Annotated in this window: 211 protein-coding genes, 1 tRNA gene, 3 riboswitches and 1 other annotated feature (2 of these 216 running past the window's edge); of the genes, 89 read left to right on the plus strand and 123 right to left on the minus strand. The window is 43.3% G+C overall.

Annotated features, from left to right (window positions below; translation table 11 throughout):
• On the plus strand, window positions 1–1,307 hold the 3' portion of the coding sequence (locus AAGA51_RS08420) for an FdhF/YdeP family oxidoreductase (protein ID WP_042487636.1). 1,018 nt of this gene lie to the left of the window's left edge; 1,307 of the gene's 2,325 nt are visible here — the last part of the coding sequence; its start codon lies beyond the left edge, outside the window; it ends in the stop codon at window positions 1,305–1,307.
• A 154-nt stretch (window positions 1,308–1,461) separates the two neighbouring features.
• On the opposite strand, the gene queD is transcribed toward AAGA51_RS08420, so the two are convergent.
• Window positions 1,462–1,827: a 6-carboxytetrahydropterin synthase QueD gene (queD, locus tag AAGA51_RS08425; protein ID WP_042487637.1), complete on the minus strand. Its 366-nt coding sequence runs from the start codon at window positions 1,825–1,827 to the stop codon at window positions 1,462–1,464.
• A 301-nt stretch (window positions 1,828–2,128) separates the two neighbouring features.
• Here queD and AAGA51_RS08430 point away from each other — a divergent pair, with 301 nt between their 5' ends.
• Together AAGA51_RS08430 and asnS are read left to right on the plus strand one after the other, a co-directional pair.
• Window positions 2,129–3,742, plus strand: coding sequence for a methyl-accepting chemotaxis protein (locus AAGA51_RS08430; protein WP_042487639.1), 1,614 nt, complete (start codon window positions 2,129–2,131; stop codon window positions 3,740–3,742).
• A gap of 165 nt (window positions 3,743–3,907) precedes the next feature.
• The gene (gene asnS, locus AAGA51_RS08435) at window positions 3,908–5,308 is read left to right on the plus strand and encodes an asparagine--tRNA ligase (protein ID WP_042487642.1); all 1,401 of its coding nucleotides are present in this window, start codon (window positions 3,908–3,910) and stop codon (window positions 5,306–5,308) included.
• Window positions 5,309–5,382: 74 nt separating this feature from the next.
• Here the strand turns inward: asnS and AAGA51_RS08440 are convergent, their stop codons facing one another.
• Window positions 5,383–5,595, minus strand: a complete 213-nt coding sequence (locus AAGA51_RS08440; protein WP_042487646.1) for a hypothetical protein — start codon at window positions 5,593–5,595, stop codon at window positions 5,383–5,385.
• 233 nt (window positions 5,596–5,828) lie between these two features.
• On the opposite strand from AAGA51_RS08440, the gene AAGA51_RS08445 reads away from it, so the two are divergent.
• From AAGA51_RS08445 to AAGA51_RS08455, 3 genes are all read left to right on the plus strand, one after another.
• The gene (locus AAGA51_RS08445; protein WP_042487649.1) at window positions 5,829–6,065 is read left to right on the plus strand and encodes a hypothetical protein; all 237 of its coding nucleotides are present in this window, start codon (window positions 5,829–5,831) and stop codon (window positions 6,063–6,065) included.
• 205 nt (window positions 6,066–6,270) lie between these two features.
• The gene (locus tag AAGA51_RS08450; protein WP_042487652.1) at window positions 6,271–6,642 is read left to right on the plus strand and encodes a hypothetical protein; all 372 of its coding nucleotides are present in this window, start codon (window positions 6,271–6,273) and stop codon (window positions 6,640–6,642) included.
• A 281-nt stretch (window positions 6,643–6,923) separates the two neighbouring features.
• Window positions 6,924–8,114 carry an amino acid aminotransferase gene (locus AAGA51_RS08455; protein WP_042487656.1) on the plus strand — a complete coding sequence of 397 codons (1,191 nt, stop codon included), beginning with the start codon at window positions 6,924–6,926 and terminating at the stop codon, window positions 8,112–8,114.
• A 61-nt stretch (window positions 8,115–8,175) separates the two neighbouring features.
• Here AAGA51_RS08455 and AAGA51_RS08460 read toward each other — a convergent pair whose 3' ends face one another.
• A complete protein-coding gene (locus AAGA51_RS08460) occupies window positions 8,176–8,784 on the minus strand; it encodes a hypothetical protein (RefSeq protein WP_052404620.1) in 609 nt (202 codons plus the stop codon).
• 180 nt (window positions 8,785–8,964) lie between these two features.
• Between AAGA51_RS08460 and AAGA51_RS08465 the strand changes: the two genes are divergently transcribed.
• Together AAGA51_RS08465 and AAGA51_RS08470 are read left to right on the plus strand one after the other, a co-directional pair.
• On the plus strand, window positions 8,965–10,854 hold the full coding sequence (locus AAGA51_RS08465) for a DUF294 nucleotidyltransferase-like domain-containing protein (protein ID WP_042487661.1): 1,890 nt from the start codon (window positions 8,965–8,967) through the stop codon (window positions 10,852–10,854).
• Window positions 10,855–10,862: 8 nt separating this feature from the next.
• Window positions 10,863–11,579, plus strand: a complete 717-nt coding sequence (locus AAGA51_RS08470) for a 3'-5' exonuclease (protein ID WP_042487664.1) — start codon at window positions 10,863–10,865, stop codon at window positions 11,577–11,579.
• An 87-nt stretch (window positions 11,580–11,666) separates the two neighbouring features.
• Here the strand turns inward: AAGA51_RS08470 and AAGA51_RS08475 are convergent, their stop codons facing one another.
• Entirely contained in the window at window positions 11,667–13,244 is a 1,578-nt protein-coding gene (locus AAGA51_RS08475; protein ID WP_042487667.1) for a BCCT family transporter, read from the minus strand.
• A gap of 382 nt (window positions 13,245–13,626) precedes the next feature.
• On the opposite strand from AAGA51_RS08475, the gene AAGA51_RS08480 reads away from it, so the two are divergent.
• Window positions 13,627–14,106: a MarR family winged helix-turn-helix transcriptional regulator gene (locus AAGA51_RS08480; protein WP_042487668.1), complete on the plus strand. Its 480-nt coding sequence runs from the start codon at window positions 13,627–13,629 to the stop codon at window positions 14,104–14,106.
• A gap of 70 nt (window positions 14,107–14,176) precedes the next feature.
• Here AAGA51_RS08480 and AAGA51_RS08485 read toward each other — a convergent pair whose 3' ends face one another.
• The 6 genes from AAGA51_RS08485 to AAGA51_RS08510 all read right to left on the minus strand — a co-directional run bounded on the left by AAGA51_RS08485 (window position 14,177) and on the right by AAGA51_RS08510 (window position 20,136).
• Window positions 14,177–14,815, minus strand: a complete 639-nt coding sequence (locus AAGA51_RS08485) for a response regulator (RefSeq protein ID WP_042487670.1) — start codon at window positions 14,813–14,815, stop codon at window positions 14,177–14,179.
• On the minus strand, window positions 14,799–16,163 hold the full coding sequence (locus AAGA51_RS08490; RefSeq protein ID WP_042487673.1) for a cache domain-containing protein: 1,365 nt from the start codon (window positions 16,161–16,163) through the stop codon (window positions 14,799–14,801). The genes AAGA51_RS08485 and AAGA51_RS08490 overlap by 17 nt, the downstream gene beginning before the upstream one ends.
• Window positions 16,164–16,298: 135 nt before the next feature.
• The gene (locus AAGA51_RS08495) at window positions 16,299–17,582 is read right to left on the minus strand and encodes a TRAP transporter large permease (protein ID WP_042487676.1); all 1,284 of its coding nucleotides are present in this window, start codon (window positions 17,580–17,582) and stop codon (window positions 16,299–16,301) included.
• 12 nt (window positions 17,583–17,594) lie between these two features.
• The gene (locus AAGA51_RS08500) at window positions 17,595–18,134 is read right to left on the minus strand and encodes a TRAP transporter small permease subunit (protein WP_042487680.1); all 540 of its coding nucleotides are present in this window, start codon (window positions 18,132–18,134) and stop codon (window positions 17,595–17,597) included.
• 112 nt (window positions 18,135–18,246) lie between these two features.
• On the minus strand, window positions 18,247–19,341 hold the full coding sequence (locus AAGA51_RS08505; RefSeq protein ID WP_042487682.1) for a TRAP transporter substrate-binding protein: 1,095 nt from the start codon (window positions 19,339–19,341) through the stop codon (window positions 18,247–18,249).
• 399 nt (window positions 19,342–19,740) lie between these two features.
• Window positions 19,741–20,136: a hypothetical protein gene (locus tag AAGA51_RS08510; protein WP_042487687.1), complete on the minus strand. Its 396-nt coding sequence runs from the start codon at window positions 20,134–20,136 to the stop codon at window positions 19,741–19,743.
• A 220-nt stretch (window positions 20,137–20,356) separates the two neighbouring features.
• On the opposite strand from AAGA51_RS08510, the gene AAGA51_RS08515 reads away from it, so the two are divergent.
• A complete protein-coding gene (locus AAGA51_RS08515; RefSeq protein WP_042487841.1) occupies window positions 20,357–21,034 on the plus strand; it encodes a DUF2982 domain-containing protein in 678 nt (225 codons plus the stop codon).
• Here the strand turns inward: AAGA51_RS08515 and AAGA51_RS08520 are convergent.
• The 10 genes from AAGA51_RS08520 to gyrA form a co-directional block, all read right to left on the minus strand.
• Window positions 21,028–21,684 (minus strand): MBL fold metallo-hydrolase, encoded by a 657-nt coding sequence (locus AAGA51_RS08520; RefSeq protein WP_042487690.1) that lies wholly within the window; start codon window positions 21,682–21,684, stop codon window positions 21,028–21,030. The genes AAGA51_RS08515 and AAGA51_RS08520 overlap by 7 nt on opposite strands.
• Before the next feature lie 65 nt (window positions 21,685–21,749).
• Window positions 21,750–22,298, minus strand: a complete 549-nt coding sequence (locus AAGA51_RS08525) for a YcbK family protein (protein ID WP_042487695.1) — start codon at window positions 22,296–22,298, stop codon at window positions 21,750–21,752.
• Window positions 22,299–22,513: 215 nt separating this feature from the next.
• Entirely contained in the window at window positions 22,514–24,067 is a 1,554-nt protein-coding gene (locus AAGA51_RS08530) for a L,D-transpeptidase family protein (protein ID WP_042487698.1), read from the minus strand.
• Window positions 24,068–24,136: 69 nt separating this feature from the next.
• The gene (locus AAGA51_RS08535; protein ID WP_042487701.1) at window positions 24,137–25,225 is read right to left on the minus strand and encodes a DUF1513 domain-containing protein; all 1,089 of its coding nucleotides are present in this window, start codon (window positions 25,223–25,225) and stop codon (window positions 24,137–24,139) included.
• Window positions 25,206–26,237: an imelysin family protein gene (locus tag AAGA51_RS08540; RefSeq protein WP_042487704.1), complete on the minus strand. Its 1,032-nt coding sequence runs from the start codon at window positions 26,235–26,237 to the stop codon at window positions 25,206–25,208. Before AAGA51_RS08540 ends, AAGA51_RS08535 begins: the two co-directional genes overlap by 20 nt.
• A 24-nt stretch (window positions 26,238–26,261) precedes the next feature.
• Entirely contained in the window at window positions 26,262–27,644 is a 1,383-nt protein-coding gene (locus tag AAGA51_RS08545; protein ID WP_042487706.1) for a di-heme oxidoredictase family protein, read from the minus strand.
• Window positions 27,645–27,779: 135 nt separating this feature from the next.
• Window positions 27,780–29,039 carry an imelysin family protein gene (locus AAGA51_RS08550; RefSeq protein ID WP_042487710.1) on the minus strand — a complete coding sequence of 420 codons (1,260 nt, stop codon included), beginning with the start codon at window positions 29,037–29,039 and terminating at the stop codon, window positions 27,780–27,782.
• 155 nt (window positions 29,040–29,194) lie between these two features.
• Window positions 29,195–29,791: a GTP cyclohydrolase II gene (locus AAGA51_RS08555; RefSeq protein ID WP_042487713.1), complete on the minus strand. Its 597-nt coding sequence runs from the start codon at window positions 29,789–29,791 to the stop codon at window positions 29,195–29,197.
• Window positions 29,792–30,102: 311 nt separating this feature from the next.
• A complete protein-coding gene (locus tag AAGA51_RS08560; protein WP_042487715.1) occupies window positions 30,103–30,282 on the minus strand; it encodes a hypothetical protein in 180 nt (59 codons plus the stop codon).
• 414 nt (window positions 30,283–30,696) lie between these two features.
• On the minus strand, window positions 30,697–33,345 hold the full coding sequence (gene gyrA, locus AAGA51_RS08565) for a DNA topoisomerase (ATP-hydrolyzing) subunit A (RefSeq protein WP_042487721.1): 2,649 nt from the start codon (window positions 33,343–33,345) through the stop codon (window positions 30,697–30,699).
• A gap of 371 nt (window positions 33,346–33,716) precedes the next feature.
• On the opposite strand from gyrA, the gene ubiG reads away from it, so the two are divergent.
• The 4 genes from ubiG to yfaE all read left to right on the plus strand — a co-directional run bounded on the left by ubiG (window position 33,717) and on the right by yfaE (window position 38,646).
• Window positions 33,717–34,430, plus strand: a complete 714-nt coding sequence (gene ubiG / locus AAGA51_RS08570; protein WP_167828612.1) for a bifunctional 2-polyprenyl-6-hydroxyphenol methylase/3-demethylubiquinol 3-O-methyltransferase UbiG — start codon at window positions 33,717–33,719, stop codon at window positions 34,428–34,430.
• A 448-nt stretch (window positions 34,431–34,878) separates the two neighbouring features.
• The gene (gene nrdA, locus AAGA51_RS08575; protein ID WP_042487728.1) at window positions 34,879–37,161 is read left to right on the plus strand and encodes a class 1a ribonucleoside-diphosphate reductase subunit alpha; all 2,283 of its coding nucleotides are present in this window, start codon (window positions 34,879–34,881) and stop codon (window positions 37,159–37,161) included.
• Between the two features lie 73 nt (window positions 37,162–37,234).
• Window positions 37,235–38,368: a class Ia ribonucleoside-diphosphate reductase subunit beta gene (nrdB, locus tag AAGA51_RS08580; protein WP_042487730.1), complete on the plus strand. Its 1,134-nt coding sequence runs from the start codon at window positions 37,235–37,237 to the stop codon at window positions 38,366–38,368.
• A complete protein-coding gene (yfaE, locus tag AAGA51_RS08585; RefSeq protein ID WP_042487733.1) occupies window positions 38,368–38,646 on the plus strand; it encodes a class I ribonucleotide reductase maintenance protein YfaE in 279 nt (92 codons plus the stop codon). The genes nrdB and yfaE overlap by 1 nt, the downstream gene beginning before the upstream one ends.
• A 46-nt stretch (window positions 38,647–38,692) precedes the next feature.
• Here the strand turns inward: yfaE and AAGA51_RS08590 are convergent, their stop codons facing one another.
• Complete coding sequence (locus AAGA51_RS08590; protein WP_042487736.1) at window positions 38,693–38,953, minus strand: hypothetical protein; 261 nt, start codon at window positions 38,951–38,953, stop codon at window positions 38,693–38,695.
• A gap of 238 nt (window positions 38,954–39,191) precedes the next feature.
• A complete protein-coding gene (locus tag AAGA51_RS08595) occupies window positions 39,192–40,430 on the minus strand; it encodes a CinA family nicotinamide mononucleotide deamidase-related protein (RefSeq protein ID WP_042487738.1) in 1,239 nt (412 codons plus the stop codon).
• A 141-nt stretch (window positions 40,431–40,571) separates the two neighbouring features.
• Here AAGA51_RS08595 and AAGA51_RS08600 point away from each other — a divergent pair, with 141 nt between their 5' ends.
• Window positions 40,572–41,507, plus strand: a complete 936-nt coding sequence (locus tag AAGA51_RS08600) for a DUF3943 domain-containing protein (protein WP_373279348.1) — start codon at window positions 40,572–40,574, stop codon at window positions 41,505–41,507.
• Window positions 41,508–41,546: 39 nt separating this feature from the next.
• On the opposite strand, the gene gntR is transcribed toward AAGA51_RS08600, so the two are convergent.
• The 6 genes from gntR to AAGA51_RS08630 all read right to left on the minus strand — a co-directional run bounded on the left by gntR (window position 41,547) and on the right by AAGA51_RS08630 (window position 47,680).
• On the minus strand, window positions 41,547–42,548 hold the full coding sequence (gene gntR, locus AAGA51_RS08605) for a gluconate operon transcriptional repressor GntR (protein WP_081878739.1): 1,002 nt from the start codon (window positions 42,546–42,548) through the stop codon (window positions 41,547–41,549).
• Window positions 42,549–42,673: 125 nt separating this feature from the next.
• Window positions 42,674–44,143, minus strand: coding sequence for an NADP-dependent phosphogluconate dehydrogenase (gene gndA, locus AAGA51_RS08610; RefSeq protein ID WP_042487851.1), 1,470 nt, complete (start codon window positions 44,141–44,143; stop codon window positions 42,674–42,676).
• Between the two features lie 14 nt (window positions 44,144–44,157).
• Window positions 44,158–44,664, minus strand: coding sequence for a gluconokinase (locus AAGA51_RS08615; protein ID WP_042487740.1), 507 nt, complete (start codon window positions 44,662–44,664; stop codon window positions 44,158–44,160).
• A gap of 66 nt (window positions 44,665–44,730) precedes the next feature.
• Window positions 44,731–46,047: a TRAP transporter large permease gene (locus AAGA51_RS08620; RefSeq protein WP_042487744.1), complete on the minus strand. Its 1,317-nt coding sequence runs from the start codon at window positions 46,045–46,047 to the stop codon at window positions 44,731–44,733.
• Entirely contained in the window at window positions 46,040–46,597 is a 558-nt protein-coding gene (locus AAGA51_RS08625) for a TRAP transporter small permease subunit (protein ID WP_042487747.1), read from the minus strand. The genes AAGA51_RS08620 and AAGA51_RS08625 overlap by 8 nt, the downstream gene beginning before the upstream one ends.
• Window positions 46,598–46,663: 66 nt before the next feature.
• Entirely contained in the window at window positions 46,664–47,680 is a 1,017-nt protein-coding gene (locus tag AAGA51_RS08630) for a TRAP transporter substrate-binding protein (RefSeq protein ID WP_042487750.1), read from the minus strand.
• A gap of 329 nt (window positions 47,681–48,009) precedes the next feature.
• Here AAGA51_RS08630 and AAGA51_RS08635 point away from each other — a divergent pair, with 329 nt between their 5' ends.
• Window positions 48,010–48,522, plus strand: a complete 513-nt coding sequence (locus AAGA51_RS08635; protein WP_042487752.1) for a glycine cleavage system protein R — start codon at window positions 48,010–48,012, stop codon at window positions 48,520–48,522.
• A gap of 103 nt (window positions 48,523–48,625) precedes the next feature.
• Here AAGA51_RS08635 and nspC read toward each other — a convergent pair whose 3' ends face one another.
• The 4 genes from nspC to AAGA51_RS08655 all read right to left on the minus strand — a co-directional run bounded on the left by nspC (window position 48,626) and on the right by AAGA51_RS08655 (window position 57,270).
• Window positions 48,626–49,759 carry a carboxynorspermidine decarboxylase gene (nspC, locus tag AAGA51_RS08640; RefSeq protein WP_042487755.1) on the minus strand — a complete coding sequence of 378 codons (1,134 nt, stop codon included), beginning with the start codon at window positions 49,757–49,759 and terminating at the stop codon, window positions 48,626–48,628.
• 127 nt (window positions 49,760–49,886) lie between these two features.
• Window positions 49,887–51,131, minus strand: coding sequence for a carboxynorspermidine synthase (locus AAGA51_RS08645; RefSeq protein ID WP_042487758.1), 1,245 nt, complete (start codon window positions 51,129–51,131; stop codon window positions 49,887–49,889).
• A gap of 13 nt (window positions 51,132–51,144) precedes the next feature.
• Window positions 51,145–54,030 (minus strand): pyridoxal phosphate-dependent class III aminotransferase, encoded by a 2,886-nt coding sequence (locus AAGA51_RS08650; protein ID WP_042487761.1) that lies wholly within the window; start codon window positions 54,028–54,030, stop codon window positions 51,145–51,147.
• Window positions 54,031–54,576: 546 nt separating this feature from the next.
• Complete coding sequence (locus AAGA51_RS08655) at window positions 54,577–57,270, minus strand: cadherin repeat domain-containing protein (RefSeq protein WP_042487764.1); 2,694 nt, start codon at window positions 57,268–57,270, stop codon at window positions 54,577–54,579.
• A gap of 350 nt (window positions 57,271–57,620) precedes the next feature.
• Here AAGA51_RS08655 and AAGA51_RS08660 point away from each other — a divergent pair, with 350 nt between their 5' ends.
• Together AAGA51_RS08660 and AAGA51_RS08665 are read left to right on the plus strand one after the other, a co-directional pair.
• A complete protein-coding gene (locus tag AAGA51_RS08660; protein WP_042487766.1) occupies window positions 57,621–58,934 on the plus strand; it encodes a TolC family outer membrane protein in 1,314 nt (437 codons plus the stop codon).
• 53 nt (window positions 58,935–58,987) lie between these two features.
• On the plus strand, window positions 58,988–59,554 hold the full coding sequence (locus AAGA51_RS08665) for an OmpA family protein (protein ID WP_373279351.1): 567 nt from the start codon (window positions 58,988–58,990) through the stop codon (window positions 59,552–59,554).
• A 117-nt stretch (window positions 59,555–59,671) separates the two neighbouring features.
• On the opposite strand, the gene nhaA is transcribed toward AAGA51_RS08665, so the two are convergent.
• The 5 genes from nhaA to AAGA51_RS08690 form a co-directional block, all read right to left on the minus strand.
• Window positions 59,672–60,823, minus strand: coding sequence for a Na+/H+ antiporter NhaA (gene nhaA / locus AAGA51_RS08670; RefSeq protein WP_042487769.1), 1,152 nt, complete (start codon window positions 60,821–60,823; stop codon window positions 59,672–59,674).
• 280 nt (window positions 60,824–61,103) lie between these two features.
• The gene (locus tag AAGA51_RS08675; RefSeq protein WP_042487770.1) at window positions 61,104–62,228 is read right to left on the minus strand and encodes a lipocalin-like domain-containing protein; all 1,125 of its coding nucleotides are present in this window, start codon (window positions 62,226–62,228) and stop codon (window positions 61,104–61,106) included.
• A complete protein-coding gene (locus AAGA51_RS08680; protein WP_042487772.1) occupies window positions 62,228–64,681 on the minus strand; it encodes an ABC transporter permease in 2,454 nt (817 codons plus the stop codon). The genes AAGA51_RS08675 and AAGA51_RS08680 overlap by 1 nt, the downstream gene beginning before the upstream one ends.
• The gene (locus AAGA51_RS08685) at window positions 64,662–65,333 is read right to left on the minus strand and encodes an ABC transporter ATP-binding protein (protein ID WP_042487774.1); all 672 of its coding nucleotides are present in this window, start codon (window positions 65,331–65,333) and stop codon (window positions 64,662–64,664) included. The genes AAGA51_RS08680 and AAGA51_RS08685 overlap by 20 nt, the downstream gene beginning before the upstream one ends.
• 121 nt (window positions 65,334–65,454) lie before the next feature.
• Entirely contained in the window at window positions 65,455–66,831 is a 1,377-nt protein-coding gene (locus AAGA51_RS08690) for an MATE family efflux transporter (protein WP_042487775.1), read from the minus strand.
• Between the two features lie 100 nt (window positions 66,832–66,931).
• On the opposite strand from AAGA51_RS08690, the gene AAGA51_RS08695 reads away from it, so the two are divergent.
• Window positions 66,932–68,374 carry a DUF2867 domain-containing protein gene (locus AAGA51_RS08695; protein WP_042487777.1) on the plus strand — a complete coding sequence of 481 codons (1,443 nt, stop codon included), beginning with the start codon at window positions 66,932–66,934 and terminating at the stop codon, window positions 68,372–68,374.
• A 70-nt stretch (window positions 68,375–68,444) separates the two neighbouring features.
• Here AAGA51_RS08695 and AAGA51_RS08700 read toward each other — a convergent pair whose 3' ends face one another.
• The 3 genes from AAGA51_RS08700 to rsuA form a co-directional block, all read right to left on the minus strand.
• Window positions 68,445–69,104 carry a DUF2913 family protein gene (locus tag AAGA51_RS08700; RefSeq protein ID WP_042487779.1) on the minus strand — a complete coding sequence of 220 codons (660 nt, stop codon included), beginning with the start codon at window positions 69,102–69,104 and terminating at the stop codon, window positions 68,445–68,447.
• Complete coding sequence (locus AAGA51_RS08705; protein WP_042487782.1) at window positions 69,104–70,312, minus strand: Bcr/CflA family multidrug efflux MFS transporter; 1,209 nt, start codon at window positions 70,310–70,312, stop codon at window positions 69,104–69,106. Before AAGA51_RS08705 ends, AAGA51_RS08700 begins: the two co-directional genes overlap by 1 nt.
• A 176-nt stretch (window positions 70,313–70,488) precedes the next feature.
• Complete coding sequence (gene rsuA / locus AAGA51_RS08710; protein ID WP_042487786.1) at window positions 70,489–71,184, minus strand: 16S rRNA pseudouridine(516) synthase RsuA; 696 nt, start codon at window positions 71,182–71,184, stop codon at window positions 70,489–70,491.
• An 86-nt stretch (window positions 71,185–71,270) separates the two neighbouring features.
• Here rsuA and AAGA51_RS08715 point away from each other — a divergent pair, with 86 nt between their 5' ends.
• The 5 genes from AAGA51_RS08715 to rplY all read left to right on the plus strand — a co-directional run bounded on the left by AAGA51_RS08715 (window position 71,271) and on the right by rplY (window position 76,005).
• Window positions 71,271–73,007 (plus strand): DEAD/DEAH box helicase, encoded by a 1,737-nt coding sequence (locus AAGA51_RS08715; RefSeq protein ID WP_042487790.1) that lies wholly within the window; start codon window positions 71,271–71,273, stop codon window positions 73,005–73,007.
• Between the two features lie 89 nt (window positions 73,008–73,096).
• Entirely contained in the window at window positions 73,097–73,513 is a 417-nt protein-coding gene (locus AAGA51_RS08720; protein WP_042487793.1) for a PepSY domain-containing protein, read from the plus strand.
• Window positions 73,510–74,169, plus strand: a complete 660-nt coding sequence (locus tag AAGA51_RS08725; protein ID WP_042487797.1) for a response regulator transcription factor — start codon at window positions 73,510–73,512, stop codon at window positions 74,167–74,169. Before AAGA51_RS08720 ends, AAGA51_RS08725 begins: the two co-directional genes overlap by 4 nt.
• Complete coding sequence (locus tag AAGA51_RS08730; RefSeq protein WP_042487800.1) at window positions 74,159–75,532, plus strand: ATP-binding protein; 1,374 nt, start codon at window positions 74,159–74,161, stop codon at window positions 75,530–75,532. Before AAGA51_RS08725 ends, AAGA51_RS08730 begins: the two co-directional genes overlap by 11 nt.
• 194 nt (window positions 75,533–75,726) lie before the next feature.
• A complete protein-coding gene (gene rplY, locus AAGA51_RS08735) occupies window positions 75,727–76,005 on the plus strand; it encodes a 50S ribosomal protein L25 (protein WP_042487803.1) in 279 nt (92 codons plus the stop codon).
• Between the two features lie 284 nt (window positions 76,006–76,289).
• On the opposite strand, the gene AAGA51_RS08740 is transcribed toward rplY, so the two are convergent.
• The gene (locus tag AAGA51_RS08740; protein ID WP_042487806.1) at window positions 76,290–76,580 is read right to left on the minus strand and encodes a hypothetical protein; all 291 of its coding nucleotides are present in this window, start codon (window positions 76,578–76,580) and stop codon (window positions 76,290–76,292) included.
• Window positions 76,581–76,958: 378 nt separating this feature from the next.
• Here AAGA51_RS08740 and AAGA51_RS08745 point away from each other — a divergent pair, with 378 nt between their 5' ends.
• On the plus strand, window positions 76,959–77,555 hold the full coding sequence (locus tag AAGA51_RS08745) for a phage antirepressor N-terminal domain-containing protein (RefSeq protein WP_081878740.1): 597 nt from the start codon (window positions 76,959–76,961) through the stop codon (window positions 77,553–77,555).
• Between the two features lie 43 nt (window positions 77,556–77,598).
• Here AAGA51_RS08745 and AAGA51_RS08750 read toward each other — a convergent pair whose 3' ends face one another.
• From AAGA51_RS08750 to AAGA51_RS08765, 4 genes are all read right to left on the minus strand, one after another.
• Complete coding sequence (locus AAGA51_RS08750; protein ID WP_042487810.1) at window positions 77,599–78,660, minus strand: hypothetical protein; 1,062 nt, start codon at window positions 78,658–78,660, stop codon at window positions 77,599–77,601.
• Between the two features lie 137 nt (window positions 78,661–78,797).
• A complete protein-coding gene (locus tag AAGA51_RS08755; RefSeq protein WP_042487813.1) occupies window positions 78,798–79,166 on the minus strand; it encodes a hypothetical protein in 369 nt (122 codons plus the stop codon).
• A 78-nt stretch (window positions 79,167–79,244) separates the two neighbouring features.
• Window positions 79,245–79,775, minus strand: coding sequence for a hypothetical protein (locus tag AAGA51_RS08760; RefSeq protein ID WP_042487816.1), 531 nt, complete (start codon window positions 79,773–79,775; stop codon window positions 79,245–79,247).
• A gap of 293 nt (window positions 79,776–80,068) precedes the next feature.
• A complete protein-coding gene (locus AAGA51_RS08765) occupies window positions 80,069–80,608 on the minus strand; it encodes a hypothetical protein (RefSeq protein ID WP_042487818.1) in 540 nt (179 codons plus the stop codon).
• A gap of 241 nt (window positions 80,609–80,849) precedes the next feature.
• Between AAGA51_RS08765 and istA the strand changes: the two genes are divergently transcribed.
• Window positions 80,850–82,382, plus strand: a complete 1,533-nt coding sequence (istA, locus tag AAGA51_RS08770) for an IS21 family transposase (RefSeq protein WP_337165989.1) — start codon at window positions 80,850–80,852, stop codon at window positions 82,380–82,382.
• A gap of 9 nt (window positions 82,383–82,391) precedes the next feature.
• Window positions 82,392–83,132, plus strand: coding sequence for an IS21-like element helper ATPase IstB (istB, locus tag AAGA51_RS08775; protein WP_337165987.1), 741 nt, complete (start codon window positions 82,392–82,394; stop codon window positions 83,130–83,132).
• A 276-nt stretch (window positions 83,133–83,408) separates the two neighbouring features.
• Here the strand turns inward: istB and AAGA51_RS08780 are convergent, their stop codons facing one another.
• Window positions 83,409–83,654: a hypothetical protein gene (locus AAGA51_RS08780; RefSeq protein WP_342291453.1), complete on the minus strand. Its 246-nt coding sequence runs from the start codon at window positions 83,652–83,654 to the stop codon at window positions 83,409–83,411.
• A gap of 80 nt (window positions 83,655–83,734) precedes the next feature.
• Between AAGA51_RS08780 and AAGA51_RS08785 the strand changes: the two genes are divergently transcribed.
• Window positions 83,735–84,775 carry an IS481-like element ISVvu4 family transposase gene (locus AAGA51_RS08785; protein ID WP_000903432.1) on the plus strand — a complete coding sequence of 347 codons (1,041 nt, stop codon included), beginning with the start codon at window positions 83,735–83,737 and terminating at the stop codon, window positions 84,773–84,775.
• Window positions 84,776–84,825: 50 nt separating this feature from the next.
• Here AAGA51_RS08785 and AAGA51_RS08790 read toward each other — a convergent pair whose 3' ends face one another.
• From AAGA51_RS08790 to AAGA51_RS08800, 3 genes are all read right to left on the minus strand, one after another.
• Window positions 84,826–85,575, minus strand: coding sequence for a DUF2971 domain-containing protein (locus tag AAGA51_RS08790; protein ID WP_342291454.1), 750 nt, complete (start codon window positions 85,573–85,575; stop codon window positions 84,826–84,828).
• Window positions 85,576–85,660: 85 nt separating this feature from the next.
• Complete coding sequence (locus AAGA51_RS08795) at window positions 85,661–86,245, minus strand: hypothetical protein (RefSeq protein ID WP_042482157.1); 585 nt, start codon at window positions 86,243–86,245, stop codon at window positions 85,661–85,663.
• A gap of 74 nt (window positions 86,246–86,319) precedes the next feature.
• On the minus strand, window positions 86,320–86,634 hold the full coding sequence (locus AAGA51_RS08800) for a MarR family transcriptional regulator (protein WP_042482156.1): 315 nt from the start codon (window positions 86,632–86,634) through the stop codon (window positions 86,320–86,322).
• Window positions 86,635–87,109: 475 nt separating this feature from the next.
• On the opposite strand from AAGA51_RS08800, the gene AAGA51_RS08805 reads away from it, so the two are divergent.
• Entirely contained in the window at window positions 87,110–87,625 is a 516-nt protein-coding gene (locus AAGA51_RS08805; protein WP_042482153.1) for a superoxide dismutase family protein, read from the plus strand.
• 70 nt (window positions 87,626–87,695) lie between these two features.
• Here the strand turns inward: AAGA51_RS08805 and AAGA51_RS08810 are convergent, their stop codons facing one another.
• Window positions 87,696–89,027, minus strand: coding sequence for a leucine-rich repeat-containing protein kinase family protein (locus tag AAGA51_RS08810; protein WP_042482152.1), 1,332 nt, complete (start codon window positions 89,025–89,027; stop codon window positions 87,696–87,698).
• 221 nt (window positions 89,028–89,248) lie between these two features.
• Window positions 89,249–89,434 carry a hypothetical protein gene (locus AAGA51_RS08815; protein WP_042482150.1) on the minus strand — a complete coding sequence of 62 codons (186 nt, stop codon included), beginning with the start codon at window positions 89,432–89,434 and terminating at the stop codon, window positions 89,249–89,251.
• 359 nt (window positions 89,435–89,793) lie between these two features.
• On the opposite strand from AAGA51_RS08815, the gene AAGA51_RS08820 reads away from it, so the two are divergent.
• The 5 genes from AAGA51_RS08820 (at window position 89,794) to AAGA51_RS08840 (ending at window position 93,867) form a co-directional block, all read left to right on the plus strand.
• Window positions 89,794–90,126 carry a hypothetical protein gene (locus AAGA51_RS08820; protein ID WP_042482149.1) on the plus strand — a complete coding sequence of 111 codons (333 nt, stop codon included), beginning with the start codon at window positions 89,794–89,796 and terminating at the stop codon, window positions 90,124–90,126.
• Window positions 90,114–90,464, plus strand: a complete 351-nt coding sequence (locus tag AAGA51_RS08825; RefSeq protein ID WP_042482147.1) for a hypothetical protein — start codon at window positions 90,114–90,116, stop codon at window positions 90,462–90,464. Before AAGA51_RS08820 ends, AAGA51_RS08825 begins: the two co-directional genes overlap by 13 nt.
• A 58-nt stretch (window positions 90,465–90,522) precedes the next feature.
• On the plus strand, window positions 90,523–90,753 hold the full coding sequence (locus AAGA51_RS08830) for a cysteine-rich CWC family protein (RefSeq protein WP_081878664.1): 231 nt from the start codon (window positions 90,523–90,525) through the stop codon (window positions 90,751–90,753).
• Window positions 90,754–91,408: 655 nt separating this feature from the next.
• Window positions 91,409–93,037, plus strand: a complete 1,629-nt coding sequence (locus AAGA51_RS08835; RefSeq protein ID WP_081878663.1) for a methyl-accepting chemotaxis protein — start codon at window positions 91,409–91,411, stop codon at window positions 93,035–93,037.
• A gap of 206 nt (window positions 93,038–93,243) precedes the next feature.
• On the plus strand, window positions 93,244–93,867 hold the full coding sequence (locus tag AAGA51_RS08840; protein WP_217995496.1) for a hypothetical protein: 624 nt from the start codon (window positions 93,244–93,246) through the stop codon (window positions 93,865–93,867).
• 388 nt (window positions 93,868–94,255) lie between these two features.
• On the opposite strand, the gene AAGA51_RS08845 is transcribed toward AAGA51_RS08840, so the two are convergent.
• Window positions 94,256–97,141: a polysaccharide lyase family 8 super-sandwich domain-containing protein gene (locus tag AAGA51_RS08845; RefSeq protein WP_052404562.1), complete on the minus strand. Its 2,886-nt coding sequence runs from the start codon at window positions 97,139–97,141 to the stop codon at window positions 94,256–94,258.
• 306 nt (window positions 97,142–97,447) lie between these two features.
• Between AAGA51_RS08845 and AAGA51_RS08850 the strand changes: the two genes are divergently transcribed.
• The 4 genes from AAGA51_RS08850 to AAGA51_RS08865 all read left to right on the plus strand — a co-directional run bounded on the left by AAGA51_RS08850 (window position 97,448) and on the right by AAGA51_RS08865 (window position 100,826).
• Window positions 97,448–98,392, plus strand: a complete 945-nt coding sequence (locus AAGA51_RS08850; RefSeq protein ID WP_042482140.1) for an HlyD family secretion protein — start codon at window positions 97,448–97,450, stop codon at window positions 98,390–98,392.
• An 8-nt stretch (window positions 98,393–98,400) separates the two neighbouring features.
• Entirely contained in the window at window positions 98,401–99,327 is a 927-nt protein-coding gene (locus tag AAGA51_RS08855; RefSeq protein WP_042482138.1) for an ABC transporter ATP-binding protein, read from the plus strand.
• Window positions 99,324–100,421 (plus strand): ABC transporter permease, encoded by a 1,098-nt coding sequence (locus AAGA51_RS08860; RefSeq protein ID WP_042482136.1) that lies wholly within the window; start codon window positions 99,324–99,326, stop codon window positions 100,419–100,421. Before AAGA51_RS08855 ends, AAGA51_RS08860 begins: the two co-directional genes overlap by 4 nt.
• 177 nt (window positions 100,422–100,598) lie before the next feature.
• Entirely contained in the window at window positions 100,599–100,826 is a 228-nt protein-coding gene (locus AAGA51_RS08865; RefSeq protein WP_042482134.1) for a hypothetical protein, read from the plus strand.
• A gap of 22 nt (window positions 100,827–100,848) precedes the next feature.
• On the opposite strand, the gene AAGA51_RS08870 is transcribed toward AAGA51_RS08865, so the two are convergent.
• Complete coding sequence (locus AAGA51_RS08870) at window positions 100,849–101,097, minus strand: DUF1289 domain-containing protein (protein ID WP_042482132.1); 249 nt, start codon at window positions 101,095–101,097, stop codon at window positions 100,849–100,851.
• A 391-nt stretch (window positions 101,098–101,488) separates the two neighbouring features.
• On the opposite strand from AAGA51_RS08870, the gene rbsD reads away from it, so the two are divergent.
• The 7 genes from rbsD to AAGA51_RS08905 all read left to right on the plus strand — a co-directional run bounded on the left by rbsD (window position 101,489) and on the right by AAGA51_RS08905 (window position 108,038).
• Window positions 101,489–101,908 (plus strand): D-ribose pyranase, encoded by a 420-nt coding sequence (gene rbsD, locus AAGA51_RS08875; RefSeq protein ID WP_042482130.1) that lies wholly within the window; start codon window positions 101,489–101,491, stop codon window positions 101,906–101,908.
• Window positions 101,909–101,941: 33 nt separating this feature from the next.
• The gene (gene rbsA / locus AAGA51_RS08880; protein WP_042482128.1) at window positions 101,942–103,447 is read left to right on the plus strand and encodes a ribose ABC transporter ATP-binding protein RbsA; all 1,506 of its coding nucleotides are present in this window, start codon (window positions 101,942–101,944) and stop codon (window positions 103,445–103,447) included.
• Window positions 103,444–104,427 carry a ribose ABC transporter permease gene (gene rbsC, locus AAGA51_RS08885; RefSeq protein ID WP_042482126.1) on the plus strand — a complete coding sequence of 328 codons (984 nt, stop codon included), beginning with the start codon at window positions 103,444–103,446 and terminating at the stop codon, window positions 104,425–104,427. Before rbsA ends, rbsC begins: the two co-directional genes overlap by 4 nt.
• Before the next feature lie 57 nt (window positions 104,428–104,484).
• On the plus strand, window positions 104,485–105,363 hold the full coding sequence (gene rbsB, locus AAGA51_RS08890) for a ribose ABC transporter substrate-binding protein RbsB (protein WP_042482124.1): 879 nt from the start codon (window positions 104,485–104,487) through the stop codon (window positions 105,361–105,363).
• 130 nt (window positions 105,364–105,493) lie between these two features.
• Window positions 105,494–106,414 (plus strand): ribokinase, encoded by a 921-nt coding sequence (gene rbsK / locus AAGA51_RS08895; protein ID WP_042482122.1) that lies wholly within the window; start codon window positions 105,494–105,496, stop codon window positions 106,412–106,414.
• A 14-nt stretch (window positions 106,415–106,428) separates the two neighbouring features.
• Entirely contained in the window at window positions 106,429–107,430 is a 1,002-nt protein-coding gene (locus AAGA51_RS08900; RefSeq protein WP_042482120.1) for a substrate-binding domain-containing protein, read from the plus strand.
• 164 nt (window positions 107,431–107,594) lie between these two features.
• A complete protein-coding gene (locus AAGA51_RS08905) occupies window positions 107,595–108,038 on the plus strand; it encodes an META domain-containing protein (protein WP_042482118.1) in 444 nt (147 codons plus the stop codon).
• A gap of 89 nt (window positions 108,039–108,127) precedes the next feature.
• On the opposite strand, the gene AAGA51_RS08910 is transcribed toward AAGA51_RS08905, so the two are convergent.
• From AAGA51_RS08910 to AAGA51_RS08925, 4 genes are all read right to left on the minus strand, one after another.
• Window positions 108,128–109,060 (minus strand): class I SAM-dependent methyltransferase, encoded by a 933-nt coding sequence (locus AAGA51_RS08910; protein ID WP_042482116.1) that lies wholly within the window; start codon window positions 109,058–109,060, stop codon window positions 108,128–108,130.
• 4 nt (window positions 109,061–109,064) lie between these two features.
• Window positions 109,065–109,760, minus strand: a complete 696-nt coding sequence (locus tag AAGA51_RS08915) for a TIGR01621 family pseudouridine synthase (RefSeq protein ID WP_042482114.1) — start codon at window positions 109,758–109,760, stop codon at window positions 109,065–109,067.
• A 161-nt stretch (window positions 109,761–109,921) separates the two neighbouring features.
• The gene (locus AAGA51_RS08920) at window positions 109,922–111,208 is read right to left on the minus strand and encodes a sodium-dependent transporter (RefSeq protein ID WP_042482112.1); all 1,287 of its coding nucleotides are present in this window, start codon (window positions 111,206–111,208) and stop codon (window positions 109,922–109,924) included.
• Window positions 111,209–111,261: 53 nt separating this feature from the next.
• A complete protein-coding gene (locus AAGA51_RS08925; RefSeq protein WP_156102009.1) occupies window positions 111,262–111,531 on the minus strand; it encodes a hypothetical protein in 270 nt (89 codons plus the stop codon).
• A 73-nt stretch (window positions 111,532–111,604) separates the two neighbouring features.
• Between AAGA51_RS08925 and cls the strand changes: the two genes are divergently transcribed.
• The gene (gene cls, locus AAGA51_RS08930) at window positions 111,605–113,059 is read left to right on the plus strand and encodes a cardiolipin synthase (protein ID WP_042482107.1); all 1,455 of its coding nucleotides are present in this window, start codon (window positions 111,605–111,607) and stop codon (window positions 113,057–113,059) included.
• An 81-nt stretch (window positions 113,060–113,140) separates the two neighbouring features.
• Window positions 113,141–114,346: a cystathionine beta-lyase gene (locus tag AAGA51_RS08935; protein ID WP_042482105.1), complete on the plus strand. Its 1,206-nt coding sequence runs from the start codon at window positions 113,141–113,143 to the stop codon at window positions 114,344–114,346.
• A gap of 102 nt (window positions 114,347–114,448) precedes the next feature.
• Here AAGA51_RS08935 and AAGA51_RS08940 read toward each other — a convergent pair whose 3' ends face one another.
• From AAGA51_RS08940 to pspA, 4 genes are read right to left on the minus strand one after another with little or no spacing between them, the layout of a single operon-like run.
• Window positions 114,449–115,012, minus strand: a complete 564-nt coding sequence (locus AAGA51_RS08940) for a DNA-3-methyladenine glycosylase I (protein WP_042482102.1) — start codon at window positions 115,010–115,012, stop codon at window positions 114,449–114,451.
• A gap of 35 nt (window positions 115,013–115,047) precedes the next feature.
• The gene (pspC, locus tag AAGA51_RS08945) at window positions 115,048–115,437 is read right to left on the minus strand and encodes an envelope stress response membrane protein PspC (RefSeq protein ID WP_042482100.1); all 390 of its coding nucleotides are present in this window, start codon (window positions 115,435–115,437) and stop codon (window positions 115,048–115,050) included.
• Window positions 115,430–115,663, minus strand: coding sequence for an envelope stress response membrane protein PspB (gene pspB / locus AAGA51_RS08950; RefSeq protein ID WP_042482097.1), 234 nt, complete (start codon window positions 115,661–115,663; stop codon window positions 115,430–115,432). The genes pspC and pspB overlap by 8 nt, the downstream gene beginning before the upstream one ends.
• Before the next feature lie 29 nt (window positions 115,664–115,692).
• Window positions 115,693–116,364 carry a phage shock protein PspA gene (gene pspA, locus AAGA51_RS08955; RefSeq protein ID WP_042482095.1) on the minus strand — a complete coding sequence of 224 codons (672 nt, stop codon included), beginning with the start codon at window positions 116,362–116,364 and terminating at the stop codon, window positions 115,693–115,695.
• A gap of 251 nt (window positions 116,365–116,615) precedes the next feature.
• Between pspA and pspF the strand changes: the two genes are divergently transcribed.
• From pspF to AAGA51_RS08990, 7 genes are all read left to right on the plus strand, one after another.
• Complete coding sequence (pspF, locus tag AAGA51_RS08960; protein ID WP_042482093.1) at window positions 116,616–117,617, plus strand: phage shock protein operon transcriptional activator; 1,002 nt, start codon at window positions 116,616–116,618, stop codon at window positions 117,615–117,617.
• 260 nt (window positions 117,618–117,877) lie between these two features.
• Window positions 117,878–119,500, plus strand: coding sequence for an ABC transporter substrate-binding protein SapA (sapA, locus tag AAGA51_RS08965; protein WP_042482091.1), 1,623 nt, complete (start codon window positions 117,878–117,880; stop codon window positions 119,498–119,500).
• Window positions 119,500–120,462: an ABC transporter permease gene (locus AAGA51_RS08970; RefSeq protein ID WP_042482089.1), complete on the plus strand. Its 963-nt coding sequence runs from the start codon at window positions 119,500–119,502 to the stop codon at window positions 120,460–120,462. The genes sapA and AAGA51_RS08970 overlap by 1 nt, the downstream gene beginning before the upstream one ends.
• Window positions 120,449–121,336: an ABC transporter permease subunit gene (locus tag AAGA51_RS08975; RefSeq protein WP_042482087.1), complete on the plus strand. Its 888-nt coding sequence runs from the start codon at window positions 120,449–120,451 to the stop codon at window positions 121,334–121,336. The genes AAGA51_RS08970 and AAGA51_RS08975 overlap by 14 nt, the downstream gene beginning before the upstream one ends.
• Window positions 121,336–122,331, plus strand: a complete 996-nt coding sequence (locus AAGA51_RS08980) for an oligopeptide/dipeptide ABC transporter ATP-binding protein (RefSeq protein WP_042482085.1) — start codon at window positions 121,336–121,338, stop codon at window positions 122,329–122,331. Before AAGA51_RS08975 ends, AAGA51_RS08980 begins: the two co-directional genes overlap by 1 nt.
• A complete protein-coding gene (locus AAGA51_RS08985; RefSeq protein ID WP_042482082.1) occupies window positions 122,328–123,116 on the plus strand; it encodes an ATP-binding cassette domain-containing protein in 789 nt (262 codons plus the stop codon). The genes AAGA51_RS08980 and AAGA51_RS08985 overlap by 4 nt, the downstream gene beginning before the upstream one ends.
• The gene (locus AAGA51_RS08990; protein ID WP_042482080.1) at window positions 123,104–123,892 is read left to right on the plus strand and encodes a DUF2927 domain-containing protein; all 789 of its coding nucleotides are present in this window, start codon (window positions 123,104–123,106) and stop codon (window positions 123,890–123,892) included. The genes AAGA51_RS08985 and AAGA51_RS08990 overlap by 13 nt, the downstream gene beginning before the upstream one ends.
• Here AAGA51_RS08990 and AAGA51_RS08995 read toward each other — a convergent pair whose 3' ends face one another.
• Together AAGA51_RS08995 and AAGA51_RS09000 are read right to left on the minus strand one after the other, a co-directional pair.
• Window positions 123,893–124,282, minus strand: a complete 390-nt coding sequence (locus AAGA51_RS08995; RefSeq protein WP_042482078.1) for a DUF2750 domain-containing protein — start codon at window positions 124,280–124,282, stop codon at window positions 123,893–123,895.
• Window positions 124,283–124,372: 90 nt separating this feature from the next.
• On the minus strand, window positions 124,373–125,278 hold the full coding sequence (locus tag AAGA51_RS09000) for a manganese-dependent inorganic pyrophosphatase (protein WP_042482076.1): 906 nt from the start codon (window positions 125,276–125,278) through the stop codon (window positions 124,373–124,375).
• 197 nt (window positions 125,279–125,475) lie between these two features.
• Here AAGA51_RS09000 and AAGA51_RS09005 point away from each other — a divergent pair, with 197 nt between their 5' ends.
• Window positions 125,476–126,264 (plus strand): ABC transporter permease, encoded by a 789-nt coding sequence (locus tag AAGA51_RS09005; protein WP_042482074.1) that lies wholly within the window; start codon window positions 125,476–125,478, stop codon window positions 126,262–126,264.
• A 262-nt stretch (window positions 126,265–126,526) separates the two neighbouring features.
• Here AAGA51_RS09005 and focA read toward each other — a convergent pair whose 3' ends face one another.
• Window positions 126,527–127,369, minus strand: a complete 843-nt coding sequence (gene focA, locus AAGA51_RS09010) for a formate transporter FocA (protein WP_042482072.1) — start codon at window positions 127,367–127,369, stop codon at window positions 126,527–126,529.
• 337 nt (window positions 127,370–127,706) lie between these two features.
• Here focA and AAGA51_RS09015 point away from each other — a divergent pair, with 337 nt between their 5' ends.
• The gene (locus AAGA51_RS09015; RefSeq protein ID WP_042482070.1) at window positions 127,707–127,940 is read left to right on the plus strand and encodes a TIGR02647 family protein; all 234 of its coding nucleotides are present in this window, start codon (window positions 127,707–127,709) and stop codon (window positions 127,938–127,940) included.
• A gap of 67 nt (window positions 127,941–128,007) precedes the next feature.
• Here the strand turns inward: AAGA51_RS09015 and AAGA51_RS09020 are convergent, their stop codons facing one another.
• On the minus strand, window positions 128,008–129,327 hold the full coding sequence (locus tag AAGA51_RS09020; protein WP_042482068.1) for a hypothetical protein: 1,320 nt from the start codon (window positions 129,325–129,327) through the stop codon (window positions 128,008–128,010).
• 386 nt (window positions 129,328–129,713) lie between these two features.
• Between AAGA51_RS09020 and AAGA51_RS09025 the strand changes: the two genes are divergently transcribed.
• On the plus strand, window positions 129,714–129,989 hold the full coding sequence (locus AAGA51_RS09025) for a hypothetical protein (RefSeq protein ID WP_042482211.1): 276 nt from the start codon (window positions 129,714–129,716) through the stop codon (window positions 129,987–129,989).
• Window positions 129,990–130,035: 46 nt separating this feature from the next.
• Window positions 130,036–130,314: a hypothetical protein gene (locus tag AAGA51_RS09030; RefSeq protein ID WP_042482066.1), complete on the plus strand. Its 279-nt coding sequence runs from the start codon at window positions 130,036–130,038 to the stop codon at window positions 130,312–130,314.
• 78 nt (window positions 130,315–130,392) lie between these two features.
• Here the strand turns inward: AAGA51_RS09030 and citG are convergent, their stop codons facing one another.
• The 10 genes from citG to AAGA51_RS09080 all read right to left on the minus strand — a co-directional run bounded on the left by citG (window position 130,393) and on the right by AAGA51_RS09080 (window position 140,638).
• Complete coding sequence (gene citG, locus AAGA51_RS09035) at window positions 130,393–131,325, minus strand: triphosphoribosyl-dephospho-CoA synthase CitG (protein ID WP_052404560.1); 933 nt, start codon at window positions 131,323–131,325, stop codon at window positions 130,393–130,395.
• On the minus strand, window positions 131,312–131,833 hold the full coding sequence (citX, locus tag AAGA51_RS09040; protein ID WP_042482063.1) for a citrate lyase holo-[acyl-carrier protein] synthase: 522 nt from the start codon (window positions 131,831–131,833) through the stop codon (window positions 131,312–131,314). Before citX (AAGA51_RS09040) ends, citG begins: the two co-directional genes overlap by 14 nt.
• Window positions 131,834–131,836: 3 nt before the next feature.
• Window positions 131,837–133,306: a citrate lyase subunit alpha gene (citF, locus tag AAGA51_RS09045; RefSeq protein WP_042482207.1), complete on the minus strand. Its 1,470-nt coding sequence runs from the start codon at window positions 133,304–133,306 to the stop codon at window positions 131,837–131,839.
• Window positions 133,307–133,378: 72 nt separating this feature from the next.
• Window positions 133,379–134,254, minus strand: a complete 876-nt coding sequence (citE, locus tag AAGA51_RS09050; protein ID WP_042482061.1) for a citrate (pro-3S)-lyase subunit beta — start codon at window positions 134,252–134,254, stop codon at window positions 133,379–133,381.
• Window positions 134,251–134,547: a citrate lyase acyl carrier protein gene (citD, locus tag AAGA51_RS09055; protein WP_042482059.1), complete on the minus strand. Its 297-nt coding sequence runs from the start codon at window positions 134,545–134,547 to the stop codon at window positions 134,251–134,253. Before citD ends, citE begins: the two co-directional genes overlap by 4 nt.
• A gap of 239 nt (window positions 134,548–134,786) precedes the next feature.
• Entirely contained in the window at window positions 134,787–135,479 is a 693-nt protein-coding gene (locus AAGA51_RS09060; protein WP_042482057.1) for a response regulator, read from the minus strand.
• Window positions 135,476–137,095 (minus strand): ATP-binding protein, encoded by a 1,620-nt coding sequence (locus AAGA51_RS09065; RefSeq protein WP_156102008.1) that lies wholly within the window; start codon window positions 137,093–137,095, stop codon window positions 135,476–135,478. Before AAGA51_RS09065 ends, AAGA51_RS09060 begins: the two co-directional genes overlap by 4 nt.
• A 166-nt stretch (window positions 137,096–137,261) precedes the next feature.
• Entirely contained in the window at window positions 137,262–138,563 is a 1,302-nt protein-coding gene (locus AAGA51_RS09070; RefSeq protein WP_042482055.1) for a sodium ion-translocating decarboxylase subunit beta, read from the minus strand.
• Between the two features lie 9 nt (window positions 138,564–138,572).
• Window positions 138,573–140,360 (minus strand): sodium-extruding oxaloacetate decarboxylase subunit alpha, encoded by a 1,788-nt coding sequence (gene oadA, locus AAGA51_RS09075; RefSeq protein WP_042482053.1) that lies wholly within the window; start codon window positions 140,358–140,360, stop codon window positions 138,573–138,575.
• 17 nt (window positions 140,361–140,377) lie between these two features.
• Window positions 140,378–140,638, minus strand: a complete 261-nt coding sequence (locus AAGA51_RS09080; protein ID WP_042482051.1) for an OadG family protein — start codon at window positions 140,636–140,638, stop codon at window positions 140,378–140,380.
• Between the two features lie 302 nt (window positions 140,639–140,940).
• Between AAGA51_RS09080 and citX (AAGA51_RS09085) the strand changes: the two genes are divergently transcribed.
• The gene (citX, locus tag AAGA51_RS09085) at window positions 140,941–141,441 is read left to right on the plus strand and encodes a citrate lyase holo-[acyl-carrier protein] synthase (RefSeq protein ID WP_167828592.1); all 501 of its coding nucleotides are present in this window, start codon (window positions 140,941–140,943) and stop codon (window positions 141,439–141,441) included.
• A 107-nt stretch (window positions 141,442–141,548) separates the two neighbouring features.
• Here the strand turns inward: citX (AAGA51_RS09085) and citC are convergent, their stop codons facing one another.
• The 4 genes from citC to AAGA51_RS09105 form a co-directional block, all read right to left on the minus strand.
• Window positions 141,549–142,643 carry a [citrate (pro-3S)-lyase] ligase gene (gene citC / locus AAGA51_RS09090; protein WP_042482049.1) on the minus strand — a complete coding sequence of 365 codons (1,095 nt, stop codon included), beginning with the start codon at window positions 142,641–142,643 and terminating at the stop codon, window positions 141,549–141,551.
• 225 nt (window positions 142,644–142,868) lie between these two features.
• Complete coding sequence (locus tag AAGA51_RS09095; RefSeq protein ID WP_081878659.1) at window positions 142,869–144,374, minus strand: tripartite tricarboxylate transporter permease; 1,506 nt, start codon at window positions 144,372–144,374, stop codon at window positions 142,869–142,871.
• 11 nt (window positions 144,375–144,385) lie between these two features.
• Window positions 144,386–144,880: a tripartite tricarboxylate transporter TctB family protein gene (locus AAGA51_RS09100; protein ID WP_042482047.1), complete on the minus strand. Its 495-nt coding sequence runs from the start codon at window positions 144,878–144,880 to the stop codon at window positions 144,386–144,388.
• An 87-nt stretch (window positions 144,881–144,967) separates the two neighbouring features.
• Entirely contained in the window at window positions 144,968–145,960 is a 993-nt protein-coding gene (locus tag AAGA51_RS09105; protein ID WP_052404558.1) for a Bug family tripartite tricarboxylate transporter substrate binding protein, read from the minus strand.
• A gap of 250 nt (window positions 145,961–146,210) precedes the next feature.
• Here AAGA51_RS09105 and AAGA51_RS09110 point away from each other — a divergent pair, with 250 nt between their 5' ends.
• A complete protein-coding gene (locus tag AAGA51_RS09110) occupies window positions 146,211–147,029 on the plus strand; it encodes an NAD(P)H-binding protein (protein ID WP_042482046.1) in 819 nt (272 codons plus the stop codon).
• A 4-nt stretch (window positions 147,030–147,033) separates the two neighbouring features.
• Window positions 147,034–147,666 (plus strand): YdcF family protein, encoded by a 633-nt coding sequence (locus AAGA51_RS09115; RefSeq protein ID WP_042482045.1) that lies wholly within the window; start codon window positions 147,034–147,036, stop codon window positions 147,664–147,666.
• Between the two features lie 65 nt (window positions 147,667–147,731).
• Here the strand turns inward: AAGA51_RS09115 and AAGA51_RS09120 are convergent, their stop codons facing one another.
• A complete protein-coding gene (locus tag AAGA51_RS09120; protein ID WP_042482044.1) occupies window positions 147,732–148,310 on the minus strand; it encodes a thymidine kinase in 579 nt (192 codons plus the stop codon).
• 154 nt (window positions 148,311–148,464) lie between these two features.
• Window positions 148,465–150,240 (minus strand): aspartate--tRNA ligase, encoded by a 1,776-nt coding sequence (aspS, locus tag AAGA51_RS09125; RefSeq protein WP_042482043.1) that lies wholly within the window; start codon window positions 150,238–150,240, stop codon window positions 148,465–148,467.
• Window positions 150,241–150,581: 341 nt separating this feature from the next.
• On the opposite strand from aspS, the gene AAGA51_RS09130 reads away from it, so the two are divergent.
• From AAGA51_RS09130 to AAGA51_RS09155, 6 genes are all read left to right on the plus strand, one after another.
• Window positions 150,582–151,445, plus strand: coding sequence for a DUF72 domain-containing protein (locus AAGA51_RS09130; RefSeq protein ID WP_255209361.1), 864 nt, complete (start codon window positions 150,582–150,584; stop codon window positions 151,443–151,445).
• A 138-nt stretch (window positions 151,446–151,583) separates the two neighbouring features.
• On the plus strand, window positions 151,584–152,312 hold the full coding sequence (gene cmoA / locus AAGA51_RS09135) for a carboxy-S-adenosyl-L-methionine synthase CmoA (protein WP_042482041.1): 729 nt from the start codon (window positions 151,584–151,586) through the stop codon (window positions 152,310–152,312).
• Window positions 152,313–152,396: 84 nt separating this feature from the next.
• Window positions 152,397–153,368, plus strand: coding sequence for a tRNA 5-methoxyuridine(34)/uridine 5-oxyacetic acid(34) synthase CmoB (gene cmoB, locus AAGA51_RS09140; RefSeq protein WP_042482038.1), 972 nt, complete (start codon window positions 152,397–152,399; stop codon window positions 153,366–153,368).
• Window positions 153,369–153,584: 216 nt separating this feature from the next.
• Window positions 153,585–154,328: an ATP-dependent zinc protease family protein gene (locus AAGA51_RS09145; RefSeq protein ID WP_042482036.1), complete on the plus strand. Its 744-nt coding sequence runs from the start codon at window positions 153,585–153,587 to the stop codon at window positions 154,326–154,328.
• A 21-nt stretch (window positions 154,329–154,349) separates the two neighbouring features.
• Complete coding sequence (locus AAGA51_RS09150) at window positions 154,350–155,858, plus strand: inactive transglutaminase family protein (RefSeq protein WP_042482034.1); 1,509 nt, start codon at window positions 154,350–154,352, stop codon at window positions 155,856–155,858.
• Between the two features lies 1 nt (window position 155,859).
• Window positions 155,860–156,834, plus strand: a complete 975-nt coding sequence (locus AAGA51_RS09155) for an alpha-L-glutamate ligase-like protein (RefSeq protein WP_042482032.1) — start codon at window positions 155,860–155,862, stop codon at window positions 156,832–156,834.
• Window positions 156,835–157,046: 212 nt separating this feature from the next.
• Here the strand turns inward: AAGA51_RS09155 and AAGA51_RS09160 are convergent, their stop codons facing one another.
• Complete coding sequence (locus AAGA51_RS09160) at window positions 157,047–159,176, minus strand: UvrD-helicase domain-containing protein (protein ID WP_042482030.1); 2,130 nt, start codon at window positions 159,174–159,176, stop codon at window positions 157,047–157,049.
• Complete coding sequence (locus tag AAGA51_RS09165) at window positions 159,177–161,417, minus strand: AAA family ATPase (protein WP_042482028.1); 2,241 nt, start codon at window positions 161,415–161,417, stop codon at window positions 159,177–159,179.
• A gap of 498 nt (window positions 161,418–161,915) precedes the next feature.
• Here AAGA51_RS09165 and AAGA51_RS09170 point away from each other — a divergent pair, with 498 nt between their 5' ends.
• Window positions 161,916–163,199 carry a GGDEF domain-containing protein gene (locus tag AAGA51_RS09170; RefSeq protein WP_042482026.1) on the plus strand — a complete coding sequence of 428 codons (1,284 nt, stop codon included), beginning with the start codon at window positions 161,916–161,918 and terminating at the stop codon, window positions 163,197–163,199.
• Between the two features lie 193 nt (window positions 163,200–163,392).
• Here the strand turns inward: AAGA51_RS09170 and AAGA51_RS09175 are convergent, their stop codons facing one another.
• Complete coding sequence (locus AAGA51_RS09175; RefSeq protein WP_042482024.1) at window positions 163,393–164,322, minus strand: DMT family transporter; 930 nt, start codon at window positions 164,320–164,322, stop codon at window positions 163,393–163,395.
• A gap of 84 nt (window positions 164,323–164,406) precedes the next feature.
• Here AAGA51_RS09175 and AAGA51_RS09180 point away from each other — a divergent pair, with 84 nt between their 5' ends.
• Window positions 164,407–165,303 (plus strand): LysR family transcriptional regulator, encoded by an 897-nt coding sequence (locus AAGA51_RS09180; RefSeq protein WP_255209360.1) that lies wholly within the window; start codon window positions 164,407–164,409, stop codon window positions 165,301–165,303.
• Window positions 165,304–165,400: 97 nt separating this feature from the next.
• Here AAGA51_RS09180 and AAGA51_RS09185 read toward each other — a convergent pair whose 3' ends face one another.
• The 5 genes from AAGA51_RS09185 to AAGA51_RS09205 all read right to left on the minus strand — a co-directional run bounded on the left by AAGA51_RS09185 (window position 165,401) and on the right by AAGA51_RS09205 (window position 170,785).
• Window positions 165,401–166,396 carry a Gfo/Idh/MocA family protein gene (locus AAGA51_RS09185; protein ID WP_042482020.1) on the minus strand — a complete coding sequence of 332 codons (996 nt, stop codon included), beginning with the start codon at window positions 166,394–166,396 and terminating at the stop codon, window positions 165,401–165,403.
• 177 nt (window positions 166,397–166,573) lie between these two features.
• Window positions 166,574–167,665, minus strand: a complete 1,092-nt coding sequence (locus AAGA51_RS09190; protein ID WP_042482018.1) for an ABC transporter ATP-binding protein — start codon at window positions 167,663–167,665, stop codon at window positions 166,574–166,576.
• A gap of 4 nt (window positions 167,666–167,669) precedes the next feature.
• Complete coding sequence (locus AAGA51_RS09195; protein WP_217995498.1) at window positions 167,670–168,527, minus strand: carbohydrate ABC transporter permease; 858 nt, start codon at window positions 168,525–168,527, stop codon at window positions 167,670–167,672.
• Between the two features lie 63 nt (window positions 168,528–168,590).
• On the minus strand, window positions 168,591–169,475 hold the full coding sequence (locus AAGA51_RS09200; protein WP_042482017.1) for a carbohydrate ABC transporter permease: 885 nt from the start codon (window positions 169,473–169,475) through the stop codon (window positions 168,591–168,593).
• A gap of 83 nt (window positions 169,476–169,558) precedes the next feature.
• Entirely contained in the window at window positions 169,559–170,785 is a 1,227-nt protein-coding gene (locus AAGA51_RS09205) for an ABC transporter substrate-binding protein (protein ID WP_042482014.1), read from the minus strand.
• Between the two features lie 269 nt (window positions 170,786–171,054).
• Between AAGA51_RS09205 and AAGA51_RS09210 the strand changes: the two genes are divergently transcribed.
• The 3 genes from AAGA51_RS09210 (at window position 171,055) to AAGA51_RS09220 (ending at window position 175,100) form a co-directional block, all read left to right on the plus strand.
• Window positions 171,055–172,074, plus strand: a complete 1,020-nt coding sequence (locus AAGA51_RS09210; protein WP_042482012.1) for a LacI family DNA-binding transcriptional regulator — start codon at window positions 171,055–171,057, stop codon at window positions 172,072–172,074.
• A 19-nt stretch (window positions 172,075–172,093) separates the two neighbouring features.
• Complete coding sequence (locus tag AAGA51_RS09215) at window positions 172,094–174,457, plus strand: GH36-type glycosyl hydrolase domain-containing protein (protein ID WP_042482010.1); 2,364 nt, start codon at window positions 172,094–172,096, stop codon at window positions 174,455–174,457.
• 109 nt (window positions 174,458–174,566) lie between these two features.
• Entirely contained in the window at window positions 174,567–175,100 is a 534-nt protein-coding gene (locus tag AAGA51_RS09220) for a gluconokinase (RefSeq protein ID WP_042482008.1), read from the plus strand.
• Between the two features lie 100 nt (window positions 175,101–175,200).
• On the opposite strand, the gene mukB is transcribed toward AAGA51_RS09220, so the two are convergent.
• From mukB to cmoM, 4 genes are read right to left on the minus strand one after another with little or no spacing between them, the layout of a single operon-like run.
• Complete coding sequence (mukB, locus tag AAGA51_RS09225) at window positions 175,201–179,661, minus strand: chromosome partition protein MukB (protein WP_042482007.1); 4,461 nt, start codon at window positions 179,659–179,661, stop codon at window positions 175,201–175,203.
• The gene (gene mukE, locus AAGA51_RS09230; RefSeq protein ID WP_042482006.1) at window positions 179,658–180,416 is read right to left on the minus strand and encodes a chromosome partition protein MukE; all 759 of its coding nucleotides are present in this window, start codon (window positions 180,414–180,416) and stop codon (window positions 179,658–179,660) included. Before mukE ends, mukB begins: the two co-directional genes overlap by 4 nt.
• Window positions 180,397–181,734, minus strand: a complete 1,338-nt coding sequence (gene mukF / locus AAGA51_RS09235; protein ID WP_042482005.1) for a chromosome partition protein MukF — start codon at window positions 181,732–181,734, stop codon at window positions 180,397–180,399. The genes mukE and mukF overlap by 20 nt, the downstream gene beginning before the upstream one ends.
• A gap of 11 nt (window positions 181,735–181,745) precedes the next feature.
• On the minus strand, window positions 181,746–182,528 hold the full coding sequence (gene cmoM, locus AAGA51_RS09240; RefSeq protein WP_042482003.1) for a tRNA uridine 5-oxyacetic acid(34) methyltransferase CmoM: 783 nt from the start codon (window positions 182,526–182,528) through the stop codon (window positions 181,746–181,748).
• An 89-nt stretch (window positions 182,529–182,617) separates the two neighbouring features.
• Here cmoM and elyC point away from each other — a divergent pair, with 89 nt between their 5' ends.
• From elyC to AAGA51_RS09270, 6 genes are all read left to right on the plus strand, one after another.
• On the plus strand, window positions 182,618–183,436 hold the full coding sequence (elyC, locus tag AAGA51_RS09245) for an envelope biogenesis factor ElyC (protein WP_102986048.1): 819 nt from the start codon (window positions 182,618–182,620) through the stop codon (window positions 183,434–183,436).
• A gap of 144 nt (window positions 183,437–183,580) precedes the next feature.
• The gene (torD, locus tag AAGA51_RS09250) at window positions 183,581–184,228 is read left to right on the plus strand and encodes a molecular chaperone TorD (protein WP_042482000.1); all 648 of its coding nucleotides are present in this window, start codon (window positions 183,581–183,583) and stop codon (window positions 184,226–184,228) included.
• 281 nt (window positions 184,229–184,509) lie between these two features.
• Window positions 184,510–185,520 (plus strand): HTH-type transcriptional repressor PurR, encoded by a 1,011-nt coding sequence (gene purR, locus AAGA51_RS09255; RefSeq protein WP_042481999.1) that lies wholly within the window; start codon window positions 184,510–184,512, stop codon window positions 185,518–185,520.
• A gap of 174 nt (window positions 185,521–185,694) precedes the next feature.
• Window positions 185,695–185,793, plus strand: a riboswitch (cyclic di-GMP riboswitch).
• A 113-nt stretch (window positions 185,794–185,906) separates the two neighbouring features.
• Window positions 185,907–186,494, plus strand: coding sequence for a TfoX/Sxy family DNA transformation protein (locus AAGA51_RS09260; RefSeq protein WP_042481998.1), 588 nt, complete (start codon window positions 185,907–185,909; stop codon window positions 186,492–186,494).
• Between the two features lie 177 nt (window positions 186,495–186,671).
• Window positions 186,672–187,355 carry a TVP38/TMEM64 family protein gene (locus AAGA51_RS09265; protein WP_042481996.1) on the plus strand — a complete coding sequence of 228 codons (684 nt, stop codon included), beginning with the start codon at window positions 186,672–186,674 and terminating at the stop codon, window positions 187,353–187,355.
• 1 nt (window position 187,356) lies between these two features.
• Complete coding sequence (locus AAGA51_RS09270; protein WP_042481994.1) at window positions 187,357–187,668, plus strand: DUF7577 domain-containing protein; 312 nt, start codon at window positions 187,357–187,359, stop codon at window positions 187,666–187,668.
• Between the two features lie 7 nt (window positions 187,669–187,675).
• Here AAGA51_RS09270 and AAGA51_RS09275 read toward each other — a convergent pair whose 3' ends face one another.
• From AAGA51_RS09275 to topA, 4 genes are all read right to left on the minus strand, one after another.
• Window positions 187,676–188,482: an alpha/beta fold hydrolase gene (locus AAGA51_RS09275; protein ID WP_042481992.1), complete on the minus strand. Its 807-nt coding sequence runs from the start codon at window positions 188,480–188,482 to the stop codon at window positions 187,676–187,678.
• Between the two features lie 148 nt (window positions 188,483–188,630).
• Window positions 188,631–190,097 (minus strand): glycogen synthase GlgA, encoded by a 1,467-nt coding sequence (gene glgA, locus AAGA51_RS09280; protein WP_042481989.1) that lies wholly within the window; start codon window positions 190,095–190,097, stop codon window positions 188,631–188,633.
• Window positions 190,087–191,304 carry a glucose-1-phosphate adenylyltransferase gene (gene glgC, locus AAGA51_RS09285; RefSeq protein WP_042481987.1) on the minus strand — a complete coding sequence of 406 codons (1,218 nt, stop codon included), beginning with the start codon at window positions 191,302–191,304 and terminating at the stop codon, window positions 190,087–190,089. Before glgC ends, glgA begins: the two co-directional genes overlap by 11 nt.
• Window positions 191,305–191,642: 338 nt before the next feature.
• On the minus strand, window positions 191,643–194,273 hold the full coding sequence (gene topA / locus AAGA51_RS09290) for a type I DNA topoisomerase (RefSeq protein ID WP_042481986.1): 2,631 nt from the start codon (window positions 194,271–194,273) through the stop codon (window positions 191,643–191,645).
• A 418-nt stretch (window positions 194,274–194,691) separates the two neighbouring features.
• Here topA and AAGA51_RS09295 point away from each other — a divergent pair, with 418 nt between their 5' ends.
• Window positions 194,692–194,940, plus strand: coding sequence for a DUF2498 family protein (locus AAGA51_RS09295; RefSeq protein WP_042481984.1), 249 nt, complete (start codon window positions 194,692–194,694; stop codon window positions 194,938–194,940).
• Window positions 194,941–194,974: 34 nt separating this feature from the next.
• Here the strand turns inward: AAGA51_RS09295 and aroA are convergent, their stop codons facing one another.
• The gene (gene aroA, locus AAGA51_RS09300) at window positions 194,975–196,255 is read right to left on the minus strand and encodes a 3-phosphoshikimate 1-carboxyvinyltransferase (RefSeq protein ID WP_042481982.1); all 1,281 of its coding nucleotides are present in this window, start codon (window positions 196,253–196,255) and stop codon (window positions 194,975–194,977) included.
• Between the two features lie 135 nt (window positions 196,256–196,390).
• The gene (locus AAGA51_RS09305) at window positions 196,391–196,846 is read right to left on the minus strand and encodes a glycine zipper 2TM domain-containing protein (protein ID WP_042481980.1); all 456 of its coding nucleotides are present in this window, start codon (window positions 196,844–196,846) and stop codon (window positions 196,391–196,393) included.
• Window positions 196,847–196,875: 29 nt separating this feature from the next.
• Between AAGA51_RS09305 and aat the strand changes: the two genes are divergently transcribed.
• The 3 genes from aat to infA all read left to right on the plus strand — a co-directional run bounded on the left by aat (window position 196,876) and on the right by infA (window position 198,617).
• Window positions 196,876–197,607, plus strand: a complete 732-nt coding sequence (gene aat, locus AAGA51_RS09310) for a leucyl/phenylalanyl-tRNA--protein transferase (RefSeq protein WP_042481978.1) — start codon at window positions 196,876–196,878, stop codon at window positions 197,605–197,607.
• Between the two features lie 9 nt (window positions 197,608–197,616).
• Window positions 197,617–198,318, plus strand: coding sequence for an arginyltransferase (locus tag AAGA51_RS09315; RefSeq protein WP_042481976.1), 702 nt, complete (start codon window positions 197,617–197,619; stop codon window positions 198,316–198,318).
• A gap of 80 nt (window positions 198,319–198,398) precedes the next feature.
• Entirely contained in the window at window positions 198,399–198,617 is a 219-nt protein-coding gene (infA, locus tag AAGA51_RS09320; RefSeq protein WP_001040192.1) for a translation initiation factor IF-1, read from the plus strand.
• A 227-nt stretch (window positions 198,618–198,844) separates the two neighbouring features.
• Here the strand turns inward: infA and AAGA51_RS09325 are convergent, their stop codons facing one another.
• The 11 genes from AAGA51_RS09325 to clpS all read right to left on the minus strand — a co-directional run bounded on the left by AAGA51_RS09325 (window position 198,845) and on the right by clpS (window position 209,681).
• The gene (locus tag AAGA51_RS09325; RefSeq protein WP_156102006.1) at window positions 198,845–199,693 is read right to left on the minus strand and encodes a hypothetical protein; all 849 of its coding nucleotides are present in this window, start codon (window positions 199,691–199,693) and stop codon (window positions 198,845–198,847) included.
• Window positions 199,690–200,832 carry a beta-ketoacyl synthase N-terminal-like domain-containing protein gene (locus AAGA51_RS09330; RefSeq protein ID WP_052404557.1) on the minus strand — a complete coding sequence of 381 codons (1,143 nt, stop codon included), beginning with the start codon at window positions 200,830–200,832 and terminating at the stop codon, window positions 199,690–199,692. Before AAGA51_RS09330 ends, AAGA51_RS09325 begins: the two co-directional genes overlap by 4 nt.
• A 4-nt stretch (window positions 200,833–200,836) precedes the next feature.
• Entirely contained in the window at window positions 200,837–201,106 is a 270-nt protein-coding gene (locus AAGA51_RS09335) for an acyl carrier protein (RefSeq protein ID WP_102952980.1), read from the minus strand.
• Entirely contained in the window at window positions 201,103–202,263 is a 1,161-nt protein-coding gene (locus AAGA51_RS09340) for an ABC transporter permease (RefSeq protein WP_042481973.1), read from the minus strand. Before AAGA51_RS09340 ends, AAGA51_RS09335 begins: the two co-directional genes overlap by 4 nt.
• Complete coding sequence (locus AAGA51_RS09345) at window positions 202,256–203,176, minus strand: ABC transporter ATP-binding protein (protein ID WP_042481971.1); 921 nt, start codon at window positions 203,174–203,176, stop codon at window positions 202,256–202,258. Before AAGA51_RS09345 ends, AAGA51_RS09340 begins: the two co-directional genes overlap by 8 nt.
• Window positions 203,176–204,174 carry a BtrH N-terminal domain-containing protein gene (locus AAGA51_RS09350; protein ID WP_042481968.1) on the minus strand — a complete coding sequence of 333 codons (999 nt, stop codon included), beginning with the start codon at window positions 204,172–204,174 and terminating at the stop codon, window positions 203,176–203,178. Before AAGA51_RS09350 ends, AAGA51_RS09345 begins: the two co-directional genes overlap by 1 nt.
• Window positions 204,164–204,592 carry a hypothetical protein gene (locus tag AAGA51_RS09355; RefSeq protein ID WP_042481966.1) on the minus strand — a complete coding sequence of 143 codons (429 nt, stop codon included), beginning with the start codon at window positions 204,590–204,592 and terminating at the stop codon, window positions 204,164–204,166. Before AAGA51_RS09355 ends, AAGA51_RS09350 begins: the two co-directional genes overlap by 11 nt.
• Window positions 204,592–205,785, minus strand: coding sequence for a beta-ketoacyl-ACP synthase III (locus AAGA51_RS09360; RefSeq protein WP_303621181.1), 1,194 nt, complete (start codon window positions 205,783–205,785; stop codon window positions 204,592–204,594). The genes AAGA51_RS09355 and AAGA51_RS09360 overlap by 1 nt, the downstream gene beginning before the upstream one ends.
• Entirely contained in the window at window positions 205,742–206,656 is a 915-nt protein-coding gene (locus AAGA51_RS09365; RefSeq protein WP_042481964.1) for a hypothetical protein, read from the minus strand. Before AAGA51_RS09365 ends, AAGA51_RS09360 begins: the two co-directional genes overlap by 44 nt.
• A gap of 401 nt (window positions 206,657–207,057) precedes the next feature.
• Entirely contained in the window at window positions 207,058–209,325 is a 2,268-nt protein-coding gene (gene clpA, locus AAGA51_RS09370) for an ATP-dependent Clp protease ATP-binding subunit ClpA (RefSeq protein WP_042481962.1), read from the minus strand.
• Between the two features lie 35 nt (window positions 209,326–209,360).
• Window positions 209,361–209,681, minus strand: coding sequence for an ATP-dependent Clp protease adapter ClpS (gene clpS / locus AAGA51_RS09375; RefSeq protein ID WP_042482186.1), 321 nt, complete (start codon window positions 209,679–209,681; stop codon window positions 209,361–209,363).
• Window positions 209,682–210,210: 529 nt separating this feature from the next.
• On the opposite strand from clpS, the gene cspD reads away from it, so the two are divergent.
• On the plus strand, window positions 210,211–210,432 hold the full coding sequence (cspD, locus tag AAGA51_RS09380; protein ID WP_042481960.1) for a cold shock domain-containing protein CspD: 222 nt from the start codon (window positions 210,211–210,213) through the stop codon (window positions 210,430–210,432).
• Window positions 210,433–210,564: 132 nt separating this feature from the next.
• Here the strand turns inward: cspD and AAGA51_RS09385 are convergent, their stop codons facing one another.
• The gene (locus tag AAGA51_RS09385) at window positions 210,565–212,793 is read right to left on the minus strand and encodes an NADP-dependent isocitrate dehydrogenase (protein WP_042481958.1); all 2,229 of its coding nucleotides are present in this window, start codon (window positions 212,791–212,793) and stop codon (window positions 210,565–210,567) included.
• 315 nt (window positions 212,794–213,108) lie between these two features.
• Here AAGA51_RS09385 and AAGA51_RS09390 point away from each other — a divergent pair, with 315 nt between their 5' ends.
• Window positions 213,109–213,807 (plus strand): rRNA large subunit pseudouridine synthase E, encoded by a 699-nt coding sequence (locus AAGA51_RS09390; RefSeq protein ID WP_042481956.1) that lies wholly within the window; start codon window positions 213,109–213,111, stop codon window positions 213,805–213,807.
• Here AAGA51_RS09390 and thiD read toward each other — a convergent pair.
• The gene (thiD, locus tag AAGA51_RS09395) at window positions 213,791–214,609 is read right to left on the minus strand and encodes a bifunctional hydroxymethylpyrimidine kinase/phosphomethylpyrimidine kinase (RefSeq protein ID WP_042481953.1); all 819 of its coding nucleotides are present in this window, start codon (window positions 214,607–214,609) and stop codon (window positions 213,791–213,793) included. The two genes, AAGA51_RS09390 and thiD, sit on opposite strands and share 17 nt — an antisense overlap.
• A gap of 82 nt (window positions 214,610–214,691) precedes the next feature.
• Window positions 214,692–214,789: riboswitch (TPP riboswitch) on the minus strand.
• A 108-nt stretch (window positions 214,790–214,897) separates the two neighbouring features.
• Here thiD and AAGA51_RS09400 point away from each other — a divergent pair.
• Window positions 214,898–214,973: transfer RNA gene (locus tag AAGA51_RS09400), tRNA-Lys, on the plus strand.
• A gap of 31 nt (window positions 214,974–215,004) precedes the next feature.
• Here the strand turns inward: AAGA51_RS09400 and hisIE are convergent.
• The 9 genes from hisIE to AAGA51_RS09445 form a co-directional block, all read right to left on the minus strand.
• Window positions 215,005–215,616, minus strand: a complete 612-nt coding sequence (gene hisIE / locus AAGA51_RS09405) for a bifunctional phosphoribosyl-AMP cyclohydrolase/phosphoribosyl-ATP diphosphatase HisIE (protein WP_042481952.1) — start codon at window positions 215,614–215,616, stop codon at window positions 215,005–215,007.
• The gene (hisF, locus tag AAGA51_RS09410; RefSeq protein WP_042481950.1) at window positions 215,613–216,386 is read right to left on the minus strand and encodes an imidazole glycerol phosphate synthase subunit HisF; all 774 of its coding nucleotides are present in this window, start codon (window positions 216,384–216,386) and stop codon (window positions 215,613–215,615) included. The genes hisIE and hisF overlap by 4 nt, the downstream gene beginning before the upstream one ends.
• Entirely contained in the window at window positions 216,368–217,105 is a 738-nt protein-coding gene (hisA, locus tag AAGA51_RS09415) for a 1-(5-phosphoribosyl)-5-[(5-phosphoribosylamino)methylideneamino]imidazole-4-carboxamide isomerase (protein WP_042481949.1), read from the minus strand. The genes hisF and hisA overlap by 19 nt, the downstream gene beginning before the upstream one ends.
• 53 nt (window positions 217,106–217,158) lie before the next feature.
• Window positions 217,159–217,776 (minus strand): imidazole glycerol phosphate synthase subunit HisH, encoded by a 618-nt coding sequence (gene hisH, locus AAGA51_RS09420; protein ID WP_042481947.1) that lies wholly within the window; start codon window positions 217,774–217,776, stop codon window positions 217,159–217,161.
• A complete protein-coding gene (hisB, locus tag AAGA51_RS09425) occupies window positions 217,776–218,849 on the minus strand; it encodes a bifunctional histidinol-phosphatase/imidazoleglycerol-phosphate dehydratase HisB (protein ID WP_042481945.1) in 1,074 nt (357 codons plus the stop codon). Before hisB ends, hisH begins: the two co-directional genes overlap by 1 nt.
• A gap of 13 nt (window positions 218,850–218,862) precedes the next feature.
• Entirely contained in the window at window positions 218,863–219,903 is a 1,041-nt protein-coding gene (gene hisC, locus AAGA51_RS09430) for a histidinol-phosphate transaminase (protein WP_042481943.1), read from the minus strand.
• Between the two features lie 5 nt (window positions 219,904–219,908).
• The gene (gene hisD / locus AAGA51_RS09435) at window positions 219,909–221,216 is read right to left on the minus strand and encodes a histidinol dehydrogenase (RefSeq protein ID WP_042481941.1); all 1,308 of its coding nucleotides are present in this window, start codon (window positions 221,214–221,216) and stop codon (window positions 219,909–219,911) included.
• Between the two features lie 5 nt (window positions 221,217–221,221).
• Complete coding sequence (gene hisG / locus AAGA51_RS09440) at window positions 221,222–222,118, minus strand: ATP phosphoribosyltransferase (protein ID WP_042481938.1); 897 nt, start codon at window positions 222,116–222,118, stop codon at window positions 221,222–221,224.
• A 53-nt stretch (window positions 222,119–222,171) separates the two neighbouring features.
• Window positions 222,172–222,308: a sequence feature (His leader region), on the minus strand.
• A 187-nt stretch (window positions 222,309–222,495) separates the two neighbouring features.
• Window positions 222,496–224,097 (minus strand): Na+/H+ antiporter NhaC family protein, encoded by a 1,602-nt coding sequence (locus tag AAGA51_RS09445; protein WP_042481936.1) that lies wholly within the window; start codon window positions 224,095–224,097, stop codon window positions 222,496–222,498.
• Window positions 224,098–224,213: 116 nt separating this feature from the next.
• Window positions 224,214–224,396: riboswitch (Lysine riboswitch) on the minus strand.
• Window positions 224,397–224,798: 402 nt separating this feature from the next.
• On the opposite strand from AAGA51_RS09445, the gene AAGA51_RS09450 reads away from it, so the two are divergent.
• On the plus strand, window positions 224,799–225,209 hold the full coding sequence (locus AAGA51_RS09450; RefSeq protein ID WP_042481934.1) for an H-NS family nucleoid-associated regulatory protein: 411 nt from the start codon (window positions 224,799–224,801) through the stop codon (window positions 225,207–225,209).
• Between the two features lie 93 nt (window positions 225,210–225,302).
• Here the strand turns inward: AAGA51_RS09450 and AAGA51_RS09455 are convergent, their stop codons facing one another.
• On the minus strand, window positions 225,303–226,607 hold the full coding sequence (locus tag AAGA51_RS09455) for an inosine/guanosine kinase (RefSeq protein WP_042481932.1): 1,305 nt from the start codon (window positions 226,605–226,607) through the stop codon (window positions 225,303–225,305).
• A gap of 275 nt (window positions 226,608–226,882) precedes the next feature.
• On the opposite strand from AAGA51_RS09455, the gene mnmA reads away from it, so the two are divergent.
• The 3 genes from mnmA (at window position 226,883) to purB (ending at window position 230,157) form a co-directional block, all read left to right on the plus strand.
• Complete coding sequence (gene mnmA, locus AAGA51_RS09460) at window positions 226,883–228,007, plus strand: tRNA 2-thiouridine(34) synthase MnmA (RefSeq protein ID WP_042481931.1); 1,125 nt, start codon at window positions 226,883–226,885, stop codon at window positions 228,005–228,007.
• A gap of 11 nt (window positions 228,008–228,018) precedes the next feature.
• Window positions 228,019–228,636, plus strand: a complete 618-nt coding sequence (hflD, locus tag AAGA51_RS09465) for a high frequency lysogenization protein HflD (RefSeq protein ID WP_042481929.1) — start codon at window positions 228,019–228,021, stop codon at window positions 228,634–228,636.
• Window positions 228,637–228,786: 150 nt separating this feature from the next.
• Window positions 228,787–230,157 (plus strand): adenylosuccinate lyase, encoded by a 1,371-nt coding sequence (gene purB, locus AAGA51_RS09470; protein ID WP_042481927.1) that lies wholly within the window; start codon window positions 228,787–228,789, stop codon window positions 230,155–230,157.
• A 59-nt stretch (window positions 230,158–230,216) separates the two neighbouring features.
• Here purB and AAGA51_RS09475 read toward each other — a convergent pair whose 3' ends face one another.
• On the minus strand, window positions 230,217–230,686 hold the 3' portion of the coding sequence (locus AAGA51_RS09475; protein WP_042482185.1) for a DUF3833 domain-containing protein. Its footprint extends 61 nt past the window's final position; 470 of the gene's 531 nt are visible here — the last part of the coding sequence; its start codon lies off the right edge, out of view; it ends in the stop codon at window positions 230,217–230,219.

Here is a 230,686-nt window from a genome sequence, read left to right on the forward strand (position 1 = left end):
CAGAGCAATCTGGTCTTGAATTGAGCGAAATTGAGATGGTTGCCGATATGTATCGCCGTTCAGATCGTGTGATCATGTGCTGGGCTATGGGTTTGACTCAACATCGTCACTCAGTGCCAACCATTAAAGAAGTAGCGAACGTACAAATGTTACGAGGCAACGTAGGTAAACCGGGGGCCGGTCTATCTCCCGTTCGCGGTCACAGTAACGTGCAAGGTGACCGCACTATGGGCATTGATGAAAAACCTTCAAAAGCCTTTCTTGATAACATTGAGCGCCGTTTCAACTTTAGTGTTCCTCGTGAAGTCGGCCACAACACCGTCCAAGCGATCAAAGCGATGGAAGAACAGAAGTCGAAAGTGTTCATTGGTTTAGGTGGAAACTTCGCCCAAGCCACTCCGGATACTGAACGTACACATCTGGCGATGAAAAATTGCGACCTGACGGTTCATATCTCAACCAAGCTCAACCGCTCACATTTGGTGACAGGAAAAGATGCCCTTATCCTGCCATGTTTGGGGCGCACAGAGATTGATGTTCAAGCTCACGGCCCGCAAGGCGTGACCGTTGAAGATACCTTCAGCATGGTTCACATCTCCTACGGTCAGTTGAAACCTCGCTCGGAACATTTACGTTCAGAACCAGCCATTATTGCCGGAATTGCCCATGCGACTCTGGGCGGCCACCCGATTGACTGGAACTGGGCAATTCAGGATTACGCACGTATCCGCGATTTGATTTCTGAGACTATTCCAGGTTTTACCGATTTCAATCAAAAACTGCGTAATCCTGGCGGTTTCCATCTTGTAAACTCTGCAGCAGAACGTAAATGGAATACCCCATCAGGTAAAGCACAGTTTAGTGACAGCCCGTTACCCAAACAGCTGATCAACGAGGCTGTCTTAGAGCAAGGCAACAAACCCGATTTGATATTGCAAACCATGCGTTCACACGACCAATACAACACCACCCTTTATGGTTTGAACGACCGTTATCGCGGTGTATTTGGTATACGTGAAGTGTTGTTTGTCAATGAAGATGATATTGCCAAACTTGGATTTGAAAACGGTGACAAAGTGGATATGGTGTCGCTTTGGGAAGATGGCGTTACTCGTAAAGTACAAGGCTTTACCTTAGTAGCGTACGATATTCCTAGAGGTCAGGCTGCCGCATATTATCCAGAAACCAATCCGCTTGTACCTTTGGATAGCTATGGCGAAAGAACCTTTACTCCAACGTCTAAGTTCATAGCAATCAAGCTTGAAAAAGCCTCTTCAGATGAAATTCAACGTTCTAAAGTCGAATAAAAGAATCTGATTTAGCAAACACAAAAAAACCACCCGACACTTCATGCATTATTTAGCGATATAAAGTTAAACGATATAAAGTTAAACGATGTAGAGTTAAGGTGGTTTTCTTTTTCAGCTTGAAGCGTCGACGAGTCAACCGCTACAGAGCGAGTTAAGCTTGGCCAGTATAGATACAGCCAGCGGTACAGGTTTCTTTGATTTCAACTTTGCTCAGCAAAGGCAAAGAGGGTTTTAGCTGCTGCCAAATCCACTTCGCAAGAACTTCACTGGTTGGGTTTTCTAACCCTTCAATATCATTCAGATAGTAGTGATCCAGCCTGTCATATATAGGTTTGAATGCGGCTTTGATTTCTGCGAAATCCACTAACCACCCTGTATGCGGGTCAACATCGCCAGCTACGTATAGGCGAACCAAAAATGAGTGTCCATGCAAACGGCCACACTTATGCCCTTCTGGTACATGCGGTAAGTGGTGCGCGGCTTCGAACATGAACTCTTTGTAAATTTCAGTCTTCATATTGGTGATCAGTCTATCAATCTGGCTAGTAAAAATGAGGCGCAATAGTAAGTAATCTGACACTAGGAAACAAGCGTAGGATCTCACTTTTCACTGCAATTTCAGTTTTAACAAAACAATAATTCGACGTCGAAATTATGGCAGCAGCGTCAAATTTCTGAGCACAGCATTTCTGTGTCACAAATATAAAATCCATATTTTGTATGTGGTCACAGTAACAAAAACACTCATTTTCCCTTTATTTTCTAACGTCTATATTTAGTTAAATAATATTTAATAACTCTATAACAATAAGACCATTATGAGCTCAACAATTACCTCCAAACTACTTCTAACGCTAGTGACTGTTTTTGCGCTGGTTCTGGCTAGTTCAACCATTTATCAGTCTATTCAACAACGGGATTTGATTAACTCCGTCTTGGGTGAGCAACTGCACGATAAAGCAAGCAACTATTTCGATAGCCTCAACATGATGATGCTTACCGGCACTATGGCGCAGAAAGAAACGCTGCGTCAAAAAGCCTTAGCGCAAGATGGTATCGAACAAGTACGTGTTTTACGCTCTGACTTAGTCAGCAAACTTTATGGTCCGGGTCAGGAAAACCAAACGCCTGTTGACGATATTGATAAACGTGCATTGAAAGGCGAATACATCTTAGAGCCGATAGAAGCGAGTTGGGGTAAAGGCATTGTTGTCGCTCTGCCGATGAAATCCAGCGAAAACTATCGCGGCACAAACTGTGTGGCTTGCCACATGGCGCCTGAGGGCGAAGTGTTGGGGGTTATCCGCCTTGAGTACAACCTAAGTCATATCAACAGCCTGATTAACCACAGAACACTGATTGGTGTCGGAATCATGGCTGCTATCGCTATTGTTGGCTTCTTGATTACACTTACGCTGATTAAGAGATTCATTGTAAGACCATTACAAACAACCACGCTGTTTATGAGTCAGGTCAGTAAAAGTAAAGATCTTTCACCGCGACTTGATAACGGCAAAAAGGACGAGTTGGGACAACTCGCTGCCTCAATTAACTCCCTTATGGACACGGTATCGGACAGCTTGCAACAAGTACAAACAACATCACACTCCCTCGCTTCTTCCGCTAATCAGTTAACGGGCGTCGCTCAGGTGACAGACAGAGCGGCAAATAATCAACAGAGTGAAACTTCTGATGTGCAGTACAACATCGAAGAAATGCAGAATAAGCAGCACGAAGTTGAGTTGTCGACGGCGGACGCGGCTCAATTAGTCAAACACACAACGAATGTTGCCCAAACTAGTGCGAAACAAGCGCACTCTGCCAGCGAAGATATTAAAAACTTGGTTGGTGACATTGAAGATGTGAAAAACAAGATAGCGCAACTGAACAACCAAACTGGCGAAGTCTCTACCATTTTAGGCGTGATTAGAGGTATCGCCGAACAAACCAACCTACTTGCACTGAACGCAGCAATTGAAGCGGCACGAGCTGGAGAACAAGGCCGCGGATTTGCCGTGGTAGCTGACGAAGTTCGTAATCTTGCTTCGCGTACCGCAGAAGCAACGGGGAATATTGAGAAAATTATTGCCCAGTTCCAAAGAGAGAGCGAAGAGTCGATGGTTTCAGTCGATAGCGTTTGTTCAGAGGCTCATACCCGCTCAAATGAAATTGAAGAGCTCTCTTCCGCGATGACGAATGTTGTGGCTGAAATGAAACAGGTTCTCGAGCACACTGAAAGTATTCAGAGCCAGACACAGATGACTACGCAAGTAAGTCAGAATGTTCAGCAAAAAGTAGAAGTGATCGCACGCCACGCGCAAGACACTTCTCACTCTGCAACAGAAACACGCGAAATCAGCTTAAATCTAGAGCGATTGTCACAACAACTGGAGTCTTTGCTCAATCAATTTACTCTTTCGCGTAAGAATTAACCACCAAAGTAAGATTAAAGGTTGAAGCTGACGAATTGACAGGTAATATGTCCCGTTGAATCAATAAGAATTCTATCCAACCCAATGAATCGTCTATTTAATAAACAATAATGACGAAAAAACACATTGGGTTGAATGTTTACCTCAATGGAGACTATATCAAACATGACTTACGCGCCTGTAACTGACGTACTTGGCGGCAAGCTAGCAGTAGACAGTGAAGTCACTGTACGCGGCTGGATCCGTACACGTCGTGATTCCAAAGCTGGAATCTCTTTCCTTGCCATTTATGACGGCTCTTGTTTCGACCCGATTCAGGCCGTGGTCCCAAATAATCTTAATAATTACGAAAACGAAGTATTAAAGCTAACAACTGGCTGCTCTGTTGAAGTAACAGGTAAGATTGTTGAGTCTCCAGCGTCTGGTCAAGATTTCGAACTAGCAGCAACTGAAGTTAAAGTTGTTGGCTGGGTTGAAGATGCTGAAACATACCCAATGGCGAAAACTCGTCACTCTATCGAATACCTTCGTGAAGTGGCACACCTTCGTCCACGCACTAACGTTATTGGTGCGGTTGCTCGTGTACGTAACTCTCTTTCTCAAGCGATCCACCGCTTCTACCATGAGCAAGGCTACTTCTGGATGTCTGCTCCACTGATCACTGCTTCAGATGCAGAAGGTGCTGGTGAGATGTTCCGCGTGTCGACACTTGATATGGCGAACCTACCACTCGATGACAAAGGCAATGTGGACTACAACGAAGATTTCTTCGGCAAAGAAACATTCCTAACTGTATCTGGTCAGCTAAACGCAGAAGCCTACGCTTGTGCATTAAGCAAAGTGTACACTTTCGGCCCTACTTTCCGTGCTGAAAACTCAAACACTAGCCGCCACTTAGCCGAGTTCTGGATGGTTGAGCCAGAAGTTGCATTCGCAGAGTTGGATGACGTAGCAAAACTAGCAGAAGACATGCTGAAGTATGTATTCAAAGCGGTACTGGCTGAGCGTCGTGACGACCTTGAGTTCTTTGCTTCTCGTATCGACAAAGATGCGATTACTCGTCTAGAGCAGTTTGTACAATCTGACTTTGCACAAGTGGATTACACTGATGCAATTCAAATCCTTCTAGATTCTGGTCGTGAGTTCGAGTTCCCAGTTGAATGGGGTATCGACATGTCTTCTGAGCATGAGCGTTACCTAGCTGAAGAACACTTCAAAGCGCCTGTTATCGTTAAGAACTACCCGAAAGACATCAAAGCTTTCTACATGCGTCTGAATGATGACGGTAAGACAGTAGCAGCGATGGACGTTCTTGCACCGGGTATCGGTGAAATCATCGGTGGTTCTCAGCGTGAAGAACGTTTAGACGTTCTTGATGCACGTATGGTTGAAATGGGCATCGATCCTGAGCACATGAGTTGGTACCGCGACCTACGTCGTTACGGTACTGTACCTCACGCTGGTTTCGGTCTAGGTTTCGAGCGTCTAGTATCTTACGTAACGGGTATGGGTAACGTGCGTGACGTGATTCCATTCCCACGTACTCCTCGCTCAGCGAACTTCTAATCACTTTTTAGTGATACGTAATTTAAAAGACCTCCCTAGTGGAGGTCTTTTGTCTTTTCTGACACTCAAACTGGTTAACTTTCTTTTTGATCTGCTTTCAACGCGTACTTTATACCTACAAAACACAGACTAAAGATAACGAATGGAATGATCGCTGCGGTGTACTCAACCCACGCATACTGTGCAAATGATTTGGCCAAGATAAGGTGTGCAAACACAAGCAAGAAAGCACTAAATATCGCCACTATAATCAGTGTTAGTTCATGTTTTACCAACTGCTTTTTCATCATCACTCCTAACTAAAAGGTTGTTATTACGCTGATTAAACCACATTAAGAGAATGGTGAACCGATACAGTTGTTGTGATAAATACCTTAACAGATACTAGTAACTCTCCTATTTTTTGATGTGCCATTAACAGGTATGGAGGTGTTGAGTCGTAAGTAGTCTTGAAACTAGCTGTCACTTGAAAAATTATGTTCCATACTTTCAATGGAATGACGAATTTTTGGAGGAAGTTATGAAAGTTTTTAGAATGGAAGACCTCAACTACAACGGTATAAAAGATAACGTGCACAGTTGGGACCATCCTGAAGCTCCGGATCCCTATTATTGGCGCCCTGATTGGTTACATATTGCGGAAGATGCCTTGGGCTTACACCCGAAACAACCATTGGACGTCAAAGAAGGTCAGACGCCCACAGAAGAAGATGCAAAGAAAGCCATCGTTAAACATCTCAACGAAAATCAGAATTAGCCACTGTTGACGACTATGTGTGTTGATGAAAAGCCTCCTATAGCGGAGGTTTTTCTCTATCTATGTGTTCAATTTTGTGAACTACAGAACCTTTCCTTAAGATTTTTCCGCTTTCTTAAGTTTTCCTTAAGTTACTCCCTGCACTATCCACCTCACAAAGACACTGTTGTCCCCTATCAACTAACTGAATGAGTCGGTGAGCATTATGACAAAACTCGCTTTTGCCTCTATTGCTGGATTACTTTTAATTCACACTTCAGCGTATGCATTCACGAACGATCCGTTGGCAGACAGTAATTCTCCAATGCAGGCTTCCTCAAACGTTGAGTACACGGCCTACACCTCAAACAAAACCAGCGGGTTAGATTTTTCATCAGTCGCAGCGTCAACCTTAGTTGGATATCTAGATGAAAATAGTGGCAGTGATTTTTTACCGAATGCTGTTACAGCAATCGCCATTTCCGCAGGTTTACAGTACACAGTCGACACTCAAGTCAACGCTATTTCAGATGTAAAAATAGCCCCTTATTTTAATGGCAGCGAAACAGGCATTAGTCTTTCATTTTCATTTCAATGAGCACTCTTATTCAGTTCCTGATTAAACAAAACTGTTCACTGCATAATCCGGTACTCTCAAACTACTTTCGCAAACAAATTGGTAACACTTTTCTGCTTCATTTCCTGCAAAATACAATGGTCTTTTCATAAGAAAAGCGACCTTTAAGCATTAATCATCAAGCAAGTTAAATTATTTTGAAATTTTCTAAACACCACTGTTGTCAGCGTTGGTACAGAAAGGTATAAATACGATAAATTTGACTGGTTTTACCCTCCACCTAACTTACATGGATGAGCATTATGTTTGAAAAAGTTGTCGCGGCCCCTGCTGACCCTATTCTTGGTTTGACTGAAGAGTTTAAAAAAGACCCTCGCGCTGAGAAAATTAACCTGGGCGTTGGTATTTACAAAAATGAAGCAGGCCAAACCCCTGTTTTAGCTACCGTTAAAAAAGCAGAAGCAGCTCTACTTGAATCTGAAAAAACAAAATCTTATCTAACTATCGAAGGTACAGCAGAGTACGGTTTGGCAGTACAAAAACTGCTATTCGGTGCAGACTCAGACATCGTTACTAAACAGCTAGCAAAAACAGCTCAGGCGCCGGGCGGTACTGGTGCTCTACGTGTGGCGGGTGAGTTCATCAAACGTCAGCTCGGTAATGTGAAAGTGTGGATCAGTAACCCAACTTGGGCGAACCACAACGGTGTCTTCTCTGCCGCTGGTCTAGAAGTTGCTCAATACTCTTACTACAACGCTGAAGCAAAAGACAAAGATTTCGCTGCTATGGTTGCAGACCTAGAGAAAGCCGCAGCGGGTGACGTTGTACTGCTACACGGATGCTGCCATAACCCTACGGGTATCGATCCAACAGCGGAAGAGTGGGAAACGCTAGCAAAACTCGTGGCTGATAAAGGCCTTCTTCCTATGTTTGACTTTGCATACCAAGGTTTTGCAAAAGGCGTTGAAGAAGATGCTGAAGGTTTACGTATTTTCGCTAAGTACAACAGCGAAATTCTAGTCGCAAGCTCGTTCTCTAAAAACTTTGGTTTGTACAACGAGCGTGTGGGTGCTTTCACTCTAGTTGCACCTTCATCTGAAGTAGCAGAAACAGCTTTCTCTCAAGTTAAAGCTATCATCCGTTCTATCTACTCTAACCCACCAGCACACGGTGCAGCAGTAGTAACGCACATCCTTAACAACGCTGAATTGCGTGCAGAATGGGAAGCGGAAGTAGCGGAAATGCGTGAACGTATTCAAGAAATGCGTGAGCTGTTCGTAGCGACTCTGAAAGAGCAAGGTGTGACAGCCGACTTTAGCTTTATCGAACGTCAAAACGGTATGTTCTCTTTCTCTGGTCTAAACAAAGAGCAAGTAGCTCGTTTGAAAGAAGAGCTAGGCATCTACATCGTAGGCTCTGGCCGTATCAGCGTAGCAGGCATGACGAAGTCAAATATGCTTCCTCTTTGCCAAGGTATTAAAGCAGTACTTTAATCCTTATCAGACAAGTAAAAGCCGACCATAGGGTCGGCTTTTTTGTGCAGATTTTTTGAAACTAATAATTGAACTTGACTAGGATACCCGCTTCTCGAATCGATGAGTTTCGCTCACCATCTCGGTAAGAGACGAAACCACCGAGAGCAAACTTCGGATAGAAATAGTAATCACCGCTAAATGTGTAGATATTTTCGTCCAGCCATTTGTTTCGAAGGGTCTCAGCAAACAGTGACGTTTCTAATTTTTCGGTAACAGCGTACCTTAAACCAAGGTCTACGCTATATACAAAGTCTGTTTCTTTATCGCCAGCATCTATTCTCAATGCACCAATTTTACCGTTGGTAACCAAATCCAGTTTATCAGCCAATAACCAGCGATAACCTAAACCAACTCTGAGTAGATAGTGATCAATAGTGACATTATTAGGGTGAACAAACCGAGAACCATAATCGGCACTCCAAAGCAGGTCACTATTATCAAACTTATGGTTTATTCCGATAACTGCTGCACTCGCATTGTCGCCATCAGTTGAATTAGAACGATATGAACCAGAACTGACACTACCATATGCATAGTCGTACTGAAGCGGAGTCGCTTCAGTTAGCTCATGTGAAAAAACAGATGAAGATAGCAACACCGACGAGATAAGTACTGCCCATTTTTTCATCAACAACTCCTTGAATTTCCTGCCTCACTCAAATTAGCTTAGTCGAATCTGGCAAAAGATTTTGAGATATCGCCATAGAATCTGCGTTCGAAGGAAAAGTCGTGTACAATTTATATTTTCTTGTGTTGACAAACTCTTACGTTCATTACGTCCACATAACGCATCTTTCAAGGAGCCTATATGGAAGCCGAGCTATCAGAAATTAAAAATTTCCTTAGCCAACACCTCCCTTTCTCTGAGTTACCAGAAGAAACTCTAGAACACATCGCTCACCATATAGAAATTGCTTACTACAGACAGGACACACCGATCATCCATCTTGGCGATCATATCCAAGACCTCTATATGATTCGCAGTGGCACGGTTGAAGTCTATCGACGTAAAGGTGAACTCTATAACCGTTTAACCGAAGGCGGACTGTTCGGCCAGATGGGGTTACTCACCAACAATAAAGTTCGTTTTCCTGTCACCGCAATTGAAGACACGCTCGTTTACTGCATACCAGAATCTGTTTTCCAGTCACTCTATGAAGACCACGATTCTTTTGCAGATTATGTAGAAGTAGAAGATAACGCTCGCCTTCGCCAAGCTGTGTCGAACAGTTCAGAACAAAATGACTTAACCACGTCAAAAGTAAAACGTATTTTGACTGGTGAAGCGCCTTACGTATTTAAAGATGCCACCATACAACAAGCAGCAATCAAAATGGCAGAGGAAAATGACTCTTCGCTGTTGGTGATCGACCCTGAAATCCTCGAAGATAACGAAGACGACCAAAGCCCGGTCATCGGCATCGTCACAGAAAAGGATTTGTGCCATCGAGTGTTGGCAACGGGTATTGATCATCAAGCACCTATTACTGATGTTATGACGTCAGAAGTCATGTTCTTAGATCACAACGCTTATGTTTATGAAGCGATGTTAATGATGCTTCGTTACAACGTGCATCACCTACCCGTGGTAAAAGACAAAAAGCCGATTGGCATTCTCAACATCACTGACATCATTCGTTACGAGTCCCAAAACTCGCTGTTACTTGTCAGTAGTATATTCCAACAGAACAGCGTCGAAGACTTAGCGACACTATCTAAACAGGTTAAAGATGCTTTTGTCCGGCTTGTAAATGAGGACGCCAACTCCCATATGGTCGGTACGGCAATGTCGACTATTGGTCGCAGTTTTAAACAACGTATTTTGGAGCTGGCGGAAGAGACTTTTGGCCCTCCCCCTATTCCTTATTGCTTCTTGGCACTTGGCTCGATGGGAAGGGATGAACAACTCGTCGTGACCGATCAGGATAACGCCATCATTCTAGACGATAGCTACAACGAAGAAGCCCACGGCGAGTATTTTGCCAATCTAGCCAAGTTTGTGTGTGATGCTTTGGACCAGTGCGGTTACAGCTATTGCACTGGAGATATCATGGCGACCAATCCAATGTGGAGAATGACTCGTCAAGAATGGGAAGCGTGCTTTGCAGATTGGATTGATAACCCGAATCCGAAAGCATTACTGAATGCATCCATATTCTTCGATTTGGACGGTGTTTATGGTCGTTTAAAATGGGCAGAAATGCTCAATGGCTTCATCGTTCGTCGCGCACGTAGAAACAATCGCTTTTTGGCTTGTCTGGCGCGCAATGCATTAAACCGAACACCACCTCTCGGCTTCTTCAAGAGTTTTGTCATGGAGAAAGATGGCCGTCACAACAACTCTATCAACCTTAAACGTCGTGGTACGGCCCCTCTTGCGGACTTAATACGCGTACACGCATTGGCGGTAGGTTCTCGTGCCAAAAACTCATTTGAACGTCTCGACAACGTTATTGACGCAGGTATTTTGCCTAAAGGCAGAGGTGAAGACTTACGTGATGCACTTGAGTTCATCTCTATGGTCCGTATTCGCCACCAAGCGTTTGATGTAGAGAACGATATCGAAGCGGATAACAATATCGAACCTGAGAATCTTTCTGAATTTGAAAGACGTAACTTAAAAGACGCTTTCCAAATATTAAGTAACGCTCAGAACTTCTTGAAATACCGCTATCAGGCCAGTAACAACTTTAAATAAGGGACACCATGAAACGTCTGTTTCAGGCGCCAAGTATTGACTGGCCCTATAAATATCAAAGTAAAAGGAACGTAGTGACTCACCCATTACTGCAAAGCTTTTACCAATCAGAAATGACCGATGGAAATACGCCGATTGGAGATATTGAATTCATCGCAATGGACTTCGAGACCACAGGGTTGGATTCCGATAAAGACGATATCATCACCATTGGTATTGTGCCTTTTACTCTCAACCGTATTTATCTCAATCGAGCAAAGCACTGGATAGTGCGCCCAAGACAAAAACTGGATGAGAATTCGGTAGTGATACATGGCATCACTCACAGTGACATCATCGATGCTCCAGATCTGTCTGAGATTATGGAAGAAGTACTCGCCGAGTTGTCAGGTAAAATTATGGTGGTTCATTATCGACACATCGAACGTGAATTTCTCGATAAAGCTTTAAAGCTCAGAATCGGAGAAGGCATCGAATTCCCCGTTGTGGATACTATGGAAATTGAATCGCTTATTCAGAAAAGAACCACCAACGGATTATGGAATAAATTAAGAGGTAGGAAACCAGAGTCGGTTCGCCTTGGGCAATCAAGAACTCGCTATGGTCTGCCCGCTTACACGCCTCACCATGCCCTGACAGATGCTGTCGCTACCGCAGAACTGTTCCAAGCCCAGATTGCTTATCATTACAACCCACTCCTAACTATCAGGACACTTTGGCGTTAATATGTGGACTGATGTTTGTTGTTTGCGATAACAAACAAGCACAAAAAAGCCGACTTTTCAGCCGGCTTTTGCTTTAGGTTGTGTCACTTAACGTTTAAAGGCTTCAGTACGTAAACCCATCACTAAGCTGACACACATCAGCAATAGTACAAACGTAAATGGTAATGCAGTTGAAATCGCCCCAGCTTGCAGCGCTTGTACCGCTTCTGTACCACCAATCCAAAGCAATGCAATTGCAATCAGGCCTTCCATCATTGCCCAGAACACGCGTTGAGCGACAGGAGAGTCAAGCTTACCACCAGCGGTAATACTATCAATAACCAGTGAGCCTGAATCTGAAGAGGTAATAAAGAATACCAATACCAGAATAACCGCAATCATCGACAACACAGTACCGTAAGGTAAGCTATCAAACATCTGGAACATAGCCAGAGAAACATCTGTTAAGCCATGCGAACCGAGCTCACCAACTTTGTCGACAACTTGTTCAACAGCCAAACCACCAAATACAGACATCCAAATCAGAGTAACTACAGTTGGAACAATCAGAACCGCAGTAATAAATTCACGAATTGTACGGCCTCGAGATACGCGTGCGATAAACATACCTACAAATGGTGACCATGAAATCCACCAAGCCCAGTAGAACACAGTCCAGCCTTGGAACCACGCTTCGTCTGAACGACCGTGCGGATTACTTAGCGGAAGAATGTTTTCAATGTATGACATTAACGTGGTTGGAATCGAGGCAAATGTAACGGCGTAGCCAATCAGTGCTACTAGTATCAGTAGCAGGAACGCAACAACCATGTTGATGTTAGAAATAACTTTAACACCACCATCAATACCGCGGATAACAGAAATGGTCGCCAACAGTGTTACCACGATAATGACCGTTACCTGTAGCCCAATACCAGCGTCGATACCAAACACATGGTGAATACCACTCGCGGCTTGCTGTGCACCAAGACCTAACGATGTTGCAAGACCAAACAGAGTCGCAATTACCGCCAGAATATCCACAATGTGCCCTGCCCAACCCCATGCTCGATCACCGAGTATTGGGTAAAAGATAGAACGAATAGAAAGCGGCAGCCCCTTGTTATAACAGAAGAACGCTAGAGAAAGAGCCACAACACCGTAGATCGCCCATGGGTGTAGACCCCAGTGGAACATGGTTGCACCCAGTGCCAGTTTCGCCGCTTCTGGTGAATTAGCTGCTACACCAAGTGGTGTCTCGTACCATCCGGTAAAATAAGCAACAGGCTCAGCCACACTCCAGAACATCAAGCCTATACCCATACCCGCTGCAAATAGCATAGAGAGCCATGAGATAAAGGAATGATCTGCCACAGCATCATCACCACCCAAACGAATTTTACCGTATGGAGAGACAATTAGAGCCAAGCAGAAAAGAACAAAAATGTTACCTGCCCAAATAAATAGCCAGTCAAATGATCCAATGATCTGCCACTTCAGACCGTCCAATGCTGATTTAGCTGTATCTGCGTCAACAAATAAAATCGTCAATAAAAAGAGTAATATTAAGCCGGCGCTTATACCAAATACAGAGTTGTGGACATCAAATCCCCACTTCTGAACGTTGTCTTGACCTACCGTATAGTCGGTACTGTCAATACTGTATTTATCAATACCTTTTGTCATTTGTCCTCTCTTTGAATCAATCTAAATTGAACTCAAATAACTATGAGTAAGAAGTAAGTTCTTACTGAAGTCACAAAAATTACTTTGTACTCATAACTATTAACTCAACAATAAGAGGCCTATATTGTACACATGCCCATTTACAAATCTACAAACAGCTTAAAATAAACACAATATTAATATGAAATCACGTTTGAACGACCAATATTTCACCGCAAAACGCACAACTAATCGTTTGTGCACGAAACATTATTGCATTTTAAGCCACTTCTACATTGCCTCTTTGTAGAGATAAAAAGTATGACGTCTATGCTTTTCAATAACGTCTAACTGCGGTATTGTCGCGCTAGAAAATTACACCGCTTTTACTGGGTAGCTAACCGTGGAAAAACATGAAGAAGTTCTAGTGGCAATTCGCCAAATCATCAGAGCCATCGATCTACACTCTAAGAAGCTTAGCAAAGATGCAGGCTTAACGGGGCCACAACTTATTCTCATGCGTGCGATTCAAGAGTTAGGCGAAGTCACAATCCGAGAACTCTCCAAGCACACCAATATGAGTCAAGCCACTGCCACCACCATACTTGATCGTCTTGAGCGAAACGGTTACGTACAGCGTATTCGTAGCGTCGAAGACAAGCGTAAGGTTCATGCTCATCTCACCGAAACCGGAAAAGTATTGTTGGCCCAAGCTCCAGCACCGCTGCAAGAGAGCTTTGTTAAGCGTTTTCAAACCTTGGCAGATTGGGAACAAAGCTTATTACTCTCTTCCGTTCAAAGACTTTCTTCAATGATGAATGCTGAAAACATCGATGTCGCACCACTACTTGAAATCGGTAGTATCACTAAGAATGAAGAATAGATGATTTGATGAAAAAAGGTTGGGATATCCCAACCTTTTTTTATTTTTAATTACAGACAATTAAGTACAGTTATTCCAACAGACCGTGTTGCACCGCGTACTTAGCCAGTTCCGCAGTTGAGTGAATATCCAGCTTATGTTTGATATTTTGTCGATGCGTTTCAACGGTGCGATAACTAATGCTTAGTAGCGACGCAATTTTCTTACTACTACAGCCTTGAGCAACCAGCTTCAAAACGGCTTCTTCCCTACGACTCAGAGGGTTAGGCTTATTCGCAGTAGGAGTAATCTCTCCAGTGAACAGAGTTTGGGTGACCGATTCGCAAAAATAGGTAGAACCTTGATTCACCGTTTTGATCGCCTGAACCATCTTAGAAGCTGAAATTTCTTTGAGCATATAACCCACGGCTCCTGCCTGCATCACTTTCATTATGTATTCGCGATTGTCATGCATAGTCAGCATCAGCACCTTTGCATCGGGTACTTCTTCTTTGATTAAGCGAGTCGCATCAATGCCATTCATTATCGGCATGCTGACGTCCATCAATATAACGTCCGGCTGGTGTTGTTTCACCACATCCAACGCTTCAAGACCGTTACTTGCAGTGGCGACAACTTGAATTTCTGGCTCCAATTCAAGACGCGCCATAAAACCTTCCAGTACCACCTGATGGTCATCGACAATGACAACTCTAATTGGTTTTTCCATACACTAATCCATCCAATCGCAATAACACGGTAATCTCTGTGCCAAAACCAGCCTCACTGATTAACTCAAACTCACCGCCAATAAACTCGACTCGCTCACGCATATTACGTAAACCTATGCCTCGTTTGTTAAGTGCTTCTTTAACGTTAAAACCAATACCATCATCCCTCACCATCAACTGAAGCATATTACCCATTTGATGGAGAATCACCGTTACCTTCTTCGCTTGTGAGTGTTTGCGAATATTATTTAGAGACTCCTGCACAACACGATATAAGGTTGTTGCCGCTTCTGACTTCAATTTCTCTGGTTTGGTATCAAACAAGGTCTCGATTTGAATACTTGAGTGCGCCTGAAAATCTTCCAGTAGTGTCACAAGCGCGGCTTGCAAGCCAATATCGTCCAATGCACTAGGGCGTAAATTGTGCGAAATACGCCGGACTTCATTAATTGCTGTCATCAACGATTGCTGCGCTTTTTCAACATGCAAAACTAAGGCATCCCCTTGCAGTTTATGATCGAGCAGCTCTAAATGACATTTACTCGATACCAGTAACTGGTTGATGCCATCATGAAGTTCACGTGCCAAATGTTTCTTTTCATCTTCCTGAAACATCACTGTTTTGTGTGCCAGTTCTTTTAAGTTCTTATCCGCAAGACGATGTTCATGAAGGTTAATCGCCAGCGTTAGCACAATAATCACGGCCACTGTCACGGCCAGAATCACCATCACTGAGAAGAAGGTTGTCTCAATATTCTTATTTATCGCTGATTGCATCGACGCGACTTCTTGTCTTACGTCTTCAATATAAAGGCCAGTGCCAACCATCCATTGCCACTTATCCAGCCAAGCTACATAGCTAAGTTTAGGTACAATCTCTTTGGTTGAGGGCTTTTGCCATAAATACTGATGAAAACCGCCGCCTGACTGAGCCTGAAAAAGCAGTGCTTCAATCAAGAAGTCTCCTTCTTTATCCTGCAAGCGCAGTAAATCCTGGCCGATTAATTCTGGTTGGATTGGGTGAACTAAATTGACACCTTTACCATCGTAGGCAAAAAAGTATCCGTCAGAGCCATAACGAAGCTTAGTCAAAATGGCCTTCACTTCTTCTTGCGCTTGTTCTGTGGTTAAAGAATCGTTGTTATAGATATGAGCAATCGAATCCAGTGCGAGGTCCACACTGTCTTTAAGCGCTGTTTCACGCGCTTTGATTAAATTGATGCGAAAAATTTCGACTTCACGCTGACCGAGTGTTTTCGCCTGATGAATAGAGATCCAACTAATACTTGCTGTCACAAGCAGCAGGGGCAATAACGTCAGCAGTATCAGTTTGGCTTTTAGAGGCATTCCGTTTCCCAAAGATCTCTATGCAAAAATAAAAACAGCTTACTGGCCGTCGATAGTTCGACAATCAGTAAGCTGCAATACTTTAGCAACTTCTAAGGTGTGTTTGACCAATTCGTTATACAACCAAGAATTGGATCACATTCCGTAGAATTCAGGGAAGACTAAAATCGATACCAACACCAGTATTTGAATCGCGATAAATGGCATTACACCTCGATAAATATCCATAGTGGTGACCGATTTCGGGGCAACCCCTTTTAAATAGAACAGACTAAAACCAAATGGCGGAGTTAAGAACGATGTCTGCAAGTTCATCGCCACTAAGATACCAAACCACGTCATTTCAATACCAAGTGTGCTCGCAACAGGCGCCAAAATCGGCACTATGATGAAACAGATTTCGACGAAATCGATAAAGAAGCCGAGAATCAAAATGACAATCATTGTCGCAATGAGGAAGCCCCACTTGTCACCGGGAATCGCTAACATCCACTCTTCGACTAGAATGTCACCCCCAGTGTAGGTAAACGCCATTGAGAACGCAGTCGCACCAAGCAAAATTGCGAATACCATTGCAGTCACGTTTACGGTCTCTTTAGATGCTTCGTAAACCATCTTCCAGCTAAATTGACCATAAAGCATTGCAAGAATAAGAGCACCAGCACCACCCAATGCGGCAGACTCGGTTGGAGTGGCAACACCCGCAAAAATGGAACCAAGAACCACGATAATCAGTGCTAGTGGCGGTATCACTGCTTTTAAAGCAGTAATCACTTCTTCTCTACGGGAAATCGAATCATCTCGACCAATAGGCATGGCTGCTTCTGGGTTCAATTTTGAGTAAATCAAAATGTAAACGATATAAGCGCCAACCAAGACCAAACCCGGCCACAATGCCGCTTGGAATAAGTCGCCGACAGGTACACCTAATACATCACCGAGCAAGATCAAAACGATCGAAGGTGGAATAATTTGCCCCAGCGTTCCCGACGCACAAATCGTTCCGCACGCAAGGCCTTTGTCATAGTTATATTTGAGCATAACAGGCAATGAGATAAGCCCCATTGCCACCACTGATGCACCAACAACACCGGTTGATGCGGCAAGCAGAGCACCCACCAGCACGGTTGAAATAGCAATACCACCACGCACGCCACCAAACAGACGTCCCATAGATTCCAGCAACTGCTCAGCTAAGCGTGTTTTTTGCAGTACCAAACCCATAAATACAAACAGCGGCACGGCCATCAACACGGTGTTTTGCATGATGGATTGAATTCGATATGGCATAAAAGCAAACATTTCGATGCCTTCCGCCCATACCCCAAATATCAGTGCGATTCCTCCGAAGGTAAAAGCAACGGGGAAACCTAAAAGTAGTGCAAACAGCGCTACAAAGAACATCACGATTCCGATCATTGTTTTTTCCTTTTACTTCGAATCTTTAAAGTTGGTATGCAAAAGCTGTGGGTTCACGATTCGGTTCAGCGAGTGCAGAATCATGCCGATACCACTCATTGCCATGAAGAAGAACGCCACTGAAATTAGGCTTTTAATAATCCATCGATAAGGTAAACCGCCCGGGTCACCTGAGGTTTCCCCAAGTTCATAACTCTCTTTGGCATAATCAATACCGAAGTAAGCCACCAGCAGGCAGAATGGTAATAGCAGGATAAGAGTGCCTAATAGATCGATGACCGCTTGCGCTTTGTTCGACAGTTGCTCGTAGAAGATGTCGACTCGAACATGACCACCCGCTTTTAGCGCATAAGGAATACCAAGCATGAACACGGCAGAGAACAGGTGCCATTCGAGCTCTTGAAAGGCAATAGATACGTCATTAAACGCGTATCGCATGACAACGTCGTAAACCACGTTCGCCACAAGCAGTACGAATAGAATGCTGGATAACCAACCAAGAAAATCGCTAATACGATTAAACAGTCTTTCGATATAGATGAGACTTCTCATTCCCGACTCCATGGAATTTGCAAATATGCTCCGCTTAACCCAGTGAATCCGGAATGAGCTAGCGGAGCTTAGTTATATTTTTCTTGGGCTTCTCAGCAGCTTTAAATTAAAACTACTGTGCTTCGTTGTTTAGATACGCACGCATAGAGATATCCGTCCACTGGCGAACATCTTTCAGATAGTTTGCTTGTGACTCTTGAATCTCTTTCGCTAGTGGATCTTTAGCTGCGTGATCTGCAAGTAGGCGACCATTTGCATCACGAAGTGCTTTGATAACTTCAGGCGGGAAGTCTTTTACTTTTACGTCTGGATATTCAGTTTTAATTGAAACCCAGTTCTTGCCACTTTCATGTACAGATTGTGCATACATGTCATAAGCAGCCGTACGCATCGCAATACGCAAGATTTCACGTAGATCTTCAGGCAATTTTTCCCAAGTACGTTTGTTTACTAGGAACTGCAACTCAGTTGCTGGCTCATGCCAACCTGTGTAGTAGTAAGGAGCGATTTTGTGGAAACCCATGCGTAGGTCAAGAGACGGACCTACCCACTCAAGAGCGTCGATTGTGCGGCGTTCTAGAGATGTGTACAGTTCGCCCGGTGCAATGTTGGTTGGTTTTGCACCCAGCTCAGCTAAAACTTCACCAGCAAAGCCAGGTATACGCATTTTCAGACCTTGCAGATCTTCTAATGAATTGATTTCTTTTTGGAACCAACCACCCATCTGGATATCGGTATTACCGCCAGGGAAAGAAAGCATGTTGTGAGGTTCATACACTTTCTCCATCAGCTCCATACCACCGCCATGATAGAACCAAGCGTACTGTTCAGGTGCAGTCATACCGAAAGGCATAGAAGTGAAATAAAGCGTATTTGGAACTTTGCCCTTCCAGTAATAAGACGCTGAGTGACCCAAGTCATACTGACCTGATTTCACCATATCGAATACACCTAACGGCGCTTTGTGTTTATTCGCAGAGTCGATGCGAATTTGCAGGCGGCCGTTTGACATCTTTTCTGCCATTGCAGCCATATTTTTTGTTGTATCACCGAAAATCGGGAAGTTCGGGCCCCAAGTTTCAGCTAGTTTTAAGCGATACACTTTCTCATCAGCAGAAGCTGATGTTGACAACAAAGCAAAGCACGCTGTAAGCGCAACCATACTCGTTGTCATAACTCGTTTTACAGATTGATGAATCAGACTCATTGTTCACGTCCTTTTGTTATTGGTCAGTGCAGTGGTACTTCAGTAGCACTTCAGTTCACTACATACTTTGGGTGAACTTTCATCAATAAAAAATGAGCATGATTACGCAAAGAAATAACATTAGAAGCGGTATATAAAACCATAGTCTTACGTAGTAATACGTAGGATATATAACACCACCGTTCTATCTAATTCTTTTAAAAGGTATTTACATAAACTGGAATATTCGACCTCTGTGTTTCTACGTAATTACTTTCACAGACATGAAGTTTGCGTTTTGTTTTCGAAACTGTGACAGAGCGCCGTAAGTGCTTTATAGAATTCTATATAGGTCTGAGTAGTGAAAATGAAAAAGCCCCGGTAATACCGAGGCCTTAGATATTGAAGCTGCGAAGTGAACTACACCGCTTTGTAGATGACTTTGTTACCCGCTAACTGCTCTTTCACTACAAGATTTTCTTCAAGTAGTTTTTTAAGTGCGCCTGTTGCCCAAGAAGCCGCTTTTGCGTCTTCCTGACCAGCTTCTAGGCCAATAGACTTAGGATTAATGCCTTCCGCATTTTTAGCAACAATATCAAGAACCTGTTGTTGCTTAGGCGTTAATTCTACGTCAACTTTAATCGCTGCTGAATGAGCAACAACTTTTTCAACCGCTGGTTTAGCTACTTTTTTCTCTACAACTTTCTTTTCAGCTGCAGGTTTCGCAGTTTTCGTTGCTGAAGATAGGTTCGCTACAGTCGCTTTAACACGCTTTTGCAGTTTAGCCTGCACTTTGCGCTTATGAGCAAGTCTCATCGAGTATGTCTCCATTTCACTGCTTTAATCGCAGTGGTGAAAATTTGAAGCGCGTTTTATATCAAAATTCTGCTGTCATTTGTAGCATTGAGGTCAACTTCTCCCGCAAAAATGCATCTATCGCACGTTTATGACTACAATTTATACAAGGGTGTTTTTGATTATCACAGTTGCAATACTGGGAATAAACACAGTTTTATAGAGAGTGTATGTGGTTTCTATGCAGAGTATTCATATCGCCAATCATCACTTTGACTTACGTTCTCCTTATGCGAAATGGGTAGGCATTGCGGCTGCTTTATTGGCTTTGGGGTTTGTTATTTGGTCACCCAGTTGGCGACAAGCCTTAGTCGCGGTGATCGCTATTGGTGTGTTGTTGGTTGTTGGCTACTGGTTGATTAGAAAAAGCCAAGTTGGCTATACCTTTACCGCTACTCATTTTCAGCAGCATCTGTTTCGAGGCGGTTGGGTTTTGCGTTGGAATAACATTAGCAAAATCGGCATTTGTACTTTCGAGCAAGACGGATGGCATCATCCGTTGCCATGGATTGGTATCAAGCTAAGACGCTACTCTCCTTATCTTGACAGTATTTGTCCGCGTATCGCCTCTGAAATACTGCTCAGCCAGCGTGCTCTGCTCTATCTTGGCGCACGACAAAAAAATCAAGAAACGAAGTTTGAGGATATGGTGTTGGATGCTCAGCAGTACAAAGAATCTGCAACTAAAAGCTACTCAGGCTTAATGGCTATGTTGGCAAACAGGATGAAGTATCAGCGCCAATATTACGATTACGACGTTTTTATCTCGGCGAATGATTTAGACAGAAGTGCGGAAGAGTTTGTAGGGCTAGCTCGGCGCTATCTTGCAGCAGCCGAGCCAAAGAATACTGATCAGTAAAGCGGCATTTCATCAGCCACGTAATGATTGTGTAATCGTTCATGACCAAATGTTGATTTAGGTCCATGTCCCGGAATAAACGTTACATCGTTACCTAATGGCCAAAGCTTGGTTTTAATGGAGTTCAGCAAATCACCATGATTACCCTGAGGGAAATCTGTACGACCGATACTGCCGTGGAACAGTACATCACCAACAAAAGCCAGTCTCGCTTCTTCACTGAACAAAACCACATGCCCCGGAGTATGACCCGGTGTGTGAATCACTTGAAGAGTCTGTTTACCGAAGGTCACTGTGTCACCTTCATCCAACCATCTATTAGGCTCAAATGCTTCTGTAAGTGGGAAGCCGAACATTTGGCTTTGACCTTCTAAACCTTGCAGCCAGAAGTTATCCGCTTTATGTGGCCCAACAATATCGACATTGCCAAGCTGTTCGGCTAATGATTCTGTACCACCAACATGATCTAAGTGACCATGAGTAAGCACGATGTGAACCACTTTCACTCCTAGCTCATCAATCATAGCTTTCAATTGTTTGACGTCACCACCCGGATCGACAACAACGCCTTCCATGGTTTCATCACACCAAACGATTGAACAGTTCTGAGCGAAGTGAGTTACAGGGACAATTTGATACTGTAAAGACATAAAACAAACCTTGTTCGATATTCGAAATTGTTCGAACTATGCCACTAGAGCCCTAGTTTGACAAGCTACGAGCCTTGCCAGTTGCGGACTGGACCTGTATCTATGTGTACAAAGCCACTGCGAGGATAATACCCAACGCCACCTGCTTTTAGGCTTAATGCCGCTTCATGAACTTGTTTCAATGGCACACCATCCAAGCGGAAATCGAATGCCTTACCCATCATATGAAAGCTCTTCTGCGCAACACCATTTGAGTTTTGACGGAGCATTTCATTGGTTGCCGGAGAGCGGTAACCAGAAATAATCTGTACCTCAGCCTCACTGCCGATTAAGGTTTGAATACGGGTTAGTTGGTCGAATAGCCCTTTGTCCATAGGATGAACTTCGTTGCGACGAAAATCGCGGCAAATATGGTTGAGTCTTTTCAGTTCTGAACGCACATAACGATGACCATTGAAATAGCAACTTTCTAACGTTTCACCCGTGTGCAGGTTATTCAGTGCCAATACACGAGGTTCATCTGGAAGAGAGGCTTGAACAAGGCTTGGCGAACAAGCCGCTACCACTAAACCACTTCCAGCAAATTTCAAAAAATCACGTCGAGAAACAATCAAACCAACACCTTTACTACTGATTAAATTTCAAACAGAGGGCGAAACTTAACGGACTCGCCAGTGAAGGTCAAATGCATAATTTGTGCACAAAATCGCCTTACACGGCGATTTATAGCATTAGTGTTTGAACATAAAGAAAAACTTTAATATGTAAATTTTGAGTAAACTTTGAAGTAAATAACATAGGCCAGCGCTTAATTGCCAACCTTTGCCTGTCATCCACGAGCTTGTGCATCGAAGCGGTAAACATCATCCCTGTACTGAAGACTTCCACCTTCATACCAAACGGTTTGGTAAATGATATGAACTGGGATTCGCTTCTTCAGCGCAATAGACTTATTGCTTGGGTTCTGTTCATCTTTCAATTTGGACTCATCAATTCCCTGAGTTTCAAAAATCTTAGCCGCAAAAATAGACGCATCCTGCACACGGATGCAGCCAGAGCTGAATGCTCTTGATGGGCTGCTAAACAGATGCTTGCTTGGTGTATCGTGCAAATAAATGGCTCTGGCATTTGGCGTATTAAATTTGTACAACCCCAATGCATTTTGACGCCCTGATTGCTGACGCATTCGGTATGGGAATGTATCTGGGTCTACGCTTGTCCAATCGATCCCTTTCGGATCTAAGATTTTGTCTGAGGTCCAGCTCTTAATGATATCGATATTATGTCGGCTGAAGTAATTAGCATCCCTCTTCGCCAATGGTAGAATGTCTTCCACCATAATTTTTCTCGGAACATTCCAAGTGGGATTTAGGATTACTGAGTCGAGTTTAATTGACATCAAAGGTGTCGGGCGTTTAACACTTCCCACGACCACTTTTGACGAGAATACAGGTTTGCCTGAATACCAATACTTCATGTCAAACCCAGGAATGTTCACCACGATCACAGTGTCTTCTTCCTGTGACCATAAGCGGCTGCGCTCGGCATTCAAAGCCAGAAGAGCCAAGCGGGACTTAACAGAAAGGTTGAGCCATTTTAACGTGTCGGGACCGATGATTCCGTCTGATTTAAGGCCGTGCATTCGTTGAAATCGCTTAACCACTTTCACCAGACTGTTGTCATACCAGGTGACACTGTCACTCACCTGACTCATGTCGATGTTCACTAGTGATAAGCGATGAATTAGCAGCTCTCTATCATCAAGCCTATCCCCCGGCTTTATTAAACCTTTTTGGTTATAGCGAGGAATGATCTCAGACTCTTTCTCAAGTAGAGTATTGTATGCAGTCATCAAAGGCTTGTATGAAGCGTCACTCGGCGTGTATGACTGAACCAGTTCACCAATACCGTTCGTCGCCACAGCAACTTCTAAAGAAACAAAGGCGTTTTCACTAGGGAGTGGTAAGTTGTATGTCAGCTTTTTGCCTTCAAAAAACCACTGTTGCCCAAGTTTTGCAGCCTGCTCAGCGTAACTCAAATACATGATAAGAGTATCAGTCGCTAACAGGTCGTATTCAAACCAAGTATTTTGCTCGCGATATTTTTGCAAATACCCTAAACGTCCATCAAATAGCGGACTAATACCTGCACGATGGATAACTTCAAGCTGCTGCTCAAACTTTTGAATGGTAGCTAAATCGATCCAAATAAGCTGAGCGTTATTTTCCTGATAAATTCGCTCAACTCTCTGCGGATACGCTAACAGTGACAAAACCGGTGAATCAGGTTCAATCCAACCTAATTCAGAAAGCCGTTTTTCTGCTGCTGAAATCGATACACTGAACAGAAGTAGCAACACTGCAAAAAAACGATTTTTCTTCATATAAAGACGCCTAACTCAACAACCTATAGATTGAGTATGGCAAAAAATGAGTCAATTGTTATGACAAAATTAAACAATTGCTGACCAGTGATTATCCCATTGCACATTTGATACACTCGTTGCCGCGCCATGAGGATATTGGTTTCTCACTACCATCCCAGCACCGGAGCTTACCTGAAACTGCTCATCATGCACAACAACACCTGAAGCATCGGGTAAAGGAGCGAGTTCAACTAAGCGATGAGTTTCCTTCGACCAAATACCGTAGCAATTCCCGACGGGAGACGTAGCCAATATCCATTTATCCGTAGCCGCTATGCTTGCAATATAGTGATTAAAACGAGCCCACTCTTCAGGTTCAGCAAGTAAAGGCTGCATTTTTCCGCCACGAGTATGCATGGCAATTAATGATGGTGTGTCTTCCGGTTGTCCACGATATTGTTGTCCACACAACACGGTTTCACTTCCGTCATGAGCAAGGTGACGAATACTCAAATGGTGATCCGGTAATGCAACCTGCTCTAGCACTTTGCCATTCATAGACAGATAAGTAAGACTCGGCTGCATTGTCTCTATATTTAAAGGCTCTCGGCCGTTGGTATGAACGCCGCCCACACCAATCGCTAAGGTATTGTCTGGCATCATGATCACCTCATGTGGACCGATACCAAAGCCTGTCAGTTCATCGGTTTTCTGGTAGCCCTTTTGAACGTCATAAACACCAATGATACCCCTGCTAGTTCCTCTTTCGCCTTCGGTTGCAAACAACCACAAGCCATCATTGGAATAGACGCCATGACCGTAATAGTGTCGCTGAGAGCCAGACGAGTTGAGCGCTATCATCTCGCCACTCTGATAGTCAAAAACCATCATAAACTCACCCGGACGACGGCCAAAAGCAACGGCTTGACTCATATGAGGATGAATAGCGACCCCATGTCCTCTGGCAGGTAAAGGCAACTGACGAATCGCTTGCCCCTGTTTATCGGCAACTACAGCGCTAAACTGGTTGCGGCTTGTCACGGCACAACCAATGAGTGCTGGTTGATTTTTATTCCCGTTGCTTGCACAACCAAACGGAAATATTGGTGTGCAAACACCGAAGAGAGCCGCTTTTAGTAGCGAGCGGCGAGTGTTATCAGTCACCATCGGTTGCATTGAATCCTATCACTACGTCTAGTTCCACAGAGACTTCGTCATGTAACAAATACTTAAGTTGTTCCATTTTGTTGTACTGAGAAAGCACAGTTCGATATCCCTTTTTTGTTTGCAGCAGGTCGAACAAACTTCCCTCTTCAGGCCATGTTGCCAAAAGGTTTGCATATTGGGTTTTCACTCGTTCCGCCAAATCGACTAGTCCACGGTCTCTCAGCATTTTGTCCAAACCATTTCCATCAGATAAATACAGCGATTGCATCGCTTCAATGTTGGCTTTTAGGTTGAACATAGACGTTTTAGAGCGCCATGACTCAGAGAAATATGGGCGAGGTTTACCAATATTCGCTAAAGGGCGCCTTAACTTAGACATGGAAAACTCTAACTGGTTAGATAGCAGCGCTATGTATTCCGAAGTCCACGTTTTCTCATCCAGTTTTGTCCAAGGGTTTGTACGCCACGCTTTTTCAATCGTGTCGGCTCTGTTTGCCAGATTTTCACTGATTGCTGTTGCTGACATACATGCCTTAACCTTCGAAGTGGTCAGCGGCGATTTAGAATCGTAGAGCATCCATTCAATTGCCCCAAGACCTTGTACCGTCACACTGTTTTCTGCAATTTCGGAAGCCGTCCAAACTTTATCCTGCTTTGTTAAGGCGCCCATTTTCAGACCTGTAGTGTTTTTCTTATCCGGCCAAAACTGCACATTCCAACTTTGAGCAAGAGCATCTGCAGGACCTCGCTCCTGACCTTGTAATGCCATCCATGCAAGCATAGTGCTATGCCATTGTTGTTTGATCTCTGAAATATCTACGGAATCTGCCAGACAGAACTCAGAAAACGTTTCGGCTAAAGAATGGGCTTGCATAGAAAAATGATTTGCGGCTTGATACTCCACCAAATAAGTAGCCTGGCTTACGTGTTGAGTTTGCTGCGCGTGCGAAGCTGTTTGACTTGTTTGACAGGCCGTTAAGCTCAGTACCAATATGCTTGGAAAAAAAAGTTTGAAGGTCATATAAACACCTAACAAAGAATGACTTTATAAAGAATTTAGAAATGCGATTAAGGCTTCGCGTTCTTGCTTACTGAACTGAAGTACTTTTTCTTTGGCTGCTTGAGCTTCGCCCCCATGCCAAAGCACCGCTTCCATAAGATTTCGTGCTCGTCCATCATGTAGGAAGTATGTATGGTTATTCACTTCCTCTGTATAGCCGATACCCCACAGCGGTGGCGTTCGCCACTCGTTGCCTGATGCAAGAGCTTCAGGTCGGCCATCACTTAATCCCTCGCCCATATCGTGTAATAACAAATCTGTATATGGATGAATAGTTTGTTCTGACAGTGCAGGTCTAGATTCCACTTTTGCAGTTTTAACCGCTGTTTTGTGGCAGCTATTACATCCTACTTCAGCGAACAGCTTTTTACCGTGTTGAACTTTTGGGTCATCAACGTTTCGGCGCACAGGTACCGCTAAGTGTTGCGAATAGAACTCAACGAAATCGAGTATATTATCGCTCACTTCAGGTTCACCACCGTTAGGCACTTGACTACAAAGTGTTTGGTGCACACTGCAGTTTTCTTTAGGGAATAAACGGCTGGTCAACCCTAAATCACCATTGAACGCTGCGGCATTTTGTTGCATCAACGATGGTTGCCCTGCTTTCCAGCCAAAACGTCCAACGACTTTTTTCTCTTCGCGGATATCCCAAACTCGGTTCACACGACCAGAGATTCCATCACCATTAGCGTCGTTCTCGTCTTGCCAAGAAAGAATCGTCTGTTCTGGAATAGCTTCTAACAGTCCTAAACCAATCATAGGCGGAGCGACACGCGCAGAAAATTGAGTCTTCGGATGTAAGGCGCCATACCCTAAATTTTGAATAGAAAGATTCGGTTTACGTAAAAGTACTGGAGTGCCATCCGCAAACTTAACCACCACTTCGTCATAAGTAATAAGAATCGAACCTTCGGCTTTTTTCCCTGGAAGGGCAAAATCTTGCAACTGATCACCGTAAACCGGTTCAGGTACTACACCCGCTCTGTCATATATGGCTTTTTGTGCAGCTGTTTCTGCTGGAATGCTCAAACGCACAAGCATCGAAACCGCTTGGGTATCATTGGCTTCTGGAGGGTGACCACGTCCATCTTTGATATGACAGTTCTGACAACCATTAGTGTTAAAAAGAGGACCAAGGCCATCGCGAGCATCAGTTGATGAAGGTGCCGGAACCCAAGGATTACGGAAAAAACTGTTACCCACGCTAAAGTCCAAACGTTTTGCCATTGGCAAGTTTGATGCTGGCAGAGAATAAGCATTAGGGCCGGCTTTCGTAGTACTGGTACTGCCACCAGATTTCACGTCTTCAGCCACCGCATGGCAAGAGGCCAAACCCAGTAGTAGTGCTGAAAAATACGACTTCATTACGTCTTTCTCATTGTTTAAAAAGCAAGAAACCCAATCCGTCACACCTCATGTTAAAGGTCTAAAGATTGGGTATAAATGAGCTCTCTTTTTGTGGGGTGAATCTTGTTAAGAGAGCTCAGTCTGCCATCGAGATTAAAATTCGTGGTCAGCGTTATCCGGATTGAGGCTATCGATACCGATAATGCCTGCTGCACGCTCAATAGAAGCCGTTTGAGCCACTAAACCAGCGATAGCTTTATTGACTAATGCGTTGCCCTCAGCGTTGTCTGCAGCAATTAACTGATCAAAGTGTTGATTGTTTTGTTCTGCTGATTTCACTAACTCACCAACTTCTGCACGAGAAACTTCAAATTGAGCCAGAATGTCTTTCGCGGCCGCTGAATCTTTGTCTGCAACCAAATCATTGATGCTTGGACCAGAAATTTTAGATCCGTCTACACGTGAATATGAGCCCGTATAGACGTTGTAAATGCCTTGCTCATTAAAGTAATGAGAGTTGTGCGTATTGTCTGAGAAACAATCGTGCTCGTCTTCGGTTGAATTCGCTTCAAGCGCCACTTTCATACGCTCACCAGCTAACTCACCAAGAGATAACGAACCCATACCAAACAACATTTTACGAATGCCGTTTGTTGCTGATTCTGAAAGTAGTTCCTGACGGTAATTACCTTTTTCCGATGCTGACCACTGCTTTTCCATCCACTCTAGATCTTGTACCAGAAGCTGAACAGAAGCTTTTAAGTATTGGGCACGACGGTCACAGTTGCCGTTAGTACACGCTGCACCTTGAACATAATCTGTATAAGGACGAGCACCAGCGCCAGGGTTAGTGCCGTTTAAATCTTGGCCCCATAACAAAAATTCAATTGCATGGTACCCAGATGCTACGTTCGCTTCCGAACCACCAACTTCGTTGAGGCTAGCGATAAGCTCAGGTGTAATGGTAGATGCATCAATTATCGTTGCACCGATCGTGATCGCTTTATTACCGATAATGTTTGCACTTGCACCTTCATTACCAAGTTCATATTGATAATCTGTCGCAACGTAATCGATCAGACCTTCATCCAAAGGCCAAGCGTTTAGCTGTCCTTCCCAATCATCAACGACGGCGTTACCAAAACGGAAAACTTCAGACTGTTGGTACGGTACGCGCGCTGCTAACCAAGCTTTTTTAACATCTTGCAGTTTTGCTTCTGACGGTGCAGACAGAAAAGCATCCACTGATTTCTCAAGATCTTTAGCTGTTGTCAATGAATCAGCGAATACTGCGTGCGCAATATCGGCATAATTTTCAACAACTTGTTGCTGAGTAACTGCTGCCATACTTGCAGCACTTGCTAAAGCTAAAGAAGCGGCGATAGATTGGACTAAAAACGATTTCACTTTCATTGAAGCATCCTTGTTGAGCAACTTTATATTGTTAGTGCTAATTATTCTCATTTGCACTACTAGTTACGCATCATACAAATTTACAATTTATTTGCAAGCTGTAACAAAAAAAACCTCACCGAAGTGAGGTTTTTTTATGCAAAAGTGATGAGCTATTAAAGTTTTAAGTCGTGCTTTCCGTGTGAGACTTTTGCTTTTAAATAGTTTTCATTGCCTGACTTAATATGAGCTGCTGTATTTACAACTTCAACGATTTCTATGCCATGCTGTTTTAGTTCGTTGACTTTCTTAGGGTTATTAGTCACCAATCGAATCTTATTTATACCCAAAGCTTTCAACATTTGCGCAGCTTCAGTGAAATCACGGAGATCGTCGCCGAAGCCCAAATGATTGTTGGCTTCGTAGGTATTCATCCCTTGGCTTTGTAAACGGTAAGCATCGATTTTGTTATAAAGCCCAATACCCCGCCCCTCTTGACGTAAATAGAGAATAATTCCGCCAAACTCACCCATTTTCTCTATGGTTTCTTCCAACTGCTCACCACAATCGCAACGCGACGAATGGAAAACATCACCAGTTAAACACTCAGAGTGCATGCGAACTAATGGTATCTCTTGAGACTTATCAACGGATTTGAAGATAACAGCAACGTGCTCTTTGTCTGTTTCTAAACCTTTAAAAGAGAGGATTTCAGCATCAATGCTGCTTTTAGCGCCGACCTTAAAGTCAACTCTGGCTCTTACTTCCGCCATATCTGTACTCACTTTACTCAAACATTACTTATGCACAGTCGTTAATAATTTATCTTCTTCTCATACTTAGCGAAGCTAATGCTCTGCCACATTGAGAGTCCATGCATTCGAATCAGTTAATCTTGCCATAACTATGGGGATTGGCCCGCAAGTTTTCAATGAAAAGATCATAATCTGTTTACCAACTTAAGTAACTTATAGAAACGCGCTCTGTAAGATTCATCAAGCTTTGTTGTTATAATATAACAATTTCGAAAAACGGCAATAAAAAACCCAGCTGTAATAAGCTGGGTAACAAGTACTAGATTGACTTAGCTTTTCTGAGTTTTCTTCCACATAGTGAAATCAATCCAGATCTGTTCTAGTTCTTTCAATTCTTCTGCAGTTAATAACGATAACGTTGATTTAGACGGAGTCGAAGAATATGGCTGCAGAGAACTAATTTGTTCATGAAAAGCTTCTTTCAATTTATAAATCATCAGTTGGTCCACTGCCTTAATCCATTAATAAGCATTAATTCTCAAAAATAATACCATTTAAAATTCAATTTTGTGACAAAAAACATATTAATGGAACTACCATCACACTTTACATTTGATTTTTTATAGGTGCTAATTTTGATCCAAAATATTCAGTTAGATCAATTACCTTAGTATTTTGATCACCTAGATTACCTTGCAAAAATTTACGCTTTATTCATATTCACTTCACTCTAACGCCACTTCATATAAACCACTCTCTACTTTTCATACATTAATAAATACTAATATTCCATTTATTAATGATTTGATATTACATAGAGTTTCAAATATACGCAAATATCGCTTTCTAAAGTGGTATCGCTGTTTTTTAGATGAAAAAAAACCGAGTATTTAATACTCGGCTTTTTATATAGTGAAGATTATTTATTCTGAATCGGATTCGCTATCAGTTTCAGAATCATCACTCTCAATTTCAACGCTATCCGCTGACTCTACTGACGAATCTAAAACTTCATCACCCTCTTCCCCTTCAGGAAGTTCAGTTTCTTCAATTTCTTCAATTCGTTGTAGTCCAACAACTTTCTCATCTTCCGCTGTACGGATAAGTGTTACACCTTGAGTGTTACGGCCAACTTGGCTCACTTCACCAACACGAGTACGTACAAGCGTACCTGCGTTAGTAATCATCATGAACTCGTCGCCTTCTTCCACTTGAACCGCACCGATAACGAGACCGTTACGCTCTGAGACTTTGATCGACACAACACCTTGTGTTGCACGGCTCTTCGCTGGGTATTCACTTAGAACAGTACGCTTACCATAACCATTTTCTGTTACTGTCAGTATGTTACCGTCAGTCTTAGGAACGATTAGAGAAACGATTTGATCCTCGCCGTTCAGCTTCATACCACGAACACCAGCAGCAGTACGTCCCATCGCACGAACTTGTTGTTCGTTGAAGCGGACAACTTTACCTGATTGCGAGAACAACATGATGTCGTTGTTGCCGTCTGTAATATCAACGCCGATTAGAGAGTCTTCATCACGTAGGTTAAGAGCAATCAGACCATTTGCGCGCACGTTGGCGAACTGATCCAAAGATGTCTTCTTAACAGTGCCGTCACCGGTTGCCATAAAGATAAATTTATCTTCACTGAACTCAGTTACAGGCAGAATCGCTGTGATACGTTCATTTTCTTCTAGCGGTAGTAAGTTAACAATTGGCTTACCACGAGCAGTACGGCTCGCTAATGGCAATTGATACGTCTTCAGACGGTATGTCTTACCACGCGTAGAGAAACATAGAATGTTGTCATGAGTGTTCGCAACGAGTAGACGTTCGATATAATCTTCGTCTTTCATGCGTGTTGCACTCTTACCACGACCACCACGACGTTGAGATTCATAGTCGCTTAGAAGCTGATACTTCACATAGCCTTCGTGAGATAGAGTCACAACAACATCTTCACGAGCAATCAGCTCTTCCATATCAATGTCATGGCTTGCAGCTGTGATTTCTGTACGACGTGCGTCACCAAAAGCATCACGAACCGTTTCTAGCTCTTCACGGATAACTTCCATCAAGCGCTCAGTGCTGCCAAGAATATGCAGTAGCTCTGCAATTTCTTCTAGAAGCTGTTTGTATTCATCAAGAATCTTCTCGTGTTCTAGACCCGTTAAACGGTGTAAACGAAGTTCTAGAATCGCCTGAGCTTGTTGCTCAGTTAAGAAATATTGACCATCACGAATACCGTATTGAGCTTCAAGCCACTCTGGACGAGCCGCATCTGTACCAGCACGCTCAAGCATTGCCGCTACATTGCCTAGATCCCAGCCTCGTGAAATCAAACCAACTTTAGCTTCTGCTGGTGTTGGAGCCTTACGGATCAACTCGATGATTGCATCGATATTTGCCAGTGCTAGTGCCAAACCTTCGAGGATATGAGCACGCTCACGAGCTTTACGTAATTCAAAAATAGTACGACGAGTCACCACTTCACGGCGGTGGTCTACGAAACACTTAATCATTTCTTTCAGGTTAAACAGTTTTGGTTGGCCATGTTCAAGGGCAACCATGTTAATCCCGAAAGTGGTTTGAAGTTGAGTGTTTGCATATAGGTTGTTCAGAACAACCTCACCAACTGCATCACGTCTACATTCAATAACAATACGCATACCATCTTTATCAGATTCGTCACGTAGTGCGCTGATGCCTTCAACTTTTTTATCTTTTACTAGTTCCGCAATTTTCTCAATCAAGCGAGCTTTGTTCACTTGATACGGAATTTCAGAAACGATGATGGTTTCTTTGCCACTCTTATCTGCTTCAATATCAGCTTTAGAGCGCATGTAAACTTTACCGCGACCAGTCTTATAGGCATCAATGATACCTTTACGACCACTAATCAATGCTGCGGTTGGGAAATCTGGTCCTGGGATGTAATCCATCAACTCATCAATAGTGATGTCTTCATTGTCGATGAATGCCAAACATCCATTCACAACTTCAGTTAAGTTGTGTGGCGGAATATTGGTCGCCATACCTACTGCAATACCTGACGAACCGTTCACAAGCAGGTTAGGAACTTTCGTTGGCAATACAGCAGGAATCTGCTCAGTACCATCGTAGTTGTCTACGTAATCAACCGTTTCTTTATCTAAATCAGCCAACAGTTCATGGGCTATTTTAGCCATACGAACTTCGGTATAACGCATTGCCGCAGCAGAGTCGCCATCGATAGAACCGAAGTTACCTTGACCATCCGCTAGCATATAGCGCAGTGAGAACGGCTGTGCCATACGTACGATAGTATCGTATACAGCACTGTCACCATGTGGGTGATATTTACCGATTACGTCACCTACCACACGGGCAGATTTCTTATATGGTTTATTCCAATCGTTGCCCAATACGTTCATAGCAAATAGAACGCGGCGGTGTACTGGTTTTAGACCATCACGCACATCTGGAAGAGCACGACCAACGATAACTGACATCGCATAGTCTAGGTATGAACCTCGAAGCTCATCTTCAATGTTTACGGGCGTGATCTCTTTAGCTAGATCGCTCATAGAGCCTTTATCCCTCTATAGTTTGATCGGTATATCCAGACAGTGAACTATTACTATAAATAAGCCGAATAGACACTGTTTTCCAATTTCCAGATATTATTGATACTTATAAGGTGAAAAAATATAACACAACTTATAACGGTTCGGCATAACTTTCATTGCCCTTTTATCAGGTTGTGATGTTTGTTGCCTCTAAAATGTGGAGAAATTACACACTTCTCCCATATCCAACTGATAAATGGTTAATTTTTACCCATATATTTACTAAACAATCAATTCTTGTTTAAACAAATAGAGAACAACTGGTTTGATTTACTCATAACGTTATAATGCCAACGTAACCACGGATGAGTATTAAAGGCAAATTCACTATGACGACAACTCAAAATCAAAACGTCGACCCTAACGAAATAAAAAAATTCGAGGACATGGCCTCTCGTTGGTGGGATCTAGAAGGCGAATTCAAACCTCTTCACCAGATTAACCCTCTTCGTCTCAATTATGTTCTCGACAAAGCGGATGGTCTTTTCGGCAAGAAAGTGTTGGACGTGGGCTGCGGTGGTGGCATTTTAGCGGAAAGCATGGCTCGCGAAGGTGCGGAAGTTACGGGCTTAGATATGGGCAAAGAACCGTTGGAAGTCGCTCGTCTCCACGCGTTAGAAACTGGAACTAAGCTCACTTATATCCAGAGTACAATCGAAGACCACGCAAAAGAAAACCCACAAACCTATGATGTGGTGACTTGTATGGAAATGCTGGAACACGTTCCAGACCCGTTTTCCGTAGTTAAGTCTTGTGCTGCATTGGTCAAACCGAACGGTCACGTCTTCTTCTCTACCTTGAACCGCAACATTAAATCGTATCTTTTTGCCATTGTTGGTGCTGAGAAGCTAATGAAGATTGTCCCTGAAGGTACTCACGACCACGAGAAGTTCATTCGTCCTTCTGAGCTGCTTAAAATGGTCGATCAAACACACCTTAAAGAACAAGGTATCACTGGTTTACTTTACAACCCGCTGACTGACACATATCGCTTAGGGAAAAATGTTGATGTGAACTATATCGTTCACACGCGTTTGTTCTGATCACAAAGTTGAGGGTTTTTTAACCCTCAACTACTTCGAGAAACATTTCATTTTTATGCACGATTTTCGTGCATTCTGTTCCATTTTGAATCAACTAAATTTGGCTCGAATTTTTAGTTAAAGATCAAGGAAATTTTTTTTTGATCGGTTACGAATAAACCAATCTTGAAAGCTCGATTTTTTACAATCAACTCTGTTCTTAGATCATCAGTTAGTGGCTACTAACGTTTTTTTTCATTTTCAAAGTTATCCACAAAGTTTCCCCTAAACTGTAACTTGCATTAAAGGGGTTATAGCACTATGTTGTAACTCGAACACTGATGCACCCCTATATGTAGTGTCTAAGCCACTAGATATAGGACGAGCATAATCACAAAACCGTTAATAATTTTACAAGAATTACATATAAAAACGGTTTTAATCAGTTTTGTTAGGGAAATGAAGCAGAATGAACCAACAACTCACTGTCACAAAGCGTGATGGCCGCAAAGAAACTATTGATCTGGATAAGATCCACCGAGTGATCACATGGGCTGCTGAAGGTCTACAAAATGTCTCTGTATCACAAGTGGAACTTCGTGCTCACATCCAGTTCTACGATGGCATTACCACATCAGACATTCATGAAACGATTATTAAATCAGCAGCTGACCTGATCTCTGAAGAGAGCCCAGATTACCAATATTTGGCTGCGCGATTAGCGGTATTCCATCTACGCAAAAAAGCTTATGGTCAATATGAGCCACCAACACTATTAGAACATGTTTCTTCAATGGTTGAGAAAGGCAAATACGACAAGCACTTAATGGAAGATTACACGCGTGAAGATTTCATCAAGCTAGACAGCTTTATCGATCACCGTCGTGACTTAAACTTCTCTTATGCTGCTGTAAAACAGCTTGAAGGTAAGTACTTTGTACAGAACCGAGTGACAGGCCAAATTTATGAGAGTGCTCAGTTCCTTTACATTCTTGTAGCGGCATGTTTGTTTGCGAAGTATCCAAAAGACACTCGTTTGGATTACATCAAGCGTTTCTATGATGCGACGTCAACATTCAAGATTTCCTTACCTACACCAATTATGTCTGGTGTGCGTACGCCTACCCGCCAGTTCAGCTCATGTGTACTGATCGAGTGTGGCGACAGCTTAGATTCTATTAACGCAACAGCGAGCTCAATTGTTCGTTACGTTTCTCAACGCGCAGGTATTGGTATCAACGCTGGTCGTATTCGTGCATTGGGCTCAGAAATCCGTGGTGGTGAAGCTTTCCACACAGGTTGTATTCCATTCTACAAATACTTCCAAACAGCAGTGAAATGTTGTTCTCAAGGCGGTGTTCGTGGTGGCGCAGCAACGGTGTTTTACCCTCTATGGCACGGTGAAGCTCAGTCACTATTAGTTCTTAAGAACAACCGTGGTGTTGAAGAAAACCGTGTTCGTCATATGGACTACGGTGTTCAGCTAAACAAATTGATGTACCAACGATTAGTGGAAGGCGGAAACATTACTCTGTTCTCACCTTCTGACGTACCTGGACTTTACGATGCGTTCTTCCAAGATCAAGACGAATTCGAACGTCTATATGTGAAGTACGAGAACGATGCTTCGATTAAGAAGACAACCGTTAAAGCTCTTGAAATGTTCACGCTACTAATGCAAGAACGTGCTTCTACTGGTCGTATTTACATTCAGAACGTTGACCACTGTAATACTCACAGCCCGTTTGATGCGAGTGTGGCTCCAGTACGTCAATCAAACCTATGTTTGGAAATTGCCCTGCCAACCAAACCTTTAACTAATGTTGAAGATGACAATGGTGAAATTGCACTTTGTACTCTGTCTGCATTCAACCTAGGTTCGATTGAAAATCTAGACGATTTTGAAGAGCTAGCAGACCTAGTGGTTCGTGCGCTTGATGCTTTGTTAGATTATCAAGACTACCCACTACCAGCCGCTTATAAGTCAACGATGAATCGTCGTACGCTAGGCGTGGGTGTGATTAACTACGCATACTACCTAGCGAAAAATGGCGTTAAATACTCAGACGGCAGCGCAAACGCTCTAACGCACCGTACTTTTGAAGCGATGCAATACTACTTGCTAAAAGCTTCTGTACAGCTCGCGAAAGAACACGGTAAGTGTCCTTTATTTGGCGAAACAAATTACGCGAAGGGCTTGCTACCAATTGATACGTACAAACGCGACCTAGATAAAATCTGTGATGAAGAACTTCATTATGATTGGGACGCACTACGTACAGAGATCTTGGAGCACGGTCTACGTAACTCAACTCTAACTGCACTGATGCCTTCTGAGACATCTTCTCAGATTTCGAATGCAACTAACGGTATCGAACCTCCTCGTGGTTACGTATCAGTAAAAGCATCAAAAGACGGCATTTTGAAGCAAGTTGTACCAGAGTTCCTAAAATACAAAGAAAACTACGAGTTGCTTTGGAACATCGGTTCTAACGATGGTTATCTACACCTAGTTGGTATCATGCAGAAGTTCGTTGACCAAGCTATTTCAGCGAACACCAACTACGACCCTAGCAATTTTGAGTCTGGCAAAGTGCCAATGAAGAAACTGCTTCAGGATCTGCTGACTGCATACAAGTTTGGTGTGAAGACGCTGTACTACCATAACACTCGTGATGGTGCGAAAGACGATCAAAAAGACGTGGTGCAGCCACAAGATGATGACTGCGCAGGTGGCGGTTGCAAGATCTAATCTGATTGACTCGAATTTTTAACTGATTTGAATGCCCTTTGACGAAGGCAAAGGGCAAAATGGATGACAGCAAATGGCTTACAGTACTTTTACTCAGAAAAAGAATAACCAACTTAAAGAACCAATGTTTCTTGGTCAGCCAGTTAACGTGGCTCGCTATGACCAACAAAAATACGACATTTTTGAAAAGTTGATCGAAAAGCAACTTTCGTTCTTCTGGCGCCCTGAAGAAGTTGACGTTTCAAGTGACCGTATTGATTACAACAAGTTACCTGATCATGAAAAGCATATTTTCATCTCGAACTTAAAGTATCAGACTCTTCTTGATTCAATCCAAGGACGTAGTCCTAACGTTGCTCTACTTCCATTGGTTTCACTACCAGAATTGGAAACGTGGATTGAAACGTGGTCTTTCTCAGAAACAATTCACTCTCGTTCGTACACGCACATTATCCGTAACATCGTTAATGACCCTGCGGTTGTGTTTGACGATATCGTAGAAAATGAACACATCATTAAACGTGCGAAAGACATCGCGCATTACTACGACAATCTGATCCAGTTAACCAACGATTATCATCGTTACGGCGAAGGTACACACACTGTTAATGGCGAAACAATCAAAGTAAGCCTGTCTGGGCTTAAGAAGCAGCTATACCTGTGCTTGATGTCTGTAAACGCGCTAGAAGCGATTCGTTTCTACGTAAGTTTTGCGTGTTCATTCGCTTTCGCAGAACGTGAGCTGATGGAAGGTAACGCGAAAATCATCAAGCTTATCGCTCGTGACGAAGCGCTGCACCTTACTGGAACTCAGCACATGATCAACCTGCTTCGCAACGGCATGGACGATTTTGAGTTCTTACAAATTGCAGAAGAGTGCAAACAAGAGTGTTTTGACTTATTTAAAGCTGCAGCAGAACAAGAAAAAGAGTGGTCTGAATACCTGTTCAAAGATGGATCTATGATTGGTCTGAACAAAGATATTCTTTCTCAATACGTTGAGTACATCACGAACATCCGTATGCAAGCTGTGGGTCTTGATGCGGCATACCCGAATGCAACCAGCAACCCTATTCCATGGATCAACGCATGGTTATCATCTGATAACGTTCAAGTTGCTCCACAGGAAGCAGAAATCAGCTCATACCTCGTTGGTCAAATCGATAACGAAGTTGGCGCAGACGATTTCGAGGGCTTTGAGCTGTAATGGCAACGGTCAAAATCAACAAAATAATCACTATTGAATCTAACCCGTCAAACACATTGCTAGAAACAATGGAACAGGCTGGGTTAGAGCCGGAATACAACTGCCGTGATGGCCATTGTGGAGCGTGTCGTTGCACGCTTCTCTCCGGCGAAGTCGAATATGTTGGTTTTGCAATGGCGTATACACAAAGCAATGAAATATTGCCTTGCATATGTAAAGCAAAAACGCCAGTTGAACTATCCGATGTGAATTATCAGCCTAAAGCGAAACGAGCATAACAAGACGTTACTCACTCGTCCCAGCAGAGATAAATTAAAGCCAGAGCTAAGCTCTGGCTTTATTCATTCCAAATAGAATTTCATCTGCCGTTCCCATAGAAACGGATTTATGACCGATTTCCCTACCGCCATCATCATACAAAGACAAGCGATAGCCAGGATAGCTTGAATTGTTGTTGTCAACTGGCGCATGACGCCACAGTGAAACAACATCATGATCCTCACCACTACCGGTAAGTGCTTCTCCTAACACTACTTTTTGGCTTGCAATTTCGTACCACACTAAGATTTTTGATTGTGAAAACATATCCAGCCTCCTGCCGAAGTCACAGCGACGAGTTTTCAGTTTACAAACAAAATTGAGAAATTTTGGACTCATTTGTGAGACGAATTTTTACCTCTCTTAAAATCATCGGGTTAGATCTTAGACAAATTACGCATAAGAAAGGAGAGAATGTCGATTTAGGTAATAAGCCAATTATTCATCAGCTTATTACCATCCATCATGCGGAAAACTAAACTAGCAAGGATTAAGGGTGTGAAAATCAACCCAAAACGCTGCTTGGGAGATACATCTCTTTAACCGTCGTCACTGAACTGTACTTAGTGAGAATAGGTTTACCTTCTAAGTAACGACGTAACATATCAGCGACAATAGTACCTATGATTTGCTTCTGTTCACCAGATGCATAAGCGCGGTTGAACTTCACTGTTTGCCCCCACTCCCCTTGTGGAGCCGACAGAGAGACGGTGAAGTGATCATCATTGAGCATACCCGTCACTAGAGAAAGGTCGGTCGCGCACTTCTCTTTTGTTGCCGCAGCCAAGGCAAAAGAAGCAGCTAACGGATCCTGATGCCCTAAACCTTCATCCGTTTTATGGCTGAGAATCCAACTGTGTCCGCTAAGCTTCTCAATTTCAGCGTTACTCAAAAGCCAGTTGGATAACCAACCTTTGGTTGACTGCTCTGCCAAAGCAAGCGACATCCCTTTCTCAGCCATAAGATGGCCAACATGTTCCAGCATCGGCTCATCAACACTCACAACATGCTGCTCTAAATGCGCGTAAATCATTTGTAGCAGCTTTACCCGCATATCTAAGTCATTACGTGGGCCAAACAACTTCACTTCAATAAACGGCAAATAAGAGCGGTAACCGAGTACATAACCTTGAGGAAGGTGAAGTTTATCCAACTTGTCGGATATGCCCGATTCCGTCGTGCCAAATGTATAGAGACGACTGCACTCCAAACCAACTTGCTGAGGATACTGCTTTTTCAGATCTGGCAATATCTGCTCATTGACCATGAGCTTAAATTCTTTTGGTACACCCGGAGTGAAGTAGAACCAGCAGTCATTGATTTGAACCTTAAAGCCGCAAGCGGTGCCTATTGGGTTATCGAGAATGATCGCTTTCTCAGGCAACATGGCTTGTTTAATGTTACTTTCCGGCATTTTGATTTTACGCTGAGCAAAAAAGGTTTCTAGCTTCTCTAGCCATTCAGGAAACAGTTTGAGTTCTTGTTCAGCGGCCAATGCTGCACATTCCGAACTTAGATCATCGGTCGTTGGTCCTAGGCCACCGTTCACTACCACTACATCTGCGTTGAAGCTCAGCATTAATAGCTCTTCGACTAGTGAAGTTTTTGCATCCCCTACCGTTGAGCGTTTGTTTAACGCAAAACCATTTTGGAAAAACTCTCGCGATAACCAAGCTGCATTGGTATCAACGATGTCTCCATGCAACACTTCCTCACCAGTGCTTAACATTGCAACTTTGAGCATATTCTTACCTTTAATATATTTACCTAACCTATACTCGGTTATATGACATTCACTATATCCTCTGGAATGTGTTATTTCTCCAGAAGTTTTCCGTTTATGTGCAATTTGATGTTTCCATGTTCAAGACTTTAATGGATAATTGTGACAGTGATCATTAAAAACAGTGCCTTGGAGCCTTTTGTGCTAAAGAAAACCATCACAGCCCTCACGTTATCAATGTCAGCTTGTGCAAATGCAAGCACGTACTTTGACCAACAACCTCTTGAACTTGAATACTCAGTAAACTGTGCTGATTCTTTATGTGCTTTTAATTCTCCGCTTTCTTATCAAGCACCTTCTCCGTTTTCAATGAGTCTGTCTGAACAGCAAGACTTGCAGATTGATCAGCCACTTCCTCGTTATCTGACGGTATCTAGCGAAAAAGACGCTGAATACCTAAGACAGCAAACCTATACCATTCTAGGATTGAGTGTTGCGACCGTTGCACTTATGACACTTCTTCCTGAATCTGTCACTAAATGGGATGAAGAAGATCGCGACCTTAGCGGCTTAGGCAAAAAATGGAAAGACAATGTCTCATCTGGTCCAGTATGGGACAGAGATGAACACTACCTAAACTACATCATGCACCCCTATTTTGGCGGCGTGTACTACACTGCAGCGCGTCATGCTGGTTACAACGAATTTCAGTCTTTCTTGTATTCGTTCACTATGTCCGCATTCTTCTGGGAATACGGCGTAGAAGCGTTTGCAGAAGTACCGTCCTATCAAGACCTTTTCATCACGCCATTCTTTGGTGCGGTCGTGGGTGAGATCATGTTCGAGACAGAGCAAGAAATCGTCGCCAATGGCGGTGAAGTTCTAGGTTCTGAAACCGTGGGTGATATTAGCTTGTTCTTCCTGAACCCTGTTGGTCATATTCACGGCTGGGTGAGCAATGCTTGGGGTGGTTCAGCAGAACTTCAGCTGCAAACGGACCCTTGGTATGGTAATAACGATGCTGCGAACTTTGCGCTAAGTTCAGGCGTACCTTACGACGACCAGTTCTACTCTTTGAACTTCAAAGTGACGTTCTAATTTCAGTTTTTGACATTTAAAAGCGCTGTATCGGCGCTTTTAAATGCTCTCTCCCAATTCAATTCGGTAGCCAAGATCAATGCACTCTTGGTATTCCTTTTCGCCATTGAGTCGATTCATAATCTCTCTTGCCGCAATCAGGCCGATTTTTTCACGAGGTGTCACCACTGTGGCTAACCTTGGTGTCATAGCCTGACTAATATCGTGCCCATGGAAACCTGCGATAGAAATTTGGTTAGGAACAGAGATGTTGCGCCTTACACACTCATAAAACGCACCAATCGCTAAGTCATCGTTGGTACAAAATATGCCGTCAACCTTGGGATGTTTTTCAATTGCATCACCCAATAACTTTGCACCCAAAGTAAACGATGAGGCCGCTTCCGTTTGCAGAGCCAAAGGTTCTAAACCAGCGTCATTCATCGCCTGATTAAAACCAGACATTTTTTGACGGGTACGTTCATCCATTCGTGCGGCTAAATAGACAATCTGTTTGCATCCCTTTGCCAACATTGCTTTTGTCATATCTTTCGCGGCTGCAAAGTTGTCAAAACCCACCGCTTGTTCAATTCTCGGCGAGATAGAATCCATAATTTCTACCACCGGAATAGACGCGGTTTGCAGCATTTTTTTTACCCGTTCTGTGTGAACATTTTCAGAAAGGATAATAGCGTCCACGTTATAGGAGAGTAATGAAGCCACACTCTGCTCTTCCAGCTCAGAGCTATAACCATAGTGCGCAAGCATAGTTTGGTAGCCAGCAGGCCCAGTTACTTGCTCAATACCTCGAATAACTTCCGCAAAAACTTGGTTAGTTAAAGACGGAACAAGAACGCCAATCGCATGGCTTTTCGCATTCGACAAAATATCAGGAGCACGGTTAGGGATATAGCCCAGCTCCTCGACAGCTGCGAGCACTTTCTCTTGTACCGTAGGAGATACAGAATTGGGATCACGTAGACAGCGACTGACTGTCATTTTGGTCACTCCGACTAAATTCGCTACATCCTGAAGCGTCGGGCGTTTTTTCTTACTAACCATAAATAAATATTCTCTTTGTTACTGGTAACATTGTACTCAAGAGCTCAATAGAGAAATAGGTTTAATCGCACTTATTTATTTGACTCTGTTATCAAAAAAGCGCCCAGATAAAAGGCGCTTATTGATTAACGTTTAGTTTCTAGTCGAGTTTCACTTTCCCAAAGCAAATGAAACTTATCCGTAGATGGCTCATCCACCCTCGCATAAGTATGCGCACCAAAGTAATCTCGCTGCGCTTGCAGCAAATTCGCCGGAGATAGTGAGCTCGACAAAGCATCGTAGTAATTCAATGCCGAAATCACTGCTGGCATAGCAACACCGGATAATATTGCCTGAGCACTGCAGGTTCTCCAGCCTAATACACGCTTGGAAAGCTGCTCAATGAAATCTTCGGCAAATAACAGATGATCAAGTTCAGAATTATGCTCATATACAGCGGAAATGTTTTGCAAGAATGCTGCACGAATAATACAGCCAGAACGCCAGATTTTCGCAATGTCTGAGAAATTGAGCTGCCAGCCCTCAAGCTCTGATTTACTCTTGAGTAAGTCAAACCCTTGGGCATAAGTGACTAATTTCGCGCAATACAAACCATCCTCTAGTGCTTTCAGAGCTTGTGTCTTGTCTTCTAAACAAGTTTGCTTCACTGAAGGCAATATGGAAGAGGCTTTTACTCGACGTCCTTTGTTAGCGCTTAATGCTCGGGCAAACACAGCCTGAGCGATCGTTGTCGCAGGGCTTCCCATCTGCAACGCATTGACCGCTGTCCAAAGCCCAGTACCTTTTTGCTCCGCGACATCCAGAATCATATCCACCAACGAATTGCCCGTTCTTGGATCCTGTTGCTTGAGTACGTCTGCACTGATTTCCATCAGATAGCTGTTAAGTGCACCTTGATTCCAAACCGTAAACACTTCACCAATTTCGGTGGCTGACATCTGCAAAACTTGGCGCATGTACTGATACGCTTCACAGATAATTTGCATATCGGCATATTCAATGCCGTTGTGCACCATCTTCACGTAATGCCCTGCCCCAGCCGGACCTAAATATGCAGCACATGCCTCGCCTGACTGATGAGAATCGATGGATAAACCGTTCGCATCTACTTTAGCGGCAATTGCAGTCCACATAGATTCAACGTGCTTCCATGCAATAGGATCGCCACTTGCCATTAAAGATGGGCCATGACGTGCACCTTGTTCCCCGCCTGAAACAGCGGTACTGAAGAATCGCAGACGACCGGCAAACAACTCTTCTCTACGTTCAGAGTCGGTCCACAAACTGTTGCCAGTATCAATAACAATGTCTTGCGCTTCTAAGCCATTTTGCAGCAGTTGCTCGATGACTTGATCAACGATTTCGCCAGCAGGAACCGATAAGGCAATGACTCTTGGTGTAGCCAAGCAAGAGAGCAAGTCCTTTAGGTTCTGCGCTATTTTGAACTGTCCTTTGTTTGGGTTTATGGAAAGCTCTTGAGCTTCCTTATCCGCTCGTAAACAGTGGCTTTGGCTTAAGTCAAAGCCCACCACTGAAAATCCGTGGTCAACCAGATTAAGCGCAAGACTTTTACCCATTACGCCTAATCCAACCATTGCAATATGATAACTCAAGCGCTTTCTCCTTTATTACGAAGCCCTTGAAGCGCCTGCTCTAACACCTCTTCCATAGATGAGGAAACATCAACAAAAATGGCTTCGTCAGTTTCAGGCTCAATCAATGTATCAAACTGACTTTTCAACATCTTCTCACCGTGGAAGTAGTGATTTGCGCGCTGTGATAAACGAGCCCAAATCGTGTCGTAGTCACCTTGCAAATAGACAATAGCTAAGTCCTGATTGTTGTTACGCAGAATGTCTCTGTATTCTGGTTTCAAAGCAGAACAAGCGATCACCGCAGACTCATGCTCTAAAAACAGGCTATTCAAACGTTGCAGCCAACCAATACGGTCTTCATCAGTAAGAGGAATCCCTTGTCTCATCTTTTCTACACTCTGTTCAGAGTGGTAGTCATCACCATCAAAGAATTTCAGGTTCAATGCCTTTGCGATAGCGCTGCCAACTGAGCTCTTACCGCAACCTGAAACGCCCATAACCAATATTTTCTTTGGGTCCATTGAACACACTTCCCTAGACTACTCTCACCGTAGCCGCCTTACTAAATTCAATAAAATGGGTTGCTTTTATTTCCACCACATAGCGAGCTGCGGGAAAGCAATGACCAAACCCAGAACAAAAATTTGCATGAAGATAAATGGAATCAGTGACTGGAATATCTCACCTAAGCTGATTTCTTTTGGCGCTACCGATTTAAGGTAGAATGCCGCCGGACCAAATGGTGGTGATAAGAACGATACCTGCATGTTCAGACAGAACACGACACCAAACCAAATCGGGTCAAATCCTAGATTCGTGATAATAGGTACGAAAATTGGCATGGTTAGCAGTGCAACACCTACCCAGTCCAAGAACATACCTAGTACGAGTAGAATCACCATCATAATGAACAGTGTTGCGAATGCGCTGCCGCCAGAAAGCGTAAGAATGGTTTCTTCAACGAAGTCGATGCCGCCCATCAGGTTGTAAATCCCAACCAACGCACTCGCACCGATACCAATCCAGATGATCATCCCGCAGGTGCGCATTGTCGCCATCGCACTCTCTTGCAGCATCTTCCAGCTCATTTCTTTACGGATTACCGCGCTGATCATGATACCAACAACACCAAGAGCTGAAGCTTCAGTTACAGAAGCAACACCGGTATAAATACTGCCGAGAACCACTGCCACTGATAACAATGGGAAGAAAAGTGCTTTGAAGTAACTTGGCTTATTGTCGTCTTCTAAATCTTCATCACTAAAATCAGGTGCCAGAGAAGGATTGATATAACAACGAATCAATACATAAGCGATATAACAAGCCGCTAGGATGAATGCAGGAATAAATGCCGCTTTAAACAGATCACCAATCGATACACTTGCGGTCATGCCATAGATGATAAGAACGATACTTGGCGGAAGCATAGTACCTAGCGCGCCACCCGCACACGTTGTACCAATAGCAAGCTTACGGTCATAGCCCAAGCGAAGCATTTGTGGCAGTGCCAAAATACCTAACAGAACGGTTTCACCACCGATAACGCCAGACATTGATGCCAGTAAGACCGCTACCAATAGCGTTTGAACTGCAACACCACCGCGAACTTTACGCCCTACAGACTTCATTGCGTCGAACAGATCTTTCGCGATACCCGAGCGATCCAGCATGGCTGCCATTAATACGAACATCGGAATAGCTAAGAAAATGTAGTCCGATGCAAAGCTGTACATGCGGCTGGTGACCAAAGGAATCGCGTCAACACCAAACCAGCCAAGAGTAAATACGATAGCGACGAAACAGGTAACAAACGCAAGCTGCATACCGGTCAGCAATAAGCCGATCATCATGACCAGCATCAGCAAGCTGCCCCATTCAATACCAATAGAAGATAAATCAAACATCGTGTTTATTCCTTAAGGCTTGAATCTCTTGAATCATATGCAGAACAAACTGCACTACCAAAATGATCAAAGTGATAAAAATTACCGCTTTAAGCAGCGCAGGATAAGGCGGGTTGAAAGCTGAACCAGATGTTTCTAAACGCATCTCTCCCCATGGTGCAAACCATGCGCTTTCTACCGTGATATAAGAGGCATAAGCCATCATTAGTGCGAACGCCAAACCGACAATATGGTGAACCATATTGAGATAGTGTTTAGCGCGCTTTGAAACATTGTCGTAGATAAGAACCACTCGAACGTGCTTGTTCGAGGCCATTGCATACACACCACCGAACACAAACAAACACCCGCCGATAAAGGCTGCTGTTTCATGTACCCACGTCGTTGGTGCGTCAAAAACATAGCGCATAACAACTTCGTAGAAAGAAATCGCAACAGTCAAAAGAAACAGCAAGCTAAGGGTGTTTCCGATACGTATGATTGCTCGGTCTAATGCATTCTTTGGCTGATCATCAAGGTGTGATGTAGCCTGTAGCTTATTCTCGCTCATAACGAACTCTTTTAGTGAAATGAGAGAGGGCCAAAACACCCTCTCTAAATAAAGGAAGTACTTCGATTACAGTAGGTCGTTCTTCTCTAGGAACGTAGTTACTGATTCGTAAACTTTTTGTGCGTTTGGTGAACGCTCTGCAAATACTTTCCATTGTTCACGAGCGATAGAACGGAACTTCTTGCGCTCTTCATCAGACCAGTTGTGAATCGTGATGTTTGGATTCGCGTTCGCTTCTTTTACTGCCGCTTGGTCAGCAATTTTTAGCTGTGTCGTAATGTCGTAAGAGAAATCACGTACCGATGTCTTGAGGATTTGTTGCAAATCTTCAGGCATCTTGTCCCATTTCTTTTGACTAATAGAGATATCGATCAGCGGTAGAGAGTGGAAACCAGGTTGAACTGGGTGAGCCGCAACATCGTTCATACCCGCTTTTTGGTTTGTAGAGAATACTGTGTAGTCCGCTGCATCAATAACGCCTTTGCTTAGACCAGTGAATACTTCTGAACCCGGTAGGTTAACTGGAGTTGCACCTGCTGCTGCAAAAACTTGTTGAACCAGACCTTCTGGAGCACGTAGTTTCAGACCTTTTAGATCAGCAACGCTATCAAGCGGCTTTTTAGAAACGAGAGATTCAACACCAGTCGTCGATGCACCAATAAATTTAACACCGTAAGGTTTGTAAAGCTCAGTTAGAAGCTCATTACCACCGCCGTAGTTCATGTATTGAAGAAGTTGCGTCGTGTCAGACCAAGCGCCAACCATGTTACCTAGTAGGCCGAATGCTGGATCTTGACCAGAGAAGAACTCAGTAGCAGTTACGTGGCCATCAAGAATGCCCATTTTGATTGAGCTTAGAGTTTCTGTATGTTTTACCACTGCACCAACAGGTAACAAGTCAATGTCGATACGTCCACCAGACATTTTTTCAACGTTATCAGCCCATACTTGCTGAATCTGGAAGTTGCGGTCACCCGATGGATCTGAAGACTGAATTTTCAGTTTGAAATCAGCCGCCATCGCTGACATGGACACTAGGCCCGTCACAGCAGTAGCGATAAGCGTTCTCGTCATAGCTTTCATTTGTCTATCCTTATTTGCTTCACGTAAATACCGGATTATATTTTTATGTTACCGGTAACCTTGAACCTTAATGTTACCGGTAACTGTTACTAAAAGTCTATGCGGATGATCACAGGATTTAAACATTAATTAACAAACTTCTTATTTTTATAAGGAAGCCATTAACAGGTTCGGCGGGTATTGCCCTGAACAAATGTGCAGAGGGTTAAATAAATGAAATTATTAGAATATCGCGACATCAAAAAATTGACCTTGGTCAAGTCTCGAACACATATAACGCCTAAACTCAAATAGAAAAGTGATTTTGTAATGATGTTCGGAGGCCGTATATGACTTGTACCTTTATTGTAAGTTTCGTAGGAAAAGCAACACCCTCAACAATCAAATCTTTGGCCGCTGCGACAAATGAAAAAAGTGGTAAGTGGCTTATTAGCAAAGTGAATTTTATTGAAGACCAAGTTGCTGCTGTTATCAAAATTGAAATACCAGAAGAAAATGCAGATGTCGTCAAAGAAGCCTTTTATGCCACACCTGATCTGCTGGTAAAAATTGTCGATGTTGCTGAACACGTACAACTCGAAGATAAAATATACCAACTTCGTATTGATTCTAACGACCGCTACGGCGTAGTTAACGAGATCACCCATGTTCTTGATGAACAAGAAGTGCAGATTCTGGATATGGATTGTCAGCGCGTGTTTATCGCTGGCGGCGGTGGCGTAAGCTCTAGCTTATTTACTGCAAACTTAGCTGTGCGTTTACCTGTTGAACGTCAATTGAATGATGTGGTCAGCGAGCTGGAATCTTTAAGCGAAGATACTCGTGTTATCGTTGAGTCATAAACTTATTTGAATCATAAGATTAGCTGACTTATAAAACTGAGCTGCATAAAAAACCACCCTTTCTCTTTTAAGAAATGGGTGGTTTTTTATTGCTCGATAAGTCTTATTTAACAGACCATTGAGAAAGCGAACGTTTGAAGTCTTGGTAGCCAAACTCGTTCAATTTTTGAATGTCGCCATTACTGCGCTCGCAGTAAACAGAAGGCATCTTCAAGCCATTGAACCAGTTAAGTTTCACCATGGTGTAACCCGCACTGTCCAAGATATGAAGCTTCTGACCAATTTGTAGTGGCTGATCAAACTTAGCGATACAGAATTGATCACCAGCCAAACATGAACATGAACCAATCACGTATTCATGCTCGCCAGATTCACTGGCTTCCAGTACTGAAGCAGGCTCATTGTAGATAAGTGTATCTAGACGGTGTGCTTCGGTCGCAGAGTCAACGATCGCCGTCTTCATACCGTTTTCTACGATATCAACAACGGTGACTACAAGATCAGTGGTCTTAGTGATTACCGCTTCGCCTGGCTCTAGGTATAATTGTACGCCATGTTTTTCAGAAAATGCTTTAAGCGCTAGACCCAGTTTTTCTACATCGTAACCCGGCCATGTAAAGAATACGCCGCCGCCCATGCTCACCCAATCCAGTTTGTTTAGGTATTCACCAAAACGCTCTGAAATAGCATCCAGCAGGCCAATGAAAGCATCCACATCTTTGTTTTCACAGTTCATGTGGAACATCACACCATTGATCGTATCGAATACCGAACCATCAATGTGATCAGCCTGAACACCTAGGCGAGAGAACTTACGTGCTGGGTTAGCAAGGTCTTGACCTGCGTAGCTAACACCTGGGTTAAGGCGCAAACCGATTGACGCTTTGCCTTCCACAAGGTGACGGTATGCAGAAAGTTGAGATTGTGAGTTGAAGATCATCTTGTCGCAGATGTCTACCACTTCTTTAACGTCATCTTCGCTGTAACCTACGCTGTATGCGTGAGTTTCACCGCCAAAAGTTTCATAGCCAAGTTTCACTTCAAATGGGCCAGAACTGGTTGTGCCATCTAAGTATGGCTTGATGATGTCAAACACGCCCCAAGTAGAAAAACACTTCAGCGCCAGTACCAGTTTTACACCTGAAATTTCTTTCAGACGTTTTGCAATTTCCAGATTGGCGATCAGTTTTGACTCATCAATCATAAAGTAAGGAGTTTTCAATTCACTCTTTTGCATCTTGTTTATTTCCTGCGTATTGCCTTAGCAACACTTCATCAATCGCAAAATGGAAAAAACAGCCATCACCTGAGTGACGGCTGTCTTCAACTATTAACTATCCATCTACCCTCTCATAAGAGGTGGATTATTTAAGGATATGAATCTCTGGCTGAGCTGGTTGAAGTTCAAGAACTTCCCAGTTCAAACCAATAGATGGCATAGTTTCTAGGAACGGATCCGGATTAAGCTGTTCCATGTTGAACACGCCTGAATCAGCCCATTCACCACGGAAGAATTGCAATGCAGCAGTAATCGCTGGAACACCAGTAGTGTAAGCAATTGCTTGATGCTCTACATCTTTGTAAGCCACTTCGTGGTCTGCATTGTTGTAGATAAATACACTACGTTGCTCACCATTCTTCTTACCTTGAACCCAAGTACCGATACAGGTTAAACCAGTGTAACCCGGAGCCAAAGAGGTTGGGTCTGGTAGCATGGCCTTCAGAACTTGCAGAGGTTGTACAACTGTACCGTCTTGCAGAGTTAATGGTTCAGGGCTTAGCAAACCAATGTCACGCATGCAGTTGAAGTAGTTCAAGTAGCGGTCACCAAAACCCATCCAGAATTCAATGCGCTTTGCAGGAATGAATTCTTTTAAAGAGCGAACTTCATCGTGTGCCATTGAGTACACTTTGAACGGACCACATTTTGGAAAATCAAATTCCAGCATACGAGTATGACAAGGAACGGTTTTCCACTCACCCTCTTCCCAGTAGAAAGAATCACCTTGGATTTCAAGCATGTTCGTTTCTGGGTCGAAGTTGGTTGCGAACTTCTTACCGTGATCACCCGCGTTGATGTCCATAACGTCGATAGTGTCGATTTCATCGAACAGATGCTTCGCCGCGTAAGCAGCAAACACACTAACAACACCCGGATCGAAACCAGCGCCAAGAATGCCTGTAATGCCTGCTTGTTTGAACTTTTCGCGGAAAGCCCATTGCGGATCATAAGCTTCTGGTACTTGCTGACCTTCAGAGCAAAGGTCAACAGCCACCGATGTATCTAAGTAAGATACTTTAGCCTGATAACACGCTTCCATAATTGGAACATTGACCCATGGAGGACCGGCGTTAATCACTAAATCAGGCTTCACTTCTTCAATCAACGCAACTAATGACTCAATGTCATCTGCGTTAACTGCACGAGCTTCTAGCTTCTTAGTAGAATCTTTTAAGTTATTTTTACACTTAATCGATTCAATGATCTTCTCACACTTCCCGATAGAACGAGAAGCAATGGTAATATCACCCAGCACGTCGTTGTTTTGAGCTGCTTTATGCGCGACAACCCAACCAACACCGCCCGCACCAATCTGTAGAATTGACATTTATCCGTTACCTTTATTTCGCTAGCTCTGACGCTAGAGTTTCAATTTTAGCCAGTAGAGATTCGAAGTCCGAAATCTTCAAGCATGGGTTCAAGATTGTGAATTTCAAGGCAGTTTTGCCATCCACAATGGTCTCGCCTAGTACTGCGATACCACGTACCAGCGCTTCCATTCGAACTGCTTTATTAAGCTCATCGAAATCTTTCGCTTGGCTGTCTACTGCGCGGAATAACACGGTAGACAAAGATGGTTCAGCCAAAAGCTCGAAGGCTTTATGCTGACGAACCAAATCAGCCACTTGTAGAGTTTGGTCTAACAAATGGTCGTACATTGCGCCTAGTTGTTTAGGACCGACGTTTTGCATCGTCATAAACACTTTCAAGGCATCAAAGCGTTTTGTCGTAGAGATAGACTTATCAACCAAGTTTGGCAGAGTGTCATGCTCACGGTTCAAGTAATCTGCATGGTGAAGCAGGTACTTGAAGTTGTTTTTATCGTTTAGAAGTAGCGCACCACAGCTGATTGTTTGGAAGAACAATTTGTGGAAGTCTACGCTCACTGACTGTGCACGTTCTACGCCTTTCAAACGATCTTTGTGGCTGCTTAGAATCAACGCACCGCCGTATGCACCGTCTACGTGCATCCATAGGTCGTGTTTCTCTGCAACATCAGCAATCGTCGCTAAATCATCGATAGCGCCGTGGTCAGTCGTACCCGCAGTACCTACAACTGCAAATGGAATCAAACCTTCAGCTTTAGCTTGTTCAACCGCAGCTTCTAGTTTTGCTACATCCATAGTGCCGTTTGGAAGCGCGTCTACAGCAAGAATCGCTTTCTCACCAAGACCCATCCAAGATGCTGATTTTTGTACTGTGAAGTGTGACTTCTTAGAACAAATAATACGTAGTTTGTCTGCGTAATCAGGTAGGCCTAGCTTCTGAATAGAGTGACCGCTTAGTTTGTCCGCAATCCAGTCACGAGCCAACATTAGACCCATCTGGTTACTTTGCGTACCACCGCTCGTTACGATACCGTCCGCTTTAGCGCCTAGCTCGTACTTCTCACACATCCAATCAACCACTTTCTGCTCAACGAATGTCGCTGCAGAAGATTGATCCCATGAATCCATTGATTGGTTTAGAGAACCAATAATCGTTTCTGCCACAACAGATGGCATCAATGGTGGTGTATGTAAGTGAGCAATACAGTCAGGGTGTTGAACCATAATTGAGTTCTTAACCACTAGCTCTGCAGTGTCTGAAATCACTTCTTTTAGTGACGCGTTCTTGTTATCAAGATCAACCGCATAAATGGCTTCTTCCAACGCTTTTGGATTCATACCAGAATATGGCGCGTTCACTTCTTCAAATACCGCTTTCATTGCAGCAGTTGTGTGATTCATTACACGTGCAAATTCTGCGCTGCCCATTGAACCTGTGTGGATGAAGTACTTCTTCCACTCTTGGTTGCTTGGCTCTGGGTCTTTATGACCGCCACCAGCAGCAAGAATTGCTTCTTCTAGCGTACGTAATGCGAAGTCGATTTGCTCGAAAGAGATAATCAATGGCGGAAGGAAACGAATAACCGAACCGTCACGACCACCTTTCTCTACCATCAAACCACGCTCAAGCGCCGCACGTTGAATAGCCAGTGTTAGTTGCGGTGCAGATTTAGGCTCACCGAACTTGTTTAGCTCGCCGCTTGGATCTTGAATTTCAAGACCTAGCATCAAACCTTTACCACGTACTTCTGCAACGCAGTTCACGCGGCTTTGAATTTTCTCTAACCCCATGCGTAGATATTGGCCCGCAATGTTTGCGTGCTCTACGAGGTTATCACGAGTGATGATTTCTAGTGCTTTAGCACCTGACACCATAGCTAGTTGGTTACCACGGAAAGTACCGGTGTGCTCACCTGGTTTCCATGTATCAAACTTTTTGTTGATAACCAGAATCGCCATTGGTAGACCGCCACCAATCGCTTTAGATAGACATAGTACGTCTGGAATAATTCCCGCTTCTTCAAACGCGAAGTTGTAGCCAGATTTACCTACACCACATTGAATCTCATCAAAGATCAATAGAATACCGTGCTCATCACAGATACGACGTAGTTCACGTAGGAAATGTGCAGGAGCTGGGATAACACCGCCTTCACCTTGAACTGGCTCAACGATAATCGCAGCAGGTTTCATGATGCCAGCTTCGTCGTCGTTCAGAAGACGTTCAATGTAACGAATGCTCGCTTTCGCGCCTTCTTCGCCACCTAGGCCAAACGGGCAACGTAGGCTGTATGGGAAAGGCATAAAGTGAACATCTGACATCAAACCAGTACGACGAGCTTTCGTGTTCAGGTTGCCCATCATGCCCATAGTACCGTTAGTCATACCATGGTACGCACCACGGAACGCAAACATGGTATTACGACCAGTTGTCTGTTTAGCAAGCTTAATCGCCGCTTCAACAGCGTCTGCACCAGATGGACCACAGAACTGAATAACACAGTCGTCACCAAGTTCAGAAGGGAGAAAACCTTTTACTGCTTTAATAAAGTCAGTTTTAGATTTTGTTGGAATATCAAGTGTTTGATATGGCAAACCAGAATCAAGCTGTTGCTTAAGCGCTTGGTTAATTTCTGGATGGTTGTAACCTAAAGCCAGAGTACCCGCACCCGCCAAACAATCTAGGAAGATTTGGCCACGTGTATCTTCTACTAAACAGCCATAAGCTTGTTTAATAGCGATAGGTAGACGACGTGGGTAAGAACGAACTTCTGATTCATGCGCAGCTTGGTCAAGCAACACTTCATCCGGAGTCAGATCATACAATCCGTCTAGTACTGGAATTTGGTTAGACATAATGGTTGCGATAGTGTTATCGACTTCAAAGGCTGTACTCATCTTCATCACCTTGAAAAATAATAATTTCCGTTCATTTCCCGCACGTCAGTAAAAGAGAGAAATGACAAATAGCAAAAAATTCCGAATGCATTAAGCAAATACGGAATACGGGTCATCAGATTGATGACGATTAACTAAATCAGAGGTTCAAGGTTCTGTAATGCTGCTGTCTTGATAAACAGGGCATTCTGGAAGTACAAAGCTGATTCGTGGTTGTAGTTTAAATGAAATCAATGTTGGGTATCCCATTCACATGCTGTTCCCACAGCAAGAGTATCCCGTCTATCAGTAAAAGGACTTACTGATACCTACCCTACGTAATGTCACAATCAGCCTGAATGGTCATTACGCGTATCCCCCAGAAACTCTGTCTGAGATTGGGGCGGAAATTAACATAAAACGGTGGCTTTTTGCAATATGAAATCATGTGAAAATAATGCTCTTTATTACAAATCAAACACATAATATTGAGCAAATAATTGGTACTGAATTTGAGATAAAGAAAAGCCCCTGCTTGGCAGGGGCTTTGAACACGCAACAATATGTTTATGCAGACTCACTCACTTTAGCGAGATCAGCCAACAAGTCAGCGGCGGCAAACTCTGTACCAATAGTATATATATCTTCAATTACTATGGTTTGTTGCTCACCTTCTCCATGATTAACCGTTATGACCACGTCATTATCGGCTGTTGTCGCTTGAATAACATTGTTACTTATTAGTAAACCGATATCTTCTTCAGTTGATTGATCAGTGAGTATTGAACCTATCTCAATAGAATCTGTTCCTACTGTGAAATTTTTAACGGTATCAGTACTGTTATCTAAAGCGGAATCAAGCCATGTGAATATGTCTTCTCCCCCCGAACCTTGAAGTGTCTCACCTCCAACTTGAGCATATATGCTACTATCAGACCCAGAACTAATCGTTACAGTATAGGGTTCGCTAGTTAAATCATCTTCGTCAGCCAAATTATCTAACGAATCTACTACTACATACTCGAAACTATCCGATTCGCTAATAACACTCTCTACTCCAGAAAAATTAGTTACAACATAGTTAGAATGACCATCTGTGGTGAAGTCTATTTGGGTTATTGAATTGGAAATAGAGCTATAAGTAACGCTATAAACCCCAGTGTCTTCGTCATAAGTAACATTTTCACTATCTGTAGTATAAACAATTGAAACCGTCCCTCCATTTTCTAGAGTATACGTCACTGTTGCACCTTGCCCAGGGTTCAATCCACCTAAACCAAAAGTAACACTTTGTAATGGATTTTCATTTAGGTCAAAAGTAAGAATTTCATTGTTATTAATACCATTACCATCATCAATTCCTACTCCTACACCTTGATGGTCAACAGGGCTACCCGGATTATCATGCAAAGTAATATACCCTTTATTCGGTCCACCACCTGAATACTCAGTTGCTTTTAATGTAACGGACAAATCGTTGCCCAAATCAAGTAAATAGCTAGATTGACTTCCCCCAGCAGGGATATTTACTTGAGAGAAATCGACACTAAATTCACCCGAATTTTCAGGCATATAGGTTATAGAATTAGGGTCTAAATGTTGTGTTGGAAAAGAGTCCAATGGTTCGCCATTATAATAAAGTGTTCCTGCACTAGGAGCACTTGTGACGACGATAAACAATTGATTGTCTCTGAATAGATCCTGATTTTCATCAAATGCTGCGTACGGCTCACCATTTGACAACTGTTGCTGTGTAAAGAAGTCAACATCTTCATCTGAAATATGGTCACCAAATGTACCAATTCCAGTATCAAAAATAATCTGAACTGACTCAGCACCATTTAACGTAACTGTAAAATCTTCTCCTTTTGGAGCTTCATTAACATTACGCTCAAACAAATCGACAGTCGTATAGACTTTATCGCCATATGTTTCAGAACCCTCCTCTCCAAACACTTCTTGTACAAAGACTGTTATTTGATGGTCATTATCCCCATCTTCATAATTTGAATAATATTGGGCACCGAGCGCGGTTAAGCTAATTTCACCAGTCAAAGAATTGATTTGGTATAAATCAAAGGTATTTTCGCCAACAGTCACCGATACATTACTTTCAATACCGTAGTTTAAGTTGGCAGTATCAACATCATTAGCTTGAACTTGCCCAATAGTTACGCCTTCATCTTTATTTTCGTCGTAATAAAATTTATAAGTTGCTATTGATGGACTTTCGCCATCATTCGTCGCCTCTGTAAAATCATTTCCAGGCAAATAATTATTTGGGTCATCAGATTCGTCTGTTTCATCACTGTAAGACGTATCAACAAAGACTGGAGCCTCATTTACGTTCATTTCATTAAGTGTAACTGGCACCCTCACAGGAGGATTAACTCCATCAGATACTAGAACGTAAACATGATGCTCATTGTCTGGTCCATTTGAGTCTTCAAAGTCATTTGTATAAGCAGCAGCGCCCTCAGCTGTTAAATAGATTTCACCTGTTTCTTCATCGATAGTGAAATAGTTAATATCATTTGGGTGGTCGGGGTCTGCCTCAAGTGAAAATACCAGCGTGCCACCACCATCTGGAAAATCAGGGTCAAAAGCTTTTACTTGCCCCAAAACGGTAGGGTTTTCGCCATCAGCACCAGTGTAAGCAGTGCTGTTTTCAAAATAGCGGATGTTGTACGCATCTACCTTACCATCTTCATTTTCATCAACCGATGTATCGTATGTTTCTTCATCGTCTAAACCGTCATCTACGAAGTAAGGCGATTGGTCAACATCCAGAGCTGCAGCATTTACAACGGGAGCGATAGGTGCAAGAGCTTGGGCTATAACTAGGTCAATTGCCAAACTTTGTGTCTGAGAGAGTCCGGGGGCTTGAAGGCCATTAGTATCAAATGCTGTCTGGGCTAGTACCTCAGCAAGTGTCATATCTATCGTGCCCGTATCGGTAGGGCTGGAACCATTGGCTCCACCAGCGGCGGTTGCTTGGTCTGGATTTAGTGTTGGGTCAACACCCTGTTCCAATTGAGCAAGAATTTGAGCGACTTCATCATCAATATTGAGCGGTGTCTGTTGATCATTTGCTTGAATCAACTGAGCCTGAACTTGCGGATTAGCATCGTCACTAACTGTCATCACTACCTCACCGGGAGCAGGTTGAGCACCAGCGATAAGTTCTCGAATTTGACCTTGCCTATCAATGACCAAAGTTATGTTAGCTAACATAAATTGGCTGAGTGTACGTGCATTCATGAGCCTATTCCCTATGTGCGTATCGATAACACGTATGAGCACCCTCTATACATTTTGCTTGTTCTCAGGTGTTCACACGCCACTGCGTGAGCGGTTTTTCATGCTTTAACATTAGTAAGTGCTAATTGCACATTCAACTCATTTAGTAGAGTGAAGAACCAAACATCAACTAAGGTTTCAATATATAAGGAAAATTATCATTGGTACTTTCTTGAACTAAACTCACAAAATCCTATTTTATAAACTAAGCTTGCTTAAACTAAGGCATGACCTTTGGACGCTCGCCACCTACAAAATGAAGTATCTCAATGGTCGAGTAAGAGATAATTCCATACTTAAGGAGCTTCATAGTGAAACGGAACCTTTCATTCTTAACAGGATGTTTGATACTGGCTTCCGCCTCTGCTCACGCACAAACACTCGAGCAAGCAGTGGCAATCGCTTTTTCAAATAATCCTGATATCAAGGCTAGCTACAATCAATACGTCAGTACAGTGAATGACAGCAAAGCGTCAGGAGGAAAGTACCTCCCAACTATCGACTTAGATGCAGGTATTGGGTACGAAGGTATTCGTCCGGCATCAACAAGTGGACGTGAAGATACCGACCTCACCAGAAAAGAAGCAAGCATCATCCTTAATCAATTGTTATGGGATGGTAATGGTACGCTTAACGATATGGATAGAACGGCCGCTGAAGCTGAATCCACGAGATTACAACTGTTAGATGATGCATCGAACTTGGCGCTACAGGTAACCGACGTTTATCTAAACGCAGTGAAAGCGACAGAAATTCTCGCCCTTTCGGAAAGTAACCTAGCGGTTCACATAGACATTTATCGCGACATTAAAAAGCGAGTCGACTCAGGTGTAGGCTCAACGGCAGATTTAACTCAAGTAGAAGCTCGTATTGCCAAAGCTCAAGGCAACCTGCTTGCGGCTCAAAACAACCTTTTTGATACTCATACCCAGTTTCGCCGCTTAGTAGGACAAGAGCCACTAGGGTTAATTTACCCTCGCGCCGATGAATCTAAGATTCCTTTGTCCCTCTCAGATGCGTTAGTCGAGGCATTTGATAAACACCCTGTGATCAAAATTGCCAAAACAGATGTAGATGCTGCTCGATTCCAATACAAGCAATCTAAAGCTCCTTACTACCCCACCTTTTCCATCGAAGCTCGTCAAACATGGCGAGACGATGCCGGTGGTTATGAAGGTGATGCGGATGAAACCGTGGCGATGCTGCGGATGAGATATAACCTTTATAACGGCGGCAGCGATAGCGACCGTAGTGAAAGTTCAGCTTATCAACTGAATAAAGCAAAAGACTTACGAGATAGCGCTTATCGTCAAATAGAAGAGAGCTTACGGTTGTCTTGGAGTGCGTTGGATTTAACACTCCAGCAGAAAAACTTCCTTGCTGACCATGTAGACTCTGCGGCACAAACGGTTATTGCGTACGAAAAGCAATACGGCATTGGCCAACGAACCTTACTAGACTTATTGAACACCGAAAATGAGCTGTTTGAAGCTCGCAAAGAATACCTCGATGCTCACTATTCTGAACAGTACGCCAAGTATCGTGTGATGAACGCGACTGGCGTATTAATAGACGCGCTTTTGGTTGATGTTCCCGAAGAGTGGACCAAGGAAGTGGAGTATTAATTATGAAGAAGAACATTCTATCACTAGCAATACTCGCTGGTCTTACCCTATCGATGTCAGTTTATAGTGCTGAAGAGTACGAATACATGGCAACACCTACGGCCAACCAAATTGCCGATCTACAAGATGATGACCAAGATGGTGTAGTCAATGGTCGCGACATTTGTCCTGGAACACCTTCGGGTTCTGAAGTGGATAATGATGGTTGTGGGGAAGTAAGACGCGCACAAGACCAACGTCAACTGCGTATTTTGTTTGCTAATGACTCCTATGAGATTAACCCCGTCTTCGCCAGCCAGATTCAAACCATGGCGGATTTTTTGAAGATATACAAATCTGCATCCATTGAAATCCAAGGCTACACCAGCAAAGTGGGTACAGATGAATACAATTTGGAGCTATCGAAAAAACGGGCAGAAGCCGTTGAGCAAAAACTTCTTTCCTATGATATCAGCCCTAACCGAGTCAGAATTGTTGGGTATGGTGAAAGTCGTTTAGAGGATGAAGGCGATGATCCTGCGGCGCATGCAGTAAACCGAAAAGTCACTGCAACTGTGGTCGGTCTAAAGGAAAAAGTTGTCGAAGAATGGACCATATTCTCAACACTCCAAAAGCGCTAGGGTAATCAACATACTGGTCGCTTAATAGTTAGATGTATTCAGATACAAACAGAAAAGCCCCTCAGACTGAGTCGAGGGGCTTTCTATTTTCAGCATAAATCGATAGCTAAACTTCGATTATGCTGATTTTTTCTTTGGCAATGAAACACTCAGCAAGAAGTAACCGACGACCGCTGCCAAGGTTGAACCCATCAAGATACCAAGACGAGCATAGGTATCGAAATTCACGAAGTCAGCGCCAAACGCCAGCGATGAAATAAAGATCGACATAGTAAAACCGATACCACACAGCACAGACACGGCGAAAATATGTCTCATACCCACGCCTTCTGGTAATTTTGCAATACCAAGTTTTACCGCAACCCAGCTGAAGCTAAAGATACCTAACGGTTTACCAATAAACAGACCTAACGCTACACCTAGCGGCAGAGCTTGAGCCAGACCACTCAGTGAAACACCTTCAAGAGAAATACCTGCGTTAGCGAATGCGAACAGAGGTAAAATACCGAAAGCTACGTAGGAATGAAGACCATGTTCTAAGTGCTTAAGCGGTGAATGCTCTTTGTCTTTTCCTTTCAGTGGAATAGAGAAACCAATCACGACACCGGCTAATGTTGCGTGAACACCGGACTTCAATACCGCTACCCAAAGAATGAAACCAACGATCAAGTAAGCGCTGATTTTGGTCACATGCTTAGCATTCATAAAAAACAGTACTGCCGTCATTAGGAAGCCAACGGCCAACGCCATCGTAGATAAGTCACCGCTGTAAAACAGTGCAATAATCACGACAACACCCAAGTCATCAATAATTGCCAAAGCAAGCAAGAACACTTTCAAACTGATTGGAACACGACTACCCAGTAACGCCATGATACCCAAAGCAAATGCGATATCCGTTGCGGCAGGAATAGCCCAGCCTTGAATCGCCGTTTCGTTTGAAATGTTAAACATGACATAAATAAGTGCAGGGGCAAGCATACCACCTACGGCAGCAATTGCCGGGAAAATGGCAGTTTCACGCGATTTCAGAGCCCCCTCAAGCAACTCGCGTTTTACCTCAAGACCGATCAACAGGAAGAAAATAGCCATCAAGCCATCGTTGATCCAGTGTGAAACAGACATCCCCAAAATGTATGTGTGAAGACCCGCTTGGTAGAACTCATTAAGCGGAGAATTGGCAATTACCATAGCTACAGCTGCTGCAATTACCAGGATTATGCCACCAGCAGACTCCATTTTTAAAAAGTCGCGAATGATATCAGTCATTTATCGTCCTTATAATTTCGTTATGTCGATACATGAATCAGAACAGATACACAGGAGTTTAGTACTTTAGAACATTCTTGAACAATCGCTTGTAATGACTCAACACATCGGATTTTCCGAAACAAATGAACATTTCGCACATATATTCCGTATTAATTGCTATTTGGTAAGTATAGGAAAGAATTAATGGTCTAAACAAAGTTAGTTATTGAAATATCTCACCTCCTGATATGGAAAAAGGAGCATTAGCTCCTTTTTAATCTTCATTTTCACACAACAGTTAATAACCAGTTAACTGCATATAGCCATGTGCGATATCAGAACCAGTGGTATTTATTGCCCCTTCCCAGTAAGGAACGATGAAAGGCAACCAAGATTGTTTGTTCACTGGCGCTGTCTTCAGGTCGATATTGTATCTGGGCACCATGATACGCCATTCCAAAGGCATTACTCTACCCCCCTCAATGACAGTTTTGTTGAGGGGCAGAATAACAATATCTTTACTAGCCAAAACGATGGTTTTTTCTTTTGAAGATAAGGTACCAAACATATATGGGAGCTCTTCTTCATGTCGATAACGATTTACTGACAAAGTGGTATCGTCATCCAGTTTCAAGACAAACTTGTCCCAACCCTGTTGCGTATTCGACATCAAACCTGTGCCCCACTCTTTGCTCATGAAAGCAGTGCCTTCAACGGCTATCGGGTCAGTCTCTTTCGTCAACTTCAACTGACCATAAACCTTAAGAAATGGTGCTTGCAGGTTGTAAGTCGCTGTAGGTTCTGTCTCGTGTTTTGTTTGAAAGCCTTGTTCTCCGGGTAGCACGTACGGACCATCCAAATCACTGTATAACGATAAACTAAACGTGTCCGTTTTAACATCAAGATGCCCGGGGAAAGGATTTCTACCCAGCGATCGCCAAGTCCAGTCATCAATCCACATGCGCAGTGGCAAAGCACTCACTCCCGCTTGACCAATACCACCGCGGGCAACACGCTGCTCTCGCCAAATCTTTCTGTCGGTCGATATCACTACCGATGAGAAATAAACTTGTGAGTTTAACCAGCCGAGTTCCTCGACTCGCTCGTCATGAGCAATACGGAAATAGCTCCACTGAACAGAGTAAGGATGACCTTTTTTGTCACGCACATTAGCAAAAAAATGGAACCACTCATGCTGATGCTGCGGATGAAATGAAGAATCGTCCGGTAAAACGACAGGATTGTTAGGTAACACTGGCGCGAAAGCATGCTTCACATCCGCAGACAAAAGCGAGCTTAACTCTCGGTTTGGTTCCACATCGTCTTCAAATTTGTAATCGCGAAAAACAATACTCGCTATTGAAACTATTGCGGCAAGGATTAAGAAACCAATCAAGTATTTGAGGCTGACTCGAACTTTCATTACAAAGCGTCCCTCAATGACTTCATCGGTGACTTACGAAGTAAACGGATAATAGGTAGAGCTCCTGCAACGATCAGCGCTAGCATCGAGAGAATGGCCGTTTTTACATAAGTTATAGGAGAAACTATCAGTTCCATTGTCCAACCAAAAGAGTGACGAATCACCACATCTATAACCAGTTTCGCCAGACCTAAACCTAGTGGCATCGCAATCAGCATCGATATCAAACCAAAAACAAACAATTGTAATGCACCTAAGCCAACCAATTCTTTTCCAGACACCCCTAAACAACGCAGCAATGCAATGTGTTTCTGACGAGAAAGCTCACCTGCCAATGTTGCAAAAAAGATTCCGCATACTGCGATAAGCAAAGTAATGTTGCCTAAGGTATCGGCAATCACAAATGTACGGTCAAAAACGCGCATTGCCTGACGGTGAATCGCGCTGTTATCCATGAGTCGTTCAGCATCAAGGTGGAAAGCCGAATGCAGACGACTATTCAGCTTCTCACCGACTACGCCTTCATTCAAAACAATAGCTAAAGCGACATCACCGGTGCCTGCAAAAGCGTGTAACCAGTTCGCATGTGACATCATGACTTGGTTGTAAGGGTTACCATAATCATAATAAACACCGACAATTTGCCAGCCAGCGCCAAGAGGCTCAGAGAGATCTACCGTATCGCCCGGTTTCAGGTTCAGTTTGATTGCCATAGATTCACTGATCATGATGCCTTTAGAGTGATGCAAGTAGTACCAGTAGTTAGGAACACCCAGTTTCACCGTCAATGAGTTCGCCTCACCTTCGGAATCACCCGTGCTCACGACTTGCAAGGTACCTTTGTTGGAAGGAAATTCTCTTTCCCAACGCCACCATACGTTTTTCACTTCAGCCTGATTACTTAACCAGCCACTGATCATAGAGGCTGAGCTGTTAGTCGGATACAGATACATATCTGCGGCTAATCGCTGATTAAGCCACTTATCAGTCGTATCTCGAAAGCTACCCACCATAGTAACCACACCAATATTGGCTGCCATGGCAATCATAAATGCCATGGTAGCAACACCACGATAGCTCATACTTGCCGCTGCGTCGGCAAAAAACCAGCGAGCTTTTACCCAACGTAAGCTGTAGGAAAAGCTATTAAATAGCTTCCAGATAACGAATGGAGTAAACAGCGCGGCACTCACTAACATTAAAGCAATAATTGTATAGCCCGATGACTGTGTTTTTGGCGCTTGATAAATGGCGATGGCAGCGACAGCTAGAGCGCCACCTATAAAGGCCTGAATACTGAATTCGGAACCGGCAAATCTTGCAAGCGACAAACGAGTACTTAAACGAATAGGCTGAGATTTTAATAAACGCACCAGCGGCCAAGCGCAAGAAGCAAAAGCACCGCACACCGCCATAAGCAAACTGTAACTGCTCCACTCCCAATCCCACTGAATCGAAAGACCTACATTCGCGTTGTACAAATCGGCCAGACTGACAGACACGGAAGGAATTAACTTGTTTGCCAATAAGAGACCTAAGCCATTACCGCAAATCCAGCTTACAAACACTAACGCAAAGAGTTCGAGCATCAGAGCCTGCGCCAGTTGCCAGCCATTCACGCCGGTTTGGCGTAACATACCAACTAAACGCTGGCGCTGTATAAGCGAAAGAGACATCGCTTGGTAGAAAATAAACAACCCGACCAAGAAAGATAGCATGCCCATCGCCGTCAGATTCATGTGGAAAGCTTTAGTAAGAGATTCCAATTCTGAACGTGTACTGCGAACCAATATCATCCCATTTGGCAAACTAGCCGCCAGTTTTTCGAGTTTGTCGTCAGACATGGAACCGCATGCAATAACTGAGAAACCGGAGCTTTTCTTCAGTTGTCGAACCAAAGACATATCAGAAACTAAACGAGTGCCACTCACCATCCCCTGACGATCAATAAGTAACGGACCAAGTTGTTCACCATCATGCAATTGAATCATATCGCCATCTTCCCAGCCTTGGTGAGCAGCAAGCTCTTGCCCAACCATTACTGGATAAGGTGGTTGCATCAGTTTTAATGCGCTGATTTCGCTCAGTGTTTTTTTACCCATCACAGGAACAACAGCTAGCGGATCAATGCCAAGCAATGTCACGTCCGTCCCGAGTTTTGTTGTAAAGCGGTAGCTGTCAAAAGGAACACATTGATGGAAACCATCACGGCGTAACTGAATATAGAAACCTTGGGGAATTTTGTTTGCGACTTGTTTCGTACGAATGCGGTAAGGCAAAGGGTTGGCAAAAAGCTTTTCACCACTTTCATAACTTTGACGAGCATGTTGGTTAATCGCTGTAACACCAACAAGAAGAGAAATACCAAGAGTAAGACCAAACCAGACGAGAATGATCTGCAGAGGATAACGACGATAGTGACCGAGTAGTGCTTTAACTACGGGCCATAACATGAAGGTGTCCTCCTTGAAGACGAATACATCCTTCCATATGCTTTGCGACTTTCTCACTGTGGGTCACAAGAAACAGCGTACATTTAAGCTGTCTTGCCAATGTAGTCAGTAGTCTCATGACCGCTTCTGCGTTACGTTCATCTAAACTACCTGTAGGTTCATCAGCTAGCAGGATTTTCGGTTCCATATACAAAGCACGTGCAATAGCAGCCCTTTGCTGCTGACCGCCCGACGCTTCTTCAGGATATCGACCTAACAGTGGCATTAGATCAAGCGCAGAAATGATCTGACGCCATAATCCGGTATCTTCTGGTAAGCCTTTTAGCTGACGGCAAAAACGGATGTTATCGGCAATATTAAGCGTAGGTAGGAGGTTAAACTGCTGGAAAATATGACCGATGTTGTTACGACGATAAGCCGTTCTTTGGAATTCTGAAGTATTGTGCATCGCGAAATCTGGGAACCAAATTTCACCGGAGTCCACAACGTCTAAGCCAGCAATAAGGTTTAACAGCGTACTTTTACCAGAACCGCTTTCGCCCATTAGAGCCAGTTGATCGCCTTGATGAATCGTCAGTTCAGCGCCCTGCAGCACAGGATGGAATTCACCACCATCTACATATCCTTTGCTCAGGTTTACCAGCTGTAACATCAATCATCACCGTAGACTAAAATTGGACTCAGAATCTACACTAATTCCCTTTCAGTAGGAAGTATTTTGCGGCGTACTTACACCGAGTTGTTGCAAAATGCAGCAACTCGGTAGACAAAATTCAACTTCCGATTAAATTTCGCATCCACTTCTTACTTCTCACGCGATAAAAGCACCCAACCCACTTCACGACCTCTTCACTTAAAAACAACAAGTAGATCCATTCAGGGCTGGCATTAAGGTAAAGCGCGGCGAAAGCAGCAAGCGGAATACCAACAACCCATTGGGCAATTAAATCCTGACCTAGACAGAACTTCACATCACCGCCGGCTCGCAGTACACCGACAATCGCCACCATGGGTATTGAACGAAGTACGATACCCAAACTCAATATCAGCATAAATTCTTCAACAAGAACTCTTGTCTCTTCCGTTAGTGCACTAAACGAATTGAGAATCGGAATTTGCAGCAGATACAACAAGCCAGACATAAAAATCGCGGTGATAAAGTTAGCACCAATTACACCAATAGCTTGATAATAAACCGCTTCATAATTTCGCGCACCAAGCTGGTTACCGATTAATACTGCGGCGGCGTTAGACAACCCTATCAGCAGACTCAGTGAAATAGATTCGACCGGAGTCATAACTGATAGCGCAGCAAGGCCTTGCACACCAGTTTGTCCCATGATCGCGTGATAAACGAATAACCCACCAGACCAAGCAAGGAAGTTGAACGTGGTTGGCAGCGATAGTTTTAAAAATCGAACCACATTGCTCAACTCGACCACTTTGCAAAGGTCTTCATAGCGGAAGGCCAGTAGGTGTTTCTTGCTGTAAAGATAACCATATAGGCACGCGACTTCTATTGCTCCACTTAGCACTGTGGCAATAGCCGCCCCCTTAATACCCAAAGCCGGAACGCCTAATTTGCCGAAGATGAAAACCCAGTTCAGTAATACGTTCGAGGCAATACCAATCGCACTAAAGAAAGTACTGATCCCCGGCTTGTGCATCGCTCGAAGCCCGACAGCCATACTATTTGCGCTGGCAATGGCAAACATGCTTACGGAAGTAATCACCAAGTACTGGCTACCAAGTTCATTGACCATTTCTGAATCTGTGGTCAACGCCATAATGTCGTGCGGAAAGATGACAAACAGGACAACCGTAAACAAAGCAAATATCATCGACATTAGCCACGTCAAAGCTGTACTGCTTCTCAGCCCATCGCGATCACCAGCACCCCAGAATTGCGCGGAAAGCAAAGCGCCACCCGCTGAGATACCAATCAACATAATGGTGGAGACAAATGTAGCTCGCGCAGCGACACCAACGGCAGCAATTTCAGCTTCGCCTAATTGGCCAAGCATTAACACATCGACCAATCCACGGCTCGATAGCAGCAACATTTGTAAGCTGATAGGAAGCGCAATCGCAATTAAGCGACGCAAGAAATCTCCTTTTGTATGGAGCAAAACTTGGGATAACAGAGACAAACGACACCCCTAGAGACAAAGGATTGATAGAAAGAGAAAAAGTAAGCGGCTATTATACTCATTAGTGCATAATCTAACCAACATAAAGCAAGGATAATGAATGAAAAAAGTACTCGTGCTTGGCGCATCTGGCTATGTTGGTTCACAGCTATTAACCTTACTGCTCAACGAAGGTTATGAAGTCACCGCCGCGGCTCGGCACATTGACTACTTACAAGCGCGAGTAGCGCCCCATCCAAAACTGACCATCACCTATCTCGACCTTGCAGATAAAAAGGCAACGATGGACTTGGTTCCACAGTTTGATCTGGTGTTTTTCTTAGTTCATGGCATGGCTCAAGGTCATGACTTTGCAGAGTATGAACTCTCTTTGGCTAACAATTTCAAACAGGCGCTGGATATCAGTCAGGTAAAACACGTAATTTATCTCAGTGCACTTCAGCCACAAACGGGGAACTCGGAGCACTTAAAAGCGCGTCAGCAGACGGGTGAAATACTGAGGAAAAGCCATGTACCTGTTACAGAACTGCGTGCCGGTGTCATTATTGGGCCGGGTTCTGCCGCTTTTGAAATCATGCGCGATTTCGTATACAACCTGCCCGTTCTTATTACACCGAAATGGGTGGATTCAAAAGCCAACCCGATTGCATTGGAAAATTTGAATCACTACCTGCTGCAACTTGCCAAAGAACAACCGACTTCGCATCAGCTTTATCAGGCCGGAGGCCCAGATACTCTCTCCTATCGCGAGCAGTTTCAGGTCATTTGTGACCTCGCAAACAAACCGTTTCGGTTATGGTCAACATCACTGCTTACCCCGCAAATGGCCTCTTACTGGTTAGGGGTTGTTACTTCTGTTCCTTCTAACATTGGCCGTGCTCTGCTTGCAGGTTTAGAACATGACTACATAGCGGAATCAGATCAGCTAACTGCGCTTTATCCACAAACCCTGATTCCCTATCGTGATGCGGTTCGAAGCACTATCGAGCATGAAGGGACATTTGTTCGCAGCAAGGTTTGGGGCTTTGAGCCAAACGCATTAAAGAGATGGCAACCGGGTTTTGGCTATTATCCAAAACAGGCTGGCGCAACAATAGAAACAGATTTAACCAACCGTGAATTATGGAAAATCATTAAAACTATCGGCAGTAGAGATGAAGGTTACTTTTTTGCTAACGCTCTTTGGCGTATCAGAGAATGGCTAGATATATTCTTTGGTGGTGGGCGACCAGTTCGACGCAGCCCCGAAGGTCCAGAGCTCAAAGTTGGAGACTATATTGATTCATGGAAAGTTATACGCTGTGAACCTAATGAATTTCTATCGCTGTTTTTCGGTATGAAAGGCCCCGGTTTAGGGCGATTAGAATTCACCATTAAAGACCATGGTGACAAGCGCGAACTGAACGTTACCGCTTGGTGGCATCCTCAAGGTTTTCTCGGCCTCATGTACTGGTTTGTAATGATGCCTGCACACCTGTTTATCTTTAACGGCATGGTTAAAGCAATAGTCAAGAAAGCCGATAGTCAGAAAAGCAAAAGTTAAACCATAACTAAAGTGTAAAAAAGGCTCTGAGATTTCTCGCAGAGCCTTTTCATAACACGATAGTAAGCCGTTATTCAGCTTTGAATGACAACGGAATTTCAGCCAGTTGTTTGCCCTGATTAGCAGGAAAAACAAGATATTCGCCGTGATATTTCACGTTCGACTTATAGTCAGTTTGCTTATGAACCATAAATCCGGCTGCGCTTGCCATTTCAACAAACTGAGCATGATTACCACGCACAAACCAGTTCATCGGCTTCACCATGAGTTCGCCATCAAAACAAGATTCGCACTGCACTGAACATAAAGCTAACGAGTTTTGACCGTCGGTAAAGATCTGCACTTTGCCAACACCAACAAGAGGCTCAGAAGTAGAAACTTCCCAATCCGCCTGCTCCATTTGGTCTAAGAACGCTTCAATCTTTTTATCTGTGATGACGTTATTTGTTTCACTTTCAAAGAAGCTTTTATAAAAAGCTGAGATACGTTTGAAAGTAAACAGCAGTTCTGACTGATTGCCTTTAGAGCGTCCAGCCTTTAGCCAACGCGTTAAATCATCGACTACGCAACGATCAAAGCGCTGTGCTTTAATCGCTTTAGACACCCAGTGAACAAGAAAATGGTTGTTGGCAACTGGCGCATTAACCAGCTTCCCAGATTCATGCTCAGCGGTTAATTCACCCAGTGCTGAGTTAACGACATTTTGAATTTCTAAGTAATATTCTGACACTATGCTTTTCTTCCTAATGTCCAATAAAAGGTTGCTGAAAGTACTGAACAGGCTGACATCACCAATATCATTGGCCATGCCACACCGCTAGGCATTGCTGCTACAATTGCACCAATCACCGAACCGGTGCCAAATCTTAGCGTTCCCGCTAGTGACGATGCCGTACCCGCCATTCTTGGATAACGGCTTAATAATAGAGCCATAGAGTTACTGCCGATGGTTGAGATCGTACCCACAAACATCACTACAAATGGCACTGTACCCCACAGTCCCCAGCTCATCAGCCAGCTGATGAACAGGCCAAAGCCAGCCATTAACTGAATGAACAGACCAAAACGCAACATGGCATGAGAACCGACTTTCTTGACGAAACGTCCGTTAAGGCTGGTCATAGCAATCATTGCCACAATGTTAAGACCAAACAGATAACCGAACTCACTTGGGCTAACGCCATACAAATCAATATAAACGAATGAGCCTGCGGTCAAGAAAGCAAACATACCGGCAAACGAGAACGCACCAGAGAATATCAGACCCATCGCAAAACCAGCGCGGCACAGCTGTACATAGTTGCGAATGGTACTACGGAAATGCAGAGGTTGACGATTCTCGGCTGAAAGCGTTTCTGGAATTTTCCATAACACCATAGCAATGACAACCAAGGCAAAGCTTGCCAATACCCAGAATATCGAACGCCAACCAAACCACACCGCTAAGTGACCACCAATCATGGGTGCCGCTAACGGTGCCAAAGTGATCACTAAAGTGACGAATGACATCGCACGTGCGAAATCTTCGCGATCATACATATCTCGCACAACCGCCTGAATCACTACCGCAGCCGCAGCACCAGCAAAGCCTTGCGCAGTACGGACGTAAGTTAATGCATCAATACCATTGGTGGTCGCACTGACAATAGAAGCGATAGCAAATAAGGCTATCCCCACTAGCATCACAGGTCGACGACCATAACTGTCAGCCAGTGGACCATGAAGTAACTGACCAATAGCAAAACCAGCAGTGTAAGCAGTCAGTGTAATTTGTACCGCACCCGCGCTCACACCTAAATCTTTGGCTATCGCAGGCATAGCCGGTAGATACATATCAATAGCCAGAGGCGTCAATGCGCCTATCGCTCCTAATACGATAAACATTACAAAGCTGATTTTAGCGGCGTCACTAGCGGGCGACGTAGTATTCGAAGTCATAAATCTCCGTTCGATGTTAGAACCAGTGCATCACGTGAATGACGCACTCAATAATAGCTTAAAGGAAGGACACGAAGTCCAAGCTACGAGAACTGTGAGGAATGTTTTCTTGTAGAGGAAGCAGAGGCTTCCTCATGATTCACTTGTATGACAAGAGCAAACAAGTAAATCCGCAATTACTTCCAGATTGAAGCAACTTCTTCTTCGGTAAGGTAGCGATACTCGCCAGGTTCTAATGACTCATCCAGAACGATGTTACCTACTCGTTCACGGTGAAGCCCCACCACCTTATTACCTAGCGCTGCAAACATTCGTTTCACTTGGTGATACTTGCCTTCATGAATAGTCAGCAGTACCTGCTTCTCATCAATCACTTCCATTTGTGCTGGAAGTGTCAACTCACGTTCATTACGTAGCTCAATGCCTGTTGCGAACTTCTCTTGATAGTCAGGCTGGATAGGGTCATCAAGCCAGACACGGTATAATTTGTCACATTTGTGTTTTGGTGAAGTAATACGGTGCGACCATTGACCATCGTCAGTGATAAGCACTAAGCCCGTCGTATCGACATCCAATCGCCCTGCAAAATGCAAGTCACGCATATTCACTTCATCAAGCAGAACAAAAGCAGTGTGGTTAAAACCGTCTTCGTGCGAGCAAACATAACCTTGTGGCTTATAAAGCATGATATAACGCGGCCCACTGATTCTGATTTCGCGCCCTTGCCACTCAACGTCCGATTGTTCAGTAACCTTAAATGAACCAACCTTCTGAACTTCACCATCAACGGTGACTTCGCCACTTTTAAGAATTTGAGTCGACTCTTTACGCGTTGTTCCTAGCGCGTCACACAAAAATTTATCTAAACGCATGAATACCTCATCTGCTTGAAGTCGGGTATTATACGCAAGTCACTCAAATTAGTTGAGCTATTTCACAGAATTATTCGCCCAATTGCATGTATACACTTCGCCCATACCAAGCAGACTCAGTTAAAGCTGTTATTCACTACTTTCGCAAGCATTCCACGCCAGCAGTCATTGTGCTGCCAACGGGTGCGGGCAAAAGCTTGGTGATTGCAGAACTGTCAAGATTAGCAAAAGGTCGTGTTCTGGTGCTTGCTCACGTAAAAGAGCTGGTTGAGCAAAACCATGCCAAGTATGAAGGCTATGGTTTAACCGGTTCGATTTTCTCGGCGGGCTTGGGGCGAAAAGAAACCGATCAACAAGTGGTGTTTGCGTCCGTACAATCTGTGGTGCGTAATTTGGATTCGTTTAAAAACCAGTTTTCCCTACTGGTTATTGATGAGTGCCACCGCGTTCCTGACGATAAGAACAGCAGCTATCAGAAAGTGATTGCTCATCTTCTAGAGCTAAATCCGGGAATGAAAGTTCTTGGGTTAACGGCGACCCCTTATCGATTAGGTATGGGCTGGATTTATCAGTACCACACTCGCGGACTGGTGCGTAGCGAAGAGCCACGTTTCTTCCGCGACTGCATCTTCGAGTTGCCAATTCAGTATTTATTGGATGAGGGATTTTTAACTCACGCCCGCTTAATTGACGCACCCGTTCTGAGCTATGACTTTTCACAGCTCAAACCCGCTAATACTGGACGATATAAAGAATCTGAACTGGATTTGGTCATCGAACAGTCCAAGCGAGCAACACCGCAGATTGTGGCTCAAATCATTGAGCTTTCCAAAGACAAACAAGGTGTGATGGTTTTTGCTGCCACCGTACGCCATGCGCAAGAGATCATGGGATTATTGCCTGAAGAACATTCAGCATTAGTAATTGGTGACACCCCTTCTCCAGAACGTGACCGTATTATTCAGGCATTTAAACAGCGTGAAATTAAGTATCTGGTCAACGTGTCAGTACTGACAACTGGGTTTGACGCACCACACGTAGACTTGATTGCCATTCTGAGACCGACAGAATCCGTCAGTTTGTATCAACAAATTGTTGGACGTGGGCTTCGTTTATCTGAAGGCAAAAATGAGTGTCTCGTGCTCGACTATGCAGGTAACAACTACGATCTTTATCAACCCGAAGTTGGCGACCCTAAGCCCGACTCCAGCAGCGAAATTATCACTATTCCCTGCCCCGCTTGCGGATTCAACAACAACTTTTGGGGCAAGCTTGACGCAAACGGCTTTCTCATTGAACACTATGGACGAAAATGCCAAGGCTACTTCACCGATGAAGACACTAACGAGCGCGAACATTGTGGATACCGTTTCAGAGCCAAGTATTGCGGTGAGTGTGGTGCAGACAACGATATCGCTGCGCGTATCTGCCACGAGTGTGATGCCACATTAGTCGACCCAGACAAAAAGCTTAAAGAAGCGTTGAACCTCAAAGATGCCTTGGTTTTCGAATGTTTAAACATGGATTTGAGTGTTCACAAAGATGATAAAGGCAAGTCGCAGTTAAGAGTGACTTATATTGGTGACAACAATGCTCAAGTTCATGAATTCTGGGCATTGACCTCACCCAAACAAAAAGCCGTGTTTAAAGAACGCTTTGTCCGCCCTCATTTAGCAGACAGACACCGTCCTTTCGAGGAAGCTTCGCCGTCAAAAGTGGTCGATAATCAACATCGCTTCCGTCCGCCACAGTTTGTGATCGCCCGAAAATCTGGCCGCTTCTGGAAAATGCGCGACAAAATATTCGCAGATGAGCTAGTGTAACTTCCAACTCTTTAAGGACGATTGAATTCACATCCTATTCATATTGCGATTTTTATACTGCACCAATCATGACGTAACGGACGCTTCACATGCTTAATTCAAAACTCTATACCGCTACTTTGATTGCTCTTCTAACGGGCTTTTGTTCTGCAGGTGTAACCTCACTGGCCTTTGCCGAGCAGCCTGTGCTTAACGACCCCATTCAAGATACCTACAAAGAAGGGACTCAAGTCAAAATAGACGAAGATCAGAATGAAGTGTACGCCGCGGTACAAAAAGGACTGATCAAACCCTTTTCAGAACTGTACGCAGCTATAGACAATGAACTTTATGGTCGCCTTATTAAAGTCGAGCTTGAAGAAGATGACGATGAATGGATCTACGATTTAAAATTAGTTCATGAAGATAAAGTGATACGTGTTGAATACAACGCGACAACTCTTGAGCTAATGTCTATCAAAGGCAGAGACGTGCTTAGCATAATAAAAAACCGAGACGCGCAATGAAGATTCTTGTAGTTGAAGACGACCAAAAACTCAGTGAACAAATTACAACGGCACTAGAAGACGCAGGCTGGGTGCCAGAAGCTTCTTATGACGGTGAAGACGCACTATACAGAGCAACGACCGAAGAATGGGACTGTATCGTTCTTGACTTAGGTTTGCCTAAGCTAGACGGCATCTCAGTACTAAATAACCTGCGCGACCAGCAAATCAATACGCCTGTGATCATTCTCAGCGCCCGTGACACACTCACACAACGCGTCGAAGGTTTAAACGCCGGTGCGGACGATTACCTAACCAAACCCTTTGAACTGGTTGAACTGATTGCGCGAATTCGTTCACAGTTACGCCGAGCTTCCGGTAACGCATCACCGGTTTTACAAGTTGGGAACTTAAGTCTCGACACCAGAAGTTCTGTTGTGATGTGGAAAGATCAGCCGTTAAACCTCACTGCATTGGAATACAAAGTGATCGCTTATTTCATGCATAATCCGGATAAAGTCATCTCACGAACTGAATTGGTTGAACACATCTACAAACAAGATTTCGACCGGGACTCCAACACAATAGAAGTGTTCATTGGCCGAATTCGCAAAAAAGTGGCGCCTGATGTCATCAAAACAGTGAGAGGTTTGGGGTATCAATTGCATGCCCAATAAACACTTTTCGTTAAGACACTCACCGTTAAAACACCTTAGTATTAAAAACCGCTTACTGCTGGCTGCGATCCTTTGGCTGAGCGCCATGATACTTGCTGCCGGTTATCTTATCCCTAGCATGGTAAAAGACTACTTGGTTGAAGATGCCCAAAGTCAGTTGCGTCTTTCAATGGATGAACTCACCGCTAATTTGGAAGCAGATAGTAACGGCAGACTTAGTCTTAGCCGACGTCTTTCCGACCCCAGATTCAACCAACCCTACAGCGGTGTTTATTGGTCTATGACGATTGGTGAGAACAGTGGCGAAAACTCAATTCGCTCCAGATCACTCTGGGACAAAACTCTGGTTAAAGAGCAACACGGGCACAAAACCCTTTATAAGGGAGCAAAAGCCGAAAATTTAGTTGTTCTCACTCAAAGCATCTATTTGCCTGAGTATTCTCGTCCGATACAAATCATCGTTGGTATGGATGAGTCGCCTATTCAAGAGACTCTCAAACAAGTCATTGGTCAACTTTGGATCATTCTTGCCCTGCTCTTTTCCGGCGTACTGATACTGATTAGCGCACAGATTTCTTGGTCATTATGGCCGCTTGGAAAAATGCAAAAAGAACTCGCTTTGCTGCGTAAAGGTGAACAGTCCAGTCTCAATGAAAATTATCCAAAAGAAGTTTACCCGCTGGTAAAAGATCTCAATGCACTGCTGTTCCACTATCAAGAACTACTAGAGCGCGCACGCAACCATGCGGGAAATTTATCTCATGCTTTGAAAACTCCACTTTCCGTGCTTAAAAACGAAGTGGCAAAACTGAGTGATGAACAGAAGCAGGCATTGCAAGAACCTATCGAACAAATCCAGCAACACATTGATTACCATCTGGGTCGCGCGCGCATGGCAGGCGCTGCAAATATACTTGCAGTGAAAACCCTACCCAGCGAACGAGTGGATGCAATCTCAATGGCTTTTGATAAAGTTTATGCAGCGCGAGAAATCACCTTAGTCAACGAGTTGGACTCCAATCTTTGTGTGGCAGTAGAACCAACAGACTTCGATGAAATGATCGGTAACTTGCTCGAAAACAGTTACAAGTGGGCAAACTCACTCATACGGGTTTACAGTGTTGCTGAAGGTAAAGAGCGGATCAATATCTGTATTGAAGATGATGGTGCAGGTATCAGTGAAGAAGATATAGAGCATGCAATAAAGCGCGGGATTCGCTTAGATGAAACCGTACCGGGAACAGGTTTAGGACTCAATATCGTTAGTGAAATGGCACACAGCTACCGAGGAAAATTGGCGCTCTCTAAAGGGCAATTAGGCGGATTAAGAGCAACCTTAACACTACCTGTACCAACCACGTGATGAATCCTTGCACAATAAGGGATTCATCTGGATAAGATTCACCTCAGTAGCGACTTTTTTATTGCTACATCTCTGATTGAATGATAGTATCCGCGCTCGTTTTGATAGACATACTTGATTTATCAAACGTTATTACAACACAAGGTCGCATTGTGTTGTGCATCCAATTTTTACTAATTTTGAGAGTAAATACTATGAAATTTGAAGCAGTAGTACGTACTGAACTAGGTAAAGGTGCGAGCCGCCGCCTACGTCACGCTGGCCTATTCCCTGCTATCGTTTACGGTGGTGAGGCAGCGCCTGTATCAATCACTCTAAACCACGACGAAATCATTAACCAAATGGACAAGCCTGAGTTCTACGAAGGTATCGTTCTAGTGATTGATGGTGCTGAAGTTAAGGTTAAGCCACAAGACGTACAACGTCACGTGTTTAAGCCAAAAGTTGAGCACATGGACTTCATCCGTATCTAATTCCCCACCAAGGAATTAGCTGGATAGAATCCACCTTTTGCATATATAAGATAAATCAGCCTTACCATCTGATAAGTCTAAAAATTCGAAACCCCGATGCTACCAACATCGGGGTTTCACCGTTTTGGAAGTGCCATAAAGCCATTTTAACTATTAATTACACATACTTAGAATACTTGACTAGTTTGTGGGTGTAATTAGGGTGGTATAAAGGTGTCATTATACAGCGGTGAAACATTGTGAACGCTAAGTAATTTTTCATAAAAAATCACTCTCTCTTAGCTCTATAATTGAGCAAAGATCCTAACCATATGTTTGTTACCTCGCCTGTATCCAGGGGGATTGATTAGGAATACATTGTCACTCACGTTTATATCCGTGATGTCACTGATTAAACACAAATCCCATTCATGACCCGGAGTTATGTGCCCACCTTCAGTTTGAAAACATCTCAACGCTATGTTCCCTGTGGTCAGCTCACCGACAGCTGCTGCTTGAGCCACCCGACGCAGTCCGCTATAAGTAAATTCAATTTCCTTCCGATCATTAATTGCAGTTTTTAAAACTTCCAACATAAATTAATCCTTAAACTTAATTAGCCATTGTGACGTTATTGTCAAACTTTAGTTTAGGTAATCATGATGTGATTGTTTGCATATAATTTCTAAATGTCTTTGAAGACACACTTCTAACCTAAGCGGAAAACTCACCTTGATTTAGCTTTAGATAAAAGCACTAATCTCAGCCCATTGGCAAAATACAATGACGGGATTGGTCTCCCGCAATTATCGAGACGCATAGTCGCCAGCTTATTGCTGGTTTTTTATGCGTGCTATTCAGCACCCCCAAATAATGATGGGTTGAGTGAGAGCACTTCGGCGCGCCGCAACCTTGGGAGCGGTAAGAAAAATCTTGCTCAGGTTAATCTCATTGTGTGCTGAAGTACTTGATACATACCCAAGGCTAAACAACTCAAAGTCTCATTTCACGGCTCTAATCTTTTCGTTGTTGATCACAATAGTGATGCATACACGCCTATGAAATCTGTCGTTGAAGGAATGGGAATGGATTGGAGTTACCAATCTAGAAAGCTTAAAAGCGACACAAACAGATGGGGTGTTGCTGTTATAGCAATACCCTCTTTGGATCCTTATAACTCAATAACCTGCATACCACTTCGTAAGCTCTTCGACTGGCTTCAAACACTCCAACCTAACCGCGTTCGTGAAGATATCCGCAACAAAGTCATTCAATACCAAAATGAATGTGATGATGTATTGTGGAAGCACTGGACAAAGCAAAACACACCCAACGAAATCATGCCCGTAATGCCACCAAGCAGCATGCGTATTTTGATGTGCATGGAAAAGGGTCACGTTGTATCAATGGAACCAATTCCCGAAGACTGTGTAGTGTTCCGCACTGAAGACATTCCCAAGCTACTTAAAGAACCGGGTTACTTTACGGTGCAACAACTAAAGAACGTCGCCGATACTGCCCTATCTCAATTAGCTATGTGTGCAGAGCAAGCAATGTTGCTGCGTAGGTAGGATGGAAAGAGAAACCCCAAGCGAAGGCTTGGGTGGGTTGATGCTATTTGGATTTATCTTCAAGTTGTTTTTGCTCAGAACGATGTTGTAGCTGCTTAAGTGCATCATTTACCAACATAACCTGTTCTACAATTTCAACTGCATCACTTTCTGTTCTAAAGTTAATGTCGCCGCCTTTATATATGAAGTTATCTAATTCTTTAATGGAACGTTTTAGGTTTACTTGAACTTCTCCACCTGACTGTTTACTGCCTTGCTGAAGCTTTTCTAGAAGTCTATCCGCCACTTGCTCAGCCATTTCTTCGTTCTTCTTCACAATCTCAGCTTCAATATGGTCAAGGTTTTTCTTATGAAGTTCTGGATTGGACTTCTTCAGGATCTCGATACCTTTTATTGCAGCATAAAGCTCTGCTATGTTAAATGCACTTTCAGCAAGAAGATTAAATGTCTCACTAAATAGCTTCACGGTCTCAAAGTCTAAAAGAAAATCGAATATGATGGAACCTTTGGAAGCGCCAACAACTTCAAAGGTTTCGGGCGCTTGACCTAACGCCATAGAGTAACCACGTGCTATAGTATTCCACTTTGCAGTCCAATCAGTTAGGTTCACTACATTCGATATCAAAGCATCATTTTGGAATCGAACTCTAGTTAGTACTTTGCCATGATTATCCGTTTCTTCGACGTCAACCAAAGGACCGAAAATCATCTCGAATGCGGTTAAAAAGTGTTCAAAATGGGTGTTTGTTGATTGCAACGTTTGTAATGAATCGCTAATGCGCGCTGCAATTTCTTGTACATCACCTTGATCATGAATCTGGGATAAACTGGGGATAGCTGGACTCAATATAATATATTTCAGACCTAGTCGTTCTAGAACCTCAATATCATTAAAACTTAGTGATGCTAAATCAATATTAGAAAGGCTCTCAATATGTTCAGCTAGATATTGGCGTACTTGGTGTCTCTTCTCCGCGAATGCCTTGTTACTAGACAACGTCTGATTAATTTTTGTCTTTGTACCAGCTAAAGAATTATCAATCCTACTAGCAACAATATTATCCCGGTACCACCTTGAAAGTTGGTACATCTCTCTTGTTTCCATTTCCGGTCCTTTTTATGAACGTTACGCGTCACGTTTATACCGAACACTATAAGGAGAACTGTTGTTTAATCAATAAGATTCATACTTGAAAAGCTAGACAAGAATAAAAACCCCAAGTAATAGCTTGGGGTCATTACTTAGTCGCCTAGCCTAAAACTAGACTTAGATATAACCTCATCAACCCAAGCATTGATACCAGAACAACTGCAATAAGTACGCTTAACTCCTCGTTCGGGATACTCAATATTAATCTGATGTAAACGGGCTGCCACTGGTTTATTAGATCGTTTATTCAAATAAGAGTGCAGTAACGTCTCATTGTGGACTTCTACGTTATTCAAAACCAAACTAATCAACGCTTGAATCTGACTCTCTTGATTCAACCTTATGGCTGGCACATGTTCATGGAATATTTCTATAAACAAACCAGAATCATATCTTTCAATTCTAAAGCACTTTTCATCAGCTCTGAGTCGACTACAAATTTTATATCCTGTTTTAAACATTTATGTTCGCTTTTTGCTCAATAGAATCTAGCTTATAAACACTAGACGTAATTACTTATAAATCGAGTCTAACTAAAATTAAACCAATTGAACTGTCAAACCTGAATTAGGTCCATTGGGTAACCCAAGAGCTGTATCTACACCAATATGAGTCCTAAGATCCTTAAGTAGTTCTTCTGGAGAAATGACTTTCCCAATCATTAGTTCTGATTCAGAACGAGCATGCTCAACAGCCTTACCACGATAGACCGATAGCATCTTGCCTTCATGAATCGCTCGAAGGCATAAAGCACGGCAATAAAACCGATTAAACTCACCTTCAGCGAGCGTTTGTGGAGCGGTATAAGGAACTTTAGCGGTTGTATAACCGCCCTTAGGTTTTTTCCTTTGGTAGCTATCAACCAATAACTGATTTAGTTCAATTTGATGTGCAAGCCAGCCGTCATCATGTTCTGTAATAGCTTCAGTTAACAGTTCATCCCACTTGCCTTCGAAGCCCTGCTTCAAAAAACTACTATAGTATATGCTGGCATTTTCTAAGTCAGAGTTGAGTTCATTAAGCATCTGATTTCGTGTGGTAGAATCCAAATTATTAAATTGAATAGACACTGTGCACTCCTTTTTTATTAATAAGCACACAATAATTATTAGCTCATTAATTAAATTTAAGCCGATGATTATCAATATGTTAGATATTGGTCACTACAAAACACGAAATCATGCAGCGTCTTACATTATCTAAAACAAATATGAGTCAATAACAGTCAGGATGCTACCAAGAGTGATCAACATTGGTATCAACCTTCCTAATCGTTCCCCTTTACCTTCTTAAAGAACTTTTGAGAAGCGCACTAACAATTTCAGATATATCAATAGACATACTGCTGGCAAAAATAAAAATGTCACGAAAATGCCTTGTGTAAGAAAAATGACTGAGACCCCAAGATCAACAGCAAAATGATTGTAGGCATGAGTGAGGTTTTTATATCTTCTTCAGTAATGGGGATCTCGTTTTGAAGTACATCATATAAATAAAATGCTACTGCCAAGAATATTGACCAAAAAACTATTCTCTTAGAAAGTTTTTTCAAGTCACCAAGTATTCCTTGAACAATTCGTTTTCTATCTTTGGACCATAAATAAACAGAGACGTAAAAATAGAAAAGTGCCACTGAAAGATTTTTCAATATCACAATATCGGTTTCTGTTAACTTTACAATTGCAACCGAAATGCAAAACAAGATAGCTGAAAAAAACAGAAAGTAATTGGCGATAACTTTAAGCGCCTGTTCATCAGAATACCCTGCAATTACTGACAAAGAAGTCGACGTGGAATTTTTAACTTTATCTAGCCATAAATTTATAGAAGGCGACTGTATAAACTGATATGTCATATGTAATAAAGCTAGAATGATCCATACAACAACAATGAATGATGACATCTCTTACTACTTGCGTATTCCGGAGCAATCCAGCCACCGTTTCCGGGATTCCCCGGACACCCATTCCGTTTTAATCCGGACACTATTTCCGGCATAAACCAGCCATTTTTCCACTAACTCCGGAATCACTGTCCGGTTAAGCGGAAACCCTGTCCGGTTACTCCGGAATATCCCTCTTTTCTCTTTTAAATCAATCACTCACTATTCTTGTTATGCATATTAACGTAGCAAGGAAGTGATAATGCCGAAAAAGAGAACATCTATGACAAACATCAAAGAGGTATTACGCCTTAAATATGAGTGCCATCTGTCGACCAGAAAGATCGCTTCCTGCACGAAAGTAAGTCGTTCAACCATCTCAGAAATACTGACCCGTTTTGAGCAAAGCGCAATGAGTTGGCCTCTCCCTGAAAGCTGCTCTGATACTGAACTGGCTCAGACTCTCTATCGTGACAAAACAATCAGCGACACAAAGGTGATGCCGGACTTCGCCCAGTGCTTTGTCGAACTGAAACGTAAGGGCATGAGCAAACATCTGCTGTGGGAAGAGTATCTGGCTGAATATCAGGAGAGAGCTTATCGTTACAGCCAGTTCTGCGAGCATTACACTCGTTGGTTAAAGAAGCAGAAACGCAGTATGCGTCAGAGCCACCTGGCCGGTGACAAACTGTTCATCGACTACTGTGGACCAACCATCCCGGTGGTAAACCCTGAAACCGGAGAAATCCGCAACGCTCAGATCTTCGTGGCGACGTTAGGTGCGTCCAACTACACCTATGTTGAAGCCTGTGAAAGCCAGCGACTTGAGCACTGGCTGGAAGCTCATGCCAATGCCTTTGAACACTTCGGCGGCGTTCCGGCGTTGCTTGTACCTGATAACCTAAAATCCGCGGTGACCAAAACGGACCGCTACGAACCCAAGCTCAACGATAGTTACCGCAAGTTGGCGTACCATTACCGCACGGCCGTTATGCCAGCACGCCCTTATAAACCCAAAGATAAAGCCAAGGCTGAGAATGCCGTCCTTATCGTTGAGCGTTGGATCATGATGCGGCTTCGTCACCGAACCTTCCATACCTTCAAAGAGCTAAACCTCTCTATCCGGGAGTTAATGGACTCACTGAACCAAAGACAGATGAAACAACTGGGAGCCAGCCGAAAGGAGCTGTTCGATACTCTGGATAAGCCGGCACTAAAACCTCTCCCCGTACAACGTTATCTCTACACAGAAATCAAACGCGCCAAAGTGGGGCCGGATTATCACATCGAATACAAAAGGCATTATTACTCTGTTCCCCATCAGTTAGTGGGCCAATACGTTGAGCTTGAAGCCACTTCCAGGCTGATACAGATATACCATCAGGGTAATCTGATCTCTCAGCACCCAGCCAGTAAAAAAGAGCATGGGATCAGTACTTATCCGGAGCATATGCCCAGCAATCATCAATATCAAAAATGGTCACCAGAGCGGTTACTTAACTGGGGAGGCCGGATCGGCGCAGCGACACAAGAAGTGGTCAACCGATTACTCATGTCGAAAGCGCATCCTGCGCAAGCCAATCGCAGTTGCCTTGGGCTTCTCAACCTGACGAAAAAATACGGTGACGCTCGCTTAGAGCAGGCATGTAAAGATGCTCTGATGGTGAACAAACCCTATCTCAGGTTCATCAGAAACTTGCTTGAAAATCACCGGGAAGGCCTGTTGTCTTCGACTCCGGAATCCACCCCTGACATCCAACACAGCAATGTGCGCGGACCCAACAGTTATCACTAGGAGAGAATGATGAACACAATAAGCGAACAACTCAAATCACTGCGTCTGAGCCATGCCGCCTCGGCTCTGGAGCAACAACAAGAGCAGTTATCGACCTATGCAGAGCTGAGCTTCGAAGAGCGGTTAAGCCTGCTGCTTGAAAGCGAAGTGTTGGGACGAAATCAGGCCAAAATCCAACGCCTGAAGTGGCAAGCTAAACTCCGGGTCGATGCTCTGCCAAGTCAGATTATCTACAAAGAAGGACGAGGACTTAAGCGTACTCAAATGAGTGAGCTATTAACCGGGAGCTACTTGCACAAAAAACAAAACGTTCTGATCACCGGACCGACGGGAGCAGGAAAAACCTACGTTGCCTGTGCGCTTGCAGCTCAAGCTTGCGACCAGCTCTACAGTGTCCGTTATCACAGGCTCAGCCGTTTACTTGATGACCTGAGTTCAGGTCGCCTTGACGGGACTTACCAAAAGCAACTTCTGGCTCTGTCGAGAAAACAACTTCTGATCTTGGATGACTGGGGAATGGAAAAGTTGAGTCCGGATCATGCGGGTCACTTGCTGGAGCTTCTGGAGGATCGTTATCAAACCAGCAGCACCATTATGATAAGCCAGCTTCCGGTTAAAGAATGGTACAACATGATAGGCAATGCCACGGTTGCTGACGCCTTATTGGATAGGTTAATCCACAACAGTCACCGAATAGAACTCGGAGGAGAATCAATGAGAAAACTGGCGCAATCCGGACAGGTAGAGTAAAAATAGGGTTAGAGAAAAGTTAGGGATATGAGGCGTCCGGTTAAACCGGAGCCGGTGTCCGGAATCACCGGAATACGCACTACTTACAGTTTCAAAGGGATTAGGGGATATTACATGCTACTGCGTTATGCATCACGCAAGCCCATCACATTCAGCAAAATTACTAAACACAAAACGCTTGCGGTGGTGACTTAGAGCCCTGAAAAATTTTTATTTCGCGCGAGTTGGCATCGTTTGTCTCTAGAGCAAACCAGAAAGAACCTAATGTATTATTCTCTAGACAACTTCGGAACGGAGTTTACCTTTTGAATTGCGTCGAACTTGGAAAATCGCTATCTGAGGGTTAATTGAGCGAGCCAAATCTATAACAAGTTCTTTGAACTCGACTTCAACTTCAGTGCCAAGATGTAGCTCTGTTAGTTCTTCTGGGTGGAATGGAAGAGTATTCCAAGGTTTCTCTCCCAAAAAAAGAGGAACGGCTAACCGATATTCATGTGTATTAGTTCCGACTAGATCTGACACTTCAATTTGAAAAGAAGAGAGTTACCCACTTTGATTAAAGGTGCTTAATCACTAATCAAAGACAAAAAGAGGTAACTCTCATGCTTCATACTAGCAATCCAATTATCAAACACAAAGCGGGCCTTCTCAATCTTGCAGAAGAACTCGGTAATGTATCTAGAGCCTGTAAGGTTATGGGGGTATCAAGAGATACTTTCTACCGTTATCAAGAGTTGGTTGAGACGGGGGGTATTGATGCTCTGATTAACCGTAGCCGAAGAGCACCGAATTTGAAGAACCGTGTTGATAGTGAAACTGAGCAAGCCGTTATCAAATACGCCATCGACTTCCCAGCTCATGGACAAGTTAGAACGAGTAATGAATTACGTAAATTGGGAGTGTTTATCTCTCCAAGTGGCGTACGCTCAATCTGGCTTCGCAATGACCTAGAGAACTTCAAGAAACGTCTTATCGCACTGGAGAAACAGGTCGCAGAGAACGGTATTATCCTAACAGACGAGCAAGTTGCGGCTCTTGAGCGTAAGAAGCACGATGATGAGGCTTGTGGTGAGATAGAAACAGCGCATCCAGGTTATCTCGGCTCTCAAGACACATTCTATGTTGGCAACTTGAAAGGTGTTGGTCGCATCTATCAACAAACCTTCGTTGATACCTACAGTAAAGTCGCCTTTGCCAAGCTCTACACAACGAAAACACCAATCACCGCAGCGGATATATTGAATGATAAGGTTCTACCGTTCTTTGAGGCGCATGAACTGCCAATGCTGCGAATCTTGACTGACCGAGGCACTGAATACTGTGGTCGTGTTGAGCAGCACGATTACCAGCTCTACCTAGCCATTAATGATATCGACCACACGAAAACTAAAGCGATGTCACCACAAACAAATGGTATCTGCGAGCGCTTCCACAAGACCATATTGAATGAGTTCTACCAAGTGACATTCAGAAAGAAACTGTATGGTTCTATCGAAGAGTTGCAGAAAGATCTGGACGAATGGATGGACTACTACAACAATCACCGTACTCATCAAGGAAAAATGTGCTGTGGCAGAACGCCGATAGAAACATTAGAGGATGGGAAATCAATCTGGGCTGAAAAGAATCTAGCCCAGATATAATCTGACAGGCACCAAGTCGAAAAGTGGGTAACTGTCAGATCAGGTCTGAATTAGTACAATTCATGCTCCCAACGCCAGTCCAAAGTTTTTGTATAAATTATTGCCGTTATCTTTTCATGTGTAGACGCTTGCCTATCTCCAAATAATGCGTTTTCAATAAACACTTGAGCATTCTTGTATAAGGCGGGTCTATATTCTTGATAATTCACTTGTTTAAAGAGCTGAAACTTTGAGTCTTTTTCAATATTAGGTTCAATTCGTAAGGCAATTCCTTTATGCATCTCTGCATATCTAGTCCACATATATTCTGAATTGAGTGTTGTAGTAACACAAAGCACTCTGTAGTCTTGCATTGATTCATTTAGTTCATCTATAAACCCTTTGGTAAACTTTATTGAAGCTTCAACTTCATTTTCGATCGGCTGTAGCCCCTTAATTTCTGCCAAAAGACTTGGGTCTCGCTTCAATATAGACTGCATTTGAGTAACTTGTTCCTTCATCGGTGATGGGCAAGTAACAGGCGTATTCAAGTTATTAATTAAAACTTCAGGCATAACGTGCGTAAGGTTTAGTAACTCATTTTCCAACTTTCCCTCAAAAATACTTCCAACTGTCAAGTCTTCTAAGTCATTAAAATCAGTAGGTTTTGCAAACTTAAAAGTTCGATTACTTAAGGTTAAACGAGCACCCTCCACTCCTAGATACTTATACAACGGGGGAAGTTTGCCTTTGACATCGATATTCTCTTTTAGGAAACGCCTTACTCTTTTCATCTCTATTTTTCTACCAACTCTTCCCATATCCCCCTCCTTAGCATCTCTCTCGGTAGTCACGAACAACACTCATTATGACAACGTATAACCCAACCAACGCTGTGGAATAATTCTACGAAAAATGTTTAATACTATTAGGAGCTCTAATATGCCCCTTCGCCTCAAGGAGTTTTAAAAAATGGCTGTCAAATTGGGAAAGGCTATTCACGACCAAATCTTGATACGCAACCAAATACTCTACATGTGAATCCGATAATGTCTTCATTGTATCGAGCTGAGAAAAAAGCCAAACAAAATTTACTTTCAGCGTTTTATTAGTAAACCAAAAAGGCATTAACCACTCATCTTCGTCTGACGTCAAAATATGTGATAGAAATTCAAAATTGGTAGTTTGTCCGTTTGTGAGATTAAGATGGTTCTCAATTGCCCTAATGGTTTCTTTAGCTTTGTCTTTTGTGTCTCTTATGACGTTTAATCTTACCTGACTGTCATGCATCTCCCGTTGCAATGTCAGCTGCTTATAGAGCAAATAGATAGTTAAGGCAGTCAAAATCGGAGCATAAATACCACCAAAGGCACTCCCCATTTTTGCCCAATCATCGTGACTATCCCAAATACCGAAACCAAATTGGTATAAGTAAACTAGAATTGGGGAAATGAGTAGTAGTCCAGTACCACCCACCAGAATATATTTCATTAACGTTTTCATATTAAGTGTATTTTTGATCTATCCCTAATCGACTAATACTATCAATTACGTTATTAGTTTCATCAAACTTTTTTGTATATTAGCTCATCATCGATCTTAGAATATTTAAACTCTATTCCACCACACAAACGGCCTTTCCCCTCTCTTCCAAGGTAACCTTTGTCAACAAGCCCTTTTAACAGCGTGCTGCTGAAGTTTGGCGATATATCGCACCGCTCAGAAATTTCCACAGCTGTCACTTTCTCCCCTGCTTTGATCGCGTTAAGAACTTTCAGTTGTGTTTTGCTTGGTTTAACTAGTGCCACTTGATGTGGTGCTATGCGCGCAGCAGTTATAAGCGCCTCGTTTATTGGCTCGTTTTGGCATAAAAACGTCATGTCAGGCTTATCCCCTGTTATTCAGAATTAAAAATAGGTTACCGTTTGATCTGATTGATCATTTGGGTTGTGAAAAGTTATTTAAGTAGAGAACTAAAACAGGTTTGCCAGCACTTTTTTAGCCACAAATGGTAGGTATTTAAGGCTTGTGAGTTCTGTAGTTCGATGTGGGTATGAATGTAAGCTTGGTCTAGTTTGCCCATCGCATGGTTGAGTAGTGTTTCTGCAACGAGATAGTCAATACCAAGGTCAGCCCTGACAGTTCTCGCAATCTTCCCTAAACCATGTGCAGACCATTTAAAAGTTATTATTTTGTTAATACCAAATATAGTGATTACTATTAGATGATGAACCGAGAGGCGATAGTCTTATTGCTCTTTAGAGATAGTGGTCAAAGCTGAAGTAAGCCTCATAACAACACTCCGCGCAGTCTAACTTTGTGGCTGCACAAATATCAGTGAAGGGAACATAAGTTATGCTCAAAGGATTACGAAACTTAACCGTGGTTATTACGCTGGCCGCTGCACCTATTGCGGTTGCTCAAACAATCACAATGACCGATTTAAACACCAATAAAAGCGCGGGTACTATTGAACTCTCTGAAAGCAAATACGGTGTCGTATTTACCCCTTATCTTTCAGGCATCACACCTGGGACACATGGATTCCATGTGCATACAAATCCCTCGTGTGACAGTACACAAAAAGATGGAAAAACTGTGCTAGGCGGCGGTGCTGGCGGTCATTACGACCCCAAAGGCACAGGTAAACATGGATATCCGTGGACAGATGATAATCACTTAGGTGACTTACCTGCGTTATACGTTGGAATGGATAATAAAGCCGTCCAGCCTGTAGTCGCTCCACGTATAAAACTTTCCGACTTAAAAGGCAGAGCTCTGATGATTCACGCTGGTGGTGACAATCATTCTGATATGCCTTCTGCGCTAGGAGGTGGCGGCGCTCGTGTCGTTTGTGGTGTTATAGATTAAGGCGTTAACAACACAAAGGCTTTGCAATAATCGTCGAGGTTGCGTTAGCACCCTCGACAAATTTAAATCTTTATTGCTTCTGGCTTTGATGGCTTATATCCAACAAAACTTGGCAGATATCCTCAAATGTTGGTCGATCCATGATTTCAGGAGCCAAACACTGAGAAACCAGTGTGTCTAAATTATTTCTAACATCTTCAGCTAATTCATCACAGCGCGCTATCAACTCTTCCAACAAACATCCGAATGCTCTTGCCTCTAAACGTTGCAACCTCGCCGCCTGATAAGGTTCTTCTGCATCAAAAAAGGAAGCTGCACCATAGTCACTCAGGAGTGCCTCGCCCGATGGCGTTGTCAGTATGTTGTGAGCATACAAATCGCCATGCATTACACCCTGTTGATGAAGATGATTTACAGCATCCGCAATAGCACCTGCAACTTTAAATAACGCTGAAGTGGAAAACTGCTTGTCTGAGGAATAAACATCACGTGTACAAGATTCAAGACTTGGCGGCTGAGCCAAGTTATTAAACTCATTAGGGATAAGTTCCATTACAAGACCATCTGTACCGGAAGGATGATGCTGAATACGTCCAAGAGTCTGCGTTAAAGCATAATGTTGGCCAGCTTTCATAGTTGAGGCCATCTCGCACATTGGCAAACCATCACTGGTCATTGCGCCTTTAAACAGTTTAACGGCAACCGGATGGCTCACCTCTTCACTAGACAAACTAGCTCGATAGATCAAGCCTGATGCGCCTTCACCGAGCAACTCATTCATATCTAGTTGATGCCAATTAATGCCCGTCATCGAGTATTCTAAAGCTTGTGTTTCCAAACGCTCTGTAAAAGGGTTTCCGGCATAAGCTAGCCAAGTTAACTTGGGCAAAGTGAATATCCACTCAGGCAGAGCTTCAAGCTGGTTCGCTGACATGCGGATCAATTCCAAACGATGGCAGAGAGCTAAAGATTCAGGCAAAGAGGAAAGCTGGTTTCCCGCCAACATCAGTTTCTGCAACCTAGAACATTGTCCAATGTTTTCAGGCAGGGATTGAACACGATTATCCGTCAAAATAAGCCAGCGCAGCTGGGCAGGTAAAGAGGCGGCGGGGACATCTGCAATCTGATTGGATTTAAAACCCACCATACTTAGCGAGTTGCATCGTCCTAGTACTTCGGGTAATTGCGTAAATTGATTCTGTGAACAAAAAATAACTTTGAGATTGATGAGTTGTTCCAGATCATCTGGAAGTGACGAGAGTTGATTCCCTGTCAGGTCAAGAATCTCTAACGTATCCGACAACGAGAAAATTTCGCGAGGAAACTCAGTTAAACCACAGGATAGCTTTAGTCGACGAAGACCTTGTAACTCTCCAGAGCGCAATTGTTCAAGTGTGTGCATTATCAACCCGATCAAAAAGAAACACGCGGTAGCGGCGTTCCTAAATTCAAAAAGTGTTGGATTATAACTTAATCGCTTTGGTTACGTAACACGAAGCAAGCCATCGTAGCGAGAATCAGAACTGACTATTTTGGGTAGAGTTATACAGTAAGGACGAGCAATAGACTGATTTTATAACCCCACCCTTTATCAGACAGTGGTTTCACCGTTTTAGGCTATAACTAGTATCTCCCCATCCCATGGAACACTCCACCGAATAGAGCCATTAGTAACGAAATTATTAGGCTCAAAATAATGAAGGCTGGAATTGAGGCAATGGCAAACTTCACCATAAATACAACCATCGACATAAATGGCATTTTGATATCGACAACCGTCACTTCCTGTTTACCGTTTTCTTGGGACATAGCACTTTCCTTGCAATTAAAAATCAGTGATTACGTTAACGTAATCAGTTTAGTAGTTCTTTGATATAACTACGATTTTCATTTCAGTCAAAATTCAAAAAAATAAATATGGAGATGTGTTGCTTAACAATGCTACAAAGCTGGAGACACAGGGGGAAAGTACCTACAAATAAATACTTACTGAGTGTTTTGTTGATCTATAAACCTTCTTCACGCGATAGCCGTCTCAAAGCTTACATTCTACGTTCAGGTTTTATTAGCTACCAAAGCTCTCAGTGTTCATTTATGTATACTGGCTCAACTGTTCTTATATCTCATTCAATGACTGCAACGCACAGAAAACTAATAGAGAGAAGCGAATGTTCAAAATACTACTCAAAATCGGAGTACTTTTTATCGTCGTCAGTGCGGCTGCCTACTTAGCAAAAATGAACTTCAGCTACTTAACCGAAATAGCACTTATCGATTACATCACCTACAGCGGTATCGTCTCATTGGCTATCGCCTTGCTTGCTTTTGATGGCAATCATCCTTCAAATCAACATTTTCTATCCATGATAGTGCACAGAGAGCTAGTGTCTAAAGTGAATGACCAACAAGATTACGTAAACCAAGTTAGTTTCTCTCTGTCTTTAGGGATAGTCGGTGTGATATTCATTTTCATCAGTGGTGTTATGGCATGGTTAAACTGATTAAATATGTAATTCTGATTAATGCTCTGGCGATGCTGACAGTCTTTGTCCTATCCCATTATGTTGAGCAGTTTAAGACTACTCGGTTCGAAGATTTTCTATTCTATGTTGTGGTCGTAATATGGATTTTTGCAAAGCTGCTTTGGACAGGCGGTATGCACAGTAAAAATACTCGAATCGACGATGCAAAAACCGATAGCGTGTATAGTATGGTCAAAGAGCACAATTTCGAACAAGAAGAGAAACAGCATTACAGACAAAATTATCAAGCAGGTTTCGTGCTGTTTATTGCAGGATTACCAGCTTTGATTATCGCTTTAGCAATGCATTTTCTTTAGGCTCAGTGTATAACTCTCTATACATGTAAGAGGTAAGTATTACTGAGAGACCTAAGTCGTGAAAATAACCGAATTAAAACCCGATCCCCTTGTTTGCCCGTTGTGTGGTAAGCCCAACGCCTGTATCAACTTAGGCGCACTAGATATCAAGAAATCCTGTTGGTGTAACGATCCCGCAATTTCCTTTCCCGAGGAATTGCTTTCGCGAATTCCACCAGAGCTAAGAAGAAAAGCATGCGTCTGTAGAACTTGTGTATTGAACTATCATATAGAGCAAAAACTAGGCTAATTCCCTACTCGTTTATAATTTGATAAAACACAAACGCTATTAAAAAACTGTTTTTCAGGTTGTATAACAACATTATCTCTAGCACCTATAGAATGGATCACGTTGTTTTAATTAAATATAACTTCAATTACAAAACCTCATATCCGCACTATTAAAAATAAGAAATAACCTCGTTAAAAACAGGAGTAAAATAGAGTAATAATTCTAAACCACCCTTTGTAGAATGTTTTAATAAAACCACAATTTTTTAGTGTTTAATTTTAGAGAAAAATATCAATGAGAAAAGCTAAAAACGATTGTAACCAAAAGAAACAAAGTAATACACACACAACAAAACCATTTCATCCAATTGATTTGTATAAAGTTATTAGTTAATCAACCTTAAATCAACCAAGTATTTGCTCTAAAATAATTTCTTTTTTACAAACACAAGCACTAATAAAACACTTGAAGAACAATATGCTACACACATTCATATTTCAAACGTAGATATCTCTATTTCATCAGGATTAACATTTTATCGACATGCGCTTGTGTATTGATGCATATAGGGCGAAACGTTGCAGTTATTTTATTTATCACTTAAATTTAAACAAATAATAAGAAAAATAGATCGTCAGTGTTGTATTTGCATTTTTGTCACATGAGGTGATTTATGTTCGGGATAGTAACAAAGAGCATTAGAGCCAAACTTTCTATATCAATGGGGATTGCTGTTTTATCGCTCATTATCTTATTTCTAACCTACGGCACGCTAACCAAAAAACTAAACAAAGGTGTAGATGATTTTGGTCATCAGTTCCTTCCTTCTGTTTCTTTCGTTTTGAATGCTGACCGAGATTTATATCAAGCTTATGTTGCTCAACTCCATTATTTGCTTAGTCCGGGGCAAGACGATTTAAAAGACTTCAAAGATAATGCTAAGCAAGCTTATGACCGCATGATGAAGTTTAAGAATCTGATGGATGACCACCCAGCAATTACGAGCAAAGTGAATGACTTTGAAAACCGTTTTAGAAAATGGGAGCAGTCGTCGAATGAGTTTTTCAAGCTGGTAGATAATGGTAATACCAAAGAAGCCGAAGCGTTACTTGGTTCAACAGTTTCTGATGATTTCCAGAGTTTAAGAGAGCTCTATGATATTGCCAGTCAAGAGCTAGATTCACAGGCCAACGTCGAAGTAAATGAATTCTCAGAAGAGACTTCAAAGATGCAGCTCTACATGTTGATATTCGTAGCCTTCATCATCATTCTTACTGGTGCACTTAGCTATGTCGTTCCTAAAGTGTTGGTTGGCAGTGTCAATGACCTCACTCGACGTATCAAAGAAATCAGCGAAGGAGATGGTGACTTAACACAGCGCATCAACTCTAAACGCACCGACGAACTGGGTAAGCTGGCTTCGGCATTTGATGACTTTGTGGCTAAGCTACAAACCCTAATTTCTGAAATCTCATCAAGCAGCACGTCGTTGGAAAACAATGCAGTTCAACTTACAAATACTCACGAAAATGCTCAACGCGTAAGTAATGAACAAACGAGAAGCATTGAGCAAATTGCTGCAGCAGTGAATGAATTCAGTGTATCCATTCGCGAAGTGGCAGAACGCACGCTAAGCACAGCGAACGAAACGGATCACACTGCCGAGCTTACCACTCAGGGTATGAAAATCATTGATAACTCGGTGGATGAGATTAACCAACTCGCGAACTCCATCAAAAAGGCCAACCAAGTGATCGAGCAGTTGGCGAGTGAATCAAACAATATCGCTACGGTACTCGAAGTGATTCGTAACATTGCAGAACAAACTAACTTGCTCGCTCTTAATGCCGCAATTGAAGCAGCACGAGCTGGTGAACAAGGCAGAGGATTCGCTGTTGTTGCTGACGAAGTTCGGTCTCTGGCAAGCAAAACACAAAAATCCACTGAAGAAATTCAGAACATGATCGACAAGTTACAAAGTGGTGTGAAAGACGCCGTGAGTTCAATCTTAGATGGTTCAAATCGTGTCGAGAAGAACGTTGAACTCTCAGTGAACATTCAGCAAATGTTCGAATCAATTCAGTCTTCTGCGACGATCGTTAGTGACATGGCAACTCAGATAGCCACGGCAACGGAGCAACAAAGTAGTGTGTCAGAAGAGTTAAGCACCAACCTAGAACACTTAAACGAGCAAAACCGAGTGAGTCAAGGTTTGTCTAACGAGATTAACGAAGTAGCGAAACTGGTAGGCAGTTCAGTTAATAAACTGTCTAAAGATGTGGGCCAATTTAAGGTCGGTTAACCCTCATTCCCGAGCATAGACAAAGGAGCACTTATCTGTGCTCCTTTTCACTTTCTCATCAATAATACTGGTAAAAAATAAGGGATTAGGAAGTATATGTACTTAGTTTCATGGTTATAATGACGTTATCTACCATGTACTAAGGCAAAATGATGAAAGCAAACACACTCTCCCGCAGGTTAAACACTTTGGGGCTACTATTCTCAATGTTTGTTAGCGCCTCTGTTTTTGCAACCGAAGCACCGTCAGTAGAAGCAACTAAACCCGCTAAATCACCGGTTCTTGATGTCAAAGTCAACTCAGTCAATGTTGAGTTAACCACCGTCGGTGAAGCCACTAAACAGTTAGCGGAAGCCATGCAAGCCTTGTCTGGCTCACTGGACACCTTAGCGAAAAGTGATGTAGAACTGTCGCCGGAGAACCAACAAAAGCTATCAGAAATGATTGGTAGTGCTACTCAGTTGACCAACTCTGTGAATACCATGCTGGAGACTATTCCTAACACGGCTCGCGAACTGCCTCAGGTTAACGACTCGTTAGCAGGAATTGCGCTTAGCCTTCAATCCATCAACAACGACGTTATCGAAATGCTGGCTCAGTATCCTGATTTTGTCAGCAACACTGAAAAGCTGTTTGATGTATCCAAAGACCATATTCCAAGCATTTCATTGAATGTGTTGGATAACGTAATGTGGAAACTGATAATTACCCTGATTATCGTGGTGTCTATCATTCTGCTTTTGGCGGTTGGCCTGCCAGTTGCTTTCATTTACGGCGTAGTGGCTAAACCCAAAAAAGCGCTGCTGGACAAACTGGAAGCTAAGCAATAGAAGCATTTAATAAATAGGAATACTGAACGCTAAGGCTGCTTCGTTATAGGTTCCATATTGCGAAGTGGCTTTTTCGGCATGAAGTACTCACAAGCTGCTCTCGTTGCAGAGGTAGGCTGCTCCCATGCACCACACAAATCTTTTTGATTGTCGGGCGTGCGGGAAAATTGTCGGCACTGTCCACATTTGTTCATGTAAGTTGTCTCCTTCAACTCAGCGAAAACTGTGTTTACCTTAGCGTCAACCCACCCACTCTACTTTGATCCAAAACAGACGAAACAGGCTTTGTGTTATTGGAAGAATGGCAACAAAGTAATAACGATAAAAAACGGTGGTCATTGACCACCGTTTGTACTTCAACAACATTTATTTGTTGTTCATCACTCTGCTATTTCGTATCTACCACTCGTTCGATTGCTAGAATCGGAATTTGCTCGGTTTCATCCGATCCGAAAGCGACAAAGCCTTCGCTTGCATTCTCAAGCATCAAGCTTAAAACACCTTGCTTACGAGCCATTTCAACAAGTTCTGTCACGTCTAACTCAACCCACTGTTTCTTGTCTTTGTCACTAATGGTTAGTGCCTGATTGGTTGGCAATGCCGTACCATCAACATCATTCCATGTAACGTAACTTTCATGCCAGTCGGTGTTGTCCAGTTTAAGTAAGTTGATGACTTGCTCTGTCGCACCGCTAAAGTCACGGACATGAAGTTTCAACGTCGCTTTCTTAACTGGCGTATCCGTTAATCGTTCTAAGTTGAACTTAAGCAGTGATTTTAAAGTCTTGGTAACGTTAGCATCTTGCGATTCTTTGTCGGCTATTTGACCAACATACAAATCCCAGCGAGAAACGATATCGAAGTTTTCATCTGCATAGCGACCGCCCTGAACTTCCGTATCCGCTTCGGCCAGCAGGTCAAATTTATTTTGACTCGCTAACTCTTTCTGTTGCTGTACTAACATTGAATGACGATGCGTGTCATCAATCTTCTCATCCCAAGCAAACGTCAGTGTTTTTCCAGTTTCCGCCTCACCACCCGGCGTCAGAACTGAATGTGTTACGTTGCCATACTTAGCAGACATCAGCGTCAGCTCAAGCGGAGCAAAACTTTGACCTGGAGTGGACACGCTCAATATCGGCTTGTCACCGCTTTCATCAAGGATAAGCACAGATGGAAGGTTAGCTTTAACAACCGCTCCTCCACCCAGTTCTACTTCCCCTGCTTGATGGAAAACAATGCCCGTCACATTAAGGCCTTTATGTGTGACTGCTTGAAGTTTCTCATTGTTTACCAGAACCGATACCGGAATGTCCGAAGCATAAACCGCGACTTGTTCAACATTTGTTCCCGGAACAACAATGTACTGATAGTTTTGATTTTCGGGCTTGGAGCCATGACTGATCGACAAAGCAAACACTTCTTTACTTACTGATTCCGGCTTATTTGCGGTACGAATCGAGCTCCAATCACCAGTTTGTGTCTGATTGGAAAGCTTACCATGCCAGTGTTCAGGGAGCACATAACCTACGTTGTCGTGGTGAACCCATTTAGTGTCAGTAAGCGCACGTTGCCCATGTTCAATCGTCTTGCCATCAACCGTAACCTGCCCATTGAGCAGAACTTGGTTAACAGAGGTATTGACGTTTTCATGGTTGGTTGAATAGATACCTGCGCCAAGTGCAACCACTTCGTCCGAGAAACTAAACCAAGCTTTCTTGGCTTTTGTTCTTCCTTTCCCTTCACCGTACTTGTAGAAATTTGGCTGAGTTGAATGGGCCGTTTCTGCATGGCGTATGTTGATATCCATATCCATTACGGTAACGCCAAACTTGCCGTTAGACACGCCACCAACAAATGACACATCTGGCTGCATAATGCGTCCCCAATCTGCGGCTTGTCCTACGTATTCAGGAGCAGTAACTCCCGGTACAAGTGTCCAGTCCCAGACAGGAAAGATGTTGTGATACTCGTTACCACGTTGCAACAGGAAGGTACTACCGAATCCCAGCCAGAATCCTTTCAAGTTTTCGCCATTCCCCGCTTCGGCAGGTTCAACACGTTGCGAGTTCATACCGATACTGAACATATGCCCATCGGCAGATTTCACTGAATAGTCACTGCGCCAGAAGTGCTTAAAACCATTCAAGCCTGAACCGACATCTCCAAACTCATGGCGTTTAAAGTTTTCCGCATCCTGAGCGCGTTCTGGAGCCCATTTCGCAATCAAATCCATAGGTGTGTTTTCAGGAAGAGCCTTTGCTGCCTCCGCCATGTATTCAGTGGCTTTGACTCGGCTAATGCCTCGACTCATTGTGTTGTAGTCCCACTGTCCATGACGTTTAGACCAACGCTGTCCATCCATCATGTACGACACGAGAATCTCTGTTTTTTCTGCCGAAAACTGCCATGGTAAGCCATCCACAAAGCTCGCCCATTTGGCTGCGGCACCAAACCATACCGGACCGTAACCCGAGGTATAAAGCTGTGGACCGTGCTGATGGAACGAATAATCGTGTTGAATACCGTCTGCCGTGCTAACCGTTATAGTGTCTTCAATGTCTGAAATAGCTTTGCCGACCATTTCGGCATCTCCGGTGAGTAAACCTCTGTTTAACACTGCCAAAGCAATATCTGTTCTGTTCGCCGCTTTCGGGATCGGGCTGTTAGGGTTATTTGGCGAGTAATTTGGAGTGTCAGGCAAATAGCGAGCAATACGTTCTAATAGAGCGCCATCTAAAGCATCTTTAGCCATCACCGCACTGTAACCTATGCGTTTGGGAATACCGATGTCGTGCCACCACCAGTTCCAGCTTTTCGGATCTGCATCTAACCAATATGTGAGTGCATTACTCACCGCTTTACCCAGTTCCTGTGTCGGATTTTTATTGTACTGTGCCGCTAGGACAACTAATCGATCCAAATGCAAGCTCGGCTGCCAGCCCGGCTTTTCAACTTGTTGATAATTGACATCCACCCATGAGCCTTGCTCGGAAATCGAAGCCAAATATTCATCACTCAACTCTGCCAGATTCTTGCCCTGCTTCTTTGCTGAAGCTTCTGAACTTGCAACGAAATCAGGTATCACCCTTTGCTTCAGTGTTGCAAAATCTTGAGCGTTCGCTTTTCTCTCCTTGCGCTCAGTTGCATTATCTTGAGTCACTTGGGTAGCGTCATTTACATTCTTTTGAGCCTCAGAGGAGGAAGCACTCTCTTTACAACCCATCACCGCCATTAACGAAATAGCTAAAAGTGAATATTTAAAAGTTTTCACGTTTTATCCTTATTTATTAACCAGTTGATAAACTGGAGCGCATCATAAAAAGGAAGCTAAACCGTACGTTACTTACTCTTTGGTTTTCTGAGACAGATTATGAAAATTGGTTAGGTGTTCAATGAATAACTGCGAAGCATATTCAATCAAAATCAGTATTGCCAAGTTAGCCATGCAGTATTAGTTTGATTGCATAAAATGCGGTTTCACAGCTCACACCCTTGATGAATAATGTGTGCAAGAAAGCCCTTAATGAACATAAACTTATACGATTCGGTTAAATCTTGAACTTCTACGGAGCCTGTTATGAAATCACTCGGCGCATTGTTGCTCCTACTTCCTCTGCTCGTTGCTTGTGCTCCTGAAGATAGCTCACAAGCTCTCGGGACTTTAGAACGAGACAGAGTAACGTTCTCTGCCACCAGCAATGAAATCATCAGAGAGCTTCCAGTGAAGGAAGGTAGCCAAGTAAAAATAGGCGACATCTTGGTTAGGTTAGATAGTACCAGCCAAGAAGCGATGCTTGCCCAAGCCATTGCCCAGCAAGCAAAAGCCAATGCTTATCTGACCAAACTGACCAATGGTGAACGACCAGAAGATATCGCGGTAGCGCAAGCTAAAGTCACCTTAGCAACGGCAAAATTGACTGAAGCCAACAAAAACTATCGCCGAAAAGCAGAACTGGTGTCGAAAAATCTCATCAGCGAATCTGAAAAAGATACAGCCCTGTCTGCCAGAGATTCAGCCAGAGCCGAACTAGACTCGGCGAAAGAAGAATTTGCAAAACTCACCGCAGGTGCTCGCGTAGAAGATATTGAGCAGGCGAAAGCTGAACTTGATGCAGCGATTGCTAACTCTGCTGTGCAACAACAGAAACTCGACGAACTGACCATTGTATCTACCCGTGATGGTGTGCTTGATAATCTGCCATACAACTTAGGGGAACGGGTTTCTGTCGGCAGTATCGTTGCTGTTGTGCAAGCCGACAATTCGCCGTTTGCTCGTGTATACGTACCAGAACCTTATCGGGTTAATTTAACACAGGGAACAAAGTTACAAGTGCATGTGGATGGTGTAGAACAAACCTACCAAGGCACTGTGCGCTGGATAGCGAATGAACCTTCATTTACGCCCTACTATGCGCTGACAGAAAATGAACGTGCGCGATTAATGTATCTGGCAGAAATTGATTTATCCGATGATGCGCAAAACTTGCCATCAGGCATTCCCGCTGAAGTAGATTTGCCCTAGGAGCGATGATGACGGAATACGCAATTCACGCAGAGCAAGTCGTTAAAAAATTTGGCGATTTTACGGCAATAGAAGGCATCAATCTAAGCGTTCCTAAAGGCAGTATATATGGTTTTTTGGGCCCAAATGGATGCGGTAAATCAACCACCATCCGAGTGCTTACTGGCTTGCTCAGCCCGACTTCTGGTTCTGTTAATGTTTTGGGCTTAGAGATCCCAAGACAATCAGAACAATTACGTTTGAAAATTGGTTATATGACGCAAAAATTTTCTCTCTACGATGAACTCACCGTTGAGGAAAATTTGCAGTTTATGGGGCAGATTTTTGGTATGAACCGAAAAGCGCTCACACAACGAACCAACGAACAATTGAAAACTTACGGCTTAGACGAACGTAGAAAGCAGCGCGTATCAAGTATGAGTGGCGGACAAAAACAACGTCTCGCTCTCGCAGCAGCCACTATGCATAATCCTGAGTTACTGTTTCTGGATGAACCGACCTCTGCTGTTGACCCTGAAAACCGCCGCGAGTTTTGGGAACAGCTATTTGATCTCTCCTCTCAAGGAACAACCATTCTAGTCACTACCCATTACATGGATGAAGCGGAACGCTGCCATAGGCTTGCGATTATGGAGTCAGGTGAAATTCGCGCTGATGACGAGCCGGAAAAGCTGATGCAGCAAATGGGCGTAAATATTGTTGAAGTAAAAGCGCCGAATCTTCGCAAACTCAAAGAATCGTTAATATCATATCCGCAAGTTCGCTCAGCAGCGCAACTTGGTGTTCGATTGCGTGTGCTTATTCATCGCGAAGTCACCCATCCAATCGAATGGCTCAAATCCGTTGAACCGAGCTTAGCCAACGCCGAACTGACAATTGCCCGCCCTAGCTTGGAAGATGTATTTGTCTCAGTCACAGGAAAAGGCCGCCAATGAATAGTCTGTTTCGAATGAAAGCTGTAATGATCAAGGAACTGCGCCAGTTATCCCGTGACCGTATCACGTTTGGCATGGTGGTCATGATTCCTCTGATTCAGTTGTTGTTATTTGGGTTTGCCATTAATACGGATGTTCGCAACATCCCCGTTGCTGTCGTCGACCAAAGTCAGAGCGCATTTGGACGTTTGCTTACAGAATCAATCAAAGCGACACAAGTGGTCACAGTAACTAAGCAGTACCCAACCGCCAAACATGCAGAGCAAGCCATTGAACAAGGTGAGGTTCGTGCGGCTTTGATCTTGCCAAAAGACTTACTTCAACGTTTGCAGCAAGGCAGAGAATTGGGACAGTGGCTGGTCGATGGTTCGGACACCATTATCGCAGGATCTATCATGGGCCTTAGAGCCATGCCGCTTACTGATTTTGATTTCAAAATCAAACCCGCAAGCACGCCCACATTTGAGGTGACTTTGCTGTATAACCCGAGTCGCCGCTCGGCTGTCAATATTGTCCCCGGTCTTTTAGGCGTCATATTGACCATGACAATGATCCTGTTTACCAGCGCCGCAATTGTACGAGAAAGAGAACGAGGCAATTTGGAACTGCTGATCACAACGCCGATACACCCTATCGAACTGATGGTTGCGAAAATTGTTCCGTATATCTTTGTTGGTCTGATTCAGGTTTTTATCATTCTCGGCTTAGGGCATTACATTTTTGCAGTGCCAATTAACGGTGATATCAGCCAGATTTTATTTGGTACCTTATTGTTTATTTCCGCGAGTTTAACCCTCGGGCTGATGATTTCAACGCTGGCAAGTACTCAACTTCAAGCCATGCAGATGACGGTGTTTATCCTCCTGCCTTCCATTTTGCTTTCGGGTTTTATGTTTCCATATGAGGGCATGCCCGTCGCTGCGCAATGGATATCGGAAGTATTACCGGCAACCCATTTTATGCGCTTGATTCGGGGAATTGTGTTAAGAGGAGCAGATTTGACAGACCTCTGGAAAGACACGCTTTGGCTGGCAGGATTTACTTTATTAGGGCTGATTATCGCGTCTTTGAGATTCAAAAAATCCTTGGATTAGCGCGAAGAATTATGTTGTGAGAATCTGTCGCAACTCATAATTGATTGAAGCTTGCATGGTGTCTCAAACAACTTTGTGAACGATTACGCATTAGAAAAAATATGGGAGGATCTGCGTTGACTAAAAAATAAGCAGATCCTAACTTTTTTAATGGTCACATCGTTTACGGAGGTCAAAATGAAACGCGCGAGTAACAGCTACCGTTTGCAGCTCATCAAAGAAGTTGCTATCAGAACACAAGCATCCAACGCGGATCCTACTGACCCAATGGCTTGCCATATACGAGCAATCATGTCCGAACAACGTAATTCTGAACCTTTTAAAGATGTGAACAGCAAATTTAGCGGAGTGCACTTCGACGCTCACGCTGGTGGCTGGGTCAGTGATCTTTGGTCTTTAAAATAGGCCAAGTCTTTATTACATCGTCCTAAAACAATGATTGTTGCGGGCTCTCGGATTCGGGAGCCCCTTCGTTTAATGCTTTGTTTTGCGCTATTTTTCGGCGATAACGTTGCCTGCACAGTTTGATAACGTGAATTTGCTGCGCTGGCGTCATTTCCAACCAACCAAATCTTTCTTCACGTTTACGCATGCATCCTCGGCAATACCCTTTCTCGTCCATTGAGCAAACACCAATACAAGGACTGGGCACAGTAAAAAATTCAAGCTGCTCCATGAGTATTCCTTCTGTTCGGTGATTGATTCATCAAGCCTTATCTTAAGTCTCAACGAGGTTACTTCTGGCTTGTGTTTACAGTTATAAGTATAGAAAAGAGAAGTTTCAATCAACAAATTCTAACCAATCTGAGTGATCCAGCGATTCCTGCGCAAGTTTGCCCGATTCAGGTGCATTGAAGTGGTAAACAAAGTGATTTTGATCACCTAATTTCCATTCTATCAATAAAATTCGTCGATCATTATCACACAAGATATTTCTCTCACTGTTCAACTTCAATTTAATGGCCTAGATTTCATCGAAACGTTTCGATGAACTGTTTTTTTACCGTTAAAGCGATAAAAACACCTTGTTCCAAAGACAAAACATTTGCGATTACATAGGTAAAACAATGAAAAAAAGCGCCCTACTGAACTCAGAACTCTCTTACTTGACGGCAACACTAGGTCATACCGACGAGATCACTATTTGCGATGCTGGTTTACCGATTCCAGACGAAACACAACGCATCGATTTGGCCTTAACTCATGGTGTACCGAGTTTCTTAGATACTGTTCGCGTCATTCTTTCTGAGTCTCAAATTGAAGGTGTCGTAATGGCCAGTGAGTTTTCTCAGGTTAGCCCAGAGCTTCACGCTGCTTTGCTTCAAGAACTCAAAGACGAAGAGTCACGCTGTGGCAAAGCCATCAATATTGCTTACGTGTCGCACGAAGAATTCAAAGTACGCACTCAAGATAGCCGTGCGGTTATCAGAACGGGCGAATGTACCCCGTACGCAAACGTCATTTTCCAAGCTGGTGTGGTTTTTTAATTCCATCTCCCACTCAACAATTGAGGAAAGAGCATGACTCAACCAATTTTAGCGCTAAGCAACATTGATAAAGCCTTCCCGGGGGTTAAAGCGCTCGACCAAGCAGGTCTGAATGTCTATCCCGGCCGTGTCATGGCGCTTATGGGCGAAAATGGCGCTGGCAAATCAACCTTGATGAAAGTGTTAACAGGCATCTACACCAAAGATGCTGGTGACATTCAATATCAAGGACAACCTGCATCGTTTAAAGGACCACGAGATTCTCAGCAAGCTGGTATCAGTATTATCCACCAAGAACTTAACCTGATCCCAGAACTGACGATTGCTGAAAACATCTTTCTCGGTCGCGAAAAAACCAGCCCTATGGGCCGCATCCTGTGGAATGAAATGTATCAGCAAGCGGACAAGTTACTCGCTCGCCTGAACGTAAAATACAGTTCTAAAACTCAGCTAGGTGCACTGAGTCTTGGCGAACAGCAGATGGTGGAAATCGCCAAAGCGTTATCGTTCGAATCAAAAGTCATCATCATGGATGAACCTACTGATGCGCTTACAGATACTGAAACAGAGTCGTTGTTCAAAGTAATCAACGAACTGCGTGAACAAGGTTGCGGCATTGTCTATATCTCTCACCGTTTGAAAGAGATATTTGAAATTTGTGATGACGTAACGGTGCTGCGTGATGGCAAGTTTATCGGCGAATGCCCTGTTACTGACATCAACGAAGATGGCCTGATTGAAATGATGGTTGGCCGTAAACTTGAAGAGCAATACCCACGTATTGACGTTAAACACGGCGACACTTGCTTAGAAGTAATTGGTTTAACAGGCTCCGGTGTTCACGACGTCAGCTTTACACTCAAAAAAGGCGAAATCCTTGGTGTTTCTGGCTTAATGGGCGCGGGTCGAACTGAATTGATGAAAGTCATTTACGGCGCTCTACCTTCAGAACGTGGCGTAATTAATTTAGATGGACGCACTATAAACCCAGTCACTCCTCAAGACGGTTTGGCTAACGGTATCGCATATATTTCTGAAGACCGTAAAGGTGACGGCCTGGTATTAGGGCTTTCAGTGAAAGAAAACATGTCGCTTTGCGCATTAGATAAGCTCTCTAAAGGTATTCAGCTGCAACACAACGATGAAGCCATTGCAGTGGAAGACTTTATCCAGCTCTTCAATATCAAAACACCATCGAGAAATCAGATCATTGGCAATTTGTCTGGTGGTAACCAACAAAAAGTGGCTATCGCTAAAGGTTTAATGACCCGTCCAAAAGTATTGATTCTTGACGAGCCAACTCGCGGTGTTGATGTAGGCGCAAAGAAAGAAATCTATCAGTTAATCAATAAGTTCAAAGCAGAAGGCATGAGTATCATTTTGGTGTCTTCAGAAATGCCAGAAGTCTTAGGTATGAGTGACCGCATCTTGGTGATGCATGAAGGTCGAATCAGCGGCGAGTTTTCAGCTAAAGACGCCAACCAAGAAAATCTATTAGCGTGTGCCGTCGGTAAAACGGTGAACGAGGAAGCAGCATGAGTACTAACACTATGAATAAAACAAATTCTGTCAGCGAAAAGAAGTTGCTGAGTAAAGAATGGCTGATCGAACAGAAATCACTTATCGCATTGCTGTTTCTGATCGTGGTTGTCTCTTTTTTAAACCCAAACTTTTTTACCATGGATAACCTGATGAATATTCTTCGTCAGACATCGGTAAACGCCATCATCGCCGTAGGTATGACGTTAGTTATTCTGACTGGCGGTATCGACCTGAGTGTCGGTTCTGTACTTGCTCTTTGTGGTGCTTTTGCCGCAAGCCTTATAGCTATTGAAGTTCCGGTATTAATTGCGGTACCAACAGCACTTATCGCTGGTGCTGCACTAGGGGCGATCAGTGGTTTCGTGATTGCCAAAGGTAAGGTTCAGGCGTTTATCGCAACCCTAGTTACCATGACTTTACTACGTGGTGTGACCATGGTTTACACCGACGGTCGACCAATCTCTACTGGCTTTACCGATACTGCGGATGCATTTGCATGGTTTGGTACAGGCTACATGCTAGGTATTCCAGTTCCGGTATGGTTGATGGCAATCGTATTTGCCGCAGCTTGGTACCTTCTAAATCACACTCGTTTTGGCCGCTACGTATATGCGTCAGGCGGTAACGAATCAGCGACACGTCTTTCAGGTATCAACGTAGACAAAGTCAAAATCGGCGTTTACGCAATCTGTGGTCTTCTTGCAGCTCTAGCGGGCATCATCGTGACATCACGTCTATCGTCTGCACAACCTACTGCAGGCATGGGCTATGAGCTTGATGCTATTGCAGCGGTAGTGTTAGGCGGAACAAGCCTACTGGGCGGTCGCGGTAAGATCATGGGCACACTGATTGGTGCTTTGATTATCGGCTTCCTGAACAACGCACTAAACCTACTAGATGTGTCTTCTTACTACCAAATGATTGCAAAAGCAGTGGTTATCCTGCTTGCAGTACTTGTAGACAACAAAAACAAATAACCCGTGAAACAACAGACCTAACTTCGGTTAGGTCTCCCCCAGCATAAGGAAATTAAAATGAAAAAATTGGCAACTCTGATTTCAGCTGCACTGTTATCAACCTCTGTTTCTGTCTCTGCATACGCGCAAGATACGATGGCAATTGTCGTCTCTACGCTGAACAACCCATTCTTCGTTACGATGAAAGATGGAGCAGAAGCAAAAGCAAAAGAGCTCGGCTATAACCTTATCGTTTTAGATTCACAAAACGACCCAAGTAAAGAGCTTTCAAACGTGGAAGACCTTACTGTTCGTGGCGTGAAAGCAATCCTGATCAACCCAACAGATTCAGATGCGGTATCAAACGCAATTCGCATCGCAAACAACGCTAAGATTCCAGTATTGACTCTGGACCGTGGTGCAAGCCGCGGTGACGTAGTGAGCCACATCGCATCTGACAACATTATTGGCGGCGAAATGGCAGGTCACTTCATCATGGAAAAAGTGGGTGAGAAAGCCAAAGTTATTCAACTAGAAGGTATTGCTGGTACTTCTGCGGCACGTGAGCGTGGTGAAGGCTTTATGAATGCAGTTAAAGGTAGCCAAATGCAACTACTTGCTAGCCAACCAGCGGACTTCGACCGTACTAAAGGTCTGAACGTAATGGAAAACCTACTAGCAGCGAACCCAGATGTTGAAGCGGTATTTGCACAGAACGACGAAATGGCTCTAGGCGCACTTCGCGCAGTTCAGGCTTCTGGTAAAAACGTAATGATTGTTGGTTTTGACGGTACAGACGACGGTATTGCAGCGGTAGAACGAGGCAAACTGGCAGCAACGGTTGCTCAACAACCAGATATGATCGGTGCGTTAGGTGTAGAAACAGCTGACAAAGTACTGAAAGGCGAAAAAGTGGAAGAGTACATCCCAGTTCCACTAAAAGTTATCACTAAGTAATTGCTAATCACACCCTCTCCTCACGGGGAGGGTGAAAAAAGACAGCTTTAATGTTTTAAACTTTAACGTGTTAAGTAAATAAAGACTTTAAACCTCTCTTTTTATTCCTAAAACACTGAGGACTTCTTCTATGAATAAGTTGGTGGTATTCGGTAGTGTCAATGCAGACCACGTTCTTCAAGTACCGACTTTTCCTCGCCCAGGCGAAACACTTCACGGCCGCAATTACCAAGTTATCCCAGGTGGCAAAGGCGCAAACCAAGCTGTAGCGGCAGCTCGTTTGAAAGCCGATGTCGGTTTTATTGCTTGTGTGGGTGATGACTCGTTTGGCATTAACATTCGCGAAAGCTTTAAAGTCGATGGCATCAACGTATCAGGGGTCAAGCTACAACCAAACTGCCCTACTGGTATCGCGATGATTCAGGTCTCTGACAGCGGTGAAAACAGCATCTGTATTTCTGCCGAAGCGAATGCAAAGCTCACTGCAGAAGCCATTGAGCCGCATCTTGACCAGATACGTAATGCACAATACTTCCTTGCTCAACTTGAAACACCGCTAGACGGTATTATCCAAGCCGTTCAAGTGGCAAAAAGTGCGCAAACTCAGGTGATTCTAAACCCTGCCCCTGCACGTGAATTGCCAGATGAACTGCTTAGCTGCGTCGATATCATTACTCCGAACGAAACTGAAGCTGAAGTGCTGACAGGCATCACCGTCTCCGACGATGAATCAGCACAAAAAGCGGCGGATATTCTTCATAGTAAGGGGATCGAAACTGTCATGATTACTCTCGGAGCCAAAGGCGTTTGGTTGAGTCAGAATGGTAAAGGCGTCATTATTCCGGGATTCAGAGTAAAAGCGACCGACACAACCGCAGCTGGCGATACCTTTAACGGCGCTTTTGTTACTGGCTTGTTAGAAGAAATGCCTTTAGAATCAGCGATTAAATTTGCACACGCCGCCGCAGCGATTTCTGTTACCCGTTTTGGCGCGCAAACCTCTATTCCACAACGCTCTGAGGTTGATGCATTCTTAGCTGAACAAAAGTAAAGGATACTGATGACATGGCAACAATGAAGGATTTAGCAAAACTCGCCGGAGTTTCAACATCGACTGTTAGCCATGTGATCAACAAAACCCGTTTCGTAAGCGATGAGATTGCGGAACGGGTTAACAAAGCCGCTCAAGAACTCAACTACGCTCCTTCCGCTCTAGCTCGCAGCCTTAAAATGAACCGTACCAAAACCATTGGCATGTTGATGACAACATCAACCAACCCATTCTTTGGTGAAGTGGTCAAAGGTGTCGAACGTAACTGTTACCAACAAGGTTATAACTTGATTCTGTGTAACACAGAAGGCGATCACGAGCGCATGAAAGCCTCAATCAATACCCTGCTGCAAAAACGCGTAGACGGTATTATTTTGATGTGTTCTACATTGGTGGGTGAACGTATTGATGAGTTTGAACGCTACCCAGATATCCCTGTCGTGGTGATGGACTGGGGCCCGATGCTATTTTCCAGCGATAAGATTCAGGATAACTCTCTGCTTGGTGGCTACATGGCCACTAAACATCTGATTGAGAGTGGTCATAAAGAGATCGGCTGTATTACGGGGCCTTTGAATCATCATCAGGCACAGATGCGTTATGAAGGCTACAAACGTGCGCTGCGTGAAGCTAATTTGGAAATACACCCTGAATGGGTCATGGAGTCGAACTTTGAGTGCCAAGGGGGCTACGACACGTTTATCAAGCTGATGAAGTTAAATTCGTTGCCAAGTGCTCTCTTTGTCAGTAACGACATGATGGCAATGGGTGTGATTAACGCAGCAAATGAAAACAACCTCTCCATTCCGGATGACATCTCCATCATAGGCTACGATGACATTCACATTGCCAAGTTTATGTCTCCGTCGTTAACCACCATTCATCAGCCTAAATACCGCTTAGGAAAAGCGGCTGTTGATACACTGCTTAAAAAGATCAATAAGCTGAGCAATGAGCCTGAGATTATTCAACTCGAACCAACACTTATCGTTCGTAAAAGTGTTAAGCAACTTTAGGAATTGTCTTACATACGGCAATTGACAACCCAACAATATTTATACATTTCAATAAGTAACAAACAGATTGATGTGATTTGAGACTCAATCTATGACCTCATGCTGACAAAAACAGTGTTTTATTGACTATACTGAGCGGAATTTCCATATTCGGAGTGAATCATATGAAGCTGATTTCAAAATCGCTACTTGCAGCGGTAACGCTGCCTGTAATTCTAACGGCTTGTCAAAGTACTGGTGATGAAGTGCAAATTACGGCTCAAGACCTACAACACCACAACTGGGAACTTACTCAAGTTGATGGTAAAGACGTAGTGAAGAATGAACGCTTAAGAACTCCTAACCTAGAAATTGGCGAAAAAATGATTGCCAATGGTAACGCTGGCTGCAACAACTTTTTCGGCCAAGCGGAAGTGAAAGACAACAAGTTCCGTATTGAGAAAATGGGCAAAACCATGAAGATGTGTATCGGTGACATCATGGATACCGAACAAGCAGTTTCTCAAACGCTACAAGATTGGAGCGATATGACGCTAACGAAAGATTCATTGGTACTGAAAAACGATGTCCACACACTGACATTTAAACTTAGCGACCATATGAATTAAGCGTTTATAAACACATAAGTGAATCATAAAAAATAGCAGCCATTGGCTGCTATTTTTGTTTTCGGTTTAAACGCACATCTAAACGTCCGCTAGCTAAATACTAAGGCTTTCAGTGCTGACTCAGAATTGATATCTGCAAACTCTGGCGGGTTATCGAGACGATATTGGAAGTTCAAATCTGGAGCTTCAGCTTTCATTCCGTCAATCAGAAAATCACTGCTTACCATTGGCGAGTTAACGCAAGCCAACACTTCCCCTCCTTCCGTCAATAGTTCTGGAAGACGACGAAGAATTCTTTGGTAATCTTTAGTCAACGCAAAGCTACCTTTCTGAAAAGAAGGCGGGTCAATAACGATCAGATCATAAGGTCCAGCTTTTTTGATTTTCCCCCACGATTTAAAGATATCGTGTCCTAGGAAACTCACTTTACTGACATTGTGATCATTAATCAGATGGTTTTCTCGCCCTTTCGACAAAGAACCTTTTGCCATATCGACATTGACGACTTTATCGGCCCCACCCGCTATCGCTGCCACGGAAAATCCACAGGTGTAAGCAAACAAGTTAAGTACGTTCTTATGTTTGGCGTGTTCTCTCACCCAGTCTCGGCCTAAACGCATATCGAGGAACAAGCCAAAGTTTTGGTTTCTGCCAATATCAAGCTGATACTTCAAACCACTTTCAACCACAACAGGTCTTGAATTCAACTCTCCCCAAAGTACTTGGGAAGGAGCTCCGTCAGCGTAGCGGTGTTGAAGCAAAATACAACTGCCGTTTCGCTGTTGCCATAAGGATGATTGCGATAACGCTTGCAAACCTTGTTCGAGTGCTTGAAGAAACTCTTCTTCCACTTCTTTGAACAAGTTTACAACCAGTTGTCCCTGTAGCCAGTCACAAGTAATTTGCTCCAAGCCTTCCCAACGTTGACCTCGACCATGAAACAGTCGACGAACTTCATCAGGGGCTTGTGTGAGCTGAGCATTAAGCTCTTCAAAAAAAATGGGTAAAGCTGAAAGTTGCATAATATTACTTTTTCACTGTTGGCCAGTTAAGTGACCAAGGTTGTAACCATAATTCGATGTTTTGACTCACCACTTCGCTGTTCCATTTCTGCCCAAGGTACTCTTTTTCTCTTGGGTCACAGAGAAACTGAAAGGTTTCGCCAGCATAAATAAACTTAAGAGCAAAGGCGTGTAAATATCCACGGTCAGCTTCATCGGAAGCGTTATAAATAGGGTCACCTACGATTGCTGAACCAATCGATTTAAGCGCTACACGAATCTGATGCGTTTTTCCTGTGTGAGGCTTACACAAAAACAATCTCTCGCCTGGTTCTGCTGCGGCTGAGAAAAATTGGGTCACCGCCGGATTCTGCTGAGTCGCAAGCAGTTTCCAAGAAGCGCGACGAGAACGCTCCATATCACCGCTGATCAGGCCTTGCTTTTTCTTTGGCTTCTTACTGCCAAGAGCTAAATAGAATTTTTCAACATCACGATGAGCAAAGGCTTGAGAAAGTTCGCTTGCTGCTTGAGCATTACGCGCAAGCAATAATATGCCTGACGTCATCTTATCGAGTCGATGAACTAAATAAAGCTGAGAATCACCGCTGACTTTGCCAACTTCTTGCAACAGCATGGTATCGCCATCATCTTTGTGTACCGAAACATTCGGATGCTTATTGATGACGATAAAATCAGAGTGAGTAAATAGAATATCGAACATGATGCCCCTCAATAATGGACGGCCATTATACTCAACTGAGACTAAAGGTCAGTAAAACATTATGTTGCCGCCTTTAGATAGACATAAAAGAATAGAGATAAAACAAAGGCCGCTAAAAGCGGCCTTATGAAATCAAACATCTTAATAATGCGAACAGCTGATTATGCGAAGAACACTAGCAGCATAAGTACCGGACATACGAAACGTACGTAAGTCGGCCAAATTTTCCAGAACCAGCTACTCTCAATTTCTGGGTAGCCTTGCTTTAGTTCATTCAATACTTGGTTGCGGTTCCAAATCCAACCTGCAAGAAGCGTAATCAGCAGTGCAATGATTGGCTGTGAGTAAACCGTCGTGAATTGAATCACCAAACCGAACAGGCTTGAGAAGTTCATAACAATCACACCAGAGGCAATCGTTACCAAACCACCAATCCAAAGTACTGCTGTATTACGGTTCTGTTTTAGCTCTTCCGTCGCACAAGAAACAGGAACTTCTAGCATTGAAATCGATGACGTCAGCGCCGCAATGATCATCAGTAAGAAGAACACGACACCGACGATTGCACCAACCGCGCCCATGGTATCGAACATGGCTGGAAGTACTGTGAACACAAGCGTATCCGAATTCAGAAGCTCGCCAGATTCAGAGAAGATTTCAACACCGTGATTTTTAGCAACAAACATAGCAGGCAGAATCACTAGACCTGCGATAAATGCAACGCCAGTATCGATCAAAGCCACTTGAGCCGCAGTTTTTGGAATGTTGGTATCTTTCTTCAGGTATGAACCGTAAGTGGTCATTACACACACACCTAAAGATAGCGAGAAGAATGCTTGCCCCATCGCACCCACAATTAAAGAAGGCGTGAAATGAGAAAAATCAGGGATAAGGTACATCTTCAGGCCTTCCATTGAGCCTTCTTGAGTAAAGATGTAAACCGTTAGCAGAGCGAACAAAGCAAACAATACTGGCATCAAACGCGTTGACCACTTTTCGATACCATCAGCAACCCCGCTACGTACAACATACATAGTGATCGCCATGAAAGACACCATCAATACTAGGTTGCGTTCAGTACCAAAACTGGTGAGCCAATGAGCCGCACTGTCCATCCCAACCAGAGTTAAACCACTACCAAAGAAAGAGCCAATCAACCAACCTGCAACGATCGCGTAGAAAGCCAGAATCAAAGAGACAACCGTTAAGCCGACAACACCAAGCAAAACCGCGCCCGCTTTACCCTTAGGCCAAACAGATTTAAACGAACTGATTGAGTTCGACTGACCATAACGGCCAATGGTGAGCTCTGCTACTAACATTGGAAATGCAAGTAGGAAAACCATAAGCAGATAAACAAAAAGAAATACCGCGCCACCATTGCTGGCCGCCTGAGTTGGGAAACCCCAAACGTTTCCTAAGCCTACAGCAGAACCTGCTGCTGCCATGATGAAGCCAAATCGAGAGGTGAACTGCCCTCTAGAACTACTTGCCATAATTTTTATACCGATGTGTGTGTTTGCGTTATATGTTTGTCGATAGCCACATTTGCGTGTAAATTTAATTTTACACAAACAAAAATATCAATAGATATCGAAGTGGTGGCAAGTAAAACAGTTTGGGAATAAAATTGGAAGCCCGAACAGACTAATTTATGGCATTCATGTCTATTTAATAGATTAAATGGTGCTTTTTTGGTCTTTTTGTAAGAATTTATTCCTACAACGCCTGCGCAACAAAAAGCATCCATCTGCATATCTTTTACATTCATTTACGCTAAATTCTTTCTTCACATATGCTTTCGACTTAATATCACCACTAGGTATTTTAGATATAAGTGACTCATGGATAAGGTTTATCATTTCTTAACACTTGCAGGCATCGCGCTCTACTGGTTCCTTGTGGCGGGTGTCACCATACGTGTGGTACTCAAACGCAACGCCGTGAGTGTCTCTTTGGCTTGGTTGATGATCATTTATATCCTGCCGATACTGGGTGTGATTTGCTATTTCCTTTTTGGTGAACTGAATCTAGGGCGCAAGCGCGCAGACAGAGCGAAAGAGATGTTCACTCCCTTTGGTGAGTGGTTTAAGTCCTTAAATGCGTGTCAGGCACACATGCCTGAAGCCATGGGGGCACACATTTCTAAGATTGATGAGCTGTGTAATTACCGAATGGGCATTCCAGCTTTATCGGGAAACACCTTGTCGCTGTTGAATTCTCCCAACGAGATCCTTCACTCCATCATCGAGGATATCGAACAAGCAAAGTCCACGATACGAATCGTATTCTACATTTGGCACCCGGGTGGATTAGCTGACTCTGTTGCATCCGCGCTCATTCAGGCCGCAAAACGGGGTGTTGATGTCAAAGTACTTTTAGATTCCGCTGGTAGCCCTCGTTTTTTCCGCAGTCATTGGGAAAAGATGATGCGCGACTCCGGCATTCAACTGATTCAAGCTTTGGAAGTGAGCCCGTGGCGTATATTCCTGCGTCGTCTCGATCTTCGCCAACATCGAAAAATCATCGTTATTGATAACAAAGTGGCTTATACCGGTTCGATGAACATGGTTGACCCTGCCTATTTCAAACAAGATTCGGGTGTCGGTCAGTGGATTGATATTATGGTTCGGGTAACAGGTCCGACGGTAAACGTGCTTTCTGCCATTCATTGCTGGGACTGGGAAGTTGAAACCGGAATACGTGAACTTCCGCCACAACCAGAATGTCAGATTAACCCGCTTCTACCTCAACACCCTGTTCAGGTTGTTCCTTCCGGCCCAGGGATGCCCGAAAATCTAATTTCTCAGGTTTTAACTTTAGCTATCAACCAAGCGAACGAGTCTGTGTGCATTACGACACCTTATTTCGTGCCAAGTGCTGACCTGCTATCAACCCTAAAAATGACGGCGCAACGAGGCATTAAAGTCGACTTAATCATTCCAATGAAGAATGACTCCTTTATGGTTCAATGGGCATCTCGATCTTTTTACGGTGAACTATTGGAAGCCGGCGTCACCATCCACAAGTTTTATGGCGGCCTCCTGCACACGAAATCCGTCGTGATTGATAGAAAGTTCTGCTTGGTTGGAACTGTTAATCTGGATATGCGCAGCTTGTGGCTCAATTTCGAGGTAACACTGGCAGTGGACGACCAAGAGTTCACTGAAGAAATGTACTGGTTACAGCAAGGCTATATGGAACAATCTCAGCAAGTGGAGTACGAGAACTGGGAAAAACGCCCCCTCGGGCATCGGTTCCTCGAACGTGTCTTCTACCTGTTTAACCCACTTCTTTGATCTTTTTGCCTTTGCAGGGTTGCATTTAAACATGTCTCCATGTTTTAAATAGTCAAACGATGCATTTAACAAGGACAAACCATGGCAGAAGGAAAAAAAACTACGCTTGTAACCGCTGGTCGCAATAAGAAATGGACCAACGGTGTAGTTAACCCGCCCGTTCAACGAGCTTCAACAATTGTATTTAACAGCGTTGCGGAAAAAAATCACGCAACCGCAAACCGCGCTAACAAAACTCTGTTTTACGGACGCCGTGGCACAACAACACATTTCGCTTTTCAGGAAGCAATGAACGAGGTTGAAGGCGGTGCTGGCTGTGCGCTCTACCCTTGTGGTACCGCTGCGATAAGCAATACTATTTTGTCTTTTGTTGAGACAGGTGACCATGTTTTGATGGTGGATACCTGTTACGAACCTACTCGTGATTTCTGCGAAAAAATCCTTGCGAAGCTAGGCGTAGAAACGACCTACTTCGACCCAATGATTGGCGAAGATATCCGAACGCTCATCAAACCAAACACTAAGATGCTGTTTTTGGAATCTCCGGGTTCAATCACGATGGAAGTTCAGGATGTTCCACTGCTATCCAGCATAGCTCACGAGAATGACATTATTGTCGTGTTGGATAACACTTGGGGCGCAGGTGTGAACTTCTCACCATTCGATCATGGTGTCGATATCTCTGTTCAAGCGGCAACGAAATACATCGTTGGTCACTCAGACGTAATGTTAGGCACCGCAGTGTGCGTTGAAAAGTACTGGCCTCAGTTGCGTGAGCAAAGTTACCTGATGGGACAATGCGTATCGCCAGACGATGCGTATCTAGCTTTGAGGGGTTTACGCACTCTTGATGTTCGCCTACGCCAGCATGCTGAAAGCAGCATCAAAGTTGCTGAGTGGCTTGCAGAACGACCAGAGGTCGATCATGTTCGTCATCCGGGTTTACCTTCTTGTCCTGGTCACGAAATTTTTAAACGTGATTTCACTGGTGGCAACGGTCTATTCTCATTCGTGCTGAAAACAAGCTGCCCTAAAGCAACCACCGCTCTGCTGGATGGAATGAAACACTTCAGCATGGGTTATTCATGGGGTGGTTTTGAAAGCCTGATTTTAGCCAATGAGCCAAACAGTTTTAACAGCCTGCGCACAGTAGCAAATCCTAACTTTGAAGGTACGTTGATTCGTCTGCATATTGGTCTGGAAGATGTGAACGATTTGATTGCAGATTTAGAAGCGGGGTTAGCTCGCTACAACTCCGTTATTTTGGAACAAGCGGTTACCGCATAGCAGTAACCATTACCCAAAAAGCAACAAAGAAAAAATGCAAAAGAGCACCGGAGTGCTCTTTTTTATTGTACTGATTCTTACTGCAATGATCTGCTCTACCGCTTATTTTTTGGGGCAATGCTCAAGGTGATCGTTCACCATGCCAACGGCTTGCATGAGCGAATAGCAGATAGTTTCGCCAACAAACTTAAAGCCTCGCTTCTTAAGAAACTTACTCATGGCTTTTGACTCTTCTGTAGAGACGGGCACTTGGCTCATATCCTGCCAATGGTTGATTTTAGGTTGACCGCCGACAAACTGCCATAGCGCTTTATCTAACGAACCAAACTCTTTCTGAAGTTCAATCGCGGCACGGGCGTTAGAAAACACAGACGCTATTTTCCCTTTATGCTTAACCACATCAAATTGGTCGATAATCTTTTGAACGTGCGATTCATCGTACTGCGCTAACTGGTTAATATCATAATCTTCAAACGCTTGGCGATAGCCTTCTCGCTTCTTCAAAATCGTTATCCAACTTAAACCAGCCTGTGCGCCTTCTAGAGTGATAAATTCGAACAACTTAACGTCATCATGCACAGGAACACCCCATTCTGCGTCATGATACTCTCGCTCTAGTGGATTTTTCATTGCCCATGCACACGTGTTATCTGCCTTATCTGACATGCAATTGTTCCTTGTTATTCCGCTCAATGGGTGGATTATAACTTATTGAATTCTCGATTCACTTTAAATGCGTCTGAAGTGACATACGCCTCCATATTGCGTACCCGTTTTTCTACTTTAGTTAAGTCTTCATTCAAAGTATTGAGCAATGCACCAGGGGTTTGACCTTGCTCCCACGGCTTACTTTTCAACGTGTGTTCACGTTGTGACTTGACGCTTTGCTCGTATTGATAAGGCTGCTTCTCTAGCATCAACATTAATGCTAGGTAAGCTAATACAATCAAAAAGCCGCCACCCAATAGCCCTGCAGAGATAACCAGTATGCGAACAATCCACACCTCTAAGCCAAAATAGTTCGCCAGACCAGCGCACACGCCACCTATCTTGCCATTTACTGGGTCGCGATATAATTCTCGGCTAGTCATAGTTGCGCCTCCAATTTGGAGATTCCGCATCCAGAATCCGCTCAAGTGTTTCTATACGCGATTGCAAACCACTCGCTTTTTCCGAAAGCTGTTGCAGCGTTTCATAGTCTTCTGAAGAAAGCCCGCTGCCCACTTTTCGTTTACTGCGATAGTGTAGAAGCAGCCACAGTGGGGCGACAAAAATCAGAAAGACAATGAGTGGTCCAGCAAAAAATACTGAGGTCATAGTCTACTCCTATTATTTATTTTATTGTTCTACTGCTGATCTTGTTTCATTTGCTGTTTAAGTTTTGCCAGTTCTTGCTCAATTTCATCCTGAGCTTGAAGTTCTGCAAACTCTTGGTCAAGAGACTTACCTTGCGCAGACTGAGCGTAAAGATCCGCTTCTGCTTCTAATTCATCCACTTTACGTGAGTATTGCTCAAACTTCGACATTGCTTCTTCGGTACGGCTGGTATGCAAGTGACGTTGCACATTACGACGATTTACCGCCGACTGAGAGCGGATAGCCAAAGCCTGTTGCTTCGCGCGAGTCTCAGTGATTTTGCTTTCTAACTTAGTGATTTCGCCAGTGAGTTTATCAATGGTTTCTTCTACTAAAGTTTGTTCCGTGTGTAAGCTTTTCAGAACTGATTGCAACTTCTGCTTTTCAATCAAAGCTGCACGTGCCAAATCGTCACGCTGCTTGTTCAGTGCCAATGTAGCTTTGTTTTGCCAGTCTTCGATTTGTTCATCGATACTTGCTACTTTACGTGCGAGTTCTTTTTTATCTGCTATCGCTTTGGCGGAATTAGTACGAACTTCCACCAGCGTATCTTCCATCTCTTGAATAATGAGACGAATCATTTTTTCAGGATCTTCCGCTTTATCCAGCAAAGCGCTGATATTGGAATTTACGATGTCTGCAAAACGAGAAAAAATGCCCATATTTGACTCCTTAGTTATCCATTCGCTGTTCAAACCTGTCACAGCCTAGTTACCTCTTGTGTATTCCAAGTTCCATGCCAATTTTCATGGCTTTATTTTTCAGTAGCTTACATTGAATTACCCAAAAGACAGGACTATGCTATAAACGATTTAGCCAACAGTTGGTAAATTTCACCAACTATTTAATCCGTTACTTAGCGAAAAAAATGCGGTGACCAATAACGTCTTGTTATGGATAGAGAGAGATAACTGTGCAACAAAATTTAATTGGGGAATCCCCAGCGTTTCACGCCGTTCTGGATAAAGTCTCTCGCTTAGCACCGATTGAACGTCCGGTTCTTATCGTTGGCGAGCGCGGTACAGGTAAAGAGCTTATCGCCCAGCGTTTGCACTATCTATCAAAGCGTTGGGACCAGCCATTAATCTCACTCAACTGTTCAACACTTAGCGAAGGCTTAATCGATTCCGAGCTTTTCGGCCACGAGTCTGGCTCGTTCACGGGTTCGAAAGGCAGGCACCAAGGCCGCTTTGAACGCGCTGAAGGCGGTACGTTGTTTCTTGACGAACTCGCCACTGCACCATTGTCGGTACAGGAAAAATTGTTGCGGGTCATCGAATACGGACAATATGAACGTGTCGGCGGTAGTCAAGCCCTAAATGCCAATGTACGCTTAGTGTGTGCGACCAATGCAGACTTACCAAAGCTTGCCCAAGAGGGCGATTTTAGAGCTGACCTGCTCGATAGGTTAGCATTTGATGTTATTCACCTTCCGCCACTTCGTGAGCGCAAAGAAGACATTGCCCTGCTGGCGGAGTATTTCGCTATCCGTATGTGTCGAGAACTCGAACTGCCTTTCTTTGCTGGTTTTACACCACTGGCTATGCAGAATCTTACGGAGCATCCTTGGCCCGGCAATATTCGAGAGCTTAAAAACGTGGTAGAACGAGCGGTATATCAACACGGTACTGCTGACTCCCCTATCGATTCATTGATTTTTGATCCGTTCCAAAAACATTGGCAAGAAGAAACTCAAGAACCTTCAGCGACACTCAACAAGCAAGAAGAAAACCAAGCTGAGCTTGCATTCCCGATGGATTTCAAACAGTGGCAGGAACAACAAGATAAATATGTCATTAATGAATCGCTGAAATTTGCCAAGTTTAATCAAAGACAAGCCGCTAAGTCGCTCGGATTAAGCTATCATCAATTTCGAGGGCTGATGAGAAAGTATCAACTTTCAAAAGGTGAATAACCCTATATTTTCTACGCAGAGTAACTATGTATTCAAATCAGTGCCTTGCCTAAGAGCGAATTAATTCTCGCTGAACAAGCATCGTGAGGTTACTTGGGTATACGCAGTAACCTTTTTCTTGGTTTAACACCCGAAAGAATGGTAAATTAGCAGGATTTTGAGGCAAACGTGATTGTTACTTTTAGCGCTTATCGACAACAGATCGCTTTCTACTTTAATGGAATAGTTACTTTGCTTCGTTTCCCACACTGTTTTTCTATATGAACACTTTATTACGAATCACGCTCGGATTATGCGGACTAAGCCTTCTTGCTGGCTGTGGAGAAGAAATTGATCATACAATAATCCGCCAAAGCGGTTTTGTTTATTGTGGTCAAGGCAGCCCTAGTACCTTTAATCCTCAATTAGTCGATAGTGGTATTACTTCTGAAGCATTAAGTCCGCAGTTGTACGATACGCTGTTGAAGCTTGATCCGGATACACACGCTCCCATCCCAAACATTGCGACGAAATGGCAAGTCAGCGAAGACGGGACAGAATATACGTTTAGTTTACGTACTGGTGTTAATTTCCATACTACTTCTTGGTTCACCCCTACTCGTACAATGAATGCCAAAGATGTAGTCTTCAGCTTTAAGCGCATCATTGATCCGACGCATCCTTACCACTACGTAAGCAATGGCAACTATCCTTGGTTTGCAGGTATTAACTTTCGCAGTCTTTTGAAAAGTGTCACCGCCGTTGATGACCAAACAGTAAAGTTCACTCTTAGCCGTCCTGACAATAGCTTTTTATCAAACATTTCAACCACTCATGCGGTTATTTTGTCAGAAGAATATGGGCAGCAACTGCAGATTAAAGACGAAAAACACAATATCGACGATTCTCCAGTTGGTACCGGACCTTTCCTCCTTGATGAGTTTAAAGTCAACGATTTAGTTCGTTTGCGTCGCCATGAAGGATATTGGAATAGCCCTGCTATTATGAAGCAGGTGGTGTTCGATATTTCACAACGTGGTACAGGCACGTTAGCCAAACTGTTACGTAACGAATGTGATGTGTTGAGCTTCCCAATTTCCAGCCAAATACCTGTTATTCAAAAGCAAGGCAATATCGATCTTTCGATTAAGCCAGCGATGAACGTGGCTTTTATTGCTGTTAACACCTCGCATCCAGCGCTGAATGATGTACGTGTGCGTAAGGCGTTAAACTTTGCTATCAACCGTCAAAACATCCTTGATTCTGTGTATTACGGCACTGGCAGTATTGCTTACAACATTTTGCCACCAAGTTCATGGGCTTATCAGAAGGACGATATCCAAATCCGTTATGACCGTAATTACGCGCTTGGTTTGTTAAGAGATGCTGGTTATGCCAATGGCCTTGAATTGTCGATGTCTGTGCCTATTGAGCCTCGTTCTTATAACCCGAGCCCCCGTAAAATGGCAGAAATGATTCAGTCAAATCTTGCGGATGTTGGCGTCACTCTACACCTGATTACTGAAAGTAACGTCAACCGTTCTCAGTTGGCGGAGAAGAGTCATATTGACCTGTTTCTAAGAGGCTGGACAGGTGATACCGGTGACCCAGATAACTTCTTGCGCCCACTGCTTTCATGTGGAGCAAACCGTGCAGGGCTTAATGCGTCTATGTGGTGTAACAGTGATTTCGATTTCTTACTCGATTTGGCGTTAGAAGTTGATCGACCTAGATATCGACTCAATCTTTATAAACAGGCACAAACCATTTTGAACCAAGAGTTTCCTGTCATTCCGATTGCGCACGGAATGCAATTTAAAGCGTATAACAAAACGTTAACTGGTTTTCGTTTAAGCCCGTTCAGTGTCGAACCGTTTAATAATGTGAAGAGGATTACCGAATAATGTTTATCTATACGGTACGTCGCTTCAACCTGTTTATCATCACTCTACTGATCCTGACTTTGGTGGGTTACAGCCTGATGCGTCTTGAACCCCAATCACCTTGGGCAATTCAGGATTTCTGGCGCGGTTGGTGGATGTATTTAGGCGAGCTTTCTCAATTCAATTTTGGCACAACGAAGAGTGGTGTTGATATTGCCTCTGAGTTAGTTAAAGTCTTCCCGGCAACACTTGAACTATGTTTGATTGCCTTTTTACTTTCTCTCTTTATTGGTTTACCGATTGGTACCATTGCAGGCATGAAGCAAGGCAAATGGATTGATACTATTATCTCCTTTACTTCGATGATGGGTTACTCGGCTCCGCTGTATTGGATAGCCCTGATGATGATCATGATCTTCTCGCTGCATTATGGCATGTTCCCTGTCTCAGGACGCTACGACCTATTGTATGAAGTAGAACCAGTTACTGGCTTTATTCTTATTGATGCGTTCTTCTCCAAAGGCGTTAATAGCGCCAACATCCTGCATAGCGTATTTCAACACATGATATTGCCTTGTTTTGTGCTGGCACTAGCTCCGACCACTCAGGTTATTCGCTTGATGCGTTCTTCTGTTGCAGATGTCATGTCTCAGAACTACGTCCGTGCAGCGCGAATTAAAGGTTTGTCCTATTACAAAATAATTACTCAACACGTATTGCGTAATGCGATTCCGCCTATCATTCCAAAATTCGGTGTTCAGCTATCGAGCATGCTGACTTTAGCTATCATCACTGAATCGATTTTCAACTGGCCGGGCATTGGTCGTTGGTTGCTTGATGCATTGTCAAATAAAGACTACATGTCTATTCAGGCGGGAGTCATTGCAGTGGGTTCTTTAGTATTAACCGCGAATATTCTATCGGATTTGATCGGTGCGATGATCAACCCTCTGGTGAGAAAGGAATGGTATGCTAACAAATAATATTTATCAGGAAGAGCACATTCCCACTCAGTTTGAACGTTTTTGGCGTAGCTACAGAGCCAATAGCCTCGCTATGTTTGGACTCTGGAGCTTGGGTTTAATTATCCTCATAACGCTCATCTCTCCTTGGTTAATGCCTCATGATCCGCACGGTCAAAGTGGCCACCTTTTAATGCCACCTTCTTGGGACCCGTCAGGTTCAGTTGAGTATTTCCTAGGCACAGATGACTTAGGTCGCGATATCTTGTCACGTCTTATTGACGGTTCTCAGCTCACTTTTGGTGCTTCGGTCATCATTACCTTTATTGCTGCATTTGTTGGCTGCCTTATCGGTATCCTTGCGGGAATGACGAAAGGCCTGCTGTCCAGTATTCTGAACCACCTGCTAGACACAGTAATGTCAATCCCATCACTGCTGCTGGCGATTATTTTTGTAGCCTTTCTTGGTTTTGGTGAGTTCAACGTATTGCTGGCTATCTGCCTCGCTCTGATTCCAAGGTTTGTACGTTCCGTTTATATCGCAGTGCATAGTGAAGTAGAGAAAGATTACATCATGGCGGCCCGTCTCGATGGCGCGAGCGACGTATACCTGTTATGGCATTCAATTTTACCCAATACGCTACCAATGCTTGCTCAAGAAGTTACTATGGCGCTGTCTATTGCTATTCTTGATATAACAGCATTAGGTTTCTTGGGCCTCGGAGCACAAGCGCCAAGTACTGAATGGGGTGCTATTCTGGGTGACTCTGTAGAACTTATCTACCTTGCGCCTTGGACAGTGACCCTACCCGGCCTCGCGATCATGTATACCGTCGTAATGATCAACCTTGTCGGTGAAGGCGCACGCCAAGCATTAAATGCAGGAGTCGAATAATGCCATTATTAGATATTCGTCATCTGACTATTGAAATTGATACCCCACAAGGCCTCGTTAAAGCGGTAGACCGCATGAGCCTCACCCTTAACGAAGGTGAAATTCGTGGCCTAGTGGGAGAATCCGGCTCTGGTAAGAGTTTGGTCGCGAAAGCGATTGTCGGTGTTTGTAAAGACAACTGGCGAATTACCGCAGACCGCATGCGTCTGGGGAATATTGATTTACTGCAACTGACACCACGAGAAAGACGTCGTGTCATTGCCCGCGATATAGCGATGATTTTTCAAGAGCCATCAACCTGTCTGGACCCTTCTGAAGAGGTGGGCAAGCAGTTGATAGAATCTATCCCGACACGCACATTTGAAGGCAAATGGTGGCAACGCTTCACTTGGCGTCACAAGCAAGCAGTTGCGTTGCTGCACAAAGTAGGCATCAAAGATCATAAGCGTCTGATGGGAAGCTACCCATATGAACTGACCGATGGTGAATGTCAAAAAGTTATGATTGCAATGGCGATTGCTGCCAAACCCAAGTTGCTTATTGCGGATGAACCAACCAACGACTTAGATCCCATTACGCAGTCGCAGATTTTGCGTTTATTGAGTCGTATGAATCAGGTCAACAATACCTCGATTCTGCTTGTTGGCCATGACTTAACCACTATTACTCAATGGGCGAATCGCATTACCGTAATGTACTGTGGTCAATCGGTCGAGTCTGCTGATACCAACAAAATTCTCACTGAGCCAAAACACCCTTATACATCAGCATTGCTCAAAGCGATGCCGGATTTCAGTGACTGGATTCCGCATAAACAGAAGCTGCATTCTCTGCCCGGTTCCATTCCTCCGTTGCAGCATTTACCCATTGGCTGTCGTTTGGGTCCTCGCTGCCCATACGCAAAGAAACAATGTGTTGAAGTACCGAGAAGTCAGATCATTAAGAACCATAAGTTTGCCTGTCACTTCCCTCTTAACGTAGAGCAAAAATCATGAGCGTTTCACTATTAGAAGTCAGTGACCTTAAAAAGAACTTTGTAACGCGCTCTGGTCTTTTCCGTAAGAAAGTACAAGAAGCGGTTAAACCTGTCAGTTTCACTCTTGAAGCGGGTCAAACCATCGGCTTTATCGGGCAAAATGGTTCCGGTAAATCCACTCTTGCACGTATGCTGGCGGGAATGATTGAACCTACTGGTGGAGAAATTCGCGTTAACGGCGAATTGCTGGAGCACAAAGATTATTCAACACGCTGTAAGCTGATACGAATGATCTTCCAAGACCCGAACACGTCGCTCAACCCTCGTATCCAAATAGGTCGCATTTTGGAAGGCCCGCTAAAGCGGAATACCAGTATGCCACCGGAAGCGCGAGAAAAACGCGTCAAAGAGACATTGCTCCGAGTTGGCTTACTGCCGGAGCACGCCTACTTTTATCCGCAGATGCTAGCAACAGGTCAGAAGCAACGGGTGTGTCTTGCGCGAGCTCTGATCTTGCAGCCTTCTATCATCATCGCGGATGAAGCTTTGAATGGTTTGGATATGGCTATGCGATCTCAGATCATCAACTTGTTCTTAGAGCTGCAAGAAGAGATGGGCGTATCGTTTATCTACGTATCACAACATATCGGTGTGATTAAACACATCACAGATAAAGTGATGGTTATGCACGAAGGCGAAGTGGTTGAATCCGGAAATACGCTGGAGGTGTTGTCTGAACCACAGCATCCTATTACTCAACGTATGATTGAGAGCCATTTCAATAAGGCACCATGCTTCAAATAGGCCGACTTTATATCGTCTTATCGTCTCTTCTGGTGCTGCTCGCCAGTACCAAAGTTATTGCTCAGAATAACTGGCAAAACACCTCATTCGTAGAACGGGCCTTTATTCATGTGGCTCTGAGAAATGAGTATTCAGCGGGTAAGAAACCATTAGTAAAGTGGCAACAACCCATCAAAATCTGGATTCAGCATAAAGTCGGTGATCAAGCCTTGCATGACGAGCTGGCCGATGCGCATATCAAACATCTTAATCAAATCATTGGCCACCCTATCTACCGAGTACAAACACGCCAAGAAGCCAACGTAGTTTGGATTTTCACCCAACAGAAAAACTGGGGTGAAGATGTTGAGCGTGAGATGGGTAAAGAGTCTACCAAACATATGTTTGGCGCCGTATGCCAAGCTGGCTACAAAACAAACCCGAAGACCCATGAGATTATCTCTGCAACTGTGGTCATCCCTGTAGACCAAGCACGCAGCCACGGGAAACTCGTGGCTTGTATTGTCGAGGAAATTACTCAAACCCTTGGTTTGCCAAACGACTCTGAATTCGCCTACCCTTCGATTTTTAACGATAAAACACCCGAAGATTTGCTCTCACCTCTGGATATAGTTTTGCTGAAGTTACTCTATGAGCCAGAGTTAAAAACCGGTATGACCGAATCACAGGCTCGCCCTGTGCTCAGAAAATTAATAAAACAGTATCAACAAAAAGGCCTGCTAAAGCAGGCCCTTAAAGAATCTCAGTCATCACCACTCTATCAGTGGTTTCGCTAATTAGCGACGAGCGTTCTGCTTGTCGAGTTCAAAATCAAACTCGTCAGGAAACAGCACAACACCTTCTTCGTTTTCGTTTGGAAAAACAACCACTGACAAGTCATCTTGTTCTAGGCCGCTTGTCCAACGACTGCGCCATTTGTTGTATGAAATCGCTTCGGCTTCACACTCACTCCATTCGCCAGTTGCCCAAGCTTCAGCAAACTCACGATTTGGCCATACTGGCACGCAATCGTCATCTTCAGTATTGAGCATCACACAACCGTGTTCGTCTTTTAGAATCCACACTTGCTGATTCGCTACAATTTCCTTAATGCAGTATTTAAAGCGCTGCTCTTGGTCGTACTGATTAATTGTCGCGATTTGTTCCGCGGTTAACGCATTGGACATATTAGCCTCCAAACAAAACGCCCACAGCAGTTTCTAAGCTATGGGCGTTAAAACCTTTATTAGGCTGGGCATCATACCCGAAATCAGCGATTAAGCTAGCTCAGCCTGTAGCCAAGGCCAGCCTTGCTTCTTACGGCTTAGAGTATTTTCCATCATCAATACTCCGTCTGACAGATGCTTCGCCAGTTTCTCTGACCACTCACCTTTAAACAGCAAACGGGTTTGCGCAGTAGTGATGTCAGTCAGCATTAGAGCTGCAAACGCAAGGTTCTCTTGTTCGCAACGACGCTCCAAATCCGCTTCTAGCGCATCAATCATAGTGGCAACTTGGTCTAATGTCGCTAGTTCAATTTGACCAACGACAACATCACGGCCATTAAATGGGTAAGCTTTAAGGTCTTTCTCAACCAATTGAGCCGCAGATAAACCTTCAATGTCTGTTTTAGCAATCAGAAGAGCTTGGATAAATGCATCTAGATCTTCGATTTCAGCCAGAATAGCCAGTTCAGCAACGGCGTCTTTGTCTTTTTGAGTACAAGTAGGAGAAGCAAAACCAACCGTGTCTGAAAGAATCGCAGAGATCATAAGCGTTGCTGTTTGCTTAGTGATTGGAGCATTTTCCATTTTGAATAGGTTAAACAAAATAGTGCTAGTACAGCCTACAGGCCAAATCCATGCTTCCAGTGGATTCACTGTCATCACATCACCCAAACGGTGGTGATCGACAATACCTAGAATTTCTGCCTCATTTAAGTCATCAGGCGCTTGCGCTAAGTCGGTGTAGTCAACTAACCATACTTTTTCACCAGCTACACTAGTACGTAATTCAGGCTGTTCAGCGCCTGCGGTAGTCAAGATGTGCTGAGTTTCACGGTTGATTTCGCCTTGGCGTACCGCTTTCGCTTCTAAACCACGTGCTTTCAACAGTTCGGCAGCCACTAATGCGCTACAAATACTATCACTGTCTGGATTCTTATGACCGACTACTAAAATCATCACTGTTCCTATTATTCTGACCCTTGAGGGTAAACAACACATAAAGATGAGTACTGTACTTATTTTGCGGAACTCTTCATGGAGCTAAATCAATAAAGAGTGACTAACTCATCGATTTTTTGCTTGTTGGAATCGAGGGTTGAGTAATAATTGGCAAAAGGATTTCAAAGAATAACAACGATTAAACGGGAGAAAACGTGAATAGCACGATTGATATCGCATGGTGGCAATTAGCCCTTTTTAGTTCAGTGCTCATCATTCCCGTTATGGTGAGTAGAATTTATCAACTGGGTATTAGTAAAGAGATCTTCATTTCCGTAGGTCGAATGACCGTACAACTGATACTCGTCGGTATGTATCTGGAATATCTGTTTAAGCTCAACAGTATTTGGATTAATCTCATCTGGCTTTCCCTGATGATACTCATCGGAGCCAGCTCTATCGTTTCAAAAACTCGCCTGCCGACGAACAAGCTGCTTGTGCCGATTGTTTTGGGTTTAGCGGCAGGGCTATTTCCTATCGTGATCATTCTCTGTTTCGGCATTGTTCAACCATCACCTTGGTATAGCGCGCAGTATCTGATCCCGTTAGCCGGAATGCTTTTAGGAAATAGTCTCAGCGGAAACATCGTTGCTTTGCAGAACTTGTTCACCGCTTTTGAAGAACGAAAAAGTGAATACGAAGCCGCAATCTCATTAGGTGCATCACCTCAATATGCTTCGAGGGATTTTGTGAGAAATGCGCTACGGAAAGCAAACGCTCCCATCCTTGCTTCAATGGCAACGACGGGCTTAGTGACACTACCGGGTATGATGACGGGACAAATACTGGGCGGGGCTTCCCCCCTTGTCGCAATCAAATATCAATTGATGATCATGATTGCCATATTTGTAATGATGACAATTTCTCTCACTTTATCTATTCATTTAACGTTAAAGGCTACTTTTACTAAAGAAGGTCGAGTAAATGTGACATTTCGTGACTAGAAATTGATATTTAGTACAAAATATCACCTTTATGTAACAACCTAAAATAGTGCATTTGTCGCACGTAATTTGTGCACAATTGTCGAAAAAATCATTCAGTTGCGTTTACACACGGTATTTAAAACAGGTTATCCACAGAAATTGTGGATAAGGTGAATAACGAGTTTTGTTGCGCAACAAAAGCTTGAGATAGAAATCATGAAAAAAGCGGCATTTCTGCCGCTTTTCTTATTTGAATAACTGTCAATGTCAGTGATGTAGCCTAGTCTTTTAGATAGATCAACCAGTACCACATACCAACGAACACACCACCACCAACAACGTTACCCAGTGTTACCGGAATCAGGTTATTGATGATGAAGTCCATCATGTTGAGGTCAGCGTAGTCTGCAATATTCGCCCCTGTCATCTGCCAAAAAGCTTCCGGAGCGAAATTCTTAATGCCGATCGCCATCGGTACTTGGAACATGTTGGCAATACAGTGTTCAAAACCCGAAGATACAAACATAGCGACAGGTAGTACCAACACCATGACCTTATCTGTCAGTGATCGGGCGCTGAACGTCATCCATACCGCTAGACAAACAAGAATGTTACACATCAACCCCAAAGAAAATGCCTGAATAAAAGTATGGTGGAGTTTATGTTGTGAGATAGCCATGGCATTTAGACCAAGTTGACCACCGTCTTCCATGTATTGGCGTGTGGACAACATAATAGCGACTAATAAAACAGAACCTGCGAGGTTACCCAGATAAACAACTGTCCAGTTTTTCATCAACTGGCGCCATGAGATTTTCCCGCTGGCTTTTGCAACCAAAGTAAGGACTGTACTGGTAAAAAGCTCACCGCCTGTAATGACCACAAGAATAAGGCCTAAGCTAAACGCTATACCGCCCAATAATTTCGTAACGCCATAAGGTAGATCGTGAGCGCCAGTTGTCACTACGGTGTAAAACACAAATGCAATACCAATATGAATACCCGCAGAAATGGCTAGAAGAAAAGATTTGTATGCGGCTTTGGTTGCTTTACCAACCCCAGTCTCAGCGGCACGTTCAGCCATTTGAGGTGGGAGCAACGAATCGAATTGACTATGTTCCATAATTAAAAAGTTACATTTTGATACAATGAGAGCTCGCGATAATCGCTCCAAAACCACGAATATTCAAGGGCTATTTTTACGTTAACTAAAAATGTTTATTTCGGGAGCAATTCGAAAGACCTAATTAACAAATTAAATTCTGTTTAAGAATAAAAAACAGAATTTTAATAACGCTGAGTAATTTATTGAAGCCTTATGCGACAAAGGTTGTGAAGATTTTGTTATGTGTAAAAAACGCCCATATTGGTTCTAGATAACACTTCTGTTTTGAGGTTATTGCGTCTTTTTAAGGCTGAGCCTATTGTGAAACTAACTTAACGAGTAAGAAGGGTGTGTAATGAAATTTTCCCAACAACACTTAGATGAATTAAATCTTCTTGTCCAATTTGACATCAGCAGTGCTGCAACGGGTATTAAGGTACATAGCGAAGCGGGAGAAGCCATACAAGCTGCCGCAAAACGACTCTATGATAAAGGGCTATGCACATTGCCTGATGGTGGATACCTGACTGATGAGGGTATCGAAATGGCTGAAAACGCTGATCGTATTTTAAGAGTACTAACTGCATAAACATCCTTAAGACAATAAAGAAAGAGCGCCAATGGCGCTCTTTTTGTTTTTACTGGTCTAAGTCCAGTTAGCTTGCATCACTTTGTGCTGCACTCTCGATCTGCAAAGCGGAAGGTTCACTTAACGAAGTGTTTTCTACAGGTGTTGAAGTACTTACGGGAGCTTCAACTTCGCTTGCTGTTTTATTTTCTGGCGTAACCTGAAGCTGTTTTAAAGAAGCCACCAACTCATCCATACGGCGAATATACTGCTCATCACGCGTTTTCTGTTGCTGAAGTTGCTGTTCTCTGGCTGAGGCTTGTGCAAGAGCCTCAACTTGCTTCTTGTTGTCCGCTTCTAACGTCTCGACTTTGAGCGTTAACGCACTTAACTGCTCTTTTAGGGCATTGGTTTTATCCGCTGCAACTAAACCTTCCACACTGGTTAAAATACGTTCTGCCTGTTCACGCAACATAGTGTCACGATAGTCTGAACCGTCGATTTTCTGAGAGATAGCAAACAAGTTGTTTTCCATTTCCAGCACTATAGGCTCGAACTTGTTGTCTTCAATAGCTGCCAACAATTTTACCTGATGCGCCACTTGAGCGACGTGTTTTAATTCGAACTCCACTCGCTTAACAGCATTTTGAACACTTTGTGTATCTCTAGGATTGGTCGAAACGACATTCGTCGCTAGAGTAATCTCTCCTTCTACTCGGTCAAAAGTTAACGGAGCAACGCGAGACAATCCTTCTTTCTTAAGTACTGCTGCTTGCTTCTCTAAAGGTTCGATATAGATTTTGTGGTTAACCTTAACCTCTAGTAGTTTCGCTTTAGCTAGGAATTTCACTTGTTTTTCCTGCGCCGACTCCAGCTTGTCATCACGTACATCGATAAACAAACTGCGATAGTCCGCATCTACTTTCTTGTAGTCAGAAGGGAAATAACTAACGGTTGCAATACTATCTAAATAAACCATTTGTGCGATTGCGTCGGCTAATGCGTTATCCGCCTTCAGCTTAAATCCCTGAAGCTCGCTATACGAGGTATCAACCTTAGCAATGTTCTCTTCAAAGACTTGTTTATAGCTCTTGCTTGAAAACAGCGAGTAGTCTTTTTTAATCAATGCAGGTTCAGATTCGATTTGTTTATAAACCTCTGTCGAACCTAACCATGCATCCGCTAGCTGGCGGAAATGGGTTGGTGAATACAAGGCTAAGTTGTCGCTGTCTTTTAGTATTTCCAACCAACTTTGGTATACCTGATCGACCTCAGCAAACTGAGTTTCTACGGATTGTTCAACATGATTTGTTTCTTGGGTAAGAGAAACGGGTTCCGATGTACTTTGACATCCGGCAAGCGTAAAGACGACTACTGAAGCCAATAGTGTCATTCTAATATTTGTCATTGATTAGACCTTATTATTTTTACAACTGAATAGTGTCAACCTGCATCACTACCTTTACCTTAACGAAAGCAAGATGTCTTAAAGAAAAGACAGTGTGCTATGGCACTTTAATTCATAGACCAAAATAATAAAACACAAACTTTTCATAAATATAGATTACAGAATGAACACCTAAATTGGTGCCTGATAAAAAACAAATATCATCTATGCTGATGCCTTAGTTTCTACTAGCCAAACATCCTCGATAAAGCCCTCTTTTAGATTACCGCCATAAAATTTAAATATTCTTTAAAAACCACAAAAACATATGAATTTAATTGGAAACTGAAATGGTAATTAACGTTGTAATAGTGGCATACAGATTATTAGTCCAAGAGGATAAAATCATGTTAGTTTCACGGTTATCAGAAGAATTCATAACTCAAAAAGCAAAAGAAAACTGGCTCTCATATTGGAAATACTTTAGTAAAAGTAGCCACGAAAAATGCTCAGTACCTAACTGTGCCAAAAACCACAACCAAGCCATTTTTGTTGCTGACCCTAATGATCAGGAAGAGTCGATCTACGTGGTCCCGCTATGCACAGAGCACGGTAACAACGAATGCAGCCAATTAGAAATCCTAGACAACGTTGAACTTGTCCCTATCGGATTTACTTTATAGCGATTATCCATCAAATAATAAACGAAGTACTCCAAAGGATTACGATATGCTCGTGAACAATATATTAGATAGTGAATCAAATCTGATAAATGAATTCTCTGATTCAAAAAATAAGTTAAAAAATACATTTTGTGCAGAAGTAAATTGTACGAATAAATATACGCGTCAGGTTCTGGTTAAGAGCAAAAGCCCAAGCGATTCAAATAGCCAAGCTGACGATGTATTTCAGATACCTCTTTGCCAGCATCACTACGAAAACTTCCACAACCCAATTGAGCTGGAAAATGATATCGAAGTAGTTCCAATAGGTTTTGATCAACACTGATTTGATTGTAGGGAATTGTTGGTGGGCAATGGGAGATGTTTTCCATTGCCTTTTTTTATTGAATAGCTAATGCGTAGGTCAGCGGTTAAGTAAGTTTAGCTGCGCGATCAACCAAGTTGCAGCCAGCAAATCGGCGCTTCCGCCTGGGCTTAGATTTTTTTCTACCAGTTGTTTATCGTAATCCTGCATTCGCTGTTCAAAATCATCATCATGAATATTACAGCTTGCCAGCAGAGATTTAGACTGTGCTTTTACATATTCAAGTCCTTCAAGACCGCCTCGGTGAACCAAGTTTGAATCTTCATTGCACGACATGATCGTCAACAAGGTCTTAAACATCGCTTGCTCTTCAGACGAACCTTTATCGATTGCGAGTTCATAAGTTGGCAATGCGCAGTCGAAAATCATAGGGTAGCCGTTTGCTGCCTCCCCTCTTATTCCGGCTAATCCATAACGGCGGTATATTTGTTCTCCTGCCGTAACGGGAATTTTGTTTGAATGCTCAAGCTCATCGGTAACCAACTGAGCACAGCACTCTTTGATTACCGATTGAATTCGGGAAGATGCAAAGGTGGATTCTTTTCTATATAGCCAGCCAACTGCGCCACAAATCAAACCAAGCGTAAAAATCATACCTTTGTGGGTATTTACACCTGCAGTCGCGGCGAACATTGCTCTCTCAGCTTCTATACCAATTTTTCGAAGGTTAGGAAGGAGATTTGCGGGCGAAGTGATGTATTGATCGTAGCCAGATTTAACAAACTTCAGCATGTAGGGGCGTAGGCTATTTGCACTTGCAATAAAGGTATCAATGTTCATATCACTATGAGCGCCAGTGGATACACAGTCAACCAAGCCTGGTTTTGGCGTCAGATGAACTTCAAGCATCATCGCGTGATAGGCCAAATTCCCCACCAGTTCGCAAATATTGAGTTCAAATGTCCCATAATCTGTTTTCTGATATAAACAACAGTCGCTCAAAAGCCAACGTAAAGAATTAGTGGTATTCATGAATAATCTCACTCAATTTGTCAATCAGGGCTGGAAGTGGATGAACTCGGTTACGAGCACATAATTTTGCGTCTTTGCCACAAATGAAACACCGTCTTCTTGCCAATCCGAGCTGGTCACGAGAAAGCACCACGCCTTGTGAATCAAAAACATCGATATCGAATAAACGACCTAACGGATGCGTATCTTCCACCTCAATCATCAGACGCTTTAACTGCTGAGGAGAAATGCCGCCAACCGCACTAATCGCTTCACAGCCACAATCATTGATGAACGACTGACTAATAAAACTCGAACAGCCAGAGTGCATGCATGCCTTTCTGATTTGTTCCTGACCAGCTTTAAATCCGATTTGAGATATTTGGTTTAGTTTGACACTGCCGGGCATGTTAATCGTAAAGCTCACGATGGGCAGAGAATGGGTCGAAACCCATTCTCTTTGCCGTTCAGCTCGAAGCTCTCGATTCTCTAAGACCTGCTCTAGGGTGATTGCTGGTCCTCGATACACGATTTACTCCTTAACCTGACGAATCACATCAATGACAGAACCGTCACGGTAACGAACATAACCAACGACTTTGTCTAAGTACTCAATCGGCTTTGGTTTGCCTGTTAACGACTCAGCTCGTTGCTGCAACTCATGGATATCGGTGGTCTGAATACCTGCGTTTACTAAGCGAGCCTTAACTTCTTCTCTATTTGGATTTACAGCAATGCCATGGTCGGTGACCAATACGTCAATTTGTGTCCCTGGAGTCACAACATTCAATACCGAATGCACAACGGTTGGAATTCGACCACGAATTAGCGGAGCGACAACGATAGTCAAATTTGCTGCCGCAGCAGTATCACTGTGACCGCCAGAAGCGCCTCGGATTACACCGTCTGAACCTGTGATAACGTTGACGTTAAAGTCGGTATCAATTTCTAGCGCACTGAGGACGACAACATCCAATCGATCAACCATCGCACCTTTAGATGAAGGGTTTGCGTATTGATTGGCAGAGATTTCAATGTGATTGGGATTGCGAGCCAATGAATCAGCGGCAACGGAATCGAATGACTGCACATCAAGCAGTGTTTTAATCAACCCTTTTTCGTGCAGAGCTACCATAGTGGCCGTAATACCACCCAGGCCAAAATTCGCCGTGATATTACCTCTAACCATCTTATCTTCTAAAAAGCGTGTTACCGCTAGAGATGCACCGCCAGAACCGGTTTGCAAGTTGAAACCATCTTTGAAATAACCCGAATGCTCAATAACGTCAGCAGCTTTGCGAGCAATTAACAATTCGCGAGGATTGGTTGTCATACGCGTTGCATCACCGCCAATCTTAGAAGCGTCACCCACCTCTACCACTTTCACAATCGCATCGACTTGGTCTTGGGCGATTGACGCTGGAGTATTTGGGAAATCCACAAGAGACTCCGTAAGCACCACCGTCTTTCTCGCATACTGAGCATCAATTTGAGCATACCCAAGAGAACCACAGCGAGACTGACCTTTTACAGCATTGGCATTACCAAACTCGTCGCTACTTGAGACACCGACAAACGCGACATCGATATTCAGTTCACCACTTTGAACTAAGTGAACACGTCCGCCATGGGAGTGAATATGAACAGGCTCAGCCAGCAGACCACGAGACACTTCTTCGGCCAATTGCCCACGCATTCCGGATGTGTATATTTTTTTCACTACGCCATTTTTAATATGTTCAACAAGCGGTGAATGAATATCAGAGAGTGAACTTGACGCTAAAGTGAGGTCTTTAAAGCCCATCGTAGCAATCACATTCATTACCATGTTGATGGTTTTGTCTCCTCCTCGAAATGAGTGGTGAAACGAAATAGTCATACCATCAGCAAGACCTACGCTTTTGATTGCCTCTTCTAAGGTTTCAAAGAGTTTACGACTTCTCTTGGTATCTCTGTTTAGCAGATAAGAAGTCAGTTGATGCGCACCAGAATATGGCAACAGTGTTGGACATTTCTCAACATCAATATCTAGTTCACGATCAATTGCATTAGTTATAGTTGTCATCATATTGGCCTACTGTCTGATTCCTGATTTCGCACGTTGTAGTGTCCACCGAGCACGCTCTATGATTGGTGCGTCGACCATTTTGCCGTTTAGTGACACAACGCCTGAGCCTTGGGCTTCTGCCTCTGCCGCCACTTCAATAACGGCATTTGCGTAATCAACTTCTTTTTGGGTTGGAGCAAAGATGTTGTGAATAATTTCGATTTGGCGAGGGTTAATCAGTGACTTACCGTCAAAGCCCAGAGATTTGATGTGCTCAGCTTCGTGAATGAAGCCTTCTTCATTGTTTGCATCGGAATAAACCGTATCAAAAGCCATAATTCCTGCGGCTCTTGCCGCTTGAAGAATAGAACATCGCGCAAACAAGAGTTCCACACCTTCAGCCGTGCGTTGAGTTCTAAGGTCGCGAACATAGTCTTCTGCACCCAAAGCGATACCTATCAATCGACTTGATGCTTTTGCAATTTCGACTGCATTATTGATACCCATAGCAGATTCAATCGCAGCAAGCATTTTGGTACTGCCAATTTCACGGCCAAACTCCATCTCAGCTTCCGTGATGAGTTCTTCCATATTATGAACATCTTGAGCACTGTCCGTTTTAGCAAGACGCACAGCATTCACGCCTGCTTTCACCACCGCTTTGACATCGAGTGGACCAAAGTCAGTATCCAAACCGTTAACACGCACGATGGTTTCAATGTTTTTATACATTGGATGTTGAAGGGCATTGAAAACGAGCATTCTTGCCGTGTCTTTCTCACGAATTGATACAGAATCTTCCAAATCAAACATGATGGCATCTGGGTTATAGATAAAAGAGTTGCTCAACATCGCGGCATTTGACCCGGGGACAAACAACATACTTCTGCGCAATTTGCTCATTTTAATCTCCCCCAAACAATATCGCTGCCGGCGGTTGCTCGAATCACCGCGGCTTGTACTCTTGCTTTGATGACACAGTCCAAAGCACCTTTGTCGTTGATCTTGACCAACGCAGACTGAACGCCCATCTCTGACAATGTGCTGATGACCGTATTTTTGATTAACTCTCCAAATTGCTTTTCAACGGAACTGGTAATTTCTATATCCAAACTCTTTGTGGCTGACGGGACTATTTCGACTAGTAAGTCGCTAGATTCCAATGTTCCAGCGTATGATCGCTGATTGATTATCATGTATGCACCTCATGAATCCCATTTCGGATGGCAGAAAATTGAATAAAGGCAAAGAATGCTCAATGCCGAATAACTAACGCCTATTCTCTTTGCTATCCGCTATGTTTTTGGCGATGCTAATCATGTTTAGTCGGAAGCTAAAAACCATTAATGATTTAAATGGTTTAAATTGTTCCGTTTGGTAGGAAACAAAAAAGCGGCTAAAGATATCCTTAGCCGCTTTTCAAATTAAGAAATGATTAATTAGACTTTACATAGACTCGTTCAGGACGGCCCACTCTGCCATGCTCATTTTCAGCATCTAAAAAACCATTAGCTGAACAATACTCTAAATAACGTCTTGCTGTTGTTTTACTTATTCCGACCTGTTCACCTAGCCTTTCAGCTGTATATTTAATCCCAGTATTTTCAATAAAAGTCTGTTTTATTTTATCTAAAGTCAATTCACCAATGCCCTTTGGTAACGTATTGGCAGACTTCTCTCTAGCCTGAATATTAAAAAGGTCATCGACGTGGCGCTGACTAATATTATCATAAGCATTCATTGCACTATGATATTGAACGTAGCGGTTTAATGTATCCTTTAAGCGAACATACGACACTGGTTTCAATAAATAATCAAAACATCCACAGTGCATTGCCTCTTTAACCGTTTCCATTTCGCTTGAAGCGGTGATCAATATAACATCAGGTTTTGAGTCAGACTTGTCTGCAACAATACTTCTTAATAAGTCGATGCCTAAACCATCAGGGAGAAAGTTGTCTAATATAATTAAGTTCGGTTTATTAACCTTCAGCATTGTTTTAGCCATGCTAATAGTATTTGCGATACCCACAGGTCTAAAACGCATCATCTGTCTTAAAAACTGAGCATGTAATTCAGCAATTCCAACTTCATCTTCAACGATTAAAACATCTATAGAGTCCATCATCGGTTACCGTTCTTAGGAATAAAAATAGAAAAAATAGTGCCCTTAGGCTCTGCGTTGTCGACCAAGATGACGCCACCCGCGTTAGTTACATAACGGTTAATCAGATACAGGCCAATACCATGACCTTTATCATCATTTTTACTTGTAACTCCTCGGTTGAAAATGGTCCCTGCTATTTCGGGATCAATACCGCAACCATTATCCCCAATTTCAATAACTAATTCTTTACCTGCATCTGTAATAAGTAACGTTATTACTTTATCGCTCTCAGGGTTTTTAAGCGTTGCTTCAAATGCGTTATCGATCAAGTTACCTATAATTGCAGATAATTCATCATCATCAATATTGTCCGGCAAATTATATAACTGACAGGTAGGATCAAACTGTAACTGAAGTCCCAGTTCTTGAGATCGAGCATATTTCCCAAGTAGAATTCCAGCCACTTGTTTGCATTTTATTCTTGAACGTATGAAATCAATAAGTTGTTGTTTCTTAGTATTTTCATTATTGATCAATGAGAGCGCTGATTCATATTCACCGATTTCAATCAACCCCGATATTGTTGATAGTTTGTTAGCATGTTCATGCCTCATCACTCTTAAATTATCTGTATATTGTTTGATTTGAGTCAATTCTGCCGTTAGCGAATTTATATCATTTTTATGTCTAAAACTAATGACCCATCCAATTAACAAGTCTCTATCAAAGATAGCCACTCTATTAGCTATGAGTGTTTTCCCGTTAATAGATACGATCTCATCCTTTATATTTTCTTCATAAGGAGTTTGAAAAAAGAATTGGGTATGATTTAGGTATTCCAATATGCTTCTATTCTTTATTTCACTCACTTCTTTATCTGTTCCTAACAAATCGATCGCACTTTTATTTACTGCGAGAATCTTGCCAGTTTTATCGATAGCGATAATCCCTTCATAAACGGATTGAAGAATAGAGCGCTGTAAATAGAGTGCTAACGCAATTTCTGCTGGTTCCATTCCGTTCATTTTCTTTTTGATGTGACTGGAAAAAAGCCAGGCACCGATCAGCGTCAAAAGTAGAATAGCACCCAGCTCAAACGAAACCGGTTTGGCATAAAATACCAGCCATTGGTCAAATCGGTTAAACAGGTAACCAACTGAGGCAACCCCAATAATTTCACCATCGAAGTCAACAATGGCACTTTTACCACGAACGCCATATCCCAAAGAGCCCTTGCTAACCGAAATATAGGATTCTCCGTTTTCCAATGCCGCCGCATTATCCCCTCCTTGCATTGGTAAGCCAATCTTCTCCTTAACCGGATGAGATAATCGAGTGCCGTCATCATCACCAATAACAATAAAGCTCGCGTCCGATATTTTCGTTAAGCGATTAATAATTCGCTCTATAGCAGGGATGTTTTTGATCCTCACTTCCTGAATTAAGTTCGGGTCGCTAGCAATTTCCTTTGCTTGAATTAACGCTCTTGTTCCAACTTGATGTTCCAACGTATCTAGTAAGGACTGATGAAAGTTCACACCCATGAAAATCATCTGAAGGCTCATAAGAGCAAAAATAAGAAGAAAAACTTTGACGCGAAAAGAAGCTCCAGTCTTCATCTTTTCCATCATATTCATACATTTATTTCCTTATTATTAAGTAGTGCGAACTTATAAAGTGCTCAATTCAGATACGAATGTTAGCCCGTTTCGCCAGCCAAGTTAGTAATGTGTATCAAAAGACAATAAAAACGCAGAGAGGGAGAACTCAGTCTCCCTCCTTAGTTATTGATTTTCGGAAATATTAACCAAGCACATATTTAATCATTACACCGGCGGCAACCGCTGATCCAATAACGCCCGCAACATTGGGACCCATTGCATGCATAAGCAGGAAGTTTTGCGAGTTCGCTTCTAAACCAAGTTTGTTTGAGACGCGAGCTGCCATTGGAACTGCTGAAACACCTGCGGACCCTATGAGTGGGTTAACTTTTTCAACACAAAGTCTGTTCATAAGTTTCGCCATCAATAGACCTGCTGCGGTTCCCACACAGAAAGCAACAATACCCAGAGCTAATATTCCCAGTGTTTGTGGTTGCAAGAACTTATCTGCCATAAGTTTCGAACCCACAGACAACCCAAGGAAAATGGTCACAATGTTGATTAGAGCATTTTGTGCCGTGTCAGAAAGGCGCTCAACCACACCACATTCGCGCATCAAGTTACCAAAACAGAACATACCCATCAGTGGCGTCGCTGAAGGCAGTAACATTGCAATAAGAACCAGCAACATTAACGGGAAACACACTTTCTCTATCTTGCCGATTTTGCGCAGTTGCTTCATTTCGATTTTGCGTTCTGCTTCCGTAGTCAGCGCACGCATGATTGGTGGCTGAATCATAGGAACCAGTGCCATATACGAATATGCCGCTACCGCTATTGCACCTAAGAGTTCAGGAGCGAGCAGGCTCGATACATAAATAGCCGTAGGTCCGTCTGCGCCACCGATGATGCCAATCGCTGCAGCTTGAGCTACTGTGAAATCCATTATACCCAACTGACTCAGTCCAAGAGCGCCTAATACCGTTGCAAAAATGCCGAATTGCGCGGCGGCACCCAGTAATAGAGTTTTAGGATTGGCCAGCAAAGGACCGAAGTCTGTCATAGCGCCAACGCCCATAAATATCACTAAAGGCCCAACCCCAGACGCAATGGCGACATGGTAAAAGGTATACAACATGCCGTCAGAGTATTGATATTGCTCCGCAAGCAAACCCAAATGCATCTTTTGCTCAGGTGTAGCCATTTGCAATGCATGCTTAATAGCATCCGGTGTTGACTCAACAACGTTGAGTATCTGCGCGAATGCTTGCATTACATCTGCTTTACCTGCATGAATGGCGGCATCTACCGCATTAATGGCAAGATTCGCATCAGGCAAGTTTGAAAGAATGCCACCCAACCCGATAGGCACGAGCAACAATGGCTCGAAACCTTTCACGATCGCTAGATAGAGCAAGATCATACCAATGACGATCATCAGAAATTGGCCCCATTGCAGGTGGAGAATGCCAAAATCACTGATTAAGCCGATTACACTGTCCATTTCAGATCCTTATGCCAATGCAAATAGTTCATCACCGACCTGAACCGCATCGCCTTCTGATACAGCCATTGACTCGACTTTGCCGTCACGGAACGCCTTAATCTCGGTTTCCATTTTCATTGCTTCGAGAATTAACAGTGTTTCGCCTTCTTTTACCATGTCGCCGATTTTCTTGTGGATCTTCCAGATGTTACCCGCTAGCGGAGCGGAAACTGGTTCAGCCGAACCCGATGAAACGACTGGTTGAGCTGCGGCAACAGGAGCACTCGTTGATGCGGCCAAAACTTCAGGATCAGCACCTTCGTTGATTTGAACCACGTAAGCCTGATTGTTCACGTTGACTGTATATACAGCTTTGTCTGATGGTTTTGCTGCTTTTGCAGGGGCTGCCACTTCAGCAACAGTTGGAACTGGTTCAAAAGCTTCTGGATTATTGCGATTAGCCAAAAACTTCCACGCTACTTGATCAAATAGAGCGACAGTAAGTACATCATCAATGGTGTTTTCAGCAAGCTCGATGCCTTTTTCCTGCGCCTGATTAACCACCGATTCCATTAGCTGGTCGATTTCAGGTTCAATGAGATCTGCTGGTCGGCAAGTGATCACTTCAGCGCCATCAAGTACACGTTTCTGTAACTCTGAATCAACGGGTGCTGGTGTTTTACCGTACTCCCCTTTTAATACCCCAGCCGTTTCTTTGGTGATGGTTTTATAACGTTCACCCATCATGACGTTGATTACGGCTTGTGTACCAACGATTTGCGAAGTTGGTGTTACTAAAGGGATATAACCGAGATCTTTTCTGACTCTTGGAATTTCAGTCAGTACTTCATCAATACGATCCAGCGCGTTCTGTTGCTTTAACTGACCTTCCATATTGGTAAGCATGCCACCCGGAACTTGAGCAACGAGAATACGTGAATCTGAGCCTTTTAATTGGCCTTCAAAAGCATGATATTTCTTACGAACATCTCTAAAGTAAGCCGCAATACTTTCCAACTTCTCAATATCTAGCCCAGTATCACGATCAGTTCCTTTCAATGCTGCCACAATCGATTCAGTCGATGGATGACCATAAGTACCGCTCATCGAAGAAATTGCGGTATCAACACGATCAACACCAGCTTCAATCGCTTTAAGCAACGTCATATCCGCCATGCCCGCAGTGGAGTGGCAGTGAAGATGAAGCTCAACATCGACGAGTTTCTTCAGATTGGTTACTAGCTCGTACGCTTCGTACGGAGACATAACCCCAGACATATCTTTAATCGCAATCGAACTTACGCCACATTCCAGAAGCTGTTCTGCTACATCAACCCAAGATTGCATGGTATGAACAGGACTGGTTGTATAACAGATGGTGCCCTGTGCATGTGCGCCTTGATTGTTTACCGCTTGGATAGCTCGTTTCATATTACGAGTGTCATTTAATGCATCAAAGATACGGAAAACATCCATGCCATTTACAACGGCACGTTCAACAAACTTATCAACAACATCATCAGCATAGTGGCGATAACCTAGGATATTTTGACCACGCAATAACATTTGTTGTTTGGTGTTTGGCATCGCCTTTTTTAACTCTCTTAGGCGTGCCCAAGGGTCTTCACCCAAGAATCGAATGCAAGAGTCAAAAGTCGCACCACCCCAAGATTCCAGTGACCAATAGCCAATTTCATCGAGCTTAGATGCTATGGGTAACATATCATCCAATCTCATTCGCGTAGCGAGTAGTGATTGATGTGCGTCACGCAATGCAACGTCAGTAATACCGAGTGGTTTAGCTATTTTAGACATATTAAATTCCTCTAACCTCAAGCCTGAACTTGCTTATTAATTTTTTGATTGTGGTGGTGTAGTACTGCGGAAATCGCGGCTACCAAATTGTCGTCCTGCGCCCCTGCAGAAACCGTTTGTTTCGCAGAGCCAACGGTTTTCTCGGGGGGTGAAAACTTAATCGATAAAGTGGACAGCAGGCGGGTTGCAGCGACTAGGAGCGCCAGAAAGCAAAAAACGAATCCCATGCCTAGAAGCATAAGATTGACGCCTTCAAGAATAATTGGACCTTCGTTCATCTTTCGAACCTTTGGATATTGAAAGTCCAAATAGTCTAACGAAATAAGAGGAATGGACTTCGTGAAGCACATCATTCAATTGGAACCATTAAACGTATTAAATGGCGTAAATAAATTTAATTGGTTGCACCTGAATTTCTATTTGAAATTGAAGTAACCATTCGAAGAAATAAATTCATTTAATCCATTAACAACACAAGATTTACCGCAATTTGTATTTCACTCCTCAGTTCCGAGGCAAACCTGTCATTAGCATTAGTGGGATATTGGTCTGAAGAGGAAAACTCATTATGGGGAGTGCTATGTCTCTGTACGATGTTCATCAAATTTCTTTAAATAATCTAAAGCGACAATCTCAATTAACAAGAAAATATGAACTTCCTTTAATTATCGTCAAAACTAATATTTCCAATGAGCTTAATGAAAATGAACAGGCTCGTTTCGTTTATAAGTTGGCGTTAGAAGAAGTGAACAAGAAATTAACGCTCTTGAATGCAATGGTGTTAGAACACGAAGATGCCACTAATCGTTCGAATCTAGAATCGGTCTTTGTGGTTAGAGGTGTCACTACGTCGAACTTAAAACGTGCAATGGTGAAAATTGAAAACAGTCACCCACTAGGCAGTTTGATCAACATTGATATTATTGACCCGCAAGGCTATGCGGTTTCGAGAAGAGGTTCTCAGATGGAACCTAGACGCTGCATCCTGTGCCAGTATCCAGCCAGCTACTGCTCTATGAATCACCGTCATTCTGTTGAGGAAATAAAACACAAAATCAAATCTATCATCGCACAGTATTAACTCTGTGCGAGTTCCCCCCAATAAAAACATAACCGCTCTTGACTGGGAACTGGCTGCCGATTATTGAGGTCTTTCAGTTCTCTTCTTATTAAAAATAAACAATGCTATCAGCTTAAACTCAATTGCTCTGCCTGAGCGGTTCTTAGCGCTGCTTGTTTTCTCTTCGCGTGATATGCAGAAGTATCTTCCATAAACAGTTGATGCAGATAAGCGTAAGTCGTTTCTGGAACAATTTTCTCAATCGCTTGCCAGTTGTTTTCAAACAAATACTTTCTGACTAAGGAAGCAGATATTGGTGACTCTTCTTCTTCACAGCGTGGAATTTCCACATAAGTAACTTTAGGACTGTCAATGGTTGGAGTCGACAACCACTGATGCATTTGCTGATTGTAGAAACGGGTTACCTTACAAATAGGTTCTGTACCCACATATCGGTGCGTGATACCCAAAGCTGGGGCGATATACTGCCGAAATATTTGCAAATCAACCGCAGTGTGGCAGTAATTAATTACCCCCTCATCCTTTAGAAAATAGCTCGGGAACGTTGCTCTGGATATGATGTAGTCAGAGCCGGCATGAACAGTAACATTGTTAAACTCTTTCACTCCCGCTTTGATCATATTTAGGCGATCTAAATAGGAAAAGAAAGAGCGGTCTTCCTTCACAACAAACAGATGTACCCAATCACAGTTTTCTGAAGCGTGCTGTACTAAATAGCGATGACCATTAGTAAACGGATTGGCATTCATCACAATACTGCCAATCTTTTCACCAGGTTGAGCGAAGCTACTTAACTTTTCGCAATGTTCTTGCAGTCTTGTTTTACTGTTTTCCAGAAGGACAACTCTGTCTTTTACGGCGGTAAGTTGGTGGAATCCCGCCTCGTGGAACATACGGTAGTTATCTGGTTTGGTGTAGATAAATAGGTTGTATCGACCCATATCATAAGCATGCGTGACCACTTCGGTGAGTAGTTGAGTCGACAGGCCTGTTCCTTGGAAGTTGGGAGAAACCGCTATAGACTTAAGGGTGTTTCCAGCCAGCCCTGCGCATCCAACAATTGCGTTAGAATTCAAAGCAATGACAAAGAACTCGACATCAGCATCTATCCCTAACCCCATACTAAGCAAGAACTGCCGCACCTTTTCCATTTGGCTGCTATTTTGAGTGTTAATTTTCTGGAATTGGTATGTATCAAACACAGCGATCTCTCAACAACAAAACGGATAACGAATTATCTTAAGTCCAATAAATAATTTAGTGACTCTCAAGCAATCTATAAAGAAGCATTAAAACTGTTTATGGCGTTTATGAATTTATTCTCACTGAGTGAGTATCTCGCTCTAAATTGAAAACCCATTCATAAACAAAAAAGAGCCAGCTCAGACAAATCCGAGCTGACTCTTGGTTCACTGTTGAGATACCATTTAAGCTACTTGAGCTTGTTGTTTACGGTTACGTAGCATACCAATAAGAGGTAGCGCGATTGACAATACAGTAATAGCAATGAGCACTTGAGCAACGGTTGAGTGAGTAAAGATCGACAACTCTTGGTTTGAAATTCTAAATGCTTGACGGAATGACTGCTCCATCGTGCCACCTACGATACAAGCAAGAATCATCGGCGCTGTAGGCACATGAGCACGCTTCATCACTACCCCTGCAACACCTAAGATAGCTAGGATGTAGAAATCAATAACCGAGTTACTAATTGCATAACAACCAATGAACGCAAGGCCTAGCACAATTGGGTAAAGCATTTTTGGTGGAATCGCTAACACACGAACCAATGCACCCGCAAGTGGGATATTCACTACCGCTAAGATGATGTTAGCAACAAACATACTCGCGATTAGGCCCCATGCTGTTTCTGGGTACTGCGTAAATAGAAGCGGCCCTGGTTGGATACCCAACATCAATAACGCACCCATCATCACAGCTGTCGTACCAGACCCAGGAACACCCAGTGACAACATTGGGATCATTGCACCGATAGACGCTGCGTTATTTGCAGATTCTGGTGCAGCTAGCCCCTCAATAGCACCTTTACCAAACTCTTCGCTATTTTTAGATAGTTGCTTCTCATTGTTGTAGCACATAAGCGATGCCATCGTACCGCCAGCACCAGGTAAAGAGCCGATAATAAACCCGACTGGAGCACTGCGTAGAATCGGCCATTTTGAACGAGACCAATCGTCACCGCTGATCCAAATACGTTTGAATTTGGTCTGCGCTTTTTTCGTGCCTTCGCTCAATGAACGGAAGCTCTTAAACACTTCACCTAGTGCGTAGATACCAATGATGACCACAAGGAAATCGACGCCAGTTTGAAGTTCAAGGTTACCAAAAGTAAAACGTTCAACACCGGATTGCGCATCAATGCCTATGGTCGCGATTGCTAAGCCGATCACCATAGAGAAGAAGCCTTTGAGCATGTTCCCTTTCGACATAGACGCTGTCATAGAAAGCGCGGCGACCATTAACAAGAAGTACTCAGCAGGACCAAATTTTAAAGCGAAACTCGCCACAGGCTCAGCCAATAATGTCATCAGGATAGCGGCGATAGTACCGCCAACTAATGATGCTATTGCAGAAATCGCCAGTGCAGATTCAGCACGACCTTGCATTGCCATTGGGTAGCCGTCAAACGTTGCGGCCAAGGCTGCACCGTCTCCCGGAGTGTTAATCAAAATGGAGCTGCGTGAACCACCGAACATCGCACCTATATAAACACCTGTCATGGTGATCAATGCAGCCGTAGGTCCCATCGCAAAAGTCATTGGCAATAGCACCGCAACACCTGTCGCAGGGCCTAAGCCAGGCAACATACCGACGATAGTACCCAGTACACCGCCCACAGTCACAAGTAATAGATGGTAAGGCTGTAAAGCAACGCCAAATCCATTCATTAAGTTAGATAAAATATCCATCATAATAGTTCACCCTATTCCCCGAATGGTAATGGTGGAAGGCTAATACTTAATAGCGTGTTAAATATGAAATAAACACCCACGGAAAATAACAGCGAGATAACAACACTTTTTTTCCACATATCTTTCCCGCTAGTAATAGTCATCATTACAACCATAAATAGAAATGTACTGATAACGTATCCAAGATGTTCAAATATAAGAGCGTAACCAACTGAAAGAATACAGGTATATAAAATACGACGACGGTCATTCTTCTTGCTAGCATCTTCATTTATTAAGTTTTTATATGCTTGTACTGAAGCGTTAAAATTACTTTTAACGAGTAAGAGCACACCAATTAAAAATGAAATTGCGGATACACCAAGAGGGAAATAAATCGGATCCATAGGATTACCAAATGCAGCTCTTGGCATCGAATACGACATATATCCGTAAATAACGCCAAAGCCTATTGCAAATAATCCCGTAAATGCGTCCCAGTTAGGACTGACATCATTTTTCTTCATAGGAACAAGACCTTATTGCTAGATTTAATTATTTTTAAATCAAGAATAAGAGGGAATATTCCCCTCTTATGTTGTAGATACAAAAAATTATTTTTTAGCGAAAATTTCGTCTAAAATTTCTTTATATTGATCGTTGGTTTTGGCTAAGAACTTAGTAAAATCTTCACCGTTTTGATATGCGCCATCCCAACCGTTACGTTTACGAGCTTCAGCCCATTCAGGTGTTTCCACCATGGTTTTAAGCGTTGTGCCCCAGTAAGCAACCGCGTAATCAGGCATATCTTTTGGTCCGAACAGACCACGCCAGTTTTCAAACGTTGTATCAATACCTTGTTCTTTCACTGTCGGGATATCCGCGATGACACCTTCGCCAACACGCTTGTCTGCAGTTTGTGCTAATGCACGTAAGTTACCGCTTTTCACCAACTGAACTACGTCACCAAGCCCTGTAGAGATAAGGTCTACGTGTCCACCCAGTACTTGAGCAACCGCGCCGCCGTCTTGGAAAGAGATGTAGTCAATTTGATTTAACTTCGGTACACCAGCAGCTTTAGCGACCATAAGGAACTGAATGTGATCCATACTACCCGCAGAAGAAGTACCACCAATTTTCACGGATTTTGGATCCTTTTTTAGAGCATCCATCACTTCTTTAATAGAGGTATATTTGGAGTCTTTAGAAACAACAAACGCACCATAGTCGGTAATTAATCGAGCGAGAGGAGTGGTATCTTGGTAGCTATATTTACTTGCTCCGGTTAAATGTGTGAGCAAAATTGGTGGAGAGTAAACAGAAATTAAATTGTCCTTACCCATCTGAGTCTGCATGTATGCAAGGTTCACTGCACCGCCGCCGCCAGGTCGGTTGGTAATCGGCATATTAGATTCGACTAGCTTGGTATCTTTCAGCGTTTTTGCGACTGTACGAATGGTTAAATCCCAGCCACCACCAGCACCAGCAGGAGCAATAAAAGACATCGTTTTAGGTGGGTAGTCTTTTGCTACTGCACTACTCAACGGCATAAATGCAACAGAAGCTAGGGCTGTACCAATCATTACACTTTTGATATTCATGTTCATGGAAATTCCTATTATTGTTATTGGAAACTATCCAACGCTTCACTAATTTTTCTTCATCAGTTTTGCGTCGATAAATTAATTATCCATGAGATATGTAATGTTATTTGTGAGTTAAAACTCTTAAGAATAGTTCTTTAATGCTGAAAATGGCGTTAATGAATTTTAGTAATCACCAATCTTCAGAGAACAATTAGTATTTAGGCGATACAAACGATAGTATTTGGCTAAAACCATTATTAAAGGTAACACAATGAAACGAATCGCTATTATTGGAGCCGGCTGGTTGGGTCTGCCATTAGCCAAACAGCTAGATACGCTAGGCCATTCGGTGATCGCAAGCAGGACGTCTGACTCAGGTTTGTTAGAACTGGAAAAAAACGGAATCGCTGGTTTTGTTTGTGACCTCAATAACCCTCAAGCTCTTGCTGATACGCTTTCCGAATACAACATTGATACCGTTGTTGGTAGCTTTCCTCCGGGCTTTCGCCGTGGACAAGGGGATGAATACATTACCCAATGGCAAGCTTTAACCGAGCAAGCTAGCTCTGCGGGAGTCAGTAAGTTGGTCATGATAAGTTCAACCACTGTCTATCCAGACCGCGCTCAAGACATGTATGAACAAGATGCTTCTCTTGAACTGGCTACAAATAACGATGAATTCTCAGCCAATGCGAAGAAGATGTTGCAGGCGGAACAAACTGTAATAGACTCTGGCTTGGATTACGTCATTGTTCGATGCAGTGGTCTTATTGGACCCGATCGCCACCCTGCCCGCTTTGCTTCAAGGTTAAAACAGGTCAGTCGATTGGCACCAGCAAACATGCTGCACCTTTATGATGCTATCGGAGCGACGGTTTTTGCTATCGAGCACCTCAACCATACGGTAGTCAATGCCACCACTCCTGCGACAGTAAGCAAAGCCGAGTTCTATCAAGCCGCTCTTAAAGCCGCAAATTTGGATGAAGAACTCCCTCCGATTGTTGATGTTGCAGACAAGCGAATTGTCAGCGACAAACTCATTAAAGCGGGATACAAGTTTCACTATTCTCACACTCTGGAGGCCTTGTAAGGCGATGAGTAAACGAATTTATCAGCATTTAGAAACGCTTTGGCAATACATGCAAATGGGCCATCAGCTACAAAAAGCCGATGTCATCATTGTTCTTGGAAGCAACGATACCCGTGTCGCCGAAGTTGCAGCGTCCCTCTATCATCAAGGCTTGGCTCCTTTGGTTGTGTTCTCTGGCGGTCATGGTCGTTTCACTGAAGGATTGTTTGAGCGTAGCGAAGCAGTGATTTTTGCTGAAGTGGCAAAAGATTGCGGTTTACCAAGTGACGCAATATTGCTGGAGCCTCGCTCTTCTAACAGTGGTGAAAACGTACTTTTCACCTATGAGCTTTTAAAGAAAAAAGGCATCACAGCTAAAAAAATCATCTTGGTTCAAAAGCCGTATATGGAAAGACGAGCGTATGCGACTTTCATGCAGCAATGGCCAGAAGAACTGGAATCTCTGCAAGTCACATCTCAAGCGAATAGCTTCTTTGATTATCTGACTGAAGACCTGACATTAGACTTCGTTGTCGAAGCGCTGATTGGTGATTTTGAACGTATTCAAAATTACCCTGCGAAAGGCTTCCAGATTGAGCAGGAAATCCCAGAGGAAGTGTTACAAGCCTATCAGGCATTAAAACCTTTGGCAGCTTAATACAGTCCCTCGTTTATGAACAAAAAAAGGATGGCAATGCCATCCTTTTACTTATCTGTTTTTCGCTATTTACCCAATGCTTCTTTGTAATGCATTCGGCACACAGAGACGTATTTATCGTTACCACCAATCGCAACCTGATCACCTTCGGAGATCGCATTGCCATGTTCATCGGTGCGGATAACCATGTTCGCTTTGCGTCCGCAATGACAGATGGTTTTCAGTTCCACCAGCTTATCTGCCCATGAAAGTAGATACTTACTACCTTCAAACAATTCACCAAGGAAGTCTGTACGCAGGCCATAACACAGCACTGGGATATGAAGCTTATCAACCACTTCTGTTAATTGATAAACCTGCTCTTTAGACAGAAACTGACACTCATCAACCAGTACGCAATGACGCTTTTCATCTTCATTAAGACTTTTGATCACATCAAAAAGGTTTGTTTCGGCTTGAAATAGATGTGCCTCTGCTTCCAGACCAATACGTGAGCTCACTTTACCAATGCCATAGCGGTCATCAATTGCTGCGGTAAAGATAACAGGTGTCATCCCACGTTCTTGATAGTTAAAAGACGATTGCAGCAGTGTGGTTGATTTACCTGCATTCATTGCAGAGTAGTAAAAATACATCTGAGCCAAGGGACAAATTTCCTATCTTATTCAAAATCATTTTGTCGGGATTATACAAAGCAAAGAGAATGCTTACTTTGATCCACTATCAGTTAGACAATAAAACTATCAGTTAGACAATAAAAAGGGTGGCTAGTTAGCCACCCTCAAATCAATGCAGAATTTACTCTGCTTTTTCTTTCGCAACAGTTACAGCAATTGCCAGCTCTTCAAGAGCCGCTGGGTTTGCCAAACTTGGCGCATCTGTCATCAGACACGCAGCAGCTGTTGTTTTAGGGAACGCAATAACATCACGGATGTTATCAGTACCACATAGCAGCATCACTAGACGGTCAAGACCGAATGCAAGACCCGCGTGTGGAGGCGTACCAAACTTAAGTGCATCTAATAGGAAACCGAACTTAAGTTGTTGTTCGTCAGCTTCAATACCTAGGATATCGAATACCGCTGCCTGCATTTTCGCATCGTGAATACGTACAGAACCGCCACCTACTTCGTAGCCGTTTAGTACCATGTCGTATGCGTTAGATAGCGCAGCAGTCGGGTTCGCCTTCAACTCTTCTGGAGTCATGTTCAGAGGAGACGTGAATGGGTGGTGCATTGCTGCAACATTACCTTCACCGTCGCTTTCAAACATTGGGAAGTCGATAACCCATAGCGGAGCCCAAGCTGAAGTATCTGTTAGCTCTAGGTCTTTACCTACTTTCAGACGTAGCGCACCAATTGCTTCAGCAACGATGTTCGCTTTGTCTGCACCAAATAGGATGATATCGCCATTTTGAGCGCCAGTACGTTCGATGATTGACGCAATGATCTCTTCAGTCAGGAATTTCGCTACTGGAGATTGAATGCCTTCAGCGCCTGCTGCTAGGTCATTCACCTTCATCCATGCCAAACCTTTCGCTCCGTAAATCGCGACAAATGACGTGTATTCATCAATTTGCTTACGGCTAAGTGCAGCACCGCCAGGTACGCGTAGAGCAGCCACACGGCCGTTCTCATCGTTTGCTGGACCAGAGAATACTTTGAAATCTACGTCTTTAAGCAGATCAGCAACATCAACTAATTCTAGTGGGTTACGTAGATCTGGCTTATCGCTACCGAAACGACGCAGTGCTTCTGAATAAGGCATGATTGGGAACTCGCCCAAGTCTACACCTTTCAGCTCTAACCACATTTCACGGATCATCTTTTCAGTCACAGCACGAACTTGTTCTGCGCTCATGAATGAAGTTTCGATATCGATCTGAGTGAATTCAGGCTGACGGTCAGCACGTAAATCTTCGTCACGGAAACATTTAACGATTTGGTAGTAACGGTCAAAACCAGACATCATCAGCAGCTGTTTGAATAACTGAGGAGATTGAGGAAGAGCGTAGAAGCTACCTTTGTGAACACGGCTTGGTACCAAGTAATCGCGAGCACCTTCAGGTGTTGCTTTAGTCAGTACTGGTGTTTCGATATCTAGGAAATCGTTGCTGTCTAGGAAACGGCGAACAAAGCTTGATGCTTTTGCACGCAGCTTAATGCGGTCGCTCATTTCTGGACGACGTAAGTCCAAATAACGGTATTTCAGGCGTTGCTCTTCTGAGTTCTTCTGGTTGAAGTCTAGAGGCAGCGCTTCACTACGGTTGATAATAGAAAGGCCAGTCGCCAGAATCTCTACTTCACCGGTTGTCATGTCTTTGTTGATTTGGCTTTCTGGACGAGCGCGAACCTCACCCGTCAACTTGATACAGAATTCATTACGAAGTTGGTTAGCAACTTCAAAAACGTCTGCCATATCCGGATCAACAACTACCTGAACGATACCTTCACGATCTCGCATATCAATGAAGATAAGACCGCCTAAATCACGACGACGGTTAACCCAACCGCACAGCTCCACAGTTTGTCCTGCAAGGGACTTGTTCAGGTGACCACAATAATGGCTACGCATAATGAAATTCCCAATCTCTTAATAAGTCATCAAATTCTATGTGACACAGTCAACTCTGTTGAAGCGGTTGTTAACAACAACTTTTCTTCAAGAAAGGACTCTGCCACGGAAAAGTTCCATTTATACGCTGAAAGACGTATAAAATCGACCTTCCAGAATACAATTTGTTGTGTTTTATCCATCGTTGCTGACATTTAGTACAATAAACCGCCATTTTAGCGACAATAGCATCTGCAACATGGAAAAATTGGCGCTGATTATAGCGCTAAAGTATCGTATTCTTCAAAACTCTCGTGACGATAAACAACAAAAAAGAGCAAACAACACTGGCTATGGATGCAATGGAATACCCTCTTCGACTCGGACTGACGATGTGGTCTCACTCTTTCTGGCAGCAGCATTTCTACGGAAGTGGTACTCAAGCATCGCAACGACTCGAAAAATACGCTCAGGTATTTCATACGGTAGAAGGTAACACCACCTTTTACGCCTCTCCGTCACCTGCGACAGTCAACAATTGGAAAGCGGCAACACCAGAGTCATTCCGATTTACTTTTAAACTGCCGAAATCCATTACTCACCAGAACATGTTGAATGGTTGTCAGGACGAACTGAAAGCCTTTATGAGCTTGATGGAACCGTTACATAACAAAGTGGGCATGTGGACCATTCAACTGCCTGCTGCTTTTGGTCCAACTCATCTGGAGCAATTAAAAAAGTTTCGACGCTATTTCCCTGCTCAGTTTCCTTTAGGTGTGGAAGTGAGACACCCAAGCTTTTTCGCGAAAGGGGAAGCAGAGAAAGCGTTAAATCAATGGCTGAACGAAGAAAACATTGACCGTATCATTATGGATAGCCGTCCTCTCTTCTCGGCAGAACGCACATCCGAAGCCATTATTGATGCTCAGCAGAAAAAGCCCAGAGTGCCAGTTCATGCGATTTCGACAGGGAATAAACCGATGATTCGTTTTATCGGTCATCCTGAAATGGATGCCAATATGCCCTTCTTCGAACCATGGATTCAAAAGCTGCCAACTTGGATTGCCGAGGGCAAGCAGCCTTATGTGATGATTCACACCCCAGACAACAACTATGCTCCGGAATTAGCACTGGCAATTTACCGACGTTTGCAAAGCGTTATCACTCTGCCGGATTTAGCGGCATTCCCCGCTCAAAACGATACAAATCAACTAAGTATGTTTTAGAAAAAAGTACATCGGTGTTTTAGAAAGAAATACATAAGCTGCATTTAATGACAGACGCCACATTTTTTCATAAAATACGCGCCTTTTCTTGAACCATCTACTGTTTAAGTAGGCATTTTGCTTCGGCGTGAGGTCACAATGAGCCCAAAAGACACTATCTTTTCTGCCCCAATCGATAAGATTGGCGATTTCACGTTTGATGAGCGTGTGGTTGAAGTGTTCCCAGATATGATTCAGCGCTCAGTTCCTGGCTATAGCAACATCATCTCTGCTATTGGCATGTTGGCTGAACGATTTGTAAAACCGAACACTCAAGTGTACGACTTAGGTTGTTCGCTTGGTGCTGCGACGCTTTCCATTCGCCGTCACATTCAACAGGAAGGCTGTAACATCATCGCAGTTGATAACTCTCATGCGATGGTTGAACGCTGCAAGCTGCACGTCAACGCTTACCGCTCTGACACACCAGTAGAAGTGATTGAAGCGGATATCCGCGATATCGAAATCAGCAATGCGTCTATGGTGGTACTGAACTTCACTTTGCAATTTCTATCACCAGAAGATCGCTATTCTTTGCTGGAAAAAATCTATGCTGGTTTGCGTCCAGGTGGCATTTTGATTGTGTCTGAGAAGTTTGTATTCAATAACGAAAGCGCTCATGAGCTGCTTATTGACCTGCACCATGATTTCAAACGTGCAAACGGCTACAGTGAGCTGGAAATCAGCCAAAAGCGCAGCGCGATTGAAAACGTTATGCTCCCAGACTCTATCGAATTACATAAAGAGCGTTTCGCAAAATTAGGCTTCTCAAGCTTCGAAGTTTGGTTCCAGTGCTTTAACTTTGGCTCTATGTTTGCCATCAAATAAGATTTTGGAAGCTGCAGTACTGCCCTTACCTTCAGCTTCTCTTTATTGTTTTTAGGGTCTCAATTTTTTTGATTAGGATTCTCCATGTTGAATTTTGCTAATGTCTATCAATTGCTTGCACAAGACACACGCCTGCAACCTTGGCTTAATGTCTTGCCTCAACAACTTACTGACTGGCAACAACAACCTCACGGTGACTTGGATCGTTGGTTGCGAGCTTTAAACAAAATTTCTAGCTCACAACCTGATCATATAGACCTAAAAGAGTCGGTAACTGTCAGCAACAGTGAACCTCTGTCTGATGGTGAACAGAAAAAACTGGAGAACTTGCTCAAGACTTTCCACCCTTGGCGTAAAGGTCCTTACCACCTGCACGGTATTCATATCGATACTGAATGGCGCTCAGACTGGAAATGGGATCGTCTGCTTCCGCATATTTCTCCGTTAAAGAACCGTTCCGTATTGGATGTGGGTTGTGGTAACGGCTACCATATGTGGCGCATGCTCGGTGAAGGTGCATATCAAGTAATTGGTATTGACCCTTCTGAGTTATTCCTAGTCCAGTTCGAAGCTGTACGTAAGCTGATGGGTGACAATCAGAAGGTGCACTTGCTTCCTCTTGGTATTGAGCAACTTCCTGAGCTGAAAGCGTTTGATACTGTATTCAGCATGGGCGTGCTGTATCACCGTCGCTCTCCGATTGACCATTTGATCCAATTGAAGAACCAGCTTGTGTCTGGTGGTGAATTAGTATTAGAGACACTTGTCATCGAAGGCGATGAAAACGCCGTATTGGTTCCGTTTGACCGCTACGCACAGATGCGCAATGTCTACTTCTTCCCATCCGCTTTAGCATTAAAAGCATGGTTAGAAAAAGTGGGCTTTGAAGACGTAAGAATCGTTGATGAGAACGTGACATCACTTGGTGAACAACGTAGCACCGAATGGATGACGCACAACTCTCTGCCAGATTACATCGACCCGAATGATCCGACCAAAACGGTCGAAGGTTATCCAGCACCACGTCGTGCAATTCTGGTTGCTAAAAACCCTTAATCATTTTCGTATCGTTCTGAGTCTACATAAAGTTGCAGCCCTGCAACTTTATGTGGTTCCGCAAGCTAAGAGAGAGCCCAAGAAACCAGTAAATCGGGATATTTTGACACAGTTTTAACTCTCTCATCCTCTTTCAAAGTTATCCTACCCGCAGGATGAATTCGTCATCTTTGTCTCATCAAATATCACAGTAAAAACAAATAAATAAGGCCGTAAATGTTTAAGCGCATAGCACCAATCGTAGCTCTAGGCTTTCTTTCTGGTTGTACCCTAATGAATGGTGATGAATATCATCAAGCTACTCTTACTGCGATTCAGCAGTCAAATGCCCAAATCACTAATGAAATAACCAATTTACAGCTTCAACTTAGCAATCAGAATGACTATATCGATAGCCTAGAAAGCAAAGTTCTGACTTTAGCGGATGATGTGAAAGGACTAAAAGTCATCGCAGAGAAGCGTGTACCGAAAAGTGTTAATAAGAAGTCTCCGACCTCTAAACAACTACTTGTGTCTAAGCCACAACCGCAACATAAACTGGTGCTGGGTGAAATCGAACACGTAGAAATCAAAGCGCTTGACCAAATCTTCGATGCCCGTGTCGATACTGGCGCAGCGACGTCTTCACTCAACGCCATTGATATTTCGGAATTTGAGCGCAACGGCAAGCAATGGGTTCGCTTCCATTTATCAGACGGAGAGAACAAACCTGATGATTCTAATTGGATAGAATCGCCAATTGTACGTTACGTACGAATCCGCCAATCAACCAATGAAGAGACTGAAAGACGTGCAGTTGTTCAGCTATGGGTCAAAATTGGTAGCATCAACGAAAAAACAGAATTTACGCTGGCAGACCGCTCTCAAATGAGCCATCCTATCTTGCTAGGGCGCGAGTTTATTCGTGATATAGCTGTAGTGGATGTGAGTCGTAAGTACATTCATACAGCGACAAACTAATAACAAAAATAAAGGTAACTTATGACGTCAAGAGTTCCATTTTATCTATCAGTTTTTTTACTGATTGCAGCTGGGATTGCTTTGAGCGTACTCCGTCATCAAAATTATGGAGTACCTTGGACCCCAGGTGAAACCCGCCAGATTTGGGATATTGAAGCTAGGATAGAATTCAACGCATTAGGCAAAGAAGCTAAGGTTTCTCTTGCCGCTCCTCACACTCAAAATGGCTACACACTTATCGGCGAAACCGCCTCTTCACCCGGTTATGGGGTTTCCTATGTCAGTGACCAATCTGGCCGACGCGCAGAATGGTCTATCCGACAAGCTCAAGGTCCTCAAACGATTTACTACAAGACTCAGTTTCTTGTAGATCCTCAAGCAAAAGTCACCACTGTTCCTCCAATGCAAGAAGTGGTCAAGCCGACTTTTGAAGGTCCTGTTGAAACTGCCGCCATTGCTCTGATTAACCGCGCTACCGAACGCTCTGCTGACGATATCTCTTTCTCGCGTGAATTAATCAAAAATCTGAACGATTCTGAAAGCCAAAACGCAGCATTACTTACTAATAAGATGAGTAAAGTAGAAGCGGCGGAAAAACTACTTTCTTACGCACAGATCCCAAACAAAGTTGTGGGTGTTATTCATCTTGAAGATGGACGTCGTCGCCAGACAATTCAACACATGAACCAAGTGTGGGATGGCAAGAAATGGGTTCTTTTCAACCCAGAAACGGGCACTCAGCCTTCTCATCCAAACCTACTCGTTTGGGATGAATCGAACGTATCGCTACTTGATGTGATTGGCGGACGTAACAGCCAAGTGCACTTCAGCATGATCGCGCAAGAAGTGTCACCACAGCAAGCAACCGACAACAAAGTTGATGCTGATGGCTTGCTAAACCTATCTATTCACAGCTTGCCACTTGAAGAGCAAGCGATGTTTAAAACCATCATGCTGATCCCGATTGGCGCACTGATTGTTGTGTTCCTGCGTGTGATTATTGGTCTTAAGACATCCGGTACATTCATGCCTGTTCTAATTGCAGTTGCTTTCGTTCAGACACAGCTAACAACCGGTATTATTGGCTTCCTGCTTATCGTTGGTACGGGGCTTATCATTCGAAGTTACCTATCCAAGCTGAACTTGCTGCTGGTAGCGCGGATATCCGCCGTTATCATCGCGGTAATTTTGATAATTTCTATCTTTACCGTTGTCGCCTTCAAGATTGGCTTAACAGAAGGCTTAACTATTACGTTCTTCCCTATGATTATCCTCTCTTGGACAATCGAACGTATGTCTATTCTTTGGGAAGAAGAAGGTGCGAAAGAAGTCGTGCTGCAAGGCGGTGGCTCACTTCTAACGGCAGTATTAATTTACTTGGCAATGACCAACTCTTATGTACAGCATCTGACCTTTAACTTCATCGGTCTACAACTGATTGTTCTAGGTATCATCTTGCTTCTAGGTACATACACAGGTTACCGCATCACAGAGTTGCGTCGATTTAAGCCTCTTGTAGACGGAGATTAATATGTTTCTTAATCTCTCAGAATACACATCGCCCTTTAAGCTAAAGCGCAAAGGGATTATGGGAATGAACAAGCGTAACCACGCTTATATTGGTCGCTACAACGACCGTTCTAAATACCCATTGGTGGATGACAAGCTAAAAACAAAGCTCATTGCTCAACAAGCGGGTGCAACAGTACCAAAGCTAATTGGTGTGGTGAGTAACCAAGGTGACGTAAAGCATATCCATGAGATGGTCAAAGACTGGCCGGGATTTGTTATCAAACCCGCTCGTGGTAGCGGCGGTAAAGGGATTCTGGTTATCACGTCACACAAAGATGGCGTGTATACCAAACCGTCCGGTTCAACCATCAACAAAGAAGACGTAGAACGCCATGTGAGTAACGCACTGGCTGGCTTGTTCTCTTTAGGTGGTAAGAATGACGTAGCAGTGGTTGAAAACCTGATTAAGTTTGATGACTGTTTTGACGGCTTCAGTTACGAAGGCGTGCCTGATGTACGTATTATCGTATTTAAAGGCTACCCAGTAATGGCAATGATGCGTCTTTCCACATCCGCTTCTGACGGTAAAGCGAACTTGCACCAAGGTGCTGTTGGCGTGGGTATTGATATTGCGTCAGGTAAAGCGGTGCGTGCTGTTCAGTTCAACCGCCCTGTCACACTTCACCCTGATACCGGTAAAGAGCTGAATACACTTCAGGTACCACACTGGCAACGCTTGTTAACTCTTGCGGCAAGTGCTTGGGAAATGACGGGCCTTGGCTATATGGGTACAGATATGGTGCTCGACAAAGAAGAAGGGCCTATGGTGTTAGAACTTAACGCCCGCCCCGGCCTAGCGATTCAAATCGCCAACGGTGCTGGTCTTCTGCCTCGTCTGCAACATATTGAAAGCCTCGGTACGCCGATGATTTACCCATCAGCAGAAGAGCGTGTTGCTTACGCTGCCAAACATTTTGGAGCCAAAGAAGAGTAAACACTCCCCTTCTCCTAAAACACAAAGCCAGAGATTGATTCTCTGGCTTTTTTGTATGGGGAGTGGGTTTTGGACAGAAATGTTTCAGCCCGAATAGACTGAAACGAAGATGGACAGAAACAAGCTAGACTTTATAATCTAACTCGTGAGGTTTTAATTAGAAAACATAAGTCAAATTATTTTAGATAATTATTAATGTAAACGCATTAATTTTAATCGACTTTATCCCACAACTCAATTTGATTGAAAATAGATTCAATTCCATTCTTTATATCGGATATATCATCCAAATATATCAGCCAGAGATTAGTTTCAGCCCTTGAACATGCTACATAGACCAAATTTTGAGTATTAATAATTTTGTCTCTTATATCTTCATCTCTTAGAGCTTCAATTCTAGACTTTTCATCACTACCTCTAAACTCGAAGAATTTTTTAAATTTATTTCGACCATGATTTCCAGAACCAAAACTATGCTCCATTATTATAGCTACATTTTGATACTCTTCACCCTTTGTTCCGTGATAGGTATGGTATCGAATCTTTCCAGATTGCTCTTTTTTAATATACCTAACCCATCTTGACCAAACTTCGATTGAAATATTTAGGACTTGATTTACCTTATCTATTTGTAAATCATTCAAGATATCGTCATCATGATCTCTAATAATCATCAAGTCTCTCAATCCACCTCTAACTAGTGAATCAATGCTTCCATAGTCAGAAATTTCATCTTGTTTAGCCCCTAGAAAACGTCTGACAAAGATATCTAAACAACTCGAATGTGGGTTTGCCAAATGGTAATCTGATATTGCGGCCAAAAGTTCGCTAAGACTTATTGGATTTATTTCTTTAAGAACCTTCACAAAGCTGTGAGCATCATAAAAACTAATGGAACGCCCCTTTTCACCAAAAAGGTCGTAGAAAGTGGTGCTGCTATCTTCTATTGACAAATAAGAACTAAGTAACTTGTAGATTACCCTTATTATAGGCTCTAGTTTCTCTAACTCATGTGCCAGCAATTTTGTATTTAGATCATCAAAGTATATATTTTCAGCTTCTCGAAATGACTCATAGACCTCACCAAAACCGTTCATTTCTGCCATCAGCCTATTCGTCAAAACTAGACAATCAATTTCAGAATCTTTAACTAACGATGATTTAAACTCATTTACAAAGTTTTCAGCAATCGCTATCCTGCTAGTATCTGCATTTATGTTATTTACATAGTAAAAGCGAACATCACCATTCACCTTATCATCAAATATTGGCTCTTGTTCTATTTGATCATTCCTAATAATGTTTGCAACATCTATTATTTGTTTCTGAGAACGTCGGTTGTACTTTTTATAAATAACCTCTACTTTAGGGTGAAGTGTATCTATTTCAGAACCAACACCATCATCATAGATTGTCTGAGCAGTATCTCCAAAATAACCAACCAACCATTTCCTGTTATTTTCCTCAGAGTAGTCATGAAGATTTTTCATTATTTTTATCACTAAAGGATGCGCATCCTGATATTCATCAACAAAAATAAATGGATATTTATCAATAATGATCCTTCGTAATATTGGATATTCACTAACCATTCTTTCAGAATACTCAATTAAAGTGTCGTGACTGAATTTCATTTTGTCCAATCGGTCGGCATTAAATATGCTATCATATGATACGTGTGTATATCCTTTTTCTTGGCTCTCTATTTTGTCAATGGCAGTTTCATATCGATCCTTTTTGTAAACTCTTTTCGCTACCTCTTTGAATTTTCCGTAATTTTCTTGCCACTTTTTAACAGCAGATTCCCCATAATATTCATGATACCCAGCATAAGCGGCCTTAAATTCTGCTGCTCTAGAATTTCTATTTCGGTAATACGTATTTTTACTTTCTTTAACTAGGTTTATATAACTATCTCTCTCATCTGGTAATAATGCATTAAAAATACCAAGCTTATTATCAGGGTCATTTTCTAGTTCATTATCAACTTTTTCTAGTTCATTTTTTAATTTATCTAAATGTATAGATACAAGCTCAGGCTGATACCTCTGTATAATATCCCATAACATTTCGTGTATTGTTGAAACGATTACTAGTTCGGAGTTGCCAAGTCGCTCTTTGATCTCATTAACAGCTACATTTGTATATGTAATACAGATTATCTGTTGCTTATTTTTACTCAGTTTGGCAACTTGTGTTTTTAATAAGTACTTTAAACACTCAACCAATGCGTACGTCTTACCTGAACCTGCACCAGCACTAAACCTGAAGCTCTTACCTATTTCTACTACATCAAATATTGATTGTAGTAGTTGCTTCTCTTCCTCAATCCTATTACTCATTTACTCATCTCCATTTTTCATTGATGTACTAGAGGTGAGTGTTTCCTTCATCCAATTAAATCCATCTTGAATGTACTGTGGTAATACTGGTGTAGGCTTTTCTTCAGAAATTATACATCTGTATAATAACTCACTTGAAAAATCGCTTTTACTCTTAGAGAGCTTTCTTTGAATTTCATAAGATTTAGATATTAAATTGTCCAAAGACTCAGAACCCTGCGATCCCACAATTGTGTTATAGATCGCCGGTTTACAAGTTCTAAGAGTTTCATTTAGAATTTCGTTATTATAATTTGTTAATATAAATGCCTCTTCCAAGCTTGTGGCATAAAAATTATTAATTTTATCTTTTTGGAAAACCACATGAAGATTTTCATCTGTATAGTAGATAAGATTTTCTAAAGAATCACTTGATTCATTCTCAGTCGTTTCCCCATCTTCCAAATCTTCTTCTTTTTGTAACTTTTTGAATGAAATTATAGTGGAATTTGTTGTTATAAGTTTATCCAAGCTTGATATTTGAGTGTACTCTTTCACACTCTGAGTATCACTTTCACCTTTTTTGTGCCCACAATAATCACAATTATCATCATCTTTACTATGCTTAATGTTCTTTTGACAAGCTTTCCTTTTTATATCAAGATCAGTAATAATCAAACAAGGCACTTTTAATGATTTTGCTAGAGGCAAATAAACTTTACCATGAGCTCCATTTATATTGAAAATTGACACATAAGAGTTCTTCAAGACGTCATCATTATCTATATAGTATTGAAGTAACGCTTCTTCAGTAGCTCCTTCAACAAATATTATAGCATCGGAGAAAAAGAGTTCAGAAACTTTATATTTTATGTGTTTCTTTATGAACTTTAATTCGTCACTTTCTTTACCATGGTGACCAGACACAACAGAGTCATTCAGGTTGATAACATTTGCCGCTTTATCCAATACAGTCAAGTAGTTAATGTTGTCAAAAGAATTACTACTATGAATCTTGCTATTAACTATGTGTGATGAGTGTGTTGTTATGGCAATTTGACAGTTTAGCACCTTCTTGTCATCTGAGTTTTTATTCGCGATATCTAGTGCATGTTGAACTGCATTATCTATTCGATTGATAAAAAACTCCTGCATTTGAGGGTGCATAAAAGCTTCAGGTTCTTCAATAAACAGGAGGTTAATTGTACTATTGTAACTGTCTTTCTTATAGCTATCTACGTAATGAATTATCTCACCAATAATGTTTAGGAGGTTTATATAACCTAAACCAAATTGACTTTCAGGAATATAATCACCATTATCAGAAAAATTATACTTAATGAGATTTCTCACTAAACTATCATAGGTAACATTACCTTTCAGGTCTAAGTCAACATGACTTTTGTGTTCAATCTTTCTTAGCACAGATGATACATTATTGCTTTTACTTTCTATTGATGTTGTTAATGTTTCATTAATGTTCTTTATTTCTTTTTCTAGGTTGCTCTTTCCAACTTCATCACTCTCAAACTGAAAACCAACTATTTTATTAAATACATCTGTAAGAATCCCATCTTTCAAATGTCTATTAGCTTTAATTTCTCTAAGGTTTATCAATTCTTTAAGAGAAAATCTTTTAGCTTCGAATCCGCGACTGTCATAGTACTTAATTTTAAATAACTTAATCTCTTCATTTAGCTCAAGAAAGTCTGAGGATTGCTCTAACAAATCATATAGCAAAGTAATGCTTTCATTTCGTGGTAAATTTTCATCTTTAACATATTTAACGAAATTACCTATAGCTTCCTCAAATGCCGTTGCTTCCGAAACTTCTACTTTAATAGTTATTTTTACACTACTTAATCCAGATCCATTGACACTTGCAAACTCTAGTAAGTTTGTCATTAGATCACTTTTATCCATATCAACTTTAGCTACAAGTTGAAATTTTAATTCCGGTAGAGGAATAGGTTCGATACTCTCAGAGAGGTATTTATCATGTAATTCTGATATGTAATCCACATTAAAGTCTGTTGACTTGGGCTGACTATTCTCACATAAAAGCCTTAAAGCATTGGCTATCGTGGTCTTTCCCGCATTGTTCTTCCCTATGATTAGCGTAGTAGAAGGCCCTATAACAGACATGCTATCATCCTCACTAGCATCTATTGTCCCTATGTTGCTTGGCTCTACAAAGTTAATTACATTGTTTTTGTTTCGGAACTTTCTATAGTTTTCAATAGTCAGGCTTTCTAAGTACACGGTGTCTCCCTGTAATATTCATAATTCCATCCCCCATAAAAACTAATGGAGTCAAAATTCATATTCACTCAGTATCATTTATATCGAATGGTAAAGGAAAAGGCTTTGCTTTGGCACACAGTTCTCGTAGTTCATTTGAATTACTCGCATACCATTCGAAGCCACTGGGTTAAATCATTACTTTTTGTATATCAAAACTAGCTGATTATCTGTGGCGTATATAGAGACGTAACAGGCTTCGGTGCATTTTCGAGTTAGATTGTGCCAACTCTAACAGTTCGAGAACAGTGTACCCCTGATGTTTTAAGGCGTTTTGCAAAATTGGCGAAATTAGTACTGTTTCATCGTAATGAATAGATTCGATGTATATTTCACTAATCTCAATAGGGATTTATCAATGGTGTGAGATAGGTATGCACCGAGCTACTGTTCTCTCTCAAATGCAGTGATATGATGATTTTACTGTTTTCAGACATTGTAGATGAGTTGACTTAAAGCATGGAAAGCAAAAGTAACTACGACCATTTGGTCCATATCAAAAGCCACGACGAATTAGCTTTGTATGAACTCATTCCTAATGTGGTGTGGTTTTTTGACCTCGATAAACATGGTTGGTGGTGGGGAAATCAAGCCGCCGTCGACTTTTGGGGATTAGAGAATGTTCAACAACTTATTGATAAAGACCTCTCTGGTGACACTCAAGGCGCAAAGGATAGAACGGCGCAGACATTTGAGCTGGCGGCTAAAAATGGTCTGACGATAGATCCATGGACAACCTACCCTAACGGAAAACCCAAAACTCTCTTTATGATGCACAGAGCTGTGTTATTGGGGCCTGAAAAGCATCGTGGAATCATCGCTTTTATTAACGAAAAAGTGGAACTGGGTCAGCAGCCCGAAAACTTATTGTTGGTAGAAGCGATGCGTTATACACGAGTCGCTGCTACCACCTTTACTGACGCTGGCGAGATCGTAATTGAAAATCCAGCCGCCACAGAAACTTATGCCCATTTAAACAGCAAACCAATACCCGAAGGACAGAGTGTGTTCGTGGCGCGTTTTGCTTCTCCTGAACAGGGACGAGAATGTCTGGCGAAAGCAATCGAGGAAAAAGGTGGTCGTTGGGATTACATTATGCGCACGGCCGAAGGTGATCGTCAGCATTCACTTGATATTAGACGCACTCGCCACCCTTTAACCGGAGAGTTTTTGTTGCTGGTGGTTGAGTATGATGTGACCGAACTTTATGATGCATTGGCGGAACTAGAACAGGCACATGAAAACTTACACCATATCGCCATGACCGATACTTTGACTCAAGTTTCTAGCCTGCATCATATGCAAAAAGCCGCAAAGCAGTTTTTGAACGATGCCACGATACATGGTGAAAGTGTGCGAGCACTGTTTATCGACCTTGATGGTTTTAAGCAAATCAATGATAAACATGGCCATGATATTGGGGATGAAGTACTAAAAATTGTTGCACAGCGTATTAAGTCTGTAATTCGCCAATCGGATATTTTGGCTCGTGTCGGTGGTGATGAGTTTGTGATACTGCAACTCGGTGCCAACGATACAGAGAGCATTGCTAAGCGTACCCTGAGTAGTTTAGCTGAGCCTATTTCGCTGCCTAGTGGAATGGTTAAGGTGAATGCCAGCATCGGTATCGCTTCATATCCGGAAGATGCTGATAACCTGAAAGATCTACTGAAGATTGCAGATGATGCGATGTATAAGGTGAAGAAATCAGGCAAAAATGCCTTCTCGTTTGCAAAGTGTTAGGGCTTAATTTTTAAGCGATATTCGGACTATCAAGCATATCTAGCCCCGTAAGCTTGTTTACCGCTTTGTGCATGATGCAAGTGCTCCGCACAAGAGGTTTTGGAGACTACGTTAAGTAAGCAAAATCACAAGCTGGGTGAACGATAAAGGCGGAAACATTCCGCCTTTATAATTGAAATGTTTGTGTTCCCACCTAAGATTCTGAGCAGGTTTTAGATTCGCGTTTAAACAGAGAAATACGTGGTAGTAATAAGCCTGTAATAACGACGGCAATACCAAGCAGTTGTAATTCTGTCACCGCCTGACCGAGCATATACGAGGTCAACACAGAGAAGATGGGTACAAAGTTGAAAAACAGTGCCGCATTGGCAGAGCCTAAGTGTCGCACACCGTTTAGCCACAGCAGATAGCCAGCCACGGTGCCAAATACCCCTATATACAATACTTCTGATATACCCAACACAGAGCTATTCCATAACTCGGCAAATGGATGCACCTCTGGTGTTACCAAACACATCACACCAATAACTGCAGCCCCACTTAACATGCCTACGAAGGTATAAGGGATCACTGGCATCCAACGACTGATGCCTTGGCTGAAGTACGTGTAGAAACTCCAAGCCAGCATTCCGAAGAATATCAGCTTATCGCCGTGGTTGATTTGCATTGAAAACAGCGCCTCAAAATGTCCGTTGGTGATCACCATCAGAACACCCGTCAAACTGACCAGCAGGCTAAAACACTGCATAGCAGACGGCAGCGTTCGCAACGCAACACAGGCGATAAGAGAGGTCATCAAAGGACTAAGCGCCATAATTAATGAACCGTTAGTGGCATTAGTAGAAGCTAAGCCTGTAAACAAACCGAGGTTCAAGCCCCCTATTCCCACGGCGCTGACGGCGATAACCCAAACCCATTGATTCGAACTCAAGTTCAATTTGGGTATACGCACAGCTTTGAGATACACAGCCAGACACAAGGCCGCAATAACGAAGCGCCAGAACACCAAAGTAAGAGCATGAACTTCCTCTAAAACGTGTTTGCCAATTGGAAAGCAACTACCCCAAAAGAAGGTACAGATAATAAGAAGGATCACTGCTTTCATCGTTGAATCAGATTTCATCGTCACTCCAGATGACTTGTCAAAATGTATTCCTTAGTGTATTGATTTCAATAGTTGGATAAACAAGCAATAACAAGACGGTAAATGCCAATAATGAAACCAAGCTATTCGTTAGACGATCTGCGCTGTTTTTGTACTGTAGCACGTTTGGGCAGTTTCAAAGACGCTGCCCAATCTTTGAGTATGCCGCTCTCAACTTTGAGTCGCCGCATCCGCCAGCTGGAAACCGATTTACAGCTCCGCCTGCTCAACAGAGACGCTCATCGCGTCGTTCTGACCAGTATCGGTGAGCAATATTTTCAACGCTCGGTCGCCCTGTTTGATGAACTCAATGATATTGACGAAGATCTGCATCGGGATAAGTATCAGCCTCAAGGAAAAATCCGCATTTCCGCCCCCATCAATGCAGGCTCTCAGTTTCTGCGTGCCATTTTTTATGAGTTCTTGCTGAAATATCCCGACATTCAGCTAGATCTTAGTTTTTCCAACACCTTGATTGATATTGAAGCGGAAGGCATGGACGTGGTGTTTAGAGTCGGAAACACTGTGGTCGACAACTGGATTGCAAGGCCGTTAAAGCACATCCACTTCATTTTGTGCTCTCATCCTGACTATGATATTTCCGGCATAACCACACCAGATAAGTTGTGCGGTCATCCCACAGTCATTTGTCGCCCTATGATACCGTGGCAGTTGGTACACAAAGAGAGTGGCGAAGAGTTTGATTATCACCCGAATAAGGGGGTAAGACTGGAAGTAGATGAAATTGTAATGTTAACTCACGCCATCAAAACAGGATTGGGTATCGGATACGTACCAGATTACTTTGCGCTACCTATGATAGCTCAGGGTGAAATGAATCACGTACTACCCGACTGGAGTAGTAAAGCCCGCACATTACATATGCTGTATCGCGACCGCGACAACCTGCCAATGCGAGTGCGTCTGTTCATCGAGTTCGTTCTACTGCACTTTAAATAGAAAACACTCAGCCAGCGTTTTAAGTAGCTGGCTGAGTGTTGGAAACTATCTTTGACGCGTTTTTTGCACTGCCGCCTAGAAGACGGCATTCAAGCGACTAATCACGGTTTAAGAAAGGGTATTCCAGACCAATTTGTCGACGAATTTCATCCATGGTTTTCATGGTATTAATACTGTCCTGCCAGCTGATAACGTCACTTTGCAGTTTGCCTTGAGCAATACAGTTCATCACCTCTTCGATTTGATATTCAAACCCTGTTGCTCTGAAAGGTAACTCTATCGCCTGCTCTTCTTCGACTTTAACATTGAGAACTGCTTTGGTTGCACCCCAGAACATAGAATCAACGGCAATGCTTCCTTTACTGCCATAAATGGTAAAGCTGTTGTCCAAGTTGGCATTGAGTCCACAAGTGAACTGACTGGCTATGCCATCGTAATCAAGAATCACGCTTGTACGCTCATCCACATTGGTTTCGCCTATCAAGCCATTGGCGACGATTGAGCTTGGTTCACGCTGCAACACAAACTGCGACATGGTGAGGTTGTAAATCCCCGTATCAAGCAAGGCACCACCAGCAAGTTCATTGTTTAACAAGCGATCATTCTCATCACGCGGAACATTAAATGAGAAAGATGAACTCAATACACGCAACTCGCCAATTCGCTCTTCATCAAGCCACAGTTTCACTTGCTGCCAAACTGGCAGAAAACGTGTCCATACCGCTTCCATCAAAAAGGTTTGATGCTTCTGCGCTAAATTTACCAATTCTTGAACTTGTGCTTCATTGACAGTGATAGGTTTCTCACACAGTACCGGTTTACCCGCTATCAGGCATTTTTTAGCACACTCAAAGTGAAAGCGATGTGGGTTTGCTATGTAGATAGCATCAACTTGAGGATCATCGATAAGAGTTTGATAGTCGTCGTAGGCATGTTCGCAATCGTACTCTTGGGCGAAGGTTTTCGCTCGTTCTAGGTTAGAGCTGGCTACCGCATACAAACTTGCATTGGGTACCACTTTAAGGGCTTTGGCAAAGTTGTGAGCTATTCGGCCAGGGGCAATAATCCCCCAGTTAAAGGTAGTTTCAGACATAAATGTTCCCTGTTATTTTTTTGTTCCCAAAAAGCAAAATGAAGAAGCCGACTCAAAGCCAGCTTCTCCAAGTTATCTACGAGTTTAAGGTTTAGCACGTATAAACTAAACCTTAGCCTAGCTTTCCATTGAGTAACAGAAAGAGTCAGGCGTCACAGACTTTTCAGCGCAGCGGCTTTACAGACGCTGAGTCGACTGAGTATCAAAAATCGAGCATTTGGTTGCTTCAACTTTCACTTTGAATGAATCGCCTACAGAAAGTTGGTCTTCTGATGTCACTCGGTGAGACAGAGTGTGCTGCTCGGTAAACTTGGTCCACACCAAGGTATCAGAACCCATCGGCTCGACCAACTCCACTACCCCTTGAATAACGTTGTCGGAGGCGTCTTCATTAAGCTCTGCAATTAAGTGTTCAGGACGAACACCTAACGTCACTGCGGCACCATCTACAGGCTGTTCAACAAATGGGTATCCACTCACATCAATATTCAAATCCGCTGATTTAAACAGCACTTTATCCGCATGTACGCTTAGATGCCCTTTAATGCAGTTCATTGCTGGAGAACCTAAGAATGTCGCAACAAACAGGTTTTGTGGCTTGTTGTAGACATTATGAGGGGTATCCAGTTGCTGGATAATTCCGTCTTTCATTACTGCAATGCGGTCAGCTAGAGTCAACGCCTCAATTTGATCGTGTGTAACATAGATCATTGTTGATTTGAGCGTCTTATGTAGCTTTTTGATTTCTAACCTTAATTCCGCACGTAGTTTCGCATCTAGATTCGATAAAGGTTCATCAAACAGATAGATATCCGCATCGCGAACTAAGGCTCGACCTATCGCAACACGTTGACGTTGTCCGCCTGAAAGTGCTGACGGCTTACGCTTTAGTAGCGGCTCTAGTTGCAGCAACTTCGCCGCCCAAGCAACTTTCTTATCGATAGTCGCTTTATCTACGCCTGCAATGCGCAACCCGAAAGACATGTTTTTCTCAACGCTCATAGTTGGATAGAGAGCATAAGACTGGAATACCATGCCAATACCACGGTCTTTTGGGTCTGCCCAAGTCACGTCTTTGCCATCAAAATGGATGTTTCCACCACTGGTATCAATCAAACCACCGATCGCATTAAGTAGCGTAGATTTCCCGCAGCCTGAAGGGCCAAGCAATACGAGAAACTCACCATCATCAATAACAAGGTCTAACTGCTTAACGATTTTTGTCGACTCATAACTGATGTCGAGCTTACTGATGTTTACGATTCCCATAAAATTACCCTTTTACTGCACCAGAGGCGATACCACGAACAAACCAACGCCCTGAAGCGACATAAATGATTAGCGGTACAAGTGATGTAAGAATAGTAGCGGCCATATTGACGTTATAAGCACGCTCGCCTGTTGTTGTATTCACGATGTTATTGAGTTGAACGGTCATTGGCAGGTTGTCGTTACCCGCGAAAACCAAACCGATTAAGAAGTCATTCCAGATATTGGTCACCTGCATGATCACTGCCACGATGATAATTGGCACTGACATTGGCAGCATGATATTGAAGAACACCTTGAAGAAACCTGCTCCATCTATGCGCGCAGCATTAAACAGTTCCATCGGTAGAGTGCTGTAATAGTTTCTAAACAGCAGCGTCATAATTGGCATACCGAAAATGACGTGAGATACCACTACACCAGTCAAAGTGCCGTAAATACCAATATCTGCATAAACTCGAATCAAGGGATAGATAAACACTTGATAAGGGATAAATGCGCCTAACAGTAGGCAAGCAAAAAGCAGGTTCGCGCCCTTAATTTTCCAAAATGACAGCGCGTATCCATTGATGGCACCAAATAGCACGGAGATAACCACACTTGGAATTAAGATACGGACTGAGTTCCAAAAACCTACTTGTAGACCATTACACTCCAAGCCTGTACAAGCGCTGCTCCATGCCGTTTTCCATGCATCCAACGAAAAGTTTTGCGGAAGAGCAAAAATAGAAGATAGACGAATCTCGTCCAGTTCTTTAAATGAGGTCACCAGCATCACGTAAAGAGGCAACAAAAAGAACAGTGCTGTAATGATTAAAAACCCATAAACACCAAAGCGTCCCCATTGTGCTTTGACTGACATCGGTCGCTCTGATGCGGTCAATTTCATTGTAGGTGAATGTGTCGCCGACATAAGTTACCTACCTTATTTCTTAATGTAATTTGAGTAGATGAATGGCGCGATTAAGCACAAGACAGTCGTTAGCATCACGGTCGATGCTGCCGTCGCCAATCCGATATTTGCGCGTTCAAATAGGTTATCCATGATGAACTTAGCCGGTACTTCACTTGCCACACCGGGGCCGCCGCCAGTCATCGCGACAACGACGTCATACATCTTGATGATGCTGATAGAGAGTAAAACGACAGTAGTGATAATCATTGGGCGCAGCATAGGTAAAATAATGCTGATATAGACACGCCACGTTGGGATACCGTCAATTTTGGTCGCTTTCCATAAGTCTTCATCAATACCACGAAGACCAGCCAGAAGCAGCGCCATGACAAGACCAGCCCCCTGCCACACCGCAGCAATCACAACGGTATAAAGCACCATATCGGGGTTAACAATCCAATCAAAAGAGAAAGACTCCCAACCCAAAGAGATCATAGTTTTTTGGATACCTAACTGTGGATTAAATATCCACTGCCACACTAAGCCAGTGACGATAAAAGACATGGCATAAGGAAACAAAAATACGGTTCTGAAGAAGCTCTCAGCTTTGATTTTTTGATCTATAAAAACAGCCAATAAAAAGCCCAGCACAAAACAGATTGCGAGGAACAAAAAAGCAATGACCAGTAGGTTTTCCAGCGAAGTCACCCAGCGGGAAGTACTGAATAGTCGCTCATACTGAGCGAATCCAACGAAGTCACTTTTAGGCAACATTCTTGAACTAGAAAACGAAAGACGAACCGACCAGAACATAGTGCCCATATAGGCAATCAACACGGTCAGTGCCATGGGTAAGGCTGCCAAATAGGCAAGTGCGTTACGTTTTAGGTGTCTTTGCACCGCAGCAACATTCATCGATGCACTCCACGATAAGTCAAAATAAGAGAGACATTCTTTAAAAAGGCGCACATACGTACGCCTTGTAAGTGAAAGTAATATTAGTCACGAAGCGCTTGAGTAAAGATAGTGACAGCTTTATCTGTCGTCATCTCTTGCGCGTTCCATACTTCTGTCACTGCATCTTTAAGTGAACCGTACAGATATTCTTCCATCAGCATTGAACCATCTGGTACCTGACGTTCTGCCACTTTCAGGATCGCCGCACCTTTCTGTGCACAAATATCCATGCTTGAAACATCGATATCGGTACGAACTGGGATCGAACCCTTCAAGTTATTGAACTTAACTTGCGTTTCAGGACTTAGCATTGATTCAACCAGTTTATTCTGAACTGCGATTTGCCCTTTATCGTCGGTTTTCGGGAATACGAATACGTCACCGCCCACGATGTAAAGAGAATCATCACCCAAACCTGGGAAACAACCGTAATCTTGACCTGGGATCTTGTTGGCTTGAGTGAACTCACCCTTCGCCCAGTCACCCATGATTTGAATACCTGCTTTATCGTTGATAACAAGGCTGGTTGTATCATTCCAGTTACGACCTGGAGAGCCTGTATCTACGTATGGCTTAAGTTTCAAGAAAGTATCAACAACATTTCTAAACTCAGCTGAATTAAGAGTTTCACTATCACGTTTACCTAGCGCATCAAGGTAAAGTTGCTTGCCGCCTACATTACTTAGAACCGTGGCGAACATTAGGTTTTCTTGCCAGTTTTGACCACCAAGAGCCAGAGGGATATAGCCAGCAGCTTTGAGCTTGTCTAGAGCAGAAAATAGTTCATCAACAGTGGTAGGCTCTTTCTCAATACCTGCTTTAGCAAACGCCTCTTTTGAATACCAGAACCAACCCGGCATGTGAATGTTCACAGGAGCAGCATAGAAATGACCATTAACTTTGATGGCATTCAACGTTGGTTGCGGCAAGATTGCTTCCCAGTTATTGGCTTTCGCTACTTCATCGATGTTGTTCAGCATGTCTTCTGCGATCATCTCGTGGTACTGCTGAGAAGTATTAAATAGAGCCGCTGTCGTTGGGGAACCACCAATCATACGGTTGATTGCCGCGCTACGAGCATTTGAACCACCCGCAACTGCGCTATCTTTCCAAGTTCCACCTTGCGCCTCAAATGAATCGGCCAAGACTTTGATCGCTGCGGATTCGCCACCGGAAGTCCACCAGTGCATCACTTCTGCTTCTTCCTTAGCAAAAGCTGGCGTGGTAGCGAGGGTTATGGCGGCAGCCAGAGTAAGTTTCTTAATCATTGGGGGTACCTTTAGAGTTCGTTATTGTGTCTATTAATAATAATTAACGCTGAATCTTAATGGTTCAAAATGGAATCGATTCCATTTTTATATTTTATATATCTATATATTGGACTCTTCTAGAAGATCTTTTATTAAATATATCAATATGAGGATTTGATCACTAATTGCATAAATTAATGGTTTTAGGCAAAAAAAATCTGTAAATATGCAAAATATGGCTCTACCATGGGCTTAAAGCAGTACTTTAGGTAAGTGAGTAGAGATCTATGGCGACTATAAAAGATGTAGCTAAGTTAGCTGGAGTTGGAGTCGGAACCGTTTCCAGACATCTATCTGGAAACGCTTCTGTTTCACCCAAAACAGCCAAAAAAATCGCTGCAGCTATGGCTGAATTAAACTATCGCCCAAATAGTATGGCGCGCTCATTGTCGTCAAAGCGTTCAGATATTGTTGGCCTTTGGGTGCCCTCTTTCTCTGGCTCATTTCATAGAAAAATGTTGCAGACCATAGAACGAGAACTACGCAAACGGGACAAGCACATCATTCTGGCCAACGCTGAAGATGCGCAAAACGATGAAGAGCGAATCAAGTGCCTCGATTACTTGATTGAACGTGATTGCGACGGCATTTTGATGTCCTGCCCTGAGCTATCTGTTATCCAGTTAGCGAAGATCGAAGCTCGCTATCCTAAGGTTGTGTTTATTAACCGTGATATCGAAGAGTTAATAGATAAAACCTTCTGCGCCAATCATTACCAAGGTGGTCGCCTAGCGGCTGAACACCTCATTGAACTTGGCCACACTGAAATTGCCATCGTCACTGGACGTATGAATGCACAAGATGCCATCAGTCGTCATCAGGGCTTCATAGATCGACTAGCGGAATCTGGCATTGAGGTGAAACCAGAGTTAATTGAATCCGGCGGCTACAGTTTTGAACTGGGTCGTGCTGCCACTCAACGTTTGATTGATAAAGGCATTCCATTTACCGCTCTATTTTGCGGTAACGACAACAGCGCCATGGCGGCAATTTCCACACTGAACGAACAAGGTATCGTAGTCGGTAAACAGGTGTCGGTGATTGGTTATGACGATATTGACTTGGCAGAATATGCCTCACCATCGCTAACCAGTGTACGCATTCCACTAGAAGAAATTTCTATCAATGCTTGCCATCAAATTCTCAATTTATGTTACGGCGAATCGCTCCCAATAAAGACTCGTTTTGAACCGACGCTATCCATCCGCAATTCAACACACTCAGTAAAACAGTTGAAAACTAAGTAGTATTTCAGAGGGCTATTGAATGACACACTATATTGACTCCGGCAAACGCTTCTTACTAGATGACCCAACTCTAGTACCCAACAGCGCGGGATATTTATGGAATAAGAAGATGATGATTCATGTGAATTGTCAAGGTTACGCTGTAGCTCAATATATGAATCCTGAGCCTAAAAAATACGCTCACAACCCGAATATGGCTGCCACCAGTTTTATGCAGCCAGAGCAACCGTACTTCGCTCACCATCCAGGTCGCTTTTTCTATCTGAGAGATGATGAAAGTGGTGAAATGTTCTCAGCGCCTTTTGCACCAATGAAGAAAGAATTGGACAGCTATCAGTTCCTACCCGGTCTCAATGATATTAAATGGCATATCAAGCACTTGGGTATCGAAATGGAAATGACGCTGACCCTTAGCGCCGATTTTGTTGCTGAGCTTTGGAAGGTCAAGGTTGTGAATCGTGACAGTAAGACGAGAAAAATTTCTCTCGTCCCCTACTTTCCGGTCGGCTACATGTCTTGGATGAACATGGCGGCTCACTATGATGAGACGCTGAATTCAATTGTTTGTACCTCCATCACGCCATATCAAAAGCTTGAAGACTACGAAAAGAACAAACATCTTAAAGACATCACATACTTTGCCTGTGATGTGCGCCCGACTCATTTTGAAACCAGCATTCCTCGTTTCGAAGGACAAGGTGGTTTACATAATCCAACCGCCCTTCAACAAGGTAGTTCATTAAGCGATCAGGCAAACTACTATGAAATGCCTGCGTGCATTATGCAGTTTTCATTAGACCTGCAATCTGAAGAAGAACAAGAGTTTAACTTTGTATTCGGCCCAGCATTGAATAAAGCGGAGATCAGCCACACCCTAGAACAAACTCTGGGTGCGAATAAGAACCAGACTGTGGCTGGCTACAAGAGTTATATTGAGTCAGGTAAAGGGGGGTTACAGGTATCAACACCGGACAAAATCTTTGATCAGTTCGTTAATAACTGGCTGCCTCGTCAAGTGTTCTACCACGGGGATACGCATCGATTAACCACTGACCCACAAACACGTAACTATTTGCAAGATGGCATGGGCATGGCTTATGTCAACAGCCAAGAGACTAAGCAGGTTATTCTCACCTCTCTGTCACAGCAGAAACGCGACGGCGAAATGCCTGACGGTATTCTGTTAACACCAGAAGCCGAATTAAAATATATCAACCAGATCCCTCATACTGACCACTCAGTCTGGTTAACACTCATTCTTGAAGCCTATTTGAATGAAACCAATGATTGGGCGCTGTTGGATGAACCTGTCCCTTGGGCGGATTCTGATGAGAAGAGCAGCGTATTGGAGCACATGAACCTTGCCATGGAATATATGTGTCACGCCCGTGATGAACGCGGCTTGCCTTATATTGCGCAGGGAGATTGGTGTGACCCAATGAACATGGTGGGTTACAAAGGCAAAGGAGTTTCAGGCTGGTTAACCCAAGCATTAAGTTTTGCTCTGCAATCTTGGATTCGCCAATCACGCGGTGTTAATCACAGCGAGAAAATCGAGCAATTCCAGCAAACCGTCGATGAGCTAGCAGTTATTGCCGACGAGTATTTATGGCAAGGCGACTGGTATGCTCGTGGTATCACTGACGATGGTGTGACCTTTGGTGTTCCACAGGACAAAGAAGGACGTATCTTCTTAAATACGCAAAGTTGGGCTTTCCTAGCCAACATGCCTAATGAACAGCAAACTGCACGAATGCTCAAAGCCGTCGATGAGCAGTTGGATACGCCTTATGGTGTGATGCTATGCGCACCTGCGTTTACGGCTATGCGAGAGGATGTTGGCCGTGTGACCCAAAAATGGCCTGGTTCCGGCGAAAATGGTTCTGTGTATAACCATGCCGCGGCTTTTTATGCTGCGAGTATGTACAACATTAAGCAGTCCGACAGAGCCTTTAAAACTCTGAGAAAGATGTTAGCCGATCCAGAAAATGAGTCATTTACTCAACGAGGTCAGCTACCTGTATACATTCCAAACTACTATCGCGGCGCATACTACCAATTCCCTGAAACCGCAGGACGCTCAAGCAACCTGTTTAATACGGGTACTGGCGCTTGGTACTACCGCTTAGTGATTGAAGAGTTATTTGGCTTGAAAGGCTGCCAACAAGGTCTTGTGATTGCACCGCAATTACCTTCTGACTGGAAACATGCTCATGTATTGCGTCAGTTCCGTGGTGCCACATTCGATGTTGAATACCAAACAGTAAACAGTGAGAGTGAAGCAGGCATTTTTGTAGACGGCAACCGGCTGTCTTCGAACGTGATTGAAAATATTGCTGCGGGCAAAACTTACGAGGTCATTGTTCGCATTTTCCATCGCTAACAATCCAACCTAAGAACTACCCCATAGGTCAGAAGTAATCACTCTGACCTATGTTCAAGCCTCGTCAATCAAGCCTCTAACAAAAACTAAAAACAATTTAAGTCAAACTATGAGTGATAAAAAAAACCAACATTCTGCGGTGTTCATCATCATGGGCGTATGCTGCACGGGTAAATCAACCGTAGGTGAGCACTTCGCAAAAGCCATTAACGGTAAGTTTATTGATGGTGACGATCTGCATCCTAAAGCCAATGTAATTAAGATGTCTCAAGGTCAGGCACTGAATGATGATGACCGAGCCCCTTGGCTTGAACGAGTCCGTGATTCTGTTTTTAGTATCGAAAAGAAAAACGAAATCGGCGTAATAGTGTGCTCGGCACTAAAGCAGACTTATCGCGACAAAATACGCGAAGATAACAACAATGTGGTGTTCTTGCATCTTCATGCCGACAAAGAAATCATCGCACAACGAATGCAAAACCGTGAAGGCCACTTTATGCCTCTGTCACTGCTCGACAGCCAATTCGCTACTCTTGAAATGCCTTCATTACAAGAACCAAATACTCATCAAATTGATATCACGGGTTCCATTTCTGACGTCGTTAATCAGTGTGTTTCCGTTAGTAAGGCTTATTTAAGTTAACAAATACAACTGCGTTTGGGGTTTAGTACCTGTAAACCTTGCGTGATTAGAAACAAAAACGCCTTCTTTCAAGAAGGCGTTTTTTATTAGGTTTTCGTTATTAACCGAGTTCTTCTGCTAATAACTGCTCATCAGATTTCGGCTTTTCAGTTTGTCCGAAGCCTCTTAAGCCAACCACGTGCACGTGCTCATGATCTTTGAACACCTTACGCACCAGTTTATAGGTTGTCCCCTTCTCTGGGCTGATGTTTTCAGGAGCCGCAATCAGAAGCTGCATATCTAGGCGGTCACATAACTCGAACAGGGTTGCAATTGACTTAGAGTCAAGACGCGCAGCCTCATCCAAGAACAACAGACGACATGGAACGATGTCTTTACTACGCAGACGGCGAGACTCTTCTTCCCAGCTTTGAACCACCATCAACAGAATTGACTGACCAGTACCAATCGCCTCACCAGTAGACAGTGCGCCAGATTCTGCTTGTAACCAACCATCTGAACCACGGCTTACCTCAACACTCAGTTCTAAGTAGTTACGGTAATCCAGCATCTCTTCGCCCAGTACCTGAGCAGAGCGCTGCCCCATATCGATATGTGGGTTCACACGTTGGAATAGCTTCGCCATCGCTTCTGAGAAGGTGTAGCGAGAGCTTTCAAACAGATCTCTATGCTGCTCATGATTGTCTGACAGCCCTGTTAATAGGATTTCATGACTTTCGCGAACTTTAACATTCAGACGAACGCCTTTCACCTGACCAAAGGCAATGTTTGACAAGCCTTGGTTCAGCATGCGGATTCGGTTTTGTTCACGCTGAATGGTTTTGCGAATAATGCTCGCCACCGATTCAGAGCTGATAGCCAAACGGTTCTCACGCTGAGTCAGCTCTTCGGTTAGACGTGCCAGCTCCACTTCCATCTCTTCGATAGCTTCAACTGGATCGTCAGTACGAATGATGTCTTGACGAATACGTTCGCGAAGGTGCTGATAAACAGCAATGTAGAACAATACTTTACGTTCAGGGCGAGCATTGTCTTCCGACTGACGTAGCGCATCACGCAGATCTTCATTGTTTGCTACAGCCAGACGCAGAGCACCCAATGATTTATCTGACATAGAACGCAGTTCATCCGCAGACAGGTACGCAAGTTCACGTTTGTGCAGACGACGCTCTACATCGTTTTCGCGCGCTAAACGCAGTACAGAACACCAACCCGCTTTCGCGTTGACGACAAACGTACGTAAGTCACGGTAGTCTTTCTCAACTTTCTTAAGACGCTTGACCAGCGCTTTCATCTCAAGGTCAGTTGAAGTGATAGTACGTTCGTATTCACTCTTACGAGCTCGAGAAGTGTGCAGACGTTCATACAGTTCATCACGACGACGTTGCGCGCGCTCTAGCGCACCTTCATCAGCATGAACACCGAACTCTTGTAGTTCTTGCTTAAACTCTTGAACCGTTTCTAGTTTTGCCTGATGCGAGCTCTTCAGCGATGCCAATACCTGATTGTATTGACCAATTTGTGCTTGAGACTGTTTCAGTTCTTCACGAGTACGATTACGAGTACTTTCCGCTTGCACTAGCTTCGCTTTCAACTGCTCACTTAATTCACTGCTTTGACTCAACATATCCACTGAGTCTGAATAAGCGAAGTGATGACGACGTTCAACCAAATCAGATAACGCGAAGATCTGCGCTTTCAATTGTTGAAGTTGTGCATCCGCTTGCTGATATTGCTCTTCCAGTGCGTCGAATTGCTCTGGGTCTGCGTCTAGCGCGTTGACCACTTTCTCTAGCTCAGAGATAGTTTTTCCATGAGCCGAAATAAAGCTTTTCGATTCACTCAATTGAGCAATCTTTTGTGCGATTTCTTCTACTCGTTCCGCTAGAGAATCGTCTTCAATCAGCAACATATTCGGTGCAATTTTATCTAGGGCAGAAATCGCTTGTTTGCTGAGCTGCACTTGACTGCGTTGTTGTTGATCTTGACTGTCTAACTCAGCCAGAGTTCGAGCGATTTGGTTACGTTTATCACGCGCAACTTGAATTGCTTGCTCTGGGTCTGCATCAAACGCGACGTGCAGATGCTTGGCGACAAACTCATTGAAGCTGGTGTATAGACGTTGCAGCTTTTGCGAGTCAAAAGCAGCTTTCGCGTGTTGTTCCACCACATCTTCACGTTCAGAACGTAATAGTTCCAAACGTTGTTCACGTGCTGCGCGGCCAAACAGAGGAATAGCTGGCAGACGTGAATAACGAATCTGACGATCATTGAACTGAACACAAACCGCGCCATCCAGTTCTTCAGCATTAAATGAACTGTCGTCGAACGCGTCTACATCACCTTCAATCAGGTAGAGATCTTCAGGACAATCATCCAGTTCAATGAGCTTTTCTTTGATACCTGTGAGGTCAGAAACCACAATCGCGTGACGTGCTGGACCATACATCGCACTGAAATATGGTGCATCTTCAATAGTGATATCGTCATAAATTTCTGACAGCAACACACCGCCAAGCGTATCGGCTAAGCCTTTCAAGCGAGGATCGTTCGAACCACTTGGAGACGCTAAACGTTCAATTTCTTGCTCTAGAACATCACGACGCTCAGCAAGCTTATCTTTCGCGTTGGATTGGACTTTCTCTTGCTCCAATACCTGCTGCATTTCTGCCATAACAGATTGGCTGTTAGCCAGCTCTGCACCGCTTTGCTCACGCAGAATTTCTAGTGCATCGTTGGCTTTAATCCAAGCAGGAGCGATAGCTTCAAGCTGAGTGATTTTCTGCACTTGGTCTTGCTCTAGACGACGCTGTTCACTGCGTTTTTCACGCAGTTCTTCTTGTGTCGATTCTAAGTTTTCCAATACTGCTTGATGGCGTTCTAGCTCTTGCTCAACCGCCATTTCATCACTCAAAGTGACGTTGTGTTGTTTTTGGTAGTCATCAGCAAGTTTACGAACAGCGGTTTGTTGCTCTAAGCGACGTTCTAAATCTCGTTGCTGCGCATACCATTGTTGTTCGTTTTGCGTCACTTGTTGTGCTTCATTCGCACGACGAATCAGTGTTCTTGCTTCTTGAGCTGCATCTTGGCGTTCAACATTGCCCAACACGCGCTTCACTAAGCTAAACGCATTCTCAAACTGAGATGCTGCCGCAGACGACATATCGAGTTTGTGTTTCAGAGACAGTAACTCTGAAGTGCGCTCTTCCTGCTGCTGCTTAAGCTCTGCCACTTTCGCTACGGCGTTTTCAGCAGTGATGGCTTCATCACCCAGTAGCTGCTGCGCTTTATCTAGCGCTTGCAATGCTTGTTGGTATTGCAGTGCACGGGTTTGCTGAACATCCAGTGCTTGTTGGTAATCGGCCAGTTGCGTCTTAAGGCTATCCACCTCTTCTTCCGCAACTGTGGCCTGCTCTTCGGCTTCTAATAAGCGCTCCTGAGCTTCTTCAACCACCATCATCTGTTCTTCAAGACGCATGTTCAGCTCTTCAAGATCATCCTGATAGCGTTCAATCTTCTCTTGCTGGCGCAATGCGTTTTGAACCAGTTGCAGATGGTCAGAAGCACCTTGATGGTCTTGCTCAAGTGCAGACTCTTGTTCTACCAACATTTCAAGTTCTTCATGCACTCGGTTAAGCAAACTGTTTTGCTCAATCAAGGTTTCACGAGAGCTCATTAACTCTTTGCGCAGTTCAAGCGTCTGACCGACTTTATTGCGACGATCGTTTGCGTGACGCATGTAGTCAGCTGCTACGTAGTTGGTTGATTCAGTAATCAGGTGTTTAAACAGATCGCGGTCGGCTTGGGTTGATTTGATCGCTTCAAGCGTCATGCGGTTTTCACGCAGCGCCGATTCCATATCTTGGAACGCTTTCTTAACGCCGCCATTTTGCGGCAATAGGTAATCACGAAGCGAACGAGTAATCGCACTTGAAATACCACCGTATAAAGACGCTTCAATTAAACGATAGAATTTAGAGCGGTCACCACTACTGCGCAGTTTCTTCGGCAGAACGCCAAACTCAAACATTTGCGCGTGGTAATCCACGGTAGAGCTAAACGCTTTGAAGTGTGCACCTTCAATCGCAGAGACTGCGGCTTTCACATCGTTGATTTGACGTACGCGCGCATGCTTGTCTGAAACCGTTTCGATTAGGATATCAGTCGGTTTGATATGGCTTGGCAAGCCTTGAATAAGGAATGGTTTGATATCCACTTTCTTATCACGACCAGCGACTTGTTGCAGCTTCACGCCAAACAATAAGCGTTGTTTGCGAGAGTTCACCACATCAAGTGCTGCGTAACAAGCACCCGGTTGTAATTTACCGAACAGACCTTTGTCACGAGATGCTTGCGAGCTACCCGCTTCTGTCGTATTGCGGAAATGCAGTAAGCTTTGGTCAGGGATAAGCGCAGTGATAAACGCTGCCATAGTGGTCGATTTACCGGCACCGTTACCGCCAGATAGTGTCGTTACTAAGCCATCAATATCAAAAGTACGAGCAAAGAAGCCGTTCCAGTTGACCATGGTCAGCGATTGATACTTACCTCTTTCAATCATGCTTCACCTTCCAATTCTGTATCATCGACTTGCTCTTGATCTGTTAGGGAATCCTCGTCTAACAAGTCTTCCTCTAATGAACCTTCATCCAACAAACTATGTTGATTCGGTTCCTGATTATGCACAACAGCTTCACCATCGCGGATCAGGCGCAGCTGCGCTTCACGCATATCGTCACCTACTCGTACATCAGCACCGAAACGGAATACCGCTTCACTGATACTGAATTTTGAGGTTTCGCCGATATTGATAATCATGCCGAGACGACGTAAACGACGAAGTGATGCTCGAACTTTTTCAAACAGTTTCTCTTTATCCAGATCAGAACCGTTGGCTCTGTTCGTCACTAACTTCATGAGTTTTTTCTCATCGGTTAGCGCAAGCAGCTCTTCATACAGCTCTTGATTGGTAAAGATACCCTCATGAGCCAAACGCTCAGGGCTAAGATAAAGGAAACAGAGCACTTTACCCACCAGCATGTCCAGCTCGGACAAAATACTGCGGTTGATAAGTGTTGTAGAACGCGGACGTAAGTAGAAGAAGCCTTCAGGGGCGCGTACCAGTTCGGTGTTGTAACGTTGGTAAAATTGCGCCAGTTCCGTTTCAAAATCCGATAGGAATGCGTGATTATCTAAATCGTCGCTGGAAACATGTCGACCCGCACGCAAGGCACTGTCCAGTGCAGGGAAAAGCGGATTGCTGATCGCTTTCGCCAGATTCTCTGGCATGTATTCATTAATATCTGTCGATGACATTTGCTTGTACCTTTGCACCAAAATCGTTGATTGCTTGCCAGTCCGGCTGAATCGCTCGGTAGTCCGATTCGGAGTAACCGAGTCGAACGGCTTGATCAACAACTATTCGTGCTAAATCAAAATGATGAGTTTTTGGATGAGTGGCGAGGTAATCGCGCAATACAGCACCCAAATCTATCGCTTGTCCTTGGTCTTTATGCACTTGCAGCATTGCGCCAATTCTCTCAGCAAGTTCATCGTTTACTTGCTGGAATTCTTCGTACTCTACTTCGTCAGGAACGCTACCTGTCACTTCGTCATCGCGAAGCACTAGCGCTTCATCACGAAGATCCATCAAGCGCTCAGCATCGGCATAGGTTAAATACCAAGGTTGCTCAAAGTAGTCATTGAAGGATTGACGCAGACGTTGGCTAAACGCACGGTTTTGGTCCATATCAATAGCGGTACGAATGAACTTATGTACGTGGCGGTCATAACCAATCCACAAGTCAATCGCCTGCTGACCCCAACTCGTGATTCGGTCGAGTTTCATCTGCAAGCTGAATAAGGTCTCTTCAATAAACTCAAGTTCAGGATTGCCATACACAATCTCCTGAATATCTAAAATCTGAGTTTGAAGATCATCGCCAGCGGTTTGCAAGGTATCTTGCAGCTCGCGCAATGTTGAAGATGTTTCTGAAAGTAGCTCTTCACAGTTATTGATGGCTTCACGCCAATCTTTATTCAGAAGCTCTGCGATTTGCTCTTTTACGGATTGCTGCTGCTCATCCATGACACGTTGATTTAAATCAATACGGTCAAAGATTTCACCCACAGAGTATTTCAGCACACCGAAAACGTTCTTTTTCCAGTGTCCAACTGAGCCACCTTGCTGTGCAGATTCGACAGCTTTTGCCATTTCGTCAGCCAACATAGAGAGTTGGATAGACAGCTTCAGCTTAGAGAACTCTCGGTGACGAACGTAGTAATCGGTTATGCCTATCGCTAGTGGCGACAGTCGATATATGCTCGCCCCTTCATTGAGTTCGCTGGTAAAGCGACTGATAAGACGTTGTTTAACTAGCTCATTAATGGCGTTGTTAGCACGAAAAGCCGATGCTTCACCTGTATCTTCAAACATTCGAGTGACTATAGTGAATGCATCGTGCAACTCGCCTTCACCGAGTTCTTCATCAAACCTTTCGTTACTCAGCACTGCAATTGCAATGAGAAATGCGAGTCGCTCAGTCGATAGATTTAATGAGAAATCATGCTGTTTTACCCAGCTAACCAATTCATCAATAGGTTGCTCAACAGCTTTCTGAGTTAACTCACCCATTGTTATTCCTGTTATTGTTTTTTCTTAGCCCATACATGTATGTATCGGCCTAATGAGAGGTATGGCTCCTGACGACAAAATTTTCGTTCTAAAGCCAATACATCATCGTATTGGTATTCGCCCATGTTTTTCACATTGCCAATATAATCACTGAAACAGCGAATACCTGATTTTCCTTGTATCTCAAACCCTGCGTCCTCTATCCATTGGTACACTTCCGTAGGAAGTAATCCGGTTTGAGGTTGGAGCTTGAATCGTTTTCGATGCGGCATCCCCTCTAATACATGAGGAATATTGCCACAAACCGCATTTTTATATACCAGCCCGTGATAGTTGTAGAACATGATAGACGCCATCCCTCCCGGCTTAACCTGATCTAACAAGTTTTCCAATGCAGGTTTAGGGTCTGCCAGCCATTCCATCACGGCATGAAACATCAGCACATCGACCGGTTCACTCAAATGCTCCTGAATTTTTTGTACAGGAGAATGAACCAGACGATATTGATCAAGCAAACCATGATTGGCAATATCCTGTTTGGCTAGATTGAGCATTTCAGAAGAAAGATCACACAAGGTGACACGATGCCCAAGTTTGGCGATCTTCTGTGACATCTGTGCGAGTCCACCTCCTGCATCAAGGACATGCAATGGAGCTTCTGACTGGTCAAAATTTGTTAACATCTGTATGAGATCTTCCCAAACAATGACTTGGCGGATTTCTCCTTTGTCAGAGCCATAGATGTTTTTTGCAAATTTGTGGGCAATATCGTCGAAATTGCGATCTTCTGTCACGGCGGCTTGAGTTATGATAACGAATTCGTGCTGCTATTTTGTCATAGGAATAGCAGGAATAAAGAGGGTTTATTCCTTTTTATTATCAAGTGCTGTTTTTTCGGACTATTTTGTTTATGTTTGAGCTGAAAAAGATTGTTTCATCCTTTTTAATGCCCTTGCCAGCACTGCTGATTGTGGGATTCATCGGCTTAATGCTGATTATGTTTACTGCCAAGCGTAAGACTGGCAGCCTAATCGTTTTATTTTCACTCACCAGTCTTTTCCTTATTTCGTTCCAACCAATATCAACTCGCTTATTGATGCCACTGGAGCGTCAATACTCTGCTTTCCTTCCTGTGGAAGGGGCAATTGACTATGTAATGGTATTAGGTAACGGCCATGTTGTTGACGACGATATACCGCCTACATCGGAACTTTCTCGTACTGCACTAATGCGTTTAGCCGAAGGTATACGCATCGTTCGCATGTACCCGGGGTCTAAACTGATTCTTTCTGGCTATTCCGGCGGCAGTGAGTTCAGTCATGCTCGTATGCTGGCGCGTGTTGCTTTGGCTCTTGGCGTCGCAAAATCCGATATCGTGTTGTTGGAAACAGCTAAAGATACATGGGAAGAAGCAAGACAAGCCGCAGCTTTCGTGCAAAACAGAAAGCTCGTATTGGTTACTTCGGCTAGCCACATGGAAAGAGCAATTAAAGAGTTTGAATCGGCTGGGCTAAACCCCATTCCGGCGCCAACCAACTTTCTGGCGCAAGTAAACATCGCGCAACCTTGGGAAAAGTACACGCCTAAAGCACGTTATTTGGAACAAACAGAACGATTCTGGCACGAGAGTTTAGGTCAACTTTGGCAGGGTCTGCGTGACTATGTCGCTGGTTATGAAGAAACCGTAACACAAAACCAGTAGTAATATTCACACTCTGTTAAGACCCGCCTAGTGCGGGTTTTTTCTTATCTTTACAGCACAATTTCCAAACAAATTAATCAGTAAATTTCATATAAAGCGCAATTATTGCTTAGACTTAGAAAAAGGCTGAACCGGAACTAAGCGATGAAAGAAATTAAAGCATTCAATGACAAACGTGCTGAAATTTATTGGTGGCTTTCAGGTCTGTATACTCATGAGCTCACTACACAAGAGTTAGCACGTTATGATTCCCCAGAGATTCATAGCTTCTTAGCAGGTCTTGGTGAGAATGCGCATTTAGCAGAACCTAGCCAAACGTTCATTTCTGTCCTCGACCGGCTCCTCAAGCAACAGGATGCTCAAATTCAAATAGCCAACAGCTTTGATCATCTATTTTCAAAATGTGATGAAAATTCTGCACTACCCTATGCTTCACTCTATTTTGATAAATCTAAGCTTGTTGATATATCCCCAGCACAAGCGATTGCGGATCTGATGGAACAAAATGGCGTTCATGTACAGAAACAGGCAGATGAGTCTTATGATCATCTTTCTATCGAGTTGGATTTTCTTGGCCACCTAATTATCCGTTCGAATGAACTGGAAAAAGAGCCGCATATGGAGAAAGCACTTCAGTTTCAAGCAGACTATATCCGTAATCATTTACTGAGCTGGGTGCCAGAATTTTCTCTTCATTGCTCAAGTGTGGACAAATTAGGGTTTTATTCTTCAATCTCCGTATTATTAGTTGCTTTTCTACAACTTGATTTACATTACCTTACTGGCGACTGATTCTCGCCGACAGCTCATTTTAGGCAATGAATTGTGACTACCGTTGAGTTTGCGCTTATGATTTGTCGTTGCGAGCTAACCGTTTGCGGTTTAAACTCAACAGCAAAAATATGATTAATCATTATTTAAAACGCAAACCGCTGTTTCAAAGCGGTTTTTGTGTTTTAGTGACTTTAGGCTAGAAGCTTTTCAACTTCGCCGCTGCTGAATCCGGCCAGTAATCGGGTTTGTTTGACCTAATAAAATTTAGCTAAAATCAGCAGTCAAAACAGGACAAATCTATGGCTACGATTAAAGACGTTGCTCGCTTAGCAGGCGTATCAACCACAACCGTATCACACGTTATTAATAAAACTCGCTTTGTAGCAGAAGCAACTCAAGAGAAAGTTCTTGAAGCAGTAAAAGAGCTAAACTACGCACCAAGTGCGGTAGCACGTAGCTTGAAATGCAATACAACACGTACTATCGGTATGTTGGTTACTCAATCCACCAACCTATTCTTCTCTGAAGTTATCGACGGCGTAGAAAGCTACTGTTACCGACAAGGTTATACGCTAATTCTGTGTAACACGGGTGGTATTTACGAGAAGCAAAGAGACTACATTCGAATGCTGGCTGAAAAACGTGTCGATGGTATTCTGGTGATGTGTTCTGACTTCACTCCTGAACTATCAGAAATGCTTAATGCACATGCTGACATTCCAAAAGTTATTATGGACTGGGGTCCAGAAGCGTCTAAAGCCGACAAGATTATCGACAACTCTGAACTAGGTGGCTACTTAGCAACTAAGTACCTTATCGACAGAGGACACAAAGACATCGCTTGCCTCAGCGGCCATTTAAACAAACTGGCTTGCCAGGAACGAATCGCTGGTTTCCGTCGCGCGATGGGCGAAGCCAATCTAGAAGTAAATGATAACTGGATTCTAGAAGGCAACTTTGAGTGCGACACTGCCGTTTTAGCAGCCGATAAGATCATCGCAATGGATAAAATGCCAACCGCAGTGTTCTGTTTTAACGACACCATGGCGCTGGGTCTAATGTCGCGTCTGCAACAGAAAGGTGTTCGTGTACCTGACGATATTTCTGTCATTGGTTACGACAACATTGAATTGGCTGAGTACTTCTCACCACCACTGACAACTATCCACCAACCGAAACGTCGTGTGGGTAAAAACGCTTTCGAAATCCTGCTAGAACGCATTAAAGACAAAGAACACGAACGCCGTATCTTTGAAATGCATCCAGAAATCGTAGAACGCGATACAGTAAAAGATCTCACAAAAGAATAAGTTACACTTAATAGAGCCCTAGAACTTCCTAGGGCTTGCGAGAAGTCTCTCGCAAAATTTTTCGATTGTAATAAAAACAGTAAACATAAAGTTCACTTTCTGAACTAAAATCACATTTAGCGCACATAAATGTGATGCTAATTCAAGTTTTTGATTATTATTTTCAGTCTAGTGTCACGCACAGGGCAAACCATTTGAAAGGATGGGACGCAAAGCCTCCGGCCTAAACCAAACGATGTTCATTCATCACTGGTAGGTAGCGGGGTTGCCGATGGCAAAAATCTATACATGAGTTGACTATTGATTGACATACTTCATGTATTTTTTTGCTATTCTCTCGGACCTGAATTTGGTGGCGTATTAGTTAATACACCGAGACTAACAGCATGGATAAACCAGTACTAAAAGACTCAATGCGGCTTTTTGAGCAGCTAGGATGTGTGAAATCACGTTCTATGTTCGGAGGGTTCGGCATTTTCATCGACGACGCGATGTTCGCTCTAGTGGTTAACGACCGACTGCACATTCGCGCAGATGATCACTCCTCAAAAAATTTCCAGCAACAAGGATATGAACCTTACGTTTATAAGAAACGTGGTTTCCCTGTTGTTACAAAATATTTCGCTTTACCTGAAAATGCTTGGGAAACCCCAGAGCAGATTATTGAAGAGGCGAAACAGGCTTTAGAAGCAGCAAAGCAAGAACGTGAAACTCAAGCGAAAGCGAAACCCGATCGCCTTAAAGATCTGCCTAACATGCGTCTGGCTACAGAGCGTATGCTGAAAAAAGCAGGCATCGATTCTGTTGATATGCTTCAACAAAAAGGTGCACTCGCCGCGTTCAGAGCGGTACAAGAGACTCACAACACAACTGTTGGTTTAGAGTTACTTTGGGCATTAGAAGGTGCAATTGAAGGTAAACACTGGTCGGTGATTCCTCAATCTCGTCGTGACGAGTTAATGCAGAAGCTTTAAGTTAAAAACTTACCTTAAGTTTAAAAGCACTCTTTACGAGTGCTTTTTGTTTTTCAGCAGCTTTCTGTATTTAAGAAAAGTGAACCCAGATTGAAATTAAAAATCGACTTTCCCTTTCTTATTAACCATAGATGAAGGACATTTAATAATAATGAGCCGACTATTTTGGAGTAATTAATGAGTCGTAAACTGATACTGGGTTTAGTTTTAGTCGCTGTGGTTGTTTTTCTCGGTATTGAATTTAGCCAATATCTAACTCTTGAGAATGCAAAAGCTCAACAAGCAAACCTTTCTCACTACATTGAGCAAAACCTTCTCTACTCAGCGCTGATATATTTTGTTGCTTATGTGGTTATTACCGCCTTTTCCATTCCCGGCGCAGCGGTTGTCACTCTACTCGGAGCCGCTTTGTTTGGCTTTTGGTTTAGCCTTGCGTTAGTCTCTTTTGCAAGCACCATAGGGGCAACGCTCGCTTTTCTCAGCAGTCGTTACTTACTTAGAAATTGGGTTCAACAACGCTTCAGTGACAAACTCAACGCGATCAACACAGGTGTAAAAAAAGACGGTTCTTTCTATCTCTTTACACTAAGACTAATTCCCGTGTTCCCGTTCTTCCTTATCAATCTACTGATGGGGCTTACACCTATTTCAACCGCTCGCTATTATTTAGTGAGTCAACTGGGCATGCTTCCGGGTACCGCTGTTTACCTTAACGCAGGCACACAGTTAGCCGAGATAAAGACACTTGCAGGCATTGTTTCGCCAACGGTGTTGCTCTCTTTCGCCTTATTGGGAGTATTCCCTTTCATAGCTAAATGGTTACTGTCTAAACTTCAAAAGAGAGCGATCACCAACGAGTAGTATGAAAATATTCATAGCTCAGCACCCTGCTGAAGCACATATCGTGTACGGATTATTACGTCAGCAAAGCATTCCCTGCGAAGTAAGAGGGGAAACCCTTTTTAGCGTTCGTGGGGAAATTCCTTTTGACGAGTCTTCATCACCTTATGTCTGGCTGCTGAACCTTAGCTTCATAAAACAATCAGAAGCCATTGTCCGTGACTACTTGCACCCTATAAACGGAAATGAGCCTGAATGGCGTTGTGAGCATTGTGGGGAACAAAACGAACCACAGTTCGGATTATGTTGGAACTGCGGCTCAGAGAACAATTAGAGAACGGCTACGCTTTCAGCGTTAACTGTTTGTTGATGAAGTCGATAGAAACGCGGTTAAAGACTTCCGGCTGCTCGATATTACATACGTGGCCGCAATTGGGAATTTCCCAAAGCTCACTTTTCTCATGCATAGCAACCATATCTTTAACTGGCTGAATAAACATATAGTCACGCTCCCCCATCAAATATAAGGTTGGAATCGGTAACTCTTTGTCACGGAAGCAACGCATCATTGGATTGATTTCTGCGCCAAGCGTAAACCAGCGCTTAAACTCCTTCTGGCAGAGTTTCTTTGCTTCTCTAACGAATAAATTGCGAGATTGCTTTTGGCTACGCTGAGGCATCACGATGTAAGCAAATAGACGATAGAGCCACATGTACGGCACGAAATTCTTACTTATATGCCCGAGCTTAACCAGTATTTGCGAACGCACATTTAGACGAGTAACAGCACCACCCAACACCATAGAACTGACTCGCTCAGTGGCAAGCTCTGCAAGGTTGCGAACAATAATGGTACCCAATGACATGCCAACAAAATGCGCAGATTGAATCTTTAGGTGGTCGAGCACTCGCAACACATCTAATGTCACTGACTTAAACGTGTACTTGTTGCGGATTAAGTCTTTGATAAGCTGGGGTGATTTACCGTGACCACGCAAATCGACGAATAGCAAATTGAAGTGCTGCTTATACGCTTTAATTTGCTTAAACCAAATGGCCGAACTACCTCCAGCACCATGAACAAATACCACCCACTCTTTACTCGTAGGATGATGGTAAGTTTTATGAAAAAGCATGCTTTGAAGCATTGATACCACTTAATTTAAACCAAAGAAGATGGCACGAGGTTACCACAGACTGACCTTTCAAGGTGATTGGAGTTGTTAAAAAATGTCTTCCAAAGTCGACCAGATCAAAAACAGAGCGCTAAGGCTCTGTTTTTATTCAAGTGAACTTTCAGTCAAAAATTGCGTAGTGATACATTTTCACATATTCCAACGCGGATTCTCGCCAACTAAAGTCACATCTCATCGCTCGTTGCTGAACTTCTAACAGTAAATCTGGATGTTGCAAATAGAACAGCAGAGCTCGTTGCATGGTGATAAGCAGAGCCTCTGGTGACGGTTCTTGGAAACCAAACCCCGTCGCTTCGCTAGGGTATTTGTCATAGTCTAATACCGTGTCTTTGAGACCGCCGACTTCACGTACGATTGGCAGCGTGCCATACGCCATGCTGTAGATTTGGTTTAGACCACACGCTTCAAATTCAGAAGGCATTAAGAAGAAATCCGAACCTGCTTCAACAAGGTGTGCATATCGGTTGCTGTACGCCTCAACAAACGCAAATTGCGTAGGGTGAGCGCTCGCTATTTTGTGCAGTTGAGCAGCCACTTCTGGCTCCCCTGTACCCACAATGACCAACTGAACATCGTTGTGCAGAAACTTCTCCAAAATAGGAAGAATGTAGTGAAAACCTTTCTGGTGAGTCAGCCGACATACCATACCAAACATTGGGACATCACGCTGCGGTAGCTGCAACTCTTCTTGCAATACTTTCTTGCTGGCAAGCTTACCCTTCTTCAATGATTTCGCGTCATCGGAGTAGACTTCAGGCAAGTAGGTATCCGTTCTTGGGTTCCACTCGCTATAATCACAGCCATTAACGATGCCATGTAAATCACGGGCACGGCGCACAAAGTCATCAACTAAACCATGAGAGCCAAGAGGAGTAAGAAGCTCTGACGCGTAATTCGGGCTAACCGCATTTACTTTGTCTGCAAATGCAATACCTGCTTTGAGCATACTGATATGGTCGTGACCATATTCAAGAAATTCCATACCAGTGAGGTTGAGTTCTGGAATCACTTCCAGTTGATGATGCGAGAACACACCTTTAAACATCGCATTGTGGATGGTAATGACGCTTTTCACACCAGCGAAATACGGGTCATCTTTGAAGCGAGTCTTCAATAGAAAAGGCACTAGACCCGTATGCCAGTCATTGGCATGAATGATGTCTGGCTTGATTCCTAACTTAGGTAACACATCCAAACAAGCAGAGGAGAAAAAGCCAAAGCGCTCCCCGTTGTCATGGTAAGCTTGATTACGTTCCGCATATAGCTCAGGGCGGTCAAAGTAGGCATCGCAATCAATAAGATAAATCGGTACGCCTTCCAGTTCTGTTTGGCGAACCTGATAACGAATATGAGGCCAATGAGTGAGTTCTGTTTCGAGAATCACTGGCGATGAGTTTTTGTCTGGTACCGTGCGGTAGCCAGGTAAAACAATGGCGACTTGATGACCGAGTTCCAGCAAGGCTTTTGGCAGAGCCTTGGCTACATCAGCCAAGCCTCCACTTTTTACTAGTCCTTGAACTTCTGAAACGGTAAACCACACATTGAGTTGTTCCTTTCTAGAATCCAACTTTCGTTCCTTTTGCTATGACGACGATTCCGTCATCAGATACATGGAATCGTTGTCGGTCCAATTCTAAATTTTCACCAATAACAGTACCGGGGGCGATTTCAACATGCTTGTCGATGATGGCACGCTTAATTGAGCAACCCGCCCCTACTTTCACATCACCCAAGATAACAGATTCACTAATCAAAGAGCCAGCCGCAATATTGCTTCTAAATCCCAAAACTGATTTGTAAATGGTTGATCCTTGGATATAACTACCACCAGAAATTAAACTGTCTGTGATTTTAACCTTACGCTCACCAGAATCAACAAAAGTTGCAGGTGGTAACGGTGGATAGTAGGTGTGTAAAGGCCAACTACGGTTGTACAAAGAGAATGGAGGGTTCTTAGACAGAAGATCCATATGTGCCGACCAATACGATTCTATCGTACCTACATCACGCCAGTAGGTTGTTTCAATCTCTCCTTTGATTTTATTTTGAGAAAAGTCATACACATAGACACCACCATGGGGAAACATCTTCGGAATAATGTCTTTACCAAAGTCATGGCTTGACTCTGTATTCACGGCATCTTCTCTCAACTCATCACACAGTACCGTCGATTTAAAAATGTAGTTACCCATTGAGACCAAACACCAGTCTGGGTCTCCCGGAATTGGCTTAGGATTCTCAGGCTTCTCTTCGAAGCCAATCATCTGGCCTTCACTATCCACTTCTATTACGCCAAATTTCGAAGCTTCTGTTCTTGGCATTCGCAATGCTGCTACCGTCAGCTTTGCTTGTTTTTTAAGATGAAACTCCAACATTTGACGAATATCCATTTTGTAAACGTGGTCAGAGCCAAAAATACAAACATCTGCAGCGCCTGATTGTTCAACAAAGACAATATTCTGATAAATGGCATCGGCCGTACCTTCGTACCAACGTTTACCATCACGCATTTGTGCAGGAATAATGTCGATAAAACGATTAGTAATGCCAGAAACGTTCCAGCCTTTTTTCATGTGAATATAAAGGGATTGTGATTTGAATTGAGTTAGAACATAGATCCTCATTAAGTCTGCGTTAACAAAGTTATTTAGGGCAAAATCAATCAACCGGTAGCTGCCACCGAAAGGCACCGCGGGTTTTGAACGCGTTTCGGTTAATGGCATTAGACGAGATCCTTCGCCGCCAGCCAATATCATTCCTAGTACACCAAACATATATAACTCTCCATTTATTATATTGACGTCTACCTTGCGTTTTTAGTTGGGGGGGGGACAAGGTAGCGTTGCAGACTGTGCCATGCTTTTTCAAAGAACTGACTGGAAAAGCAACAAGTTACATATCTGCTCTTAAGTTTATAGCAGTAGAAAGTATGTAGAAGATGACATTCCCGTTCATTAGTTATGGGTAATATTCTAAAGTATGAGTTTCAGCACAAGTTCGACGATTCTAATTACACTAACCAGACAATAACCCGTTAGCGAAACGCGCAATTTCAAAAAAGAAAAAAGGGTAGCTATTCGCTACCCTTTTCTATTTAAATCCGAAGATTCATTTAGGATTTTTTACGCTTATCCGTAATGTCCCATTTGCCATCAATGTAAAGCGCGGTCCAGCCTGATGGCTTACCATCGTTCTCTGTACGCACATAGTGTTCTTTAGTCTTACGGCTAAAACGAACAACAGCAGGACGACCATCAGGATCTTTCTCTGGTGCAGTCGCCAAATAATGGAATTTCTCTGGAAGACGTTCCTTATATTTAACCAGTTCTTCAACTAAAGGCGCGCGAGTTTCGCGAGATTTAGGGAAGTTACTTGCTGCAAAGAACAAACCAGCTGCGCCATCACGAAGCACAAAGTAGGCGTCAGAGTTTTCACATGGTAGTTCTGGGAAATGTACTGGTTCTTCTTTAGGTGGAGCAACTTCACCATTACGAAGAATCTTGCGAGTGTTTTTACACTCCTCGTTAGTACATCCCATGTACTTACCAAAACGACCATTTTTAAGCACCATGTCTGAGCCACATTTATCACACTCAACAACAGGGCCATCGTAACCTTTAACTTTGAACTCGCCTTGTTCGACAATGTAACCGTCACAGTTCGGGTTATTACCACAAACATGCAGCTTACGCTTATCATCAATCAGGTACGCATCCATTGCCGTTTCACAAATTGGGCAACGTTTCTTCGCACGAAGAGCCGCCGTTTCAACATCTTCTTCTAGGACGTTGATAATGCCTTCTTCGTCACCAAGGTTGATCGTTGTCTTACAACGCTCTTTCGGCGGCAATGCATAGCCAGAACAACCTAAGAACACACCTGTTGAAGCAGTGCGGATTCCCATCGGACGTGAACAGGTAGGACAAAGAATACTGGTTTCAACGATATGATTTGGTTTCATACCGCCATGATCTTCATCTTGCTCTGCTTTTTCCAAATCCGTGCTGAAATCGTTAAAGAAGCTATCTAGAACCTCTTTCCAGCTGGTTTCACCAACGGCAATTTGGTCCAGCTTCTCTTCCATACGCGCAGTGAAATCGTAGTTCATCAGGTCATCGAAACTTTCGTCTAGACGGTCAGTAACGATTTCGCCCATTTTCTCGGCATAGAAACGACGCTGGTCAACTTTTACATAACCACGGTCTTGAATGGTTGAGATAATTGAAGCGTAAGTCGACGGACGACCAATACCACGTTTCTCAAGTTCTTTAACCAAAGCCGCTTCCGTATAACGAGCTGGCGGTTTAGTAAATTGCTGTCTTGGATCCAGCTTCTCAAGCGAAAGCTTATCGCCTACTTTCACTGCTGGAAGAATTTGGTCTTCATTCTTACCCAGTGGGCGTTGAACACGAGTCCAACCATCGAACTTCAGAATGCGGCCTTTCGCTTTCAAGGTGTATTCAGCAGCTTTAACACTGACTGTTGTTGAATCGTATTTGGCGTCGGTCATCTGACAAGCCACAAACTGGTTCCAAATCAGTGCATACAGTTTGTGAGCGTCAGCTTCCATACCTTCAAGGTCGTCGGCTTTCACTTCTACACTAGAAGGGCGAATCGCTTCGTGCGCCTCTTGCGCGCCCTCTTTGCTGCCGTAAACTTTCGCTTTTGCAGGTAAGTAATCCGCACCGAACTCAGAACTGATGTATTCGCGAACCGCATCCACTGCTTCTGAACTCAAATTGGTTGAGTCAGTACGCATATAAGTGATGTAACCCGCCTCGTAGAGGCGCTGAGCTAACATCATGGTCTTCTTAACACCGTAGCCTAAGCGAGTACTTGCCGCTTGTTGAAGTGTTGATGTTATGAACGGAGCGCTTGCTTTACTGCTGGTTGGACGGTCTTCACGTTTGCACACTTCATAAACGGCTTTTTGCAACGCAGCCACAGATGCCATGGCATCCGTTTCATTGGTAGGTCTGAAAGCTTCGCCATCTTTCTGCGCAACTTGAAGACGAAACGCTTCTTTGGCCGGTGTCGTTGTATCTGCGTGAATATCCCAAAACTCTTCAGGAACAAATGCTTTAATCGCACGTTCGCGCTCTACAAGTAGTTTTACAGCGACAGACTGCACACGGCCCGCAGATAAGCCACGAGCGACTTTTTTCCACAACAGTGGAGAAACCATAAAGCCTACAACACGGTCCATAAAACGGCGTGCTTGCTGCGCATTAACGCCATCCATGTTCAAGTCTCCAGGTTTTTGGAAGGCTTGTTGGATAGCATTCTTAGTAATTTCGTTAAACACTACACGTTTGTATCGCTCTTCATCGCCACCGATGATCTCACGAAGGTGCCAAGCGATAGCCTCTCCCTCGCGGTCCAAATCGGTTGCGAGATAGACGTGGTCAGCATCTTTCGCAAGTTTCTGTAGCTCTGCTACGACTTTTTCTTTACCTGGCAGAATTTGGTAATTCGCTTCCCAACCATGATAAGGGTCAATGCCCATTTTTTTGATTAGGGCGCTGCGCTCTTTCTCTTTTTTAAGGCGAGCTTTTTCTTCTACGCTTAAATTTTTTGATACCGCAGCTGCTTTTTTTGCTGCGGTTGTTGCAGTACTTTGACCTGCAGTTGGTAGATCGCGGACATGACCGACACTAGACTTAACAATGAAGTCTTTACCAAGGTATTTATTAATTGTTTTCGCCTTGGCTGGTGATTCCACTATAACGAGTGATTTACCCATAATTTGACTCAAATGCCCTTAATCACTATGAAAACGCTCAATCAAACGGCGCTCTACAAGGTTGCTTCTTTTTTTTACTATCGAGCCGAACAACAAGAAGATCAACTTGTTTTTTTAAAATCCTTTTTATTTGCTCGACAAATCGACGAATTGTGCTTCTACGTTCAAAAACCCGCACATACTAGAATGGCTGATTCCCAGACGCGACTGTAAACGAATTAAACATGGAGCAAATCACAAAAGTGGCATTTGCACAAATCCTACCATTTCTGTTTTCGATCATGGAATTGACCACAAGTAGCATTACACTGCCAGAGAAATACTCAAACAGTGCGCTGAGTTGACAACCACCTACCAAGGCAATTTAATTGCCAGTGTTAATTCAGTTTCAGATTTCGTTTTATGAGGTAACACATTAATGAATGACAAAAAAACCGTCAGTGAGTTTGAATTGCTGCTTATTGCAAACCAGTTAATTCAAGACCATGACCAATATTTCGAAGGTTTAAGAGCAGACAGTGTTGAAGAAAAAGACGACGTTCTGGTATTTAAAGGCAACTACTTTCTAGACGAAAATGGCTTACCAACAGAGAAGACAACGGTGGTATTTAACATGTTTAAATACCTAGCTCATCAGCTTTCTAAAGAGTTCAGTGTCGAAAAATAATAAAAGCCTCATTTGAGGCTTTTATTTCAATAGGTTAATGACTCAGATTTGCAAATTTCTCAAAATAATCTGGGAAAGTTTTTGATGTACATTTCGGGTCATTAATCGTCACTGGTGTATCACTTAGCGCTACCAGCGAGAAACACATAGCCATACGATGGTCGTCATAAGTGTCAATCGCAGCGTGAGTTAGCTTAGCTGGAGGCGTGATAACGATGTAGTCCTCACCCTCTTCCACTTCTGCACCAACTTTACGCAATTCTGTCGCCATAGCGGAAAGACGGTCAGTCTCTTTCACGCGCCAGTTATACACGTTGCGGATCGCCGTTGTACCTTTGGCAAAAAGAGCGGTTGTTGCAATGGTCATCGCCGCATCAGGAATATGGTTGAAATCAAGGTCAACTGCGTTTAACTCACCACGACGAGCAATCACATAGTCATCGCCCCATTCAATTTCTGCGCCCATTTTCTCAAGCGCATCAGCAAATTGAATATCCCCTTGAATACTGTTTTTCCCAATACCCGTCACTTTAATCTCACCACCTTTGATTGCTGCAGCAGCAAGGAAGTAAGACGCAGAAGAGGCATCGCCCTCCACCAAAAAGTTACCCGGTGATACATAGTTTTGACCAGCACGAACAACAAACTCTTGGTAATCATGGTTTTCAACCTGAACACCAAACTGTTCCATGATATGCAGGGTGATGTCGATGTAGGGTTTAGAAACCAATTCACCAATAATTTTGATCGTGATATCGCCTTTAGCAAGCGGAGCTGACATCAAGAATGCGGTCAAAAACTGGCTTGAAATTGAACCATCAATTTCTACCGTTCCTGACGCTAAACCAGTGCCTTTAATACGTAGTGGCGGAAAGTTCTCATTTTCTAGATATTCAATATCCGCACCTGCTTGACGCAGGGCATCCACTAAGTGACCAATTGGGCGTTCCTTCATACGAGGTTCGCCAGTCAGTACATAGTCACCCGAGCCTAAACACAATGCTGCGGCAAGTGGGCGCATTGCTGTACCCGCATTACCCAAAAACAGTTCTTGAGCCTGATCTGCGGTAAACGGCTTACCCAGACCTTCAACTTCGCACGCTGTTTTATCGTCAGATAATTGATACTGAACACCAAGTTTGGTGAGTGCGTTCAACATATGGCGAATATCGTCACTGTCGAGCAAATTAGTAAGTCGCGTTGTTCCTTTGGCTAAAGCCGCCAACAACAAAGCGCGGTTTGATACACTTTTCGAACCTGGGAGATTCACTTCTCCACTGATTTTTTGAATCGGTTGTAACGTAAGGCTTTCCATTAATGCTGTGTTTCCTTGCACCGCTCTCATATCTCTTTTTATCTGGAGCGATGTAAAATTCTTCGTACTGGCAGACTAACTAAATTCAACCGTGAAAACTAGCCTAAATCTCTAGTCGTCGTGAATTTTTAGTCATCACATTTCTTTGTCCACACGAACGCCATCGTCAAAGTATAAAATTCGCACTTTATCTTTTTTGCTGAACAGCATTTGAGGGTCGACATCTTGGATAACATCAATCCATTTACCGTCTTTCGTTTCTATCAAAAGTTCCACTAAACGATACTCAATGCTGTAAGTTCGATTCGCATTCTTATGCGCGATACTTCCTCCCGCAATAGCACCTACTGCCGTGGCAACTTCGCGCCCATGACCATCACCAAATTGATTGCCGATCACACCGCCAACCACAGCGCCCAACAAGGTTTCCCAGCCGTTTGCTTTCGACTGAACAATATCTTGTTGAGAAATATAGCGAACGCTTTCTATCGTTCCAAAAACGACTTCGTTTACAGGTCTGGCTTGGTTACGTTGATAACTGGCATTGGCAAACAACGGAAAAATCAATATGATCCATATCCACTTTTTCATTTTCTCTCCTAATCAAAGCTGGGGTTTCGATGACGATTTATCTTCCAGAGCTGGCTGCTAATGATTACGGCTTCCCTTCACCTTATGAAGCATTAGAAGATCCAAACGGTCTGCTGGCTTTTGGGGGAGATCTCAACCCAAATCGAATTTATAACGCCTATAAAAATGGCATTTTCCCTTGGTATGGTCCCGGTGAACCCATTTTATGGTGGAGCCCATCTCCGCGAGCAGTATTTGATCCTAAGACATTCAAACCAGCCAAAAGTGTGAAAAAATATCAGCGGAAACAACAATATTTGGTCAGCATCAACCATGCGACTAAACAAGTCATTGAAATGTGCGCTGCGACTCGATCGCCAGAACAGACTTGGATTCATGCAGAAATGCGCGAAGTCTATGGTGAGCTGGCGGAACTTGGCAAATGCCACTCCGTTGAAGTATGGCAGAAGGAACAGCTTGTCGGTGGTTTATACGGCATTCAGATGGGGCAGATTTTTTGCGGTGAATCCATGTTCAGCACGCAAACCAATGCTTCCAAAGTTGCGTTATGGTATTTCTGTCATCATTTTGCAAAGCATGGTGGACAGCTCATTGACTGCCAAGTAATGAATCCACATCTCGCATCATTAGGTGCATTTGAATTACCACGTGACGAATTTATAAATTCGTTGCTATCTTTTAGAGATAAAGCAATAAAAGAAGCGTGTTTCAAACGCCAGTGGCTCAGTATTAGCATTACAGATGAAACTGAGTCTGTTTAGGAGTAAAGCGTGAGTTCTGATATACACCAAATTAGAATTGGCCTGACAAACAATCACCCATGCAGTTATCTCAAAGACCGCATGGAGCGTGTTGCTGTCGCACTTGATAGCAGTATGCAGTCTGACGAAAATTATGAAATTCTTCTCGCGAATGGTTTTCGCCGAAGTGGCGATACAATTTACAAACCCCACTGCGATACATGTAGCGCCTGCCATGCTTTGCGAGTTTCTGTTCCTAGTTTCACTCCTTCAAAAAGTCAGAAGCGTTTAATCAACAAAATGAAGCCACATCTGACTTGGGAACTTAAACCCAAGTTAGATGAGAACTGGTTCTCTCTCTACTCTAAATACATTAAAGCTCGTCATCGCGATGGCACTATGTATCCACCGCAGAAAGATGAATTTGATAAATTTGCTAATTCCCAATGGCTGAACACCCAGTTTCTTCATATTTATGAAGATAATCAGCTCATCGCGGTTGCAGTAACCGATATTCTGCCTAATAGTGCGAGCGCGTTTTATACCTTTTTTGACCCAGAATCCTCACTATCTATTGGAACTCTGGCTATTTTGATTCAGTTGGAATATTGCAAAAACAGCCGTAAACAGTGGCTTTATTTAGGTTATCAAATCGACGATTGCCCTGCTATGAACTATAAAGTGCGCTTCCAACGCCATCAAAGGCTAGTAAATCAGCGTTGGCAAGGGTAGAATACGCCCCAACTTAACTTGTTTAACAATCATCGGCACGATAGGTCGTTGATTTGCGCCACATTTCTAAAGAGGATTAAATGGCTAAAGAAGACGTAATTGAGATGCAAGGTACTGTCCTTGATACTCTTCCAAACACAATGTTCCGTGTTGAGCTTGAAAACGGTCACGTAGTAACGGCTCACATCTCTGGTAAAATGCGTAAAAACTACATTCGTATTCTAACGGGTGACAAAGTTACTGTTGAGATGACTCCATACGACCTATCAAAAGGCCGCATCGTCTTCCGTGCTCGTTAATCTCTGATTTTCGAATACAACAAAAAGCGGAGCTTAGGGCTCCGTTTTTTGTTACGGTTCTAATGAATACAACGCATCTAGAAATGTAAGGGACAATTTAGCTTTCTTTTGGGGATCACCCTCTGCCAATAGAAAACACAGAGGAAGCTATTTAATTGTTGCAATGCTTGATGTGTTAAAAGCTAAAATGGGAAGCACAAGCTCCCCGTCATTTCACTACCGAACCTTTAGACTGAAACTTCCGTTTTTATCTTCGTGACACAATACTTCCCATCTAAGAAGTTGATAAGCTGCAGTATACCTACCCTAGTTTCAACAAATTGGTTTATCGTATAAAGCATATTCGTTTCATAGAAGTCACAAGCTACATCGAACAATTCAAGATATTCGCACGCCATTACTTTCGCTCGCGATACCTCATCCATTCTGTCACTCATCGCAACATAGCTGGGTTCTACTATCGAATCTAAATATCTTGTGAAGCCATCGTAATCCATCATCTCTGATACATGTACAACTTGAGCTAATGCGTTGTTTTCCTCTTGGCTCAGCAGCAGCCAGTTAGAACCTTCCCCAATTATCACGTCATCATTGAGATCTAAGTAGCGATGAAGAGAACTGGTCTCGCTCGGCAGCTCATCGATTCCACCAAGCAAGATCTGGGATTCTCGGTTCAGACGTAATTTAGCGTCTGAAAGTCGCAATGCGTTTTCAACCACAAAACCTTGGTGTGATAAATTCAAATTCGAGCTGTCTAAACCCAGATATTTGCTAATGTAAAAACCAGCAGTGTTGCTTAATGAGTTAATAAAATCCACTGGCTTAGGGGGTGTTTTTTCAATATATCGCTGCTCGCATGAACGGCAAAATACGGACAAATCACCCTGACCAGAAACCAGATAAAGAGCGGTGTTCGTGGATACACCTTTTATACCCGATACGCCCAATATTCCTAGTTGAATAAAGCGGTCCGTTCTACGGATATAACTCGGAGCAACTTGTTTGCATTCCTGCTTAATATCAACCGAAAGATCTCGGTGAACATAAAATGAAGAGACTTGCTGGATATACATCATGCTTCCTGCTTTTCAATCAAAAAAACATTGTTATTGCCGCCAAAACCAAAGCAATTGATCAAAAAGACACCTTGTTTACATGAAATAGGCTCTTGAGTAGGAGACCAGTTCATTTCAGGGTCCACCGTTGAAAAATTAGGCGTTTGTGGAATGAAACCATGGTCAATGGCATTCATCATCAACACTAATTCGCTCGTTCCACAACTCCCTAACGTATGGCCTATATAAGGCTTCAGAGAGAAAAACGGAGGGGCTACCTTAAACACTGACCTCATACCATTAATTTCGGCTAAATCGCTCAAATAACTCGCTGTGCCGTGCGCCTTAACGGCACGAATATCCTGACATGACACACCCGCATTATCCAAAGCTTGTTGAATCACTTTCGCCACACCAGATCCATCAGGATTAACACCTGTGACACTGTGAGTTTCACAACGGGCATCTCCGCCAAGAAAGTGCCAAGGAGATGCCTTGATATCGCTACGGCTCATGAGAATCACACTTAATGATTCTCCTAGTATCAAACCATCTCTGGTCATATCAAACGGCTTACAACTTTCAGTCGCCAAAAGTTGCATAGAGACAAACCCCTCCACAGAGTGGTCAGCAAAAGTTTCAATCCCGACCACTAATGCGTAATCGAGTATCTGACTTTCAAGCATAGTGGCGGCGTCTAAAATTGCATTTGAACTTGAAGTACAGGCTGTATTGTATGTGAGGCTAAAATCATTTAATCCAAAATGCGCACTTAGTCGTTCAGCATATCTCCCGTTCCCAACTCTCTGCTTTGCAATGGATAGTGTTTCTTGCTGCTTGATACTTTCACCAAGGGGAACAGACAAAGATAGATCATTGGAAGCACAGCCGACGAACAAACCACATCGCGAGCGCTGACTAGGCTCAATTGCGCACTGCTCGAAAATCGAATCGATTAATGCTGTTAAATATGGAACAGGGTCGAACAACGCATCGAACTTTCCTTTATTCCGTATCGCATAGTAAGGAATCGTTCGTTTTTGGTCGAATACCTGAATGGCTTTACTCTGAACGAAAAACTCACCATTCTGTAACGCTTCTACTTGCTGCTGTTTGTCGCCCAAAGCACTAAGAACTTCTCCCGCTAAAATAGTGATCATGAAACTATTCCGGTTGCAGATGATCGGCAAGATGATTCACCGTGGTGACCACACGGCGGAACTCCTTCGGGTCCACTAAACGCAAGTTAAAGTGTCGTTGAAGCAACATAGAGATCTGTAATCCGTCAACGGAGTCAAACTCAAGTTCACTCTCTGGAGAAAATAGCATCACGTCATCAGACAGTTCATTCGCGTCAATGTCATCACGATCGCACTCTTCAAGAATCATTGTCTTTAGTTTTAATTTGAATTCATTATCCAAAGAGCCTCTCATGCTTCTTTCCTTTTTTTAAATGTAAATATTACAGCCGCAAGACTAAGAGATATCAAGCCAAACAGACTCAAAGCGATAGCTTCTGGAATGATGTCTCGCACTCCACCACTACGCAAAAAAATATCTAAGAAGCCTTCAAGCCCCCATGACATCGGAGAGATGTTGCTCAACGTTTGCATCGATTCTGGCATCACAACCTTTGGCACCATAACACCGCCGATAGCGCCTAGGAGAATATTAATTATTCCGCCTATGGTTGTTGCTTGCTCCACACTGTCTACCGAAGTCGCAATTAAAATAGACAGACCAATAGCAGAGATGCTTAACGCTATAGAAACCAATATCAATCCAAAAACGGAACCGGAAATTGTCAAAGGTGCCGCACCGAAATAAGGAACGACGAACATACCGACCCCAATCATTAGCCATACCTGAACTTGGTTTATCAACATATAGGGAATGATTTTCCCGGCAAACAAATTAAGAATGCTGACATTCATCGTCAAAAGCCGTCTTAATGTGTTCTGCTTTTTCTCATTGATAAAGATGGTGGACATCGGAATGATGACGAAAAATAAACCGAAGACTATCCAAGAGGGCACACTTTGCTGTGTTGACGTTGGCTTTTCATTTTGTGCAAACTTGGCATAATTCACTTCAATAAAATCATCGTCGAAAGACTTAACGTCTCGCCCGCCACGCGAACCAAACTGCTTTTGAATAGCTGAACTCATAGTGTCTAACTGATGTTTCATCACAATCAGTGACATCTGACTTTTAAAAATGCTTAACAGTGATGGAGAAGTATCAGCGGCAACCGTCAACTTAATATCTGATAAATCGCTTTCAAAGCCTTCAGGTATATCAACTATAAACTGAACCCCTTCATCTTCAGGGGAGCGGTACGTCTCTTCACTGTAATCCCGTTGTGAGAAAGATGGAGTCTCTGCCAATTCCTCTACTAATGTTTGACTGGCATGAGTCTGGTCTCTATCTATCACGATATAACTCATCAGAGATTTATCGTCATTCATGACATCTTTTAAGGCGATAGACATAATTAGGATAAACACTGCCGGCATAATAAACAGTGCCGCTAACGCATGTTTATCGCGACCTATTAGTAAAAACTCTTTCGTAAGCATCGCCTTAAACATCGTTGCGATCCTTAGACGTTAGCTGAATAAACATCGATTCTAAGGTTGTTGTTCCATAGCGGATATTTTTGACTTTACGTTGATTTGCTTCCAGTGAGTTAAGGACCTGAGTAACCACTGAAGCCTCTGTGGTATTGAGCAACAGGGTTTCGTTATTGATCACTTGCACCATCTGTTGCGCCTCAAAAAGACCATTGATAGATTGAGTCTGAGGATAGAGTTCAACAACTACCTGTTGCGCCTCATGATTGTTAACCATCTCATCAATGGTTCCCTGCTTGATTATTTTCCCTGCGTTAATAATCGCAACTTCATCGCAGATCTTCTCAATTTCAGGCATGTAATGAGAGGTATAGACAATCGTTTTATTGTCATTGGCGTAGGCTTTAATACTGTCCAAAATCTCATTACGTGACTCAGGGTCGATACCAACCGTCGGTTCGTCAAAAAACAGAATGTCAGGATTATTCAACAGGCCAATTGCAATATTCAGTCGACGCTTTTGTCCGCCGGACAAAGTTGATGCCTTTCGTGTCAGCATTGAAGACAAGCGGTTTGTTTCGATGGCATATTCAAAGTTTTGATGAAAACGTTCACCTTTAATCCCCTGAATACCAGCGAAAAATTTCAAATTCTCTTTCACAGACAAGTGTTCATAAAACGCGAGACTTTGAGGTATCAACGAACAACGTTCACGGATTTCCTTAAGGTTTTTCGCCAAAGGCATCCCGAAGAAACTCACGCTACCCGCGTCATAAGTTAATAAGCCATTCAATATAGACATGAGTGTGGTTTTCCCTGCCCCATTCGGCCCAAGTAAACCAAAGATAGAGTTGGAAGGAATAACTAATGATAAATTGTCTAACGCTTTAACTTCATTGTATGACTTGGTTAGTGCCTCGATTTGGATCATTAAAAGGCTCTCAGAAGTGATTGATAAAGCTTTTGTTCTTGACCTGCAATGGATTCTAGTTTGGATGCAATCAAAGAATAATCAATTGCTTGCTTATTTCTCGGACGAATCGCTTTAGCAATCAGTAACGCAAACTCTCGCCATTCATCACCTATTGCCGTCATATCTTTTGATGCCTTTTCCAAAGCTTGATTATGAATAAGTGCGGCAGATTCTTGCAGAAATGACGCGTATATATATCGGAACCCTGCTCCTCCCGTACCAATTTCTTCCTGCATACGAATGATATGACCTAAAAACAATTTGGCGTAATGCTCGTCTTTGTTCTCTAGCGCTCGGATATGTTTCGCCAGAAAATACATGCCCTTAAGTCCCGCAATAGGTACTGGTGTTTTCAACATGGATTTGGCGGTTTTCTTGATACTTTTTCTGATGATCTCAGGGTAATCAACCGATGAAGGTACATAAGTTGGATAATAGAGTGCTCCTTTAGGTGCCATAACGCCCTTAACAAAGCGAGCTTTTTGCAATGCCGTTTCATCAGAGGAAACCAGATGTTCGAACACCGGATCGCTAATGGTATAGGTATTGTCTTCTTTACCAACAACAACAAGGTTATGAGCATTAAAATGAAAACGCATTTCCTCAGGAAAATATGGAAGCCAAAACACAGAGGTTTGCGCACCTACAATTTTTCCGTCAGCCAATAACGAATCGAGCCTTTTCGTACCTTGTTCTGGTTTGGAAAATGTCTCTACTTTCATTTTCACCCCTAATGCCCTTTGCACACCTTTTATGATTGATTTAGGCATAGAGCGATAGGCTATCAAAGGCATTCCGCTTAGCTTAACAAACGGAAGATAAGCAAAAGTAAGTGCACTGGATAGACCAAACACCATTGGCTCAGATAAAGGCAGACCATGATGGGTCAGTATCGATGACATAACTCCACTTTCGCAGTGCGCATAGTGTTTGTGAGAAAACTCATTACGACTCATGATCGTTTCCCTCAACATTGAGCTCTGGCAAGGTGGACAATTGTTCAACGCTGATCCCCAACGCCTCACTGTATGCATTCAACTTTTTAATTGGAAGCTTAGCAAAAACTGTAGGTTTCATATGACGTTTAACCCGCCATTGGAACCACCCAACTGACTGAGCCAAAACCATAAGATCCATACGTCGAGCGTACATATGGTAATACAAGGGAGACTTCTCTCCGCTTTCAACCAGTTTATAAGCAGCAATCGCCTGACGCTCAAATTCATTGAGTGCTTGCTTAGTCACCAACTCTTCAGCTTCCCAACCCGACGATGCCACGACACCATATTCACCAGACTCACTGGTGGCATACAAAGCTTTAGCGTTATTAGCGTAAGTAGAAGACTGATCTTGAGGTACCTTATTCGCTTCCATTACACCACCTTAAGCTGCATAAAGGCGGTAGAAAAACGCCCGCTTTCTGGTACGTAACACAACAATGTGTCACCTACTTTTAACTGTTTTGAATGGAAGAGCTCTTCCAAAATGATATAGATAGACGCAGATCCCGTATTCCCTTTGGTCGATAAGTTAGTAAACCATCGCTCTTGTGGGATATCGCAATTAGCCTCTAACATGCCTTGATACAATCGATCGCGGAAATATCCAGAAGAGTAATGAGGTAGGAAGTAAGTGATCCCATCAGGATTCACTTTACCACTGGTAACAAGATCTCTTAGCGGACGTGTCACTGTATATTCCACTATATTTTCGTTTAATTGTTTTACGTCTTGTTTTACGGAAAAGATCGATTTGTCTAGCCACGACTGAGTAGAGTATTCTCTCCACCCTTTTAAACATCCATTTTCTAGTTTTTCAGCCCCCGCATACATACAAGCATCCAGCTCGTTTGCATAGGACTTCTGCTCAATCCATTCTATTTCGAGCGAAATACCATGGTCATTTTTTTTGTTGCTAAGAAGCGCAGCACCGGCGCCATCGCTTAGCATCCAACGTAAAAAGTCTTTTTCAAATGCAATTTCAGGCTGACGTTCGAGTTCTTCTACCTTACTTGATACTTCTGCTTCAAATTGACCCGCTCTCATCATAGCGGAAGCATTTTCGGAACCAGTAACAACTGCATTGCTGCTTTGACCACTTAATATGGACATATAGCCATACTTAAGAGACATGGTTCCTGCTAAGCAGATTCCCGCCAACGCGACCACTTCACAGCTAGGGATTTTAAGTTCACCATGCACCATTAACGCATGGTTGGGCAGCAACTGGTCTGCGATAGTTGTACCACAAGCAAGAAGCTCTATTTCTTTGATATCAAAAAAGTCTGAGTTAAGCCGTTTAATTGCTTCAGCAGTGAGTTGTGCATTCGTATGTGTTGTACTGCCTGTCTCTGGATCAATCGCATAATATCGCTGCTTAATTTGATTGGAGCGTAGTATAAGATTTTTAGCTCTTGATGGACGATCGCCAACTTGTCCTAAAACACTTTCTATCTGCTTGTTGCTTACCGCCTCATTCGGCAAAAAAGCTTGGACATCGTTTATATATACTTTTTTATTCATTTTATCGTCCGGAGGGTTTTTCATAGTATTTAATGCTTTTTTCAATCGAGTCTTTCATCAATGGTGAAATAAGCTTCTTAGCAAGTAAATTAATTGGAACCAGAGTGAGAATCATTGCAACTAAAAACAACACATAGACAGTAATGATCACTTTACGAGATAAAGCGCCCGGTTTTCCCGATAATTGAATTAGCTTTCCCCAAATCATAAACGAGCGAGTCGCTATTTTTTCGGAACTAATTAACTTCCCGTTAACTTTAACGGCATCCAAATTAGCCAAGAGGGGTTTCTTCTCTTTTTCCAAATCCTGCTCTAATGCCATAGCTAAGCGTTCACCAAATCGAGCACTTTCTTTAATATCTTGTTCGCTCACTCCAGCCGCAGGAAATATCCAAAAAGGATCTTTTTTACCTGTTAACAACCAACGAGGCGTAGTGATAAATGAGTAAATAGTGCCACTTTGATCGGTTAAAACCGCATTATCAATCAAATGTCCACCACACTCAGTTATTAGAGCTTTCATTTTCTCTTGAGCCATAACCCACATATCACGACAAGCAATAAGAGTAACAACTGGTTTATCTTTTAATAGCTGTTTAGCTTGCTCTGTTTTTAAAAAACCCGTAATTGGAATAGCAGGAGCCAAAAACCAAACTGTATACGCGATAATAACTAAATCATACTCATCAGCTAAATTTGAAGCGGATTTTAACTCACAACCATTCATATAAATTGCTTCTGGAAATGCGTCAAAAAAAGGGTAAAAAGACCATGGATATGGATAAGGTTTAACTGGCTCCAAAATGTGATAGTCAACATGTATATCATCACTTTGGCAAAGAGATTTCGTCGATGATTCAACAAACTTTGAAAGCTGGCCACTTTGAGAGTAAGAAACAACTAGAACTTTTTTCATATAAAGGCTTAGATTGATAACTAGCAGTAGAATTAAATAGATAATCTATATGTGTATATTGATGCAAGATTACCATTAATTCATGAAATGTGAATATTTTATCCAAAACTAAAGTTTTAGATACGGTATTCACAAACATAAAACCAAAGCTCTCTTTTTAGATTTACTTCACAAAATTCAGCTTATTTTTTAATACTCGAAAACTTATAAGTTGTTATTCGGGAATCGCTTGCGATGAAGAATATACATATGAATCTCTTAAGCAAGGGCTTAATATTCTCATAAAACAGAAATAGCGTATTCGTTGCAAGATCAAAAATACCCGTCAGATTTCTCAATCTGACGGGTATTATATCTTAAAGATTCGCCTTTTTGGCTGCTAGCTACACGCAGTTAAGGTCTCAATGCAGCACTTCTTCTTTAGCACCTAAGTATTCAAAGACAAGATGATCATCTTTCAGAGCCACCTTCACAGTTCCGCCATCAACCAATGCGCCAAATAGCAACTCATTAGCCAGTGGTTTCTTCAACTGATCTTGAATGACACGTCCCATTGGGCGTGCACCCATTTCACGGTCATAACCTTTCACAGCTAACCAATGACGAGCATCTTCTGAAACTTCAAGAGATACACCACGAGCATCCAATTGTACTTGTAGCTCGACGATGAACTTATCAACCACTTGGTGAATTACACTTTCATCCAAACTGTTAAACCAAATAGTATGGTCTAAACGGTTACGGAATTCTGGTGTGAACACTTTCTTGATTTCTGACATCGCATCATGGCTATGATCTTGCTGAATCAAACCAATGGATTTCTTCACTGTTTCAGCCACGCCAGCGTTGGTTGTCATCACTAAGATGATGTTACGGAAATCCGCTTTGCGACCGTTGTTGTCTGTTAGCGTGCCGTTATCCATCACTTGCAATAGCAAGTTAAAGATATCAGGGTGCGCTTTTTCAATTTCGTCTAGAAGCACAACCGCATGTGGATTCTTAATCACGGCATCCGTTAACAAGCCACCTTGGTCATAACCAACATAACCTGGAGGAGCACCGATCAAACGGCTCACAGAATGGCGCTCACCGTATTCAGACATGTCGAATCGGAGTAGTTCAATACCCAACAGTTTAGACAATTGAACGGTGACTTCTGTTTTACCTACGCCCGTTGGACCAGCAAACAAGAATGAACCGACAGGACGATTATCCGCACCTAAACCAGCACGAGTCAGCTTGATGGATTCGGTTAACACATCAATCGCGTTATCTTGACCGAACACAAGCATCTTCATTTTCTTATCCAGATTTTTCAGGATATCTTTGTCCGACGAAGAGACGGATTTCTCTGGGATACGAGCCATTTTTGCAACCATGGACTCAATCTCAGCCACACCGACTGTTTTCTTACGGCGACTCGCTGGCATTAGGCGAACACGCGCACCAGCTTCATCTATAACATCGATAGCTTTGTCCGGTAAGTGACGCTCATTGATGTACTTCGCAGACAATTCAACCGCAGCACGAAGTGCTTTGTTTGTGTAACGCACATCGTGGTGAGCTTCGTATTTTGGTTTCAAACCCATCAAAATTTTGGTGGTGTCATCCAACGAAGGTTCTACAACGTCAATTTTTTGGAATCGGCGTGAAAGCGCGCGCTCTTTCTCAAAAATGTTGCTGTACTCTTGATAGGTGGTTGAACCAATACAACGCAACTTACCGCTACTTAGTAGAGGTTTAATTAAGTTCGCTGCATCAACCTGACCACCAGACGCAGCACCGGCACCGATGATGGTATGAATTTCATCGATGAAAAGAATCGCGTCTTTCTCTTTCTCAAGTTGTTTAAGAATGGTTTTAAAACGTTTCTCAAAGTCACCACGGTATTTTGTACCCGCAAGTAGTGAACCGATATCCAGAGAGTAAATAACGCTGTCTTGGATCACTTCCGGTACTTGTCCTTCAACGATTCTCCAAGCCAAACCTTCCGCTATAGCGGTTTTACCTACGCCTGCTTCACCCACCAATAATGGGTTGTTTTTACGTCGACGACATAGCACTTGAATCGTACGTTCAAGTTCTTTATCACGACCAATCAGAGGATCTATCTGACCTTGGCCAGCTAACTGGTTTAAGTTCGTTGCAAAGCTTTCTAGTCTTTCATCGGCTGAAGAATCGTCTGAACTCTCTGTACCAAACGAATCGGAAGATGGATCTTCACTTGAACTCGATGCTTTAGTAATTCCGTGGGAAATATAGTTAACGATATCCAAACGACTAATATCGTTCTTCTTCAATAGATAGGCTGCGTGAGATTCCTGCTCACTAAAAATAGCAACCAGCACATTTGCACCCGTGACTTCACTGCGACCAGATGATTGAACATGGAACACAGCACGCTGTAGAACACGTTGAAAGCTGAGCGTTGGCTGAGTTTCACGTGTTTCGTCGTTATCTGGGATGAGAGGGGTTGTCTGGTCAATAAATACGTCAAGCTCTCGACGTAAAACGTCAACATCTGCCTGACAGGCCAATAATGCTTCCTTCGCTGCATCGTTTTCTAACAATGCAAGTAGGAGGTGCTCGACGGTCATGAATTCATGTCTTTTGTCTCGCGCTCGAGCGAACGCGCCGTTTAGACTAGACTCTAGTTCTTTGTTAAGCATAAGGCCTCCTTAAAGAACAACCACATCTGCAAATGTTACGCTTTTTCCATCGTACAAAGCAGTGGATGCTCGTTTTCCCGTGCGTACATTGTCACCTGAGCGACTTTCGTTTCTGCAACTTCAGCAGTAAACGTGCCACAAATTGCTTTCCCTTCATAATGAACTCTGAGCATCACTTGTGTCGCTTTTTCTATGTCCATAGAGAAGAAGCGTTCAAGGATTTCTATTACAAAATCCATCGGTGTGTAGTCGTCATTGTTCAGTATAACGTTATACATCGATGGCGGTTTTGTTGCTGTTTTTTCTCGCTCCAGTAGATCTGAGTCTGGAGTAACCCATTCGAAGTTTTTACTCATGATGGCCGTATTTAGGAGTGTTTCTCTTAAAAATGTCTCTTCTCTTACTATGTCATCACTTTTGATAACTAAGGCGCTGTCAGTGAAGGTGAAAAACAATCCTTACTTAGAGACTAATGCAGCAATTGTATCGCTGCAAATAAAACATTGCTATTAACAAACGAGTTTATTCTAAACGTTCAAAAACTCGTCACCTTTATGTAACACTATTTGGTTTAAAGTCCCAAGCTGAGTCAGTCATAACCAGCATGAATGCTTGTTTCACGATTGACATCAAATGAATTGGGGATATCTCAAAAGTGATTTGCTTATAAAAGTATGCATTTTTATACCATTCTCCTATTGACTGTGCTCAATCATTGACTACATTGGTCAAATAGTGACTAAAAATTTGGCAGCGGCTGAATCGATATTCACTAATTGGAGTAATCAACATCAAGTCATTTGATCAAACTATCTACGTAGTAAATCAATAAGGGTAATTTCTCCGCAACAACATCAGTAACAAAATGCATGAGGGACGTATAGCATGGCTACAGGTACAGTAAAATGGTTCAATAACGCCAAAGGATTTGGTTTTATCTGTCCAGAAGGCGAAGATGGAGACATTTTTGCTCATTATTCTACTATCCAAATGGATGGCTACCGCACACTGAAAGCGGGACAGCAAGTAGCATATGAAGTTGAACAGGGACCTAAAGGCTACCACGCTAGTAGTGTCGTACCTATTGAAGGGCAACAATCTAAATAGTTCGCTGCCGAGTAAATCCTTACCATTTACTGACCCATTGGTTATTTAAATGCTAACGATTTATAAATTGATAGATATGAAAAACCCGCCTCTTGGCGGGTTTTGTATTTTATCGTCAAGCGTCGTTTGAGCTTATGCGCGATCTACGATGCTGTTCAGTGTTGAACTTGGACGCATTAGATTAGAAACCATCGCATCGTTTAATGCATAGTAACCACCTAAATCACCCGCAACGCCTTGAGCACCATTTAGCTCAGCAACAATTTTCTCTTCGCTAGCCAATAGCTGCTCAGCCACTGGTGCAAACTCAGCCGCAAGGTCGGCATCTTGAGTCTGTGCTGCCAACGCTTCTGCCCAATATGTCGCTAAGTAGTAATGACTACCACGGTTATCTAGCTCACCTACTTTACGTGATGGCGACTTGTTAAGGTCTAGGAATTTACCTGTCGCTTTATCTAACGCGTCAGCCAATACTTGCGCTTTCGCATTGCCAGTCACCACACTTAGATGCTCTAGAGAAGCAGCAAGAGCTAGGAATTCACCCAGAGAGTCCCAACGTAGGTGGTTCTCTTTTTGAACTTGCTGTACGTGCTTAGGAGCAGAACCACCAGCACCTGTTTCAAACAGGCCGCCACCGTTCATTAGTGGAACGATTGAAAGCATCTTCGCAGAAGTGCCTAGTTCTAGAATTGGGAACAAGTCAGTTAAGTAATCACGTAGTACGTTACCTGTTACTGAAATCGTATCTTTACCTTCTTTGATACGCGCTAGAGAGTATAGCGTTGCATCTACAGGTGAAAGGATCTTGATTTCTAGGCCAGAGGTATCGTGTTCAGGCAGATACTGATTCACTTTCTTAATCAGCTCAGCATCGTGAGCGCGTGCTTCGTCTAACCAGAATACTGCTGGTGTATTCGTTGCACGTGCACGGTTTACTGCAAGCTTAACCCAGTCTTGAATCGGTGCATCTTTAACTTGGCACATACGGAAGATATCGCCAGCTTCAACTTCTTGTTCAAGCAATACATTACCCGCTGCATCAACAACACGCACTGCACCGTCAGCATCAAGAATGAAGGTTTTATCGTGTGAACCGTATTCTTCCGCTTTTTGAGCCATCAGACCCACGTTTGGTACGCTACCCATAGTCGTTGGGTCAAATGCACCGTGCTCTTTACAGAATTCAATTACAGCTTGGTAAACGCCAGCGTAACAACGATCTGGGATCACTGCTTTAGTATCTTTCTGCTTACCGTCTGGACCCCACATTTGACCTGATGAGCGGATCATCGCTGGCATAGACGCGTCAACGATAATGTCGCTAGGTACGTGTAGGTTGGTAATACCGCGGTCAGAGTCAACCATCGCCAGTGGCGGTTGAGTTGCATAAACCGCTTGAAGTGCAGCTTCAATCTCTTCACGTTGTGCCTGAGGTAATGCTTGGATTTTCGCATACACATCACCTAGACCGTTGTTTACATCAACACCAAGTTGCTCGAATACGTCACCGTACTTGTCGAACACTTCTTTGTAGTAAACCTTAACAGCATGACCAAAGATGACTGGGTCAGACACTTTCATCATGGTTGCTTTCATGTGTAGAGAAAGCAGAACATCTTGTTGTTTTGCGTCAGCAATCTCTTTTTCGAAGAACTCTACAAGCGCTTTCTTGTTCAAAACGCTTGCATCAATAATTTCTTTATCTTTCAGTGCAAAAGGCTTTTTCAGTTCTTTCGTTGAACCATCTTTGCCGACAAACTGAATAGAGACTTGTGTTGCACCGTCTACAGTGACCGATTTTTCAGTACCGAAGAAGTCCTTATCACTCATGCTAGAAACGTGAGATTTAGAATCCGCAGACCAAGCACCCATTGAGTGTGGGTTCTTCTTCGCATAGTTTTTCACTGATGCAGGAGCACGACGGTCAGAGTTACCTTCACGCAGTACAGGGTTTACCGCACTACCTTTGATTTTGTCGTACGTTGCTTTAATCGCTTCTTCTTCGTAAGTTGCAGGCTCTTCTGGGTAATTTGGAAGTGCAAAACCTTTGTCTTGAAGTTCTTTGATCGCCGCTTTTAACTGAGGAACCGATGCTGAGATGTTTGGCAATTTGATGATGTTCGCTTCGGGAGTTTGTGCAAGTTCACCGAGTTCCGTCAGAGCGTCACCAACGCGCTGGTCTTCTTTCAAATGCTCTGGGAAGTTAGCAAGAATACGTCCTGCTAAAGAAATATCACGAGTTTCAATTTCAATACCCGACGATGCCGTAAATGACTGGATAATAGGCAGCAATGAATAAGTAGCTAGAGCTGGGGCTTCGTCTGTAATTGTATAAATAATTGTAGGTTTATCTGTTGGCATGAACTTTCCCTATTTGTTCTAACAACACACGGGCATGTGTTGTGTGAATGTACGGCTCAAGCGGGAAACATCCCAAACTTGTGCACGATAGTCTCACTCTTTCTTTTTTGTATTCGAATAACGTCTATGTGTTTTAGACCACAACGAGTCTTAAATACAGTCCTTGAGTGAAGATAGTTATAATTAAACAAAATTAGGATAATAGTCTATCATCTTGTCGTTTATCCTATTTCTGGGCGCGAAAATTGTAGCGCAAAAGCGAGTTTCAGAAAACTTTCAAACACACTTCATTTACATTTTTGCAAGGTAGTTAACATGTCATCCAGCTCGCGTAGAAGCACTGCTAAGGCTCCTCACTCGACTCATAAACCGCGTTTCAAACAAGGAAATCGTTCTTCTGGGCGCACTTCAACGAGCCAAAGAGCACGTAAACCTGCGGTTCAGAAACCAAAAGTGAACATTGAAGATCGTAAAGTCATTGTTTTTAATAAACCTTATGACACGTTAAGCCAGTTTACTGATGGTGAAGGCAGAAAAACGCTCGCCGATTTCATAACAGTAAAAGATGTATATGCAGCAGGCCGCCTCGATCGCGATAGCGAAGGTCTAATGGTGTTAACCAACGATGGTATTTTGCAAGCCAAACTGACTCAGCCAGAATCAAAATCGCCTAAAACTTACTGGGTTCAGGTTGAAGGTGCACCGACAGAGTCAGATTTAGAACCACTTAGAAACGGAGTGACATTAAAAGACGGGCCAACGCTTCCAGCGCAAGTCATGGTGATTGACGAGCCCCAGTTGTGGCCTCGAAATCCACCAGTGCGCTTTCGCGCAGCCATTCCAACCACTTGGCTCGCCGTTACCATCATTGAAGGTCGTAACCGTCAAGTAAGGCGCATGACAGCGCACATCGGCTTCCCTACTCTGCGTCTGATTCGCTACTCAATGGGGAATATTGAGTTGGGCGACCTTCAGCCTGGAGAGTGGAAAGAAATTTCTATTGATGCAGCATAAAGAAATGATCGACGGGGCCTCTGCCCTGTCCAACATCAAGTAAATCAGCATGTCCTATCGCTTGGGTAATGTATTCCTTCGCATGAATGACCGCTGAAAGCATATCTTCTCCCTGAGCCAAAAACGAAGCAATGGCCGAAGACAAGGTACAACCCGTCCCATGAGTATTGGGAGTGTGAATTCTCTCAGCACTTAATCTGTGAGTTTCATTTTGGGTAATCAACAGGTCATCACTCTCATCAGACGCCTCTAAATGCCCGCCTTTGAGCAATACAGCAGAAGTACTTAACTGACGCATTGCAGTAACCATCTGCTCAATTTGCTCAGCGTCTCTTGGCATATCGAGTCCTGTCAGTGCTGCGGCTTCTGGTAGATTTGGCGTAATAATGCTTGCGAGAGGCAACAAGCGTTCTTTCAAGCTGTCTATCGCGGTTTCTTTTAGCAGTAAATCGCCACTGGTTGCCACCATCACTGTATCCAAAACAATGTGTTCTGGTCGATATTGTTCCAGCTTATCAGCTACCAAATTGATGATATCGGTATCCGCCAGCATGCCAATTTTTACCGCGACAATATTGAGATCTTGGAATACTGCGTCTAACTGACTTTCAATATGAGCTAAAGGAATGGGCAAGATATCAAACACACCCAATGTATTTTGAGAAGTAATCGCGGTGATAACAGAAGCGGCGTAACTGCCAGTCGCGGATATCGCTTTGATATCGGCTTGAATACCCGCACCACCACCACTGTCCGATCCGGCAATAGTCAGTACAACAGGAATTGTTTTAGATTTAGGCATAACTGTTCCTTTGGGGTAGGACGTACAGGAACAGTCTCTCGAAAACACATCAGAGATAGACGGCAAAACGAGATATACAATCGCAAAGATTGGATTAGTTCCCTACGTCAGTATTAACTGAATCAGGTTCAACGGGTCTCGCAATACGATCTCAGCCCAAAGGCTCCCCGACTAATGGCGGACAGAATAACAATTAAATTGTCCGTTTTGCAATTTATAACTTTCACAACGATAAGTGGCCGAATCGAGACTATAATTCGTTGTATCAAAGTGTATTTTTCAATATGTAGGCCGTTAACTCAGTTGGTAGAGTAGTTGACTCTTAATCAATCGGTCGCGGGTTCGAGCCCCGCACGGCCTACCAATATGTTCTCTTCAACTTATTGAAGCTATGGCTACTTATGACGCTCTTTGAGTTTATTAATCACATCACTCATCGACAGACCTTGGTCTTGAAGCAAGACAAGCAAGTGATAAATCAAGTCCGCAGACTCACACACTAACTCCGCCTTATCGCCCGACGTCGCCGCAAGCGCGACTTCAACACCTTCTTCGCCCACTTTCTGCGAAATGCGTTTGGTGCCACGTGCATAAAGACTAGCTGTGTAAGATGAGTCTGGGTCGGCACTCTTGCGGGCAGCCAATAGCTGCTCAAGTTGATGAAGCCACACCATTTGTGACTCCTCTTGCGCATCACCATCCCAACAAGTTGTTGTGCCAGTGTGACACGTTGGGCCAATCGGATTCACTTTTACCAACAAGGTATCTTGGTCACAATCCAAAGCTATATTTTTCAACTGCAACACATTGCCTGAGGTTTCACCTTTGGTCCACAGGCGCTGCTTGGTGCGCGAATAGAAAGTGACTTGTTCTGTTTCTAATGTTTTAGCTAACGCTTCTTGGTTCATGTAGCCCATCATAAGCACTTGGCTTGAACCGAAATCCTGCACTATTGCAGGAACAAGACCATCAACCTTTTCCCAATTAATACGTTCCGCTAGGCTCATAGTCTCACCTCAACCGCTTGTTGTTTTAAATATTGCTTGAGTTCACCAATATTGATGATTTGTTTGTGGAATACAGACGCTGCTAACGCACCATCCACATTCGCCAACTTGAATGCATCGGCGAAATGCTCCATTGCGCCGGCACCGCCAGAAGCAATTAATGGAACATGGCACACCGAGCGAACCATGTTCAGTTGCTCAAGGTCGTAACCGTTACGCACGCCGTCTTGATTCATCATATTCAATACGATTTCGCCCGCGCCACGTTTTTGTACTTCCTGAACCCAATCTTTGGTTTCCCACTTGGTCGCTTTAGTGCGCGCTTCATCACCTGTGAACTGGTAAACCTGATATTTACCAGTTTCTTTGTCGAAGTATGAATCGATACCGACAACGATACATTGCACACCAAACTTATCTGCAAGGTCAGTGATTAGCTGAGGATTGGCTAATGCTGGTGAGTTAATCGAAACTTTATCTGCTCCAAACTCCAGAATACGCGCAGCATCTTCGGCTGATTTAATACCACCAGCCACACAGAAAGGAATATCAATGACTTCTGCAACGCGAGCTACCCAACTTTTATCAACCACACGGCCATCGCTTGAGGCGGTGATATCGTAAAACACTAACTCATCTGCGCCCTCTTCCGCATAACGTTTGGCTAGCGGAACAATGTCACCAATGATTTCGTGATTACGGAACTGAACACCTTTCACAACCTGACCGTCACGAACATCCAAACAAGGGATTATACGTTTTGCCAACATGCGAACGCCTCCTCTGTGGTGAATTTACCATCAAGCAATGCTCGACCAACAATCACACCTGCTACACCGCTGCCTTTCAACGCTTCAATATCCGCTAAACTGCCGATACCGCCTGAAGATTGGAATTGAACTTGTGGGTATTGTTTACAAAGGTCTACATACAGCTCAACGTTAGAACCTGCTAGCGTTCCGTCACGAGAAATGTCGGTGCAGAGTACGTGTTTCAAACCGACGGTTAGGTAATCTTCTATCAGTGCTTCGATGGAGACACCTGAATCTTCCTGCCAGCCAGAAATCGCCACTTTGCGAGTACCGTCAGCATCGATATTAATATCCAAAGCCAACACGATTTTCTCAGCGCCGTATTTTGTCATCCAACCTTTGACGAGTTCAGGCTGCTTAACAGCGGTTGAACCAACCACAACTCGTTGCGCTCCAGCTTCTAGCAGATCAATCACGTCTTGCTCTGTGCGAACACCGCCGCCTATTTGAATATTGGCAGGAGTACCTGCAAGTAATTTTGCAATCAGGTCTAACTGACGCGCACTGGTATCTTTTGCGCCCGTTAAATCCACTAGGTGAAGCCAGTCAGCACCAGCTTTGTTGTATAAATTAAATTGTTCTACTGGGTCGACTTTATATTCTGTCACTTGGCCGTAATCACCCTGATAGAGGCGCACAACCTGACCTTCAATTAAATCTAATGCGGGAATAATCATTTCTGTTCCTTATTCGACTTGCCGCTTTATCGCTTACAGCTTCCGTTTATTATTTAGAGCTCTAGGAAGTTCTGAATTAATTTAGAACCGGCTTTTGATGAACGCTCTGGGTGGAATTGAACACCGTAATAGTTGCCATTTTGAATCGCTGCGCTAAATGGATTTCCGTAGCCACATTGTGCGATGGTGTAATCACCTACTGGCATTGCAAAGCTGTGTACAAAATAGAAGTACTCACCCTCTTCAATATCTTTGAAAAGCGGGTTGCCAGCTTTAGCCGAAACGGTATTCCAGCCCATGTGAGGCAATGGCAAATCACCGGTTTGCATTAAGCGAACTTCACCTTCAACTAAGCCCAGACATTCAACGATATCATCCGCTTTCTGTCCTTTCTCTTCTGAAAGTTTGCCTAGTAGCTGCATACCCAAACAGATGCCAAGTAGCGGTTTATCTACCTTAGCCACAAGCTCGATTAAGTTACGTTCTTCAAGGTTCTTCATCGCTTCGCTAGCTGTTCCTACCCCCGGTAAGAACAACTTATCCGCAGCAAGAACCACTGCTGGGTCTTTTGAAATCGTCACTGGGTAACCCAAACGTTCAATGGCGAATTTCACGGAAGAAACGTTGGCACAACCCGTATCGATAATGACAACTTTTTGTTCATTCGCCATTAGAGAACCCCTTTGCTGCTTGGCAACTCATTTCCTTGTACTTGAATAGCTTGACGCAGTGTACGACCAAACGCCTTAAATAAGCTTTCAATGATGTGATGGTCATTCTCACCTGTAGAAGACAAGTGCAGAGTGCACGCGAGCGTGTCTGTTAGTGAGCGGAAGAAGTGATATACCATCTCAGTGGATAAATCGCCTACTTCTGGACGGCTAAACTCAGCGTCGAATTTCAAATAAGGGCGACCTGATAGATCGAGCGCACATTGCGCCAAACATTCGTCCATCGGCAGAGTAAAACCAAAACGACCGATCCCACGCTTATCACCTAAGGCTTCTTTAATCGCTTGGCCTAATGCTAATGCGGTATCTTCAACCGTGTGGTGATCGTCGATGTGCAGGTCACCATCCACTTTAAGCTTTAATTGGAAACCACCGTGAGTGGCGATTTGATCAAGCATGTGATCGAAGAAACCTAAACCGGTTTCGATTTCGTTACCGCCCGTCTCATCCAAATTCACCGCGACCTTGATATCGGTTTCTTTGGTTTTGCGAACCACTTTTGCAGTGCGAGCCTTAACGGTGAGATCTTTAACAATTTGAGGCCAGTTCATGATTTCAGGATTGTACTGAATACCGCGAATAGCCATGTTCTCTGCCAGTTGCAGATCCGTTAATCGGTCGCCAATTACAACCGATGATTTAAAGTCAACTTTGCCGCCTTGAAGGTACTCTTTCACCATGCCTAACTTAGGCTTACGGCAAGAACAATTGTCTTTTTCGAAGTGAGGACAAATCAACACATCATCAAACTTCACACCTTGAGAAGAGAAGATATCCATCATCATGTTGTGTGGAGCATCGAAGTCTTCTTGCGGATAGCTGCTTGTGCCTAAACCATCTTGGTTGGTCACCATAACTAAGCGATAGCCAGCTTCTTGTAGAGTCAGCAAGCTTGGGATAACAAAAGGTTCCAGTTTCAGTTTGTCTAAACGGTCAACCTGAAAATCCACCGGAGGCTCAACAATTAAGGTGCCGTCACGGTCGATAAAGAGAATTTTCTGTTGGGTGCTCATTGTAGAATCCTTTCTATTGGTAGTAGTTACGAATAAACGCGACCGTCTTTTCGCACTCTTCTCTATTGCCTACGCTAATGCGCACGCAGTCTTCAATTGGTGAATTACGTAAAATAATACCTGCGTCCCAAGCGGCTTTGAACAATGCATCGCCATCAGGGAATTTAACCAGCAAATAGTTACCCCAACCTTCAAACACTTGAACGCCACTTACCATAGACAGACCTACTTGCATATACGCTCGGTTAGCATTCAGATCCAGCACTTGGTATTTAGCACGTGCAAGACCAGCTTCAGACAGCGCTTGAGTCGCAATTTCAGCCACAGGTACTGGCACTGGATAAGGTGCGATGACCTTTAACAATACGTTGATTAGTTCTTCATTGGCCAAGGTAAAACCACAACGTAGCCCTGCAAGAGCAAACGCTTTAGATAGCGTGCGTAGAATCGCCAAGTTTGGATACTGCGCCAGCAAATCGACCGTTGATGCTTCTGGGCAGAAATCGATATAGGCTTCGTCCATTACGACAATCGCGCGGTCTTTGGTCATTTCTAGCAGAGTGACAATGTCCTCACGCTTAACCAAGTTCCCCGTTGGGTTATTTGGGCTACAGACAAACACCAGCTTTACGTTTTCCAGATTGGCTTCGATGTTGGCTAAATCTAACTGCCATTCTGCGGTTAGCGGTACTTTCTTGCGTTCAACGCCAATAGTTTCAGCACTGATTGCGTACATGCCGTAAGTCGGTGGGCAGAACAAAATCGCATCTTGGTTTGGCTCACAGAAAGCACGCACCAATAATTCAATACCTTCATCAGCGCCACGAGAAGTTAGTACTTGCTCTGGCTTGACCCCTGCATATGCTGCATAAGCGTTGATTAACTCTGGGGGCTGGCATTCGCTATAACGATTTAAGCGAGCGAAATTGGTTTTGTATTCGTTGTTGAATGGCGATTCGTTAGCGTTTAGCCACACATCACCACTTCCGCCAATACGGCGAGCAGAAAGATAAGGCGTTAATTCTTGAACTTGTTTACGAGCGAGTTTTTCCATGATGATTACGCCTTCTGTCCTTTTTCAATAGCAAGCTTTTCAATACGAATCGTAACGGCACGTTTGTGTGCGTCTAAGCCTTCTGCTTCAGCCATTTTTACAACTGTTGGTGCCAGTGCTCTCAGACCATCAGCGCTTAGTTCTTGTACTGTCATACGTTTGCTAAAATCTGCTAAACCTAAACTTGAATAAGTGCGAGTATAACCGTAGGTTGGCAGTACGTGGTTAGTGCCTGAAGCATAATCACCCACTGATTCTGGCGACCAATCACCCAAGAAAATTGAGCCTGCATTGTCTAACAGCGGCACTAATTCACGAGGATTCTTAGTCTGAACAATCAGGTGCTCTGGTCCATAGTAGTTAGAAATTGAAACAGCCTGAGTTAACGACTCTGCAATTATGATTAAGCTTGAAGCGAGAGCTTTTTCAGCAGTTGCTGCGCGAGATAGCGACTTAAGCTGTTTTTGAACCGCATCAGCCACTTGATCCGCAACGACTGGTGAAGGCGTGACCAAAACAACTTGTGAATCAGGACCGTGCTCAGCTTGGCTTAGTAAGTCTGCAGCAATAAAATCGGCGTCCGCAGTGTCGTCTGCAATCACTAACACTTCTGATGGACCTGCTGGCATATCGATCGCTGCGCCACGGAAATCATTACTCACTTGGCGTTTTGCTTCCGTTACATACGCATTGCCTGGACCAAAAATCTTATCCACTTTCGCTACACTTTCCGTACCGTAAGCCATTGCTGCAATTGCTTGGCCGCCACCAACGTTATAAACCTCATCGATCTTACAAAGCTTAGCGACATAAAGAATTTCATCAGCAATCGGCGGAGGAGAACACAACACGACTTTACGACAACCTGCAATTTGTGCTGGAACACCAAGCATCAATACGGTTGATGGTAATGGCGCGCTGCCACCAGGAATGTACAAACCTACTTTGTTGATTGCGCGTGTTACCTGTTCACACACAACACCTGGCATAGTTTCAACTTTGATCGGTGCTGCTTTTTGTGCTTTATGAAATTTAGAGATGTTGTTGTAAGCCAATTCCAACGCTTGCTTCATTTCGTCATCAAGACTCTCACATGCCGCGTCAATCTCTTCTGCCGAAACACGAATTGAATCCGGTTTACACTTATCGAATTTCTCAGTCAGTTCTAACAGAGCAGAGTCACCTTCCGCTCGAACTTTGGCAATAACTTCCGCAACCGCAGCAGTGATATTCGCACCTTCAGCGATAGCAGGACGTTCCAATACTGAGTCTTGCTGAGTTTCACTCAGCGATTGCCAAACAATCGTTCTCATCGGGATTACTCCATCATCTTCTCAATTGGTAATACAAGAATAGAACTTGCACCAAGTGCTTTTAACTTTTCCATTGTTTCCCAGAACAAATTCTCAGCACTGACGAGGTGTACAGCTACGCGAGTTTTATCAGCAGAAAGTGGTAACACAGTTGGGTCTTCTGCACCAGGAAGTAGTGCCGTGATTTGAGGTAGTTTTTCGACTGGTGCGTGCAGCATGATGTATTTCGATTCTTTCGCTTGTTGCACGCCGTTCATACGAGTAAGAAGACGGTCAATCAACGCAGCTTTATCTGGAGCAAATTCACCAGTACGTTGGATCAGCTTCGCTTTTGATTGGAAAATTACTTCAACTTCTTTTAAGCCGTTCGCTTCAAGTGTCGCGCCTGTTGATACCAAGTCAGCAATTGCATCAGCAAGGCCTGCACGTGGAGCCACTTCAACCGAGCCAGTTAACATACAGGTACTAAAATCGATACCTTGTTCTGCCATGTACGCTTTTAGAAGTTGAGGATAGGTCGTTGCAATACGTTTGCCTTTAAGATCTTGTGGGCCGTTGTATTCCACATCTTTGTCGATTGCGATTGAAAGACGGCAACCGCCAAAGTCCATACGACGTAGGTCAACGAATTCGCTTGGCTGGTTTAGAGCAATACGGTCATAACGGGTTTCTTCTAACACGTTTTCACCAACAAAACCCAAGTCAACCACGCCATCCATAATCAAACCTGGGATATCGTCATCACGAACAAGAAGCAGGTCAATTGGCATATTTAACGAGTGAACCACTAAACGTTCGCCCATAACATTAAATTTAACCCCACATTTCTTTAGTAGGCTCTGGCATTCGTTGCTTAAACGACCTTTCTTTTGGACTGCTATTCTTAGGCGTTGTGTTTGCATTACATTCTTCCTTCGTAAAATATTGAAATCTTTAAGTTTTAATTAATCTAGATAGTAAAAAACCCTTGAGAGATTGGTCTCCCAAGGGTCTAAAATCTTAAAATTACTTTGATTTAACCACCGGGAGAATCCTGTCTCCCGGGTATGCGTACATCTCCCGAAAGACTCTTAGGGATGATGGTGATGATGAATATTCATGACAAAATTACGCATACTTAATTACACCGAATGTGTTCACTGGATTGCCTTCAACACTATCTAAGCTCGTCTCATTTTTCAACAAAAAATTTCACTTTTTTCCATCTTTTTCTGGTAGCAACTTTTCGAGCATAAAAAAGGAGGCCGAAGCCTCCTTTAATTTCCTGAAATAAAAAGCATTAAGCTTCGTTACAGGTCACCAACTTAGATTTTGCCAATGCGTTAAATACAAAGCACACTGCGATAAATGCCACTGTGGATGCAGCCAACGAAGCCAGCACTGATAGCGTCATACCAAGAACAATGAAACCAACGCATGATACACCTGCGACAGCTAGAGCATATGGAAGCTGAGTTGCTACGTGGTCAATATGATTACAACGAGCACCAGTTGAAGACAGAATAGTAGTATCTGAAATTGGTGAACAGTGGTCACCAAATACAGAACCCGCTAGTACCGCGCTCAGCATAGGTAGCATCAGAGCAATTTCAGTTGCGCCTGCCATGTCGCCCGCGATTGGCAGCATGATACCGAACGTACCCCAAGATGTACCGGTAGAGAACGCCATAATACCGGACAATAGGAACAAAATAACTGGCAACCAATGCGGGTCGATGTTGCCTTGAGCTAACGAAGAGAGGTACGCGCCCGTTTTCATGTCACCGATTACTGAACCAATTGTCCAAGCAAAGACAAGGATTAGAATCGCACCAAACATCGATTTAGCACCAATCCACAGCGTACGTGCAATTTCAGTGATCGCGATACCTTGTTTAACTACGGTGAACAGAGCAACCGCTAAACCGACTAAACCACCGTAAATAAGTGATGTACCAACATCGGTATTTTCAAACGCACCTAGTACGTTGAATGCTTTGCCATCAGCGGCTAGTTCTTGACCACCGGTATACAGCATTGAACCAACGGTCGCGATAATCAGTAATACGATTGGGAAAATAAGGTCTGAAACTTTACCCTTTTCACTTTCACGGATATCAAGCTCATCATTTAAATCGCGAGCTTGTTCGTCATTCTCAGACATATCATCATCGAAACCTTGGCCTTGAGAAGCATTGATTTCGTGTTGGCGCATCTGACCGATATCCATTTGGAACCATACAACTGCAAACACCATTAATAGTGCAAATACCGCATAGAAGTTCATCGGAACCAAACGCAGATAAGCACCAAGCGCAGAATACTCAGTAATACCGTGTGATACCAAAATGCCGCCGATGATAGTCATGATGTATGCGCCCCAGCTTGAAGCAGGCATAACAACACACATTGGTGCAGCAGTAGAGTCTAGGATGTAAGCCAGTTTAGCGCGTGAAACATAAAAGCGGTCAGTAACAGGACGAGAAATTGAGCCAACCGCTAAGCTGTTGAAGTAGTCATCAACAAAAATGAAAACCCCTAAAAACGCAGCAAGTAGCTTTGAACCACGTTTGCTTTTCACGCGAACTTGGGCCCACTCGGCGAATGCACGAGTACCGCCAGAAAGCGTTAATAGTGCAGTCATCATTCCCAGCAGCAGCAAGAAGCCAACAATACTCATATTCCAAGTATTCAGGCCACCGTCTTCAACAAATACGTTTGTTACTTTGGTGCCGACATAACTAATTGCATCACCAATGGAGTAATCAGCAAGTAATAACGCGCCAAGGGCGATACCCATTCCAAGAGAAACAAGTACACGACGAGTAATAATAGCGAGACTCAACGCCACTAACGCAGGGACTAGTGACAAAGGAGACGAAGCAAAATCTAATAAATTCATGATCTTCAAAAACCAATAATATTTCGGTTAGAGATCTACTGCAGATAAACCACATCGAATATGTTCAATGCGATTAATGTTGAACTAAGCGAAAGGGAAGTGAACACTCCACCCAACCCTACAGTAGCGCTCCATAGTTTAACAACAATATAGACTATGGCAGTGTTGCCCCTATTCGATGACAACCCCAGCTAGCAGATTGATGGCCTGACTAACTTCGGCGATATGGCCTTTCTCCGGTATTCATTGGCATCACCCCAATACTGGATACTGATCAACATCGCTCCTCTACGTCGAAGATAGAACAATTACCTACGCAAACTTATTATTGCGTGATTATTGAGCATACTCCGCTTTAGGTGTGACGTATTGTACTTAACAAAACTGTCAATGCAACATACAATTTCATTTTTCATCACCTCTATTTATTCACAGCGTGAATGAATTATATTTCATAACCTAACTCATAGAGTTTTAGACCTAATTACATTAATTGCATAAAAATAGTCCGTACCTGACGCTCTGAAGTCCTAATATTACCTTTCTTTTTTTAAGGCTAAGTTTTAAAAGGCTAACTTTAATTACTACCTATGGTGGAAATTTCAGAATATTTACATTAATGTTGAATTAATTATATTGTAAGAACTAATAAGTCGGTTTATTATTACCCCGTTAATTATTTAATTAAACAGGATTAAGAAATGTCGGAAATCACTAAAACTCTATTAAATATTCGTAGTCTTCGTGCATTTTCACGCGATCTAACTTTAGAGCAACTTGAAGAAGCGCTTGATAAATTAACGATCGTAGTTGAAGAGCGCAGAGAGTCTGAAGAAAAAGAACAAGCTGCTCTAGCTGAACAAGAAGCAAAATTAGCAGCAATTGCTGAGCAAATTGCTAATGACGGTATTGATGTTGAAGCATTAATTTCTGCTCTTGCTGGCGAAACAAAATCTAAATCAAAAGCAAAAGGCAAACGCGCACCTCGTCCAGCAAAATATAAATACATGGACAATGGCGTAGAGAAAACTTGGACAGGCCAAGGCCGTACACCTTCAGCAATTCAAAAAGCTTTAGATGAAGGCAAATCTCTAGAACAATTCGAAATTTAATTTTCTAGTTATCAAAAAAGGCTCCGAATTCGGAGCCTTTTTTATACCTATTATTAAATCATATTGATAGATGTAACTTTATTCAGGCTAGCGTTATCTTTCCCAATACGCTTCTTCTAAGCTATCTTCACGCTCAGGAAGACCTCGAGATAAACGAGGAGAATGCTGAGCTAGCACTTCATAACTTACACGGTTTGCATATTTACAAACTTGTGAGAAAGAAGAATAGGTTAAGAAATTATGTTGGTGCTTACTTGAATTAGGCACATTACCTTTATGATATTTATTAGCTGCCATGTCATGAAGCAATGCAGACAAAGCAGCATCACCTGCCCCATTCGTGTTCTTAATTTTCTCTGGACCACCCATATAAGGTGAAATATGAGAATAAACTCGAGTTGGATTTTCGCAGCTCAGTCTTGTTGCTGGGCGACTAAATTCGAAGCGATTAAACTCTGGAATCGCACCCGGCAATAATGGTAAAGAAGTCTCTCTTTTACTTTCTTCTTCGGTATAACCCGCCATATATAAACCAACAGGCCCAGCGGTACATAAAACTAAATCAACCCAATCTAATGCTTTATCCGATGCCATTAATGGATCACTTTCACCCGTTAATGCTTCTGCTTCATCTTCATTCATTGCAACAACAGAAACGTAATCACGCAAAAATTCTTGCCAATATTTAGGATCATCCTGAATAACGAATTTTGTTCCTAATGTTAATACAACTGGCACGTCATACTTCTTTGCATATTCAATTGCGCGCATTGTAGCTTGTGGCATTGGGTCGCCTTCTTTACAACGAACCAAATATGCGGTGATCACTAACGCAGATGCATTTTTAAATATTTTTTCAGGAATGCTGTCTGGGTGAAGTTTATTCATTTGGCCTTCGCTAATTGCAAAAGTACGCTCACCGTCTTCTGTAATTAAAGCGAAACAACGCCCGATTGCTCCGTCAACACCTTGCAGATAATTTAGATCCATCCGGCTAGAGGTATTACATAAATAACGATAACCGTAGCTGCCAATTTTAATATCTTGGCTCATCACACCCAATAGCGTTGAACGGTCATCGGCTAGCACAGAATAATTGTGCAAGGTATTGCCAATAGTTCCACCCGCAAATTCATTTTTGATTAAACCATTTTGCTTTAACTCAGTGTATAAAGCTTCAGCGGTCTCATCATCAATCACTAAAGAGTGACCTTTGCTCAGGCCATAACGCTCAATGAGTTCGGAATCCACTTTCGCTTCAATATCAACCAAGGTCTGATCAATACCGATAATATGTGTGCGAGATAATCTCTTATTATCTTGCGCTTGGATAACTAATGGATCACGTGCATCGACTGGAAAGTAATGCTTTGACTTACGTTGGCCAGGAAATTTCATAACGATAATTTAGGTGCGTGAGAAGAAAAGAGCCGGAATTTTACCCTGCGTCCAGTAAAGCGGCAACTCAACAAAGGATAGCAAACGTTTACGTAGTAAAAGTTTTTTACACAAGTCTTTTTTACAACGATAGTAGATAACGATTACATTTCTATTTCCCACATCAATGAAGCTGAAATACACCAAATCAGAAGTGTGAACTCAGTCTCTGATCTGTCCTCAAAAAAGTCTTTCTGTTAGAATCTGCGTCCAAGTCAATCAAGTGGTATTAAGTCATGTCAGATAACCGCAACGCAAACAGCCAAAAGAAAGTCATTGTAGGCATGTCAGGTGGCGTTGATTCTTCCGTTTCAGCATATCTTCTTCAACAACAAGGCTATCAGGTAGAAGGCTTGTTCATGAAGAACTGGGAAGAAGACGATAACGAAGAATATTGTACGGCAGCAGAAGATCTTGCCGATGCACAGGCTGTCTGCGACAAACTTGGTATCTATTTACACACGATTAATTTCGCAGCGGAATACTGGGACAATGTGTTCGAATATTTCTTAGCGGAATACAAAGCGGGTCGCACACCAAACCCAGACATTCTTTGTAACAAAGAAATCAAGTTCAAAGCATTTTTAGAGTTTGCAGATGAAGTGTTAGATGCAGACTATATAGCTATGGGTCACTATGTTCGTCGCACTTTCGTAGAAGAGGGTGAAAAGCCACAAATGCTACGTGGTAAAGACAATAATAAAGACCAAAGCTACTTCTTATATACGCTGAGCCACGAACAGGTTGCACGCAGTTTGTTCCCAGTCGGTGAATTAGAAAAACCAGAGGTTCGCCGTATTGCTGAAGAGCAAGGTTTAATCACTGCGAAGAAAAAAGATTCAACCGGTATCTGTTTTATCGGTGAGCGCAAATTTACAGACTTCTTGTCTCGCTATTTGCCTGCTCAACCGGGTAAAATTGAAACCCCTGAAGGTAAAGTTATTGGTGAACATCAAGGCCTTATGTACCACACATTAGGGCAACGCAAAGGCTTGCACATTGGTGGTCAAAAAGGTGGCGGCGGTAACGAAGACCCATGGTACGTAGCAGAGAAAGATCTTAAACGTAACGTACTTATCGCAGTACAAGGCGCAGACCATCCGTTATTGAAATCATACGGATTAATGGCTTCACAACTTCATTGGGTTGATCGTACGCCAGTGAAAGAAGCGTTCCGTTGCTCAGTGAAGACACGTTACCGTCAAACTGACATTCCTTGTACCGTTATCCCTGTGGATGACAACAACATCAAGGTGATGTTTGATGACCCACAAGTCGCAGTTACCCCAGGACAGTCTGCTGTTTTCTACCAAGGCGATGTATGTCTGGGTGGCGGCATTATTGAACAACGTATTTGTTAAGGAGTATTTACGTGGCTAACACAATTTATGACCGAACTATCGCATTTGCTGGAATTTGCCAAGCTGTCGCTTTAGTGCAAAAAGTAGCGAAAGACGGTTACTGTGATTCAGACGCGTTTGAAACTTCACTGCGTGCAATTTTAGCAACCAATCCAAGTAATACTATTGGTGTTTTCGGTAGCGAAGCTGATTTGAAGGTCGGTCTTGAGTGTCTGGTGAATGGCATAGACAGCACCCCTTCAGGCAGTGCTATCACTCGCTACATAATTAGCTTACTGGCTTTAGAACGTAAGTTATCCAGCCGTAGAGATGCAATGTCTCAACTGGGTGATCGCATTCAAATGATTGAACGCCAAGTTGAACATTTTGATTTACTTGATGAACAGATGATCAGCAACCTAGCGAGCGTTTACCTCGATGTGATCAGCCCTATCGGCCCTCGTATTCAAGTTGCAGGTAATCCAGCGGTATTACAGCAAACCGCAAATCAACAAAAAGTGCGCGCACTACTGTTATCCGGTATTCGTTGTGCAGTGCTTTGGCGCCAAGTCGGCGGCCGACGTCTCCATCTGGTCTTCGGACGCAAGAAGATGGTTGATCAAGCCAAGATATTACTGGCTAGAATGTAATCGTTAGCTCGCACCATGCGAGCTAATTTTTTTACTCATCGTTTTTGAGTAGCAGAAATCTCGCGCAAACGTTTGCGCAATATTCGTGACAATTGCCATTGATACTGGTATAAAGCACACGAAATTTAGAAACCAATTCAGGAGAAGATCATGGAACTGTCAGCATTGACTGCTGTTTCACCAGTAGACGGCCGTTACGGCAGTAAAACTATTGCACTACGCAGTATTTTTAGTGAATTTGGCTTACTTAAATACCGTACTATCGTTGAAATTCGCTGGTTACAGAAGCTTGCAGCAACAGCTGAGATTGCAGAAGTTCCTGCATTCAGTGAAGAAGCAAACAAATTCCTTGATAGCGTTGCAGCAAACTTCAGCGAAGCTGATGCACAACGTATCAAAGATATCGAACGCACAACTAACCACGACGTAAAAGCAGTGGAATATTTCTTAAAAGAAAAAGTTGCTGGCGTTCCTGAGCTTCACGCAGTTAATGAATTCATTCACTTTGCATGTACTTCTGAAGACATCAACAACACGTCTCACGCTCTGATGCTTAAAGAAGCTCGTGATTCGGTTATTCTTCCTGAAATCCGTAACATTATTGATGCTATCCGTGGCTTAGCGGTTGAATATCGTGATATCCCACTTCTATCTCGTACTCACGGCCAGCCTGCTTCCCCATCGACTATGGGTAAAGAGATGGCGAACGTTGCGTACCGTATGGAACGTCAATACAAGCAAATCGCGAACGTTGAAATCCTAGCGAAAATCAACGGTGCTGTAGGTAACTACAACGCACACCTTTCTGCTTACCCAACGGTTGATTGGCACAAATTCAGCGAAGAGTTCGTTACAGAATCTCTTGGCGTAACTTGGAACCCGTACACAACTCAAATCGAACCTCACGATTACATCGCTGAGCTATTTGATGCCGTGGCACGTTTCAACACGATTCTTATCGACTTCGACCGTGACGTTTGGGGCTACATCGCTCTAGGTCACTTCAAGCAAAGAACAATTGCTGGCGAAATCGGTTCTTCAACCATGCCACACAAAGTTAACCCAATCGATTTCGAAAACTCAGAAGGTAACTTAGGTCTGGCAAACGCTGTGTTTACTCACCTAGCACAAAAACTGCCTATCTCTCGCTGGCAACGTGACCTTACAGACTCAACGGTACTACGTAACCTAGGCGTGGGCGTGGGTTATGCAATCATTGCCTACACGTCGACTCTGAAAGGTATCAGCAAGCTAGAAGTGAACCGCGAAGCTCTACTGGCTGAACTGGATAAGAACTGGGAAGTTCTAGCAGAGCCAGTACAAACAGTGATGCGTCGTTACAGCATTGAAAAGCCATACGAGAAGCTAAAAGAGCTCACTCGTGGTAAACGTGTTGACGGTGAAGCAATGCGTAACTTCATTGATGGCCTAGAACTGCCAGAAGAAGAAAAAGCGCGTTTGAAAGAAATGACACCTGCAAGCTATATCGGTCAAGCGATTGAACTAACTGACAAGCTATAAGCTGTAATTAGATTAAGAAAGGGAGGCAGCGCCTCCCTTTTTATTTGCCATAAGTTTATTTATTGACTCTTTTCGAAGAACAGCGTTACCCGCCCCACTTCAATGCCAAATTTTTTAATCTTGGTGATGTTAAATACCCGAGTCTCATCTTGACGGTAAAGCCAGTCATCAAAAGTCACCTCAATTTCACCATCGTCCATTTTTAACAAGAAATCATACTTCCACTGAAGTGCATTGCCGACTTCCTGCCCGATAGCGTCACCAATAACATCGTCAGCTCGCCCAAGATAGAAACCATTCGACGAACGCTGAATTGCCCAAACCCGTTGGCTCTTCTCGCCATCGTCAAAGACAAAATCTTCGGTCAGTGTCAGAGTGTTACCGATAATATGCCCTTCAATATCCACTTCAAAGCGTCGAGTCTGCTTGTCGGTATAATCTTGCACCATTCCCCAAGCTTTCGTGTTGCCCTCGAAATAGCCGAACAGGTCGAATTTCGGTTCGCTTTGATGATAATCCGATAACTCGG

Source organism: Vibrio diazotrophicus (assembly GCF_038452265.1).
Classification (GTDB): domain Bacteria; phylum Pseudomonadota; class Gammaproteobacteria; order Enterobacterales; family Vibrionaceae; genus Vibrio; species Vibrio diazotrophicus.

Bases quoted from the DNA above. Each gene is read 5' to 3' on its own strand.
- queD (WP_042487637.1), bottom strand. From the start codon at position 1,827: ATGAAGACTGAAATTTACAAAGAGTTCATGTTCGAAGCCGCGCACCAC.
- AAGA51_RS08430 (WP_042487639.1), top strand. From the start codon at position 2,129: ATGAGCTCAACAATTACCTCCAAACTACTTCTAACGCTAGTGACTGTT.
- asnS (WP_042487642.1), top strand. From the start codon at position 3,908: ATGACTTACGCGCCTGTAACTGACGTACTTGGCGGCAAGCTAGCAGTA.
- AAGA51_RS08440 (WP_042487646.1), bottom strand. From the start codon at position 5,595: ATGAAAAAGCAGTTGGTAAAACATGAACTAACACTGATTATAGTGGCG.
- AAGA51_RS08445 (WP_042487649.1), top strand. From the start codon at position 5,829: ATGAAAGTTTTTAGAATGGAAGACCTCAACTACAACGGTATAAAAGAT.
- AAGA51_RS08450 (WP_042487652.1), top strand. From the start codon at position 6,271: ATGACAAAACTCGCTTTTGCCTCTATTGCTGGATTACTTTTAATTCAC.
- AAGA51_RS08455 (WP_042487656.1), top strand. From the start codon at position 6,924: ATGTTTGAAAAAGTTGTCGCGGCCCCTGCTGACCCTATTCTTGGTTTG.
- AAGA51_RS08460 (WP_052404620.1), bottom strand. From the start codon at position 8,784: ATGAAAAAATGGGCAGTACTTATCTCGTCGGTGTTGCTATCTTCATCT.
- AAGA51_RS08465 (WP_042487661.1), top strand. From the start codon at position 8,965: ATGGAAGCCGAGCTATCAGAAATTAAAAATTTCCTTAGCCAACACCTC.
- AAGA51_RS08470 (WP_042487664.1), top strand. From the start codon at position 10,863: ATGAAACGTCTGTTTCAGGCGCCAAGTATTGACTGGCCCTATAAATAT.
- AAGA51_RS08475 (WP_042487667.1), bottom strand. From the start codon at position 13,244: ATGACAAAAGGTATTGATAAATACAGTATTGACAGTACCGACTATACG.
- AAGA51_RS08485 (WP_042487670.1), bottom strand. From the start codon at position 14,815: ATGGAAAAACCAATTAGAGTTGTCATTGTCGATGACCATCAGGTGGTA.
- AAGA51_RS08490 (WP_042487673.1), bottom strand. From the start codon at position 16,163: ATGCCTCTAAAAGCCAAACTGATACTGCTGACGTTATTGCCCCTGCTG.
- AAGA51_RS08495 (WP_042487676.1), bottom strand. From the start codon at position 17,582: ATGATCGGAATCGTGATGTTCTTTGTAGCGCTGTTTGCACTACTTTTA.
- AAGA51_RS08500 (WP_042487680.1), bottom strand. From the start codon at position 18,134: ATGAGAAGTCTCATCTATATCGAAAGACTGTTTAATCGTATTAGCGAT.
- AAGA51_RS08505 (WP_042487682.1), bottom strand. From the start codon at position 19,341: ATGAGTCTGATTCATCAATCTGTAAAACGAGTTATGACAACGAGTATG.
- AAGA51_RS08510 (WP_042487687.1), bottom strand. From the start codon at position 20,136: ATGAGACTTGCTCATAAGCGCAAAGTGCAGGCTAAACTGCAAAAGCGT.
- AAGA51_RS08515 (WP_042487841.1), top strand. From the start codon at position 20,357: ATGCAGAGTATTCATATCGCCAATCATCACTTTGACTTACGTTCTCCT.
- AAGA51_RS08520 (WP_042487690.1), bottom strand. From the start codon at position 21,684: ATGTCTTTACAGTATCAAATTGTCCCTGTAACTCACTTCGCTCAGAAC.
- AAGA51_RS08530 (WP_042487698.1), bottom strand. From the start codon at position 24,067: ATGAAGAAAAATCGTTTTTTTGCAGTGTTGCTACTTCTGTTCAGTGTA.
- AAGA51_RS08535 (WP_042487701.1), bottom strand. From the start codon at position 25,225: ATGCAACCGATGGTGACTGATAACACTCGCCGCTCGCTACTAAAAGCG.
- AAGA51_RS08540 (WP_042487704.1), bottom strand. From the start codon at position 26,237: ATGACCTTCAAACTTTTTTTTCCAAGCATATTGGTACTGAGCTTAACG.
- AAGA51_RS08545 (WP_042487706.1), bottom strand. From the start codon at position 27,644: ATGAAGTCGTATTTTTCAGCACTACTACTGGGTTTGGCCTCTTGCCAT.
- AAGA51_RS08550 (WP_042487710.1), bottom strand. From the start codon at position 29,039: ATGAAAGTGAAATCGTTTTTAGTCCAATCTATCGCCGCTTCTTTAGCT.
- AAGA51_RS08555 (WP_042487713.1), bottom strand. From the start codon at position 29,791: ATGGCGGAAGTAAGAGCCAGAGTTGACTTTAAGGTCGGCGCTAAAAGC.
- gyrA (WP_042487721.1), bottom strand. From the start codon at position 33,345: ATGAGCGATCTAGCTAAAGAGATCACGCCCGTAAACATTGAAGATGAG.
- ubiG (WP_167828612.1), top strand. From the start codon at position 33,717: ATGACGACAACTCAAAATCAAAACGTCGACCCTAACGAAATAAAAAAA.
- nrdA (WP_042487728.1), top strand. From the start codon at position 34,879: ATGAACCAACAACTCACTGTCACAAAGCGTGATGGCCGCAAAGAAACT.
- nrdB (WP_042487730.1), top strand. From the start codon at position 37,235: ATGGCTTACAGTACTTTTACTCAGAAAAAGAATAACCAACTTAAAGAA.
- yfaE (WP_042487733.1), top strand. From the start codon at position 38,368: ATGGCAACGGTCAAAATCAACAAAATAATCACTATTGAATCTAACCCG.
- AAGA51_RS08590 (WP_042487736.1), bottom strand. From the start codon at position 38,953: ATGTTTTCACAATCAAAAATCTTAGTGTGGTACGAAATTGCAAGCCAA.
- AAGA51_RS08595 (WP_042487738.1), bottom strand. From the start codon at position 40,430: ATGCTCAAAGTTGCAATGTTAAGCACTGGTGAGGAAGTGTTGCATGGA.
- gntR (WP_081878739.1), bottom strand. From the start codon at position 42,548: ATGGTTAGTAAGAAAAAACGCCCGACGCTTCAGGATGTAGCGAATTTA.
- gndA (WP_042487851.1), bottom strand. From the start codon at position 44,143: ATGGTTGGATTAGGCGTAATGGGTAAAAGTCTTGCGCTTAATCTGGTT.
- AAGA51_RS08615 (WP_042487740.1), bottom strand. From the start codon at position 44,664: ATGGACCCAAAGAAAATATTGGTTATGGGCGTTTCAGGTTGCGGTAAG.
- AAGA51_RS08620 (WP_042487744.1), bottom strand. From the start codon at position 46,047: ATGTTTGATTTATCTTCTATTGGTATTGAATGGGGCAGCTTGCTGATG.
- AAGA51_RS08625 (WP_042487747.1), bottom strand. From the start codon at position 46,597: ATGAGCGAGAATAAGCTACAGGCTACATCACACCTTGATGATCAGCCA.
- AAGA51_RS08630 (WP_042487750.1), bottom strand. From the start codon at position 47,680: ATGAAAGCTATGACGAGAACGCTTATCGCTACTGCTGTGACGGGCCTA.
- AAGA51_RS08635 (WP_042487752.1), top strand. From the start codon at position 48,010: ATGACTTGTACCTTTATTGTAAGTTTCGTAGGAAAAGCAACACCCTCA.
- nspC (WP_042487755.1), bottom strand. From the start codon at position 49,759: ATGCAAAAGAGTGAATTGAAAACTCCTTACTTTATGATTGATGAGTCA.
- AAGA51_RS08645 (WP_042487758.1), bottom strand. From the start codon at position 51,131: ATGTCAATTCTACAGATTGGTGCGGGCGGTGTTGGTTGGGTTGTCGCG.
- AAGA51_RS08650 (WP_042487761.1), bottom strand. From the start codon at position 54,030: ATGAGTACAGCCTTTGAAGTCGATAACACTATCGCAACCATTATGTCT.
- AAGA51_RS08655 (WP_042487764.1), bottom strand. From the start codon at position 57,270: ATGAATGCACGTACACTCAGCCAATTTATGTTAGCTAACATAACTTTG.
- AAGA51_RS08665 (WP_373279351.1), top strand. From the start codon at position 58,988: ATGTCAGTTTATAGTGCTGAAGAGTACGAATACATGGCAACACCTACG.
- nhaA (WP_042487769.1), bottom strand. From the start codon at position 60,823: ATGACTGATATCATTCGCGACTTTTTAAAAATGGAGTCTGCTGGTGGC.
- AAGA51_RS08675 (WP_042487770.1), bottom strand. From the start codon at position 62,228: ATGAAAGTTCGAGTCAGCCTCAAATACTTGATTGGTTTCTTAATCCTT.
- AAGA51_RS08680 (WP_042487772.1), bottom strand. From the start codon at position 64,681: ATGTTATGGCCCGTAGTTAAAGCACTACTCGGTCACTATCGTCGTTAT.
- AAGA51_RS08685 (WP_042487774.1), bottom strand. From the start codon at position 65,333: ATGTTACAGCTGGTAAACCTGAGCAAAGGATATGTAGATGGTGGTGAA.
- AAGA51_RS08695 (WP_042487777.1), top strand. From the start codon at position 66,932: ATGAAAAAAGTACTCGTGCTTGGCGCATCTGGCTATGTTGGTTCACAG.
- AAGA51_RS08705 (WP_042487782.1), bottom strand. From the start codon at position 70,312: ATGACTTCGAATACTACGTCGCCCGCTAGTGACGCCGCTAAAATCAGC.
- rsuA (WP_042487786.1), bottom strand. From the start codon at position 71,184: ATGCGTTTAGATAAATTTTTGTGTGACGCGCTAGGAACAACGCGTAAA.
- AAGA51_RS08715 (WP_042487790.1), top strand. From the start codon at position 71,271: ATGTATACACTTCGCCCATACCAAGCAGACTCAGTTAAAGCTGTTATT.
- AAGA51_RS08720 (WP_042487793.1), top strand. From the start codon at position 73,097: ATGCTTAATTCAAAACTCTATACCGCTACTTTGATTGCTCTTCTAACG.
- AAGA51_RS08725 (WP_042487797.1), top strand. From the start codon at position 73,510: ATGAAGATTCTTGTAGTTGAAGACGACCAAAAACTCAGTGAACAAATT.
- AAGA51_RS08730 (WP_042487800.1), top strand. From the start codon at position 74,159: ATGCCCAATAAACACTTTTCGTTAAGACACTCACCGTTAAAACACCTT.
- rplY (WP_042487803.1), top strand. From the start codon at position 75,727: ATGAAATTTGAAGCAGTAGTACGTACTGAACTAGGTAAAGGTGCGAGC.
- AAGA51_RS08740 (WP_042487806.1), bottom strand. From the start codon at position 76,580: ATGTTGGAAGTTTTAAAAACTGCAATTAATGATCGGAAGGAAATTGAA.
- AAGA51_RS08750 (WP_042487810.1), bottom strand. From the start codon at position 78,660: ATGGAAACAAGAGAGATGTACCAACTTTCAAGGTGGTACCGGGATAAT.
- AAGA51_RS08755 (WP_042487813.1), bottom strand. From the start codon at position 79,166: ATGTTTAAAACAGGATATAAAATTTGTAGTCGACTCAGAGCTGATGAA.
- AAGA51_RS08765 (WP_042487818.1), bottom strand. From the start codon at position 80,608: ATGTCATCATTCATTGTTGTTGTATGGATCATTCTAGCTTTATTACAT.
- istA (WP_337165989.1), top strand. From the start codon at position 80,850: ATGCCGAAAAAGAGAACATCTATGACAAACATCAAAGAGGTATTACGC.
- istB (WP_337165987.1), top strand. From the start codon at position 82,392: ATGAACACAATAAGCGAACAACTCAAATCACTGCGTCTGAGCCATGCC.
- AAGA51_RS08785 (WP_000903432.1), top strand. From the start codon at position 83,735: ATGCTTCATACTAGCAATCCAATTATCAAACACAAAGCGGGCCTTCTC.
- AAGA51_RS08790 (WP_342291454.1), bottom strand. From the start codon at position 85,575: ATGGGAAGAGTTGGTAGAAAAATAGAGATGAAAAGAGTAAGGCGTTTC.
- AAGA51_RS08795 (WP_042482157.1), bottom strand. From the start codon at position 86,245: ATGAAATATATTCTGGTGGGTGGTACTGGACTACTACTCATTTCCCCA.
- AAGA51_RS08800 (WP_042482156.1), bottom strand. From the start codon at position 86,634: ATGACGTTTTTATGCCAAAACGAGCCAATAAACGAGGCGCTTATAACT.
- AAGA51_RS08805 (WP_042482153.1), top strand. From the start codon at position 87,110: ATGCTCAAAGGATTACGAAACTTAACCGTGGTTATTACGCTGGCCGCT.
- AAGA51_RS08810 (WP_042482152.1), bottom strand. From the start codon at position 89,027: ATGCACACACTTGAACAATTGCGCTCTGGAGAGTTACAAGGTCTTCGT.
- AAGA51_RS08815 (WP_042482150.1), bottom strand. From the start codon at position 89,434: ATGTCCCAAGAAAACGGTAAACAGGAAGTGACGGTTGTCGATATCAAA.
- AAGA51_RS08820 (WP_042482149.1), top strand. From the start codon at position 89,794: ATGTTCAAAATACTACTCAAAATCGGAGTACTTTTTATCGTCGTCAGT.
- AAGA51_RS08825 (WP_042482147.1), top strand. From the start codon at position 90,114: ATGGTTAAACTGATTAAATATGTAATTCTGATTAATGCTCTGGCGATG.
- AAGA51_RS08835 (WP_081878663.1), top strand. From the start codon at position 91,409: ATGTTCGGGATAGTAACAAAGAGCATTAGAGCCAAACTTTCTATATCA.
- AAGA51_RS08840 (WP_217995496.1), top strand. From the start codon at position 93,244: ATGTTTGTTAGCGCCTCTGTTTTTGCAACCGAAGCACCGTCAGTAGAA.
- AAGA51_RS08850 (WP_042482140.1), top strand. From the start codon at position 97,448: ATGAAATCACTCGGCGCATTGTTGCTCCTACTTCCTCTGCTCGTTGCT.
- AAGA51_RS08855 (WP_042482138.1), top strand. From the start codon at position 98,401: ATGACGGAATACGCAATTCACGCAGAGCAAGTCGTTAAAAAATTTGGC.
- AAGA51_RS08860 (WP_042482136.1), top strand. From the start codon at position 99,324: ATGAATAGTCTGTTTCGAATGAAAGCTGTAATGATCAAGGAACTGCGC.
- AAGA51_RS08865 (WP_042482134.1), top strand. From the start codon at position 100,599: ATGAAACGCGCGAGTAACAGCTACCGTTTGCAGCTCATCAAAGAAGTT.
- AAGA51_RS08870 (WP_042482132.1), bottom strand. From the start codon at position 101,097: ATGGAGCAGCTTGAATTTTTTACTGTGCCCAGTCCTTGTATTGGTGTT.
- rbsD (WP_042482130.1), top strand. From the start codon at position 101,489: ATGAAAAAAAGCGCCCTACTGAACTCAGAACTCTCTTACTTGACGGCA.
- rbsA (WP_042482128.1), top strand. From the start codon at position 101,942: ATGACTCAACCAATTTTAGCGCTAAGCAACATTGATAAAGCCTTCCCG.
- rbsC (WP_042482126.1), top strand. From the start codon at position 103,444: ATGAGTACTAACACTATGAATAAAACAAATTCTGTCAGCGAAAAGAAG.
- rbsB (WP_042482124.1), top strand. From the start codon at position 104,485: ATGAAAAAATTGGCAACTCTGATTTCAGCTGCACTGTTATCAACCTCT.
- rbsK (WP_042482122.1), top strand. From the start codon at position 105,494: ATGAATAAGTTGGTGGTATTCGGTAGTGTCAATGCAGACCACGTTCTT.
- AAGA51_RS08900 (WP_042482120.1), top strand. From the start codon at position 106,429: ATGGCAACAATGAAGGATTTAGCAAAACTCGCCGGAGTTTCAACATCG.
- AAGA51_RS08905 (WP_042482118.1), top strand. From the start codon at position 107,595: ATGAAGCTGATTTCAAAATCGCTACTTGCAGCGGTAACGCTGCCTGTA.
- AAGA51_RS08910 (WP_042482116.1), bottom strand. From the start codon at position 109,060: ATGCAACTTTCAGCTTTACCCATTTTTTTTGAAGAGCTTAATGCTCAG.
- AAGA51_RS08915 (WP_042482114.1), bottom strand. From the start codon at position 109,760: ATGTTCGATATTCTATTTACTCACTCTGATTTTATCGTCATCAATAAG.
- AAGA51_RS08920 (WP_042482112.1), bottom strand. From the start codon at position 111,208: ATGGCAGCAGCAGGTTCTGCTGTAGGCTTAGGAAACGTTTGGGGTTTC.
- AAGA51_RS08925 (WP_156102009.1), bottom strand. From the start codon at position 111,531: ATGAATGTAAAAGATATGCAGATGGATGCTTTTTGTTGCGCAGGCGTT.
- cls (WP_042482107.1), top strand. From the start codon at position 111,605: ATGGATAAGGTTTATCATTTCTTAACACTTGCAGGCATCGCGCTCTAC.
- AAGA51_RS08935 (WP_042482105.1), top strand. From the start codon at position 113,141: ATGGCAGAAGGAAAAAAAACTACGCTTGTAACCGCTGGTCGCAATAAG.
- AAGA51_RS08940 (WP_042482102.1), bottom strand. From the start codon at position 115,012: ATGTCAGATAAGGCAGATAACACGTGTGCATGGGCAATGAAAAATCCA.
- pspC (WP_042482100.1), bottom strand. From the start codon at position 115,437: ATGACTAGCCGAGAATTATATCGCGACCCAGTAAATGGCAAGATAGGT.
- pspB (WP_042482097.1), bottom strand. From the start codon at position 115,663: ATGACCTCAGTATTTTTTGCTGGACCACTCATTGTCTTTCTGATTTTT.
- pspA (WP_042482095.1), bottom strand. From the start codon at position 116,364: ATGGGCATTTTTTCTCGTTTTGCAGACATCGTAAATTCCAATATCAGC.
- sapA (WP_042482091.1), top strand. From the start codon at position 117,878: ATGAACACTTTATTACGAATCACGCTCGGATTATGCGGACTAAGCCTT.
- AAGA51_RS08970 (WP_042482089.1), top strand. From the start codon at position 119,500: ATGTTTATCTATACGGTACGTCGCTTCAACCTGTTTATCATCACTCTA.
- AAGA51_RS08975 (WP_042482087.1), top strand. From the start codon at position 120,449: ATGCTAACAAATAATATTTATCAGGAAGAGCACATTCCCACTCAGTTT.
- AAGA51_RS08980 (WP_042482085.1), top strand. From the start codon at position 121,336: ATGCCATTATTAGATATTCGTCATCTGACTATTGAAATTGATACCCCA.
- AAGA51_RS08985 (WP_042482082.1), top strand. From the start codon at position 122,328: ATGAGCGTTTCACTATTAGAAGTCAGTGACCTTAAAAAGAACTTTGTA.
- AAGA51_RS08990 (WP_042482080.1), top strand. From the start codon at position 123,104: ATGCTTCAAATAGGCCGACTTTATATCGTCTTATCGTCTCTTCTGGTG.
- AAGA51_RS08995 (WP_042482078.1), bottom strand. From the start codon at position 124,282: ATGTCCAATGCGTTAACCGCGGAACAAATCGCGACAATTAATCAGTAC.
- AAGA51_RS09000 (WP_042482076.1), bottom strand. From the start codon at position 125,278: ATGATTTTAGTAGTCGGTCATAAGAATCCAGACAGTGATAGTATTTGT.
- focA (WP_042482072.1), bottom strand. From the start codon at position 127,369: ATGGAACATAGTCAATTCGATTCGTTGCTCCCACCTCAAATGGCTGAA.
- AAGA51_RS09015 (WP_042482070.1), top strand. From the start codon at position 127,707: ATGAAATTTTCCCAACAACACTTAGATGAATTAAATCTTCTTGTCCAA.
- AAGA51_RS09020 (WP_042482068.1), bottom strand. From the start codon at position 129,327: ATGACAAATATTAGAATGACACTATTGGCTTCAGTAGTCGTCTTTACG.
- AAGA51_RS09025 (WP_042482211.1), top strand. From the start codon at position 129,714: ATGTTAGTTTCACGGTTATCAGAAGAATTCATAACTCAAAAAGCAAAA.
- AAGA51_RS09030 (WP_042482066.1), top strand. From the start codon at position 130,036: ATGCTCGTGAACAATATATTAGATAGTGAATCAAATCTGATAAATGAA.
- citG (WP_052404560.1), bottom strand. From the start codon at position 131,325: ATGAATACCACTAATTCTTTACGTTGGCTTTTGAGCGACTGTTGTTTA.
- citE (WP_042482061.1), bottom strand. From the start codon at position 134,254: ATGAGCAAATTGCGCAGAAGTATGTTGTTTGTCCCCGGGTCAAATGCC.
- citD (WP_042482059.1), bottom strand. From the start codon at position 134,547: ATGATAATCAATCAGCGATCATACGCTGGAACATTGGAATCTAGCGAC.
- AAGA51_RS09060 (WP_042482057.1), bottom strand. From the start codon at position 135,479: ATGATGGACTCTATAGATGTTTTAATCGTTGAAGATGAAGTTGGAATT.
- AAGA51_RS09065 (WP_156102008.1), bottom strand. From the start codon at position 137,095: ATGAATATGATGGAAAAGATGAAGACTGGAGCTTCTTTTCGCGTCAAA.
- AAGA51_RS09070 (WP_042482055.1), bottom strand. From the start codon at position 138,563: ATGGACAGTGTAATCGGCTTAATCAGTGATTTTGGCATTCTCCACCTG.
- oadA (WP_042482053.1), bottom strand. From the start codon at position 140,360: ATGTCTAAAATAGCTAAACCACTCGGTATTACTGACGTTGCATTGCGT.
- AAGA51_RS09080 (WP_042482051.1), bottom strand. From the start codon at position 140,638: ATGAACGAAGGTCCAATTATTCTTGAAGGCGTCAATCTTATGCTTCTA.
- citX (WP_167828592.1), top strand. From the start codon at position 140,941: ATGTCTCTGTACGATGTTCATCAAATTTCTTTAAATAATCTAAAGCGA.
- AAGA51_RS09095 (WP_081878659.1), bottom strand. From the start codon at position 144,374: ATGATGGATATTTTATCTAACTTAATGAATGGATTTGGCGTTGCTTTA.
- AAGA51_RS09100 (WP_042482047.1), bottom strand. From the start codon at position 144,880: ATGAAGAAAAATGATGTCAGTCCTAACTGGGACGCATTTACGGGATTA.
- AAGA51_RS09105 (WP_052404558.1), bottom strand. From the start codon at position 145,960: ATGAACATGAATATCAAAAGTGTAATGATTGGTACAGCCCTAGCTTCT.
- AAGA51_RS09110 (WP_042482046.1), top strand. From the start codon at position 146,211: ATGAAACGAATCGCTATTATTGGAGCCGGCTGGTTGGGTCTGCCATTA.
- AAGA51_RS09115 (WP_042482045.1), top strand. From the start codon at position 147,034: ATGAGTAAACGAATTTATCAGCATTTAGAAACGCTTTGGCAATACATG.
- aspS (WP_042482043.1), bottom strand. From the start codon at position 150,240: ATGCGTAGCCATTATTGTGGTCACCTGAACAAGTCCCTTGCAGGACAA.
- AAGA51_RS09130 (WP_255209361.1), top strand. From the start codon at position 150,582: ATGGAATACCCTCTTCGACTCGGACTGACGATGTGGTCTCACTCTTTC.
- cmoA (WP_042482041.1), top strand. From the start codon at position 151,584: ATGAGCCCAAAAGACACTATCTTTTCTGCCCCAATCGATAAGATTGGC.
- cmoB (WP_042482038.1), top strand. From the start codon at position 152,397: ATGTTGAATTTTGCTAATGTCTATCAATTGCTTGCACAAGACACACGC.
- AAGA51_RS09145 (WP_042482036.1), top strand. From the start codon at position 153,585: ATGTTTAAGCGCATAGCACCAATCGTAGCTCTAGGCTTTCTTTCTGGT.
- AAGA51_RS09150 (WP_042482034.1), top strand. From the start codon at position 154,350: ATGACGTCAAGAGTTCCATTTTATCTATCAGTTTTTTTACTGATTGCA.
- AAGA51_RS09155 (WP_042482032.1), top strand. From the start codon at position 155,860: ATGTTTCTTAATCTCTCAGAATACACATCGCCCTTTAAGCTAAAGCGC.
- AAGA51_RS09160 (WP_042482030.1), bottom strand. From the start codon at position 159,176: ATGAGTAATAGGATTGAGGAAGAGAAGCAACTACTACAATCAATATTT.
- AAGA51_RS09170 (WP_042482026.1), top strand. From the start codon at position 161,916: ATGGAAAGCAAAAGTAACTACGACCATTTGGTCCATATCAAAAGCCAC.
- AAGA51_RS09175 (WP_042482024.1), bottom strand. From the start codon at position 164,322: ATGAAATCTGATTCAACGATGAAAGCAGTGATCCTTCTTATTATCTGT.
- AAGA51_RS09180 (WP_255209360.1), top strand. From the start codon at position 164,407: ATGCCAATAATGAAACCAAGCTATTCGTTAGACGATCTGCGCTGTTTT.
- AAGA51_RS09185 (WP_042482020.1), bottom strand. From the start codon at position 166,396: ATGTCTGAAACTACCTTTAACTGGGGGATTATTGCCCCTGGCCGAATA.
- AAGA51_RS09190 (WP_042482018.1), bottom strand. From the start codon at position 167,665: ATGGGAATCGTAAACATCAGTAAGCTCGACATCAGTTATGAGTCGACA.
- AAGA51_RS09195 (WP_217995498.1), bottom strand. From the start codon at position 168,527: ATGTCAGTCAAAGCACAATGGGGACGCTTTGGTGTTTATGGGTTTTTA.
- AAGA51_RS09200 (WP_042482017.1), bottom strand. From the start codon at position 169,475: ATGAATGTTGCTGCGGTGCAAAGACACCTAAAACGTAACGCACTTGCC.
- AAGA51_RS09205 (WP_042482014.1), bottom strand. From the start codon at position 170,785: ATGATTAAGAAACTTACTCTGGCTGCCGCCATAACCCTCGCTACCACG.
- AAGA51_RS09210 (WP_042482012.1), top strand. From the start codon at position 171,055: ATGGCGACTATAAAAGATGTAGCTAAGTTAGCTGGAGTTGGAGTCGGA.
- AAGA51_RS09215 (WP_042482010.1), top strand. From the start codon at position 172,094: ATGACACACTATATTGACTCCGGCAAACGCTTCTTACTAGATGACCCA.
- AAGA51_RS09220 (WP_042482008.1), top strand. From the start codon at position 174,567: ATGAGTGATAAAAAAAACCAACATTCTGCGGTGTTCATCATCATGGGC.
- mukB (WP_042482007.1), bottom strand. From the start codon at position 179,661: ATGATTGAAAGAGGTAAGTATCAATCGCTGACCATGGTCAACTGGAAC.
- mukE (WP_042482006.1), bottom strand. From the start codon at position 180,416: ATGTCATCGACAGATATTAATGAATACATGCCAGAGAATCTGGCGAAA.
- mukF (WP_042482005.1), bottom strand. From the start codon at position 181,734: ATGGGTGAGTTAACTCAGAAAGCTGTTGAGCAACCTATTGATGAATTG.
- torD (WP_042482000.1), top strand. From the start codon at position 183,581: ATGAAAGAAATTAAAGCATTCAATGACAAACGTGCTGAAATTTATTGG.
- purR (WP_042481999.1), top strand. From the start codon at position 184,510: ATGGCTACGATTAAAGACGTTGCTCGCTTAGCAGGCGTATCAACCACA.
- AAGA51_RS09260 (WP_042481998.1), top strand. From the start codon at position 185,907: ATGGATAAACCAGTACTAAAAGACTCAATGCGGCTTTTTGAGCAGCTA.
- AAGA51_RS09265 (WP_042481996.1), top strand. From the start codon at position 186,672: ATGAGTCGTAAACTGATACTGGGTTTAGTTTTAGTCGCTGTGGTTGTT.
- AAGA51_RS09270 (WP_042481994.1), top strand. From the start codon at position 187,357: ATGAAAATATTCATAGCTCAGCACCCTGCTGAAGCACATATCGTGTAC.
- AAGA51_RS09275 (WP_042481992.1), bottom strand. From the start codon at position 188,482: ATGCTTCAAAGCATGCTTTTTCATAAAACTTACCATCATCCTACGAGT.
- glgC (WP_042481987.1), bottom strand. From the start codon at position 191,304: ATGTTTGGTGTACTAGGAATGATATTGGCTGGCGGCGAAGGATCTCGT.
- topA (WP_042481986.1), bottom strand. From the start codon at position 194,273: ATGGGTAAATCACTCGTTATAGTGGAATCACCAGCCAAGGCGAAAACA.
- AAGA51_RS09295 (WP_042481984.1), top strand. From the start codon at position 194,692: ATGAATGACAAAAAAACCGTCAGTGAGTTTGAATTGCTGCTTATTGCA.
- aroA (WP_042481982.1), bottom strand. From the start codon at position 196,255: ATGGAAAGCCTTACGTTACAACCGATTCAAAAAATCAGTGGAGAAGTG.
- AAGA51_RS09305 (WP_042481980.1), bottom strand. From the start codon at position 196,846: ATGAAAAAGTGGATATGGATCATATTGATTTTTCCGTTGTTTGCCAAT.
- aat (WP_042481978.1), top strand. From the start codon at position 196,876: ATGACGATTTATCTTCCAGAGCTGGCTGCTAATGATTACGGCTTCCCT.
- infA (WP_001040192.1), top strand. From the start codon at position 198,399: ATGGCTAAAGAAGACGTAATTGAGATGCAAGGTACTGTCCTTGATACT.
- AAGA51_RS09325 (WP_156102006.1), bottom strand. From the start codon at position 199,693: ATGATGTATATCCAGCAAGTCTCTTCATTTTATGTTCACCGAGATCTT.
- AAGA51_RS09330 (WP_052404557.1), bottom strand. From the start codon at position 200,832: ATGATCACTATTTTAGCGGGAGAAGTTCTTAGTGCTTTGGGCGACAAA.
- AAGA51_RS09335 (WP_102952980.1), bottom strand. From the start codon at position 201,106: ATGAGAGGCTCTTTGGATAATGAATTCAAATTAAAACTAAAGACAATG.
- AAGA51_RS09340 (WP_042481973.1), bottom strand. From the start codon at position 202,263: ATGTTTAAGGCGATGCTTACGAAAGAGTTTTTACTAATAGGTCGCGAT.
- AAGA51_RS09345 (WP_042481971.1), bottom strand. From the start codon at position 203,176: ATGATCCAAATCGAGGCACTAACCAAGTCATACAATGAAGTTAAAGCG.
- AAGA51_RS09350 (WP_042481968.1), bottom strand. From the start codon at position 204,174: ATGAGTCGTAATGAGTTTTCTCACAAACACTATGCGCACTGCGAAAGT.
- AAGA51_RS09355 (WP_042481966.1), bottom strand. From the start codon at position 204,592: ATGGAAGCGAATAAGGTACCTCAAGATCAGTCTTCTACTTACGCTAAT.
- AAGA51_RS09365 (WP_042481964.1), bottom strand. From the start codon at position 206,656: ATGAAAAAAGTTCTAGTTGTTTCTTACTCTCAAAGTGGCCAGCTTTCA.
- clpA (WP_042481962.1), bottom strand. From the start codon at position 209,325: ATGCTTAACAAAGAACTAGAGTCTAGTCTAAACGGCGCGTTCGCTCGA.
- clpS (WP_042482186.1), bottom strand. From the start codon at position 209,681: ATGAGTAAAAACTTCGAATGGGTTACTCCAGACTCAGATCTACTGGAG.
- cspD (WP_042481960.1), top strand. From the start codon at position 210,211: ATGGCTACAGGTACAGTAAAATGGTTCAATAACGCCAAAGGATTTGGT.
- AAGA51_RS09385 (WP_042481958.1), bottom strand. From the start codon at position 212,793: ATGCCAACAGATAAACCTACAATTATTTATACAATTACAGACGAAGCC.
- AAGA51_RS09390 (WP_042481956.1), top strand. From the start codon at position 213,109: ATGTCATCCAGCTCGCGTAGAAGCACTGCTAAGGCTCCTCACTCGACT.
- thiD (WP_042481953.1), bottom strand. From the start codon at position 214,609: ATGCCTAAATCTAAAACAATTCCTGTTGTACTGACTATTGCCGGATCG.
- hisIE (WP_042481952.1), bottom strand. From the start codon at position 215,616: ATGAGCCTAGCGGAACGTATTAATTGGGAAAAGGTTGATGGTCTTGTT.
- hisF (WP_042481950.1), bottom strand. From the start codon at position 216,386: ATGTTGGCAAAACGTATAATCCCTTGTTTGGATGTTCGTGACGGTCAG.
- hisA (WP_042481949.1), bottom strand. From the start codon at position 217,105: ATGATTATTCCCGCATTAGATTTAATTGAAGGTCAGGTTGTGCGCCTC.
- hisH (WP_042481947.1), bottom strand. From the start codon at position 217,776: ATGGCGAATGAACAAAAAGTTGTCATTATCGATACGGGTTGTGCCAAC.
- hisB (WP_042481945.1), bottom strand. From the start codon at position 218,849: ATGAGCACCCAACAGAAAATTCTCTTTATCGACCGTGACGGCACCTTA.
- hisC (WP_042481943.1), bottom strand. From the start codon at position 219,903: ATGGAAAAACTCGCTCGTAAACAAGTTCAAGAATTAACGCCTTATCTT.
- hisD (WP_042481941.1), bottom strand. From the start codon at position 221,216: ATGAGAACGATTGTTTGGCAATCGCTGAGTGAAACTCAGCAAGACTCA.
- hisG (WP_042481938.1), bottom strand. From the start codon at position 222,118: ATGCAAACACAACGCCTAAGAATAGCAGTCCAAAAGAAAGGTCGTTTA.
- AAGA51_RS09445 (WP_042481936.1), bottom strand. From the start codon at position 224,097: ATGAATTTATTAGATTTTGCTTCGTCTCCTTTGTCACTAGTCCCTGCG.
- AAGA51_RS09450 (WP_042481934.1), top strand. From the start codon at position 224,799: ATGTCGGAAATCACTAAAACTCTATTAAATATTCGTAGTCTTCGTGCA.
- AAGA51_RS09455 (WP_042481932.1), bottom strand. From the start codon at position 226,607: ATGAAATTTCCTGGCCAACGTAAGTCAAAGCATTACTTTCCAGTCGAT.
- mnmA (WP_042481931.1), top strand. From the start codon at position 226,883: ATGTCAGATAACCGCAACGCAAACAGCCAAAAGAAAGTCATTGTAGGC.
- purB (WP_042481927.1), top strand. From the start codon at position 228,787: ATGGAACTGTCAGCATTGACTGCTGTTTCACCAGTAGACGGCCGTTAC.